This is a genomic window from Halobacillus sp. ABD4_316 (genome assembly GCF_056161385.1).
Genome location: NZ_JBSWZA010000001.1, coordinates 908,501 through 1,139,186, shown reverse-complemented (window position 1 = coordinate 1,139,186; position 230,686 = coordinate 908,501). Strand labels below are relative to the sequence as shown.

General features: G+C 47.3%; 243 protein-coding genes, 5 tRNA genes, 1 other RNA gene, 1 pseudogene, 2 riboswitches and 4 other annotated features (1 of these 256 only partly in view). Of the genes and pseudogenes, 208 read left to right on the top strand and 42 right to left on the bottom strand.

Annotated features, from left to right (window positions below; translation table 11 throughout):
* The first annotated feature begins 70 nt into the window (after nt 1-70).
* Together ACXAJH_RS06160 and ACXAJH_RS06155 are read left to right on the top strand one after the other, a co-directional pair.
* Nucleotides 71-244 (top strand): hypothetical protein, encoded by a 174-nt coding sequence (locus ACXAJH_RS06160; protein WP_281658300.1) that lies wholly within the window; start codon nt 71-73, stop codon nt 242-244.
* Nucleotides 245-337: 93 nt separating this feature from the next.
* On the top strand, nt 338-496 hold the full coding sequence (locus ACXAJH_RS06155; protein ID WP_474969125.1) for a hypothetical protein: 159 nt from the start codon (nt 338-340) through the stop codon (nt 494-496).
* 45 nt (nt 497-541) lie between these two features.
* On the opposite strand, the gene sda (ACXAJH_RS06150) is transcribed toward ACXAJH_RS06155, so the two are convergent.
* Nucleotides 542-691, bottom strand: a complete 150-nt coding sequence (gene sda / locus ACXAJH_RS06150) for a sporulation histidine kinase inhibitor Sda (RefSeq protein ID WP_277988129.1) — start codon at nt 689-691, stop codon at nt 542-544.
* A 343-nt stretch (nt 692-1,034) separates the two neighbouring features.
* Here sda (ACXAJH_RS06150) and ACXAJH_RS06145 point away from each other — a divergent pair, with 343 nt between their 5' ends.
* The 8 genes from ACXAJH_RS06145 (at nt 1,035) to ACXAJH_RS06110 (ending at nt 10,780) form a co-directional block, all read left to right on the top strand.
* Nucleotides 1,035-2,015 carry a tetratricopeptide repeat protein gene (locus ACXAJH_RS06145; protein ID WP_474969124.1) on the top strand — a complete coding sequence of 327 codons (981 nt, stop codon included), beginning with the start codon at nt 1,035-1,037 and terminating at the stop codon, nt 2,013-2,015.
* A 150-nt stretch (nt 2,016-2,165) separates the two neighbouring features.
* Nucleotides 2,166-3,452: a trigger factor gene (gene tig, locus ACXAJH_RS06140; protein WP_206935372.1), complete on the top strand. Its 1,287-nt coding sequence runs from the start codon at nt 2,166-2,168 to the stop codon at nt 3,450-3,452.
* Between the two features lie 324 nt (nt 3,453-3,776).
* The gene (gene clpX / locus ACXAJH_RS06135; protein WP_027955236.1) at nt 3,777-5,054 is read left to right on the top strand and encodes an ATP-dependent protease ATP-binding subunit ClpX; all 1,278 of its coding nucleotides are present in this window, start codon (nt 3,777-3,779) and stop codon (nt 5,052-5,054) included.
* 259 nt (nt 5,055-5,313) lie between these two features.
* Entirely contained in the window at nt 5,314-7,644 is a 2,331-nt protein-coding gene (gene lon / locus ACXAJH_RS06130; protein WP_474969123.1) for an endopeptidase La, read from the top strand.
* The gene (gene yihA / locus ACXAJH_RS06125; RefSeq protein ID WP_027955238.1) at nt 7,634-8,221 is read left to right on the top strand and encodes a ribosome biogenesis GTP-binding protein YihA/YsxC; all 588 of its coding nucleotides are present in this window, start codon (nt 7,634-7,636) and stop codon (nt 8,219-8,221) included. The genes lon and yihA overlap by 11 nt, the downstream gene beginning before the upstream one ends.
* Nucleotides 8,222-8,450: 229 nt before the next feature.
* Nucleotides 8,451-9,284 (top strand): transporter substrate-binding domain-containing protein, encoded by an 834-nt coding sequence (locus ACXAJH_RS06120; RefSeq protein ID WP_474971180.1) that lies wholly within the window; start codon nt 8,451-8,453, stop codon nt 9,282-9,284.
* A gap of 79 nt (nt 9,285-9,363) precedes the next feature.
* Nucleotides 9,364-10,029, top strand: coding sequence for an amino acid ABC transporter permease (locus ACXAJH_RS06115; RefSeq protein ID WP_051254688.1), 666 nt, complete (start codon nt 9,364-9,366; stop codon nt 10,027-10,029).
* Nucleotides 10,030-10,057: 28 nt separating this feature from the next.
* Entirely contained in the window at nt 10,058-10,780 is a 723-nt protein-coding gene (locus ACXAJH_RS06110) for an amino acid ABC transporter ATP-binding protein (RefSeq protein ID WP_474970424.1), read from the top strand.
* 55 nt (nt 10,781-10,835) lie between these two features.
* On the opposite strand, the gene ACXAJH_RS06105 is transcribed toward ACXAJH_RS06110, so the two are convergent.
* Nucleotides 10,836-11,318: a LiaI-LiaF-like domain-containing protein gene (locus ACXAJH_RS06105; protein WP_474993314.1), complete on the bottom strand. Its 483-nt coding sequence runs from the start codon at nt 11,316-11,318 to the stop codon at nt 10,836-10,838.
* Nucleotides 11,319-11,574: 256 nt separating this feature from the next.
* Here ACXAJH_RS06105 and hemA point away from each other — a divergent pair, with 256 nt between their 5' ends.
* From hemA to ACXAJH_RS06070, 7 genes are all read left to right on the top strand, one after another.
* Entirely contained in the window at nt 11,575-12,948 is a 1,374-nt protein-coding gene (hemA, locus tag ACXAJH_RS06100) for a glutamyl-tRNA reductase (RefSeq protein WP_474969119.1), read from the top strand.
* Between the two features lie 13 nt (nt 12,949-12,961).
* Entirely contained in the window at nt 12,962-13,780 is an 819-nt protein-coding gene (locus ACXAJH_RS06095; RefSeq protein ID WP_474969118.1) for a cytochrome c biogenesis protein, read from the top strand.
* 15 nt (nt 13,781-13,795) lie between these two features.
* Entirely contained in the window at nt 13,796-14,725 is a 930-nt protein-coding gene (gene hemC / locus ACXAJH_RS06090; protein WP_474969117.1) for a hydroxymethylbilane synthase, read from the top strand.
* Entirely contained in the window at nt 14,725-15,501 is a 777-nt protein-coding gene (locus ACXAJH_RS06085; protein WP_474969116.1) for a uroporphyrinogen-III synthase, read from the top strand. Before hemC ends, ACXAJH_RS06085 begins: the two co-directional genes overlap by 1 nt.
* Nucleotides 15,502-15,503: 2 nt before the next feature.
* On the top strand, nt 15,504-16,490 hold the full coding sequence (gene hemB, locus ACXAJH_RS06080; RefSeq protein WP_474969115.1) for a porphobilinogen synthase: 987 nt from the start codon (nt 15,504-15,506) through the stop codon (nt 16,488-16,490).
* Nucleotides 16,491-16,507: 17 nt separating this feature from the next.
* Nucleotides 16,508-17,794, top strand: coding sequence for a glutamate-1-semialdehyde 2,1-aminomutase (hemL, locus tag ACXAJH_RS06075; protein ID WP_474969114.1), 1,287 nt, complete (start codon nt 16,508-16,510; stop codon nt 17,792-17,794).
* Between the two features lie 173 nt (nt 17,795-17,967).
* A complete protein-coding gene (locus tag ACXAJH_RS06070) occupies nt 17,968-18,927 on the top strand; it encodes a LysM peptidoglycan-binding domain-containing protein (protein ID WP_474969113.1) in 960 nt (319 codons plus the stop codon).
* Here ACXAJH_RS06070 and ACXAJH_RS06065 read toward each other — a convergent pair.
* Complete coding sequence (locus ACXAJH_RS06065; RefSeq protein ID WP_027955250.1) at nt 18,924-19,112, bottom strand: hypothetical protein; 189 nt, start codon at nt 19,110-19,112, stop codon at nt 18,924-18,926. The genes ACXAJH_RS06070 and ACXAJH_RS06065 overlap by 4 nt on opposite strands.
* Nucleotides 19,113-19,238: 126 nt before the next feature.
* Nucleotides 19,239-19,460: a binding site (T-box leader), on the top strand.
* 88 nt (nt 19,461-19,548) lie between these two features.
* On the opposite strand from ACXAJH_RS06065, the gene ACXAJH_RS06060 reads away from it, so the two are divergent.
* From ACXAJH_RS06060 to yajC, 34 genes are all read left to right on the top strand, one after another.
* Entirely contained in the window at nt 19,549-22,191 is a 2,643-nt protein-coding gene (locus ACXAJH_RS06060; RefSeq protein ID WP_474993312.1) for a valine--tRNA ligase, read from the top strand.
* A 58-nt stretch (nt 22,192-22,249) separates the two neighbouring features.
* Nucleotides 22,250-23,530: a bifunctional folylpolyglutamate synthase/dihydrofolate synthase gene (locus tag ACXAJH_RS06055; RefSeq protein WP_474969111.1), complete on the top strand. Its 1,281-nt coding sequence runs from the start codon at nt 22,250-22,252 to the stop codon at nt 23,528-23,530.
* Nucleotides 23,531-23,622: 92 nt separating this feature from the next.
* The gene (locus tag ACXAJH_RS06050) at nt 23,623-25,353 is read left to right on the top strand and encodes a sensor domain-containing diguanylate cyclase (protein ID WP_474993310.1); all 1,731 of its coding nucleotides are present in this window, start codon (nt 23,623-23,625) and stop codon (nt 25,351-25,353) included.
* Nucleotides 25,354-25,507: 154 nt separating this feature from the next.
* Nucleotides 25,508-26,263 carry a prepilin peptidase gene (locus ACXAJH_RS06045; RefSeq protein WP_474993309.1) on the top strand — a complete coding sequence of 252 codons (756 nt, stop codon included), beginning with the start codon at nt 25,508-25,510 and terminating at the stop codon, nt 26,261-26,263.
* A 137-nt stretch (nt 26,264-26,400) separates the two neighbouring features.
* Entirely contained in the window at nt 26,401-27,201 is an 801-nt protein-coding gene (locus ACXAJH_RS06040) for an SPOR domain-containing protein (RefSeq protein WP_474969108.1), read from the top strand.
* 164 nt (nt 27,202-27,365) lie between these two features.
* Nucleotides 27,366-27,932, top strand: coding sequence for a Maf family protein (locus ACXAJH_RS06035; RefSeq protein WP_474993472.1), 567 nt, complete (start codon nt 27,366-27,368; stop codon nt 27,930-27,932).
* A 59-nt stretch (nt 27,933-27,991) separates the two neighbouring features.
* Nucleotides 27,992-28,663, top strand: a complete 672-nt coding sequence (radC, locus tag ACXAJH_RS06030) for a RadC family protein (protein ID WP_474970422.1) — start codon at nt 27,992-27,994, stop codon at nt 28,661-28,663.
* Nucleotides 28,664-28,902: 239 nt separating this feature from the next.
* Nucleotides 28,903-29,943 carry a rod shape-determining protein gene (locus tag ACXAJH_RS06025; RefSeq protein WP_474969107.1) on the top strand — a complete coding sequence of 347 codons (1,041 nt, stop codon included), beginning with the start codon at nt 28,903-28,905 and terminating at the stop codon, nt 29,941-29,943.
* 11 nt (nt 29,944-29,954) lie between these two features.
* The gene (mreC, locus tag ACXAJH_RS06020; RefSeq protein ID WP_474969106.1) at nt 29,955-30,836 is read left to right on the top strand and encodes a rod shape-determining protein MreC; all 882 of its coding nucleotides are present in this window, start codon (nt 29,955-29,957) and stop codon (nt 30,834-30,836) included.
* Nucleotides 30,833-31,360, top strand: coding sequence for a rod shape-determining protein MreD (mreD, locus tag ACXAJH_RS06015; RefSeq protein ID WP_474969105.1), 528 nt, complete (start codon nt 30,833-30,835; stop codon nt 31,358-31,360). Before mreC ends, mreD begins: the two co-directional genes overlap by 4 nt.
* 35 nt (nt 31,361-31,395) lie before the next feature.
* Nucleotides 31,396-32,082, top strand: a complete 687-nt coding sequence (minC, locus tag ACXAJH_RS06010) for a septum site-determining protein MinC (RefSeq protein ID WP_474969104.1) — start codon at nt 31,396-31,398, stop codon at nt 32,080-32,082.
* Nucleotides 32,075-32,872 carry a septum site-determining protein MinD gene (gene minD / locus ACXAJH_RS06005; RefSeq protein WP_474969103.1) on the top strand — a complete coding sequence of 266 codons (798 nt, stop codon included), beginning with the start codon at nt 32,075-32,077 and terminating at the stop codon, nt 32,870-32,872. Before minC ends, minD begins: the two co-directional genes overlap by 8 nt.
* A gap of 193 nt (nt 32,873-33,065) precedes the next feature.
* Entirely contained in the window at nt 33,066-33,836 is a 771-nt protein-coding gene (locus ACXAJH_RS06000; protein ID WP_474993307.1) for a peptidoglycan DD-metalloendopeptidase family protein, read from the top strand.
* Entirely contained in the window at nt 33,823-34,677 is an 855-nt protein-coding gene (locus tag ACXAJH_RS05995; RefSeq protein WP_474993305.1) for a site-2 protease family protein, read from the top strand. Before ACXAJH_RS06000 ends, ACXAJH_RS05995 begins: the two co-directional genes overlap by 14 nt.
* Nucleotides 34,678-34,690: 13 nt before the next feature.
* Entirely contained in the window at nt 34,691-36,115 is a 1,425-nt protein-coding gene (locus tag ACXAJH_RS05990; protein WP_474993304.1) for a ribonuclease E/G, read from the top strand.
* 35 nt (nt 36,116-36,150) lie between these two features.
* Nucleotides 36,151-36,221 (top strand) — a sequence feature (ribosomal protein L21 leader region).
* 13 nt (nt 36,222-36,234) lie between these two features.
* Nucleotides 36,235-36,543 carry a 50S ribosomal protein L21 gene (rplU, locus tag ACXAJH_RS05985; protein ID WP_474969099.1) on the top strand — a complete coding sequence of 103 codons (309 nt, stop codon included), beginning with the start codon at nt 36,235-36,237 and terminating at the stop codon, nt 36,541-36,543.
* A 12-nt stretch (nt 36,544-36,555) separates the two neighbouring features.
* Nucleotides 36,556-36,885 (top strand): ribosomal-processing cysteine protease Prp, encoded by a 330-nt coding sequence (locus ACXAJH_RS05980; RefSeq protein WP_474969098.1) that lies wholly within the window; start codon nt 36,556-36,558, stop codon nt 36,883-36,885.
* A gap of 14 nt (nt 36,886-36,899) precedes the next feature.
* Nucleotides 36,900-37,190 (top strand): 50S ribosomal protein L27, encoded by a 291-nt coding sequence (rpmA, locus tag ACXAJH_RS05975; RefSeq protein WP_027955268.1) that lies wholly within the window; start codon nt 36,900-36,902, stop codon nt 37,188-37,190.
* A gap of 186 nt (nt 37,191-37,376) precedes the next feature.
* Complete coding sequence (locus tag ACXAJH_RS05970) at nt 37,377-37,892, top strand: Spo0B domain-containing protein (RefSeq protein WP_474969097.1); 516 nt, start codon at nt 37,377-37,379, stop codon at nt 37,890-37,892.
* Nucleotides 37,893-37,906: 14 nt separating this feature from the next.
* On the top strand, nt 37,907-39,190 hold the full coding sequence (obgE, locus tag ACXAJH_RS05965) for a GTPase ObgE (RefSeq protein ID WP_474989467.1): 1,284 nt from the start codon (nt 37,907-37,909) through the stop codon (nt 39,188-39,190).
* Nucleotides 39,191-39,207: 17 nt separating this feature from the next.
* Complete coding sequence (locus tag ACXAJH_RS05960) at nt 39,208-39,657, top strand: ACT domain-containing protein (protein ID WP_027955271.1); 450 nt, start codon at nt 39,208-39,210, stop codon at nt 39,655-39,657.
* A 14-nt stretch (nt 39,658-39,671) separates the two neighbouring features.
* On the top strand, nt 39,672-40,547 hold the full coding sequence (pheA, locus tag ACXAJH_RS05955; RefSeq protein WP_474989465.1) for a prephenate dehydratase: 876 nt from the start codon (nt 39,672-39,674) through the stop codon (nt 40,545-40,547).
* A gap of 171 nt (nt 40,548-40,718) precedes the next feature.
* Nucleotides 40,719-41,732 carry a SafA/ExsA family spore coat assembly protein gene (gene safA, locus ACXAJH_RS05950; protein WP_474989463.1) on the top strand — a complete coding sequence of 338 codons (1,014 nt, stop codon included), beginning with the start codon at nt 40,719-40,721 and terminating at the stop codon, nt 41,730-41,732.
* Nucleotides 41,722-42,681 carry a phosphotransferase gene (locus tag ACXAJH_RS05945; protein ID WP_474989461.1) on the top strand — a complete coding sequence of 320 codons (960 nt, stop codon included), beginning with the start codon at nt 41,722-41,724 and terminating at the stop codon, nt 42,679-42,681. Before safA ends, ACXAJH_RS05945 begins: the two co-directional genes overlap by 11 nt.
* Before the next feature lie 35 nt (nt 42,682-42,716).
* The gene (gene nadE / locus ACXAJH_RS05940; RefSeq protein WP_474993302.1) at nt 42,717-43,454 is read left to right on the top strand and encodes an NAD(+) synthase; all 738 of its coding nucleotides are present in this window, start codon (nt 42,717-42,719) and stop codon (nt 43,452-43,454) included.
* Nucleotides 43,455-43,523: 69 nt separating this feature from the next.
* Nucleotides 43,524-44,075, top strand: coding sequence for a YhcN/YlaJ family sporulation lipoprotein (locus ACXAJH_RS05935; RefSeq protein WP_474969092.1), 552 nt, complete (start codon nt 43,524-43,526; stop codon nt 44,073-44,075).
* 76 nt (nt 44,076-44,151) lie between these two features.
* The gene (locus tag ACXAJH_RS05930) at nt 44,152-44,904 is read left to right on the top strand and encodes a YebC/PmpR family DNA-binding transcriptional regulator (protein ID WP_474969091.1); all 753 of its coding nucleotides are present in this window, start codon (nt 44,152-44,154) and stop codon (nt 44,902-44,904) included.
* A 71-nt stretch (nt 44,905-44,975) separates the two neighbouring features.
* Nucleotides 44,976-45,554, top strand: coding sequence for a BofC C-terminal domain-containing protein (locus ACXAJH_RS05925; RefSeq protein WP_474993300.1), 579 nt, complete (start codon nt 44,976-44,978; stop codon nt 45,552-45,554).
* Between the two features lie 162 nt (nt 45,555-45,716).
* Nucleotides 45,717-46,334 (top strand): Holliday junction branch migration protein RuvA, encoded by a 618-nt coding sequence (gene ruvA / locus ACXAJH_RS05920; protein WP_474971194.1) that lies wholly within the window; start codon nt 45,717-45,719, stop codon nt 46,332-46,334.
* Between the two features lie 18 nt (nt 46,335-46,352).
* Nucleotides 46,353-47,354 carry a Holliday junction branch migration DNA helicase RuvB gene (gene ruvB, locus ACXAJH_RS05915; protein ID WP_474969088.1) on the top strand — a complete coding sequence of 334 codons (1,002 nt, stop codon included), beginning with the start codon at nt 46,353-46,355 and terminating at the stop codon, nt 47,352-47,354.
* Nucleotides 47,351-47,548: a DUF2905 domain-containing protein gene (locus ACXAJH_RS05910; protein WP_027955281.1), complete on the top strand. Its 198-nt coding sequence runs from the start codon at nt 47,351-47,353 to the stop codon at nt 47,546-47,548. Before ruvB ends, ACXAJH_RS05910 begins: the two co-directional genes overlap by 4 nt.
* Nucleotides 47,549-47,611: 63 nt before the next feature.
* A complete protein-coding gene (queA, locus tag ACXAJH_RS05905) occupies nt 47,612-48,637 on the top strand; it encodes a tRNA preQ1(34) S-adenosylmethionine ribosyltransferase-isomerase QueA (protein ID WP_474969087.1) in 1,026 nt (341 codons plus the stop codon).
* A gap of 33 nt (nt 48,638-48,670) precedes the next feature.
* Entirely contained in the window at nt 48,671-49,807 is a 1,137-nt protein-coding gene (gene tgt / locus ACXAJH_RS05900) for a tRNA guanosine(34) transglycosylase Tgt (protein ID WP_474969086.1), read from the top strand.
* A gap of 16 nt (nt 49,808-49,823) precedes the next feature.
* Nucleotides 49,824-50,084, top strand: a complete 261-nt coding sequence (yajC, locus tag ACXAJH_RS05895; RefSeq protein WP_027955284.1) for a preprotein translocase subunit YajC — start codon at nt 49,824-49,826, stop codon at nt 50,082-50,084.
* 37 nt (nt 50,085-50,121) lie between these two features.
* On the opposite strand, the gene ACXAJH_RS05890 is transcribed toward yajC, so the two are convergent.
* A complete protein-coding gene (locus tag ACXAJH_RS05890; RefSeq protein WP_027955285.1) occupies nt 50,122-50,505 on the bottom strand; it encodes a TIGR04086 family membrane protein in 384 nt (127 codons plus the stop codon).
* Nucleotides 50,506-50,629: 124 nt separating this feature from the next.
* Between ACXAJH_RS05890 and ACXAJH_RS05885 the strand changes: the two genes are divergently transcribed.
* Together ACXAJH_RS05885 and ACXAJH_RS05880 are read left to right on the top strand one after the other, a co-directional pair.
* Nucleotides 50,630-51,919 (top strand): ArsB/NhaD family transporter, encoded by a 1,290-nt coding sequence (locus ACXAJH_RS05885; protein ID WP_474969085.1) that lies wholly within the window; start codon nt 50,630-50,632, stop codon nt 51,917-51,919.
* Between the two features lie 55 nt (nt 51,920-51,974).
* Nucleotides 51,975-52,631, top strand: a complete 657-nt coding sequence (locus tag ACXAJH_RS05880) for a DUF421 domain-containing protein (RefSeq protein ID WP_474969084.1) — start codon at nt 51,975-51,977, stop codon at nt 52,629-52,631.
* 243 nt (nt 52,632-52,874) lie between these two features.
* Here ACXAJH_RS05880 and spoVB read toward each other — a convergent pair whose 3' ends face one another.
* The gene (gene spoVB, locus ACXAJH_RS05875) at nt 52,875-54,431 is read right to left on the bottom strand and encodes a stage V sporulation protein B (RefSeq protein WP_474993298.1); all 1,557 of its coding nucleotides are present in this window, start codon (nt 54,429-54,431) and stop codon (nt 52,875-52,877) included.
* 113 nt (nt 54,432-54,544) lie between these two features.
* Here spoVB and ACXAJH_RS05870 point away from each other — a divergent pair, with 113 nt between their 5' ends.
* The 7 genes from ACXAJH_RS05870 (at nt 54,545) to dtd (ending at nt 63,400) form a co-directional block, all read left to right on the top strand.
* The gene (locus ACXAJH_RS05870; protein ID WP_474969082.1) at nt 54,545-54,838 is read left to right on the top strand and encodes a post-transcriptional regulator; all 294 of its coding nucleotides are present in this window, start codon (nt 54,545-54,547) and stop codon (nt 54,836-54,838) included.
* A 138-nt stretch (nt 54,839-54,976) separates the two neighbouring features.
* A complete protein-coding gene (gene secDF / locus ACXAJH_RS05865; RefSeq protein ID WP_474971198.1) occupies nt 54,977-57,259 on the top strand; it encodes a protein translocase subunit SecDF in 2,283 nt (760 codons plus the stop codon).
* Nucleotides 57,260-57,384: 125 nt separating this feature from the next.
* Complete coding sequence (locus ACXAJH_RS05860) at nt 57,385-57,705, top strand: LapA family protein (RefSeq protein ID WP_474969080.1); 321 nt, start codon at nt 57,385-57,387, stop codon at nt 57,703-57,705.
* A gap of 56 nt (nt 57,706-57,761) precedes the next feature.
* Nucleotides 57,762-60,095: a single-stranded-DNA-specific exonuclease RecJ gene (recJ, locus tag ACXAJH_RS05855; protein WP_474993296.1), complete on the top strand. Its 2,334-nt coding sequence runs from the start codon at nt 57,762-57,764 to the stop codon at nt 60,093-60,095.
* Nucleotides 60,085-60,597: an adenine phosphoribosyltransferase gene (locus ACXAJH_RS05850; protein WP_027955293.1), complete on the top strand. Its 513-nt coding sequence runs from the start codon at nt 60,085-60,087 to the stop codon at nt 60,595-60,597. The genes recJ and ACXAJH_RS05850 overlap by 11 nt, the downstream gene beginning before the upstream one ends.
* A gap of 136 nt (nt 60,598-60,733) precedes the next feature.
* Complete coding sequence (locus tag ACXAJH_RS05845; RefSeq protein ID WP_474969078.1) at nt 60,734-62,938, top strand: RelA/SpoT family protein; 2,205 nt, start codon at nt 60,734-60,736, stop codon at nt 62,936-62,938.
* 15 nt (nt 62,939-62,953) lie between these two features.
* Nucleotides 62,954-63,400, top strand: a complete 447-nt coding sequence (dtd, locus tag ACXAJH_RS05840) for a D-aminoacyl-tRNA deacylase (RefSeq protein WP_474969077.1) — start codon at nt 62,954-62,956, stop codon at nt 63,398-63,400.
* Nucleotides 63,401-63,456: 56 nt separating this feature from the next.
* On the opposite strand, the gene ACXAJH_RS05835 is transcribed toward dtd, so the two are convergent.
* Complete coding sequence (locus ACXAJH_RS05835; RefSeq protein ID WP_474971201.1) at nt 63,457-64,971, bottom strand: SH3 domain-containing protein; 1,515 nt, start codon at nt 64,969-64,971, stop codon at nt 63,457-63,459.
* Between the two features lie 161 nt (nt 64,972-65,132).
* Nucleotides 65,133-65,353, top strand: a binding site (T-box leader).
* A 66-nt stretch (nt 65,354-65,419) separates the two neighbouring features.
* On the opposite strand from ACXAJH_RS05835, the gene hisS reads away from it, so the two are divergent.
* The 3 genes from hisS (at nt 65,420) to ssrS (ending at nt 68,742) form a co-directional block, all read left to right on the top strand.
* Nucleotides 65,420-66,700, top strand: a complete 1,281-nt coding sequence (gene hisS, locus ACXAJH_RS05830; protein ID WP_474971202.1) for a histidine--tRNA ligase — start codon at nt 65,420-65,422, stop codon at nt 66,698-66,700.
* Between the two features lies 1 nt (nt 66,701).
* Nucleotides 66,702-68,483, top strand: a complete 1,782-nt coding sequence (aspS, locus tag ACXAJH_RS05825) for an aspartate--tRNA ligase (RefSeq protein ID WP_474969074.1) — start codon at nt 66,702-66,704, stop codon at nt 68,481-68,483.
* 66 nt (nt 68,484-68,549) lie between these two features.
* A non-coding RNA gene (ssrS, locus tag ACXAJH_RS05820) (6S RNA) lies at nt 68,550-68,742 on the top strand.
* Nucleotides 68,743-68,793: 51 nt separating this feature from the next.
* On the opposite strand, the gene ACXAJH_RS05815 is transcribed toward ssrS, so the two are convergent.
* Nucleotides 68,794-69,453 (bottom strand): RsfA family transcriptional regulator, encoded by a 660-nt coding sequence (locus tag ACXAJH_RS05815; RefSeq protein ID WP_474969073.1) that lies wholly within the window; start codon nt 69,451-69,453, stop codon nt 68,794-68,796.
* 83 nt (nt 69,454-69,536) lie between these two features.
* Nucleotides 69,537-70,811, bottom strand: coding sequence for a replication-associated recombination protein A (locus tag ACXAJH_RS05810; protein WP_027955300.1), 1,275 nt, complete (start codon nt 70,809-70,811; stop codon nt 69,537-69,539).
* Between the two features lie 118 nt (nt 70,812-70,929).
* Between ACXAJH_RS05810 and ACXAJH_RS05805 the strand changes: the two genes are divergently transcribed.
* From ACXAJH_RS05805 to ACXAJH_RS05710, 20 genes are all read left to right on the top strand, one after another.
* On the top strand, nt 70,930-71,613 hold the full coding sequence (locus ACXAJH_RS05805) for a YczE/YyaS/YitT family protein (RefSeq protein WP_474969072.1): 684 nt from the start codon (nt 70,930-70,932) through the stop codon (nt 71,611-71,613).
* Nucleotides 71,567-71,986 carry a cysteine metabolism transcriptional regulator CymR gene (gene cymR / locus ACXAJH_RS05800; protein WP_027955302.1) on the top strand — a complete coding sequence of 140 codons (420 nt, stop codon included), beginning with the start codon at nt 71,567-71,569 and terminating at the stop codon, nt 71,984-71,986. Before ACXAJH_RS05805 ends, cymR begins: the two co-directional genes overlap by 47 nt.
* An 18-nt stretch (nt 71,987-72,004) precedes the next feature.
* Nucleotides 72,005-73,144, top strand: a complete 1,140-nt coding sequence (locus tag ACXAJH_RS05795) for a cysteine desulfurase family protein (RefSeq protein WP_474989435.1) — start codon at nt 72,005-72,007, stop codon at nt 73,142-73,144.
* A 20-nt stretch (nt 73,145-73,164) separates the two neighbouring features.
* A complete protein-coding gene (gene mnmA / locus ACXAJH_RS05790) occupies nt 73,165-74,277 on the top strand; it encodes a tRNA 2-thiouridine(34) synthase MnmA (protein WP_474993294.1) in 1,113 nt (370 codons plus the stop codon).
* An 86-nt stretch (nt 74,278-74,363) separates the two neighbouring features.
* The gene (locus tag ACXAJH_RS05785; RefSeq protein WP_474969069.1) at nt 74,364-75,023 is read left to right on the top strand and encodes a tetratricopeptide repeat protein; all 660 of its coding nucleotides are present in this window, start codon (nt 74,364-74,366) and stop codon (nt 75,021-75,023) included.
* A 21-nt stretch (nt 75,024-75,044) separates the two neighbouring features.
* The gene (gene recD2, locus ACXAJH_RS05780; protein WP_474969068.1) at nt 75,045-77,375 is read left to right on the top strand and encodes an SF1B family DNA helicase RecD2; all 2,331 of its coding nucleotides are present in this window, start codon (nt 75,045-75,047) and stop codon (nt 77,373-77,375) included.
* 13 nt (nt 77,376-77,388) lie between these two features.
* The gene (locus ACXAJH_RS05775) at nt 77,389-78,210 is read left to right on the top strand and encodes a sugar phosphate isomerase/epimerase family protein (RefSeq protein WP_474971209.1); all 822 of its coding nucleotides are present in this window, start codon (nt 77,389-77,391) and stop codon (nt 78,208-78,210) included.
* 48 nt (nt 78,211-78,258) lie between these two features.
* Nucleotides 78,259-78,435 (top strand): hypothetical protein, encoded by a 177-nt coding sequence (locus ACXAJH_RS05770; protein ID WP_169516199.1) that lies wholly within the window; start codon nt 78,259-78,261, stop codon nt 78,433-78,435.
* 6 nt (nt 78,436-78,441) lie between these two features.
* Entirely contained in the window at nt 78,442-79,509 is a 1,068-nt protein-coding gene (locus tag ACXAJH_RS05765; RefSeq protein ID WP_474969065.1) for an AI-2E family transporter, read from the top strand.
* 333 nt (nt 79,510-79,842) lie between these two features.
* Nucleotides 79,843-82,479, top strand: a complete 2,637-nt coding sequence (alaS, locus tag ACXAJH_RS05760; RefSeq protein WP_474993292.1) for an alanine--tRNA ligase — start codon at nt 79,843-79,845, stop codon at nt 82,477-82,479.
* A gap of 63 nt (nt 82,480-82,542) precedes the next feature.
* Nucleotides 82,543-82,815: an IreB family regulatory phosphoprotein gene (locus ACXAJH_RS05755; protein WP_027955310.1), complete on the top strand. Its 273-nt coding sequence runs from the start codon at nt 82,543-82,545 to the stop codon at nt 82,813-82,815.
* Entirely contained in the window at nt 82,812-83,228 is a 417-nt protein-coding gene (gene ruvX, locus ACXAJH_RS05750; RefSeq protein ID WP_474969063.1) for a Holliday junction resolvase RuvX, read from the top strand. The genes ACXAJH_RS05755 and ruvX overlap by 4 nt, the downstream gene beginning before the upstream one ends.
* A 13-nt stretch (nt 83,229-83,241) precedes the next feature.
* Nucleotides 83,242-83,526 (top strand): DUF1292 domain-containing protein, encoded by a 285-nt coding sequence (locus tag ACXAJH_RS05745; protein WP_474969062.1) that lies wholly within the window; start codon nt 83,242-83,244, stop codon nt 83,524-83,526.
* 188 nt (nt 83,527-83,714) lie between these two features.
* Nucleotides 83,715-84,839 carry an endolytic transglycosylase MltG gene (gene mltG, locus ACXAJH_RS05740; protein WP_474969061.1) on the top strand — a complete coding sequence of 375 codons (1,125 nt, stop codon included), beginning with the start codon at nt 83,715-83,717 and terminating at the stop codon, nt 84,837-84,839.
* 248 nt (nt 84,840-85,087) lie between these two features.
* Entirely contained in the window at nt 85,088-85,729 is a 642-nt protein-coding gene (locus ACXAJH_RS05735; RefSeq protein ID WP_474969060.1) for an O-methyltransferase, read from the top strand.
* 34 nt (nt 85,730-85,763) lie between these two features.
* A complete protein-coding gene (gene udk, locus ACXAJH_RS05730; protein WP_474969059.1) occupies nt 85,764-86,417 on the top strand; it encodes a uridine kinase in 654 nt (217 codons plus the stop codon).
* 162 nt (nt 86,418-86,579) lie between these two features.
* Nucleotides 86,580-87,056, top strand: a complete 477-nt coding sequence (gene greA / locus ACXAJH_RS05725) for a transcription elongation factor GreA (RefSeq protein WP_027955316.1) — start codon at nt 86,580-86,582, stop codon at nt 87,054-87,056.
* A 157-nt stretch (nt 87,057-87,213) separates the two neighbouring features.
* Complete coding sequence (locus ACXAJH_RS05720; protein ID WP_474993291.1) at nt 87,214-87,885, top strand: YrrS family protein; 672 nt, start codon at nt 87,214-87,216, stop codon at nt 87,883-87,885.
* A 16-nt stretch (nt 87,886-87,901) separates the two neighbouring features.
* The gene (gene mtnN / locus ACXAJH_RS05715) at nt 87,902-88,591 is read left to right on the top strand and encodes a 5'-methylthioadenosine/S-adenosylhomocysteine nucleosidase (RefSeq protein WP_474993290.1); all 690 of its coding nucleotides are present in this window, start codon (nt 87,902-87,904) and stop codon (nt 88,589-88,591) included.
* Nucleotides 88,592-88,657: 66 nt separating this feature from the next.
* Nucleotides 88,658-88,885: a YrhC family protein gene (locus tag ACXAJH_RS05710; RefSeq protein ID WP_474969056.1), complete on the top strand. Its 228-nt coding sequence runs from the start codon at nt 88,658-88,660 to the stop codon at nt 88,883-88,885.
* Between the two features lie 42 nt (nt 88,886-88,927).
* On the opposite strand, the gene sigK is transcribed toward ACXAJH_RS05710, so the two are convergent.
* From sigK to sda (ACXAJH_RS05670), 8 genes are all read right to left on the bottom strand, one after another.
* Nucleotides 88,928-89,641, bottom strand: coding sequence for an RNA polymerase sporulation sigma factor SigK (gene sigK / locus ACXAJH_RS05705; protein ID WP_027955319.1), 714 nt, complete (start codon nt 89,639-89,641; stop codon nt 88,928-88,930).
* A gap of 202 nt (nt 89,642-89,843) precedes the next feature.
* On the bottom strand, nt 89,844-90,230 hold the full coding sequence (gene mnhG / locus ACXAJH_RS05700) for a monovalent cation/H(+) antiporter subunit G (RefSeq protein WP_474969055.1): 387 nt from the start codon (nt 90,228-90,230) through the stop codon (nt 89,844-89,846).
* The gene (locus ACXAJH_RS05695) at nt 90,211-90,522 is read right to left on the bottom strand and encodes a Na(+)/H(+) antiporter subunit F1 (RefSeq protein ID WP_474969054.1); all 312 of its coding nucleotides are present in this window, start codon (nt 90,520-90,522) and stop codon (nt 90,211-90,213) included. The genes mnhG and ACXAJH_RS05695 overlap by 20 nt, the downstream gene beginning before the upstream one ends.
* Nucleotides 90,523-90,999 (bottom strand): Na+/H+ antiporter subunit E, encoded by a 477-nt coding sequence (locus ACXAJH_RS05690; RefSeq protein ID WP_474969053.1) that lies wholly within the window; start codon nt 90,997-90,999, stop codon nt 90,523-90,525.
* 6 nt (nt 91,000-91,005) lie between these two features.
* On the bottom strand, nt 91,006-92,490 hold the full coding sequence (locus ACXAJH_RS05685; protein ID WP_474969052.1) for a Na+/H+ antiporter subunit D: 1,485 nt from the start codon (nt 92,488-92,490) through the stop codon (nt 91,006-91,008).
* Nucleotides 92,483-92,821: a Na(+)/H(+) antiporter subunit C gene (locus ACXAJH_RS05680; RefSeq protein ID WP_027955324.1), complete on the bottom strand. Its 339-nt coding sequence runs from the start codon at nt 92,819-92,821 to the stop codon at nt 92,483-92,485. Before ACXAJH_RS05680 ends, ACXAJH_RS05685 begins: the two co-directional genes overlap by 8 nt.
* Before the next feature lie 2 nt (nt 92,822-92,823).
* Nucleotides 92,824-95,160: a Na+/H+ antiporter subunit A gene (locus ACXAJH_RS05675; RefSeq protein ID WP_474969051.1), complete on the bottom strand. Its 2,337-nt coding sequence runs from the start codon at nt 95,158-95,160 to the stop codon at nt 92,824-92,826.
* A 258-nt stretch (nt 95,161-95,418) separates the two neighbouring features.
* Complete coding sequence (gene sda, locus ACXAJH_RS05670; protein WP_474969050.1) at nt 95,419-95,586, bottom strand: sporulation histidine kinase inhibitor Sda; 168 nt, start codon at nt 95,584-95,586, stop codon at nt 95,419-95,421.
* 235 nt (nt 95,587-95,821) lie between these two features.
* Here sda (ACXAJH_RS05670) and ACXAJH_RS05665 point away from each other — a divergent pair, with 235 nt between their 5' ends.
* Genes ACXAJH_RS05665 through ACXAJH_RS05630 form a run of 8 tightly spaced genes read left to right on the top strand, consistent with a single transcriptional unit; the run spans nt 95,822 to nt 100,932 of the window.
* Nucleotides 95,822-96,430 carry a YqeG family HAD IIIA-type phosphatase gene (locus ACXAJH_RS05665; protein ID WP_474970420.1) on the top strand — a complete coding sequence of 203 codons (609 nt, stop codon included), beginning with the start codon at nt 95,822-95,824 and terminating at the stop codon, nt 96,428-96,430.
* The gene (yqeH, locus tag ACXAJH_RS05660) at nt 96,430-97,530 is read left to right on the top strand and encodes a ribosome biogenesis GTPase YqeH (protein ID WP_474969049.1); all 1,101 of its coding nucleotides are present in this window, start codon (nt 96,430-96,432) and stop codon (nt 97,528-97,530) included. The genes ACXAJH_RS05665 and yqeH overlap by 1 nt, the downstream gene beginning before the upstream one ends.
* Nucleotides 97,531-97,541: 11 nt before the next feature.
* Nucleotides 97,542-98,378: a shikimate dehydrogenase gene (gene aroE / locus ACXAJH_RS05655; RefSeq protein ID WP_474969048.1), complete on the top strand. Its 837-nt coding sequence runs from the start codon at nt 97,542-97,544 to the stop codon at nt 98,376-98,378.
* A gap of 1 nt (nt 98,379) precedes the next feature.
* On the top strand, nt 98,380-98,670 hold the full coding sequence (gene yhbY, locus ACXAJH_RS05650) for a ribosome assembly RNA-binding protein YhbY (RefSeq protein ID WP_474969047.1): 291 nt from the start codon (nt 98,380-98,382) through the stop codon (nt 98,668-98,670).
* A 14-nt stretch (nt 98,671-98,684) separates the two neighbouring features.
* A complete protein-coding gene (locus ACXAJH_RS05645; RefSeq protein WP_474969046.1) occupies nt 98,685-99,257 on the top strand; it encodes a nicotinate-nucleotide adenylyltransferase in 573 nt (190 codons plus the stop codon).
* Nucleotides 99,241-99,801 (top strand): bis(5'-nucleosyl)-tetraphosphatase (symmetrical) YqeK, encoded by a 561-nt coding sequence (gene yqeK, locus ACXAJH_RS05640; protein WP_474993288.1) that lies wholly within the window; start codon nt 99,241-99,243, stop codon nt 99,799-99,801. Before ACXAJH_RS05645 ends, yqeK begins: the two co-directional genes overlap by 17 nt.
* Before the next feature lie 47 nt (nt 99,802-99,848).
* On the top strand, nt 99,849-100,202 hold the full coding sequence (gene rsfS / locus ACXAJH_RS05635) for a ribosome silencing factor (protein WP_027955332.1): 354 nt from the start codon (nt 99,849-99,851) through the stop codon (nt 100,200-100,202).
* 1 nt (nt 100,203) lies between these two features.
* Nucleotides 100,204-100,932, top strand: a complete 729-nt coding sequence (locus ACXAJH_RS05630; protein WP_474969044.1) for a class I SAM-dependent DNA methyltransferase — start codon at nt 100,204-100,206, stop codon at nt 100,930-100,932.
* A 79-nt stretch (nt 100,933-101,011) separates the two neighbouring features.
* Here ACXAJH_RS05630 and comER read toward each other — a convergent pair whose 3' ends face one another.
* Nucleotides 101,012-101,821, bottom strand: coding sequence for a late competence protein ComER (gene comER, locus ACXAJH_RS05625; RefSeq protein WP_474969043.1), 810 nt, complete (start codon nt 101,819-101,821; stop codon nt 101,012-101,014).
* A gap of 77 nt (nt 101,822-101,898) precedes the next feature.
* On the opposite strand from comER, the gene ACXAJH_RS05620 reads away from it, so the two are divergent.
* The 3 genes from ACXAJH_RS05620 (at nt 101,899) to ACXAJH_RS05610 (ending at nt 105,341) form a co-directional block, all read left to right on the top strand.
* Nucleotides 101,899-102,468, top strand: a complete 570-nt coding sequence (locus ACXAJH_RS05620) for a helix-hairpin-helix domain-containing protein (protein ID WP_474969042.1) — start codon at nt 101,899-101,901, stop codon at nt 102,466-102,468.
* A gap of 57 nt (nt 102,469-102,525) precedes the next feature.
* The gene (locus tag ACXAJH_RS05615; protein ID WP_474969041.1) at nt 102,526-103,083 is read left to right on the top strand and encodes a ComE operon protein 2; all 558 of its coding nucleotides are present in this window, start codon (nt 102,526-102,528) and stop codon (nt 103,081-103,083) included.
* Between the two features lie 86 nt (nt 103,084-103,169).
* Nucleotides 103,170-105,341: a DNA internalization-related competence protein ComEC/Rec2 gene (locus ACXAJH_RS05610; protein ID WP_474993286.1), complete on the top strand. Its 2,172-nt coding sequence runs from the start codon at nt 103,170-103,172 to the stop codon at nt 105,339-105,341.
* A 40-nt stretch (nt 105,342-105,381) separates the two neighbouring features.
* Here the strand turns inward: ACXAJH_RS05610 and ACXAJH_RS05605 are convergent, their stop codons facing one another.
* Nucleotides 105,382-105,516, bottom strand: coding sequence for a YqzM family protein (locus ACXAJH_RS05605; RefSeq protein ID WP_027955338.1), 135 nt, complete (start codon nt 105,514-105,516; stop codon nt 105,382-105,384).
* Nucleotides 105,517-105,862: 346 nt separating this feature from the next.
* Here ACXAJH_RS05605 and holA point away from each other — a divergent pair, with 346 nt between their 5' ends.
* Nucleotides 105,863-106,891, top strand: coding sequence for a DNA polymerase III subunit delta (gene holA / locus ACXAJH_RS05600; RefSeq protein ID WP_474993285.1), 1,029 nt, complete (start codon nt 105,863-105,865; stop codon nt 106,889-106,891).
* 99 nt (nt 106,892-106,990) lie between these two features.
* On the opposite strand, the gene rpsT is transcribed toward holA, so the two are convergent.
* Nucleotides 106,991-107,251, bottom strand: coding sequence for a 30S ribosomal protein S20 (rpsT, locus tag ACXAJH_RS05595; RefSeq protein ID WP_027955339.1), 261 nt, complete (start codon nt 107,249-107,251; stop codon nt 106,991-106,993).
* Between the two features lie 160 nt (nt 107,252-107,411).
* On the opposite strand from rpsT, the gene gpr reads away from it, so the two are divergent.
* The 37 genes from gpr to ACXAJH_RS05410 all read left to right on the top strand — a co-directional run bounded on the left by gpr (nt 107,412) and on the right by ACXAJH_RS05410 (nt 142,158).
* Nucleotides 107,412-108,497 (top strand): GPR endopeptidase, encoded by a 1,086-nt coding sequence (gpr, locus tag ACXAJH_RS05590; protein ID WP_474969038.1) that lies wholly within the window; start codon nt 107,412-107,414, stop codon nt 108,495-108,497.
* A gap of 84 nt (nt 108,498-108,581) precedes the next feature.
* On the top strand, nt 108,582-109,736 hold the full coding sequence (gene spoIIP / locus ACXAJH_RS05585; protein ID WP_474969037.1) for a stage II sporulation protein P: 1,155 nt from the start codon (nt 108,582-108,584) through the stop codon (nt 109,734-109,736).
* A 12-nt stretch (nt 109,737-109,748) separates the two neighbouring features.
* On the top strand, nt 109,749-110,069 hold the full coding sequence (locus tag ACXAJH_RS05580; RefSeq protein WP_474993284.1) for a hypothetical protein: 321 nt from the start codon (nt 109,749-109,751) through the stop codon (nt 110,067-110,069).
* 93 nt (nt 110,070-110,162) lie between these two features.
* Nucleotides 110,163-111,977, top strand: coding sequence for a translation elongation factor 4 (lepA, locus tag ACXAJH_RS05575; protein ID WP_474969035.1), 1,815 nt, complete (start codon nt 110,163-110,165; stop codon nt 111,975-111,977).
* Between the two features lie 73 nt (nt 111,978-112,050).
* Entirely contained in the window at nt 112,051-113,190 is a 1,140-nt protein-coding gene (gene hemW / locus ACXAJH_RS05570) for a radical SAM family heme chaperone HemW (protein ID WP_474993282.1), read from the top strand.
* Between the two features lie 99 nt (nt 113,191-113,289).
* A complete protein-coding gene (hrcA, locus tag ACXAJH_RS05565; RefSeq protein WP_474971219.1) occupies nt 113,290-114,312 on the top strand; it encodes a heat-inducible transcriptional repressor HrcA in 1,023 nt (340 codons plus the stop codon).
* A gap of 125 nt (nt 114,313-114,437) precedes the next feature.
* On the top strand, nt 114,438-114,983 hold the full coding sequence (gene grpE, locus ACXAJH_RS05560; protein WP_474971220.1) for a nucleotide exchange factor GrpE: 546 nt from the start codon (nt 114,438-114,440) through the stop codon (nt 114,981-114,983).
* A 39-nt stretch (nt 114,984-115,022) separates the two neighbouring features.
* Nucleotides 115,023-116,852 carry a molecular chaperone DnaK gene (gene dnaK, locus ACXAJH_RS05555; protein ID WP_474993280.1) on the top strand — a complete coding sequence of 610 codons (1,830 nt, stop codon included), beginning with the start codon at nt 115,023-115,025 and terminating at the stop codon, nt 116,850-116,852.
* 146 nt (nt 116,853-116,998) lie between these two features.
* Entirely contained in the window at nt 116,999-118,126 is a 1,128-nt protein-coding gene (dnaJ, locus tag ACXAJH_RS05550) for a molecular chaperone DnaJ (RefSeq protein ID WP_474969030.1), read from the top strand.
* Nucleotides 118,127-118,264: 138 nt separating this feature from the next.
* Nucleotides 118,265-119,203: a 50S ribosomal protein L11 methyltransferase gene (prmA, locus tag ACXAJH_RS05545; RefSeq protein ID WP_474969029.1), complete on the top strand. Its 939-nt coding sequence runs from the start codon at nt 118,265-118,267 to the stop codon at nt 119,201-119,203.
* 6 nt (nt 119,204-119,209) lie between these two features.
* Entirely contained in the window at nt 119,210-119,956 is a 747-nt protein-coding gene (locus ACXAJH_RS05540) for a 16S rRNA (uracil(1498)-N(3))-methyltransferase (RefSeq protein WP_474993278.1), read from the top strand.
* A gap of 88 nt (nt 119,957-120,044) precedes the next feature.
* Nucleotides 120,045-120,716, top strand: coding sequence for a deoxyribose-phosphate aldolase (gene deoC / locus ACXAJH_RS05535; RefSeq protein ID WP_474993276.1), 672 nt, complete (start codon nt 120,045-120,047; stop codon nt 120,714-120,716).
* Between the two features lie 78 nt (nt 120,717-120,794).
* Nucleotides 120,795-121,361: a flavin reductase family protein gene (locus ACXAJH_RS05530; RefSeq protein ID WP_474993275.1), complete on the top strand. Its 567-nt coding sequence runs from the start codon at nt 120,795-120,797 to the stop codon at nt 121,359-121,361.
* A 93-nt stretch (nt 121,362-121,454) separates the two neighbouring features.
* Nucleotides 121,455-121,628 carry a 30S ribosomal protein S21 gene (gene rpsU, locus ACXAJH_RS05525; protein WP_027955353.1) on the top strand — a complete coding sequence of 58 codons (174 nt, stop codon included), beginning with the start codon at nt 121,455-121,457 and terminating at the stop codon, nt 121,626-121,628.
* A gap of 20 nt (nt 121,629-121,648) precedes the next feature.
* Nucleotides 121,649-122,095 (top strand): GatB/YqeY domain-containing protein, encoded by a 447-nt coding sequence (locus ACXAJH_RS05520; protein WP_027955354.1) that lies wholly within the window; start codon nt 121,649-121,651, stop codon nt 122,093-122,095.
* 159 nt (nt 122,096-122,254) lie between these two features.
* Nucleotides 122,255-123,562, top strand: coding sequence for an NfeD family protein (locus ACXAJH_RS05515; protein WP_474993470.1), 1,308 nt, complete (start codon nt 122,255-122,257; stop codon nt 123,560-123,562).
* A 14-nt stretch (nt 123,563-123,576) separates the two neighbouring features.
* A complete protein-coding gene (gene floA / locus ACXAJH_RS05510; RefSeq protein ID WP_474970418.1) occupies nt 123,577-124,548 on the top strand; it encodes a flotillin-like protein FloA in 972 nt (323 codons plus the stop codon).
* 28 nt (nt 124,549-124,576) lie between these two features.
* Nucleotides 124,577-125,110 carry a hypothetical protein gene (locus ACXAJH_RS05505; RefSeq protein WP_474969024.1) on the top strand — a complete coding sequence of 178 codons (534 nt, stop codon included), beginning with the start codon at nt 124,577-124,579 and terminating at the stop codon, nt 125,108-125,110.
* Nucleotides 125,111-125,180: 70 nt separating this feature from the next.
* Entirely contained in the window at nt 125,181-125,474 is a 294-nt protein-coding gene (gene yqfC / locus ACXAJH_RS05500; protein WP_027955358.1) for a sporulation protein YqfC, read from the top strand.
* A 5-nt stretch (nt 125,475-125,479) separates the two neighbouring features.
* A complete protein-coding gene (yqfD, locus tag ACXAJH_RS05495; RefSeq protein ID WP_474989403.1) occupies nt 125,480-126,661 on the top strand; it encodes a sporulation protein YqfD in 1,182 nt (393 codons plus the stop codon).
* Between the two features lie 2 nt (nt 126,662-126,663).
* Nucleotides 126,664-127,626: a PhoH family protein gene (locus tag ACXAJH_RS05490; protein ID WP_474969022.1), complete on the top strand. Its 963-nt coding sequence runs from the start codon at nt 126,664-126,666 to the stop codon at nt 127,624-127,626.
* A gap of 217 nt (nt 127,627-127,843) precedes the next feature.
* On the top strand, nt 127,844-128,311 hold the full coding sequence (gene ybeY / locus ACXAJH_RS05485; RefSeq protein WP_027955361.1) for an rRNA maturation RNase YbeY: 468 nt from the start codon (nt 127,844-127,846) through the stop codon (nt 128,309-128,311).
* Nucleotides 128,286-128,666 carry a diacylglycerol kinase gene (locus ACXAJH_RS05480; protein WP_474969021.1) on the top strand — a complete coding sequence of 127 codons (381 nt, stop codon included), beginning with the start codon at nt 128,286-128,288 and terminating at the stop codon, nt 128,664-128,666. The genes ybeY and ACXAJH_RS05480 overlap by 26 nt, the downstream gene beginning before the upstream one ends.
* A gap of 72 nt (nt 128,667-128,738) precedes the next feature.
* Nucleotides 128,739-129,644, top strand: a complete 906-nt coding sequence (era, locus tag ACXAJH_RS05475; protein ID WP_027955363.1) for a GTPase Era — start codon at nt 128,739-128,741, stop codon at nt 129,642-129,644.
* Between the two features lie 94 nt (nt 129,645-129,738).
* On the top strand, nt 129,739-129,894 hold the full coding sequence (locus ACXAJH_RS05470) for a YqzL family protein (RefSeq protein WP_084163142.1): 156 nt from the start codon (nt 129,739-129,741) through the stop codon (nt 129,892-129,894).
* A gap of 18 nt (nt 129,895-129,912) precedes the next feature.
* Nucleotides 129,913-130,659, top strand: coding sequence for a DNA repair protein RecO (gene recO, locus ACXAJH_RS05465; RefSeq protein WP_474993273.1), 747 nt, complete (start codon nt 129,913-129,915; stop codon nt 130,657-130,659).
* Between the two features lie 49 nt (nt 130,660-130,708).
* Nucleotides 130,709-130,880: a binding site (T-box leader), on the top strand.
* Nucleotides 130,881-130,942: 62 nt separating this feature from the next.
* Nucleotides 130,943-131,830, top strand: coding sequence for a glycine--tRNA ligase subunit alpha (gene glyQ, locus ACXAJH_RS05460; RefSeq protein WP_474969019.1), 888 nt, complete (start codon nt 130,943-130,945; stop codon nt 131,828-131,830).
* The gene (gene glyS, locus ACXAJH_RS05455; protein WP_474993272.1) at nt 131,823-133,907 is read left to right on the top strand and encodes a glycine--tRNA ligase subunit beta; all 2,085 of its coding nucleotides are present in this window, start codon (nt 131,823-131,825) and stop codon (nt 133,905-133,907) included. Before glyQ ends, glyS begins: the two co-directional genes overlap by 8 nt.
* Before the next feature lie 81 nt (nt 133,908-133,988).
* Nucleotides 133,989-134,618 carry a transcriptional regulator CcpN gene (gene ccpN / locus ACXAJH_RS05450; RefSeq protein ID WP_027955367.1) on the top strand — a complete coding sequence of 210 codons (630 nt, stop codon included), beginning with the start codon at nt 133,989-133,991 and terminating at the stop codon, nt 134,616-134,618.
* 21 nt (nt 134,619-134,639) lie between these two features.
* Nucleotides 134,640-135,452: a pyruvate, water dikinase regulatory protein gene (locus ACXAJH_RS05445; protein ID WP_474993270.1), complete on the top strand. Its 813-nt coding sequence runs from the start codon at nt 134,640-134,642 to the stop codon at nt 135,450-135,452.
* Nucleotides 135,453-135,700: 248 nt separating this feature from the next.
* The gene (locus ACXAJH_RS05440) at nt 135,701-136,162 is read left to right on the top strand and encodes a DUF188 domain-containing protein (RefSeq protein ID WP_474969015.1); all 462 of its coding nucleotides are present in this window, start codon (nt 135,701-135,703) and stop codon (nt 136,160-136,162) included.
* 37 nt (nt 136,163-136,199) lie between these two features.
* Nucleotides 136,200-138,011, top strand: coding sequence for a DNA primase (gene dnaG, locus ACXAJH_RS05435; RefSeq protein WP_474971228.1), 1,812 nt, complete (start codon nt 136,200-136,202; stop codon nt 138,009-138,011).
* A 41-nt stretch (nt 138,012-138,052) separates the two neighbouring features.
* On the top strand, nt 138,053-139,186 hold the full coding sequence (rpoD, locus tag ACXAJH_RS05430) for an RNA polymerase sigma factor RpoD (RefSeq protein ID WP_027955371.1): 1,134 nt from the start codon (nt 138,053-138,055) through the stop codon (nt 139,184-139,186).
* A gap of 78 nt (nt 139,187-139,264) precedes the next feature.
* Entirely contained in the window at nt 139,265-139,798 is a 534-nt protein-coding gene (locus ACXAJH_RS05425; protein ID WP_474969013.1) for a hypothetical protein, read from the top strand.
* Between the two features lie 107 nt (nt 139,799-139,905).
* Nucleotides 139,906-140,274 (top strand): cytochrome c550, encoded by a 369-nt coding sequence (cccA, locus tag ACXAJH_RS05420; protein ID WP_474989399.1) that lies wholly within the window; start codon nt 139,906-139,908, stop codon nt 140,272-140,274.
* Nucleotides 140,275-140,338: 64 nt separating this feature from the next.
* Nucleotides 140,339-141,046 carry a tRNA (adenine(22)-N(1))-methyltransferase gene (locus tag ACXAJH_RS05415; RefSeq protein ID WP_474993268.1) on the top strand — a complete coding sequence of 236 codons (708 nt, stop codon included), beginning with the start codon at nt 140,339-140,341 and terminating at the stop codon, nt 141,044-141,046.
* Nucleotides 141,043-142,158 carry a Nif3-like dinuclear metal center hexameric protein gene (locus ACXAJH_RS05410; protein WP_474993267.1) on the top strand — a complete coding sequence of 372 codons (1,116 nt, stop codon included), beginning with the start codon at nt 141,043-141,045 and terminating at the stop codon, nt 142,156-142,158. Before ACXAJH_RS05415 ends, ACXAJH_RS05410 begins: the two co-directional genes overlap by 4 nt.
* Before the next feature lie 36 nt (nt 142,159-142,194).
* Here ACXAJH_RS05410 and ACXAJH_RS05405 read toward each other — a convergent pair whose 3' ends face one another.
* Nucleotides 142,195-143,151, bottom strand: coding sequence for a 4-hydroxy-3-methylbut-2-enyl diphosphate reductase (locus ACXAJH_RS05405; RefSeq protein ID WP_027955376.1), 957 nt, complete (start codon nt 143,149-143,151; stop codon nt 142,195-142,197).
* Between the two features lie 173 nt (nt 143,152-143,324).
* On the opposite strand from ACXAJH_RS05405, the gene ACXAJH_RS05400 reads away from it, so the two are divergent.
* Together ACXAJH_RS05400 and ACXAJH_RS05395 are read left to right on the top strand one after the other, a co-directional pair.
* Entirely contained in the window at nt 143,325-144,644 is a 1,320-nt protein-coding gene (locus tag ACXAJH_RS05400; RefSeq protein ID WP_474969010.1) for a DEAD/DEAH box helicase, read from the top strand.
* A gap of 18 nt (nt 144,645-144,662) precedes the next feature.
* Nucleotides 144,663-145,559 (top strand): deoxyribonuclease IV, encoded by an 897-nt coding sequence (locus tag ACXAJH_RS05395; RefSeq protein WP_474969009.1) that lies wholly within the window; start codon nt 144,663-144,665, stop codon nt 145,557-145,559.
* A 35-nt stretch (nt 145,560-145,594) separates the two neighbouring features.
* Here the strand turns inward: ACXAJH_RS05395 and ACXAJH_RS05390 are convergent, their stop codons facing one another.
* On the bottom strand, nt 145,595-145,879 hold the full coding sequence (locus ACXAJH_RS05390; RefSeq protein ID WP_474993265.1) for a DUF2624 domain-containing protein: 285 nt from the start codon (nt 145,877-145,879) through the stop codon (nt 145,595-145,597).
* A gap of 181 nt (nt 145,880-146,060) precedes the next feature.
* Here ACXAJH_RS05390 and ACXAJH_RS05385 point away from each other — a divergent pair, with 181 nt between their 5' ends.
* Nucleotides 146,061-146,789 (top strand): lytic transglycosylase domain-containing protein, encoded by a 729-nt coding sequence (locus ACXAJH_RS05385; protein ID WP_474969007.1) that lies wholly within the window; start codon nt 146,061-146,063, stop codon nt 146,787-146,789.
* A 117-nt stretch (nt 146,790-146,906) separates the two neighbouring features.
* Nucleotides 146,907-147,428, top strand: a complete 522-nt coding sequence (locus ACXAJH_RS05380) for a hypothetical protein (RefSeq protein WP_474969006.1) — start codon at nt 146,907-146,909, stop codon at nt 147,426-147,428.
* A 37-nt stretch (nt 147,429-147,465) separates the two neighbouring features.
* Here the strand turns inward: ACXAJH_RS05380 and ispG are convergent, their stop codons facing one another.
* Nucleotides 147,466-148,572 carry a flavodoxin-dependent (E)-4-hydroxy-3-methylbut-2-enyl-diphosphate synthase gene (gene ispG, locus ACXAJH_RS05375; RefSeq protein ID WP_474970417.1) on the bottom strand — a complete coding sequence of 369 codons (1,107 nt, stop codon included), beginning with the start codon at nt 148,570-148,572 and terminating at the stop codon, nt 147,466-147,468.
* Nucleotides 148,573-148,830: 258 nt separating this feature from the next.
* Here ispG and ACXAJH_RS05370 point away from each other — a divergent pair, with 258 nt between their 5' ends.
* From ACXAJH_RS05370 to phoU, 17 genes are all read left to right on the top strand, one after another.
* Nucleotides 148,831-149,457 (top strand): NfeD family protein, encoded by a 627-nt coding sequence (locus ACXAJH_RS05370; protein WP_027955383.1) that lies wholly within the window; start codon nt 148,831-148,833, stop codon nt 149,455-149,457.
* A 91-nt stretch (nt 149,458-149,548) separates the two neighbouring features.
* Nucleotides 149,549-149,758 (top strand): hypothetical protein, encoded by a 210-nt coding sequence (locus tag ACXAJH_RS05365; RefSeq protein ID WP_474993263.1) that lies wholly within the window; start codon nt 149,549-149,551, stop codon nt 149,756-149,758.
* A 6-nt stretch (nt 149,759-149,764) separates the two neighbouring features.
* The gene (locus ACXAJH_RS05360; protein ID WP_474993261.1) at nt 149,765-151,285 is read left to right on the top strand and encodes a methyl-accepting chemotaxis protein; all 1,521 of its coding nucleotides are present in this window, start codon (nt 149,765-149,767) and stop codon (nt 151,283-151,285) included.
* 260 nt (nt 151,286-151,545) lie between these two features.
* Nucleotides 151,546-153,183: a Na/Pi cotransporter family protein gene (locus ACXAJH_RS05355; protein ID WP_474969004.1), complete on the top strand. Its 1,638-nt coding sequence runs from the start codon at nt 151,546-151,548 to the stop codon at nt 153,181-153,183.
* 168 nt (nt 153,184-153,351) lie between these two features.
* Nucleotides 153,352-153,428 (top strand) — tRNA-Met (locus tag ACXAJH_RS05350).
* Between the two features lie 26 nt (nt 153,429-153,454).
* Nucleotides 153,455-153,530, top strand: a tRNA-His gene (locus ACXAJH_RS05345).
* 3 nt (nt 153,531-153,533) lie between these two features.
* A tRNA-Ile gene (locus ACXAJH_RS05340) sits at nt 153,534-153,610 on the top strand.
* Nucleotides 153,611-153,620: 10 nt separating this feature from the next.
* Nucleotides 153,621-153,713 (top strand) — tRNA-Ser (locus ACXAJH_RS05335).
* A 46-nt stretch (nt 153,714-153,759) separates the two neighbouring features.
* Nucleotides 153,760-153,835: transfer RNA gene (locus tag ACXAJH_RS05330), tRNA-Phe, on the top strand.
* Nucleotides 153,836-154,028: 193 nt separating this feature from the next.
* Complete coding sequence (locus ACXAJH_RS05325) at nt 154,029-154,643, top strand: superoxide dismutase (protein WP_027955386.1); 615 nt, start codon at nt 154,029-154,031, stop codon at nt 154,641-154,643.
* 107 nt (nt 154,644-154,750) lie between these two features.
* A complete protein-coding gene (locus tag ACXAJH_RS05320) occupies nt 154,751-155,986 on the top strand; it encodes an MFS transporter (protein WP_474969003.1) in 1,236 nt (411 codons plus the stop codon).
* Between the two features lie 87 nt (nt 155,987-156,073).
* Complete coding sequence (locus ACXAJH_RS05315; RefSeq protein WP_474993259.1) at nt 156,074-158,230, top strand: peptidoglycan D,D-transpeptidase FtsI family protein; 2,157 nt, start codon at nt 156,074-156,076, stop codon at nt 158,228-158,230.
* 213 nt (nt 158,231-158,443) lie between these two features.
* Nucleotides 158,444-159,442, top strand: a complete 999-nt coding sequence (locus ACXAJH_RS05310; protein WP_474969001.1) for a PstS family phosphate ABC transporter substrate-binding protein — start codon at nt 158,444-158,446, stop codon at nt 159,440-159,442.
* A 76-nt stretch (nt 159,443-159,518) separates the two neighbouring features.
* On the top strand, nt 159,519-160,466 hold the full coding sequence (pstC, locus tag ACXAJH_RS05305; protein WP_474969000.1) for a phosphate ABC transporter permease subunit PstC: 948 nt from the start codon (nt 159,519-159,521) through the stop codon (nt 160,464-160,466).
* A complete protein-coding gene (gene pstA / locus ACXAJH_RS05300) occupies nt 160,466-161,344 on the top strand; it encodes a phosphate ABC transporter permease PstA (RefSeq protein ID WP_474968999.1) in 879 nt (292 codons plus the stop codon). The genes pstC and pstA overlap by 1 nt, the downstream gene beginning before the upstream one ends.
* 22 nt (nt 161,345-161,366) lie before the next feature.
* The gene (gene pstB, locus ACXAJH_RS05295; protein ID WP_474968998.1) at nt 161,367-162,209 is read left to right on the top strand and encodes a phosphate ABC transporter ATP-binding protein PstB; all 843 of its coding nucleotides are present in this window, start codon (nt 161,367-161,369) and stop codon (nt 162,207-162,209) included.
* Nucleotides 162,210-162,227: 18 nt separating this feature from the next.
* Nucleotides 162,228-162,884 carry a phosphate signaling complex protein PhoU gene (gene phoU / locus ACXAJH_RS05290; protein ID WP_474968997.1) on the top strand — a complete coding sequence of 219 codons (657 nt, stop codon included), beginning with the start codon at nt 162,228-162,230 and terminating at the stop codon, nt 162,882-162,884.
* A gap of 117 nt (nt 162,885-163,001) precedes the next feature.
* Here the strand turns inward: phoU and ACXAJH_RS05285 are convergent, their stop codons facing one another.
* Together ACXAJH_RS05285 and ACXAJH_RS05280 are read right to left on the bottom strand one after the other, a co-directional pair.
* Nucleotides 163,002-163,448, bottom strand: coding sequence for a hypothetical protein (locus ACXAJH_RS05285; RefSeq protein WP_474968996.1), 447 nt, complete (start codon nt 163,446-163,448; stop codon nt 163,002-163,004).
* Nucleotides 163,445-163,825 (bottom strand): DUF6115 domain-containing protein, encoded by a 381-nt coding sequence (locus tag ACXAJH_RS05280; protein ID WP_474971232.1) that lies wholly within the window; start codon nt 163,823-163,825, stop codon nt 163,445-163,447. Before ACXAJH_RS05280 ends, ACXAJH_RS05285 begins: the two co-directional genes overlap by 4 nt.
* Nucleotides 163,826-164,000: 175 nt before the next feature.
* Here ACXAJH_RS05280 and rpmG point away from each other — a divergent pair, with 175 nt between their 5' ends.
* The 3 genes from rpmG (at nt 164,001) to ACXAJH_RS05265 (ending at nt 166,692) form a co-directional block, all read left to right on the top strand.
* Entirely contained in the window at nt 164,001-164,150 is a 150-nt protein-coding gene (gene rpmG / locus ACXAJH_RS05275) for a 50S ribosomal protein L33 (protein ID WP_027955394.1), read from the top strand.
* A 51-nt stretch (nt 164,151-164,201) separates the two neighbouring features.
* Nucleotides 164,202-164,771 (top strand): 5-formyltetrahydrofolate cyclo-ligase, encoded by a 570-nt coding sequence (locus ACXAJH_RS05270; protein WP_474993257.1) that lies wholly within the window; start codon nt 164,202-164,204, stop codon nt 164,769-164,771.
* A gap of 388 nt (nt 164,772-165,159) precedes the next feature.
* Complete coding sequence (locus tag ACXAJH_RS05265) at nt 165,160-166,692, top strand: rhomboid family intramembrane serine protease (protein WP_474968993.1); 1,533 nt, start codon at nt 165,160-165,162, stop codon at nt 166,690-166,692.
* Here ACXAJH_RS05265 and ACXAJH_RS05260 read toward each other — a convergent pair.
* On the bottom strand, nt 166,686-167,543 hold the full coding sequence (locus ACXAJH_RS05260) for a hypothetical protein (protein WP_474968992.1): 858 nt from the start codon (nt 167,541-167,543) through the stop codon (nt 166,686-166,688). The two genes, ACXAJH_RS05265 and ACXAJH_RS05260, sit on opposite strands and share 7 nt — an antisense overlap.
* A gap of 222 nt (nt 167,544-167,765) precedes the next feature.
* Here ACXAJH_RS05260 and ACXAJH_RS05255 point away from each other — a divergent pair, with 222 nt between their 5' ends.
* The 6 genes from ACXAJH_RS05255 to ACXAJH_RS05230 all read left to right on the top strand — a co-directional run bounded on the left by ACXAJH_RS05255 (nt 167,766) and on the right by ACXAJH_RS05230 (nt 174,154).
* Nucleotides 167,766-169,169, top strand: coding sequence for a spore germination protein (locus tag ACXAJH_RS05255; RefSeq protein ID WP_281658387.1), 1,404 nt, complete (start codon nt 167,766-167,768; stop codon nt 169,167-169,169).
* Nucleotides 169,170-169,235: 66 nt separating this feature from the next.
* Nucleotides 169,236-169,454, top strand: coding sequence for a YqgQ family protein (locus ACXAJH_RS05250; RefSeq protein WP_027955399.1), 219 nt, complete (start codon nt 169,236-169,238; stop codon nt 169,452-169,454).
* Nucleotides 169,451-170,410 carry an ROK family glucokinase gene (locus tag ACXAJH_RS05245; RefSeq protein WP_474993255.1) on the top strand — a complete coding sequence of 320 codons (960 nt, stop codon included), beginning with the start codon at nt 169,451-169,453 and terminating at the stop codon, nt 170,408-170,410. Before ACXAJH_RS05250 ends, ACXAJH_RS05245 begins: the two co-directional genes overlap by 4 nt.
* A gap of 280 nt (nt 170,411-170,690) precedes the next feature.
* A complete protein-coding gene (locus tag ACXAJH_RS05240; RefSeq protein ID WP_474993254.1) occupies nt 170,691-172,559 on the top strand; it encodes an LTA synthase family protein in 1,869 nt (622 codons plus the stop codon).
* A gap of 105 nt (nt 172,560-172,664) precedes the next feature.
* Nucleotides 172,665-173,351, top strand: a complete 687-nt coding sequence (locus tag ACXAJH_RS05235; protein ID WP_474968989.1) for an ABC transporter ATP-binding protein — start codon at nt 172,665-172,667, stop codon at nt 173,349-173,351.
* 14 nt (nt 173,352-173,365) lie between these two features.
* A complete protein-coding gene (locus ACXAJH_RS05230; RefSeq protein ID WP_474971233.1) occupies nt 173,366-174,154 on the top strand; it encodes an ABC transporter permease in 789 nt (262 codons plus the stop codon).
* A 39-nt stretch (nt 174,155-174,193) separates the two neighbouring features.
* On the opposite strand, the gene ACXAJH_RS05225 is transcribed toward ACXAJH_RS05230, so the two are convergent.
* Nucleotides 174,194-174,358 carry a DUF2759 domain-containing protein gene (locus tag ACXAJH_RS05225; protein ID WP_084163120.1) on the bottom strand — a complete coding sequence of 55 codons (165 nt, stop codon included), beginning with the start codon at nt 174,356-174,358 and terminating at the stop codon, nt 174,194-174,196.
* Nucleotides 174,359-174,516: 158 nt separating this feature from the next.
* Between ACXAJH_RS05225 and ACXAJH_RS05220 the strand changes: the two genes are divergently transcribed.
* Entirely contained in the window at nt 174,517-175,140 is a 624-nt protein-coding gene (locus ACXAJH_RS05220; protein WP_474993253.1) for an MBL fold metallo-hydrolase, read from the top strand.
* A 41-nt stretch (nt 175,141-175,181) separates the two neighbouring features.
* Here the strand turns inward: ACXAJH_RS05220 and ACXAJH_RS05215 are convergent, their stop codons facing one another.
* Nucleotides 175,182-175,427, bottom strand: a complete 246-nt coding sequence (locus ACXAJH_RS05215) for a DUF2626 domain-containing protein (RefSeq protein ID WP_027955405.1) — start codon at nt 175,425-175,427, stop codon at nt 175,182-175,184.
* A gap of 338 nt (nt 175,428-175,765) precedes the next feature.
* Between ACXAJH_RS05215 and ACXAJH_RS05210 the strand changes: the two genes are divergently transcribed.
* Nucleotides 175,766-176,149 carry a Spx/MgsR family RNA polymerase-binding regulatory protein gene (locus ACXAJH_RS05210; protein ID WP_474968986.1) on the top strand — a complete coding sequence of 128 codons (384 nt, stop codon included), beginning with the start codon at nt 175,766-175,768 and terminating at the stop codon, nt 176,147-176,149.
* Nucleotides 176,150-176,185: 36 nt separating this feature from the next.
* On the opposite strand, the gene ACXAJH_RS05205 is transcribed toward ACXAJH_RS05210, so the two are convergent.
* The 7 genes from ACXAJH_RS05205 to comGA are packed head-to-tail and all read right to left on the bottom strand — an operon-like array spanning nt 176,186 to nt 180,005.
* A complete protein-coding gene (locus tag ACXAJH_RS05205; RefSeq protein ID WP_474993252.1) occupies nt 176,186-176,524 on the bottom strand; it encodes a hypothetical protein in 339 nt (112 codons plus the stop codon).
* A gap of 7 nt (nt 176,525-176,531) precedes the next feature.
* Nucleotides 176,532-176,981, bottom strand: coding sequence for a competence type IV pilus minor pilin ComGF (locus ACXAJH_RS05200; RefSeq protein WP_474968984.1), 450 nt, complete (start codon nt 176,979-176,981; stop codon nt 176,532-176,534).
* Entirely contained in the window at nt 176,935-177,267 is a 333-nt protein-coding gene (locus ACXAJH_RS05195) for a prepilin-type N-terminal cleavage/methylation domain-containing protein (RefSeq protein WP_474993251.1), read from the bottom strand. The genes ACXAJH_RS05200 and ACXAJH_RS05195 overlap by 47 nt, the downstream gene beginning before the upstream one ends.
* Nucleotides 177,254-177,631, bottom strand: a complete 378-nt coding sequence (locus ACXAJH_RS05190) for a competence type IV pilus minor pilin ComGD (RefSeq protein WP_474993249.1) — start codon at nt 177,629-177,631, stop codon at nt 177,254-177,256. Before ACXAJH_RS05190 ends, ACXAJH_RS05195 begins: the two co-directional genes overlap by 14 nt.
* A 46-nt stretch (nt 177,632-177,677) precedes the next feature.
* Nucleotides 177,678-177,980: a competence type IV pilus major pilin ComGC gene (gene comGC, locus ACXAJH_RS05185; protein ID WP_474968981.1), complete on the bottom strand. Its 303-nt coding sequence runs from the start codon at nt 177,978-177,980 to the stop codon at nt 177,678-177,680.
* Nucleotides 177,981-177,997: 17 nt separating this feature from the next.
* Nucleotides 177,998-179,050: a type II secretion system F family protein gene (locus tag ACXAJH_RS05180; RefSeq protein ID WP_474968980.1), complete on the bottom strand. Its 1,053-nt coding sequence runs from the start codon at nt 179,048-179,050 to the stop codon at nt 177,998-178,000.
* Nucleotides 179,010-180,005, bottom strand: coding sequence for a competence type IV pilus ATPase ComGA (gene comGA / locus ACXAJH_RS05175; RefSeq protein ID WP_474968979.1), 996 nt, complete (start codon nt 180,003-180,005; stop codon nt 179,010-179,012). Before comGA ends, ACXAJH_RS05180 begins: the two co-directional genes overlap by 41 nt.
* 90 nt (nt 180,006-180,095) lie before the next feature.
* On the opposite strand from comGA, the gene ACXAJH_RS05170 reads away from it, so the two are divergent.
* Entirely contained in the window at nt 180,096-180,578 is a 483-nt protein-coding gene (locus ACXAJH_RS05170) for a shikimate kinase (protein WP_474989357.1), read from the top strand.
* 50 nt (nt 180,579-180,628) lie between these two features.
* Nucleotides 180,629-180,814, top strand: a complete 186-nt coding sequence (locus ACXAJH_RS05165) for a YqzE family protein (RefSeq protein WP_474968977.1) — start codon at nt 180,629-180,631, stop codon at nt 180,812-180,814.
* A 15-nt stretch (nt 180,815-180,829) separates the two neighbouring features.
* Here the strand turns inward: ACXAJH_RS05165 and ACXAJH_RS05160 are convergent, their stop codons facing one another.
* Both ACXAJH_RS05160 and ACXAJH_RS05155 read right to left on the bottom strand, forming a co-directional pair.
* Nucleotides 180,830-181,645: a YqhG family protein gene (locus ACXAJH_RS05160; protein WP_474989355.1), complete on the bottom strand. Its 816-nt coding sequence runs from the start codon at nt 181,643-181,645 to the stop codon at nt 180,830-180,832.
* The gene (locus ACXAJH_RS05155) at nt 181,642-183,285 is read right to left on the bottom strand and encodes a DEAD/DEAH box helicase (RefSeq protein WP_474968975.1); all 1,644 of its coding nucleotides are present in this window, start codon (nt 183,283-183,285) and stop codon (nt 181,642-181,644) included. Before ACXAJH_RS05155 ends, ACXAJH_RS05160 begins: the two co-directional genes overlap by 4 nt.
* Before the next feature lie 160 nt (nt 183,286-183,445).
* A riboswitch (glycine riboswitch) is annotated at nt 183,446-183,533 on the top strand.
* 3 nt (nt 183,534-183,536) lie between these two features.
* Nucleotides 183,537-183,624: riboswitch (glycine riboswitch) on the top strand.
* Nucleotides 183,625-183,688: 64 nt separating this feature from the next.
* Here ACXAJH_RS05155 and gcvT point away from each other — a divergent pair.
* From gcvT to gcvPB, 3 genes are read left to right on the top strand one after another with little or no spacing between them, the layout of a single operon-like run.
* On the top strand, nt 183,689-184,789 hold the full coding sequence (gene gcvT, locus ACXAJH_RS05150) for a glycine cleavage system aminomethyltransferase GcvT (RefSeq protein WP_474971235.1): 1,101 nt from the start codon (nt 183,689-183,691) through the stop codon (nt 184,787-184,789).
* Between the two features lie 21 nt (nt 184,790-184,810).
* Nucleotides 184,811-186,160, top strand: a complete 1,350-nt coding sequence (gene gcvPA / locus ACXAJH_RS05145) for an aminomethyl-transferring glycine dehydrogenase subunit GcvPA (RefSeq protein ID WP_474993247.1) — start codon at nt 184,811-184,813, stop codon at nt 186,158-186,160.
* Nucleotides 186,153-187,613 (top strand): aminomethyl-transferring glycine dehydrogenase subunit GcvPB, encoded by a 1,461-nt coding sequence (gene gcvPB, locus ACXAJH_RS05140; protein ID WP_474968973.1) that lies wholly within the window; start codon nt 186,153-186,155, stop codon nt 187,611-187,613. Before gcvPA ends, gcvPB begins: the two co-directional genes overlap by 8 nt.
* Nucleotides 187,614-187,669: 56 nt before the next feature.
* On the opposite strand, the gene ACXAJH_RS05135 is transcribed toward gcvPB, so the two are convergent.
* The gene (locus tag ACXAJH_RS05135) at nt 187,670-188,050 is read right to left on the bottom strand and encodes a rhodanese-like domain-containing protein (RefSeq protein ID WP_027955421.1); all 381 of its coding nucleotides are present in this window, start codon (nt 188,048-188,050) and stop codon (nt 187,670-187,672) included.
* A 371-nt stretch (nt 188,051-188,421) separates the two neighbouring features.
* Here ACXAJH_RS05135 and ACXAJH_RS05130 point away from each other — a divergent pair, with 371 nt between their 5' ends.
* From ACXAJH_RS05130 to ACXAJH_RS05120, 3 genes are all read left to right on the top strand, one after another.
* The gene (locus ACXAJH_RS05130) at nt 188,422-190,992 is read left to right on the top strand and encodes a vitamin B12-dependent ribonucleotide reductase (protein ID WP_474968972.1); all 2,571 of its coding nucleotides are present in this window, start codon (nt 188,422-188,424) and stop codon (nt 190,990-190,992) included.
* 159 nt (nt 190,993-191,151) lie between these two features.
* Nucleotides 191,152-191,583, top strand: a complete 432-nt coding sequence (gene mntR / locus ACXAJH_RS05125; protein ID WP_027955423.1) for a transcriptional regulator MntR — start codon at nt 191,152-191,154, stop codon at nt 191,581-191,583.
* A 141-nt stretch (nt 191,584-191,724) separates the two neighbouring features.
* Entirely contained in the window at nt 191,725-192,615 is an 891-nt protein-coding gene (locus ACXAJH_RS05120) for a patatin-like phospholipase family protein (RefSeq protein WP_474993245.1), read from the top strand.
* A gap of 11 nt (nt 192,616-192,626) precedes the next feature.
* On the opposite strand, the gene ACXAJH_RS05115 is transcribed toward ACXAJH_RS05120, so the two are convergent.
* Nucleotides 192,627-193,031 carry an SA1362 family protein gene (locus ACXAJH_RS05115; RefSeq protein ID WP_474968970.1) on the bottom strand — a complete coding sequence of 135 codons (405 nt, stop codon included), beginning with the start codon at nt 193,029-193,031 and terminating at the stop codon, nt 192,627-192,629.
* 337 nt (nt 193,032-193,368) lie between these two features.
* Between ACXAJH_RS05115 and ACXAJH_RS05110 the strand changes: the two genes are divergently transcribed.
* From ACXAJH_RS05110 to spo0A, 28 genes and pseudogenes are all read left to right on the top strand, one after another.
* On the top strand, nt 193,369-193,884 hold the full coding sequence (locus tag ACXAJH_RS05110; protein WP_051254697.1) for a YqhR family membrane protein: 516 nt from the start codon (nt 193,369-193,371) through the stop codon (nt 193,882-193,884).
* Nucleotides 193,885-193,929: 45 nt separating this feature from the next.
* Nucleotides 193,930-194,385 (top strand): type II 3-dehydroquinate dehydratase, encoded by a 456-nt coding sequence (aroQ, locus tag ACXAJH_RS05105; protein WP_474968969.1) that lies wholly within the window; start codon nt 193,930-193,932, stop codon nt 194,383-194,385.
* 1 nt (nt 194,386) lies between these two features.
* Complete coding sequence (locus ACXAJH_RS05100) at nt 194,387-195,451, top strand: M24 family metallopeptidase (RefSeq protein ID WP_474968968.1); 1,065 nt, start codon at nt 194,387-194,389, stop codon at nt 195,449-195,451.
* A gap of 21 nt (nt 195,452-195,472) precedes the next feature.
* Entirely contained in the window at nt 195,473-196,030 is a 558-nt protein-coding gene (gene efp, locus ACXAJH_RS05095; protein ID WP_160836097.1) for an elongation factor P, read from the top strand.
* Nucleotides 196,031-196,226: 196 nt separating this feature from the next.
* The gene (gene spoIIIAA, locus ACXAJH_RS05090; protein WP_474993244.1) at nt 196,227-197,204 is read left to right on the top strand and encodes a stage III sporulation protein AA; all 978 of its coding nucleotides are present in this window, start codon (nt 196,227-196,229) and stop codon (nt 197,202-197,204) included.
* A complete protein-coding gene (spoIIIAB, locus tag ACXAJH_RS05085; protein WP_474971238.1) occupies nt 197,149-197,658 on the top strand; it encodes a stage III sporulation protein SpoIIIAB in 510 nt (169 codons plus the stop codon). The genes spoIIIAA and spoIIIAB overlap by 56 nt, the downstream gene beginning before the upstream one ends.
* A 17-nt stretch (nt 197,659-197,675) precedes the next feature.
* Complete coding sequence (spoIIIAC, locus tag ACXAJH_RS05080) at nt 197,676-197,882, top strand: stage III sporulation protein AC (RefSeq protein ID WP_008637060.1); 207 nt, start codon at nt 197,676-197,678, stop codon at nt 197,880-197,882.
* A gap of 4 nt (nt 197,883-197,886) precedes the next feature.
* Complete coding sequence (gene spoIIIAD, locus ACXAJH_RS05075) at nt 197,887-198,279, top strand: stage III sporulation protein AD (RefSeq protein ID WP_474993243.1); 393 nt, start codon at nt 197,887-197,889, stop codon at nt 198,277-198,279.
* A gap of 15 nt (nt 198,280-198,294) precedes the next feature.
* On the top strand, nt 198,295-199,467 hold the full coding sequence (spoIIIAE, locus tag ACXAJH_RS05070) for a stage III sporulation protein AE (RefSeq protein WP_474989345.1): 1,173 nt from the start codon (nt 198,295-198,297) through the stop codon (nt 199,465-199,467).
* 11 nt (nt 199,468-199,478) lie between these two features.
* Nucleotides 199,479-200,084 (top strand): stage III sporulation protein AF, encoded by a 606-nt coding sequence (gene spoIIIAF, locus ACXAJH_RS05065; RefSeq protein WP_474989343.1) that lies wholly within the window; start codon nt 199,479-199,481, stop codon nt 200,082-200,084.
* Nucleotides 200,077-200,697: a stage III sporulation protein AG gene (gene spoIIIAG, locus ACXAJH_RS05060; protein WP_206935132.1), complete on the top strand. Its 621-nt coding sequence runs from the start codon at nt 200,077-200,079 to the stop codon at nt 200,695-200,697. The genes spoIIIAF and spoIIIAG overlap by 8 nt, the downstream gene beginning before the upstream one ends.
* 12 nt (nt 200,698-200,709) lie before the next feature.
* Complete coding sequence (locus tag ACXAJH_RS05055; protein ID WP_474968962.1) at nt 200,710-201,261, top strand: SpoIIIAH-like family protein; 552 nt, start codon at nt 200,710-200,712, stop codon at nt 201,259-201,261.
* 266 nt (nt 201,262-201,527) lie between these two features.
* A pseudogene (locus tag ACXAJH_RS05050) lies at nt 201,528-201,665 on the top strand (transposase); the annotation flags it as partial.
* A gap of 437 nt (nt 201,666-202,102) precedes the next feature.
* Nucleotides 202,103-202,603, top strand: coding sequence for an acetyl-CoA carboxylase biotin carboxyl carrier protein (gene accB / locus ACXAJH_RS05045; RefSeq protein ID WP_474993242.1), 501 nt, complete (start codon nt 202,103-202,105; stop codon nt 202,601-202,603).
* Between the two features lie 15 nt (nt 202,604-202,618).
* Nucleotides 202,619-203,977, top strand: coding sequence for an acetyl-CoA carboxylase biotin carboxylase subunit (gene accC, locus ACXAJH_RS05040; RefSeq protein ID WP_474971240.1), 1,359 nt, complete (start codon nt 202,619-202,621; stop codon nt 203,975-203,977).
* Nucleotides 203,978-203,992: 15 nt separating this feature from the next.
* The gene (locus ACXAJH_RS05035) at nt 203,993-204,400 is read left to right on the top strand and encodes an Asp23/Gls24 family envelope stress response protein (RefSeq protein WP_474968959.1); all 408 of its coding nucleotides are present in this window, start codon (nt 203,993-203,995) and stop codon (nt 204,398-204,400) included.
* Nucleotides 204,401-204,537: 137 nt separating this feature from the next.
* Nucleotides 204,538-204,915 carry a transcription antitermination factor NusB gene (nusB, locus tag ACXAJH_RS05030; RefSeq protein ID WP_027955439.1) on the top strand — a complete coding sequence of 126 codons (378 nt, stop codon included), beginning with the start codon at nt 204,538-204,540 and terminating at the stop codon, nt 204,913-204,915.
* Nucleotides 204,916-204,937: 22 nt separating this feature from the next.
* Nucleotides 204,938-205,789: a bifunctional methylenetetrahydrofolate dehydrogenase/methenyltetrahydrofolate cyclohydrolase FolD gene (gene folD / locus ACXAJH_RS05025; RefSeq protein WP_474989339.1), complete on the top strand. Its 852-nt coding sequence runs from the start codon at nt 204,938-204,940 to the stop codon at nt 205,787-205,789.
* Nucleotides 205,790-205,801: 12 nt separating this feature from the next.
* Nucleotides 205,802-207,157 (top strand): exodeoxyribonuclease VII large subunit, encoded by a 1,356-nt coding sequence (gene xseA, locus ACXAJH_RS05020; protein ID WP_474993240.1) that lies wholly within the window; start codon nt 205,802-205,804, stop codon nt 207,155-207,157.
* Nucleotides 207,144-207,380, top strand: a complete 237-nt coding sequence (locus tag ACXAJH_RS05015) for an exodeoxyribonuclease VII small subunit (protein WP_027955442.1) — start codon at nt 207,144-207,146, stop codon at nt 207,378-207,380. The genes xseA and ACXAJH_RS05015 overlap by 14 nt, the downstream gene beginning before the upstream one ends.
* Nucleotides 207,381-207,389: 9 nt before the next feature.
* A complete protein-coding gene (locus tag ACXAJH_RS05010) occupies nt 207,390-208,262 on the top strand; it encodes a polyprenyl synthetase family protein (protein ID WP_474970415.1) in 873 nt (290 codons plus the stop codon).
* A gap of 709 nt (nt 208,263-208,971) precedes the next feature.
* Nucleotides 208,972-209,571, top strand: coding sequence for a hypothetical protein (locus tag ACXAJH_RS05005; RefSeq protein ID WP_474968956.1), 600 nt, complete (start codon nt 208,972-208,974; stop codon nt 209,569-209,571).
* An 18-nt stretch (nt 209,572-209,589) separates the two neighbouring features.
* Nucleotides 209,590-211,482, top strand: a complete 1,893-nt coding sequence (dxs, locus tag ACXAJH_RS05000) for a 1-deoxy-D-xylulose-5-phosphate synthase (protein WP_474968955.1) — start codon at nt 209,590-209,592, stop codon at nt 211,480-211,482.
* A gap of 5 nt (nt 211,483-211,487) precedes the next feature.
* Nucleotides 211,488-212,306: a TlyA family RNA methyltransferase gene (locus ACXAJH_RS04995; protein WP_474968954.1), complete on the top strand. Its 819-nt coding sequence runs from the start codon at nt 211,488-211,490 to the stop codon at nt 212,304-212,306.
* 63 nt (nt 212,307-212,369) lie between these two features.
* Nucleotides 212,370-212,819 carry a transcriptional regulator AhrC/ArgR gene (ahrC, locus tag ACXAJH_RS04990; RefSeq protein ID WP_027955448.1) on the top strand — a complete coding sequence of 150 codons (450 nt, stop codon included), beginning with the start codon at nt 212,370-212,372 and terminating at the stop codon, nt 212,817-212,819.
* A gap of 17 nt (nt 212,820-212,836) precedes the next feature.
* A complete protein-coding gene (gene recN, locus ACXAJH_RS04985; RefSeq protein ID WP_474993239.1) occupies nt 212,837-214,567 on the top strand; it encodes a DNA repair protein RecN in 1,731 nt (576 codons plus the stop codon).
* 220 nt (nt 214,568-214,787) lie between these two features.
* Nucleotides 214,788-216,020, top strand: coding sequence for a SpoIVB peptidase (gene spoIVB / locus ACXAJH_RS04980; RefSeq protein WP_474968952.1), 1,233 nt, complete (start codon nt 214,788-214,790; stop codon nt 216,018-216,020).
* A 222-nt stretch (nt 216,021-216,242) separates the two neighbouring features.
* On the top strand, nt 216,243-217,022 hold the full coding sequence (gene spo0A, locus ACXAJH_RS04975; RefSeq protein ID WP_027955451.1) for a sporulation transcription factor Spo0A: 780 nt from the start codon (nt 216,243-216,245) through the stop codon (nt 217,020-217,022).
* A gap of 40 nt (nt 217,023-217,062) precedes the next feature.
* Here spo0A and ACXAJH_RS04970 read toward each other — a convergent pair whose 3' ends face one another.
* The gene (locus ACXAJH_RS04970; RefSeq protein WP_474968951.1) at nt 217,063-217,335 is read right to left on the bottom strand and encodes a hypothetical protein; all 273 of its coding nucleotides are present in this window, start codon (nt 217,333-217,335) and stop codon (nt 217,063-217,065) included.
* A 205-nt stretch (nt 217,336-217,540) separates the two neighbouring features.
* On the opposite strand from ACXAJH_RS04970, the gene ACXAJH_RS04965 reads away from it, so the two are divergent.
* Nucleotides 217,541-218,890, top strand: a complete 1,350-nt coding sequence (locus ACXAJH_RS04965; protein WP_474993237.1) for an aspartate kinase — start codon at nt 217,541-217,543, stop codon at nt 218,888-218,890.
* 22 nt (nt 218,891-218,912) lie between these two features.
* Here the strand turns inward: ACXAJH_RS04965 and ACXAJH_RS04960 are convergent, their stop codons facing one another.
* The 3 genes from ACXAJH_RS04960 to ACXAJH_RS04950 are packed head-to-tail and all read right to left on the bottom strand — an operon-like array spanning nt 218,913 to nt 221,826.
* On the bottom strand, nt 218,913-219,659 hold the full coding sequence (locus ACXAJH_RS04960) for a 3'-5' exonuclease (RefSeq protein WP_474968949.1): 747 nt from the start codon (nt 219,657-219,659) through the stop codon (nt 218,913-218,915).
* Nucleotides 219,659-221,566: a DUF294 nucleotidyltransferase-like domain-containing protein gene (locus ACXAJH_RS04955; RefSeq protein WP_474968948.1), complete on the bottom strand. Its 1,908-nt coding sequence runs from the start codon at nt 221,564-221,566 to the stop codon at nt 219,659-219,661. The genes ACXAJH_RS04960 and ACXAJH_RS04955 overlap by 1 nt, the downstream gene beginning before the upstream one ends.
* A 14-nt stretch (nt 221,567-221,580) precedes the next feature.
* Nucleotides 221,581-221,826, bottom strand: coding sequence for a DUF2627 domain-containing protein (locus tag ACXAJH_RS04950; RefSeq protein WP_027955456.1), 246 nt, complete (start codon nt 221,824-221,826; stop codon nt 221,581-221,583).
* Between the two features lie 132 nt (nt 221,827-221,958).
* Here ACXAJH_RS04950 and ACXAJH_RS04945 point away from each other — a divergent pair, with 132 nt between their 5' ends.
* The 7 genes from ACXAJH_RS04945 to ACXAJH_RS04915 all read left to right on the top strand — a co-directional run.
* Entirely contained in the window at nt 221,959-224,034 is a 2,076-nt protein-coding gene (locus ACXAJH_RS04945) for a sigma-54 interaction domain-containing protein (protein ID WP_474993235.1), read from the top strand.
* Nucleotides 224,035-224,136: 102 nt separating this feature from the next.
* Nucleotides 224,137-225,039 carry a phosphate butyryltransferase gene (yqiS, locus tag ACXAJH_RS04940; protein ID WP_474993233.1) on the top strand — a complete coding sequence of 301 codons (903 nt, stop codon included), beginning with the start codon at nt 224,137-224,139 and terminating at the stop codon, nt 225,037-225,039.
* Nucleotides 225,040-225,051: 12 nt separating this feature from the next.
* Nucleotides 225,052-226,155 carry a branched-chain amino acid dehydrogenase gene (gene bcd, locus ACXAJH_RS04935; protein WP_474993232.1) on the top strand — a complete coding sequence of 368 codons (1,104 nt, stop codon included), beginning with the start codon at nt 225,052-225,054 and terminating at the stop codon, nt 226,153-226,155.
* 14 nt (nt 226,156-226,169) lie between these two features.
* Nucleotides 226,170-227,255 (top strand): butyrate kinase, encoded by a 1,086-nt coding sequence (buk, locus tag ACXAJH_RS04930; protein WP_474968944.1) that lies wholly within the window; start codon nt 226,170-226,172, stop codon nt 227,253-227,255.
* A gap of 15 nt (nt 227,256-227,270) precedes the next feature.
* Nucleotides 227,271-228,692 (top strand): dihydrolipoyl dehydrogenase, encoded by a 1,422-nt coding sequence (gene lpdA, locus ACXAJH_RS04925; RefSeq protein WP_474992465.1) that lies wholly within the window; start codon nt 227,271-227,273, stop codon nt 228,690-228,692.
* A 19-nt stretch (nt 228,693-228,711) separates the two neighbouring features.
* On the top strand, nt 228,712-229,704 hold the full coding sequence (locus ACXAJH_RS04920) for a thiamine pyrophosphate-dependent dehydrogenase E1 component subunit alpha (RefSeq protein WP_474993230.1): 993 nt from the start codon (nt 228,712-228,714) through the stop codon (nt 229,702-229,704).
* A 15-nt stretch (nt 229,705-229,719) separates the two neighbouring features.
* On the top strand, nt 229,720-230,686 hold the 5' portion of the coding sequence (locus ACXAJH_RS04915) for an alpha-ketoacid dehydrogenase subunit beta (RefSeq protein ID WP_474992469.1). Its footprint extends 17 nt past the window's final position; the window shows 967 of its 984 coding nt (coding positions 1-967); the start codon lies at nt 229,720-229,722; the stop codon falls past the right edge of the window.

The window sequence follows — 230,686 nt, the reverse complement described above, 5'->3', positions numbered from 1 at the left end:
TTTCGAGAAAACGTCTGCTTTGGAAAAGCGTCACAGCCCCTCTTTCTCTCATACGCTATGGAGGGAAGGAGTGGTGGATGTGCTGCTTTTCACGTATCTGTTCATCGGCGTGTTTTTCTGCTTTTTTAAAAAAGAACCGGTGCTGAAGGACAAACAGGAGCAGGCGGTATATATGTTTTACCTGCTTGGATGGATTGTCCTGTGGCCGGTGTTTCTCATACGAAGACTCATGCGAGGGATTTAAAGGCAGAACCGCAAAAGATTGCCGGTCATAGTCGGAGGCAGAGGGCAGACAATAAGAGAGGCTTTAAGCCAACCGATTTGAGGAGTGATCAGGATGGAAAAGAATAATGTGCAGTGGCTGCCGGTTATCGCTTCGATCGGTATCGGTGCGGCCACATACAGCATGATGACTGGTCAGGCCGGACAACTGCAGAATGTCATTCCGAGTTTAGCGAAGATGTCCGGGAAACAAGGTACAGCCTCTAATCAGTAAATGAAAAAGGCATGCAGATGACTGCATGCCTTTTTCTACGTCCATTTATATAAGATGTGTGGAATTCTCAGTTGGTAGTTGGATGGATCGTTTATCAATTTCTTGCGTGACTAAGTGAACAAATTCGTCGTCCAGCTGAAGCTTTACAGACTCCAGATAGGTTTCCAGCAAGGTTTGATCATCAAGCAGTGACAAAACGATACAACTCCTTAGCGTATGATTCGTTATTATTTTATTGACATTTACTTATTCTAGCAAAAAAATCTGTTTATTCATGAGTAGAAAGACCTGTTTTGTGGAATTGATGGACGATATATAAATTATTCTCCTATACGATTGATGCAGGTGTGTACGTTTCTGTTTGTTCGTGTCTAAACAACAGGAATAGCGGAAAGTGGCGGTGGGGCACGGGGTTTCCATTGTATTTCTATTGTATTTGCTTTAATATAGCGTAATAAGCTGAGGAACGATGGTTTGAACGGAGCAGCGATAGGAAAGAATAAGGAAACAAGGACGTTTTTTTAGGGAAGGGTGTCTTATGGAGAATAAAAGAGGAAACCTTGTGATGTTTCCTGGATGGAAATCGAGACTGGAGCAGTCGGGACTGGAGGCTCTGAAGGAAAAGCGCTACAAGGAAGCGGCGGAAGCCTTTGAACCACTTGTCGAGTATGATCAGGCCGGCCATGATGTTATCACAGGGCTGTTGATGAGCTGGATTGAGCTCGGTCAGTTCGATCAAGCTGAGGAATTGTGTCAAGAGCAGATGAAGGAAACGATCGACCAGTATTACCATTACTTACATATCTACATTACGATCCTTTTCCAAAGCAGCCGTTACAGCGATATCATCGACCTGCTCGATGAAGTTTTTGAATCCGAGGACATCCCCCACCAGAGCCGTACACAGCTGTGGCAGATGTATGAAGTGAGCAGAAAGCTGCTGGAAGACAGCCGGAAGGAGCAGGGGAAGGAATTATCCCTCGCTTTCAAGGAAGCCTTGGAAACTGATCACATACATAAGCAGTGGCAGACCCTCGATCACTTAAAGAAACAGGACCCCCATGATTATCTGGAGGAGTTTATCGTGTACCTTCAGGAACCAGCCGTACACCCCATGATAAAATCCTCGATTTTGGAATGGTTTAGAGATGGACGTGTGGATAGAGAAGTGGCTTTGACAAAATTCGGCATGGAAATGACCATTGTGCCCGGCCATTTATCGATGCTTCAGCATGATTATATTATGAAGCAGATCCAGATGAGGCTCGGCCAGGTGGAACAGAAAAATCCAACGATGTATGAGATGGTCAACAACTTGTTGTTCCACTACTGCTACGTCCGCTATCCCCTGTTCCCTGATGAAGAGGAAGTGCCGCTGCTCGTCGAAGCGCTGAAGCAGCTCGGCCATGAATACCTGCAGCTTCCCTATAAACCGGATTCCCATTTAGAGGAAGTGGACCGGTATAAATCAGAAATTGAACTGTGTGAGCAGCATTATGTTTTCGTGACCGGTTCCTAGAAAAACCAATGAGAGTCACGCCTTGAAAGCAGCGGGGATTATGTTATAATGTAATGGTTGCAAAAGAGATTCGTATGTAATCAGAGTCATAGAATCAGTAAACCATCGTCTCCGGACGAAAATGTGAATAGATGTTGGAGGGAATTTTTTATGTCAGCAAAATGGGAAAAGCAAGAAGGCAATGTAGGTACATTAACAGTTGAAGTACCTGCAGGCGAGTTCGACAAAGCCCTTGATTCTGCCTTTAAAAAAGTAGTTAAACAGGTACAGGTACCTGGATTCCGTAAAGGGAAAGTACCTCGTAAATTGTTCGAACAGCGCTTCGGAGTAGAATCTCTGTATCAGGATGCTCTTGATATCATCCTTCCGGAAGCTTACTCTAACGCCGTGGACGAAGCAGGCATCGAGCCGGTTGACCGTCCTGAAGTTGACGTGAAGCAGATCGAAAAAGGCCAGGACCTGATTTTCACTGCTGAAGTAACGGTGAAGCCTGAAGTGAAACTTGGCGAATACAAAGGTCTTACTTTTGAAGAAGAAAGCACAGAAGTTACAGACGAAGACGTAGACAGCGAACTGAAGCAGATGCAGGAGCGTCAGGCTGAGCTTGTTGTTAAAGAAGAAGGATCCATTGAGAACGGCGATACAGTCGTTATGGACTTCGAAGGATTCGTTGATGGGGAAGCATTCGAAGGCGGCCAGGCGGATAACTACTCTCTTGAAGTAGGTTCCGGTTCTTTCATCCCTGGTTTCGAAGAGCAGCTTGTTGGTAAGCAGGCCGGCGAAGAAACAGAAGTGGAAGTCACATTCCCTGAAGAATATCACGCAGAAGAGCTTGCTGGTAAAGCGGCTACTTTCAAAGTGAAAGTTCACGAAATCAAAGGCAAAGAACTTCCAGAACTTGATGATGAATTCGCGAAAGATGTCGACGAAGAAGTCGAATCCCTGGAAGAACTTAAAACGAAAACACGCACGCGTCTGGAAGATCAGAAGAAAACTGATGCAGACAACCAGAAGCGTGAAACTCTTGTAAATAAAGCTTCTGACAATGCTGAGGTTGAAATTCCGGATGCCATGGTCGACACTGAGCTTGACCGTATGGTTCAGGAATTCGAACAGCGCCTTCAGATGCAGGGCATGACGAAAGACATGTACTTCCAGTTCACTGGTCAGGACGAAGACGCCCTTCGCGAGCAGATGAAAGAAGATGCTTCGAAGCGTGTGAAAACGAACTTGACTCTTGAAGCTATTTCCGAGGCGGAAAATGTCGGCGTAACCGATGAGGACGTCAATGCTGAACTGGAAAACATGGCTGGCATGTACCAGACAGATGTAGCTCAGCTGACGCAGATGCTTGGCGGGAACACGGACATGATCAAAGAAGACCTGAAAGTCCGCAAAGCCATCGACGTTCTTGTCGAAAACAGCAAAGCTGAATAATACTGATGGAAGACAAGGTGCCCGGGTACCTTGTCTTCTCATATATTTTCTTCGGAAACACCGTTTAGGCGGGGTGGTTTGTGGGGAAAATAATGATACTTCCAAGCGTTTTTACATATACTATTTAAGATGCTCAGAGGTTTGACTTATGCGTTTTATATCTACATAATGAGGGTGTCGCAGGAATTGACGGCACACCTCTGAAAGGTATTGCTTTTGTGTTTGGAGTTTATTTGGTATGATGGGCAAAAGAAGCGAAACGTTGGCGTCGTATCAGTAACTTCAGTCGCAACGATTGCGTCATTTTATTAAGGGGTGAAACGTATGTTTAAATTTAACGATGAAAAAGGACAATTGAAATGTTCTTTCTGCGGAAAGAGTCAGGAACAAGTCCGAAAACTCGTTGCAGGACCTGGCGTATATATATGTGATGAATGCATTGAATTGTGCACAGAAATTGTGGAAGAGGAGCTTGGCAACGAAGAAGAGGTGGAGTTCAAGGAAGTTCCGAAGCCTCAGGAAATCCGTGACATTCTGAATGATTATGTCATCGGACAGGATCAGGCGAAAAAGAACCTTTCCGTTGCTGTTTACAACCACTACAAGCGTATTAACGCCGGAGTGAAAAATGATGAGGTGGAGCTTGCGAAGAGTAACATTCTGATGCTTGGACCTACCGGAAGCGGTAAGACACTGCTTGCCCAGACCCTTGCACGTATCTTGAATGTTCCGTTCGCTATTGCAGATGCTACGTCTCTTACAGAAGCTGGTTATGTCGGGGAAGATGTGGAGAACATTCTTCTTAAACTGATCCAGGCTGCTGATTATGATGTAGAGAAAGCAGAAAAAGGAATCATCTATATTGATGAAATTGATAAAGTAGCACGTAAATCAGAAAACCCTTCCATTACACGTGACGTGTCCGGTGAAGGTGTCCAGCAGGCGCTTCTTAAAATCCTTGAAGGAACGCAGGCGAGTGTTCCTCCACAAGGTGGGCGGAAGCATCCTCATCAAGAATTCATCCAGATTGACACGACGAATGTCCTGTTTATCGTGGGTGGGGCCTTCGATGGGATCGACCAGATTATCAAACGCCGCCTGGGCAGAAAAGTGATCGGATTCGGCTCCGAGCAGGTGACGGACGAAGCAGAGAAGAAGGATCTTCTGACGAAAGTGCTGCCTGAAGACCTTCTAAGCTACGGTCTAATTCCGGAATTCATCGGACGCCTGCCGGTAATCGGCAGTCTTGAGCAGCTGGATGAGGAAGCATTGGTTGAAATTCTTACAAAACCGAAAAACGCTCTTGTCAAACAGTATCAGAAGCTGCTTCAAATTGACCATGTTGAGCTGGAAATGGAAGAGGAAGCGCTTCGTGAAATTTCCCGTCTGGCCATTGAACGGAAGACAGGGGCACGCGGCCTTCGCTCCATTATTGAAGGCATCATGCTTGATGTGATGTATGAACTTCCTTCCCGCGATGATATTGAGAAGTGTATTATCACGAAAGATACAGTCAAAGCGGAAAACGGCCGTCCGAAGCTTGTGCTTACAGATGGAACCGTAGAGGATGACAACAAACAGTCACCGAAAGAAAGTGCGTAACGCCTGAGGGGGTTATCCCTTGAAAAAGCCGTGCTACGAATAACTGTAGCACGGCTTTTTTATAGGGGCTTTACAGGCACGATCCAAGCATGAAACCGTAGTTTCTGCTTATAATAGGGATACCATAAGGAAAGGTCCCCTGCCTGACTCGAGGCCGGGGCTATGTGTGTTGGCACCATCTGGTATCGTTTCGTTTACTTTCCACTTACATTTCTATATGATTAAATTACGTATCCGCATTTATCGGAGGTGCAAATAGATGACAGACAAACAAAGAAACAATATACCTCTACTTCCTCTCAGAGGGCTGCTTGTCTACCCGTCCATGGTGTTACACCTGGATGTCGGCCGGGAGAAATCTGTCCAGGCCCTGGAGCAGTCCATGATGGATGATAATGAAATTTTCCTTGTTTCTCAAAAAGAAGTGAACATTGATGAACCAGCGTATGAAGACCTTTATTCCGTAGGGACCGTAGCCCGCGTCAAACAGATGGTGAAGCTTCCGAATGGAACCAACCGTGTGCTCGTCGAGGGACTGCACCGGGCAGGCATGGATGAATTCAGTGAGGAGGGCGACTTTTACCGGGCGTCTATTGAGATCATTGAAGATGAACATGAAGATAAAAACGAAGAAGAAGCATTGATGCGCATGCTGCTCGAACAATTCGAGAAGTTTGTAAAAGTATCGAAAAAAGTGACACAGGAAACGTACAACACTGTAGCGGACACGGATGATCCAAGCCACCTGGCTGATATCGTCTCGTCCCACCTGCCGATTAAATTGAAGGACAAGCAGGATGTGCTGGAAACCCGCAATGTGAAAGAACGCTTGAATAAGCTGATTGAGCTGATCGGCAATGAACGGGAAGTACTTCAGATCGAACAGAAGATCGGCCGTCAGGTGAAAAAATCGATGGAGAAAACACAGAAGGAATACTATCTCCGCGAACAGATGAAAGCGATCCAGAATGAACTTGGTGACAAGGACGGGAAAACTGGAGAAGTCGCTCAGCTGAAAGAAAAAATCGACAAGGCTTCCATGCCGGAACGGGTGGAACAGGTGGCTCTTAAAGAGCTTGGCCGTTATGAGAAGATACCTCAGAGTTCTGCAGAAAGCTCTGTCATCCGTAACTACATCGAATGGCTCGTTTCTCTGCCTTGGTCGGAGGAAACGGAAGACAACCTGGATGTGAACCGCGCGGAAGGTATTTTGGATGAAGACCACTACGGACTTGAGAAAGTGAAGGAACGGGTGCTGGAGTATCTGGCTGTCCAGAAGCTCACCCAGACGATTAAAGGGCCGATTTTATGCCTTGCGGGACCTCCAGGGGTAGGGAAGACATCTCTGGCCAAGTCCATCGCACGGTCCATCAACCGTAAATTCGTCCGTGTATCTCTTGGTGGGGTGCGGGACGAAGCTGAAATCCGTGGTCACCGCCGGACCTATATCGGAGCGATGCCGGGTCGGATCATTCAGGGAATGAAGCGGGCGGAAACCGTCAACCCGGTTTTCCTTCTGGATGAAATCGACAAAATGGCAAGCGATTTTCGGGGAGATCCTTCTTCTGCGATGCTTGAAGTGCTCGATCCAGAGCAGAACGGGACATTCAGTGATCATTTCATTGAAGAAAACTATGACTTATCGAAAGTTATGTTCATAGCTACGGCGAACAACGTAGCCAACATCCCCGGACCCTTGCGCGACCGGATGGAAATGATTACGATTGCCGGTTATACAGAAGTGGAGAAACAGCAGATTGCCAAAGAGCACCTGCTTCCCAAGCAGATTAAGGAAAATGGCCTGAAGAAAAGCCAGCTGCAGGTGAGAGAAGAAGCCCTTCTCAAACTGATCCGCCGCTATACCCGTGAAGCGGGTGTCCGGGGATTGGAAAGAGAATTGGCCGGATTGTGCCGAAAAGCGGCTAAGATTATCGTAGCCGGTGACAAGCAGCGCGTCGTCGTCACCGAAAAAATGCTTGAGGAACTTCTCGGCCGTCCAAAATTCCGTTATGGACGGGCAGAGCTTGAAGATCAGATTGGTACAGCCACCGGTCTTGCCTATACGACAGCAGGTGGAGATACACTTTCTATTGAAGTGTCCATCTATCCAGGAAAGGGCAACTTGACGTTGACGGGTAAATTGGGAGATGTCATGAAAGAATCCGCTCAGGCAGCCTTTAGTTATATCCGTTCACGCGCGGCTGAACTTGATATTGATCCGGAATTCGTGGAGAAGAACGATATCCACATTCACGTACCTGAAGGAGCGACACCGAAAGACGGCCCTTCAGCGGGGATCACGATGGCCACCGCTCTTGTATCCGCTCTTACCGGACGTCCTGTCCGCAAGGAAGTCGGGATGACTGGTGAAATCACACTCCGCGGCCGTGTGCTTCCAATCGGCGGCTTGAAGGAGAAATCTTTGAGTGCGCACCGGGCGGGCTTGACGAAAATCATCATTCCTGATGAAAATAAAAAAGACCTGGAAGATATTCCAGACAGTATTAAAGAAGGCTTGACCTTCGTCCCTGTGAAACACTTGGATGAAGTATTGGATCAGGCATTGGCGGAGGGTGCACATGAAGGTTAATACCGCAGATATCGTCATTAGTGCGGCGAGCAGGAAACAGTATCCCAACCAACCGATTCCGGAGATCGCCCTTGCCGGGCGGTCCAACGTCGGTAAGTCATCGTTTATTAACAAGATGATTCAACGAAAGAACCTGGCCCGGACATCTTCCAAGCCGGGAAAAACGCAGACGCTTAACTTTTATATCATCAATGATAAATTCCATTTCGTTGATGTGCCCGGTTATGGCTATGCGAAAGTTTCCAAAAAGGAACGGGCCAAATGGGGAGAAATGATGGAGGAATATTTTGCTGAGCGTGAACAGCTGAAAGCGACCGCGCTCATCATTGACGTCCGCCATAAGCCTTCCGAGGATGACCAGGCGATGTATGACTATTTGAAGCATTTTGACGTGCCGGTGATGGTTATTGCAACAAAGCTGGATAAAATTAAAAAAGGGCAGCGCCATAAGCAGCTGAAAATGATTCAGGAGGTGCTGGAAATGGAAGAAGAGGATACCCTTATTCCATTTTCATCCGAAACAGGTGAAGGAAAAGATAAAGCCTGGAAAGCGATGCTCTCTCATCTGCAGGTATAAAAGAAGACCGTTCTCCCTATGGGAGAGCGGTTTTTTTATGTATTTTTCTATTAAAGAGGAGGAATATCGAGTATTTATAAGGTATATCTAGTATTTATGCATTATATCCGCTGTACCCTTCTATTTACCCATTTTTAGAATCTCACTAATTTTGGGAAATATTTGATAAATCGATATACTTTTAATATTACAGAAAGATGACAAACAGAGAAGGGATGATACAGGGCTGATGAAGAAAATGAATGGGATGCTGCTGTTATTCATGACTCTGGTGCTGGTGCTTTTCCTTGCTGCTTGTGGAAGCAGTGACGATGGTGCTTCCGGAGATGAAGGAGACAGTGGTTCAGAGGATACATCAGAAAATAATACGGATTACGAGCTGGTGGAGGAAGGGACATTTACCTTTGCGGCTTCCGGAGAGTTCCGTCCTTTCAGCATGACAGGGGCCGATGGAGAGATGGAAGGCTTCGATATTGACGTGGCCAATGCCATTGCAGAGGAACTGGGACTTGAACCAAGTCCTCAGAAACAGAAGTTCGCAAGTATTGTAGAAGGGGTGAAAACCGGTCGTTTTGACGCAGCGGTCGCCAGCCATACGATTACAGACGAGCGTAAACAGGAGGTGGACTTCTCGACACCTTATTATTACTCAGGTGCACAGATTTTCACCCGTGCAGACAGTGACATTGAAACCCTTGAGGATCTGGAAGGCAAAGAAATCGCTCTTTCTAAAGGATCCACATACAGTCAGTATGCAGAAGAAGTGACGGAGAATATCAAGACCTATGACAGTGATGTCGTAGCCCTGCAATCTTTGTCCAAGGGTCGTCACGATGCTGTCATTACCGATTTTTTGACCGGAAAGGAAGCTTCCGGTGAAGGGCTGGATATCGAGGCGAAGGAAATGATTGAACGCAGCGAGCAGGCCGTCGCTGTATCGAAGGAAAACACAGAATTACTAGATGAGATCAATGCAGCACTGGAAACACTTCGAGAAAATGGTACCCTTTCTGAAATCAGTGAGGAATATTTTGGGGATGACATCACAACGCCTCCTGAATAAACCGTGATGTTAGACAGGAACGAAGGTGAAGAGTGCGCAGCCGCGTACTCTTTTTCATATGACAGAGGAGTTGGTGCAGATGTATTTGAATGTTGTTCATTTCTGGGATTCATTGATCAGCAGCCGGGGGATGTTCTTTGAAGCGGCTCAGCTGACGCTCGCCTTAACGGCTGTCTCCATTTTTATTGCGATTTTCATCGGTCTTATGTTTGCCTTTATGAAGATTTCCGATATCAAAGTGTTGGAATGGATAGCGAATATCTACATTTATGTAGTCAGAGGAACACCGTTGATCGTCCAGATTTTTGTTTTCTACTACGGGCTGACCGAAATCTGGATGATCAGTGGGTTCTGGTCGGTAGCGCTCGGTCTTGCCTTCCATAATGGAGCCTACATTGCTGAAATATTCAGAGGTTCAATTCAGTCGATAGGAAAAGGACAGACGGAAGCAGGGCGCTCCCTCGGAATGAGTCAGGCGCTTACGATGCGCCGGATCATTCTGCCTCAGGCGTTCAGGCGTGCATTGCCACCGCTGGGAAATCAGTTTATTATTGGGTTGAAAGATTCATCCCTGGCTGCATTTATCGGGGTATCGGAGATTTTCGCTGTCGCCACCACTCAGGGGGCGAATACCTTTGATTACATGACCTGGCTGCTTGTCAGTGCGGTATGGTATTTGATTCTGGTCTTCCTGCTGACCCTTGTTGTCGGGGCTGTTGAGAAGAAACTGGCGGCCAGCGATTAATGGAGGAGGAAATCGATTGTCTGATTATATGATTGAAGCGAATCAATTAAATAAATATTTTGGAGACCTGCACGTCTTGAAGGATATTGACTTTCAAGTAAAGGAAAGTGAAGTCGTCGTCTTGATCGGGGCCAGTGGTTCCGGGAAAAGTACGATGCTTCGCTGCCTGAATTTCCTGGAAATGAAAAATGGCGGAGAGCTGTACATTCAGGGGAAAGAAATCAATCCGAAGAAGGATAACCTGAACGAAGTGCGCCAGCGGGTCGGAATGGTATTCCAGCACTTTAATCTGTTTCCGCATAAAACGGTGCTCGGGAATGTAATGGAAGCTCCGCTGCAGGTAAAAAAGCTCTCCAAGGCGCAGGCGGAAGAGGAAGGGAAGCAGCTGCTTGAAAAAGTCGGGCTCGGCGATAAGGCGGATGTATTCCCGTCCCGCTTGTCCGGTGGACAGAAGCAGCGTGTAGCCATCGCCCGCGCCCTGGCGATGAAGCCTGAAATCATGCTGTTTGATGAGCCTACTTCAGCGCTTGATCCGGAGCTTGTCGGAGAAGTGCTTCAAACGATGAAGACCCTTGCTCAGGAAGGGATGACGATGGTCGTCGTTACGCACGAAATGGGATTTGCCCGTGAAGTGGCCGACAGAGTCGTGTATATGCACGATGGAAAGATCGTCGAGAGCGGGACCCCACAGGAGATTTTCGAAAATCCGAAAGAAGAGCGGACACAAGCCTTCTTAAGTTCTATCCTGTAAAAGAAAAACAAGGCTGTCGATGAATGTCATCGACAGCCTTGTTTTTCTGCTTCTCTTACGTTTTCTTTTTAAGAAGGTACAGACCGAAGGCAATCAAGGCCAGAGGCCAGAACCTTTCGACTAATAGGAAGAATTGGTTGATCCACTGCATCCAGGCAGGCATGGTGGGTGAAAAAAGGACAAAAGCTCCTGTCCCGATCAGGACAAGGGCTGGAATGAGTCCTTTTTTTGTTTTTCTATACTGAAGCAGAAAAGCGGCGCCGACAATACAGAGGTACACGCCCCAGTGATCGCGCCAGAAAACCAGCTGATCAACAGCTAGAAAATGAATCCCGAAACCAGTAACGATCGTTCCTGTAAACAGACTGGAAGTATCTTTACTCACATAGCTGTGAAACAAAAAGGCTGCGCCGACCAGCACGAGCAGGAACGGCCACGAGTAAAACGGCTGCAAGTGGGGAATATTGAGATGACGAAGAAAAAAATACGCACCCAGTCCAATGAAGAGAAACCCAAGCAGGGTATGGTTCTTATTCAATGTGCTCACATCCAGTCATTATGTAATGATAATGTTTGTTCCTTGATATTCTCCTGTAGATTTGGTATATTACAAACGAATTATAAATTAGATTCGTTCTAATCTAATAATTATAAGTATTTGATTGAATAACTCTATTTCATCCTATCATAACAGATTCAAGATCTGTTCATAATTGGGACAAAAAATCTTCCGTTATTTATGTTATAATCTACACTACAGGAGAAAATCTGCACGTGTAATGGGGGTATACGAAATGCACATTATAGCCGTCGGTCTTAATTACAAAACAGCCCCTGTGGAAATTCGAGAGAGGCTCACATTTTCTGAAGAGAAGCTTGAGGAAGCTATGGCCCAGTTGAACGGGCGTAAAAGTGTCCTGGAGAATGTGATTATTTCTACATGCAACCGTACGGAAATTTTCGCCGTCGTGGACCAGATCCATACAGGACGGTATTATATTAAACAGTTTTTAGCTGACTGGTTTCAAGTGGATAAAGAGGCGTTCACCTCTTACCTTGCGATATATGAAACAGATGGAGCTGTCGAGCATCTGCTGCGCGTCACTTCCGGCCTTGATTCCATGGTTCTTGGAGAGACGCAGATCCTTGGACAGATGAAGCAGGCGTTTCTGCGTGCGCAGAATGCAGGCACGACGGGAACTATTTTCAACCAGCTGTTCCGACAGGCCGTCACCATGGCGAAGAAAGCACATAGTGACACGGAAATCGGTGAAAACGCTGTCTCGGTCAGTTATGCAGCTGTTGAGCTGGCGCGGAAAATCTTCGGTGACCTCGTTCATAAGCACATTGTGATTCTGGGTGCTGGAAAAATGGGCGAACTGGCCGCCAAAAACCTTCACGGATCCGGTGTTCGTAAAGTGACTGTGATCAACCGCACGCTGGAAAAAGCGCGGACTGTTGCCGGTCAATTTAACGGGTATGCCCGGACGATGGATGAACTGGAAGCGGTACTCGCGGATGCGGACATCGTCATCAGTTCTACAGGTGCGTCCGAATATGTGATTACGAAGGAAATGATGGAGCCCGTTCATAAGAAACGGAAGGGCAAGCCGCTTTTCTTCGTCGATATTGCTGTGCCTAGAGACCTGGATCCAGCGATGGAATCATTGGAAAGTGTCTTTCTCTATGATATTGATGACCTTCAGGGAATCGTAGATGCCAATCTGGAAATGCGCAGACAGGCTGCGGAGGAAATCGAGATTATGATGGAAGCGGAAATCGTGGAGTTCAAGCAGTGGCTCCAGACGATCGGTGTAGTTCCAGTGATTTCTGCGCTTCGTTCCAAAGCCCTTGATATCCAGTCGGAAACGATGAAAAGCATTGAACGGAAAATGCCTGACTTATCCGACCGTGAACGGAAAGTGTTGAACAAGCATACGAAGAGTATCGTCAACCAAATGTTAAAAGAACCGATCTCACAGGCCAAGGAACTGGCGGCCCAGCCGGATTCTGAAGAAACCCTGAAGCTGTTCACCCAGATCTTCGGTATTGAAGAGCAGGTGGAAAAAGAGGTCCAGGAGCAGGAAAAAAAGAACAGCTCAGCGAATGAGCGTCATATAGAGGCCGATCATTCTGTTTCCATCATCAGCCCTATGATTCATTCCTGAGGGGGGCGGCTCCATGTTTGAGTTGAAATGGGTGTACGAGCTGATCCTTTTCCTTTATGGACTCAGCCTGATCGGGTATTTTATTGATTTTGTCCAGACAAACCGGAAGGCCAACCGTGCGGCCTTCTGGTTGCTTAGTATGGTCTGGGTTCTGCAAAGCGTCTTTCTGTTGTCCCAGTTTTTCATGAACGACAACTTTCCAATCATGACGGTTTATGACGGCTTATATTTTTATACGTGGATTCTCGTCACGTTTTCTCTATTAATCAACCGGCTGTTCAAAATGGATTTTCTCGTATTCTTTACGAATGTCGTCGGTTTTTTGATTATGATTATTCATATTTTCACAAGGGCTCAGAATGTAATGGAGAAGGAAGGGGTGGCGCTGGTCAATGAGCTTCTCGTCATCCACATCAGCCTGGCGATTATCTCCTATGGCTTTTTCACGCTTTCCTTTATTTTCTCCATCATGTATTTACTGCAGTACCGGCTGTTAAAAAAGAAAAAATGGAATGCCAAATTGTTCCGGCTCGGTGATTTAACAAAGCTGGATCATTTTTCTTATATTGCGGTCATTTTAGGCGTGCCCCTCCTCCTCATTGCCATCATTCTCGGGGTTGTCTGGGGTTATGTTTCAACAGATGTGTTCTACTGGTATGATTTTAAGACGCTCGGCTCTTTCCTCGTGTTGATCGGTTATATGATTTATCTCATTCTGCGGGTGGTTAAAGGGTATCAGGGACGGACCATTTCCATATTTAACGCCGCCGCCTTTTTATTTCTACTTATCAATTTCTTTTTATTCAGCTCCCTATCCAATTTTCACTTTTAAAGAGGAGGAACAAGCATGAGGAAAATCATTATCGGCTCTAGAAAGAGTAATCTGGCCATCACTCAGACGGAATGGGTGATCGATCAGCTGAAACAGATTGATCCATCCTACGATTTCGAAATTAAGCGGATCACGACAAAAGGGGACCAGATCCTTGATGTGACGTTATCTAAAGTAGGAGGCAAAGGCTTGTTCATCAAAGAGATCGAACAGGCGATGTATGACGGTACCATTGATATGGCTGTCCATAGTATGAAGGATATGCCGGCTGTGGTGGCTGAAGGGTTGACGGTCGCTTCCGTACCCATCCGTGAAGATCACCGCGATGCGTTCGTTTCCAACGGTCACGTTGCCTTGAAGGATCTTCCGGAAGGTGCCATCGTTGGGACCAGCAGCCTGCGCCGCGGGTCTCAGATCAAAGCGGTCCGTCCGGATCTTGAAATTAAATGGATCCGCGGGAATATTGACACGCGCCTTAGAAAGTTGAAAGAGGAAGATTACGACGCGATCGTTCTGGCCGCTGCCGGTTTGAAGCGGATGGGCTGGGATGACAACCTTGTTACAGAGTATTTGGAGCCGGAGGTTTGTGTACCTGCTGTCGGTCAAGGAGCGCTCGCTATCCAGTGCCGTGAAGAGGATAAAGAACTGCGTGATTTTCTTATGAAACTGAATCATGAATATACGCAGACGACAGTGGCGGCCGAACGGAAATTCCTTCACGACCTGAATGGCGGATGCCAGGTTCCGATCGGCGGGTACGCTTACCGGAAAGGCGATGATATCGTTCTTACCGCTTTAGTGGGAACGCCGGACGGCGAAACGATTCTTCATGAGACGGTCACTGGACAGGATCCGATTGAAGTCGGGCGTCATGCGGCTGATCTTTTAAGAGACCAGGGGGCACAGGAGATCGTTGATCGTGCCAAAGAGGAGTATGGTCAGTAATGGACGCGCCACTGCAGGGGAAGAACATCCTCATTACTAGAGGCAGATCCCAGGCGGCGCCGTTGAAAGAGCGGATTGAGGAAGCGGGCGGTGTTCCAAAACATACCCCGCTTCTCGCTTTTCAATTGAACGATCAACAGAAAAACGAACACATAGTAGAAGAACTTCACGAATTTTCCTGGATTTTTTTAACCAGTTCCAATGCCGTGAAGTTTTTTTTCAAATGGCTGGATAGGCATGGCCGGGTTCTTCCTGATCAGGTCCGTATAGCTGTCATCGGCACAAAAACAGAACGTGCGCTGCAGAGGTATGGAAGAAAAGCGGATTTTTTGCCTGCATCCTTTCAAGCGGCTAAAATGGAAGAGGAATTTTTTCAAATGTACCCGGATCCGGGAAAGCTTTTATACATACGGGGAAACCGTTCCCGGGACGTTCTTCCGGAAGCTTTTCGTAAACGTGGCGTGTTTTTCAAATCGCTGACCGTTTATGATACGCTGTTATTGACGAGTAATCAAAAAAATATTACCAGCTGGCTGGAGAACGGGGACCTGGATGCCTTGACGTTTACAAGCCCGTCCACCATACAGGCTTTTAAAGCGGTGACGAAGGGCAGCCGGGAAAACGGGTTGTCCCTGCCCTGCTTCTGTATCGGACCGACGACGGCCCGGAAAGCGGAGGCGGAAGGGTTTACCTGCGTGTTCACTCCGCCGCAGTATACCATAGAACACATGGTGGAACAGATGGTTTTCTATTTTAAGAACGAAAGGAATCGATAGGAATGAAAGATCTGCAATTTAAACGGCACCGTCGACTGCGCCGCACGGAATCCATGAGGGCGCTCGTAAGAGAAACACATCTGCGCACAGATGATTTGATCTATCCGATTTTTGTCGTCGAAGGCCGGGATATTAAAAATCCAGTAGCTTCCATGCCGGGAGTTCATCAAGTGTCTCTTGACCACTTGACGTCCGAAATGGAGGAGCTTGTGACGCGAGGCATCCGTTCAGTGATCGTCTTCGGAGTTCCTGGACATAAGGATGACGTCGGGAGTGAAGCTTATAATGAAGAAGGCATCGTCCAGCGTGCGATCCGCCAGATTAAAGAAGAGGTACCTTCCCTGACCGTCATTGCTGATACATGCCTGTGCCAGTATACCGATCACGGTCACTGCGGCATCGTTCGTGACGGGGACATCGCTAACGATGAATCCTTAACCTACATTACCCAGACAGCTGTCACCCAGGCACAGGCCGGTGCGGATATTATTGCTCCGTCCAATATGATGGACGGCTTTGTCGCAGCCATCCGCCGGGGACTTGATGAAGCCGGCTTCAGTCATATTCCAGTGATGTCCTATGCCGTGAAGTTTGCGTCCGCCTTTTACGGTCCATTCCGCGATGCTGCTCACAGCTCTCCTCAGTTTGGAGACCGCCGTGCTTATCAAATGGATCCATCTAACCGACTGGAAGCTCTTAGAGAAGCAGAGTCTGACGTCGAGGAAGGCGCTGACTTCCTTATCGTCAAACCGGCACTGGCTTATCTTGATATCATGCGGGAAGTGAAAGACCGTTACAACCTGCCTGTCGTCGCCTATAACGTCAGCGGCGAATATTCCATGATCAAGGCTGCTGCCCAGAACGGCTGGGTCAATGAAAAAGAAATCGTCCTTGAAAAGCTGACCGCTATGAAGCGGGCCGGTGCGGATTTGATCATTACGTACTTCGCTAAAGATGCGGCAGACTGGCTGAAGGAAGACCAATCATAAGAAGGAAGGTGCTGACGATGAAAAACTTTGATCGTTCCAAACAAGCGTATCAGGAAGCTGTAGAATTGATGCCCGGGGGAGTCAACTCTCCGGTTCGTGCATTCAAATCCGTAGGCATGGATCCGATTTTCATGGAAAAAGGAGAAGGCTCCAGGCTGTTTGATGTCGACGGCAACGAGTATATCGACTATGTTCTTAGTTACGGCCCGTTGATCCTCGGCCATGCCGATGAAAGGGTGACCGACGCTTTAACAAAAGTGACGGCCCACGGGACAAGCTTCGGAGCGCCGACAGAGATTGAAAACCAACTGGCTGATCTCGTCCGCGAGCGCGTCCCTTCTATTGAAATGCTGCGTATGGTCAACTCCGGGACAGAAGCTACGATGAGTGCCCTGAGAGTGGCACGCGGTTATACCGGCCGGGATAAAATCCTTAAATTTGAAGGGAACTATCATGGTCATGGAGACTCTCTGCTGATTAAGGCTGGATCCGGAGTGGCGACACTCGGCCTTCCAGATTCACCGGGTGTCCCAGCTTCCATAGCCCAAAACACGATTACGGTCCCATACAACGATCTGAAAAGTGTCCAATATGTCTTTGAAGAGTACGGGGATGACCTGGCGGCGGTCATTATTGAGCCGGTATCCGGAAACATGGGTGTGGTCCCTCCGAAGGAAAGCTTCCTCCAGGAGCTTCGCCAGCTGACCGAAGACAATGGGACGGTTCTGATCTTTGATGAAGTTATGACGGGCTTCCGTGTCGGCTACCACAGTGCTCAGGGCCATTTCGGTGTCACTCCGGATATGACCTGTCTCGGTAAGGTGATCGGCGGCGGACTTCCTGTCGGTGCCTATGGTGGGAAGCGCGAAATCATGGAACGTGTCGCGCCGGTTGGTGATATCTACCAGGCAGGGACGTTATCAGGGAACCCGCTAGCCATGACGGCCGGGTATCAGACGATATCTGCGATGACAGAGGAAGCCTATGCTTCCATCAGTGAACGTGTGGATCAGCTGATTGAGGGTTATAAAAAGGCGGCCGAAACCTATGACATTCCGCTTACCGTCAACCGCGCAGGTTCCATGGTCGGTTTCTTCTTTACCAACGAACCTGTCTATAACTTTGAAACGGCTAATCAATCAGACCTGGATATGTTCAAGAGATACTATCAGGGCATGATTCAGGAAGGTGTCTATCTTCCACCTTCCCAATTTGAAGGAATGTTCCTTTCCGTTAAGCACACGGAAGCAGACATTGAACAAACGATTGAGGCAGTCAACAAAGTATTTTCAACACTTAACTGAACGCCCCTTTTAGAAAACAGGCAGCCGTTATCATCGGCTGCCTGTTTTTTTGGGGGAGAATACCGGTGGATAGCAGGATGTTTTACGGCGATTCCTCCCATTCATGTATATAACGATATCTTCCGCATAAGGTGTTAGTAGAGAACAGGAATACCTTAGGGAGGGACTCTGGATTGCCGAATAAACAAAATGTATTTTCCTTTTATCTGGATGAATCGATATGGTTTCAGGAAGGACAGGGTGTAAGAGAGCTGATTGGTATTTCTTTAGAGCCAGATATTACGATTGAAGACCGCGGAGATGAAGTCTGCCTGAAGGGGACCGTTGATCTCGGCGGTGAATATATTCCAACGGGCCCTCAATCCGAAGCGGAGCCTGCGGGAGCTTCGGGAGCAAGGGTGATGGATAGTGTCGAAGCGCAGGATGATGGTGTCTATGTCTTTTCCCACGCTTTTCCAGTAGAGATTCGGGTCCCATTGGAGCGTGTTTCCAATTTGGATGATGTGCTGATTGACATTGAGACGTTTGATTATGAACTGCCGGCTGACCGTCAGCTCCGCCTTCACGCACAAATCACGATTAACGGAGTCGAGGAAGCCCGGAATGAAGCGGCCAATGACGATGCGTTCGATGAGCCTGTCCAGGCGGGACCTGTCAACTTCAAGGAGGAAACGCCGGAAGCCGAGCGGGCGGTTCCCGAAAAAGAAGCCCCTGTATTCCGGATGAACGGACAGGAACAAGAGGAACAGGAACAGAACGATGACGGACGTTGGTTTTACAAGAAATCACAGAGCTTTCCTGAATTTTTTGGAACAGAGCAGGAAGCTGTCCATGACATCCAGGCTTCTCCCGACAGTACGTCAGACTGGGGAGAGGTCAGTGTGGAGGAGTCCTCAGAGTCCAGTGAATCGGAGGCGCCCCCTGGTGGGATGGATGGCATCAAACAAATTTTCAAGCACTTGTTCCCTAACCGTGAGGATACGTATACCCGGATGAAAATGTATATTGCCCAGGGGGAGGAGACTTTGACTTCCATCGCTGAGAAGTATGATGTTCCAGTCAGACAGCTGGAGCGTGTGAACAGCTGTGATGAGGATGTAGCCCCTGGACAGATTGTGTATATTCCTGATTAAATCCATTTGTATTTAAAAGCCAGCCACAGACCGATGACGAGTCCGAGAAGGAAAATATCGAAGGTCGTCGGCCAGAAAATGGTACGTAAAGCCTGGAAAATCACAATCGGAAGCAGAGAGGTTTCAATGACAATCAACCACGTTTTACACCATGGTGGCAGCCGGTAGCGGTACATTCGGCTCATCTGTACACCTCGTTTCTTAAATATAGAAGCCCGCAGGCCCTGTCTGCGGGCTTCTGCATATTTTTTGTCAGACAGTTGACTAAAGACGTATGTTCTATATACAATATGTAATATAGTCTTTATACGTGAAATGCTTAGATAGGGAGTAGTACGTAATCATTTCTTCCAGAGAGGAAAACGAATGGTGGAAGTTTTCCATGAACCCTGATTATGAAAGTCGCCCTTGATGCAGCTTCTTTGAACATGAGTAGGAGAAGCCGGTTCGAAGCCGTTATGATTGTGAGTGTGCAGGAGTCTCTCCTGTGAAATAAGGTGGTACCACGGAAATCAAACCCTTTCGTCCTTTTACTGGATGAAAGGGTTTTTTTATTTTCCCGGCTGGTAAACCCCTTGCAGAGTGTAATGACTGATAACAATTAAAGGAGGAAGATCAGAAATGAGTGAACAGGATCTTTCAATGCCAACCAAATATGATCCGGCCGCTGTCGAAAAGGACCGGTACCACTACTGGGTGGATGGGAAATTTTTTGAAGCCGAAGGAGATACGGACAAAGAACCGTATACCATTGTTATTCCCCCGCCGAACGTTACAGGAAAGCTTCACCTCGGCCACGCATGGGATACGACCCTGCAGGATATTTTATCCCGTGTGAAGCGGATGCAGGGCTATGATGTCCTGTGGCTGCCCGGGATGGACCATGCCGGAATCGCTACACAGGCGAAGGTGGATGCCAAACTTCGTGAACAGGGGGTTTCACGACACGACCTCGGCCGTGAGAAATTCCTTGATAAAGCATGGGAATGGAAGCATGAATATGCGAAATTCATCCGCGCGCAGTGGGAAAAGCTCGGCCTCGGCCTAGATTATTCCCGCGAACGGTTCACGCTTGATGAAGGTCTTTCCGACGCTGTTAAGGAAGTATTCGTTACTTTATATGAAAAAGGCTTGATTTACCGAGGGGAATACATCATCAACTGGGATCCGGCTACACAGACGGCTTTATCGGACATCGAAGTCGAGTATAAGGATGTCCAGGGAGCGTTTTATCATATGCGCTACCCGCTGAAGGATGAAGAAGGATCCATCGAAATTGCTACGACCCGTCCGGAGACGATGCTTGGGGATACCGCCATTGCGGTTCACCCGGAAGATGAGCGCTACAAGCATCTGATTGGTAAAAAAGCGGTTCTTCCTATTGTGGGAAGAGAAATTGAAATTGTCGCTGATGACTACGTCGACATGGAATTTGGTTCAGGTGCTGTGAAGATTACGCCGGCTCACGATCCGAATGACTTTGAAATCGGGAACCGCCACGATCTTGAGCGTGTGCTCGTCATGAATGAAGACGGTACGATGAATGAAAATGCCGGGGCGTACAAAGGGATGGACCGTTTTGAATGCCGCAAGCAGATTGTAAAAGATCTTCAGGAGCAGGGCGTCCTGTTTGAAATAGAAGATCATATGCATTCCGTCGGTCACTCCGAAAGAAGCGGGGCTGTAGTCGAGCCCTATCTTTCCACACAATGGTTTGTTGATATGAAGCCGCTGGCGGATGCCTCCGTCGACCTTCAAAACGGAGACGAAGCCGTTCAGTTTGTTCCGGACCGTTTTGAAAAACCATATCTGCATTGGATGGAGAACACCCGTGACTGGTGTATTTCCAGACAATTGTGGTGGGGCCATCGTATTCCGGCCTGGTACCATAAAGAGACCGGCGAAATTCACGTAGGCAAAGAAGCGCCGAAAGACCCTGAAAACTGGAAGCAGGATGATGATGTCCTGGATACGTGGTTCTCTTCCGCCCTCTGGCCGTTTTCAACGATGGGCTGGCCGGATGAAGGAAGCAGTGACTATAAGCGCTACTTCCCGACCAACGTTCTCGTAACCGGCTATGACATCATCGGGTTCTGGGTAAGCCGGATGATCTTCCAGTCTCTTGAATTCACCGGCGAGCGTCCGTTCAAAGATGTTCTTATTCACGGTCTTGTCCGCGATGCTGACGGCCGTAAAATGAGTAAATCCTTAGGAAACGGCGTCGATCCAATGGATGTCATAGAGAAATACGGGGCGGATTCGCTTCGTTACTTCTTGTCCACCGGATCATCTCCAGGTCAGGACCTGCGATTCCACTGGGAAAAGGTGGAGTCTACATGGAACTTCGCAAACAAAATCTGGAATGCCTCCCGTTTTGCTCTGATGAACATGGGCGGGTTGAAATTTGAGGATATCGATCTATCCGGAGAAAAATCCGTTGCGGATCAATGGATTCTCACACGACTCAACCAGACGATCGAGCAGGTAACGACCAACATTGATAAATACGAATTCGGGGAAGCCGGACGTCACTTGTATAACTTCATCTGGGATGATTTCTGTGACTGGTATATTGAAATGGCGAAACTTCCATTGTACGGGGAAGATGAGCAGCGTATTCATACCACCCGTTCGATTCTGGCTTATACGCTGGATCAGACAATGAGAATGCTTCATCCATTCATGCCGTTCATTACAGAGGAAATCTGGCAGCACCTTCCTCATGAAGGGGAATCCATTACCCAGGCATCCTGGCCTGTCGTAAAAGAAGATTTCCATAATGAACAGGCGGTTGCTGAAATGGATCGTCTCGTTTCCATCATCCGTTCCGTTCGTAACATCCGTGCCGAAGTAGACACACCGATGTCCAAGCAGATTCAGCTTCTGATCCAGGCGAAGGATGAGGATGTTGTTCAGGAGCTCGAGAAGAACCGCTCTTATTTAGAGAGATTCTGCAACCCGAGTGAACTGACGATTGCCACCGATCTGCAGGCTCCGGAAAAAGCGATGTCTGCCGTCGTTACGGGTGCGGAACTTTACCTGCCGCTCGCAGGCCTCATCAATATCGAGGATGAGATCAAGCGTCTTGAAAACGAGTGGAAGAAATGGGATCAGGAAGTGACCCGCGTGCAGAAGAAACTTTCCAATGAAGGTTTCGTAAGTAAAGCCCCTGAGCACGTGGTTGAGGAAGAGCGGAAGAAAGAAACCGACTATCTTGATAAACGTACGAAAGTCGAAGCGCGTATTAAAGAACTGAAAGCCTAAGAGGAGAAGGAGGGTATTCTACGGAATACTCTCCTCTTTTTAAAGAGAGGGAAGACTTATGAATTACGAAGAAGCGGTGCAATGGATACACGCCAGGGAAAAATTCAAAATCAAACCGGGCTTGAAACGGATGGAATGGATGATGAAGCGTCTGGATCATCCAGAACAGAAGATATCCGCCGTTCATATAGCAGGCACGAACGGCAAGGGATCGACAGTTTCTTTCTTAAGGCATATTCTGCAGGGACAGGGTTTAGCGGTGGGGACTTTTACCTCTCCGTATATTGAAACGTTCAATGAGCGGATCAGTGTGGATGGCCGTCCGATTGCGGACCGTGAGCTCGCAGAGGTTGTCGAGCAGATTCGTCCATTGTCGGAGCAGCTGAAGCAGACCCCGCTCGGAGAACCGACGGAATTTGAAGTGATTACGGCTGCAGCTCTTCTGCATTTTTCACGGATGGACCTGGACTTTGTCCTGATGGAAACAGGGCTTGGCGGGACGTATGACTCTACGAATATCATTCATCCTGTCTTGAGTGTTATTACGAACGTCGGTCATGATCATATGAACATCCTCGGCTCTACGATCCGTGAGATTGCCGGCGAAAAAGCCGGGATCATCAAGCAGGGAGTCCCGCTCGTCACTGGTGCTTCCCAGCAGGATGCGGTTGATGTCATTGCCGCAAAAGCGGAAGAGTGCGGAGCCCGTATGTACAGATACGGGGAGGACTTTCACGCAGATCATCTGGCAAGTGGTGATGGCAGGGAAACTTTCCGTTTTATGAGTCCACCTTTCACCTCTCCTGTTTGGAAAAGCTCGCTGCTCGGGCCCCATCAGGTGACCAATGCTTCGCTTGCGATCCAGGCAGCGGAGGTGTTAAGAGAGCGGGGCGTGCCTTTGGAAGCGGAACAGTATGGAATAGCCATTGAGAAAACGTTCTGGCCGGCAAGATTTGAAACGCTCCGTTGCTGTCCGTTGACGATCGTGGACGGGGCGCATAATGAAGAAGGCACCGATGCTCTTGTGGAAACAGTGATGCGCCACTATTCAGACCGTCGCATTCTGTTGGTTTATGCAGCTTTGGAAGATAAACCGGTGGAGAAAATGTTAGGGAAGCTGAAGGAAGTGACAGATCACCTTTATGTCACCACCTTTGATTTTCCAAGAGCATTATCTTCAGAGGCTTTGCAGGAATTTTCTCCTGTGGCCCATACCGAAGCTTTTGCGGATTATAAGCAGGCAGTCCGGGAAGCAATGGCAGAAGCGGGGGAGGAGGACGTTATTGTCATCTCCGGTTCGCTTTATTTCATCTCTATCGTACGGGCATTTCTTAAGTAATGCTTGTAAAAGTGGGAATTTATAGAAAATTTTTCTATATTATATGGTAAAATATACTATAATGAACGGCGTTTACAGGCAGAGGTGATACGATGTCCAAAGAAAAAATTATTGGTGTCTGGCTGGTCTGGGCGGTCATCTGGCCCCTGGGCCTTGTACTGATCTACAACTTGGAAACGCCGGCGGTCTCCGGAAGCCGGATCAACCTGGTGATATTTGCGCTGCTTACGGTCATTGTGGCTTTGTTTCCATTGCGGATCGGAGACCACCCGGTGTTTTTTACACAGGGAGTAGCTTTCGCCGTATTTCTCCATTACGGGCTGTTTGCAGAAATCGTCATTTCTCAAATTGCTTTAGGGGCGCTGCTCATCAAAGTGAGGCTGAGCAGGCATACGATGTACAGAATTCCCATCAACCAGCTTATGTTTCTGATGATCTCTGTTTTTTCCGCACTCCTTTATGAAGGGCTCGGCGGCGGACATGGTCCTGAGGCTGTGGATGAATTTCATGACCTTTTTCCTATCGTTTCCTATGCCGTCTCCCAGATTGTGTTGAACCAGCTTTTTCTATCGGCCATCTCCAAATGGCTGTATAAACGGCCGTTCAAATGGCTGGATCAAGGGTTGTTATGGGATGTAATGACAGCGGGGCTGGTGCTGCCGATCGGTTTTGTCCTCTTCGTTGTTTTCCTCCCATTTGGAATCAGTGGGATTTTCTTTGTTGGTATTCCTTTTGTGTTCATATCAGGCATGCTGATGATGTATCATAACAGCAGTCAGGTGAATGAGTATTTGAAACGGGCGAGCCGGATCGGCCATGAATTGACAGGCGAGCTAAGCGTGACAGAGGTGCTGAACATATTTGTCGATCACATGTCGGACCTTCTTCCGCTGGATCATTTGTATGTGTTTGATGTGAAGGAAAGGGGCCGTTTGAAACTGATCCGTTTTTTCGACCGGTCGGGCACGTTGGAATTTCCTCCGGTTACCTTGCAAAAAGGGGAGAGTGTGAGTGGGCATACGCTCCAGGCTGGAAAAGGGGCCTACTACAAAAAGCGGACTGAATGGAGAACGCTGGAAAGTCCTTATATACCCGACGCTTCGGAAAGTGTCTTATCCGTTCCGGTCGTCCGGAATAACGAGACGGTTGGTGTGATTACGGTATATTCAAACCAAAAACGGGCGTTTTTGCAGTTTCAGCTTCTCATATTGTCCATTTTGGCCAACTATCTCGGTGTAGCCATTGAGAATGCACGTCACTATGAGAAAACGAAAGCGGAAAGTGAGCGCTGTGCGCTGACAGGCGTTTACAATTACCGCTACTTCGATGATTTTATGAAGCAGTCGTTCCTAAAGCATGAGGAAGATGGACGGGAACCGGTTTCGCTGATCCTCCTGGATATTGATCACTTCAAAAAGGTGAACGACACGTATGGGCACGAAAGCGGAAATGAAATTTTGATTGAACTCGCCGGTCGTCTAAAGGAAGCAGCCGGGGAGGGCATGACACTGGCGCGTTACGGAGGAGAAGAGTTTGTTTTTCTTCTGCCTGGATTCGACGAAAAAGCGGCTCTTGCTTTCGCCCTTCACATCCAAGAGGTCATAACGGAGGCTCCGTTTACCGTAGTTGAACATATTTTGAAACAAGAGGGGCCTGTTTCCGTACAAGTCACCGCAAGTATCGGTGCGGCCTCCTATCCTGACCCGTGTGAGGAACCCCTCGACTTGATTCGTCAGGCGGACAGGGCGATGTACGTCGGAGCGAAACAGAGAGGGAGAAACAAAGTTGCGGGATATAAAGATTTGATGCAGCCAGTCCAATAAAAATTTATTGGACTGGCTTTTTATTTTCTTGAGACAAACCGGGGGATGTGGGCTATAATTTTTATGATCCTCTGCTTTTGAACCCACCGCCTGATCAAACTCCCTTCTCTCCTTTTTTAACAGCTTTTCATTTCTTATAAAAGGAGATCCGCGCATGTATATCCTTTTCTCTTTCTACTTTTTCCTCGCTGGAACCATCTTAGGCTCTTTCTTTCATGTGGTTGGGGTGCGGCTGCCTCAAAACACTCCGTTTATCCTATCAAGATCTGCCTGCCCGGTTTGTTCGACGACGCTGCATGCCAGAGACTTAATTCCTCTCGCTTCCTACACGCTCGCCAAAGGGAAGTGCCGCCATTGTCAAACACGCATTTCTCTGGTTTACCCGGCCGTAGAGCTGATCACGGGCGTCCTGTTTCTGTCTGCCTATGGTCAATTCGGGTGGTCGGTAGACGTATTGGAGGCTCTCCTCCTGCTTTCATTGGCGGTCATCGTGACCGTCAGCGACGTGAAGTGTATGATCATTCCCAACCGGCTTCTAATGTTTTTTGCCTTTGCGTTTGTCGTTCTGCGGTTGTTTTTTCCTCTGAGTCCGTGGTATGCCTCGCTGCTTGGCGCCTGTACCGGCTTTACAATTGTACTTATAATCATTGTTCTGAGCCGCGGAGGGATGGGGGGAGGTGATATGAAACTGCTGGCCGTGCTCGGTTTGTTTTTCGGGGGCTCGTTGACCCTCTTGACGTTCTTCCTGGCTGTGACAGCAGGAACTTTGATCAGTACATTTCTGCTGGCTGCCAAGGTGATCAGCCGCGGTCAGCCTTTCCCTTTCGGCCCGTTTATCATGGCCGGGGCCGTCATCAGTTTTTATTATGGTGACGCTGTACTGGCATTTTACGTGCAAAGCTTTCAATAACAACGAACTGCAGGGGTAAAGGAGAGAAGAGGAGCTTATGAATGAGCTGAAATTGTCGAAGCGGCCCCGACAAAATTAAGCATGGTTTTTATTTCTTCTGTGATAGGGTTGGGACAAACGTTGCAGGAGTGATAACCATGGATTCAAAAAAGAAAATTTCAATTTCATTCCGGCCTGAGAACGGTTCAAAAAACGAAGTGGTCCGTACTCAAAATGAACAGGCGGCGGCTGTGGATCAAGATAAGAAAAAAGATAAGCGGGCCACTCCTGTTTATCCACTTCCTGTGAAAAAGAAGTGGCGGATCCCTGGATCCTACCGGCCGGTCCTTGCTACGGCAGTGATTGCCCTCCTGCTCAGTCTGGGGATTGGTTTCGTGCTGCTGCGGATGTTTGTTTCCTTGACGGATGTCACCACGGCAGGGACAGAAACTCTTCATTCTCCTGAAGCACCGGCCGGAGAGGTACAGGGGGCAGAAGGCGGGTCTGAAAACCAACTGCCGGCCAGTGCGGCAGCCACGCTGGATACATACATTGTCCAGGCCGGTGCTTTTTCTACAGAGGGAAAAGCCGGCGAGTGGCAGAGCCGTTTGAACGCCCAGTCCATCTCGTCAGTCATTTGGAAGCGGGATGGGCAGTATTTTCTGTTTGTCGGAAGTGCTTCTTCCAAGCAGGAGGCTGCTTACATGGCAGAAGAGATGAAGTCTAAAAGTATCGAAACCTATGTGAAACCGTGGGTCGTGACCATTGAAAAAGAGCTTCCTCCGGCGCTGCAGGAAGGAATGAAAACCCACACCCTCGGTTCAATCGATGAGTCCCAACGGAAGGAAATCGCCAAAGCGGCCGGCGAAGAATCCGCCCTTGGCCAGGCCCTTATAAACTGGGAGTCACAGGATGAGAACAACCTGAACTGGCTGAAAGTCGCAAAATCCCTGGAATAAGCGGTTCATTGTAAAAGAAGAGTGGAAAAAGGAAGTTTGCTCACGCAGCCCTTCCTTTTTTCATATCCGGGAATTCGAAAAGGCGGATGTTTCGGTCATCTGCATTTCCGGTTATTTTTAGTATGATACATGTAACCCCATGGATAGAAAGGATGTTTGTTGTGATGAAGACGCTTGTGCTCGGCTCTCAATCCCCCCGTCGGAAAGCCTTGCTGGAAATGGCGGGGGCTTCCCCGCTTATCCGCCCCTCCTATACTGATGAAACGCTGGAGCATGTCATGTCTGCCGAGGAAGCAGCCGCTTTTCTTGCGGAACAAAAAAGCGCGGCTGTCCAATTGAATGAGGAAGAGGTGCTGCTGACTTCAGATACCGTCGTATCCATAGACGGAGACCTTTTAAGTAAGCCTGCTGATACCAGTGAAGCCCGTCGTATGCTGGAAAGGATGAGTGGACGGACGCATCAAGTGTACACAGCTGTATGCCTGCGGACCCTGAAGGAGAAACGGACCTTTACAACGGGGACGGATGTAAGTTTTTATACGTTGACGGACGAGGAGATTGATCACTACCTGAACACGGAAGAGCCCTGGGATAAAGCGGGCGGGTATGGGATTCAGGGAAAGGGCGGCCTGTTCGTCGAGGAAATCAAAGGGGATTATTACAACGTTGTCGGCCTCCCCATCGCCCGTGTCATCCGGGAGTTGAGAGCGTTTGGCATCTTCATCCATTAACAGCTTATTCCCTGGGGAGGATTGAGAAAGGGTGTGAATTTTTGACAACGCCAAACGTAATGATTAAAGATGTTCCAAAGCAGGACCGCCCGCGTGAGAGGTTGATTGAACTGGGACCGTCCCACTTGTCCAACCAGGAGCTCCTCGCCATCCTTCTGGGGAGCGGAACGAAACAAGAGTCCGTGATGGAGCTTTCCAATCGTCTCCTCGTTCATTTTGAAGGGATGACCCTGCTAAAGGATGCGGCCATTGAGGAGCTTACGGCCATCAAGGGCATTGGAGCCGCCAAAGCAGTGCAGCTTCTGGCGGCGGTTGAACTTGGGAAACGGATGCACAAAATGAAGCCGGCGGAACGCTATATGATCCGGAGTCCTGAAGACGGAGCGGATTTTATAATGGAGGAAATGCGTGATTTAAAGCAGGAGCATTTCATCTGCTTGTTCTTAAATACAAAGAACCAGGTGCTTCACAGGCAGACCATCTTCATTGGGAGTCTAAATGCATCCATCGTCCACCCTAGAGAAGTATACAAAGAAGCGGTGAAACGTTCCGCAGCCTCGATTATCTGTGCCCACAACCATCCCTCCGGAGACCCTACACCGTCCCAGGAAGATATCCAGGTCACCCAGCGACTGAAAGAATGCGGGAAAATGATCGGCATCGAACTGCTTGACCACATTGTTATTGGTGACCGTACATTCATCAGCCTGAAAGAAAAAGGCTATCTATGAATGGTCGCGCTTTCTTTTCGTGGTCTTACCAAAGGCTTTCGTATGTTTCTGGAAAAAGTTTAATAGGGATTGTTGTACCACTATCTATTTTTGTAGTTTTTTCGTATAATTGAATAGATGAAAAAGATGAGCGCCATTTATAGGATCTTCTTATAAATCGGCGCTTCTTCTAATCAGACAATTTTGGGGATGTCTCACCCCCGCCTGAGGAAAGCGGGCTCTTAGAAAGGAAGATAGTATTGGGGATTTTTGGATTCTCTCAAGACCTCGGGATTGACCTGGGTACAGCGAATACACTTGTATTTTTGAAAAATAAAGGGGTTATCGTCAGGGAGCCTTCTGTCGTAGCCAAAAACTCTCAAACTGGAGAGATTGAAGCTGTAGGAAATGATGCGCGGAATATGATTGGAAGGACACCCGGATACATAAACGTGATCCGCCCGATGAAGGACGGGGTCATTGCTGATTATGATACGACGGCGCAGATGATGAAGTATTACATTAAAAAGGCGTTGAAAAACCGTTCTTCGTTCGCAAGCAAACCGAACGTTATGGTCTGTGTACCGTCCGGGATTACCATGGTGGAGGAAAGAGCTGTTGTAGATGCAACGAAACAGGCCGGTGCCAAGGAAGCCTATCCGATTGCGGAGCCGTTTGCTGCGGCTATCGGGGCAGGCCTGCCGGTTTGGGAGCCGACAGGAAGCATGGTTGTCGACATCGGCGGCGGAACGACGGAAGTAGCCATCATTTCCCTAGGCGGGATTGTGACGAGCCAGTCCATCCGTGTAGCCGGGGACGAAATGGATGACAACATCATCCAGCATGTGCGTAAAAAATATAACTTGATGATCGGTGAGCGTACAGCCGAAGACGTAAAAATGGAGCTTGGCGGCGCCGGTGAAGTCAAGGATATCGAGGAAATGGATATCCGCGGCCGCGACCTTTTGAGCGGTCTTCCAAAAACGATTACGATTAAGAACGATGAAATTTATGAAGCCATGAAAGATACGGTCGATTCGATTATAGAAACGGTGAAAAACACATTGGAGAAAACCCCGCCTGAACTTGCTGCGGACATTATGGAACGCGGCATTGTCCTGACAGGAGGCGGCGCTCTGCTTAAAAACATCGATACAGTCATCAGCGACGAAACCAATATGCCGGTCTTTATAGCGGACGAACCGCTTGACTGCGTAGCCATCGGAACAGGGAAATCCCTGGAATACATCCATCACTTCCGCTCACAGCCCAATGTGGCCAGCCGGGCGAACATGGAGTAAACGAATAGGTTATGCCTTCTTTATTCCGCAGAAAAAGACTGATGATTGTATTGCTTGGTTTCATAGTACTTGTCACGTTAATTGGATTTTCCATCCGTGATCGGGATTCTCTCAGCACACCTGAAAAATTCCTTCAGGATTCGGTCGGATGGATGCAGACGATTTTTCATAAGCCGGTCAGCTTCGTAGATACGACGGTTGAGAACGTACAGGACATGTTCAACGTATACGAGCAGAACCAGGTGCTGAAAACACGCCTGTCTGAATATAAAGGTGTAATTCAGGAGAATCAGCGTCTTACCAAAGAAGTGGACGAACTTCAGGATACCCTCGGGAAGTCTGAGGGGCTCAGCGATTATTCCTCGATTCAGGCGACAGTCATCGCCCGAAGCTCGGATCGATGGTTTGAGCAGATGACCATCAACAAAGGCGGGGAAGATGGTGTGGAAAAGGACATGGCGGTCATGACGAGTGACGGTCTCGTCGGAAAAGTTAAATCGGCGGGAGCCTTCCATTCCACTGTACTGCTGCTGAGCGGATTTGACCGCTCCAATAAGATTTCCTCCTGGGTGGTCCGGGAAGATAAGGAAGAAGCCTTCGGGTTGATCGAAGGTTATGATGATGAATCGGGTCGTCTTCTCCTTGAAGGCATCAAGCTTGATGAGGAGCTGGAAGCCGGGGACACGGTTATATCCTCAGGGCTTGGAGGTGTCTTTCCAAGTAACCTGAGAATTGGTACGGTCGAGGAAGTGGTGAATGATCAGTATGGTCTGACAAAAACCGCGTACGTGGAACCGTTTGCTGATTTATTCGACATCAACCACGTGATGGTGGTGGATCGTTCAGTGGAAACGATCGATACAAGCAGTGAAGCGGAGGGGGATGAATCATGAGCCGGTATGTCATCCCGCTTTTCTGCCTTTTCCTTCTTGTGATGCAGGGGATGGCAATGAGCCTGCTTCCTGCGAAGCTTGTCTATTCGGATCTCCTGATCACCCCTCACTGGATATTGATCTTTTTGTTTATCATCGCGATTTTTTACGATAAGGATCATACGTACCACGCGGTCTGGTACGGTCTTCTCTTCGGCTTGTTGATTGATGTCGTATACACAGGGGTGCTCGGGGTGTACATGATCACCTACACCCTGATTATTTATGTGGTTCACGGGTTGAAAAAATTGGTTCATGCCAATTTCCCGGCCGCTTTTTTACTTGCAGTCATCGGCCTCATACTGGCGGATGTCCTTCTTTATATCGTGTATTCGTTCGTTCAGATTACGTCAATCAGCTGGGTGGACTATGGTCTGCTTCGTCTGCTGCCTACACTGGCGGCGAATATGATCTTTTTCACCCTGCTTTATCCGCTCGTGAAGGAGAGGGCATATGATTGGTCGGAAGAAATCAGTAACGTTTAGTGTAGTGAATGTCTAAGGTCTTGAGGTGATTGCCAATGTCGGCGAATGGTCAGAGAATCATGATTAAAGGAACGAGAGATGGATTGATCTTGAAATTGGATGACCAGTGTTCATTCGATCGGCTCCTCCGGGATCTGCAGGATAAGCTGTCCATGAATGGAGTCACGGAAGATGAGCCGATGATCCGGGTCATTATTCAAGTCGGAAACCGCTACTTGACAGAAGAGCAGAAAGAAGAACTGTCTGCCGTTGTCCGTGAAAAACAGAAGCTCGTTGTAGATAAAATCGAATCGGACGTTTTGACAAAAAAGGAAGCGTTGGATTGGAAAGAAAACACTGAAATTACCCCCGTAGCCAGAACCGTCCGTTCAGGACAGGTCGTGGACGTGAAGGGTGATCTGCTTCTTGTCGGAGATGTCAATCCGGGCGGCCAGGTGAATGCCACGGGAAACATCTTCGTCATGGGGCGCCTGAAAGGGATTGCCCACGCCGGTTGTGAAGGGGATACGGCTGCTGTGATTGCGGCTGCTTATATGCAGCCCAGTCAGCTGAGAATTGCCGATCAGCTCAGCCGATCTCCGGACTATGAGTCTGAGGGCGTGTATATGGAATGCGGGTTTATTGATAAGGACTTTCAGAAGATTCGTATTGATCGGTTACAGGAAGTTGTAAAGAAGAGACCGAATCTCGTAAGTTTTGAAAGGAGAATGATCAATGGGTGAAGCGATTGTCATTACCTCTGGAAAGGGAGGCGTCGGAAAAACGACTACAACTGCCAATCTGGGGACCGCTTTGGCCTTGCAGGACAAAAAAGTCTGCTTAGTTGATACTGATATCGGTCTCAGGAATTTAGATGTTGTGATGGGGCTCGAGAACCGGATTATCTATGACATTGTGGATGTCGTAAAAGGGCGCTGTAAAACGAAACAGGCACTGATTACAGATAAACGCTTCGAATGCCTTCACGTGCTGCCGGCAGCACAGACCTCTGATAAATCGGAGGTCACGCCGGAAGGCATTAAAGCCATCGTAGAGGAACTGAAGCAGGACTATGATTATGTGGTGATTGACTGCCCCGCTGGTATTGAACAAGGCTATAAAAATGCCGTAGCCGGAGCAGATAAAGCCATCGTCGTTACAACGCCGGAAAAATCAAGTGTTCGTGACGCTGATCGGATTATCGGACTGCTTGAGCAGGAAGATTTGGAAGCGCCGAAACTGGTCATCAACCGGATTCGGAACCATATGATGAAAAATGGGGATATGATGGATGTGGATGAAATCGCCAACGTGTTGTCCATTGATCTTCTCGGTATCGTCATTGATGATGAAGCCGTCATCAAGGCATCCAACAGTGGAGAGCCTGTTGCGATGAAGCCGAACTCTAAAGCGTCGTTAGCCTATCGAAATATTGCCCGCCGGATTCTGGGTGAAACCGTACCCCTGTTGAGTCTGGAAGAGGATAAAGGCGTGCTGGCTAAAGTGAAACGGTTCTTTGGAATGCGCTCCTAAATACGAACCGGCGTCATCAAACGGCGCCTGGAAGCTGTCGAGAATACTCTCGACAGCTTTTTTATATGCAGGCATGTCCCACCGAGAAGGAAGCTGTAACGACACCGGCTCTTCTGAAGCGAGAAAGGATTAATAAACCAACCCCTTGTCCCATAGAATAATAGAAAAAAGGGCCATAGAGAGGGGTTTGAGTGTGAATAAGAACATAAGAGATGTACGGAGGAATATAGCTGGCCGGAAGAAAAAGAGGCTGGACCGGCAGGCACCGCGGACAGGTCCGGTTTATCAGCCTCCCCAGGATGAGGAGGTCCATGGGTTTCCGCCGTTGATAACCAATGATGTTGATGTGGGCCCTCCAAGGGAACCAGCAGAAAACAGCCGGAGCAGCCGGATCGGCCTGCAGGTGTTCTTTTCTGTACTGTTATTTGCCGTCATGGCCGCTGGTACACATTCCAGTGCCGCCCTTTTGAAAGCACCAGCGGACTGGGCGGCTGGACAGATGACGGATGAGTTTCCATTTGCTAAAGTTACGGCCTGGTACAATGACCGGTTTGGGGATCCTCTGCAAGTTATGAAACCGAAAGAAGAGCAGGTGGAAGAGCCCCTTGCCATGCCTGTGAACGGAACAGTGACCACCCCTTTCCAAAACGATGGGAAGGGCATCATTTTGACGACAGCCAGTGATTCCAAAGTGCGCGCTGTCAGAGAAGGAACGGTCGTGTTTGCCGGAAATGACCCCGACTCAGGAAAGACGGTTGTCCTGCAGCACCAGGATGGCACGGAAACGACCTACGGCTATTTGTCCGAGATCGATGTGTATTTGTATGAAAATGTTCAGTCTCAGGGTGGACTCGGTTCTGTGAAAGCAGAAGAGGGAGAAACGGCTGAATTTTTCTTTGCCATAGAAAAAGACAACACGTACCTGGATCCGGTTCAGGTGATTAAAGTAAATGAAGGATCTTAGGGTGGCCGGCTGGCTTCATATCCACCCTCTTTTCTTTCTGCTGGCTTTCTCAGCTATTCTTACAGGAGCCATTCTTGATTTTATTCTTTTATTCTCCATCGTCTTCATTCATGAAATGGGTCATTTTTGGACGGCCCGTCATTTCAACTGGCGGGTGGAAAAGCTTGAAATCTGGCTGTTCGGCGGAGCGGTTGTCAGTGAGGAGCACCACACCCGCCCGTTTAAGGAGCAGGCAGCCGTCGTCCTCGCAGGGCCCCTTCAGCATCTTTGGATCTATCTTCTTCTTTACGGCATTGCAATGGGGGCGGGACCGCACCCTTTCATAACGACGGCCTTGTTTTACAACACCTTGATCCTGTGTTTTAACCTGTTGCCTGTATGGCCGCTGGATGGCGGCAAACTCATCTTCTATTTCTTCTGCCGGATGTACTCCTTCCAAAAGAGCTTGAAAAGGACGCTTCTTTTTTCTGCGCTCATTTTGACAGCGGCGGCCGGGTGGTTGTTCCTTGAACAGCGGTGGACGCTTGCAGCCGTCCTTCTCACAGCCTTTCTCATTACAGAACACGTTCTGGAATGGAGGAAGCGAGCGTTCAGCCATATGCGCTACCTGCTCTTCTGCGCCTATCAAGACAGGGAAGGGATGAAGACGGAATACCAGCACGTGTCTCCGGATATGCGGATCATGGATGCTGTGAAACACGTCCGTCCCAACCGGAGGGTGAAGTATATATTGAAACAGGCGCCCCACTTTTATATAGTAGATGAACAGGAATGTCTGCGCGCTTATTTCGAAAATAAGCAGCCGTACTTAAAGTTTAAGGACATCCGCCAATTTGCTTAAAAAGAGGGATGGCATGCGAACGTTGATCATACAGACGAAAACGACAGAACGAACCGGGCTGCTTGTAGAGGGTGGAAAGGTTCAGGAATATAAAATGGACAGGCCCGGAGCGCGTACGCTCACGGGCTCTATTTACTGCGGTGTGATCGCCCAGATCGATCAAGGCCTGCAGGCGGCCTTTGTGGATATCGGTTTAGAGAAAAAAGCATTTCTCCGGGGGAATTCGATTCCATGGGGAGAAGGGAAAATCGAAAGCAGGGTGAAGGTCGGAGAGCGTCTGTACGTCCAGGTCGAGAAGGACCCTGCCGGTGATAAAGGAGCGAAAGTAACCGCGGATGTGACTCTTGCAGGAATCCATATGGTCTACAGACCTTATGGCGGAACAACGGCGCTCTCCAAAAAGCTGTCCCCATCTGAACAGTCGGACCTCCAGGCTTTATTTCACCCTATTCTTGAAGAACCGGAAGGCATGATTGTTCGAACTGGAGCCAAAGATGCATCCAGAGAATCCTTAATGGAAGAATGGCAGCGTTTAAAAGAGGAGTGGAAGCGTACAGTGGATGGCACGGCGGAGAAACCGGGGTGCATCTGGCAGGAGGATTTTCTGCCGGACCAGTGGTTGAGGAGGTTCCCGGTTTCCTCCATTGATCAGGTCCTCATCGACGACATCGAGACAGCGAACCGTGTAAAGAAGCGTCTGCCGGCCCTGGCCGGCAGTGTTCAATGGGTCAAAGACTTGGAAAAGCATCTGCCTGTACCGATCCACACGCTCCAAAAGGCTCTCCTTCAGCCGGAAGTTCAAACGAAAGAGGGGATTACGCTCGTTATCGAACAAACCGAGGCTATGGTGGTGATCGACGTCAACAGCAGCCAGTTCAAAGGCCGGTCTTTTTCCAATGCCCAGGCTCTGGATGTGAATCTGAAAGCCGTTGAGGAAATTCAAAGACAGATCCGTTTGAGGAATCTTTCCGGAATCATTATGATTGATTTCATTTCCATGAACCATCCGGATCATAACAAAAAGCTGGAGCGCATATGGCGGCAGCAGATGAGAAAGGATCCTGTCTCCACCGTCGTCCACGGACTTACAAAACTCGGACTTATGGAGATGACGAGGAAAAAGGAAGAAGCGCCGCCGTTCTCTCTTCTTGCGGCCCGGAAAGAAAATATGTTTACCTATGAGACGATGGTTTTTCAGCTGGAGCGCGCATTGATGGAGCTTGGCGATACAGAAGCTGTCCTTTTGGCCGTTCATCCTGCATGTCTGAAAATAAAAAAACGCTTGTTTTCTGAGGCTGTATCTAGTAAAATTCCACAGGAGCTGTTTGTCAGGGTGGACGACCAAATCCACGGCTGGCAGATAGAGCTTGAAGGGTCTTCCGACATGGTTAAAGAAGTGGCGGAAAGCCGTGATGCACGTGTTGACAACTTGTTTTGATCTGTGGTAACATTATTTTGTTATTCTAGTAGCACCCGCTGCTACAACCGCGCAGAACAGGTTTTAAACCGGAAACGGTACCTGAATGGCGAGTCTGAGTATATTGAGGAGGTGCAGGTATGTACGCAATTATTGAAACTGGTGGTAAGCAGGTAAAAGTTGAACAGGGTCAGGAAATCTACGTTGAGAAAATGGACGTGGAAGCTGGCGAAACGGTCACTTTTGACAAAGTTCTATTCGTAGGTGGAGACGATACAAAAGTTGGTGCTCCATTCGTAGACGGTGCTTCTGTAACAGCTAAAGTTGAAAAACAAGGCCTACAGAAGAAGTTGACTGTCTTCAAATACAAGCCTAAGAAGAACTACAAGCGCAAGCAGGGTCACCGTCAGCCGTACACGAAACTTATCGTTGATGAAATCAACGCGTAAGGATCGTTCCGGATGATTAAAGTATCCATGTTTCGCTCACAAGGGGATATTACAGGTTTTGAAATATCCGGTCATGCAGAAAGCGGACCCTACGGCCATGACTTAGTCTGTGCTGCTGTGTCAGCTGTCTCATTCGGAGCCGTCAATGCTATTGTAAGCCTTTGTGAATTCGAACCTCATGTTGTACAGGGAGGCGAGGGTGGTTATTTGAAAATCACACTCCCCGACAATCTGCAGGAGCCGGTAAAAACGAAAGCCCAGACGCTTTTGGAAGGCATGCAGGTTTCCTTACAAACGATTGAACAAGATTACGATCAATATATTCATATATCCCAACGATAAGGAGGTGAAGACTCATGCTACGTCTTGATTTGCAGTTTTTCGCCCAGAAGAAGGGTGTAGGTAGTACAAAGAACGGTCGTGACTCTGAGTCCAAGCGTCTTGGAGCTAAACGCGCAGACGGACAGCACGCATCCGCTGGTTCTATCCTTTACCGCCAGCGCGGTACGAAAATCTATCCAGGAGCCAACGTTGGCCGTGGTGGAGATGACACATTGTTTGCGAAAGTAGACGGTGTTGTTAAGTTCGAACGTTACGGACGCAACCGTAAAAAAGTCAGCGTTTATCCTGTAGCACAGGAAGCGTAAACGAATAATTTCGTGCAGCAAAAGCCGCGCTTATTGCAGAAAGCAAAGCGCGGCTTTTTTATATCTGCTTTTCCAGGCTCCGCAACCGTCAGGAAACCCCCGGCAGAATTTTCCCGGAACTGTTTTTGCCGGCTGTAATCTCTGCTATACTTTTTATTATTATGGGTGTTCGAGGGAGTTGACACGATGGAGGAGAAAGAGATCATCGGACTGCTTAGACATAAGCGTCATGACTGGATGAATCAAATTCAATTGATTCAAGGGTATGCTTCGCTTGGGAAGCACGATCGTCTGATGGATCTGCTGGATACTGTGAAGGCAGAATCGGAGGAAGAACGCAGGCTGTTGAATGCAGAAGCGGTTGAATTTTCGTTATGGCTTCTCACGTTCAACTGGTCGTACCAGTCGTTCCGCCTCACCTATTCGCTGGAGCAGGGGCTTGATTTATCCAGTCATGATCAGACACTGGCTGCTTATGGCAGGCGTATGATGGAAATAATGGAAAAGTATAAGGATCAAGATGAACTTTATGAAGGGACTGTGACCCTTTATCGTGGAGGACAAGGGGCTCTCGGTGTAAGCTGGGAATGGGATGGACGCTTTCCCGAACCCGATTCCGTGCTGGGATCCCTTCAGGATGAAGGGTTTGTCGCTTCCATTTATGACAGGAAAGAACTTTCTATTGAAATGACAATAGAATGAAGAGGTGAATACAAATGTTTGTCGATCAGGTTAAAGTATTTGTAAAAGGTGGAGACGGCGGAAATGGTCTTGTCGCCTACCGCCGTGAAAAATATGTACCAAAAGGAGGTCCTGCCGGAGGCGACGGCGGTAACGGAGGCGACGTGGTCTTCGAAGTGGACGAGGGCTTGAACACGCTCATGGACTTCCGGTACCAGCACCATTTTAAAGCGGTGCGCGGACAAAATGGAATGAATCAGAAGCAGCACGGAAAAAACGCCGAGCCGCTTGTCATCAGTGTGCCGCCGGGAACAACAGTAAAAAGCGCGGACTCTGATAAAGTCATCGCCGATTTGACGGAACATAAGCAGAGAGCGGTCATCGCCAAAGGTGGACGCGGGGGACGTGGAAACGCCCGTTTCGCAAGTCCGAGAAACCCGGCTCCTGAAATTGCTGAAAATGGCGAACCAGGGGAAGAACTGGATGTCGTGGTGGAATTGAAACTGCTTGCTGATGTAGGGCTTGTCGGTTTTCCAAGTGTCGGAAAGTCTACATTCCTTTCGGTCGTCACCGCAGCACGTCCGAAAATCGCGGATTACCATTTTACGACACTGGCACCGAATTTAGGCGTCGTAGAAAGCCAGGATCACAGGAGTTTTGTGATGGCTGACCTTCCCGGACTGATTGAAGGAGCTCACGAAGGGGTCGGACTCGGCCACCAATTCCTGCGCCACGTAGAACGTACCCGGCTTCTTCTTCACGTCATTGATATGTCGGCTATGGAAGGCCGTGACCCCTACGAGGATTATGTAACGATCAATCAGGAACTATCCTCCTACGATGAGCGGTTGAAGAACCGTCCGCAGCTTATTGTCGCTAACAAAATGGATATGCCTGGAGCAGAGGATAACCTTGAGCTCTTCAAAGAGCAGCTCGGGGATCAGGAAATCGGCATCTATCCGATTTCCACCGTGACGCGTGACGGTCTTGATGAACTGCTTTATGCAGTGGCTGATAAGCTCGATCAAATGCCGAAGCAGGAAGAAGAACTGGAAGAAGTCGATGAACGTGTCCTTTATAAGTTTGAAAAAGAAGAAGCTCCATTCAAAGTGACGCGGGCCGATGATGGGGCCTACGTGTTATATGGAGAGAAAATCGAATCCTTGTTCAGACGGACAGACTTCTCCAGGGACCAGTCCATCAATCGTTTTGCCCGTCAGATGCGCAGCATGGGCGTGGACGAAGCCCTCAGAAAACGGGGAGCAAAAGATGGCGATACGGTAAGACTCATGGATTATGAATTCGAATTTGTGGATTAAGAAGGGAGGAAGAGGTCATGGCGGATTATAACGAAACGTTTTATTTAGTCCGTAGTGATATTCTCCCGGAAGCGATGATGAAGACGATTGAGGCTAAGGAGCTGCTGGAAAGAGGCAAAGTCGGCTCGATTTATGAAGCGGTCAAGCATGTGGGATTATCCCGGAGTGCGTTTTATAAATACCGGGATGCGGTTTTTCCTTTCCAGGCCATGGTAAAAGAACAGATGATCACTCTTTTCTTCCATTTAGAAGACCGGAGCGGGACATTGTCGAATTTATTGATGACGGTGGCGGAATCAGGCTGTAACGTCCTGACCATCCACCAGACAATCCCACTTCAGGGCAAGGCCAATGTGACTCTCTCCTTAAATACGTCAGGAATGAAGGAAAGCATCGAGAAATTGTTACAACAGCTCCATAAACTCGATTTCGTCGATCGTGTTGAAATTTTAAGTTCAGGAGCTTAATTGGAGGGGAAATCATGTCGGAACAGCAGATTGGGTACTTGGGACCCCAGGGGACGTTTACAAAAATGGCGGTGGATGCTTTATTTGACGGCGGGTCATTCATGGCTTATGAGAGCATTCCATCCTGCCTGGATGCGGTGGAGCGTGGCGAAATAGGAACAGCCGTTGTTCCGCTTGAAAATGCGATTGAAGGCTCCGTCCATTTGACGATCGATTATTTAGCCCATCAGGTGGATCAGTCTATTATTGCAGAACTGACCGTACCTATTAAGCAGCATCTACTAGTACATCCGGCAAGGAACGGGGAAGAGATCCGTAAGGTGTATTCCCACAGCCACGCCATTGCCCAGTGTCACGAATACCTTCACAAACACTATCCGAACGCTGAGATTGAATATACAGCCTCAACAGCTAAAGCAGCCGAGCTTGTGGCAGCCGAGCGTGACGGAGTGGCGGCTATTGCGAACCACCTGGCTGCAGAAGGGAATGGACTGACCTTCCTGGATACGGATATCCATGATTATGATAACAACCACACACGATTTGCTGTCGTCCAGAAGAACCCGCAGACGTTGAAGGTGAAGGACCATCCTGTCAGCAAACATAAGACGACAGTCATGGTGACACTGCCTAAAGATTATGTCGGTGCCCTGCATCAAGTGCTTGCAGCTTTTGCCTGGAGAAAGATGAACTTATCAAAAATCGAGTCGAGACCAATGAAAACCGGTCTTGGCAACTACTTTTTCCTAATAGATGTGGATCAGCCCTATGATCAAGTGCTGTTCCCAGGTGTACAGGCGGAGCTGGAAGCCCTTGGCTGCCGCTTGAAGGTGATTGGGACGTATCCAAGCTATCAAATCGACATCCCTGCGCCTGTCCATAAAGCTTGAACCTGAAAACCCCGGAATCCCTGCTGTGGCAGGGACATCCGGGGTTTGTTTATATTTTATAGAAATTATTATAGGCTTTTTCATCAAACTTTCGGCTTGTGCTGCATAGAGTGTTATGAAGTTATTTTTGTTTTATTGTTCCTCAGCAATGACAGGAAGGGAGTTGCAATTGTGAGAATTCACATTGTACAAAAAGGAGATACACTCTGGAACATAGCCAAGAAATATGGGGTTGACTTTGAGGAGTTAAAATCCGTAAATACCCAGCTTTCCAATCCTGATATGATTATGCCGGGTATGAAAATCAAAGTCCCTCAAGGTACAAAGCCTGTTAAGAAAGAAGCACCAAAGGCTCAGGCGCCTGCAAAGGAATTGCCTTCAGCCCCTTATAAGGAAAAGGCAAAGCCTATTCCCTCCATTAAAGAAGATGAGAAAAAGCCTGCGCCTAAAGGGGTAAAGGAAAAACCGATGCAGCCCATGCAGCCGATGCAGCCGATCCATATGAATATGCCGATCACCATGCCGAGTATCGATCAGCAGATGCAGAATTATTATACAACCTTCCACCTTCCTCAAATGCCGGGGCCGAAACCTGAAGAATCCCCGGAATCACCAGAGTCGCCAAAAGAGGAAGTAAAAGGAGAGCAGTATCAGCCGATGCAGCAGCCCTACTGCCCTCCGATGCAGCCTCAACTGGTTCATACGGATTACTACTGCTGTCCTCCTTATCCGGTTATGATGCCGATGCCATATGGTGGGATGCCGCATCCCATGCAGCAGCCGATGCAGCATCCAATGGGGCAGCCGATGTATGGAGACGACTTCGAGTCGGATGATGATATGGTGCAGGGCGCCCAGTCGGATGAGGACTGCGGCTGTGATGGGGATTCTGTAAAAGGCTATGGTCCTGCGTACGGCGGCCATCATCCTGGACATCACCCATATCACCCTCAACATCCATGGCAGCAGATGCCTTATGGCGGTATGCAGCAGCCGGGCGGCTGGGGGCAGCCATATCCGCAGCACCCGCAGCACCCTCAGCACCATCAATATCCTCAGCAAGGCTGGGGACAGCAGCCATACCAAGGGTGGGGTCCTTACCCTCAGATGGGACCATGGAACCCTCAACAGGCCGGTCAGGGGATGCCGCAGCCCTGGAGAGACGATGATGTAGATGAAAGCTGAATACAAAAAGGGCGATTCATACACGGATCGCCTTTTTCATTGGATACAAAAAGAAGAAAATCTTCCTGTCGTGTTTGAACGTACCATCAAGCCTAAAGTTTACAAAGTATCGTTTGCAGGAAGACCGATGATTTTGAAGGGCTATCGGAGGCTTCATGTGATACAGCAGCAGATCGACTTCTTTGAACACTGGAATTATGCTTCCCGGACAGCCGCCCGCCCGGTTCCGTTCCGTCCGGAAACCTTCACGCTGGGGAAATTAGGCTGTGACTGGGCTTTGTTTGAACGGATGGAAGGTAGGCATGCAGACTTTGACCGGCATCAGGATCGGAAGAAAGCGGTCCGTATCCTGCATCAATTCCACCGTACAACGAAAGGCATCGCGGTCCTGTCGATCCCGAAAGATCCATTGTATGTGAAATGGGAGCGGAGGCTGGAGCAGTTTTTGGAAACGAAAGATGTTTTTACGGATTTTGGCAGACGCCAGATGTTTCAGGATATATCTTCCCTCGTGGAGCGGAGGCTGGAGGCCTTCTCTGATTGTCCGTGGGGGGAGATAGAAGAACGAGCCTGGGATAATCATGAATGGCTCCACGGGGATGTCGCGCATCATAATTTCATCGTCACTCGTGACCAATCCATCCGTATGATTGATTTTGATCTCCTGCATACGGGACCGCGCGTCTATGATCATATCCAGCTTGCCCAGCGTTTCCTCCCTCACGTGGAATCTGAACGATCCACGCTGGTTCAATATTTTCCTCATGTGAAAGAACGTGAAATCTGGTGGAAAGGTGTCCTCGTGCCTTCTGATCTCCTGCGCGAATGGCTGTACGGCTACAGAAGCTGCTTAAGGGAGGAAAGCTCCTTCGTCCGACAGATAAGGAAGCTGGAAAAAGCCTGGGAGAGCCGGAAGAAGTTTGTCCGATACGCAGAACATATGCTATGATTAGTTATCATATGTGTGAAAGGATGAACAATCCGGTGGAAGAAAAAGTACAGCAAATAACAGCCTGGCTTCAGGATAAAGTGAAAGAAGCCCATGTAGACGGTCTCCTTGTCGGAGTGAGCGGCGGTATTGATTCCGCAGTCGTAGCCAACTTGATTAAAAAAGCATTTCCTGAGCGCTCGCTGGGTGTGATTATGCCCTGCAAGAGCCAGTCAGAAGATCAGGAGCATGCCCGCCTTGTAGTGGAAGCCTGTGATCTTCCAGCTTTGACGGTGGATTTGACGGAAACGCATAACGTGATGTTCAAAAACATTCAAACCCAGCTGGAAGCTGCGGGGCAGTTGAATGAGGATCAATTGAAACTTGCGGATGCCAACCTGAGAGCAAGGCTGCGGATGAGCACCCTTTATACGATTGCCACCAACCATAAGTATCTTGTCGTGGGAACAGATAATGCTGCTGAATGGTATACAGGATACTTTACGAAATATGGAGACGGCGGTGTCGACCTTGTGCCGCTTGCGAACCTGACCAAAGGTGAAGTAAGAGAGATGGCCGAATACTTAGGAGTACCGAATGAAGTCGTTCATAAACAGCCGAGTGCAGGACTTTGGGAAGGTCAGACGGACGAAAATGAAATGGGTACCAGTTACGCCATGATCGACCGTCACCTTAAAGGAGAGGAAATTCCTGAAGAAGACCGTAAAATTATCGAAGCGATGCATAAGCGGTCCGCCCATAAGCGTCAGCTTCCTCCTGCACCATCGCAGTAACTTTGGTGAGATTTGCCAGACTAAAACATTCTTCTTTACCCATAGTAAGGGGAAAAGGAGAATGTTTTTATGTGGAAAATTATTGGAGTGCTGCTTGCTGCCTGTCTCTTTAGCGCGTGTCAATCGGAGGAAGCCCGTGAGCCGGAGGGAACCTCTGATGAAATCTATGAGCCGATCAGCTACGGGGGAGTAGAGGACACGGAAAGAAGCGGCCGGATTCCGACCGGTAAGGACAGCTATTTTAAACGGACCGCCGAAAAGGATTTTCGCAACGCCCGTTACGGGGAGACGAACCGATCTCATGATAATGATTTCAACAATGAAGATGCTATGGCCGTCGTGGAGAAAATTCATGAAATCAAAGAAGTCACGATGGCTCAGGCCTATTCTACGGACGATGCGATGTATATTGCCGTCATGATCAATCCGACAGATCGGAGAGATACCGACGTAACGGAGAAAATCAAGCAGAAAGCCGGGGAACTGACAGAGAAGAAGCTCACCATCTATACCAATAATAACAACTGGGATCACATGAAGGATCTGAATGCCCGTTTGAACGCGGCGGAAGCACCGGACTCCGTGAAAAAACGGATTCGTGAGTTCTTCAATCGGGAGTAAACCTCCTGCTTTTATGCCATAAATTGATTATGGTATAGTGAAAGATAGAAATGTTTTGGGGAGAGGAGAATGTCCAATGGCAGGCCATTCAAAATGGAGCAATATCAAGCATCGTAAAGGGGCTCAGGATGCCAAAAGAGGAAAACTCTTTATGAAGCTGGCCCGTGAAATTTTCATGGCTGCTAAACAGGGCGGAGGGGATGAGGAAACCAATCCTGCCCTCCGGATAGCAGTAGATAAAGCAAGGTCTAACAATATGCCGAAGGATAACATCGAAAGGGCCGTTAAAAAGGCCACCGGGGATCTGGAAGGCGTCAACTATGAAGAGTTCACCTATGAAGGATACGGTCCCGGGGGCGTAGCTGTAATGGTCAAAGTGCTGACGGATAATAAAAACCGTACCGCCGGGGAAGTGCGCCATGCCTTCAGTAAAAATGACGGCAATCTTGGTGAAAACGGCTGTGTCGCCTTTATGTTCAACCGCTCCGGCTATCTTGTCATCGACCGGTCCACAACGGATGCAGGTGAAGAAGACGTCATGCTGGAAGTGATTGAAGCAGGTGCTGAGGAAATGGACACGACAGAAGAGAGCTTTGAAATTTATACAGAGCCGGAAGCCTTTTCTGATGTGAAAGCTTCGCTGGAAGAAAGCGGCTACACGTTTTCTACAAGTGAAGTGACGATGATTCCTGAAACCTATACAGAACTCGATGAAGAGGGCGTAGAAAAAATGCTGAAGCTGATTGATATGCTTGAGGACAACGATGACGTCCAGGAAGTGTATCATAACCTCGATGCCGATGAAGCGGTTCTCGAAAAATTGTCCTGATTCTGCCTTTCTATGATAATAACTTCTATTTCTGGACAAACTGGAAATAGAAGTTATTTTTATTTGGGAGGGTGAGTGCTGTGAAAGCTGTCGCCTATGGAATCATCAGCTGGCTTCTCGTATGTCTGATTCTTGCTTCCTGTTGTCCCGCTGTTCTGGAAGGGAAGGACCACACCCTGATGAGAAGTGTGGAACAGACGAAAAAAGAAGCATCAGAACCGAGCGTCGAAACGCTGGTTCAGGCTGAACCTTTGGAGTTGACGATTGTCCTGAAGGAGCACTACCTCGATGGAGTGGTGGAAACAACAACCAAAAAGGAAACAATCTGGTCGATGGTGGATTTCTGGGCTTCATATGAAGGCTGGAGAGTGGAAAATCAGGAGCTGGATCGTATTGTTTTTCAACGGCAGGTGGAGGATATATCACCACTCACGAAACAGCACGGATATTTTGGATTGAATGAGGACGGCGAACTGGCCGTTTTTCAAGGGATTCCCAACGAAGGGAAGGTCATCGAGTCGTTCAAGCCGATTCCTGTAAAGCCGTTGGAGTCCAAGCGTATCGATGTATTGAAGAATGGCATAAAGATTAAGGACTCCGTCCACTTTGAGCAGGTGGTCCACCAGTATTCAGAAGAAAAGCAGATGTAAGGACAAACAGCCGCAGCCTGTCTGCGGCTGTTTTCGGTATGGATACTCTCCCATTTCCATCGGTTTAACCCCCTTCATTTTCCGTGCGTGTACATAGGCGAACATATGGTTCTATGTTACAATAAGAGGGTTAAGACTAGAGAGCAGGAGAGGTTGCAGCAGATGATAAGTTATATCAAAGGTCAGCTGACGACGCTTGAAGAAGGGTCGATCACGATAGAAGTAAGCGGGATCGGTTACGAGATTTTATGTGCCAATCCTTTTCATTTTGAAACACAGATGAATCAAGAAGTGAAAGTACATACGTACCACTATATCCGGGAAGACAATCAATCCTTGTATGGATTTAGGAAAAAGGAAGATAAACAGTTGTTCGGCCAATTGCTCAACGTATCCGGGATCGGACCGAAAGGAGCACTGGCTATTCTCGGGACGGTCAGTGTACCGGAGTTTGTTTCTGCCATTGAGCAGGAAGACGAAAAGTACCTGACTAAATTCCCCGGCGTCGGTAAGAAGACCGCCCGTCAGATGATCCTTGATTTGAAAGGCAAACTGATTGTATGGCTGCCGGATGAGCAGAACGAAGAAACCTTGTTCTATCAGGAGGATTTGACGTCGCGTGAAAAACGTGAGCTGATCGATGACGCCATTGAAGCCTTGAAGGCGCTTGGATATACAGAGAAGGAAGTGAAGATGGTCCGCACCCAGCTTGAGAAATCCAAGCAGGGTACCGTGGATGATTACGTAAGACAAGGACTTCAGATGTTGATGAAATCATAAAGAAAAGGAGGCATATCCATGGATGAACGGATGATATCCGGTGAGCAGCAGCAGGCCGATCAGGATCTTGAACTGAGCCTGAGGCCGGAAAGGTTAAGTCAGTACATCGGACAGGATCAGGTGAAGAATAACTTGAGCATCTTTATTGAAGCCGCTAAAATGCGGGAAGAACCGCTTGATCATGCCCTTTTGTACGGCCCTCCGGGACTTGGGAAAACGACGCTCGCTTCGATTATCGCCAACGAGATGGGTGTGCAGTTCAGGACCACAGCGGGGCCTGCCATCGAACGGGCCGGGGATTTGGCTGCTATTTTATCCTCTCTTGAGCCGGGGGACGTTCTTTTCATTGATGAAATTCACCGGCTTCCCCGTTCTGTTGAGGAAGTGCTTTATCCAGCGATGGAGGATTTCTGTCTTGATATTGTCGTCGGGACCGGGCCGAGTGCAAGGTCGGTGCGCCTTGATCTCCCTCCCTTTACGCTTGTAGGAGCAACGACGAGGGCGGGGCTCTTGTCCGCACCTCTCCGGGACCGTTTCGGTGTACACAGCCGCCTGGAATATTACGATACGAAAGCGCTCTGTTCCATTGTAGAGCGGACGGCGGAAATTTTTTCTGTATCGATTGAGAAAGATGCAGCTGTCGAAGTAGCCCGCCGTTCACGCGGGACCCCCCGGATTGCCAACCGGCTCCTGAAACGGGTCCGGGATATTGCCCAGGTCAAAGGCGAAACCGTCATCTCCAAAGCGACGACACAGGAAGCGCTGAGGATGCTTCAGGTCGATGCTGAAGGACTTGATTTTATTGATCACAAACTTTTGATGGGGATCATGGACAGCTTTCAGGGCGGCCCTGTAGGACTGGATACGATTGCAGCGACGATCGGCGAGGAATCGCAGACGATCGAAGATGTGTACGAACCGTATCTGCTGCAGATCGGTTATATCCAGCGCACACCGCGCGGCCGGGTTGTGACCCCGAAAGCCTATGCCCATTTCAACAGGGAGGTGCCTGGCTCTTGACGGGGTTTGGCAGAATCTTTATTGTTATAGGGATTGTGTTTATTGTCATAGGAATCGTATGGAGTCTGTTCGGCAGGCTCCCTGGTGACCTTTCTTTCAAAAAAGGAAATGTCACATTTTATTTTCCGATTATGACCTCGATTATTGCGAGTATTGTTTTATCTTTGATTTTTTATTTGATTCGGAGATTTTAGCAGCACCTGCAGGAATCGGGCACGAGGAAAGAAGAATTATCTCAGGAAGAATAGGGGATTTGTATGGATATTAAGCAGTATGATTTCGATCTGCCGGAAGAGTTGATTGCGCAGGTTCCGCTTGAGGACCGCTCCTCTTCCCGATTGATGGTCTGCGACCGCAGCACAGAGAACATCGAGCATAAGCACTTTGCTGATATTACGGAAGACTTGAATTCCGGGGACTGTCTTGTATTGAACGACACACGTGTCCTTCCAGCCCGGTTGTTCGGGGTGAAGGAAGACAGCGGAGGGAAAGTCGAAGTTCTTCTGCTGCATCAGACAGAGGAAGATGAATGGGAAGTCCTTGTGAAACCAGCGAAAAAGGTGAAGGAAGGAACGAAAATCGTCTTCGGGGACGGAAAGCTTACGGCTGAATGTACGGAAATCCAGGAGCATGGCGGACGGAAAGTGAAGTTCAGCTACGAAGGCATCTTTCTGGAAGTCCTTGAATCTCTTGGTGAAATGCCGCTGCCTCCTTACATTAAAGAGCAGCTGTCGGACAGAGAACGGTACCAGACGGTCTATGCGAAAGAAGAAGGCTCAGCAGCCGCTCCAACAGCAGGGCTTCATTTTACGAACGCTCTTTTAGAAGAGCTGCAGGAAAAAGGGGTGGAGCTTGCCTACCTGACACTGCACGTCGGTCTTGGAACATTCCGCCCGGTGAGCGTCGATCATATCGAAGAGCATGATATGCATGCGGAATTTTATCAGCTCAGCCGTGAAACCGCCGATCAGCTGAACAGGGTCCGCGAAAACGGCGGAAGAATCATTTCCGTGGGTACAACATCTACCAGAACACTGGAGACGATCATGAGGGACTACGGAACGTTCACAGAAGCAAGCGGATGGACGGATATTTTTATTTATCCCCCGCAGAAGCTTCAGGCCATTGACGGGCTGATTACAAACTTCCACCTTCCGAAATCCACGCTCATTATGCTGGTGAGTGCATTTGCCGGCCGTGACTTCGTAATGGAAGCCTATCACCGTGCTGTCGAGGAGCGCTATCGTTTCTTCAGCTTCGGGGATGCTATGTTTATTAAATGATCAGGATGATCTATGGAAGAAAGGATAGGAAAAATGGCAATCACATATGAATTAATCAAAACTTGTAAGCAGACAGGCGCGCGCCTCGGAAAAGTCCATACACCACATGGCTCTTTCGAAACCCCGATGTTTATGCCTGTCGGTACTCTTGCTACAGTGAAGACGATGAGTCCCGAGGAACTGGAACGGATGGGGGCTCAGATCATCCTTTCCAACACGTACCACCTGTGGCTCAGGCCCGGGGAGGATATTGTGGAGGAAGCCGGCGGCCTTCATAAATTTATGAATTGGAACGGCTCCATTTTAACGGATTCCGGCGGTTTCCAGGTGTTCAGCTTGAGCGACCTGCGTCAGATTGAAGAAGAGGGGGTGCACTTCCGCAACCACATCAGTGGAGAGAAGCTGTTCCTTTCTCCGGAAAAAGCGATGCACATTCAAAACTCTCTTGGCGCGGATATTATGATGGCCTTTGATGAATGCCCGCCGTATCCAGCTGAACACAAATATATGAAAGACTCTGTAGAACGGACGAGCCGCTGGGCAGAGAGATGTCTGGAAGGTCACAAGCGTCCTCATGATCAAGGCTTGTTCGGAATCATCCAGGGCGGGGAATACGAAGATCTTCGTCAGCAGAGCGCCCGTGACCTGACGTCCATGGACTTCCCCGGCTATGCTATCGGAGGCTTGTCTGTAGGGGAGCCGAAAGATGTCATGAACCGTGTGCTCGACTTTACGACACCGCTTCTTCCGGATGAAAAGCCCCGTTACCTGATGGGCGTCGGTTCACCGGATTCCCTGATCGACGGAAGCATCCGCGGCATTGACATGTTTGACTGTGTCCTGCCGACACGTATTGCCAGAAATGGTACATTGATGACCTCCCAGGGCCGTCTCGTTGTCCGCAATGCAAAATATGCCCGCGATTTCCGCCCGATTGATGAAAATTGTGACTGCCATACGTGCCGGAATTACAGCCGGGCGTACATCCGTCATTTAGTCAAAGCCAACGAAACTTTTGGTTTTAGACTTACGACTTATCATAATCTTTATTTTCTGTTAAACTTAATGAGGCAAGTGCGTGAAGCCATTAGAGAAGATCGACTCGGTGATTTTAGAGAAGAATTCTTTGAACAATATGGTTTCAATAAACCAAATGCAAAGAACTTTTAGAAAGGGGGAATAATAGATGGACACATTAGTAGGCCTGTTACCGATTATTCTAATGTTTGTCATTTTCTATTTCCTATTGATCCGCCCGCAGCAGAAGAAACAGAAACAAGTGCAGCAGATGCAGTCGGATTTACAGAAAGGTGACAAGATCATTACTATCGGAGGAATGCACGGTACAATACATGCGATTGACGAAGGTACCCTTGTTATCAGTGTACAAGATGGAACGCAGATGAAGTTCGACCGTTCCTCCATCCGTGAAAAAGCCAGCGAATAATACAGAACCCCGCTCATGGAGCGGGGTTTTCTATTTTTTACCGCTTTGCTGTTTTTTTAGGCAGGTTCACCCCGATCATTCCCCCCAGCCATGCCGCAAGGATCAGCCCTCCGAAATAGCTGAGCTGCGGCAGTGTTACCATTGTATTTTCAAAAATGATTTGGAATAAGGCCATCGCCCCTACAAATACAGCACCGGTCAAGACGCCGGCCAGCCATCCTTTCTGTTCTCCCTTATAGGCGGCCGCCCCACCTCCGAATGCCAGAATACTGATTCCGACGATTAATGCGAGCTGGTTCAATGTGCCGTATTCCATTTCTGTCAGCTTCAGTAACCCGGCCAGTACCCCGGAAAAAACAATCATCAGGATAAAGATGGATCCAATCCCGTAGCCCAGCACACCCTGCATCATTTTCTTCATATCGACCCTCCTGGATTCAGCTTGTCACTTTCACTATATGCGCAAAATCCATAGAGATAGAAGCAGATATTTCTGCCTTCCCGTGAATACGTATATAAAAAGTCCGTATAAAAGGGGAAGATCTATGTCAACCGTACTGGCAATTCTCATATTTACTGCAAGTTACATCCTCATCATGACAGAGAAACTGAACCGGGCACTCGTGGCTGTTGCCGGCGGCGTCCTTTTATTAATGACGAAGGTTTATGCGTGGGAGGATGCTTTCGGTTTTATTGACTGGGAAACGGTCGCCCTCTTGTTCTCGATGATGGTCCTTGTCTCCATTACAAAGAAAACCGGTATTTTTTCGTTCATGGCTGTCCGACTCGTCCAGATCGTCCAGGGACGGCCTGTTCCATTGTTGATCGTCACCGGCATTTTTACCGCAGTAGGCTCTGCCTTTTTGGACAACGTGACAACGGTGCTTTTATTTGTTCCTGTACTCCTGTCCCTCATCGATGAGTTGAAGCTCCCCGCTTTTCCTTATTTGATTACGACCATTTTCAGTTCCAATATCGGCGGGACAGCAACACTGATCGGGGATCCGCCGAACATTATGATCGGACAAGCCGTGGAGCATTTCAGTTTTGTCTCCTTTATGTACCATCTTGGTCCCATTGTTATTGTCATTTTTGTCGTCATGATGGCCGGCATGATTCTTTTATACCGCAAACGACTCGTTTATGATGAAGCACTGGCCCGGCGGCTGATGGAGAGAAACGCCAAAGCCGATTTGAAGGTCACCCCGCTTCTATTCCAATCGGTGGGTGTCCTGCTTCTGACCATTACTGGATTTATGATGCACCCGTTCATCCATATGGATATTACGACGATCGCTGTCAGCGGTGCGCTCCTGCTGTTGTTCCTCTCTGAAAAAGAGCTTGACGTGGAGCATGTGTTTCAAGAAGTGGAGTGGGTAACGTTATTCTTCTTCATGGGACTGTTCATGCTTGTCGGAGGACTGGAGACGGTCGGCGTCATTGATGAACTGGCCCGTGGAATGGTCTGGCTTTCCGGAGGGGACCTGCCTGTAACCGCCATGGTTATGCTGTGGAGTGCGGGAATCTTGTCAGGGGTCGTGGATAACATCCCATTCGTGGCAGCTATGATCCCAGTCGTCCAGGAACTTCAGGGCTACGGAATGATGAACGTGGATCCTGTTTGGTGGGCGCTGGCGCTTGGCGCGTGCCTTGGCGGGAACGGGACGTTGGTGGGAGCTTCTGCAAACGTGGTTGTAGCCGGACTCGCAGCAAGTCACAACAAGCCGATTCCTTTTCTGAAGTTTTCTTTGTACGGAATCCCTGTTCTGCTCGTATCCTTGCTGATCTGCAGTGTGTACATCTGGTTCCGCTATCTTCTGCCGTTCCTGTCATAAATTTTGAAAAATAGGTGATGTTAACAACAAAGGCACGGAAGAGGAAAGGTCGTGGATGGACGTGCTTGTCATCTCTGTAATTTTTCGAACCCTCATCACCTATCTGATTATTCTGCTCGTCTTCCGGTTTATGGGCAAAAGGGAAATCGGAGAGCTGAGTGTCATGGACCTTGTCGTATTTATCATGCTGGCTGAAATTGCTGTTTTTCTTATCGAAGAGCCGGATGAAGAAATCTGGAAGGCGATTGTCCCTATGGCGGTCCTCCTGGCGATTCAAATCGGCAGCGCCTGGATGTCACTTAAAAATCAGGCGTTCAGAAACTGGTTCGACGGAAAGCCCTCTGTGATCATCAAGCACGGGAGAGTGGATGAATATGAAATGAGGCGTCAGCGTTATAACTTCAATGATCTGCTTCTTCAGCTCCGTGAGCATGGCGTTCATGAAGTGCAGGACGTGGCATATGCCGTTTTAGAGCCATCAGGAAAATTGTCTGTCTTTGAGAAAAAGGAAGATGGAACCTCTGATTATGCAGTCGTTTTAATTGCAGACGGAGAGATTCAAAAAAGCGGGCTGAAGATCATCGGAAAAAGCAGACGCTGGCTGTTGGAACGGCTCCACCATCAAGGCCTCACCGAGGTGAAGGAGGTCTCTCTCTGCACAATCAATGATCAGGGAGAGCTTCAGTTTGATCGAAAGAATGAATTCCATTAAAACCAGCTGCCTCTAGGTTGGTTGCTTATGGACCGTCTGTCATCGAAAGGATGCCATGGGCACGATTGGAAACAAACGTAAGCTGAAAAGAAAAGAGGAGGATCTTCTGTTGAACAGAAGATCCTCCTCTTTTCTTTTCAAAATGGTTTAATGCTCCTCTATAGCCGGCAGGGTTACCTGATTACTATTAAGTGAACATGGAACGGGGGCAAGAGTCCATACCGCTCCAGGAGACGCAGGTTCTTATTTTTTTGGCAGGATTTTCTTCCAGGGGATCATTTTCCATTCTTCATTTCGAATCAGCTGGAACACATACGTCAGAAACAGGTAGAGGATGGCAAGCCCGCCGCCCATAATGAGCAGCTGCGAAAGCGGCCGGGTTTCATGGAGCCAGTTGTTTTTCCAAATAAAACCGACGATACCGGTCGTTCCGATGACGATGAAAAATTTAAAGAACAATAGAAAAGGAAAGCGTAGGACGTTGTATTTCACAAGGACTTGAAGATGAAGCAGGGTGACAGTGACCACCCCGACACAGATGGCCGCGGCCGCTCCGTGTATACCAAATTCAGGACGGGAGGTAAGGGCGAGAAGGACGATGAATTTCACAACTGCTCCAATAAGGGTGTTCCACATAGCTGGACGTGCCAGGTCAAGGGCCTGCAGGGTGGCCTGGAGAGGCGTCTGGATATAATGGAGCAGGAAGAAGGGGGCCATGAACTGGAGCATGAAAGAAGCATGGCTTGTCCCATATACTGCGGTTAAAATCACGACAGGGAAAATCATGAACACAATCGTGATCAAACCGCCGGAAGCGATCGACAGACGGATGGACTGCATAATCCTGTAGCGGATGGTTTCCTTATTTCCTTTGGCTGCGGCTTCGCTGATGGAGGGGACGAGTGCTGTAGAAAGGGCATGCGTAAGAAATGTCGGCAGAAAGAGAAGCGGAAGCACATAACCGGTTAATTCTCCATAAAGTTTTGTGGATTCTACAGCTGCAAAACCGGCAAGGGCCAGACTCTGAGCGACAAGGATTGGTTCGAAAAAGTAAGTCAGCGAACCGATAAAACGACTGCCGGTCGTAGGCAGGGCAATGGTCATCAGCTCATTCAATGTCTTCCGCCCTTCGCCAAGGTTCTTTTTCCACGATTTTCGCAGCCGGAAGCTTTTATGAATATTGAACTGCCTGAGCATATACAACAGGGACACCAATTCTCCAAGGACCGCGCTTCCCATCGCACCAGCAGCTGCATACTGCACACCATATGGATAGAGCATCTTCGTAAAAAGAATGACCGATCCGATACGGACGACCTGCTCAATAACTTGGGAAACAGCCTGCGGCTTCATGTTCTGCCTTCCCTGGAAATAGCCCCGGATGACAGAGGAAACAGCAATGATCGGTATGATCGGTGTAACCGCAAGCAGCGGGGAAAGGGCCCGTGCATCCGTTAAGAAATGATCAGCTATGACAGGGGCCAGCATGAAAATACCGATTGTAAAAACGATGCTTAATGTCGTAGTTACAGCGAGGGATACGATCAAAATCCGCTTGATTTTCCCTTCGTTCCCTGTAGCCTCCGCTTCTGATACACGTTTGGAAATCGCTACAGGAAGTCCGAACTGGGTGATGGTAATCGCCATGATTAAGGTTGGAAGGGCCATCATGTAAAGCCCGACGCCTTCCGGACCCATGACCCGCGCCACGACGATGCGGTTCACAAAGCCGAGGAACCGGGTGATTAATCCGGCGGCAACGAGAATCAGAGCCCCGTGGAGAAAAGTTTGTTTAGACATATTTCGATCCGCCTTCTCAAAGAAATGAAATTCCGATACAATGAAGTATATGCTCAATCGTGGACAAGGCATGACTACGGATTCTACGAAATGATGAAGTGAGGAGTATCGATATGGAACCTTATAAGCGTGTCGGATTGTGGAAAAAGGAAGTAGCTCCTGTGACAAAGAGTAAAGCGGAGGAATTCAGACTGCTTGGTTATCCGCGGGCGACAGAGGCGGAAATCTGGAACTGTCTCATGTCCAAAGTGTGGAAAGGGGAGCCGGAAATGAGGCTTCACCAGGTGGTTCAGGATATTTTTCATTTATCCAGTCATACCTACACAAGTTATCTGACGGTTGAAGCTTATCAAAATGATGATCTGCTCGCGTCTATTGAAGCACTCAACCAGACAGAATCGGGATAAAAACACAGCTTTACACGGATGCTGTTGCGAAAAAAGTAAAAAGTAGTAGAATAGGGACGGGAAAGACCGGACCCTGTTTTGTACAACCATACGGGGGCATTCCCCGTGCCGGGATACATAAAGGAGGAGCAGAAGCGAATGGTGAAACGAGGGCGGATTGTCGCCTTTTTCATCGTGGTGCTGTTGTTGGCAGCTACGATTGGGACGACGATTACTGGAGTTACAAAAGATATCAAACTAGGACTGGATCTGCAGGGTGGCTTTGAAATTCTTTATGATGTGGAGCCTCTCAACGAAGACCAGGAAGTGAATGAACAGGTATTGGAAGCCACGGCGGAATCGCTGAGTCAGCGTGTCAACACGCTGGGAATCAGTGAAACCAACATATCCATTGAAGATAACGGACGGATCCGTGTGCAGCTGGCCGGTGTGGAGGACCAGCAGACGGCAAGGGAACTGCTTTCCACGACAGCGGAATTAACATTCAGAAGTACAGATGGAAAGCTGTTTCTTGATGGATCCGATTTAGTGGAAGGAAGTGCCCAGCAGTCCTTCGATCCAAATACAAATGAACCGGTCGTAACTTTGAAGGTGAAAAGCGCCTCTGATTTTTACGATGTTTCAGAGGAAGTTTATAATACAACGGATGATCCATCGACCCCCTATCCGGACGACCTGCTTGTCATCTGGCTGGATTACGATGAAGAAACATCCTTTGCAGAACAGTATGGATCAGCGGATCCTGAGTATATTTCAGCTCCGTCCTTCCGCGAGAATGGACCGATCCGCAGCAATTCCATTCAGATCAGCGGCGACTTCACCGTTGAGTCCGCCCAGCAGCTGGCAGACGTATTGAATGCAGGTTCTCTGCCTGTGAATCTGGAAGAAACGTATTCCAATTCCGTCGGGGCTCAATTCGGGGAACAGGCGATGAACAAAACGATCATCGCAGGAGTGATCGGCGTAGCCGCTATTTTCCTGTTTATGATTGCCTACTACCGATTCCCAGGTGTCATTGCATCGCTGACGCTGTCCGTCTATATTTATTTGATCTTAGTTGTCTTTGAATTGATGAATGGGGTTCTAACCCTGCCGGGAATTGCTGCCTTGATTCTGGGTGTGGGGATGGCCGTCGATGCCAACATCATTACTTATGAACGGATCAAAGAAGAACTGAAATCAGGCAAGTCGCTCATGTCTGCCTACAAAGCAGGGAATAAGCGCTCGTTGTCCACCATCATGGATGCGAACATAACCACTTTAATTGCAGCCTCCGTGCTGTTCATTTTCGGTACAAGTTCGGTGAAAGGCTTCGCTACGATGCTCATTGTCAGTATTTTGGTGAGTTTTGTAACGGCGGTGTATGGAACGCGCCTGTTTATGAGTCTATGGGTGAAGAGCCGTTTCCTTAATAAACGTCCGCGCTGGTTCGGGGTCAAACCGGAGCAGATTCAAAATATCGAAGATGGTGGAGAAGTGGATGCCACTTTCATGAAGCGTTCCTTTAACTTTGTCGGCAAACGGAAGTTGTTCTTCACGATTTCCATTGTCCTGATCGCAGCCGGTGTTCTTGCGCTGTCTGTATTCCGACTCAATCTCGGAATTGATTTCTCCAATGGTTCCCGTGTCTCCATTTTATCGGACGGGGATATAACCGCTTCTCAAGTGGAGGAGACAATGGAAAGTGAATTTGATGTTTCTCCTGAACAGGTGGTCATTTCAGGGGATAACAATGAAATTGCTGTTGCGAGGTTTGATTCTGAACTGAGCAAGGATAAAGTAGCTGACATCCAGTCGTACTATGAAGAGGAGTTCGGCAGTACACCGAATATCAGTACAGTGTCTCCGATTGTGGCCAAGGAACTGGCGAAAAACGCAGCGCTTGCTGTTCTTTATGCTTCGATTGGAATTATCATCTATGTAACGATTCGTTTTGAAATATTCTTTGCGATTACCGCCATTATCGCCCTGCTGCATGATGCGTTCTTCATTCTCGCCTTCTTCAGCATTACAAGGCTGGAATTCGATATCACGATCATCGCAGCCATTCTCACCATTGTCGGTTATTCTGTCAACGATACCATCGTTACGTTTGACCGGATCCGGGAGAACTTGAAACTGAAGAAGAAAGTCAAGTCCTTTACGGAGCTGGCTAAGATTGTGAATGACAGCTTAATGCAGACCTTGGCTAGAAGTTTCAATACGGTGATTACGGTCATCTTTGCAGCGGTTATGCTGCTCGTCTTCGGTGCCTCATCGATTACGAATTTCTCTTTCGCCCTTGTCATCGGACTGCTGGCAGGAACCTATTCGTCCCTGTTTATTGCGTCCCAGCTATGGCTCGTCTGGCGCGGCAGAAATATCAAAGATAAGCCGATCAACTATGTGAAGAAAAAGCGTAATGACGGACCTCAGGTGTAACCGTTCCTTCGGGTAATGGAATGTGGTCCGGATCAAGCGGTCTTTCCTGTTGGAAAGACCGCTTTTTGTTTGTTTGGAGAACGGGTATATTTTAGTAATAGGATATGAAAAAGGAGAGATGCTCTATGAAAGGTCAAACGTATATTATTTCAGCTCTTATTTTTGCTGTTGTGATTGCTGTGTTCGCGGTTATCAACGTCGAGTCTGTGCAGGTCAATTATCTATTCGGAACCGGGGAGGCTCCCTTAATTCTTGTGATTCTCGTTTCCGTGCTGCTTGGAGGTCTTGCTACAGCCTCTGTAGGGGCGGTCCGCTACTTCAGATTAAGAAAAGAGAAACGTTCCTTACTGGAAAAACTGCAGGCATTCGAGAAGGAAAGCGGAGAGAAAACAGAGCCCGCCTCTGAAGCCGGTGAAGAGAATGACTCCAGGGAAAACATCACATAATTGCATTTGCTACCCCTGACCCGCTCTTGTATAATAGATGGGTCAGGGGTGAACTTATGATAGAAAGTAAGATGAAATGGAAAATTACATATAACGATCCGGTCCAGGGAGATAGAAGCAGCCGCCCGGGCGGGCTGACGCCGCTTACGAAACAACTGCTGGAAAAGCGGGGGATTTTTGAGCCGGAAGCGGAACAGCGTTTCCTGCACCCGTCTTTTGAACAACTCCATGATCCATTTCTGATGGAAGGGATGGAAAAGGCTGTTGCACGCGTGAAAGAGGCTGCCTCAGCCGGGGAGCCTGTTCTTGTGTTCGGCGATTATGATGCAGACGGGGTCAGTTCCACTACGCTTATGATTGAGGCGCTGAGAGAGGCTGGCGTGGAATGCGACTTTTATATTCCCAACCGCTTCACAGAAGGTTATGGTCCGAACAAGGACGCCTTCCAATTTGCCTTCGATTCCGGGTACGGCGTCATTATAACTGTCGATACAGGAATTGCTGCTGTCGAAGAGGCGGCGTTTGCTAAAGAACTGGGGCTGGATTTAATTATTACCGATCACCACGAAGTGCAGGAAACCCTGCCGGATGCGTTTGCCATCGTCCATCCGAAAACCTCGGCGGATTACCCGTTTCAGGAATTGGCAGGCGTCGGCGTTGCTTTTAAATTCGCTCACGCTCTTTTAGGAGAATGTCCGAAGCATTTTCTTGATCTTGTGGTCATTGGCACCATTGCGGACCTTGTCCCTCTTGTTGATGAGAACCGTGTCCTTTCCTACTTTGGTCTAAAAGCGATCTCCCAGTCCAAAAGGCCGGGAATTCAGGCTCTCCGTAATGTCTGCTCGATTGAAGGGGAGATGGATGAGGAAACGATCGGTTTCACCATCGGCCCGAGAATCAACGCTGTCGGCCGTCTCCAGGACGCTGCTCCGGCGGTTGACCTTCTGTTGTCCGAAAGTTTGGAAGAGGCTCAGGAAACAGCCGGTTTTATTAACCAGTTGAATCAGGAGCGTCAAAAAATCGTCGCAGCCATTGCCAAAGAGGCAGAAGAGATGGTTGTGAATGAACAAGGCGTGGTTGATGAAGTCATCGTTGTAGCCAAGGAAGGCTGGAACCCGGGTGTGCTCGGTATTGTAGCTTCCAAGCTTGTCCGTCAGTTTGACAGGCCCGCCATCGTTCTTGGCATTGATTCCGAAAAAGGGGTAGCCAAAGGTTCGGCCCGTAGTATCGATGCCTTTGATATGTTTACCAATTGTATGGAAGTCCGTCACCGGTTCCTTCATTTCGGTGGACATGCCCAGGCAGCGGGAATGACCGTAGAACTGGATCAGCTGGATGCTTTGAGAGACGACTTGATCGGTATTGCAAGGAAAAAGCTGTCTGCAGACGATTACCATCAGGTGCTTGACATAGAAACCACAGTAGCCGTGGACGATGTCTCTCTGAAGCAGATTGAGGAAATTGATCAGCTCCGGCCGTTCGGTATGGGTAACCCTAAGCCTTTGTTTCATCTCAAGCATACCCCTAAAGAAGTACGGTTGATAGGAAGTAAGAAAAACCATCTGAAATTTCAATTCCAAGGTGAGCAGGTAAAAGTGGACGGCATTGCTTTTGGCCTTGGAGATTTGTATACACAGCTGTCACCGCATGCTGTTATTGATTTTGTCGGGGAGCTGGGTGTCAATGAGTGGAATGGACGGAAAAACCTTCAGGTCATGATCAGGGATATCAGCGTGTCAGAGTGGCAGCTTTTTGATCACCGCGGGTCCAGGCATCTTGAAAAAAATATAGCTGTCCCTCCCAGGGAAAAGTATGGGGCTGTTAGTTTTCAAGATAAAGAGACAGCTCCGTTCGACCTCCCCGTTCTGAAACCGGAACAGGTCATCGATGAATCTTCGTGGGACGGCCTTCTGATTCTTGATCTGCCGCGGGAAATGAAAGAACTGACATCCATGCTGGAGGCCGTCCAAGTGAAAAAGGTGTATGCCTGTTATCACCTGGAAGAGAGTACCTTCCTAAAAACATGGCCGTCACGGGACCACTTCAAATGGTTTTATGGTATGCTGTTGAAGCGCGGCCGTTTTGACATGAAAAAAGAAGCGGATCTTCTGGCCGGAAGAAAAGGCTGGGACCGATCCATGGTGGAATTTATTTCAGAGGTGTTTTTTGAACTTCAGTTTGTTAAAATAAAAGATGGGATTTTAACGGTTGAATCCGAACCATCTCAAAAAGATTTACGCGAATCTTCGCTTTATATCGAACGCGAAGAACAGTTGAAAATGGAACAAACGCTATATTATTCCACATATAAAGAATTGAAGGAATGGTTCGACCGCTATCTGAACCAACGTTCGAAGCAAGTCAAGGAGGAAGTAGTTAATGGATTATAAAGAACATATTGCAATCGTACAGGACTGGCCGAAAGAAGGCGTCCAGTTTAAGGACATCACCCCATTGATGGATAACGGTCCTGCCTTCAAGTCCGCTGTTGATGAAATTGTAGAGTACGCGAAACAGCTGGAAATTGATATTGTCGTAGGTCCGGAAGCGCGTGGCTTCATCGTAGGATGCCCGGTTTCCTATGCTCTTGAAATCGGCTTTGCGCCGGTACGTAAGGAAGGGAAACTCCCTCGTGAAACCATCAAAGTGGATTACGGTCTGGAATATGGCAAAGATGTCCTGACTATTCACAAGGATGCCATCAAGCCTGGTCAGCGTGTTTTGATTGTTGATGACCTGCTTGCTACCGGTGGAACGATTGAAGCGACCATCGACCTTGTTGAGCAGCTGGGTGGAGAAGTAGCCGGATGCGCGTTCTTAATTGAACTTACGTATTTGAATGGCCGTGAAAAATTGAAAAACAATGACGTATTGACATTGATGCAATATTAATAGAAAAGAGTGCCCTTTCTTTAGGGCGCTCTTTGTTTTACAAGCGCTTGAAGTGTATGACTTTACAAAGAGGGTGCTTTTTTTGATAATGATGACAAATAACTTTAGAAAGTCTTAAAGGAATCAGGGTGATTGAATGGCGAAAGATACAGTTCTAACTGCTGAAGAGGTCATAGAACAGGCGAGTCAGTATTTAAACGAGTCGGACCTGGCTTTTATCCGCCGTGCCTATGCGTTTGCAGAAGAAGCGCACAGCAGTCAATTCCGCAAATCCGGTGAACCTTATATTATCCACCCCATTCAGGTTGCAGGGATACTGGTCAATCTGGAAATGGATCCCGAAACGGTTGCAGGGGGATTCCTTCACGATGTCGTGGAGGATACGGATATTACACTGGAGCAGATTGAAGAAGCTTTCAATGAAGAGGTTTCCATGCTTGTCGATGGCGTTACCAAATTAGGTAAAATCAAATACAAGTCCAAAGAAGCTCAGCAGGCGGAAAACCATAGGAAAATGTTTGTAGCTATGGCGAAGGATATGCGTGTCATCCTTATTAAGCTGGCTGACCGCCTGCATAATATGAGAACACTGAAGCACCTTCCAGCTGAAAAACAGCGGAGAATATCCAATGAAACGCTGGAGATTTTCGCTCCGCTTGCCCACCGCCTTGGGATTTCGACGATTAAGTGGGAGCTGGAAGATACAGCGCTCCGGTATTTAAATCCGCAGCAGTATTACCGGATTGTTCACTTGATGAAGCAGAAGCGGAACGAAAGGGAGCATTACATCGAAGAAGTGATCGATGAAATCCGTGGACAGCTCGACGATGTGAACATTGGTGCTGATTTAAACGGAAGGCCGAAACATCTGTACAGCATCTACCGGAAGATGGTGCTTCAGAACAAGCAGTTCAATGAAATCTATGACTTGTTAGCCGTTAGAATTACCGTGAACAGCATAAAGGACTGTTACGCAGTTCTTGGAATCATCCATACCTGTTGGAAACCGATGCCCGGCCGTTTCAAGGATTACATTGCTATGCCGAAGCCAAACCTCTACCAGTCCCTTCATACAACGGTGATCGGCCCGAAAGGTGACCCGCTGGAAGTTCAGATCCGCACCCATGAAATGCATGAAATTGCCGAGTACGGAATTGCCGCTCACTGGGCTTATAAGGAAGGCAGGCAGACGGTATCCGGACAATCGTTTGAAGAGAAATTGACATGGTTCCGTGAGATTCTGGAGTGGCAGAGTGAAACCCATGATGCCGAAGAGTTTATGGAATCGTTGAAAGTCGACCTCTTTTCCGACATGGTCTATGTCTTCACGCCGAAGGGCGACGTCATAGAACTTCCTTCCGGCTCTGTCCCCGTAGACTTTGCTTTCCGTATTCACACAGAAGTGGGGAATCAGACGATCGGCGCCAAGGTCAACGGAAAAATGGAGCCGCTGGACTATGAACTGAAAACCGGCGACATTGTGGAAATTATGACGTCCAAGCATGCGTACGGCCCTTCGAAAGACTGGATTAAGCTGGCCCAGACATCTCAGGCCAAAAACAAAATCAAGCAGTTCTTCAAAAAGCAGCAGAAGGACGAAAACACGTCCAAAGGGAAAGAGCTTGTGGAGCGCGAAATCCGGAACTTCGGTCTTCAACCGAAAGATGTGTATACGCAGGACAACTTGAACCGAGTGTCTGAGAAGTTCAATTTTGCCAATGAAGAAGATATGTTTGCTGCTGTCGGGTACCAGGGCATAACTGCCGCTCAGATTGCGACCAGACTTACGGAGAAGATAAGGAAGCAGAAGCAGAAGGAGCAGGATCTTGAACAGACCCTGGCTGATGTAAGCACAACGGAAATCAAGAAGCCTTCCAGAAAAGGGAAGAAGGATTCCGGTGTCCGAGTGGAAGGTGTCGACAACCTGTTAGTGCGGCTTTCCAAGTGCTGCAACCCGGTACCTGGTGACGATATCATCGGCTATATTACCAAAGGGCGTGGAGTGTCGGTTCACCGTACCGACTGTCCGAACGTGCATGCAGAGGAAGCACAGACACGTCTTCTACCGGTGAAATGGGAGACATCGGTCACCGATTCCAAACAGTATCATGTCGATTTGGAAATCTGGGGCTACGACCGGAGAGGCCTGTTGAACGAAGTGCTCCAGGCGGTCAATGAAACGAAAACCAATATTACTGCTGTTTCGGGTAAATCAGACCGGAATAAAATGGCGACCATCCACATTACGATTTTAATTCAGAACACGAATCATCTAAGGAAGATCGTAGAACGGATCAAACAAATACAGGAAGTATACACGGTACGCCGTGTTATGCAGTAAAAAGGGGAATAGAAGATGAAAGCCGTTGTCCAGCGTGCGGTTGATGCTTCTGTTACTGTTGAAAATGAAACGGTTGGAAGGATCGAGCGTGGTCTCGTAATCCTGCTTGGGGTTACACATGAAGATACAGAGGAAGACGCCCGGTATTTAGCAGATAAGATTCCTCATTTGAGGATCTTTGAAGATGAGAACGGGAAAATGAATCATTCTCTTAAGGACGTCGAGGGGCAGATGCTGTCCATCTCCCAGTTCACGTTGTATGGGGATACGCGTAAAGGCCGCCGGCCGAACTTTATGGGGGCTGCCCGGCCCGATGCAGCCGCTCAGCTCTATGAGTCCTTTAATAAGATGGTGATGGATCAGGGTGTGCAGGTGGAAACCGGTTCTTTCGGAGCGATGATGAATGTGCAGTTAACGAATGAAGGACCTGTCACTCTTATTCTGGATAGTAAAGAACGATAAAAAAACAGCTGCGGGAATCGTTCCCGCAGCTGTTTTTGTTTTGTTATAAGTCCGGCTTATTTAAAATATTGAATAAGTCCCTGGACAACCCCCTGGCTGACTTTCTGCTGGTAGGAGGATGTACGTACGGTCTGCTCTTCACGGGCATCTGAAATGAAGCCAAGCTCCAATAGTGCAGATGGTTTCTGGTTCTCGCGGATCACATGGAAGTTGCCGTATTTAATTCCGCGGTCTCTCAATCCCGTTTTTTGGACCATGCCTGCCTGAAGTGCTGAGGCAAGTTTTTTGTCTTTGGAATGATAATAGTACGTATTCAATCCGGTTGCTGAAATATACAAAGGAGCACTATTGTAGTGAAGACTGATGAATGCGTCGGCACTGGAAGCGTTGGAATAGTAAGTTCTCGCTGATAGAGCGACATATTCATTACTGCTTCTTGTCATCAGGACGTCCGCGCCGGCCTGCTCCAGTTGCTTCTTCAAAATAAGAGCGGTACTCAATGTCAAATCACTTTCGTAACTCCCGGCTCTTCCTACGGCGCCGGAATCACGCCCGCCGTGACCGGGGTCAAGCATGATCGTTTTTCCTTTCAAAGATCCTGAAGAATAATTGGTGTGCTGGGCACCTTTTGTTGTTTCTGTAACAATCCATCCGGCAACATAGGCTGTACTGCCGTTGAATTTGATCTTATACCAGCGTCCTTCTTCTGCTATGACATCAAATTGATCGCCCTTATGAGCCTGTCCTACAACTTTATATCCTGTCGATGGACCACTGCGGATATTGGTGTAGTTGTAGTCCAGAGTGACGGCTGCATCCGCGGCTGTCGTCCCTGAGGAGCTGTTTCCGCTCACAGGATCGACGAGCCAGCCGGCCACCCAGCCTGTCCGGCCGTTCCCCCACTTGATCTGGTACCAGCGATCCTTTTCGTTTATGTATTCATAAACCTCGCCTTTTTTAATCTGCGTCAGGATGGTCCCTTTTGTTGAATTTTGACTGCGGACATTCAGGACCGGTGTGTCCACTTCAATTTTTCCAATAACTGATTGACTGCCGGAACTTTCATTGGATGATGAGTTCCCGGATGAAGACGTGGATGATTTTTTCTGGGCAAGATAATCCCCATGCACCCAGCCTTTGATGCTGCCGTGCTGGATATACACCCATTTACCGCTGGATTTCTGCGGAGTTACGACATCATTCTTCATCAAGTACCCTTTGATTTTTCCGTCCAGTCCCGCCGAAGAGCGGATCCTTAAGTAATCATACTTGGAATAGTACGTACCGGAAGCCTGTGAGGTTTCCTTCTTTACAGTGGTGAGCCATTCAGCCACCCACCCGGTTTTTCCATTCCAGTTGATTTTCAGCCAGTTGTTCTGCTGCTTGACGATGGTGTACGTTTCGTTGGCATGCACCTGGCCGATCCGGTTGTAGCTTGTGTCAGGACCTGTTCTTACGTTCAGGTAATCCACCTGAATGACGGCTTGATCCGCATGCACCGTCCTGCTTTCAGCTTCCAGCATGCTGAAAGCTGCTAATAAAAAGACAATAAGAAAAAGTCCTTTTTTCAATATTTTCCCACCTCCTGTTTCTATAAGCTCCTTTCACTATTCGACAAAAGGCTCTTCTATCCTTCAAAGTTTGTGAATTTTTTTCATACTTTTATCGAAGCATCAACTTGACATAAGTGGAAAGGAGAATATATGATAGAAATCAATTCTAACATGAAACGAAAAAACCGTTGAGGGAAAAAGTAATCAGCACCCATGCGGACAGAGAGGGAATACCATAGGCTGAAAGTATCCCCCCGTCACGTGCAGGCGAAAGACATTCCTTAGGTTCTATGTCGAAATCCTTAGAGTAGGCATAGACGTACACAGGCGTTAACTGTTTTGAGCGGGAGCTGCAGGAAGCTCCAATCAGGGTGGCAACGCGGTTAAATCCGTCCCTTTTCTGTAACAGGAAAAGGGACGGATTTTTTTGTGGGAAAAAATGGTTGAAATGACAGGAGGAATTTTAATGACGATCAATGCACCGAGAGGTACGCAGGACATCCTGCCGGGTACATCAGAAAAATGGCAGTACGTAGAGCAGAAGCTGGTGGATTTGTGCCGCCGCTTTAATTATAAAGAAATCAGAACCCCGATTTTTGAACACACAGAATTGTTTCAGCGGGGAGTAGGCGACAGCACAGATATCGTACAAAAGGAAATGTACACCTTTGAAGACCGTGGGGGGCGCAGTATTACCCTTCGTCCGGAAGGCACCGCCTCTGTAGTCCGTGCTTACGTCCAGAACAAAATATACGGCCTGCCGAACCAGCCGTCCAAATACTTCTACTTGGGGCCGATGTTCCGGTATGAGCGTCCGCAGCAGGGAAGAATGCGCCAGTTCGTTCAGTTCGGCATTGAAGCACTCGGAAGCGACGATCCGGCGATCGATGCAGAAGTACTGTCCCTTGCTTTGAATTCCTACAGGGAACTCGGCCTCTCCTCCTTGAAGCTGGTATTGAACAGTCTTGGGGATGCAGAAAGCCGTGAAGCTCACCGGGCGGCGCTTGTCCGTCACTTCGACCCGCATCGTGAAGAGCTTTGTTCCGATTGTCAGGTACGCCTTGATCAAAATCCGCTGCGTGTGCTGGATTGTAAAAAAGACAAGGATCACCCGGCCATGGAAACGGCTCCTTCCATCCTGGAATACTTAAATGATTATTCTAAAGATTATTTTGAGAAAGTGAAAAGTTACCTGGATGCGATGGGTATTGAATATGTCATTGACCCGAATCTTGTACGCGGTCTTGATTATTACAATCACACCGCTTTTGAAATCATGAGTGAAGCAGAAGGCTTCGGTGCGATTACGACATTAAGCGGAGGCGGCCGTTACACAGGGCTTGTCCAGGAAGTCGGAGGCCCGGAAACGTCCGGCATCGGTTTTGCAATGAGCATTGAACGCCTTCTGATGGCTCTGGAGGCTGAAGGTGTTGAGCTGCCTGTCGATGAGGACCTGGACTGTTATGTCGTAGCTCTTGGCGACGAAGCACAGGTCGAAGCGGTCCGTCTTGCCGATGCCATGCGTCTGGCCGGCCTTCAAGTCGACAAGGATTATCTGGGTAAGAAAATGAAAGCCCAGTTCAAGTCGGCGGATCGGTTGAATGCGAAATACGTACTCGTGCTGGGAGAACAGGAACTCGAAAACGGGGTCATCAATGTGAAGGAAATGGCCACAGGTGAACAGAAGGAAATCGAACTTGGTTCGGTGATTGAATATATGAAAGAACAGATGGCAGGAGGAAAGTAAGATGACACGAACTCAAAGCGGAACAATCCGCAAAGAACATCTAGAACAGGAAGTTACTTTAAAAGGCTGGGTGCAGAAGCGTCGGGATCTGGGCGGTTTAATTTTCATTGATCTGCGCGATCGTTCCGGACTGGTACAGGTGGTATTCAACCCTGAAACATCCGCAGAAGCTCTCAAGACAGCGGAAGACGTAAGAAGTGAGTATGTCCTGGAAGTCAAGGGGCATGTGGTTGCACGTGATCCTAAGACGGTCAATGCGAATCTTGGAACTGGGGAAATTGAAGTCGCTGCTCAGGAAGTGACGATCCTTAACAAGGCTAAAACTCCCCCATTCATGATCGAAGAGCAGTCCGAGGTTTCTGAGGACCTCCGCTTGAAATACCGTTATCTTGATCTTAGAAGAAAAGAAATGCAGGAAACGTTCAAAATGCGTCACCAGACGACCCAGTCCATCCGCAGCTTCCTTAACGAAGAGGAGTTTCTGGATATGGAAACGCCGATGCTTACGAAGAGCACGCCGGAAGGGGCCCGTGACTACCTTGTTCCGAGCCGTGTACATGAGGGTGAGTTTTATGCGCTGCCGCAGTCCCCTCAGTTATTTAAACAGCTGCTGATGATTTCAGGTTTTGAAAAATATTATCAAATTGCACGCTGTTTCCGTGATGAAGACCTTCGTGCCGACCGTCAGCCCGAATTCACTCAAGTGGATATTGAAACATCCTTTATGACTAAAGAGGATATCATGGCCATGACAGAGCGGATGATGAAGCGCGTCATGAAAGAAGTCAAAGGACTTGATATTGAGACGCCGTTCGTACGTATGCCCTACACAGAAGCGATGGAAAGATTTGGTTCAGACAAACCGGACACCCGGTTCGGACTTGAACTGGTCAATCTTTCAGACGTTGTGAAGGATTCCGGATTCAAAGTCTTCCATAGTGCAGTAGCATCCGGAGGACAGGTCAGCGCCATCAATGTGAAGGCACAGGCGGATGCCTTTTCCAGAAAAGATATTGATAAGCTGACCGAAGACGTCAAAGTGTACGGAGCGAAAGGACTGGCATGGCTGAAAGTGAAGGACGGGGAATTCAACGGTCCAATTGCTAAATTCTTCGCCGAAGAAGAAGCCGGGGCCATCCGTGAGAAGCTTCAGGCTGAAGACGGGGATCTGCTTCTGTTCGTTGCAGATAAAACAGATGTTGTCTGGGACAGCCTCGGTGCGCTGCGTCAAAAGCTAGCCCGCCGTCTTGATCTGATTGATGAAACAAAATTCAATTTCCTATGGGTGACGGACTGGCCGCTATTTGAATATGACGAAGAAGCCGGCCGCTATTTCGCAGCTCACCACCCGTTTACGATGCCTGCCGGCGGGGATCTGGAGGAATTGAAAAAGAACCCTCGTGATGTGATGGCAGAAGCATATGACATCGTGCTTAACGGATATGAGCTTGGTGGAGGCTCCCTTCGTATTTATGAAAAAGAAATGCAGAATGAAATGTTTGATGTGCTTGGATTCAGCAGGGAAGAAGCGGAAGAGCAATTCGGCTTCCTGCTTGAAGCTTTGGAATATGGGACGCCTCCACATGGGGGAATTGCCTTTGGTCTTGACCGTCTTGTGATGCTTCTTGCCGGACGGACAAACTTGAGGGATACCATTCTGTTCCCTAAAACGGCCTCTGCGTCCGATCTATTGACGGAAGCTCCCGGCACGGTCAGTGAAGCTCAGCTGGATGAACTTCATCTTCAACTGAAGCCGTCGGAAACATTAAAGTCTGACCAGTAAATTTTCATCTTCATTCTTGATAAGCTCATGTAAATATGCTAAGATGAATTTACAAAATTAAAGAAACCAATCCTGATGTGTACGTTGTTCGAATGTACGTTTTGACCGAACATTTTTGATACGGGAGCCTGGTGTTTCCACATGGAATGCACGCCTCATAACCATCACTGATGGGAGGACGCAAGAAATGTGGAACAGGGCACCCACCTGCCTGGAGCGGGTTCAAAACTCATGATGCAACGGCACGATTGGGATTGGTTTTTTTATGCACAAAGAGGAGCTCTCTGAATAGAGAGCTCCTCTTTTGTATTTATCTGGCGATATTTTCGAGATTCCCGTTCTTTTCCATGCGGAACTGCGGCTTGTACTCCTGTTCAGATTCATCGAACATAACCATTTTTCTGGCTCTGTCCATAATTTGAATCAAGGCCTGATAATCTTCTGTCACGGATTCCAGCTTTCTATGAAGCTGCGTGTTCTGCTCGGAAAGGGATTGATTTTCCTTCTCCAATTCATCGAGGCGGGCCTGAACATCCGTCTGGCCGGAAGATTCCTGCTGAAGCTCCTTAAGGAATTGAATGACTTCGTTCAAGCCGATTTCTTCCTGGAGAGCCATCGAAGGGGGAGCGGGTTCTGCCTTCTCCTGATCTGGAAGTCTGAAATCTTCCGGATCAGGAGAAGGCGGGTAATAAGCGGCCGGCTGAGGTTTCTGATACGCCTGCTGTTCTTTGGCCTCTTTCCTTTTCTTTTCCTTGCGCTGTTTTTTTGCCAGTTCAACCGCCTGTTCGTACTTCTGGCGGACTTCAGCATTCCAGCGGAACCCGCAGGCTGCAGACGTCCGGTTCAACAGATCACCGACCTCATCGAAAGCTTTCAGTTGTGTACTGCCTTCTCTGATGTGCCTCAGCACTGTTTCCGCTAAAAGTAAATCATCTTCATGAGACCAGGCATCCTGCCTTACTTTAGGCATCTTCATCACTCCTAAATCTAATTGAAAAGGTAATAGTTTGTCAGATTTAGTAGTAGTGTAGCCAACATAAGGCAGGAATATACTCAGGTGGTCCGCTGTTTATTAATCCTGCTGTATACCTGCTCCAGAGCCTGTTCAAATTTTCCGGTTTTTTTCGGTTCATAATACCGCTTATTTTTCAATGTGTCCGGCAGATACTGCTGATCGACCCAGGCATTGTCATAGTTATGTGGATATTGATATCCGATTCCACGTCCCAGTGCCTCTGCTCCTTTATAATGCGCATCCTTTAAATGAGCGGGAACATCGCCGCTTTTTCCTTTACGGATATCAGATAACGCGGCATCCAGTGCTTTATAAGCGCTGTTGGACTTTGGTGACAGGGCGAGTTCTGTGACGGTTACCGATAAAGGGATCCGCGCCTCCGGAAAACCGATCCGTTCCGCTGCTTCGACGGCTGCGAGTGCTCTTGGGCCTGCCTGTGGATTGGCCAGACCGATGTCCTCATAAGCGATAACAACGAGTCTTCTGGCGATGCTGTCCAGGTCACCTGCTTCGATTAAACGGCCGAGATAATGCAGGGATGCGTTGACATCGCTGCCCCGGATTGATTTTTGAAAGGCTGACAAAACATCGTAATGAGCATCTCCATTCTTATCGTGGGAAAAGCTTTTTTTCTGCATACATTCCTCGGCGGCTTCAAGATCAATGGAAATGGTTCCGTTGTTCTCCGGTGTGGAGAAGGCGGCGAGTTCCAAGCCGTTCATAGCTGAGCGTAGGTCTCCGTTCGAAGCCCCTGCCAGATGATCGAGTGCGTCGTCGCTGATTTCAATCGATAAATGCCCGAGCCCTTTCCCGTCGTCTTCTACCGCACGGGTAAGGGCCTGTTTAATTTCATCCATCGTCAATTTCTGGAGTTCGAAGAGGTGACAGCGGCTGCGTATGGCCGGGTTGATGGAATGATAAGGGTTGCTTGTTGTACAACCGATCAAGGTAATCCGGTTATTTTCCAGATGGGGAAGCAGAAAATCCTGCTTCGCCTTATCCAGGCGGTGCACTTCATCAAGGATAAGGACGAGCCGGCCGTGCATTTTTGCCTCTTCGACAGCAGCCTCCATATCTTTTTTCTTATCTGTAACAGCGTTCAACATTTTAAAAGGAATACGTAGACTCTTGGCTAAGGCCGTTGCCATCGATGTTTTACCTGTCCCGGGCGGTCCGAACAGGATCATCGAAGCCAGGCGGCCGGCCTTGACCATTCGGTTAATCGTTTTTCCCTCATCAACGAGGTGGGACTGCCCGATGATTTCATGAATATCTTCCGGACGCATCCGGTAGGCAAGAGGTTGCTGACTCATGGTTCATTCTCCTTTAAGGGGTGATAAATGTAAGCGTAGAATGATTGCACATAAAATGCAAGGGACTTGCCATCCATGCTATAATAGCGTTTGGTATAATAGAGAGAGGAGGATGGCCGTGCAATCGACCACGAATAAAAAGCGTGCCCTGTGGCTTCGCTGGAGCTTTTTTTGTATGGGATTGATCATCCTCGGAATGGGCATTTCAATGACTATGCAGGTCAAGGACTTCGGGATCGGTCCATGGGACGTGTTTCACTACGGCCTTTTCCTGCAGCTGGGTCTGACAGTTGGGACATGGTCCATTATCGCCGGTCTTTTCATTGTCGTTGTAAGTTCTGTACTTCAGAAAAGATGGCCGCAGATCGGGACCATCTTAAATATGGTTTTTATAGGTGTATTTATTGATTTCTTTAATTGGCTGCTGCCCGAACCTCACATGTTATGGATGCAGCTTCTTGTATTTGTGTCAGGAATCTTTGTCACTGCTCTTGGTATCGGAATCTATGTGGCTCCTGAAATTGGAGCAGGTCCGAGAGACAGTCTGATGCTGTTGATTACTGAGAAAACCGGATGGAAGGTATCGAATGTCCGGAATGGAATAGAAATCATCATTGCTGTATTTGGTTTTCTTCTGGGTGGCCCTGTTGGAGCAGGGACTGTATTCATTGCTTTATTCCTGGGTACATTTGTAGGATACACACTGCCTCATGCAAAAAGATGGCTGCAGTTTTTAATAATGAAGGGTGAACTATATGAAGATATCTACGAAAGGCCGTTACGGGCTGACCATTATGATTGAACTGGCAAGAAAGTTCGGGGACGGTCCGATTTCCCTGAAACAGATTGCCAGGGATAATGATTTGTCCGAGCACTATCTGGAGCAGCTGATTGCTCCACTAAGGAATGCCAGCTTGGTGAAAAGTGTCCGCGGAGCTTACGGTGGCTACATGCTGACCAAAGCCCCGCACGAAATTACTGCCGGGGATGTCATCCGTGTCCTTGAGGGACCGATCACTCCTGTGGAAGGCATAGAAAATGAGGAGCCTGCCAAACAGGCCTTATGGAAAAGAGTCCGGGATGCCGTCAAAGATGTGCTGGATACGACAACCCTGGAAGACTTAAAAGATCATGTAGACGACCAGACGCAGGACGCCTACATGTTTTACATTTGATTCATGGGAGGGAACTCTATGAAATCCATTTATTTGGATCATGCAGCGACGACACCTGTCCATCCAGACGTGGTGGAGGCGATGGTGCCTGTCTATCAGGAGACGTTCGGGAATCCTTCCAGTGTTCATCAGTTTGGAAGGAAAGCAAGAAGCATCCTGGACAAGGCGCGTCGTAAAGCGGCATCCAGTCTGAATGCGGATGAAAAGGAAATTGTGTTTACAAGCGGCGGTACGGAGGCGGATAATCTGGCTGTCATCGGAACGGCCCGCGCCAATAAAGCTAAGGGAAGTCATATCATTACCACTTCGATTGAACATCATGCTACATTACATGCAGTCGAATTTTTAGAAACAGAAGGTTTTGATGTGACCTACCTCCCTGTTGATGAAAACGGCCTCGTACAACTTGAGGACATCAAACAGGCATTAAGGGAGGATACCATCCTCGTTTCAATCATGATGGTCAACAATGAAACAGGGGCTGTCCAGCCGATTGCAGAGACAGCAGAATTGTTAAAAGACCATCAGGCTTACTTTCACTCCGATATCGTACAGGCCTACGGGTTGATGGAGATGGATGTGAAGGAACTCGGTGTAGATCTTCTTGCTGTGTCCGGTCATAAAATCAACGGACCTAAAGGCGTCGGCTTCCTTTATGTGAAGGAGGGTACCGTTCTTTCCTCCCAGCAGTACGGAGGAGAGCAGGAGCGGAAACGCCGGGCGGGTACAGAAAATGTGCCGGCGGTCCGCGGGCTTCAGGCGGCGATTGAAGTAATGGAAGCTGAGCGTTCGACGTATCAGGAAAAGTATCTTCATTATAAAAGAAGCTTTATCCAGACATTGAAGGATCAAGAAGTAGCGTTTGAAGTGAACGGAAAGGAAGAAACAACAGCGGCTTCCATTGTGAACATCAGTTTTACAGGAATGAACGTGGAAACGCTGCTTACGAATTTCGACCTGTCCGGGATTGCTGCATCGAGTGGAAGTGCCTGCACAGCAGGTTCTGTAGAGCCTTCCCACGTGCTGACAGCTATGTTCGGAACCGGTCATCCGAAAACGACAAATTCGATTCGCTTCAGTTTTGGTTTGGCTAATAATGAGGATGACGTGATAGAAGCGGCTGAGAAGATCAGCCAGATCATCAAGCGTCTCGCTTGATTTAAGGAAGGTGAAAGATAATGAAAGAACCGAAAGACACGCGCGTCGTCGTCGGTATGAGTGGAGGAGTGGACTCTTCCGTGGCGGCCTTGATGCTCAAAGAGCAGGGGTATGACGTTGTGGGTATTTTTATGAAAAACTGGGATGATACAGATGAGAACGGCGTCTGTACAGCAACAGAGGATTACGAGGATGTGATCCGTGTCTGTAACCAGCTGGACATCCCGTATTATGCCGTGAATTTTGAGAAACAATACTGGGATAAAGTATTTACTTACTTCCTTGATGAATATAAAAAAGGCCGGACTCCGAACCCGGACGTCATGTGTAATAAAGAAATCAAGTTCAAAGCGTTTATGGATCACGCCATGTCGCTTGGGGCCGATTACCTGGCTACCGGCCATTACGCGCAGGTCCGTGAAAATGATGGACAGTATGAAATGCTGCGCGGGAAAGATAACAACAAAGACCAAACCTACTTCCTGAATCAGCTGTCCCAGGATGTATTGTCTAAAGTCATGTTCCCGCTCGGGCACCTCGATAAGAAAGAAGTGCGTGCCATCGCCGAGGAAAATGATCTGGCAACAGCCAAGAAGAAAGATTCCACCGGCATCTGCTTCATCGGGGAGCGGAACTTCAAAGAGTTCTTAAGTGAATTTCTCCCTGCACAGCCGGGACGTATGGAAACCTTGGATGGAGAAGTGAAAGGCCAGCATGACGGTCTGATGTACTATACGCTTGGACAGCGCCAAGGGCTTGGAATCGGCGGCGCCGGTGATCCATGGTTCGTCGTTGGGAAGAATGTAGAAGCTAACATTCTTTACGTCGGACAAGGCTTCCACCATGATGCGCTCTACTCTGATGGTCTGATGGCTTCAGAAGCGAACTGGACGAGTGGAAAAGCACCGGAAGCTCCGTTCGAGTGTATAGCAAAATTCCGTTACCGCCAGGATGACAGCCGTGTGACCGTGCATCCGGCCGGAAATGGTAACTGGAAAGTGGAATTCCACGAACCAGAGCGTGCAATCACTCCTGGTCAGGCCGTCGTTTTCTATGATGGGGATGTCTGCCTTGGTGGTGCCACCATTGACACAGTATTGAAAGAGGATACAGCCCTCAATTATGTAGGATAATAAAAAAAGTCATGTCCATCTTGGGAGGGGCATGACTTTTTTATGGAATTCGTATTAAAATGAACGTTGGAAAAGGAGTGGATAACATGGATAAATTGAAACAGGGGATCCAGGAAATGCAGAACCACAATTATGAAGAGGCAGCGAGGCTTTTCACAGAAGCCATCGATGAAAATCCGAAAGAGCCGGTCGGGTATATCAACTTCGGAAACCTCTTGATGCATATGAACGATAATGAAAGGGCCGTGCGCTTCTTCAACCGAGCCATTGAAATCGATGAAACGGCAGCCACCGCTTATTATGGTCTTGGCAATGCTTACTATGAGCAGGAAAAATATACGAAAGCGCAGGAGCAGTTCCTTCTTGCTGTGAAAAACGGTCTGGAGGAAGCCGATGTTCACTTTATGCTCGGCATGACCTTCATTCATCAGGAGTATGTCAAACTGGCTCTGCCTTACCTTTTACGGGCAGCTGAACTGGCTCCGGAAGACGTGGATGTTCAGTTCCAGTATGGGCTGTGTCTCGCACAGAACGGACAGATCGATGCGTCTGAAAAGGTGATGAATCATGTGCTACAATTGGAGGAACAGCATAGTGATGCCCATTATAACCTGGGCGTAGCGGCGCTTCATAAGGAAGATGCCCATAAAGCCCTGGATCATTTCCGACAGGCACTGGAGATCAATCCCGAGCACATGCTCGCCGCTCATGCGAAAAGCCAGGTGGAACAGGCGTTAAACGAGTAAGAACGAAGGAGAACGATGGATATGACTCAACAATCCTTTTTTAGCGAAATGAATGAAGAAGAACGTCCCTATGTCAAAGGGGAGCTCAATCGGATGATTTTTCACAACGAGTCGGAGCATTTTTCCATCGCCTCTATCAACGTGAAGGAGACGAATGAGGCCTTTGAAGAAAAAACGCTCGTCATCAAAGGGCATTTCTCACCGTTGGAAGAAGGGGAGACCTATATCTTCCACGGATCATTCACAGATCATAAGAAATTCGGGAAGCAGTATGTAGTGGAAATGTATAACCGGGTGCTTCCTGAAACAAAGGACGGCCTCATCTTATATCTTTCCAGTGACCTGTTTCACGGGATTGGTAAAAAAACCGCCGAACGGGTGGTAGAGACCCTTGGTGAAACAGCGGTCAGCCGTATTCTCGAGGACAGGGGAGTGCTGGATCAAGTTCCGAAACTGCCGAAGGAACGGGCGGATCAGCTTTATGAGGCTTTGAAAGAGCATCAGGGATTTGAGCACGTCATGATTCATTTGTCCCAGTACGGTTTCGGTTTGAAGCTTTCTCAGAAAATCTATGAAGCGTTCAAGGATCGGACGCTTTCCATTATTGAAGAGGATCCCTATCAGCTCGTCTTTCACGTAGAAGGATTCGGTTTCCACCGGGCGGACGAGATGGCACGGATGCAGAACCTCTCCTACGACCACCCCACGAGAATAAGGGCCGGGTGTCTGTATGTGATGCAGAAAAGCATGAGTGCCGGCCACGTCTATCTTCCAACGGAGGAATGTCTTGTCCAGGTGGAGAGCCTGTTGAACCATGGGTCTGACACAGCCATCACTTTCGATCAGCTGTCTGAGCAGATCATCCACCTTGGCGGAGATAAGTTCATCTACATCGAAGATGACCGTCTCTATCTTCCTTCTCTTTATTTTGCAGAGAACGGCTTCCGCGGTCACATCGAGCGGATCATGGAGGAAGAGGTTGAAGTCACACACACGCAGGCGGACTTGATGAAGATCATCGGTGATCTGGAAGAGGAAGAGGCGATGAGCTACGGGGAAGATCAGTTCAATGCCATCGAAAAAGCTCTTACCTCCAAGTTGATGATTCTTACCGGCGGGCCGGGAACGGGAAAAACCACTGTAATTAAAGGAATTATCCATACGTATGCTTCCTTGAATGAGGAAACGGTGGACCCGGAGGATTACAACGGGGATAAGACTTTTCCGTTCATTCTTGCTGCCCCGACAGGACGGGCGGCTAAACGGATGACCGAATCGACGGGACTGCCGGCGAGTACGATTCACCGCCTCCTTGGATGGGATGGTCACGACTCCTTTGAACGGAACAGAAACAATCCATTGGAAGGAAAGCTGTTGATCGTGGATGAATTTTCAATGGTGGACATCTGGCTGGCCAACCAGCTTTTCCGTGCCATTCCCAACGACATGCAGGTCCTTCTCGTAGGAGATGAAGATCAGCTGCCTTCTGTCGGTCCCGGACAGGTGCTCGCAGATTTACTGGCTTCTGAGCAGGTGCCTTCTTCCAAACTGACCGAAGTGTACAGACAGAAGGAAGGGTCCAAAATCATCCAGCTGGCCCATGAGATTAAAAATGATGCGTGCACCCAGGCGTCGCTTCAAAAAGAACATGATTTCAACTTTATCCCGGCCAAAGAACACCAGCTGGCCGACCTTGTAACGAACATTGTAAAAAAAGCCATGGATAAAGGCATCGATGCGAAGGAGCTCCAGGTGCTCGCCCCGATGTACCGGACCGATGTCGGGATCCATAAGCTCAATGAAACGATCCAGCAGACAGTGAACCCGCAAAAGAAGCAGAAGCGTGATTTAAAGCATTTTGAAGTGACTTACCGTAAAGGGGATAAGGTGATCCAACTTGTCAACCAGCCGGATGATGGTGTCTACAACGGCGATATCGGGGAAGTAGCGGCCATTTTCCGCGAGGAGGAAAACGTAGATGGTGTCGAACAGGTTGTCGTAGATTTTGACGGGAAGGAAGTTGTGTATCCTAAGAAGGAATTGAACAGCATTATGCATGCCTACTGTACGTCGATTCATAAGTCGCAGGGCAGTGAGTTTTCCATCGTTATTCTTCCCGTCGTGAGGAGCTACCGGCGGATGCTGCGTAAAAATCTGCTCTACACGGCGATTACAAGATCCAAACAGTCCCTGATCATCTGCGGGGACAAAGACGCCTTTTTAGATGGAGTCCGGACGACCGATACGAATACGCGGTATACAAGACTTAAAGACAAGCTGCAGGAACAGAGCACACCTGAGATCCAGCCCGAAGAGGAAGAAGAGCAGCTGTCTCCTTATGACTTTATGTAGGAAGGGGATTGCATTGAATCATAGATTAGGACTGTCAGGAAGTACGATATTATCCGATCCGGATCAGCTTTCTTTTTTATTTGAACGAGGCCTGGACCATGTCGAAATTGGTGAATTCCCGGATGAAGCCTCCTATCAGACGTTCAGGCAGATGACCGACGATCATCACCTCGAAAGCTTCGGCATCCACTCCCCTTTAATCAGGGGAAGGAGCAAGTACGACTTGATTGAACATGTCGCTGTGGACCCGGAGCAGGCCAGGGAGGCATTTGAGCAGGAAGTCGCCCGCCTTGCTGCGCACGGGGCGGCCTATGTGCTTGTTCATTTTCCCTATTTTGCGGGAACCTCAACCAGCCCTTCTCAAAAAATCGAAGAAGGGTTGAAATTTTTACATAGATTGAAAGAAACCTATGCTCTGCCAATTGTCTGTGAGCCCAAGCTCGGCCGGAACCGTTCAGGTAAAGGGATGGAATACCTGTGGCGGTTTCCTGTTGAACTGTGGAAGCGTTATGATCTGGATATCTGTGTCGATCTTGGAGACTACCGGATGGCGGCAGGGGAGAATTGGCGCGCGTATGTGGAGCCTCTCCTGCCTTTTACGTCTGTCGTACACCTTCACAATGTCTGTTATATCGAAGACAAGTATTTCTGGATTCCGCTTCATCCGGACAAAGGGAAATGGAATGGGGCGTATGACATGGAGCCAATGCTGCAGATGCTTGGTGAAGGCAGGGGGAAATACTTCATATTCGAACATACGCCGCACGTGAATCCAACACCCGAAGAAGTGGACGAAGGAATCCGCTGGGTGAAGGACGTGCTCGGCGGGGTATGAATTTCCGTGATGAGGACATACTGAAGGGTAAAAAAAGGAGTATGTCCTATGCGGTGCCCGAATTGTAACAATAAAAACCTGGGAAAAATCGGTAGTGAACAGTATTACTGTTGGAACTGCTGTCTGGAGCTTTCAGTCGAGGATGGGAAAATCAATATCAACCAGATCGAAGAGGATGGCAGTCTCAGTTCTCTGAATGATATCTTTTACCAACAGGGATCCTGATGTTTCATGGGTGAGCGTTCTTCCAAGTGGCTCAAACGATTAACCATCTTCTTTATTACCTTGTTGTCCCTGCTGCTTCTGGCCTGGCTTTTTCCTTATTATGAGCAGGGGCTGGCAGTGATCGGGAAGGTTCTTCTCCCTTTTGCTGCGGCCCTCGTGCTTTCGCTCCTGCTTCATCCACTGGTCCATGGACTTGAGGAAACCGGTGTTCCCCGGCCTATAGCCATTCTGGTCATCTTTCTGGCTTTTTTTACGTTGGCGAGCTATGGACTTTATAAAGGGATCCCGAGGCTGCTGGATCAATTGAAGCTTTTGAATGAGCATCTTCCAGCTCTTGTGGAATCGTATCAAGGCTGGACGAAGGAGTGGTATGCCCAGACCGAGCGGCTGCCGGACGGGATTCATAAAAAACTGGATCAGCGTTTTGAAGCTTTTGAAGGATGGATCAGTCAAAAAGTGATGACGGTTTTTACCGGAATCAGCGGTCTTTTCAATATGATTCTGCTGCTTGCTGTTATTCCTGTGATGACCTTCTATTTTTTGAAGGATTACAAAATGATCGGACGGTATTTACTCACCTTGCTTCCGCGAACGTGGCACAGGGAAGCCGGGCGTCTGGCTGTACAGCTGAATCACTCGCTTGGCGGCTACATCCGGGGGCAGCTGCTCATCAGTCTTGTTGTCGGTGTGCTGGCAGCTATTGGTTTTTGGCTGATCGATCTTCCTTATCCGCTCGTTCTCGGATTGATTGCGGGCCTCACCAATATCATCCCGTATTTCGGTCCGATCCTCGGGGCTGTTCCTGCTGTTGTGGTCGCTGTAACCGTGTCGGTGAACAGCCTGCTCCTTACCCTTCTCGTTGTCATCCTGATTCAAGTGATTGAAGGGAACCTATTATCACCCTACATTATGGGCCGGAGTATCCACACCCACCCTTTGTTCATCATCTTCGCCCTTCTACTGGGAGGGGAGATCGCAGGGATTCCCGGATTGATTCTGGCTGTGCCGGTTTTGACGTGTCTGAAGGTGATTATCGATGAAGTACGGGCTGGAAGGCTCCATATTGACAGATGAAGTACACTTCCCTATAATTACGCTTAGCGTAGACTTTTTGAACGAAGAAAACGATGAAGGAAACGAGTAGGTGCTTTATTCATGGACAGAGAGGCGTGTTCCCGGCTGTAAAACACGCTGCATGATCGTGCTGAACGCTATTCCCGAGTGCGGTTAACCCCCGCCGTAGTTATGCCGCGTTACAGGCATTCCAAGCTGACAGGTGCAGAACCTGTAACCAGGGTGGTACCGCGGAAAAACTCCCGTCCCTGCCGATGAAGGCAGAGGCGGGAGTTTTTATTTTTCTTCGTTCGTTACGGTCTCTCTATATATACTTAAGGAGGCAGCTTTATTATGAGAAATTTGACATCTGCTGACGTGCGTCAAATGTTTCTGGACTTTTTCAAAGAAAAAGGTCACAGCGTAGAACCCAGCGCATCACTCGTTCCCCACGAAGATCCGACGCTGTTATGGATCAACAGTGGTGTAGCGACATTGAAAAAATACTTCGATGGCCGCGTGATTCCGGATAACCCGAGAATTGTCAATGCCCAGAAATCCATCCGTACCAACGATATTGAAAATGTCGGCTTTACCGCCCGTCACCATACGTTTTTCGAAATGCTTGGTAATTTTTCCATCGGCGATTATTTCAAGAAAGAAGCGATGGCATGGGCCTGGGAATTCCTGACGAGTGACCAATGGATCGGCTTTGATCCTGAGAAGCTCTCGGTAACTGTTCACCCCGAAGATGACGAGGCGTTCCAAATCTGGAGAGACAGCATCGGACTTCCAGAAGAGCGTATCATCCGCATTGAAGAAAACTTCTGGGATATCGGCGAAGGCCCGAGTGGACCCAACACGGAAATTTTCTATGACCGCGGGGAAGCGTTCGGCAGTGACGCCGGTGATCCTGAATTGTATCCAGGCGGTGAGAATGAGCGTTACCTGGAAATCTGGAACCTTGTATTCTCCCAGTTTAACCACAATCCGGATGATACCTACACGCCGCTTCCGAAGAAAAACATTGATACAGGGATGGGGCTTGAGCGGATCGTCTGTGTGATCCAGAAAACAGAGACGAACTTTGAAACAGACTTGTTCAAACCGATTATCGAAGCGACAGAGACAATGACCTCACACAAATACGGCGGCAGCGTCGAAGGAGATTCTTCCTTCAAGGTCATCGCGGACCATATGAGAACCGTCACGTTTGCTGTCAGCGATGGGGCTCTGCCTTCAAACGAAGGACGCGGCTATGTTCTCCGCCGGCTGCTGCGTCGTGCGGTGCGATTTGCTAAACAGATCGGTATTGATAAGCCGTTCATGTATAAGCTTGTACCTGAAGTTTCCAATATCATGGTCGATTTCTATCCAGAAGTGAAGAAGAAAGAAGCCTTCATTCAGAACGTGATCCAGACAGAGGAAGAACGTTTCCACGAAACACTGAATGATGGTCTTCAAATTCTTTCCACCATCATGAAAGAGGAAACGGAAAAAGGAAGCACTGTCTTCCCTGGAACGGAAGTGTTCCGTCTGTATGATACGTACGGATTCCCGAAAGAACTGACAGAAGAGTATGTAGCTGAAGCAGGCTTTACCATTGATGAAGCCGGCTTTAAGGAAGAGATGGAGAAACAGCGGCAACGTGCCCGCAGTGCCCGCCAGAAAACCGATTCCATGCAGGTCCAGGACGGTGTGCTTGGTGAGGTCCATGTAGACAGTACTTTTGTCGGGTATGATCAGCTTACGGTTCCTTCCACGTTGGTGGAATTAATTAAAGACAAAGGTTTCGCCGAGAAAGCGGAGGAAGGCGACACCGTTTATCTTTTCTTGTCTGAAACACCATTCTACGCTGAAAGCGGCGGACAGATGGCCGATAAAGGCTGGATTAAAACAGATCACGGTGTGCTTGAAGTGACGAATGTCCAAAAAGCTCCGAACGGACAGCACATGCATGAAGCGTTCGTGAAGGAAGGAACGATTGAAAAAGGGGCACAGGTCACAGCAGAAGTCGACCAGGGAAGCCGTTCGTTCATTGTGAAAAACCATACGGCCACCCACCTGCTGCATCAGGCCCTGAAAGATGTTCTTGGTGAGCATGTGAACCAGGCAGGCTCTCTTGTCGCTCCAGATCGTCTGCGTTTTGATTTCTCTCACTTTGGAGCGGTAACCAATGAGGAAATGGAAAAAATCGAAGCGATCGTCAACGAAAAAGTGTGGCAGTCCATCCCGGTTTCCATTGAAATCAACTCCATTGAGGAAGCTAAAGCCAAAGGAGCGATGGCGCTCTTTGGTGAAAAGTATGGCGAGACGGTCCGAGTCGTTCAAGTAGGCGACTACAGCCTGGAGCTCTGCGGAGGCTGTCACGTGCTGAATACAGCGGAAATCGGCTTGTTCAAGATTGTATCTGAATCAGGAATCGGGGCAGGGACACGCAGGATTGAAGCGGTCACGGCTAAAGATGCGTATCTTTATATGAATCAGAAAGCTTCTGTCCTGAAGCAGGCCGGAGCTCTATTGAAAACATCTCCTGAACAGGTGCCGGAACGCATTGAAACCCTTCATAAAGAAATGAAGGATCTTCAGAAGGAGAATGACTCCCTGGGCGCGAAGCTGTCCAATATGGAGGCAGCCAGCATTCTCGATGAAGTAGAGCAGGTGAATGGCGTAAATGTGCTTGCGAAACAGGTGGATGTAAAAGATATGAACGCATTGAGAACCATGGTGGATGATTTGAAACAGAAAATCGATTCAGGGATTATTCTACTGGCTGCTCCAAATGGAGAAAAAGTTCAGTTGATTGCCGGGGTTTCCAAGGATTTGGTCGAAGAAGGCTATCATGCCGGCAAATTGATCAAAGAAGCCGCCACTCTGTGCGGCGGCGGAGGAGGCGGTCGTCCGGATATGGCTCAGGCCGGAGGAAAAGACGCTTCCAAGATTCCGGACGCGCTGCAGTACGCCAAAGAGTATGCCGGTCAAAACTCTTAGTTTTTCCTGAACGAGATTTAGGTATATAATGGAGTAAATACATTTATGTGCGAGGTGACCGAAATGAGTTCAATGGATAAAACAATGCGTTTTAATTTTTCAGAAGAACCCTTCGATCAGGATGTCCAGTCTGTACTGCTTTCTGTTTACGGGGCGCTGCAGGAGAAGGGGTACAATCCGATCAACCAGATTGTCGGCTATCTGCTTTCCGGTGATCCTGCCTACATTCCCCGTCATCAGGATGCGAGAAATTTAATCCGTAAGATTGAACGTGATGAACTGATCGAGGAACTGGTCAAATTTTACATTAATGAGAATAAAGAGGGCAGTAAATGAAAAAAATAGGTTTGGATGTAGGCGAAAAAACGATAGGCATTGCCATCTCGGATGCCTTAGGCTGGACAGCCCAGGGCCTTAAAACACTTCACTGGGATGAACAGGACTATTCTACAGCGCGGGAAGAGCTGAAACAGATCATTGACGATCATCAGATTACGGAAGCCGTTGTCGGCTTTCCGAAAAATATGAACGGCACGGTCGGCCCGCGCGGAGAAGCCAGCCAGGTTTTCGCCTCCTGGTTGGAACAGGAATTTCAGCTCACTTCCCATCTATGGGATGAGCGGTTAACGACGATGGCAGCAGAACGCGTGCTGCTTGATGCTGATATGAGCCGGAAAAAAAGAAAGAAAGTCATTGATAAAATGGCAGCGGTCATGATTTTGCAGAGCTATTTAGATTCAAAACAATGAGGAGGATGTCTGTATGGCATTAGAAAAAGAAGAGCGCATTATTATCCCTGATGAAAATGGGGAAGAGCATTTATTTGAAGTCTTGTTCACTTTTGATGTGGAAAAGACCGGCCATTCCTATATCGCCGTTATTCCAGCTGAACAAAAGGATGGCGAGGAAGTGGAAGTCTTTGCTTTCCGTTTTGAAGAAAAAGGCAACGAGGAAGACGATCTTGCTCTTTATCAGATCGAATCAGATGATGAGTGGGAAATGGTTGAGGAAATGCTCAACACGCTGACAGATGAAAATCTGACATAATGCATGAAACGATAAAGCTGCCGGGAGCTCCCGGCAGCTTTTTTGTATGGGGACGATTGTTTTTGTATACCCTTGAGAAGAAGAACTATGTCACTGGCGTTCTTCGAATATTGTTGAAAATTCCGGGAATATGTAGAAAGATTCTCTCTACTTATAGTATAATGTACCGGATGAAAGGAGGAAGTCCGTTGTCTAATTCTGACTTTAAATCCCAATACCAAAAGAAATTGAAAAATAGAATAGAAGAAGCCGGCAAAGTGAGAAAAATTGTCGCCATCATTCTTACGGTTTTCACACTTGTGATTCTCATCGTAGGAATATCCGGGTACCTTTATGTGAAATCCGCACTCGAACCTGTCGATCCAGGAAATGATAAGCAGGTGGATGTGGAAATCCCGCTCGGTTCCTCTACTTCCAATATCGCTTCCATCCTTGAAGAGAACGATATCATCAAAAATGATATGATTTTCCGCTTCTATACAAAATTCAAAAATGAATCCGGTTTTCAAGCTGGAGACTATCAGTTCACATCCTCCATGACATTGGATGAGGTGATTGAATCTTTGAAATCCGGGAAACTGGTGAAGGATCCCGCTCTTACTGTAACTGTGCCGGAAGGACAGAATATAGAGCAGATTGCAGCTATTTACGCAGAAGAATTCTCCTTTACTGCTGAAGAATTCATGGACAAAATCAATGATGTCTCTTATGTGGAAACGCTGATGGAAGACTACCCTCAGCTGCTGACTGAGGATATCCTTGATGAGGATATCCGTTATCCACTGGAAGGATACTTATTTGCAGCCACCTATCCGATGTATGTCGAGGATCCAAGCATTGATCAAATCGTGAGGAAAATGCTGGACCAGACAACGAAAGTAGTCGCTCCCTACTATAGTCAAATCGAAGAACTGGATGATATAGAAAATGTCCACGATTTAGTGACCATGGCCTCCCTGTTGGAAAATGAAGCACGGACCGCAGAGAGCCGCCGGAAAATATCCGGTGTTTTTTATAACAGGCTGGAAGAAGATATGATGCTGCAGACCGATCCTACGGTCCTATATGCGAAAGGCGAGCATCAGGAAAAGGTCTACTACAAGGATCTGGAGATTGAGTCACCTTACAACACGTATCATGTGAAGGGTCTGCCTGTCGGACCGATTTCCAACTTCAATCAAAACTCCCTTCAGGCAGCTGTGGAACCTGTAGAGCATAATCATTTGTACTTCCTTGCAGACAGTGAGGGGGAAATTCATTATGCTGATACGCTGAAAGAGCATAATGAGCTGAAAGAAAAATACATCAATTAAATGACTGCGCATTACCTGTGCAAATGCAGTTTAGAACGGGACATTCTTTCATGAGTGTCCCGTTCCTTTTATAGGAAAACATAGAAGCATCCTTCCTTGCTATCCGTAATCCCCCCTTTAACGAGAGGGTTCTGAAGTTTCTGTAAACGAACGCAGCTCTAAAGAACAATGGCGTTACCAGAGAGATTTGTGTTAAAATAATGGGGTTGTAAAAATGATGTAAATTTGATGTGAAGGGATGAAGCAGGATGGAGCAGGAGAATTACCTACAATCGTTGCTCTCGAAGCCTTCCAAATCATTTCAAGATATGGAGTCGTTCGCTGAAGAACATAAGATACCGATTATGGAGCCGTTGGGAATGAACTTCCTTATGCAGCTGATCCGTATGCAGAAGCCGGAGCGGATTCTGGAAATCGGGACAGCCATCGGCTATTCAGCCCTGTGTATGCTGGAGGCCTATCCTGCAGCCCGTATTACGACCGTTGAAAGAGATGAATGGCGCTATAAGGAAGCCTTGAAAAATATAGAAAACATAGAGGCCGGGGACCGTGTTTCTGTCATCTTTGGGGATGCGCTGGAAACAGGGGACCAAGCACGTGAAGAAGGCCCGTATGATGTGCTGTTCATTGATGCAGCCAAAGGGAAGTATGAGGAATTTTTCCACTTATATGCCCCGATGCTGAAGGATGACGGCGTCATCATTACGGATAACGTTCTATTTAAAGGCTATGTTGCTGATGACCGGGAAGCCAGTCCACGGATGGCGAAAATAGCGGGTAAAATCCGTAAGTTCAACGAATGGCTTGTCAAACACCCGGATTATGATACAACGATTGTGCCCATCGGGGACGGCGTTGCCATTACAAAGAAGAAAAGCAGTCACAGCTGACTCACGGATGGGATGAAAGGAGAACCACGTAACTATGAACGATAAACCGGTAGTCATTGGTGTAGCAGGTGGTACAGGTTCTGGGAAAACGAGTGTTACCAGATCCATTATCCAGCGCTTCACGGATAAAACTTTATTGATGATCGAACAGGATTATTATTATAAGGATCAAAGCGATGTCCCTTTTGAGGAGAGACTTGAAACGAACTATGATCATCCTCTTGCTTTTGATAATGACCTGTTGATGGAACATCTCCAACAGCTGATCGACCAGAAATCCGTTGAAAAGCCGGTGTATGATTATAAAATGCATACCCGTTCGGATGAGACGATCCACGTGGAGCCGAAGGAAGTCATCATTGTTGAAGGGATCCTTGTTTTGGAGGATGAGCGCCTCCGTGATATGATGGATATTAAAGTGTTTGTCGACACAGATGCTGATGTTCGGATTATCCGCCGCATGATGAGGGACATTAATGAGCGGGGACGCACCCTGGATTCGGTGATTGAGCAGTATATTAATGTCGTCCGCCCGATGCATCTTCAATTTGTAGAACCTACGAAAAGGTATGCGGACATCATCATTCCAGAAGGTGGACAGAACCACGTGGCTATTGATCTGATGGCTTCGAAAATCCAGACGGTTCTCTATGAAAAGGGTTTACTGATAGACGAAGAAAATAGTTGAAATACTGGCAAAAATCTGGCATAGTTTTCAATAGTAGTTCTAAAACTTTATGTCCTCGGGTAAAGTATAGTAAATCTCTACAATGAGCGTACAGATGTACTGCTCATTTCCTATATTAAGGACATCTCATTTTTTCTTGTACTAAAGGAGTGTAGACGGACCATGGCAGAAGAAAAAAGTTATTATATGACAGAAGAAGGAAAACAGAAGCTCGAAGATGAGCTTCATCACCTGAAAACAGAGCGCCGTAAAGAAGTGGTGGAACGGATTAAGATTGCCCGCGGCTTCGGCGACCTTTCCGAGAACTCGGAGTATGATGCAGCGAAGGACGAGCAGGCCTTTGTTGAAGCGCGTATCACACAGGTGGAAAATATGATCCGCAATGCCGTTATTATTGAGAATGACAATCAGAATCCTGACACGGTAACAATGGGTAAATCCGTAACCTTCAAGGAACTTCCTGATGGAGATGAGGAAACGTATACCATTGTCGGCAGTGCAGAAGCTGATCCTTTCGAAGGGAAAATCTCCAACGATTCTCCGATGGCCCAGAGCCTGATCGGGCACGTTGTCGGTGATAAAGTGAAAGTAGCCACACCAGGTGGAGAGATTGACGTTCAAATTATTACGGTGGAATAGAACGAAAGACAGGGGATGCCCCTGTCTTTTTCTTCATCTATATTTATAGACCAAAGGGGAGCTGTTATTCCCCGGGAAATAGAGAGGACCTTGGATGGATTGGTCATAACAGCCGGATATTGTATAATGTACGGCGTATTCAAAGGAGGAAATGAACATGGCAGATAAGCATACATCCGAGTCCCGTACCGGGCGTTTTGAGAAAAAGCGTCAATGGACCAAACGACTTCCGTGGCTTGCTGGAGCGGCCGGGATATTTGCAGTGCTGTTGATTTCTTTGATGTTATTTAACGGAGATGATCAGACCGGACAAGCTCAGAATCCGGAGGAAGAACAGCAGGTGGACACTACAAAGGATGGCACCCAGGAGGAACAAGAGAAAGAAACTGAAAAAGAACCTGAGGAAGAAGCCGATCCTGACAAAACAAGCGTATCCCTGGAAGGATTTGAAGAACTGGAGCCGATTAAGGAAGAGGAAGGCCTGCAGATAGAAGAAAGCGACAACCCTAACGTAGAAAGTGTCGTAACTAAGGACTGGCCGGTTATTCCGACAGAAATGGATACGAACGGCAGTCACGGCATTTCGTACATTGAGGGTACACAGGACTACAAAGAGCTTCAGGAAGCTGTCAGAAGCGCTGTGAACCTTTCTGAGGACAATATTATTTATTGGTGGATTGGAAACGATGGCGGCCCGCAAAAAGCTGTAGCCACCGTTTCTGATAAGAGTGAAACCGGCTATCTTCGTGTGCATGTCCAATGGGTGGACAACGAAGGATACAAACCGGTGAAACTGGAAGTACTAAAAGAAAAAGTCGTGGAAAGATAGAAAGGACGTATGGATGATGGCGATTGGAATTATTGGAGCAATGGATGAGGAAGTCAAACGCCTGCAGGCGGAAATGACGGATAAGGTAGAAAAAGAAACGGCTGGGAGCTTGTTTATCGAAGGCATGCTGCGAGGGAAAAAAGTCGTTCTCCTTAAATCAGGAATCGGCAAAGTAAACGCAGCTGTTTCGACAACCATTCTGCATGAGCAGTATGAGATTGAAAGTGTCATCAATACCGGATCCGCGGGTGGTTTCGCTGAAGACCTGGAAGTCGGAGATATTGTCGTATCCGACTTTGTTACGCATCACGATGTTGACGTAACAGCTTTCAAGTACGCCTACGGCCAGGTGCCTGGTATGCCGGCGATGTATGAGGCGGACACTGTCCTGGTGGAAAAAGCGATGAAGGCGGTCGGGAGCACAAATGCCCGTGCGGCCAAAGGAATTATTGCGACCGGTGATTCCTTTATGCAGGATCCGGAGAAGGTGGCTTTCGTCAGAGGCCGCTTTCCTGAAATGATCGCTGCCGAAATGGAAGCGGCAGCCATCGCCCAGGTTTGCTACAAATACGGCACGCCCTTTGTCGTGCTGCGTGCGTTATCCGACATAGCGGGAAAAGAGTCTTCCATTTCCTTTGATCAGTTTCTACCTGTTGCTGCCGAAAATGCAGCACAGATGATCATGACGATGATCGAAGCCGATTGACAGCCTTTTCCACCTTTTTTGATACCTCCATTATGATACGATGATGGAAATCGGGAGGTGGAGGAGTTGGCATCAAGAGAAGCTTCATCCGTGAAATTAAAAGACTATCAAAGATTTGTTTTGACACTCATCATTTTAAGCGCTTATCTTTATGCAGGAGCGTTAATCAGTCTGTATGTGTATGAATCCCGGGCTCATTTATATATGTACCCTGTTATATCCGCTTCATCAGCGGCTGCCTTTTTCATGATTCTTAAAATGAAAAAGTGGAAACAGCAGTCGGTCGGGGAATAAATACCGAAAAAGCTTCATTGACAATAGTCAATGAAGCTTTTTTTATGAAAGGCCTCCCTGCTTACTCTGCTTATAAAATTCATGAAAAATCTTCATTAATGCCCTTTTTTCAATACGGGAGACATAGCTTCTTGATATCCCAAGTTCCTTGGCAATCTCCCTCTGTGTCTTCTCCTCTGTTTGATTCAGCCCATATCTGAAGATGATCACCTCTTTTTCCCGATCATCAAGCACATTAATAAAATCCTTGATCTTTTCAAGCTCCATGTGAAGCTGGATTTCCTCAACGATGTCGGTGACATCTGCCTGCAGAATATCGAGGAGGTTGAGTTCATTCCCTTCCTTGTCGTGTCCGATCGGATCCTGAAGGGAAACATCCTTGCTCATTTTCTTCGTGGATCTGAGGTGCATTAAAATTTCATTTTCGATACACCGGGCGGCATAAGTGGCCAGTTTTGTTCCTTTTCCAGTCGAGTAGCTTTCAATCCCCTTGATCAGTCCTATCGTTCCAATCGAGATCAAGTCCTCGAAATCTTCCTTCGTATTCTCGAACTTCTTGACGATGTGTGCCACAAGACGGAGGTTATGTTCGATCAGTTTGTTCCGTGCCTCATGACTGCCCTCGGCCATCAACTGGAGCTGCTTGGCTTCTTCTTCCGGTGAGAGGGGGTTGGGGAAGGCCTGGTTTTTTACATAGGACATGAAAAAGAGGGACTCTTTGAAAAAATAAAGGATCGAAGCAATCAGACTGCTCATGGATGCACCTCCTCATGAATTAGGCAACTGCCTATCTCATGTGTATGTAGAGAAAAGGGGCTCCGTGCTTGTCTGCAATTAAAAATAAAAGGCATAACGAAGGAGATGAGGAAGATCTTCATGATAAAGAAAAACCCGTGCGGTGTTTGAAACTCGCACGGGTTTTGACGTATAAAAACGTTTGTCTACGCTTCTTAATTCTTTATGAATCCTGAGCCTGGTTTTTTCGTTCCTTTTCCAGATCTTCTGCATAATCATCCTGCACACTTTTATCCCATAGGGGCACGCCGGCCCGGTAGGCGGCTCTCGAAATCATATGACCGGATACAGGGGCGGTCAGAAGGACAAAGAAGATTCCAAGCAGCAGTTTCCCGCTGACGATTCCATTCTCTACATAGAGAAAGAGGAATGCACCGATCATTATGCCGGCCACTCCGAGTGTAGAACTCTTTGTAGCCGCATGGAGACGGGTATAGACATCGGGGAACCGAAGAATCCCAATGGACCCTGAAACAAGGAAAAAGGCACCGCTCAGCAGGAATAGACAAATGACAATATCAAAGATGAGGTTAATCCACGTCCCGCTCAATAATAACACCCTTTTCTAAGAATTTCGCCAGAGCTACTGTTCCGATAAACAGGAGAATTCCGATCAGCAGCACGACGTCATTGAATTTGGTTGTCACAAGCAGGACGGCAATCAGCCCTGCGAGGGCCATTAAATTAATTCCGATGGTATCCAGAGCAACGGCCCGGTCCGGGTTTGTCGGACCGAGAATCGCTCTGTAAAGAAGAAGGATGACAGATGCAGCAACCGCTACAATGGCGATGATGGCTGAAGTTTCAATCAGTGTCTGTGTTGTATCTAAAACAGCCTCCATTTAACGTGTCACCTCCATGATTTGTTTTTCAAATGAATTCTTAATATCATTAATGCTTTCCTGTACGTCGGGAATATCCATCGCATGAATATAAATCTTTGTATGGTCCTCACTGACTACAACAGACAGCGTTCCAGGGGTCAATGTAATCAGGTTGGCAAGCAGCGTAATTTCAAAATTCGTTTTTACATCAATGGGAAGGGCGAAAATCCCCGGCTGCATATCCTGCTTCGGTTTGTACACATATTTCAGTATATCCAGGTTGGACAGGATCAGCTCCCGTACAAACAGGAGAATCAGCTGGACAAACTTCCACGTCCGTTTCATGTAAAAGGAATCAGGGACGAAACGACGTAAGAGAAACAGAAGAATAATCCCGAGAATATAGCCGACAAGAAAAGAGGTGAATGTGTAACTTTCACTCAGGAACATCCACATGATGGCGATAATGATGTTCAGTACAATTTGTAATGGCATCGGCTTCTACTCCTTTAATACAGAATCAATGTAGATTTCCGGATCCATTAAGTATTGGGCGATGGACTCCACTACGGGGAAGAACCATTCAGCGCCAACGCCTAACAGCACGGAAAGCGTTAATAGAAATACAGCCGGGTAAACCATACGGCTGCCTTTTTCTTTCCGATCCGGCCGAGGGATATCGGTCTTGTCTCCCCAGAATCCTCTGATGAAAATACGAATCATCGAGAATAGAATCAACAGACTCGACATCAACGCCACAATGACTATCATAACTTCTTCCTGCCCAACAGCTCCCCGGATCAACTGCAGCTTGCCGATAAATCCGCTGAACGGAGGTATTCCGGCCAGAACAAGAGAAGCAAGGAACATCATCCACCCGAGTAAAGGATAGTGGTGGATCAAGCCTCCCATTTTTCTTAAATCCGATGTGCCGGCCACATATACCGTGGCACCGGCCAGGATGAAGAGGGCGGCTTTAATAATCATGTCATGAATAAGGTAATACACCGTACCACTTAGAGAAACTTCAGAGAAGATCCCGATCCCCATCAGCATGAACCCGACAGCTGGAATGATGTTATACGCAACAATCAGCTTCACGTTGTGAGTGGATAAAGCGCCGATCACACCGAAGATCATTGTCAGTGCGGCGAGGTAGATGAACAAGGTATGCGTCATATCCACCTGCTGATTGAACATAAGTGTGAAGGTCCGCAGGATAGAGTAGATTCCGACCTTCGTCAGCAGCGCTCCAAAGAGTGCAGAAACGACGGCATTCGGTGCTGAATAAGGTCTTGGAAGCCAGTAGTACAGCGGGAACACGGCTGCTTTTGTAGCAAAAACGAAAAACAGCAGAATGCCAATGGTTGTTAAGATCCCCTGCTGTTCGACTTCCTGCACACGCTGGGCAATCTGCGCCATGTTGACGGTTCCCACAACAGAGTAGAGAAAGCTGATCGTTGTAACAAACAGCATGGAAGAAAACAGGTTGATTAAGACGTACTTAATCGATTCCCGAAGCTGGGCTTTTCCATTCCCGAGAACGATCAATCCGTACGAAGCCATCAATAGAACTTCAAAGAAAACGAAGAGGTTGAATAAGTCTCCGGTAAGGAAGGCTCCACTGACCCCTGCAATCAGCAGGAAGAAAAAGCTGTAAAAATAGAAGGACTCTTCTTTTTCTGTTAAAGACTTCGGAGCGAAAAATACGGCCGCCACACCAATGATATTGGTGGTCAGAACGAGGACGGCTGCTAATAAATCACCGACAAGAACAATTCCGAACGGTGCTTCCCAGCTTCCGACCTCAAGGACGATTGTCCCCTGACTGCGGATGGTCATAAAGACGTACCCAACCACAATCAGGTTGATCACCGCTGTAATCTGGGAAAAGGAGCGGACCAGTTTTGTTTTCTTGTGTATAAAGGCAGTTATGATTCCTGCCAAAAGCGGCAGCAGAATCGGCAGTATAGCTAAATTACTCATAGTCGTTACCCCTCAGTTGCTCCATATTATCCGTACCATTGATTTTAGCGGCACGATAGGCAAGGACCAGCAGAAGGCTGGTGACCCCAAAGCTGATAACAATGGACGTCAAAATCAAAGCCTGTGGGAGCGGATCTGTGTACTTCTCGATTCCTTCTGTCAGAACCGGGGGTGCCCCCCGTTTCAGCTCTCCCATTGTAAGAATGAACAAGTGGGCTCCATGGGAAATGAGCCCCGTTCCAATAATGATTCTCAGCAATTGTTTTTGAAGGAGGTTATACACGCCGGTGGTGAATAAAATACCGGCTAATACAGCCATAATGAATTCCATTGTTATTCATCCTCCTTCGGTTTCTTTAATCGGATTAATCCGTAAATGGCCATGGCGGCGATTCCGAGAACGACGATTTCAAACAACGTATCGAGACCACGGAAGTCAACAAGAATGACGTTGACGATGTTATCTCCGCCTCCAAGCTTATAGGAGTTCTTAACGAAGTATTCGGCGATGGAATCAAACCATTTACTGCTGTGGGCGGAGATGGCAACCATTGTCATGAGTGCCCCGAAGCCGACAGAGATAATCACGTTAAGAACCTGCGTGCTCATCGGCTGATCTTTCTTCTTCAGCTTAGGAAGGTGATAGAACACAAGCAGGAATAGAGCTACTGTTACGGTTTCCACGATGAGCTGAGTCAAGGCCAGGTCAGGAGCCCTGTAAAGGACGAACAGCATGGAAAGTCCGTATCCAACGACTCCCAGAATTAAAATGGCCGCGATCCGGTTGTTGGTCAGGGCTGTACCGATGGCTGCCAAGACCATAGTGACAGCTACAGCAATTTCAGGTGCGGTAATTCTGGATAAGTTGGACGTATCCACGGTAAATCCGCCGGTCAGAGCCATAAAGGCAAAGCTGACGATTAAGATGGCTGCAAGAATCAAGCGGACATAGCGCCCGAGCGATCCGTTCATATAGCCTTTGGTGATGACTCCGGAATACCTCTCCGTCCGATCGACAAGCCCATCATAAAACTTGTTCAGATTCAGACGTCCAGGCAGGAAGTTGTACACCGGTGACCAAACCTTCCTTGATATGGCCAGAATTGCACCGAAAACCACAACGGTTAAGGACATGACAAACGGCGGGATAATACCGTGCCAGAATGTAATATGTTTTTCATCAAGGGTTGTGCCTTTAACGGCCTCCGCCGCATGGGCGATGAACGATCCGTTCACAAGGAACGGGAATAAACCGATAATGATCACACCAGCGACCAGAATCATCGGAGATACAAGCATTCCGATTGGAGCCTCGTGTGGTTTTTTCGGAAGCTGATCAATCTTCGCACGTCCTCGGAAGGTGCCGAAGAAGAAATACATGGAATAGACGAATGTGAAAATGCTCCCCAGAACAGCCAGGTAAGGAATCACACTCATCATAAAACCAGAGAAACCAGCGGCTGATGCTTCCAGGTGAAGGGAAGATTCAAAGAACATTTCTTTACTATAGAAGCCGTTTAGGAACGGCAGCGGGACACCGGCCATAGAGAATGAGGCAAAAACAGCCAGCGTCGCTGTGATCGGCAGATAAGTCATCAAGCCGCCAAGACGGCGGATATCCCTTGTCCCTGTTTCATGGTCAATGATTCCGGCAACCATGAAGAGGCTCCCTTTAAAGGTAGCGTGGTTCAAAATATGGAATACTGCGCCAAACACGGCGGCTTTCGTTCCGAAACCGAGCATCGCCATAATCATTCCCAATTGACTGATGGTGGAAAAGGCGAGAATTCCTTTCAAGTCTGTCTGACGGACAGCCATATAAGATCCCCAGCATAATGTAACAATCCCAGCTGTGGACACAATAATGAAGAACCATTCACTGGAAGATAACATCGGAGAGTACCTGGCAACTAAATAAATCCCTGCTTTAACCATGGTTGCTGAGTGAAGATAAGCACTGACAGGCGTCGGTGCCTCCATGGCATCAGGGAGCCAGATGTGGAAAGGAAACTGTGCGGATTTCGTGAAAGCCCCTAAGAGAAGCAGACTTAAAATCAGCGGGAAGTATTCACTGTTTAAAACCAGCTGCTGCTGATCAATCATTGCTCGGATACTTGTTGTATTCGTTAACACACTCATGTAAATCAACGCACCCAGCAGGCTCAAGCCCCCGAACACGGTGATCAGCATGGATTTAAGTGCACCATACCGAGATTCCTGTTTATAATTCCAAAAACCGATTAACAGGAAAGAAGACAATGACGTAAATTCCCAGAAGCTGTACAGGGCAAATACGTTGTCGGAGAGAACGACACCGAGCATCGATCCCATGAAAATAAGAAAATACACGTAGAAATGGCCCAGCTGCTCAGATTTATGTAGATAGTAAATCGAGTAGAAAGCCACTAAGGCACCGATTCCACTGATAAGAAGAACAAACAGCAGACTCAGGCCATCCAGGTGGAAAACCATGTTGATCCCAAGCGAGGGAATCCATGAGTATTCCTGGACGACAGGTTCAAAACCTGTTCCGATATGACGGACAAAGTAAATAAAAATGACCACAGGCACAAGTGTTACAAAAAAGCCCGGGTGCAGCTTTTCTTTCCATCTGCTTAAGAATGGAATGAAAACAGCAAGAATAAAAGGCAGTAATACGGCCACCAGCATGCGGATAATTCCTCCTTTGGCTATGTTTCATCTATTTGGTTCGTATAGGGATGATGACAGCCTTGTATCCATTCAATTGTAATCAAAAAAACGGTCATTATTCAACTGTAGCATACCAGCAGCAGCATGTTGTAGACTTATTTTAGTCTTTCCTTATAAATAAGAAGAGACACATCAATAATAAAAATAAAAAAACACAAAAAAACATTCATTCTCCAGAGAGAAACGAATGTTTACGATGAAGCTTGTTTATTTTATCTACCCGACGCGGGGAATCGTTTTTTCCAATTGGTTCTGAATGGCTCTTTTTTTGATTTCATTACTGATCTGTTCGACAAATTCTTCGGAAAGATTGAGTTCAATAGCTTTGTGGTAAGATTGTATAAGCAGGGAATCCGATAATTGCTTCATACCGCTGTCACTCATGTGACAGTCACCTCCCGTTTTCTTAATCTCTCAACGTCCGTCTTTGAATGTATGTTTACCTTACCATGACCCGAAATTTGCCACAATATAGAAGTTATCTACAAGAAAATGTAGATAACTAATTGAAAAAACCATCTAGGTTTAGTGATAACAAAGAAGTTACTGTGTGGAAAATGTGTATAAACTTATCCACAGCCCGGTTTTGTCGGTAAATGTCGAACGAATTTTGTTCTTAATGGAAGACCTTTTGAAACATAATGAAATTTTGTATATGATGGTGAAGGAGATTTTGCCGTTGTATAAGAGATGGAGTGAGTTGATGTTAAATAATTTTCTGCCTGATGAACACGTTCCAAGTGTATTTGATATAGATCCACAGGAACTCAAGGACAAAGGAATCAAAGGTGTTATCACAGATCTGGATAATACGCTGGTAGCCTGGGATGTTCCTGATGCTACCGAAGAAATTCAGGCATGGTTTAAAAAGATGAACAGTCATGGAATTCAGGTGACCATCGCTTCAAACAATAATGAAGCGCGTGTGAAATTGTTTTCGGAGCCTTTGGATGCCACTTTTATTCACAGCGCCCGGAAGCCCCTGTCCAAAGCGTTCAAGAAAGCACGCAAGCAGATGAATTTAAATAAGAACGAGGTTGCTGTTATCGGTGACCAGCTTCTCACAGATGTTCTTGGAGGCAACTCTGCAGGTTACCATACCATTCTCGTCGTACCGATCGTCGAAACAGACGGATTTGTTACCCGTTTTAACCGGAAGATTGAGCGGCGGATTTTAAACTGGATGAGAAGAAAAGGGAAAATTACATGGCAGAGGAGAGATGGATAATGGCAGAGATTCAATGCCAGGGATGCGGAGCGGACATACAGACAACAAACCCTGAACAACCGGGTTACGCCCCCGCTTCCGCTTTAAATCGGGAGGACATCATTTGCAAGCGGTGCTTCCGGCTGAAACACTATAACGAGGTGCAGGATGTGCCGTATCAGGATGATGATTTCCTGGAGATGCTCAATCAGATCAATGGGACGAAAAGCCTCGTCATCCAGCTGATTGATATTTTTGATTTCAATGGAAGTTTTATTCCAGGTTTGAAACGACTGACCGGGAATAATCCTGTTCTTCTTGTAGGGAATAAGATGGACGTGCTGCCAAAGTCAGTGAACCATAACAAGGTGAAGCACTGGCTGAAGCGATCCGCCAGGGAAAATGGTTTGGAAGTCGAGGATGTGTTCCTGATTTCCGCTGAAAAAAACCAGGGTGTCGAAGAATTATCAAGAGCCGTAGAGGATTACCGTAACGGAAAAGATGTTTATGTAGTAGGGACGACGAACGTAGGAAAATCAACGTTCATCAACACCCTCATTTCCAACACATCAGGAGTGAAGGATGCGATTACGACTTCTTACTTCCCGGGAACGACTCTTGGATTCATCGATATCCCGCTGGATGAGCAGAGTTCTATGTTCGATACACCCGGGGTGATCCACCGTCATCAGATGGCCCACTACGTGTCGGATAAAGACTTGAAATTGATTACACCCCGCAAAGAAGTGAAGCCGAAGGTCTATCAGCTGAATGAACAACAGACTCTGTTTATCGGTGGACTGGCCAGGCTTGATTTTGAAAAAGGGGAGCGTTCGTCCTTTATCGGTTATTTCTCCAATGAACTCCACATTCACCGGACGAAAATGGAAAAAGCCGATGACTTGTATAAAAATCATTTAGGGGAGCTTCTAACACCACCGGATCAGGATACAAAAGAGAAGCTGCCTCCTTTGAAAGCCCAGACGTTGAAAATTACGGAGCCTAAGACAGATATCGTATTTTCGGGACTGGGATGGATCACTGTTCCAGAAGGAGATGTCACAGTAACGGCTCACGTGCCGGAAGGTGTGAAAGTATCCCTTCGTTCATCACTCATTTAGGGGGAGATTTTTTGTTTACATTCGGCTTGGCAGGATTTCCGGTCGGACACTCGCTGTCTCCATGGATTCATGAACAATTGATGGAACAGACGGGGGTTGAAGGAAAATATCACCTGTTCGAAATCACACCGGAAGATTTCGATGAGCAGATCGATCAGATCAAAAAACAGCAGCTGGATGGTTTCAACGTGACGGTTCCTTATAAGGAGAAGATCATTCCATATCTTGACGGAATCGACGCGAGTGCCGAGCAGCTGGGTGCTGTGAATACAGTCAAGCGGACATCTGATGGCTGGATCGGCTATAATACAGATGGAACAGGGTTTCTGCATTCGCTTCAGGCACGTTTTCCAGATCTTTTTCATCAGAAAATCAACGTTCTGCTTCTTGGAAGCGGAGGAGCGGCCAGAGGGATCTTTGCCGCGCTGATGGACCAGGCAGAGGTTAAGGTCGATGTAGCGAACCGGACGATCAGCAGAGCGGAGGCTATGATTACTGAAACCGGTGGTGACCACGCTGCCAGAGCAGTTACCATTGAGGAAGCTGAACAAGCAGCCGGGGGATATGATTTAATTATCCAAACCACCACGGTAGGCATGAGCCCGAATGATGATACATCCATTATGCCGCTTCAAAATATCAAGGAAGGTACGGTGGTCAGTGATATTGTCTACCGGCCGCTGATGACGAGCTTCTTAAAAGAAGCGGAAGAAAAAGGAGCCCGTCTGCATTTTGGCCATGAAATGCTGCTGCAGCAGGCGGTTTATGCCTTCCAAATCTGGACGGATCTTCATCCTGAAGCGCATCCGCTCCTTGAAAAGTTCGAACGAAAGTTGAAAGGGGAATAACATGTTAACAAGTAAACAGAAAAAGCATTTGCGTGCGGCTTCCCACCAGGTGCAGCCGATTTTTCAGGTTGGTAAAGCAGGGGTCAATGAAAATATGACGACACAGATCAATGAGGCCCTTGAAAAGCGTGAATTGATCAAGGTCAGCATTCTGCAGAACTGTCTGGAAGAACCCGCATCTGTAGCAGAAGAAATTGTAGATGCTACAGATGCCCATATCGTACAAGTGATCGGAAGCACGATCATCCTGTATAAAGAATCTAAAGAAAATAAGCAGATTGAGCTGCCGTAAAGCAGGATGCCCTTATGAAAAAAATCGGCATCCTCGGCGGAACGTTTGATCCACCCCATTATGGACATTTGTTAATGGCTGAATACTGCCGGGAGGATATGGGGCTGGATGAAGTCTGGTTTATGCCGTCCTATATCCCACCTCATAAAAAAGAATCACAGACAGATGCTGACCTTCGTCTGGAGATGGTAGAACGGGCGATTGCCGGTCATCCGGATTTTCGTTTGTGTGATATCGAACTTGTTCGAAAGGGAACATCTTATACCTATGACACGCTGACACTTTTGAATAACGAATACCCGGATCACCATTTTTTCTTTATCATAGGTGGAGATATGGTACAAAATCTGCCGCAATGGTATAAAATAAATGAACTGAAAACCATTGTGGATTTTGTCGGAGTGAAGCGGCCGGGGTATGAGTGGAATCCGGAAGCCGGTGTTCATTATGTAGAGATCCCCGGTGTCGATGTTTCCTCCACCATGATCAGGGAAAAACTTAAAGATGGAAAAGGTGTCCGTTACCTCGTACCGGAAGCGGTGAATTCTTATATAAAGGAGCATCACCTCTATGGAAATGACTCGTGAACAAGCGTTGGAGTACGTCAAACCTTTTCTTAAACAAGAGCGTTTTGACCACACTGTCAGAGTCGCTGATGAGGCAGTCATCCTCGCTGAGCGCTTTGGCGCTGATGTAAAAAAGGCAGCCCTTGCCGGTGCCCTCCATGATTATGCCAAGTACAAGGACAGGGGCTTGATGAGGAGTTGGATTGAAAGCGACAGACGTCTGCCTAAAGATCTTCTTGATTATCATCATGAGCTTTGGCACGGCCCTGTTGGAGCCCTGATGCTGGAACAGGAAATTCATTTGACAGATCCCGAGGTTTCCAGTGCAGTATCCTGTCATACGACAGGAAAGAAACAGATGAGTCTTTTGGATAAAGTTGTATTTTTAGCGGATTACATTGAACCCGGTCGGAACTTCCCCGGAGTTGATGAAGTCCGTAAAACGGCGGAAACGGATTTGGATCAAGCCTGTCTCCTTGCATTAAAAAACACCATTGTATTTTTGGTCGGCAAGGGAAGGACCGTTTATCCGGACACGTTTCATGCCTATAATGATTTATTATAATCAGAAAGAGACCCAAAGAGATATAGGATGAATAAGGGAGGAAACTCATGGAAAGCAGAGAATTAGTAACACTGGCCGCACAGGCCTGTGATGAAAAAAGAGCTCAGGATATCGTCGTATTGGATATGGCGGATGTATCGTTAATCGCGGATTACTTCGTGATTTGTGAAGGATCCAATGAAAGACAGGTACAGGCTATTGCCAGAGAAGTAAAGGCTCAGGCTGAAGAGAATGGTATGGAAGTGAAACGTATGGAAGGTTTTGAGCAGGCCCGCTGGGTGTTGATTGATCTGAACGGTGTCGTGTGTCACATCTTCCATAAAGATGAACGTCATTATTACAACCTGGAAAGACTCTGGGGAGACGCAGACACGGTGTTCGTTGAGGGCTTGGAAAACTAATATGAGTTACAAGGACATGGCACGGGTGTACGATCGTCTGATGGAAGACGCTCCATACAGCAGCTGGGTGACATTCACCAGAAATCAAATGCAGCACCACAATGTGACTGGGAGCAGGATTCTTGATGTCGGCTGCGGGACAGGTGAGATCACTCATAGACTGGATCAGGAAGGATTTCAAATGACAGGTGTGGACTTGTCGGAGGAGATGCTTGCTGTCGCCCAGCAGAAAAATCCCCGTTCCTCCATCCAATGGTTGAAACAGGATATGACCGAGCTTGAACTTCCTATGGCTTTTGATGCGGTCATCAGTTATTGTGATGTTTTTAACTATCTGCAGGAACCAGGGCAGGTAAAAGCAGCGTTCACCAGTATTTATACTTCTCTGGAAAAGGGCGGGCTGTTTTTATTTGACGTTCACTCTATAGAGCATATTCAGAGGGACCTGAGTGGTTCCACCTTCGCAGAGGTGTATGATGATTTGTCCTATGTATGGTTTTGTGATCCCGGTGAAAAGGACTACAGCATCGTTCACGACTTGACCTTCTTTATCGAGGAAGGTTCCAGTTATCACCGATTTGATGAGGTTCATTACCAACAGGGGTTTGAGCTTCACGATCTTAAAGCGTGGCTGGAGGCCGCCGGCTTCAGCTTCCGGGGAGTCTATGCAGACTTTAGTACAGAACCCGGTGCTGAAGGAGACCGCTGGTTGATTGCTTGTACAAAATAGGGAAGAGTCCGATTGGAAAATCGGACTCTTTTTTTATCCTATCCGGCAGGAATTCGTCAAGTAATGTCGAATAATAAAATTACAAGTGAATGTGTTTTTTATCCTCCTGATGTTTCCTCTGTGTGGCTTCGAACATCTTCTGGAATAATGGCCCGATATGATCCTCCAGAGCCTGAAGGCCCTCGCCGGTCACCCCGCCTTTGACAGTCACTTTCTCCATGAGTTCTTCCAATGTCATAACCCGCCTTGAAAGCAGTTCTCCAAGTCCTGTCATCATATTTTCTGTTAAGACCGCAGCCTTTTCCTTTGGCATGCCGGCGACATCTCCGGCCGCTTTGATCCATTGACTCAGCAGAAAACTGATGAATGCCGGGCCGCAGGATACGATGTCAGAGGCTGCCCGGATATATTCTTCTTCAATTTCCACCGGAGTCGATATGTGAGAGAAGGCCTTATGAAGGGCCGATTGGTAGGTTTCACTCGTTTTTTCTCCGAAAGTCATTAAGCTGACGCCGGCAAGAGCGTGGTTCGTTATGGACGGCACCACCCGGGCGACTTCACAGGGCACAGCTTTCTCAAGCTGGTCCACAGCGATCGGAGAGGTGATGGAAACAAGACATTGATCTTTTTTCCACTTTCCTTTCAGTTGGTCGAGTATCTCCTTATAGTGATGCGGTTTCACACAAATGAAAAGGATATCGCTGTTCTGCTGCGTTTCCAGAATCGTATCGGCGACAGTAATTGACCCCAATTCTTCTTTTAACGCTTCCGCCTTTGTTTTTGTTCTATTGTAAATCGTTAATTGATCGCTGCGCACGGCTCCGCTTTTGATCAGTGATGTTGTAAGCATGCTCCCCATATTTCCGGTTCCGATGATTCCCCATCTCATTGGAATCCCTCCCTTAATGGTTACCTATACAATAGTATTCCGAGAGTAAAGTTTTATGAAAGAAGGGCGGACGATTCATGATCAAACGATACGGATGGATAGGAATGGTTGTTCTTCTGCTTGTACTCGTTTACAGGCAGGTACAGCCGGATGCAGATGTCGAAAACACGGTTGTTACTGAAGAAGAGCAGGTCCAGGTCATGGCTGAAGGGGAGGTTTCCAGTGATGAAATTGTGGTCGACGTAAAAGGAGAGGTCTTACGTCCGGGCGTTTACTCCATGAAGGGTGGGGCAAGGGTGGATGATGTCATCGCGAAGGCAGGGGGAATGACGAAGGAGGCTGACCCTCGGAGCGTCAACCTCGCCCAGGTCCTGCAGGATGAAATGGTTGTGCTCGTGACAGAGGCGGCTGCAGAGGGGGAAGACACTTCCCAGTCATCAAGTATGGATACGGCCAGAATAAGGGTGAATCAGGCTTCTATGGAGGAAATCCAGACATTGAACGGCATCGGGCCGTCAAAAGCCGAAAGTATCATCAAATACAGGGAAGAGCATGGTCCGTTTGGATCTGTCGAGGAACTGCTCGATGTACCCGGAATCGGAGAGAAAACATTAGACCAGCTGAAGGAATATATCGCTGTTCCATAACGTTGACGGCAGGACATACAGCAAGTAAACTTAATGAAAAAACAGGGGGATACATAGATGGAACGAATCACGTGGAACCAATATTTTATGGCACAGAGTTACCTGTTGAAATCCAGAAGCACCTGTCAGAGGCTTGCCGTAGGAGCTGTCATTGTCCGGGATAAGCGTATGATAGCCGGCGGTTATAACGGGAGTGTGAGCGGCGGAGTGCATTGTATTGATGAAGGATGCTATGTCGTAGGCGGCCATTGTGTCCGGACGATTCATGCTGAAATGAATGCACTGCTTCAGTGTTCAAAATTTGGCGTAGCTGCAGACGGGGCGGAGGTCTATGTTACTCACTTTCCCTGCGTTCACTGTACGAAGGCATTAATACAGGCGGGAATTAGAGCGGTTTATTATGGGGAGGATTATAAAAATGATCCATATGCTGTCGAGCTTTTCCAACAGGCCGGTGTCCGGATGAAAAAGGTGCCACTGGAAATTCCTCCCATGCAGACGGAGCAGCGGGACCTTGTCGGCCGGCTTATTGAGAAACTGGAAGAGTCCCGGGATCCTGAAGTGGAACAGTTAAGGGAATTAGCCGGCCATTACTTCTCCCTTCACGAAAAATGAACGCCTGTACCGGCCGGTGGCACCTCCCCGTCCTTGCTTTTGCATCGGGCGGGGTTCTGGCCTCCCTGGAAGAGGATGCCGTTTATGTGTTTGCGGTTTTGATATCCGTTGTCCTTTTCGGTTACCGCACCCATCTCCATCAATTTCTTCTCCTTTGTATGCTCCTCGCTGCTGGTTTTATCTACCTTGCCCCTCAGTCTCCTCTGACACAAAAAGAAAGCAGTGAATCATGGACCGGTGTTATTGATTCAGAAGTGAAGGAAACCTCCTATGCTGTGCAGTTCCTTATGAAAGATGCAGACGGCATCAAAAGGCAGGTCCGTATTTTGAAAAGTGATCTTGATGAGCAGGTACCTGTGTTCCACCATGGATCTGTCTGCACGGTTTCCGGTGTGACAGGCCCGTTTGATTCTGCCCGGAACCCGGGTGCATTTGATTATGCGGCGTATATGTACACGCAGGGTGTCCTTGCGGAGATGGTGGTGCAGGATCACTCAGATACAGCGTGCGAGGGAAGGTCCCGGTTCAGTTATCTGTATGAATGGCGGACGCATCTTCTGAAAAAGGTCCAGCGTCAGTTGGATCCTGAATCGTACAGTTGGGTCAAAGCGCTGGTCTTTGGAGAGAAAGATGCTGTCCCCGAAGATATCATCAAGTGGTTTCAAGCGTATAACCTTTCTCATATCCTCGCTATTTCAGGACTGCACGCCGGACTGCTGGCCGGAGGAGTCTATGTCTCTCTTTACCGGTCCGGCCTGGCAACAAAAAGGCAGGCCCGCATCTTTCTGATCTTCTTTCTCCCATCATATACAATCCTCGCCGGCGCCGCGCCATCGGTCATCCGGGCTTGTGCTATGGCCCTCATCGTCCTTGTCACTTCGATGTTTAACCGCCGGATCCCATTGTCGGATGTCATTGCCTGGACAGCAGGTTTCCTGCTCGTTTGGAATCCTGATTACCTGCATCAGGTGGGCTTTCAATTTTCCTTCCTTGTCACCTTCAGCCTTATCCTTTCTGCACCTGTGTTGAAGAAGGCATCTGGTCTTTGGCAGCAGACGATGATCATCAGTCTCATCTGTCTGCTGGCCATCCTCCCTCTTCAAATCCACTATTTTTACGAATTTCAACCCCTGTCCCTTTTCGTAAATGTGGCGGTGGTCCCCTATTTTTCCTTCTTCGTCATTCCGGTGTCCTTCCTTTTGTTTCTTGCTGTGCTCATTTTTCCTGGTTCTGTCACTTATAGGTTTTCCTCGATATTTTCTGATCTTCACCAGCGTGTCCTTTCAACAGTTATGGAAGTGGGAGGTTTGCTGGACTTTCCCTGGGTCATTGGGGAACTGGCTGTTTCAGCGATCCTTGTGTTTATGGTCTTGTTTGTCAGGATGATGCTTCATTGGTGCAGAGAACAACATGGGAAGACTCTTTTGTTCGGCGCTGCGTGTGTGGGTGTGCTTATGGTTTATGCTTCCCTTCCTTACTTGTCATCGAAAGGGACTGTGACAATGCTCGATGTTGGTCAGGGGGACAGCTTTATCATTGAACTGCCTTACAGGAAAGGTGTATGGATGATTGATGCTGCGGGGCCACCTGTTTTCATGGAAGATAAGGCCGAGACGGCGGAAACCATTATTGTCCCTTTCTTGAAATCCAGAGGCATCCATACGGTTGATACCCTTCTCATTACTCATGAGGATAGTGATCATGATGGAAGTGTTCCATACCTGCTCCAACACCATAATGTGAATCGTCTGGTGACGTCACCATTTAATCCTGTCCAGTATAAAGGGGTGGAGCAGCTAAGGGTGGAGGCAGGAGACCTGTTGAAGGGCGGCGGTCTTGAAATGCGTGTCCGGCATCCGGCAGAAAACAAGGGAGATGCGAATGACAATTCCCTCGTGGTGGATTTCGATCTTGGTGGGAAGAAGTGGATGTTCGCTGGAGATATCTCAGCCCCCGTTGAGAAACAGCTGCTTCAAGGGTCTATGGCTGTTCGTGCCGATGTCTTGAAGGCAGCTCACCACGGCAGTAACACATCTTCAAGTGAGGAATGGCTGGAGCGGGTGGATGCTGACGTGGTATGGATATCTGCAGGCGTCGATAATCGTTACGGTCACCCGCACGAAGAAGTACTGAAAAGACTGATGGATCAGGAGGCGGTCATTCTCCGGACAGATCAATCCGGGGCTGTCACCTATAATTTTTATGGAGATGATGGAACGTTTTCTACTTTTCTTCCGTATAATGCAAGCAGAAAATAAAAAAAGACTGCTTCATAAGCAGCCTTCCGGAATTGCACCATTATTGACCGACCACAGAAAATACAACCCCGATTGCGAAAATAATGAAGAAGAAGACAAATGAGAAGACAAATCCCAATCCGGAATCAATGACATCATTCGTTTTGGATTGAATATCATTCTTGAACTCGTTCATAATACCCCTCCTATATCAATTACTAAGTATAGTCCATTTACAGCCAAAAATCTACATGGTGTGAAAAGGATTTCTAAAATTATCCTGGATTCATACGTTTGCCACAGCTAGCAAGACTTGTCACAGATAATTCTTCCCCAGGCGGTCAAACTAAACGCAAGAGACGAACAACATCGTCCTCTTCAAAAGCACCCGGGGCTTTTGAAATGGCGTTTATATAGATGGTTCATACGGCATGCTCACGTCACTTTTTGACAGATCTTGAAAAGGACAATAAAATAGTGACACTGAGCTCCCTCTCAGGAGGGTGCCGTATTCTTTTTTTATAAGAAAGGACAACCACTGTATGGCCAAGCTGAATCAATCACAGGTGTACTTACTATATGGAGTAGAGCCGTATCTGATACAAGAGAATAAAGATAAAATCATTAAGCAGGCGTTAAAGAAAGAAGACCGCGAATTTAATGTATCCCAGTACGACCTGGAGGAAATCCCTGTCGAGGATGTTGTCACAGATGCGGAAACCTTTCCGTTTCTTGGGGATGGGAAAGTGGTGATCGCTGCCAGTCCTGTCTTCTTAAAGGCGAAACCGGACAAGCTCTCCTTTGAGCATGATGTGGATAGGCTGCTGAAGTATATACAAAATCCAGCAGAATACACGACACTGATCCTCATCGCTCCGTATGAAAAACTGGACGAACGGAAAAAGCTTTTCAAGGAATTGAAAAAACATGGCGAGGTCATCCACTGTGAGCCTGTGAAAGAATGGAATATGGATAAGTGGATTTCAAGTCTCGCGCGGGATTTACATATTACCGTGCCGGAGGATATTTATGAATTGTTCACACAGGAAATTGGCGCGAACCTGATGGCTTTGAGGAATGAAATGGAAAAGCTTGCCCTTTATGTAGGGGAAGGCGGCGTTGTTACGAAAGAAGTAGCAGAGCAGCTCCTTTCGCACAGTGCGGAAGCATCCGGACTCAAACTCGTCGATGCTGTGATGGAAAGGGACCTTGGAAGAGCGATCCGGATTTATAAGGATCTTGAGAAAGTCAACGAAGAGCCGATTGCGCTGACAGCCCTTCTTTCCTCCCAGTTCCGCATCATCAATCAAGCGAAAGTGCTTAAACAAAAGGGTTATGCCCAGAACCAGATGAAAACGTATATTAAAGCACATCCCTACGTCATAAAAATGGCATTGAAAAGAGAGCGGTTTTTCACGAACCAGGAACTGAACCAAATCATGAATGAACTTGCGGAGACGGATTATAATCTGAAGCAGGGGAAAATGGAAAAAGCGCTCGCTTTTGAAATGCTCCTGTACCGGTTGATCCACATTAAACAGCAGGCGGCTGATGAAAAAGCGACGATATAAAACAAAGAAGCCCTCCGGCAGCAGGCCGGGGGGCTTCCTTCATGTAAAAACGACCCATTCAATAGAAGGATCGTCTGTTGGTCATAAATTACGATTTAATTATAGTGCGTTAACTAATTTAGTTAGGCGGGATTTTTTACGGTTTCCTGTGTTTTGAGGCAGGGCGCCGCGTTGAACAGCTTTGTCAATTTTCTTAACAGCTGTAGGAAGCACTTCTTTCGCGTTTTCTACATCTTTAGCTTCAACAAGCTTTTCTACACGTTTAACCGCCGTACGCATGTCAGATTTGAATGCTGCGTTAAGAGCGCGGGCATCATCGTTTACACGTACACGTTTTTTCGCTGATTTAATGTTAGGCATGGTTTCACCTCCTAGGTAAAAACAAAAGACTCATTCATATCGAACAAGAGACATTCTACCAGAGCAGCGAGGTGTTTTCAATACTTATCTCATTCCTTATCCGATCATCTGCATAGATTTCTTCTGCTTGGGAGAACATTTGAATAAGGAGGCTGACGATATGGAAGAACGATTACACTACTCCATCCGCACGGATCTGGCGCTTGAAGCGCAGGAAATGAATGTTAAGGATGATCCGTCATCCTCAGACAGCGACGGGGTGGAAGTTCATGAAAATAAGAAAAATGATATTACCATTACGTATGTGACCGTAGATGAAGCGGGGGCAGAAAGAATTGGTAAAAAACCAGGGCACTATGTGACGTTGGAATCCCTGGCCATCCGCAAACAGGATAAGGAACTCCAGGAAAACCTGGCAGAAACGATGTCGGTTCAATTGAGAAAATTAATGGGAGCGTGCGGCATCAAAGATATGGACAGAGGTCTGATTGTCGGGCTCGGAAATCATAATGTAACTCCGGATGCCCTTGGGCCGCTTGTGACCGAAGATGTCTATGTGACCAGTCATCTGTTTGAACTGCACCCAGAAACCGTTGCGGAGGGGTGGCGCCCGGTATCTGCCGTTACACCGGGGGTCATGGGGGTCACAGGGATAGAGACGAGTGATATGGTCCATGGGATTATCGAGGAGATCAAGCCTGATTTTGTCCTCGTTATTGACGCCCTGGCCTCGAGATCCATCAACCGGATTAATGCGACCATTCAATTGTCGGATACAGGCATTCATCCAGGATCCGGTGTCGGAAACAAACGAAAGGAAATCAGCCGGGAAACGTACGGCATTCCTGTCATCTCTATAGGTGTCCCCACAGTTGTGGATGCCGTTACCATTACGAGTGATACGATTGACTATGTTCTCAAGCACTTTGGACGTGAATGGAGGGAAAAAGACCGTCCCTCCAACGCATTGTCACCGGCCCTCAATCCATTTGAGAGAAAAACACTGACAGAAGAAGATCATCCTGACGACGAACAAAGCCAGGCGGTGATGGGCATGTTCGGTCAGCTTGAGGCAAACGAGAAAAAGCAGTTGATCAAGGAAGTCCTGACTCCTCTTGGTCACAATTTGATGGTCACTCCGAAAGAAGTCGACAGTTTTATCAAGGATATGGCCTGTGTCATTGCTGCCGGTATCAACGGCGCGCTTCACTCCGGAGTAGAAGACGGCCGGCTGGAGTCATACTGAAATAGAAAAAATGATAGAGACCGGTTCTATGAAATTCCTCTTTCTCATACCATTTACTAGATGTGTATGAGAGGAGGATTTTTTATGTCCCGTTACCCGGACAAGTGGAAAAAGGCGGACAAAAATATAGTAAAGCGCGGGACCCGGTGGGTGGTTCTGAGTGTCACGATCCTGATTCTATTATTCATTGGTATCGGTGTACTTACCGGTGCGAAAACGACCTACCGGCTGTATTCCGATACGATACAGGAGTGGACGGCGAAGTTGAAAGGCGGATCCTTCATCTATCTGTTTGAAATGGAAAACCGTGTGTTTAAGGATGCACATCCAGAGGGAAACCGGATCCCTGGTCTCACCTCCCTCTCTTTTCAATTGCTGACAAGTCTGACTCCCAATGACCCGCGAAGCCTGCTTGGCAGAGAGATTCCCGGGTTATCTTCCTACAACAGTCAGATTATTATTGCCGGGCAGGGGACGGACTTTTCTACACTGCCGATTGAATCAGAGCCACCGCTTGAAGTAGAGGATCGTGGAGAAGAAGGGGACATCGAGGAACAGCAGGATTCTGGTACAGATCAGGAAGCTGAACCGGCTGGCGAAGACTCTGTCTATATTTACCATACGCACAACACGGAATCCTTTTATCCTCATCTTCCAGACGAAACGACCGTGTACGATGGGAAAGTGAATATAACCCTTGTGGGCGACCGCTTAGGACAGAGTCTGGAAAGAAGAGGGGTTGGGACGGTGGTGGATAAAACAGATGTAGCCGCTCTCCGTAGTGAGAATGGTATGGAGTACTACCAGTCCTATGATGCTGTCCGTCCGGTTGTGGAGGAGGCAGTAAGCTCCAACGGTTCGTTGACCTACTTCTTCGATCTTCACAGGGACAGTCTTGGAAGGGAGCACACAACGACAACGATCGATGGAAAGGATTACGCCCGTTTCGCTTTTGTCATCGGTGCGGAGCATCCTGGTTATGAGAAGAACCTGGCCTTTGCAACCACCCTTCATAACAAGCTGGAGGAAACGTATCCGGGCATCAGCCGCGGAGTCATTACGAAAAAAGGATCAGGCGTCGATGGCGTCTACAATCAGGATATCAATCCCAATGCCATACTTATTGAGTTCGGTGGTGTTTATAATAATCTGGATGAATTGTACCGTTCAGCGGATATCATGGCTGAAGTGTTCAGTGATTATTACTTTGACGAACAAAAAGTAACGACAGAACCATAAGGAGGGACGATCATGAAGGGACTGGCCGGTCTGATCATCCTGTTCGGCGTCTTTATTGCCGGCGCTTTGTATGGCATTGAGAAGAACAATGAAACGTTTGATGAGGCCGTGCCTGTTCATCAGGAACGTGTGGAGGAGGAAAAAGCAGCAAGCGAGCAGACTTCCTCCCAAACACCAAAACAAATTCCCTCGGATGAAAAAGACTGCCACCCATCTTTTCAAGAAGAAGACGTCCCTTGGATTACCCGTCTCGCTGCAGGGATCGGGGAAGGAGTGGCGGTCACGTTCAACGTTATGATCGTCGTGGCTTCGGAAATCATACAGGCAGGATGACACGTCCTGCTTTTCTATGCCATTGAATAATCCGGGGGTTACTGCTATAATCAAACTAGATATTTGTGTCGAATTCAGTAGGAGTGATTTAAGTTGACAGCACAAAACAAACAGGAGAGGGTCCGGAACTTTTCGATTATTGCCCATATCGACCACGGGAAATCGACATTGGCGGACCGTATCCTAGAAAAAACAAAAGCCTTAACCCAGCGTGAAATGAAAGAGCAGTTCCTTGATGCTATGGATCTGGAACGTGAGCGCGGGATTACGATTAAACTGAACGCCGTTCAATTGAATTATGAAGCGAATGACGGTTTGGATTATACGTTTCACCTGATTGATACACCGGGCCACGTCGATTTTACATATGAGGTTTCCCGAAGTCTTGCTGCCTGCGAAGGGGCGATCCTCGTCGTCGACGCTGCACAGGGAATCGAAGCCCAGACACTGGCGAACGTGTATCTGGCGTTGGAAAACGATTTGGAGATCATCCCGGTCATTAACAAAATCGACCTTCCTGGTGCGGATCCTGATCGGATTAAACAGGAAATCGAAGACGTGATCGGTATTGATGCATCCGATGCGATCCTTGCTTCAGCTAAAGAGGGCGTCGGCATTGATGAAATCCTGGAGCGTATCGTGACCGACATTCCTGCACCGGAGGGCGGGGTCAAAGATCCGACGAAAGCGTTGATCTTTGATTCCCTTTATGATTCCTACCGCGGTGTCGTTGCCTATGTCTGTGTCCGCGAGGGCTCTATTAAAATGGGCGACAAAATAAAAATGATGGCAACAGGCAAAGAGTTTGAAGTGAATGAACTCGGTGTCTTCCGTCCGACTCCGACTCATAAAAAAGAACTGACAGTCGGTGATGTCGGTTACTTGACCGCCTCCATTAAAAACATCGGAGACAGCCGTGTGGGTGACACGATTACTCTGGCCTCCAACCCCGCAGCTGAACCGCTGCCGGGCTACAAGCGTATGAATCCGATGGTATTCTGTGGGATGTATCCGGTGGACGCCAGTAAATATAACGATCTTCGTGATGCCCTGGAGCGTCTCGAACTGAACGATTCCTCCCTGCAGTTCGAAGCAGAGACCTCCCAGGCGCTTGGGTTTGGTTTCCGCTGTGGATTCCTCGGAATGCTGCACATGGAAATCATCCAGGAACGGATCGAACGCGAATATAAAATCGACCTCATTACAACGGCTCCGAGCGTGATTTATAAGGTTACGACGACAGACGGTTCTGAAATGAATGTCGATAACCCATCCATGATGCCTGATAACCAGACATTGGATGAGGTGCAGGAGCCTTTTGTCAGAGCTACAATAATGGTTCCGAATGATTATGTCGGTCCGGTTATGGAGATCTGTCAGCGCAAGCGTGGAAACTTCATGGATATGCAGTATCTTGACGACAACCGTGTCAACATCGTGTATGAAATTCCATTGTCTGAAATTGTCTACGACTTCTTCGATTCCTTGAAGTCCCAGACGAAAGGATATGCGTCCTTTGATTATGAACTCATCGGCTACCGTGTTTCCAACCTTGTGAAAATGGATATCCTTCTGAACGGAGACACCATTGACGCGCTTTCCTTCATCGTGCACAGAGATTTTGCCTACGAGCGTGGAAAGCTGATTGCAGATAAGTTAAAAGAACTCATTCCGAGACAGCAGTTTGAGGTTCCGGTCCAGGCTGCAATCGGAAACAAAATCATCGCCCGTACGACGATCAAGGCGATGCGTAAAAACGTCCTTTCCAAATGTTACGGAGGAGATATCTCCCGTAAGCGTAAACTGCTTGAGAAGCAGAAGGAAGGGAAGAAGCGCATGAAGATGGTAGGCTCTGTGGAAGTCCCGCAGGAAGCCTTCATGTCTGTGCTTGATTTGAACGAAGACTAAACGAACAGACTTACTATAAAGACCGCAGGAGACTATTCTCTTGCGGTTTTCCTTATGAAAGGTGGAAACATCCATGAATATCCCATCCGCTTATATACACATTCCATTCTGTCAGCAGATCTGCCATTACTGCGACTTTACGAAGTTCTTTTACAATGAACGGCTGGCTGATGAATATCTAGAAGCATTGGAGAAAGAAATTCACACGTACATCCCGGGGGAGAAAGCCCGCGTGCGCACGATCTTTGTAGGTGGAGGAACGCCTACAGCCGTCAATCATAAGCAGTTGGAAAAGCTGCTGAAGATGATTGATGATCACTTTGATACCGCCTCGTGCGAAGAATATACATTCGAAGCGAACCCGGGGGACCTTGACGTGGAGAAGGTACGTCTGCTGAAAGCGTATGGAGTGGATCGGATCTCTCTCGGTGTCCAGGTTTTTGATGATGAAATGTTGGAAAAAATCGGACGCGTACACAAAGTCAAGGACGTCTATACGAATATTGACCGTCTCGTACAGGCGGGCCTTACCAATATAAGCATTGATTTAATGTATGCTCTTCCCGGCCAGACGGTGGAAGACTTCGAAAAAACGGTCGATGAAGCGGTCCAGTTCGGTCTGCCTCACTATTCGTCCTATTCACTGCAGATTGAACCGAAAACGATTTTTTATCAACGTTATAAAAAAGGGAAACTGACAAAAGCACCGGAAGAGGATGAGGCCGAGATGTATGAACTGCTGCAGCGTAAACTGTCTGCCGCCGGAGCCCATCAGTATGAGATCAGCAACTTCGCCCTTCCTGGGTTTGAAAGCAGACACAATCTGACATACTGGAATAACGAGTATTACTACGGAATCGGGGCCGGAGCCCATGGCTATATGCCTGGAAAACGAACAATTAATATCCGCCCGCTTCCAGCCTATGTAAAAAAGGCGGGAGAAGACGGAAAGCCGATTCTTCACGAAGAACCCATCACAACCAAGGAAGAAATGGAAGAAGAGATGTTCCTTGGTTTGAGAAAAACGCAGGGTGTATCCATAGAGCGTTTCTACGAAAAATACCAGAAGCCGATGGATTATATTTTCGGTGACGCACTCGGGACATTGAAAAACAGGCAGCTGATTCAGGAAAACAACGGGTTTATCCAGCTTACACCACGGGGAAGAATCCTTGGGAATGAAGTGTTCCAGGAATTCCTTCTGGACGAATGAAAAATTGATGGTTTTCCGTTGACATCACCGAACCCTTTTGATAATTTATTATTAGATTTAGCACTCACTTTAAACGAGTGCTAACAGAGGTGATCATCGATGTTAACAGATAGACAATTGCTGATTTTGCAAGTGATTATTGATGATTTCATTCTGACCGCTCAGCCGGTAGGATCGCGTACCATAGCGAAGAAAGAAGCTGTAACGTTCAGCTCCGCTACGATACGTAACGAAATGGCCGACCTTGAGGATCAGGGGTTTATTGAAAAGACCCATTCCTCATCCGGAAGGGTGCCTTCTGAAAAAGGCTACCGCTTTTATGTCGACCATCTGCTTTCTCCATTGCGGTTGTCCCAGCAGGAAATCGTTACGATCAGAGATGCCTTTAACGAAAAAATGATGGAGTTTGAAAGAGTGGTTCAAAAATCGGCGGGGATTCTGTCTGAAATGACCAACTACACCTCCATTATTCTTGGGCCGGAAGTTTTTGAAACGAAGCTGAAGCAGCTCCAAATCGTTCCACTCTCTGATCATTCTGCGATTGCCATCCTTGTTACAGACACCGGGCATGTGGAGCACAGGGCTTTTAATGTACCTGTGGAAATGAAAGGCACAGACCTTGAGAAGATGGTCAACATCCTGAACCAGCGTCTGCAGGGGGTTCCCCTTGTCAAGCTGCACGAGAAGCTCTATACGGAAATTAACGCCTTGTTAAGACACCATACAGAGCACCATGAAGAAGCGTTCGCTTATTTAAGAGCCGCTCTTGTGGAAGACCACCCGACGAAGCTTTACATCGGTGGTAAGACAAACATTCTCATGCAGCCGGAATTCAGGGATCTGGAAAAGGTCCGGTCGCTTTATGCTACGATTGAACAGGAAAATGAAATGGCTGATCTGCTGCGTTCCGGTCAGGAAGGCATTCAAGTCAGAATAGGTCAGGAGAATCCATTCGATTCCATGCAGAACTGCAGCCTGATAACGGCCACCTATCATCTTGGCAACGATCAGATGGGGACCATCGCTTTATTAGGTCCGACGCGCATGGAGTACAACCGGATGTTTTCATTGATGAATGTACTATCCAAGCATATGACCAATACGTTCCGGGGCTGGTATTGACCCTGCGGACGGCAGAAGGAGGATGGGCGGGATTTCCCACCGCATCTTTTTGTGTGATGCTTTTTTAGGATATAGATTCATGTTATATTCATTAACGGTGTAATGGATAGTAGGAGGTGGAAGTCATGGAAGAGAACAAACAGGAAATCATTGATGAAAAAGATGAACAGCAGGAACCGGAAGAGGTTCAAGGTGAAGTAGTAGAAGAAACCGAAGAGTCTCAAGGGGAAACAGAGCAGCTCCGTCAGGAAAAAGAGGAGCTGAACAACCGGCTGATTCGTCTGCAGGCAGACTATGATAATTTCCGCCGTCGTACACAGAAAGAAAAAGAGGCGGATCGGAAATATCGATCTCAAAGTCTTATTGAAGAGCTGATTCCAGCTTTAGATAACTTCGATAGAGCCCTTCAGGTGGAGGTCGACAGTGACGCCGCCAAAAATCTTGCCAACGGTATGAAGATGGTCTACGACCAATTCAAATCCGCTCTTGAGAAAGAAGGCGTTGAAGTCATCCCTGCACAGGGCGAGGAGTTTGATCCACACCTTCACCAGGCAGTGATGCAGGTAGAGGATGAAAACTACGGATCCAATATCGTAGTGGAAGAGCTCCAGAAGGGCTATCGATTGAATGACCGGGTTATCCGCCCGTCAATGGTAAAAGTAAACCAATAAAAAACAGGTAGATGAGTACGTAAAGGAGGACATTCAACCATGGGTAAAATCATAGGTATTGACTTAGGTACAACGAACTCTTGTGTAGCAGTGATGGAAGGTGGGGAAGCGAAAGTTATCCCTAACCCTGAAGGTAACCGCACGACGCCATCCGCAGTGGCATTCAAAAATGGAGAACGTCAGGTAGGGGAAGTAGCGAAGCGTCAGGCCATTACAAACCCGAACACACTTCTTTCCATCAAGCGTCACATGGGTACAGACTATAAGGTGGAAGTTGAAGGAAAAGAATACACACCTCAAGAGGTTTCTGCAATCATCCTTCAATACATCAAGAACTATGCTGAAGACTATCTTGGAGAAACCGTTGATAAAGCGGTGATCACAGTTCCAGCCTACTTTAACGATGCGGAGCGTCAGGCAACAAAAGATGCTGGTAAGATCGCTGGTCTTCAGGTAGAGCGTATCATCAACGAGCCGACTGCTGCAGCACTGGCCTACGGCATTGACAAGGAAGACCAGGATCAGACAATTCTTGTTTATGACCTTGGCGGCGGTACGTTTGACGTATCCATCCTTGACATCGGTGACGGTACATTTGAAGTAGTTTCCACAGCTGGTGACAACCGTCTTGGCGGAGACGACTTCGACCAAGTCATTATCGACCACATGGTAGCTGAATTCAAGAAAGAAAACGGCATTGACTTGTCCCAGGACAAAATGGCGAAACAGCGCTTGAAAGACGCAGCTGAAAAAGCGAAGAAAGATCTTTCCGGCGTAGCGCAGACGCAAATTTCCCTTCCGTTCATCACAGCAGGAGAAGCAGGACCGCTTCACCTTGAAATGAACTTGACTCGTGCGAAATTTGAAGAGCTTGCTTCTGATCTTGTTGAGCGTTCCATGAAGCCGACTCGTCAGGCTCTTAAAGATGCCGGCATGAGTGCAGGGGACATCCACAAAGTTATTCTTGTTGGTGGTTCTACACGTATTCCAGCCGTACAGGAAGCCATCAAGCGTGAAATCGGCCAGGATCCTTCCAAAGGTGTAAACCCTGACGAAGTTGTAGCACTTGGTGCCTCCATTCAGGGTGGTGTCCTTCAAGGAGATGTAAAAGATGTTGTTCTTCTTGACGTTACTCCACTTTCCCTGGGTATTGAAACAATGGGCGGCGTAACAACGAAGCTGATTGAACGGAACACAACGATTCCTACCAGCCACTCCCAGACGTTCTCTACAGCAGCAGATAACCAGACAGCTGTAGACATTCACGTCCTTCAAGGGGAGCGCGAAATGGCTCAGGACAACAAAACACTTGGACGCTTCCAATTGACGGATATTCCACCGGCACCACGCGGTGTTCCACAAATCGAAGTATCCTTCGATATTGATGCTAACGGTATTGTGAATGTTCGTGCTAAAGATCTTGGTACAAACAAAGAGCAGTCCATTACAATCAAATCTTCTTCCGGTCTTTCTGATGACGAAGTCGAAGACATGGTTCGTCAGGCAGAAGAAAATGCGGAAGAAGACAAGAAGAAACGTGAAGCTGTTGAACTTCGAAACGAAGCTGATCAGCTGATCTTCACAACAGACAAGACCATCAAGGATCTTGGTGATCAGGTCAGTGAAGAGGAAAAGCAAAAAGCAGAAACAGCTAAGGAAGAACTTCAAACAGCCCTTGAAGGCGAAGACCTTGATGCCATCAGGGAAAAGAAAGATGCCCTTCAAGAGCAGGTTCAGGCACTTTCCGTTAAGCTTTACGAGCAGGCTCAGGCGCAGGCAGAAGCCCAGCAGGGTGAACAGGCCGGCGGAGCCGAGGAAGATGTCGTAGATGCTGACTATGAAGAAGTCAATGAAGACGACAAGAAGTAAGATAGCGTAGAAAAAAGTCAAAGTCAGGATCTTCTTGACTTTGACTTTTTTAATGAATAAGAAGGGGAAGGGGCGACGGTTGCCCACCCTACCCTTCAGTGTTAATATTAACGTTATGCAATAGCGTCCGGGAGAGTGATCTACAAGTGAGTAAACGTGACTATTATGAGGTGCTTGGTGTGTCCAAGGATGCCTCGAAGGATGAAATTAAGAAAGCCTACCGCAAGCTGGCTCGTCAATATCACCCAGACGTCAGCAAAGAGGAAAATGCTTCTGAAAAATTCAAGGAAGCAAAAGAAGCTTATGAAACCCTGAGCGATCAGCAGAAGAGAGCCCAGTATGACCAGTTCGGCCATGCCGGTCCGAACCAGGGAGGCTTCGGCGGATTTGGCGGAGGCGCCGAAGACTTCGGCGGCTTCGGTGATATCTTTGATATGTTCTTCGGCGGTGGAGGCCGCCGCCGTGATCCGAACGCCCCTCGTAAAGGTGCCGATCTGCAATATACGATGACCCTTCAGTTTGAAGAAGCCATCTTCGGAAAATCCACGGATATTGAAATTCCTGTAGAGGAAGACTGTGATACGTGTGATGGTTCCGGGGCGAAACCGGGAACTACACCGGAAACGTGTTCCCATTGTCAAGGTTCCGGCCAGATTAATCAGGAGCAGAACACACCATTCGGCCGTGTCGTAAACCGCCGTGTCTGTCACCACTGTCAGGGCAGCGGAAAAATCATTAAGGATAAATGTAATACGTGCGGCGGCGATGGCCGCGTGAAAACACGCAACAAAATCCACCTTGATATTCCTGCGGGTATTGATGATGGCCAGCAGATCCGTGTACAAGGCAAAGGAGAAGACGGGGCCAACGGCGGACCGGCCGGCGACTTGTTTGTTGTCATCCGTGTGCAGCCGCATGAATTCTTCCAGCGTGAAGGCGATCATATCTTCTGTGAAGTGCCTTTGACCTTTGCACAGGCAGCTCTGGGTGACGAAATCCAGGTGCCTACCGTTCACGGGAATGTGAAGCTGAAAATTCCTGCCGGTACGCAGACTGGAAAAACGTTCCGCCTGAAAGAAAAAGGAGCACCGAACGTTCATGGCCGCGGCCAGGGTGATCAGCATGTGAAGACGAAAGTCATCACACCGAAGAATCTGACCGAGCGCCAAAAAGAGCTGCTTCGTGAATTCAATGATATTAGTGGAAATGAAGCCGCTGAAGAACAGCACGGCAATTTCTTTGAGCGAATGAAGCGCGCCTTCAAAGGCGACTAAGGATGTATCAGAGTCTGTACGATGGAATTTGCAGGTGATTTCCGATTCAATGTCCTGTTTTCATCGTGCAGACTTTTTTTGAGAGGGAAGAAAAGGCCTGCGGGCTTTTTTAGATATAAGAGAAGAGGGTGGAGTGTAATGAAATGGTCTGAAGTCTGTGTTCATACGACGACAGAAGCGGTTGAACCAGTATCAAACATCCTGCATGAATCCGGTGCCAGTGGAGTCGTCATTGAGGACCCCGCTGATATGCAGCGCAGGAAAACGAAGCTTGGAGAAATTTATGAGCTGAACCCCGCTGACTATCCGGCGGAAGGTGTTTATGTGAAGGCTTATATGCCTATGAACAGCTTTCTTATGGAGACCGTTGATGGAGTGAAGAAAACCATCAGCAATCTAACTGAATTCGGCATTGATATCGGCCGTAATGAAGTGACGATCCAGGAAATCCATGAGGAAGACTGGGCAACAGCTTGGAAAAAGTATTACAAGCCCGTTAAAATATCCGAGAAAATCACCATCATTCCTGAATGGGAGGATTACACACCTGTATCCAGTGATGAAATTATCATAGAAATGGATCCGGGAATGGCCTTTGGTACAGGGACTCACCCGACAACGGTGCTGAGCATCCAGGCGCTTGAACAGTATTTGGAAAAGGGAGATGTCGTCGCTGATGTCGGTGCCGGCTCCGGAATTCTGAGTGTCGCTTCCGTCCTCCTTGGAGCCGAGCATGCGTATGCCTACGACCTGGACGATGTGGCTGTTTCGAGCACGAAAAACAATGCCGCGCTGAATGGTGTCGAAAACCAGGTGACTTCCGAAGTGAATGACCTGCTTGAAGGGGTGGATTGGGAAGCAGACTTGATTGTTTCCAACATTCTGGCTGAGATTATTGTGAAATTCACAGATGATGCGTTCCGCGTCGTAAAACCAGGCGGCTATTTCATTACGTGCGGCATCATCTCTGCCCGCAAGGAAATGGTACGCGATCGTTTAATTGAATCAGGCTTCGACATTGTGGAAACAAATAAAATGGAAGACTGGATCAGCATTATCGCTAAAAAGCCGGAGTGACCCCCTATGCAGCGCTATTTTATAGACGCTCCGTACTGGAGTGATACGTCGGTAACCATTGCCGGGGAAGATGTCCATCATATCAGCCGAGTAATGAGGATGGGAGAGGGCGGCCAGCTCATTGCGGTCCACCCTGTCCATGGACCTGCTGCATGTAGGATTGACAGTCTCTCTGAGGAGATTGTCTGCTCCATCACCCATTGGATTGAAGAAGATCGTGAACTGCCTGTCAAAGTGTCTGTCGCCGCAGGCTTAGGTAAAGGGGACAAGCTGGAACAGGTTGTTCAAAAGGGGACAGAGCTTGGTGCATTCTCCTTTATTCCTTATCAGGCCGACCGCTCTGTGGCCAAATGGGATGGAAAAAAAGCGCCCAAGAAAATTCAGCGGCTGGAGAAGATTGCGAAAGAAGCAAGTGAACAGTCAGAACGCACAGTCATCCCTTCTATCTCCGGACTATATTCCATGAAGGACATTACGGACTTGAAAGCATCCCATGACTGGTGCTTGTTCGCCCATGCAGAGGAAGCGAGGATTGAGTCTGAGCAGGAGTTTTCCGAAGTTCTGCGCAGCATTCGACCCGGCGACTCCATCGCTGTCATTTTTGGTCCGGAAGGCGGCTTTTCTGAAAAAGAAGTGGAAGCCTTCAAGAACGCCGGGTTCTTATCCATCCGGCTGGGACCGCGCATTCTGCGGATGGAAACAGCTCCGCTTTACTTTTTATCCGCTTTGTCCTACGTGTTGGAGGAAGCCTGAACCACTTCGTTAACTCTCGCAATCAAACCGCTTTCATGCTAAGATAGTGGAGAGGTACGTACAACCTATGATAAAGGAGCGTTTGGAAATGGAACAAAATCTTGCAAAAATGATTGATCATACACAGTTGAAACCAGATACACCGAAAGAAAAAATTACACAGATTTGTGAGGAAGCTAAAGAGAGCAGCTTCATGTCTGTCTGTGTCAACCCATACTGGGTGGAATATTGCGCAGAACTGCTGGCGGATACAGATGTAAAAGTCTGCACAGTCATCGGCTTCCCGCTTGGAGCCGTTACGAAAGAAACAAAAGCTTTCGAAACGAAGCAGGCGATTGAAAAAGGAGCCACAGAAGTGGACATGGTGATCAACGTTGGAGAGTTGAAATCAGGAAATTACGACAACGTGCAGCAGGATATCGAAGCTGTCGTTCGTGAAGCTGAAGGAAAAGCTCTTGTGAAAGTCATCATTGAAACCTCTCTTCTAACGGAAGAAGAAAAAGTGAAAGCTTCTGAATTGGCGAAAGCAGCTAGAGCTGATTACGTGAAAACATCCACTGGATTCTCTGGTGGTGGAGCTACGGTGGAGGATATCAGCTTGATGCGCAAAACCGTAGGACCGGACATGGGGGTTAAAGCCTCTGGAGGCGTCCGTGATTATGAAGGAGCTAAAGCGATGATTGAAGCCGGCGCTACACGTATTGGTGCAAGCTCTGGTAAAGCAATTATCAGTGGTGGACAAGGAACATCTGATTATTAAAATGTCGAAAGCGGCCTCTTACGGCCGCTTTTTTTAATTTCCTTTTTTTGATACACTATTTAAAAAAGGAAGAATGGAATGGAAAAACAATCATTGAAAATGCACAGCTATCCAGGAATGGTGGCCGTTGTAGGCAGTGAGTGTAATGGAGAAGTGAATTTCATGTCAGCCGGGTGGCATTCCTTTTTATCTATGGAACCGCCGATGTATGGAGTGGCGGTGGGAAGAGAACGTTATTCCTACCAGCTGATCCAGGAGTCCGGTGCATTCACGATTAATTTTCTGCCTTATGAGGAGGCGGCTTTTATTCAATATGCCGGAAGTACATCCGGGGTGGATACGGATAAAGCTTCCAGTTTCGGTCAGGCATGGAAAAGAGGGAAGGACGGAGGTCCGGTCCTGGAGAGGGCCTACCTCAGTTATGAATGCAGCCTTGATCAGATGATTCCAACCGGAGATCATGACTGGGTGACCGGGACGATTACCTCCTGTTCCTACATTCCTGAAATTTTTAATAACAGAGGTCTTCCCAATTTTAAAAACCTGCACATTCCTTTATATTTAGGTCGTTCCGAGTACATAAAGCTTGATGAAAAGATAAAAAAACAATCCTTTATCGACCCTTTTTCTTATAAAAAAAGTTGACCATCCTTAATCCATATACTATAATTGTCAAAGGTATGGGAGGTCCCATACAAGAGAAACAGTTTTGTTTGCTTCGGAGGGAGGGAAATTAGCATGTCAAATACAACTCGCGTTCGTAAAAACGAGTCTCTTGAAGATGCTCTTCGTCGCTTTAAGCGTTCTGTATCAAAGAGTGGTACATTAGCGGAATATCGTAAGCGTGAATATTACGATAAGCCTAGCGTACGCCGTAAGAAAAAGTCTGAGGCGGCTAGAAAGCGTAAGTAATCAAAGAGGGTGTTGAATAGATGACGATCACTGACCGTCTGACCCAGGACATGAAAACAGCCATGAAGGCGCGGGATAAGGAAAAATTATCTACAATCCGCATGGTTCGGGCTTCTATGCAAAATGAAGCAATTAAATTGGGTAAAGATTCATTATCTGAAGAAGAAGCATTGACTGTTTTATCTCGTGAGGTAAAACAGAGAAATGATTCCCTCCATGAATTCAAAGAAGCTGGACGTGACGATCTTGTAGAAGGACTCGAGCGTGAAATTGAGATTTTACAAGTATATATGCCGAAACAGCTCACTGATGAAGAACTTGAACAGATTGTCAATGAAACAATCGAGGAAGTAGGAGCTGCTTCCAAGAGCGACATGGGCAAGGTGATGAGTGCCATCATGCCTAAAGTAAAAGGCAGAGCCGATGGTTCACAGGTCAATAAGTTCGTTCTTCAGCAATTATCGTAAATATAAAAGGCCTCTCTGTAGAAAGAGAGGCCTTTTTATTTTTAAACGAAACTTTTTGTTTTGTCATTCGTATAGGAAGTATACGGAGGGGAAGATAAAAGAGGGGGTGATTGTTCGATGACACGTACTTGGCGTTTACGACTCTGGCTGACATTGTTTATGCTTGGAACCGCCGCTTCTTTGGTGCTCAGTTTTGATTTTGCTGCAGCAGAAGGAGAAGGGGAAACGGTTTACGTCATTCCGGTTGAAGATACCGTCGAACGTGGAATGGCCGCTTTTTTGAAGAGGACGACAGGTGAAGCTGAGGAAAATGGCGTCGATCACATTATTTTTGAAGTGGATACACCCGGAGGCCGTGTCGATGCGGCAGGAGAAATTGGAGAAATTTTTCAGGATCTTGATATACCTAACACAGCGTTTGTAACGAGCCGTGCCTACTCGGCGGGTTCCTACATCGCCTTGAACGCCGATAACATATACATGAAGCCGCAGGCGACTATGGGGGCTTCCGGAGTGATCAACTCAGATGGGACAGCGGCTGATAAAAAGGCCCAGTCCGCCTGGATTTCCTCCATGGCTGCTGCAGCAGAGACGAATGGAAGAGATCCACTTTACGCCCGTGCCATGGCCGATGCAGCCATCGACCTTCCGGATTACGGGGCTCCTGAGGGCGAGTTCCTTACCCTTGGGCCGGGGGAAGCGGAAGAAGTCGGCTATGCAGAAGGAATTGTCGAAGACCGGAACGAATTATTAAATGAGCTTTCTTTATCCGGAGCGGAAGTGGTGGAGCAGAACCCGACATTGTCAGAAAACGCAGCCCGTTTTCTAACAGATCCCGTTGTCATACCGATATTATTATCAGTGGCCAGTCTCGGCCTTGTGGTGGAGCTTTACTCACCAGGGTTCGGCATCCCGGGAACGATGGGCGTTACAGCTCTTGTGCTGTTTTTCTATGGTCATATTGTTGCTGGTCTTGCCGGCTATGAGGCCATCATCTTACTCGTGCTGGGGATCGGTCTTATTGTTGCCGAATTCTTTCTGCCGGGTGGGATAGCCGGTATTGCCGGGGTTGCGGCCGTCGTCTTTTCGTTGATGCTTTCTTCAGCGGATATGGGACATATGGCGATGAGCATTGGTATTGCACTTCTGGTAACTGTAATAGTATCTGTCATCCTGTTTAAGACGATGGGGCTTGAACGTGGCTTTTTCCGGCACATCATTCTGAATGATTCCACCTCATCCGAGCAGGGATATGTTTCATCGGTCAACCGTCTGGATTTGATTGGTCTTGAAGGGACAGCCGTGACACCGCTGCGGCCGTCGGGAACGGCTGAATTTGACGGCGAACGGCTGGACGTCGTTACCGAAGGTGTCTTTATTGGAGTGGATCAGAAAGTAAAAATCATGAAAACCGAAGGATCACGAATCGTGGTCCGTGAACTGAAAAAAGAGGAGGAAACAACGTGACATTGCAGGAACTCATGCCGATTATCATTATCGGTATCATTATTATCGTACTGGCTGTGCTCTTCACATTTATCCCGGTCATGCTCTGGATCAGTGCCCTGGCAGCCGGAGTTAAGATCAATATCTTTACGCTTGTTGGAATGAGATTGAGAAGGGTTATTCCCTCCCGGGTCATCAACCCGTTGATTAAAGCCCATAAAGCCGGCGTCAACGTCAATACCAACCAGCTGGAAAGCCACTACCTTGCCGGTGGTAACGTCGACCGTGTGGTCAATGCGCTGATTGCCGCTCAGCGAGCGAATATCGAATTGAGCTTTGAACGCTGCGCTGCGATCGATCTGGCCGGCCGTGACGTTCTGGAAGCCGTACAGATGAGTGTCAATCCGAAGGTGATTGAAACACCATTTATCGCTGGTGTGGCGATGGACGGGATTGAAGTGAAAGCCAAAGCGCGTATCACCGTTCGTGCCAATATCGACCGTCTTGTCGGTGGTGCTGGTGAAGATACCGTCATTGCCCGTGTTGGTGAAGGAATTGTATCGACCATCGGTTCCAGTGAAAATCATAATAAAGTATTGGAAAATCCAGATCGTATTTCTCAAAATGTATTAAGCAAAGGGCTGGATGCAGGAACGGCATTTGAAATTCTCTCCATCGATATTGCTGATATTGATATCGGCAAAAACATCGGTGCGATTCTTCAGACCGACCAGGCAGAAGCGGATAAAAACATCGCCCAGGCGAAAGCAGAAGAACGACGTGCGATGGCTATTGCCCAGGAGCAGGAAATGCGCGCCCGCGTACAGGAAATGCAGGCGAAGGTTGTGGAAGCAGAAGCACAGGTTCCTCAAGCCCTTGCAGAAGCTCTTCGTACCGGAAAAATGGGCGTCATGGATTACATGAACTATCAGAACATCAATGCTGATACGGATATGAGAAATACGCTCGGCCGCACATCAGATGAAGAAGCCGAAGAAGATAAGTAAATCCTCGCTGACTTAAAGGAGCATGCATATGGCAGATCTTATTGAATTGATATTCAGTAATTTTGTCATCGTCGCTGCGATTATCGGTGGTATTATCAGCTGGTTCAGCGGGATGTCAAAAGAAAAGGATCAAAAGCCGGGAGCTCCGAAGAAACAAACGGCGCCCCGTCCTTATCCGAATAAGTCCCAGGGGGAACCGCAGCAGGAAAAAGAGGGTCAGCAAGATAAAGGAGGCCGTCTCCGCGAGTATTATGAAGAAAAACAGAAGCGTCTGGAAGAAATAGCGGAAAAATCAAGGTCTGACGCTTCTGGATACAACAATGGCCGGAGCATAACGGATTCTCCGGTCTATAACGCAGAGAAATCCAGCCCGATGGAGGAAAACCCTCCGGCAGGCCGGAAAGCCTCGACGAAGGCTCCTCCGTTAACGACGGACGGCCCTCTGGTAGAGCAGGCGCGGAAGTGGGATAAGAAAAAACTGGCCGAAGGAATTGTAATGGCTGAAATTCTTGGACCTCCGCGTGCGCACAAGCCGCATCGCTCGCATCCCCGAAAAAGATAGACGAACGCCCGAATTGTAGTGATACAATTCGGGCGTTTTTCGTATAAATGAAAAGAAGGGGGGGCGTTGTATGCCAAAATGGCAGCAGCAGATTAGAACATGGATCGGCCGTTACTTTGACCTTCCGGCTGATGTGATGCTGGATTTACCACGAATTACTACGATCGGCTCCATACATGTCTACATAGAAAATCATACAGGCCTCCTGCATTTTTCAGAGGAAGAAGTAAGGATTCAATACAAAAAGGGCCAGGTCCGGATTGTTGGCAGAGACCTCGGAGTGAAAATGATGCTGAAAGAAGAACTCCTCCTGGAAGGGGAGTTGAAATCTGTCGAGTTTTTTCCTGATTCCAAAGGAGGATGAGTCTTATGGGAAACCAGCGGGGATTTGTTGAGGGTGTGTTAACCATCGAGGCTTCCGGTCCACTGCTGGAACCTTTTTTACAGGCGTGCACGCGGCGCGGGTGCAGGGTGACCAGTCTGAGGCGCCTGGATGAAACGACGGTCCGCTTCTCCATCAGGCTCAAGGACTGGAAAATCCTCCGATCGCTCCGGAGAAAATACAAGTGCCGCCTGACCATCAAGGAAGGGAAGGGCGTTCCTTTTTTATACAAGCTCATGCGGAGGCGGCTCTCCGTGGCGGCCGCTTTTCTGGCTGCGCTCGTTCTCATCTTTCTGGCGGCGAATACATTGTGGTCGATCAAGGTGGAGGGGTTGACGCCTGAATTAGAGGCAGCGGTTGAAAAGAAGCTGAACAGTTATGGAGTATCCCCGGGACGGTTGACCATCGGCATGAAGGATCCAAACGATATCCAGCAGATGCTGTTGGAGGATATTCCGGATCTGTTATGGATCGGGGTGAAAAAACAAGGGACAAGCTACCAGTTGTACGGTGTGAAAAAGACCAGGCATGATACGAATCAGGATAACCAGCCTTCCAATCTCGTCGCATCCAAGAAAGGGATGATCGTTCAGACCTTTATAAAAAAAGGCCGGCCGCTTGTGTCTGTCTATGATGTCGTAAAGAAAGGACAGGTCCTCGCCACAGGAGAACTTGTCGAAGAAGGGGATACGTTTGTCCACACAGAGGGGGATGTCACAGCAGAGACATGGTATCGGGTGGAGCAGGAGCTTCCCCTTCAGCAGATCGTTACACTCACTGACGGCACTGTAGAAACCGAGTATCACTTGAAAATTGGAGGCTGGTCTGTTCCGGTATGGGGGTGGTGGCGCGGAACGGATGGAAGCTACAGAGACGAAAACGTAACCACAGACTGGAGAATTTTTTCTTATTCCCTCCCTTTGAACATGAAGCGCGTAGACCATTTTTCCATTGATACAGATGCAATGGAATTATCCCGCAAGGAAATCGAGAAAATAGGACGGAAGGCTGCGGGACAGAGCCTGCTGCAGGAGCTTGAACCGGGAGCGGAAATCAAAGATGAAAAAGTTTTGCACCTTAGTGAGGAGCATGGTAAAGTAAAATTAATCCTATTGTACAAAGTTTATGAAAACATTGCAGAGACCAAGTATATTAGTCAAGGAGATTGAGTATGCCGGAAGAGTTGAAAACAATGGACATCCAATTGGATAATACAACAGAAACTCTGGCCCTGTTCGGGACAGAGGACCGTAATTTAAAGCAAATTGAAGAACAGCTGCAGGTGACGATCATCTCCCGCGGCGGTCAGGTCCGGGTGTCCGGACAGGCGGAACATGTTCAATTAGTTGAGGATATTCTTCTGAGTGTCCTTGCTCTGATCCGTAAAGGACTGTCCGTGACAGAGCGTGACATTGTCTACGCCGTGGAACTGGCAAAAAAAGGGAAAATCAATCAGTTTGAAGCGTTGTTTGAAGACGAAATCACGAAAAACTCTAAAGGTAAGTCCATCCGGGTAAAAACTCTCGGTCAGCGGAATTATATTGCTGCTATTAAAAATCATGATCTTGTATTCGGAATCGGCCCGGCCGGAACCGGAAAAACATACTTAGCTGTCATTATGGCCGTCAATGCCCTGAAAAATGGAGACGTAAAAAAGATCATTTTGACACGGCCTGCCGTTGAAGCCGGGGAAAGCCTTGGTTTCCTGCCCGGGGATTTGAAGGAAAAAGTGGATCCTTATCTACGGCCGCTGTATGATTCTCTTCATGACGTTTTCGGAGCAGAACACACAGCAAGACTGATTGACCGGGGGACAATCGAGATCGCCCCGCTTGCCTATATGAGGGGCCGGACCCTGGATGATGCGTTTGCCATTCTGGATGAAGCGCAGAACACCACCCCTGAACAAATGAAAATGTTCCTGACCCGGCTTGGTTTTGGATCGAAGATGATCATCACCGGGGATATTACCCAGGTCGACCTGCCCAAAGGCGTAAAGTCCGGGCTGCGTGTAGCTGAAGAGACGCTTGGGTATGTCAAAGGTGCATCGTTCATTAAGCTTGATCAGTCGGACGTTGTCCGTCACCCGCTTGTACAGAGAATCATTGACGCATATGAAGGCGACAAACAATAAGACCCTCCCCGGGTCTTATTTCTTTTTGTGTCCGCTTACCATGAACCATTTGCCTTGGAGCATGACACCCTATATGATAGGGGGAGAGGGGAGCTTTTCACTTGGAAAAGCGGTCTTATGGCCGGAAAGAAAAAGGCCCATAATTACAACACCCTGCAGCAGACGCAGTTACTATGGATGGGGCTTAATAAGCCCTTAATAAGGAGGAAGACAAGTGATCACGATTGATTTTCACGATGAAACGAACTCTGTAGACGAAGCTTTTGTTGATATGATCCAGCGCATTCTTGAATTTGCAGGTGGACGGGAAGGCATCACTGGAGATGCTGAAGTATCGGTAAGCTTTGTTGACAATAAAGAAATTCAGGAACTCAACCGCAACTACCGCCAGAAGGATGAGCCGACAGACGTCATTTCCTTTGCCATGCAGGAGACAGGGGAAGGCGAAGTGGATATTCTGGATGAGAACCTTCCAATGATGCTCGGTGATATCGTCATCTCTGTGGACAAGGCCAAGGAGCAGGCGGAGGATTATCATCACTCTCTGGAAAGGGAATTCGGTTTCCTTGCTCTTCACGGGTTCCTCCATCTGCTGGGATATGATCATCTGAATGAAGAGGATGAAAAGAAGATGTTCACCCGCCAGGAGGACATTCTCCGTGAATTCGGGCTCCAGCGATCCTAAGAAAAAAGGAATAGGATTTGCCTATGCATGGAGAGGCATCAAACTGGTCTGGACATCGGAGCGGAATTTCCGCATTCATACCGCGGCTGCCATTCTGGCCTTAACAGCAGGCGGAATCCTGCGGTTATCCTTGGTGGAATGGGCTGTTCTTACGGTGACAATCGCTCTGGTCCTGACATTAGAGATGGTTAATTCCGCTATTGAAAAACTGCTGGACCACCTGCATCCGGACCGTCACCCGGCCGTGGGAGCTGTCAAGGACGTGGCGGCAGGTGCCGTACTTACGGCTGCCGGTGGATCTGTGGTCGTAGGTGTTTTCCTGTTCGGGCCGAAGCTCCTTGCTTTATTCATGTAACGGTAGACCTTACGGGATGTTATAATAGAATATAGAAGAACCTAAAGGTTAGATTTTATTGGAGGAACATGTATGACAGAGAATTTCAAATCAGGCTTCATTACGATTGTGGGCCGTCCGAACGTTGGTAAATCCACGTTCATGAACCGCGTGATTGGTGAGAAAATTGCCATCATGAGTGATAAGCCCCAGACAACGAGAAACAAAATACAGGGTGTCTACACCGATGAAGAATCCCAGATGGTCTTTATCGACACCCCTGGTATTCATAAACCAAAGCACAAACTCGGCGATTTTATGGTGAACACAGCTGAAAATACGCTCAATGAAGTGGATGCCGTCCTGTTTATGATCAATGCAGAAGAAGGATACGGGCGTGGGGATCAGTTCATTATCGATCGTCTCCAACGCGTGAACCAGCCTGTCTTCCTGATCATTAACAAAATCGACCGGGTTCACCCGGACAAGCTGCTGCCGTTGATTGAGCAGTACAAGGACATGTATGATTTTGAAGAAATCATACCGATCTCCGCTCTCGAAGGTAACAACGTCAACCATCTGCTCGGGGTTTTAAAAAGCCATCTCCCGGAAGGTCCGCAGTTTTATCCGGAAGACCAGATTACCGATCACCCGGAGCGGTTTGTCATCAGTGAATTTATCCGTGAAAAGGTGCTTCACCTGACGCGGGAGGAAATTCCGCACTCGATTGCTGTAGTCATCGAAGGGATAAAGCCCAGGGAAGATGCTCCCGGCGTTTATATCCAGGCGGCGATCATCGTGGAACGTAAATCTCAAAAAGGGATCATTATTGGGAAGCAGGGCAGCATGCTGAAGGAAGTCGGCAAGAGAGCCCGTAAGGATATTGAATCCCTGCTCGGCAGTAAAGTGTATCTTGAACTGTGGGTGAAAGTACAGAAAGACTGGCGGAACAAGCAGATTCAACTCAGCGATTTCGGTTACAGGGACGACGAATACTAAAGGTTGGAAAAAATTAAGCCTTATAGATCAGGCCGGGGAAAGCAAGATAAGAATGTAAATGGTATCAGCGAATAAAAGAAAGGCGGTGTTTCTTGTGCTCGACAACCTTTCATGGAACGTTTTCAGGCAGACAGGAAGTGTGGAAACTTACTTGATGATGAAAGAATTTGAGTCGCAGGATCAACAACAGTCTCAGGAACCATTTGCTTCCTCCCCTGATCCCCTGACAACGAATGACCAAAATTCGTAAACGGAGCAGGTGATACACTTGATGGACAAAGTGGAAGGCCTTGTGATCCGTACTAATAATTATGGGGAAACACATAAGATAGTCACGATGATGACAAGGGAGAAAGGGAAAATAGGTGTCATGGCCAGAGGCGCTAAGAAGCCGAAGAGCCGGATGGCATCTGTATCCCAGCCGTTTATTCACGGAATGTATCTCATACAGTCAGGATCCGGACTTGGATCTATGAGCCAGGGGGAAATGTTATCCTCCCTCCGTTCCATCCGCGAGGATATTGTCAAAACAGCCTATGCTTCCTACATTGCAGAGCTGACCGACAAGCTCATAGAAGAAAAACAACCGGATCCTTTTCTTTTTGAACAGCTTCTGCAGACGATGGTGTGGATGAATGAAGATAAAGATCCGAACATCCTCACTATGATGTATGAATTGAAGCTTTTTAAAAAGGCCGGATTTGCGCCGGTGGTTGATCACTGCCTGAACTGCGGCAGTACAGAAGGTCCGTATTCCTTTTCCATGTCCGAAGGCGGTCTTCTCTGCTACCGCTGCAAGCATATCGATCTCGGAGCCTACGGCCTGCCGGATCCGCTTCCAAAGCTGCTGCGTGTATTTTTACATATTGATGTAAAACGACTCGGACAGATTACCATGAAGGAAGAAAATAAAAAGCTGCTCCGTCAGCTGATGGATGAATACTATGACCGTTACGGCGGATATTTTATCAAATCCAAAAAGTTTTTGAAGCAGCTTGATTTATTTTCTGAGTGAGGTTTGACAGCATCCTTGCAACTAGAGTATGATTCTAATATCAAATATACGTACTGCAGTGAAAGAGAGGAGTAGCTGAACCCCGTTCTCCACAAGCGAGCCTGAGCCGGTGAAAGTCAGGCGGGAACCATTCAGTGAAGGCGCTCTGGAGCAGTTTTTTAAAGTGGCTTTTCTACATAGAAGAGCAATTAGGGTGGAACCGCGGAAATCCCGTCCCTATGTCTGATTCAGGCATAGGGGCGGGATTTTCTTTATCCGCTCACTATTAGGAGGAGGAAAAGACTTGAATATTCAAGATATGATTTTAACCCTGCAGAATCACTGGTCCAGCCAGGGGTGTCTGCTCATGCAGGCTTATGATACGGAAAAAGGGGCAGGAACGATGTCTCCGATGACACTGCTTCGAAGCCTTGGTCCGGAACCTTGGAACGTAGCTTATGTAGAACCGTCCCGTCGTCCGGCTGATGGACGCTATGGCCAGAACCCAAACCGTTTGTACCAGCACCATCAGTTCCAGGTCATCATGAAACCATCCCCGGATAACATCCAGGAGCTGTATTTAGAATCCCTGCGTGCCCTTGGCATCGATCCGTTGAAGCATGATATCCGCTTCGTTGAAGATAACTGGGAAAACCCGACACTTGGAGCCGCCGGCCTTGGATGGGAAGTATGGTTGGACGGTATGGAAATCACTCAATTCACGTACTTCCAGCAGATCGGTGGATTGGAAGCGAAGCCGGTTTCAGCGGAAATCACGTACGGACTTGAGCGTCTGGCGTCCTATATCCAGGATAAGGAAAACGTATTTGAACTGGAGTGGACCAATGGCGTGACAGTTGGAGATATCTTCACACAGCCGGAATACGAACATTCCGTTTATACGTTCGAAGCGTCTGATGAAAAGATGCTCTTTGATTTGTTTGGGACCTATGAGAAAGAAGCGGAACGCATCATGGAAGAGGGACTCGTGTTCCCGGCGTATGATTACGTGCTGAAGTGTTCGCATACGTTCAACCTCCTGGACGCTAAGGGCGTCATCAGTGTCACAGAGAGGACGGGGTACATTTCACGGGTCCGGAACCTTGCCCGTAAAATTGCGAAAACCTATGTAGAAGAAAGGGAACGCCTCGGATTCCCAATGTTGAAGAAAGAAGGTGGAGCAGATGAGTAAGACTGTATTATTTGAGCTCGGCCTGGAGGAGCTTCCTGCCCGTTTTATTAATGATGCTCTTGCCCAGTTGAAAGATAAGACAGAGAAGTGGCTGACAGATAACCGGATTCCTTTTGGTGATATTCACGGCTTTGCCACACCGAGAAGACTGGCTGTCCAAATCACAGAAGTTGCTGATAAGCAGCCGGACGTCGAGGAAGAGGCGAAAGGCCCTGCTAAAAAGATTGCCCTTGATGAAGAAGGGAACTGGTCGAAGGCTGCCATTGGATTTACGAAAGGGCAGGGCAGAGACGTTGATGATATTTACTTCAAGGAAATCAAGGGTACAGAATATGTGCACGTGCGTAAGTTCATTGAAGGAAAGGAAACAGCCGCTCTGCTTGAGCAGTTTGGAGAGGTTTTTCTTTCTCTGAATTTTCCAAAGAATATGCGCTGGGGAGCCCGTGACCTCCGTTTTGCCCGCCCGATCCGCTGGATGGTGGCTTTATTCGGGGAACAGGTGATTCCTTTCCAGATTGAGAACGTTCATACAGACCGCCGGACATTCGGTCATCGTTTCCTTGGATCAGAAACAACCATCACGAGTGCGGATCACTACGAACAGACGCTTTCTGATCAATACGTGATGGCCTCCGTGGAAAAGCGTCAGGACCAAATTGTAACCCAGCTTAAACAGCTGGAAGAGAAACAGAGCTGGAAGCTTATGATAGATGAGGAGCTTCTCGAAGAAGTGACCCATCTGGTGGAATATCCAGCTGTTTTCAGCGGCGCATTCTCAGAGGAATTCCTGGAGGTGCCTGAAGAAGCATTGATTACATCCATGAAAGAGCACCAGCGTTATTTCCCTGTCCGCTCCCATGATAACAAGCTGCTGCCATATTTCGTCGGTGTGCGTAATGGCGACGACCAGAACATTGATATCGTAGCCCGAGGAAACGAAAAGGTGTTGAAAGCACGCTTGAAAGATGCGCAGTTCTTTTATGAGGAAGACCAGAAGGGAAGCATCGATGAGAAGATGGAGAAGCTTTCCCGTATGGTTTATCAGGAGGAACTTGGGACGCTTGCGGATAAGGTTCAGCGGATAACAGCCATTACTGGCAAACTGAGTGAATGGCTCAACCTGAATAAAGAAGAAAAACTAAAAGCTACCCGTGCTGCGGAAATCTGCAAATTTGACCTTGTCACCCAGATGGTCGATGAATTCACCGAACTTCAAGGAGTGATGGGGGAGAAGTATGCCCGTTTGTTTGGCGAAGATGAGGAAGTGGCTGTAGCTGTCAATGAACACTATATGCCTCGGCAGGCCAATGGTGAAGTGCCGGCATCTACAATCGGATCTATTGTGAGCATTGCAGATAAGCTCGATACGATCGTCGGCAGTGTATCTATTGGTCGTGTACCAACAGGATCGCAGGATCCATACGGGTTGAGAAGACAGGCCCTCGGTATTCTTCAAACCCTGAACAGCCGTGGCTGGTCTGTGTCCGTCGAGAAACTGATCGATCTTGTTCATCAGTTCTATATCGAGCTTGAACTCCCTACGAGATCGGAAGAAGAAGTTCACAACGATCTTCATGAATTTTTCCGTGTCCGTGCGGCCTACCTGCTTCGTGAAAAACAAGTGGATCCCGATGTGGTGGAAGCTGTTCTCGCCCAGGGGATCGGTCATTTCCCTGTTGCAGGAAGAAAAGCAGAACTCCTGGTTGAAAAGCGGAATGAACCTTCTTTCAAACCTGTCCAGGAGGCCCTCGGCCGCGTATTGAATTTAGCGAAAAAAGCCGATGCAGACGCGGTGAATCCGGATCTATTTGAGAACAAAGAAGAGCAGCAGCTTTACGATGTTTTCCAAACGGTCCATGAATCGTACAGCCGTCAGATGTCTGAAGGCCTTGTCGAAGAGGCACTGGAGACCTTGTCCGAACTGGCAGACTCCATTCACGCCTTCTTTGATGCGGTCATGGTCATGGCAGAGGATGAAAGAGTCAAAGCCAACCGACTCGGCCTGTTGAAGCAGATTTCTGAAGACATTTATCAGTATGCCGATCTGACACGAATCGAGTGGAAACAACAGTTCTAAGCACCCTTCTTTTACCCATTCAGGAAAATGAGGTATAATGAAGAATGGTATGTCACATTCAGCGTTCAGGGTGGTGAGAACTTGGAATTATCAAACCGGCAGGAGCAGATTATTCAAATTGTGAAGGATAATGGACCGATTACCGGAGAGAACATCGCAGAAAGACTGGAATTAACACGGGCGACTCTGCGTCCGGATCTTGCTATATTAACCATGGCAGGCTATCTGGATGCGCGGCCGCGGGTGGGGTATTTTTTCACGGGGAAAACAGGTTCTGAACTTTTCACGGAAAAACTGAAAAAGTTCAAAGTGAGGGAATACCAGTCCCTCCCGATTGTTGTAGAGGAAGACGTATCGGCGTATGATGCGATCTGTGCGATGTTTCTTGAAGATGTCGGAACATTGTTTGTCACGAACCATAAATCCCATCTTGTCGGCGTCCTTTCCAGAAAGGACCTGCTGAGGGCAAGCATAGGATCGAAGGACTTAACGTCCATCCCGGTCCATATCATTATGACGCGGATGCCGAATATTACGATATGTGAGCCTGAGGATCTCCTTTTGGACGCCGCCCAGAAGTTAATAGAAAAACAGATCGACGGACTGCCGGTCGTGAATCCTGCAGAGGATGGGCTTGAGGTCGTTGGAAGGTTAACGAAAACGAATATAACCAAAGCCCTTGTAGAACTTGCACGCGATCAGCATATTTGATTCAGGATTAGGAGGGGCAGTATGGAGAAACCATTAATTTATGTACTATCCGATTCCGTAGGGGAGACCGCTGAGCTTGTTACCAAGGCTTGTTTGAGTCAGTTTGATGACGGACCTTTTGATCTTCAGCGCATCCCTTATGTAGAAGATAAAGGGACGATTAACGAAGCTGTTCTTCAAGCGAAAGAGCACGATGCCATGATCGGCTTTACCCTTGTCGTTCCTGAGTACAGGATTCACCTGAAACAGGAAGCCGAAAAACACGGAATCCGCTGTGTTGATATCATGGGGCCGATGATGGAAGCGATGGAAAGTCACCTCCAAATACAGCCGAGACTGGAACCCGGCCTCGTCCACAAGCTTGATGAGGATTATTTCAAGCGGGTGGAAGCCATTGAATTCGCTGTCCGGTATGATGATGGCCGTGACCCGCGGGGCATTTCCAAGGCAGATATCGTTTTGATCGGCGTATCCCGAACGTCCAAAACTCCATTGTCCCAGTATCTTGCTCATAAAAGGCTGAAAGTGGCAAACGTCCCGATTGTTCCGGAAGTCCAGCCACCGTCTGAATTGTTCCGGGTGGACCCGGAGAAATGCATCGGCTTGAAAATCAGTGCAGAAAAGCTGAATGATATCCGGAAGGAACGTTTGAAATCCCTGGGACTCGGTGATCAGGCTACATATGCCAACCTTGAACGGATCAGCCAGGAGCTGGAGCATTTCAACAGAATCGTCGATAAAATCGGCTGCCCGGTTATTGATGTCTCTAATAAAGCTGTAGAGGAAACGGCGAATATCATTATGAATAAGCTGAGGAAAGATGCTCAGGAATAATGCAGTATCTCAAAAAGTCGCGCTTTGATTAAGCGCGGCTTTTGTTGGGAAGAATGAAATTAGGTAAAATTAGACATAGCATTCACAGGAGAAATGTATTATAATATTTTTTTGTGGAAAAATCCTGACAGTTCCGGTTTTCATATCTGCAGGATCTTTACTCCTTACGCACATTGTCTATTTTTCAGAAAAATAAAACATTTGCTTTTTAGGAGGATTCTACCGCTTGCTGTAGAAATATTGATACTATGCCAAAAATACATCGAACGGTCTGGGTGGACGCAGACAGCTGTCCCGTTCAGAAGGAAATTGAGGAAATGAGTGCGGACTGCGGCGTGACGGCCAGGTTCATTGCTACGGTTAATCATTTCAGTACAGAAAAGTCACAGACATCGTGGACCTTTGTTGATGATGGTTCCCAGTCTGTAGACCTTTACATTTTGAATGCAGCTGCCAAGGGAGATGTGGTCATTACGCAGGACTTGTCGCTGGCTGTTCTCCTGACCTCTAAAGGGGTTTATGTGATGACGCCGCGAGGAAAACTGATAAAGGAAACCGATGCGGATCACATTATGAACCAGAAGTTTATCCGGCAGCAGACGATGAAGCAGAAGCGTAAATGGAAGGGGCCTTCCGCCTTTACGGACAAGCACAGAGAAGAGTTCCGGGAAACTTTCCAATATTTGTTGTCTGATCATGAAGGAATTTAGCCTTTGGAAGAGAATAATTGAGTAGTATGGTGATCATATGGCTGGACACATTCCAGAAGAAAAAGTAGATGAGATTCGGAAATCAGCCGACATTGTGGAAGTGATCGGCGATTATGTTGACCTCAAAAAGCAGGGGAGAAACCATTTCGGCCTTTGTCCATTCCATGGGGAAAACACGCCTTCTTTTTCCGTTTCGCAGGATAAGCAGATTTTCCATTGCTTCGGTTGTGGAAAGGGAGGGAATGTCTACACCTTCCTTATGGAAATGGAAGGATACAGTTTTATACAGGCCCTCAAGCAGCTTTCTGAACGCACAGGTGTGGAAATTCCAGAGCAGTTTGCTGAGGAGAACTACACCGGTGCGGATAATCAGGAATCACAGGCGATGCTTGAAGCACACCAGTGGCTGACAAAATTATACCATCATTTGTTAAAGAATTCCAAGGACGGCCGGAAAGCCTATGAATATCTTTTGGACAGAGGTTTTACAGAAGAAACCATCCAGAAGTATCAGCTCGGGTATTCACCGGATGATAAGGATTTCGTCGTCACTTTTCTTGAGAAAAAAGGCTTTCACCCCCAGACGATGGTCAAAGCCGGCCTGCTGAGTGTGAATGATCAGGGGAATTATGCCGACCGCTTTCGCGGAAGGGTCATGTTTCCGCTGCGCAACCACCTGGGAAAGACCGTGGCTTTTGCAGGAAGAGCTCTTGGAGAGCAGCAGCCCAAATACTTGAATAGTCCGGAAACGGAACTCTTTCATAAGGGCCGGCTGCTTTATAACTTCGATCTTGCCCGGTCCTCCATACGTAAGGAAAAAACCGTTGTCCTATTCGAAGGGTTCGGGGATGTTATATCCGCTGCCCAGTCGGGTATCCCTTATGCAGTAGGGACGATGGGGACATCGCTTTCCAGTACACAGGCCAACTTGTTGAAAAAGTATACGGATCAGATCATTGTCTGTTATGACGGTGACCGCGCCGGGATTGAGGCGGCGGTCAAGGCTGCCAGACTGACAAAAAGCATCGGTTGTCAGACGTTTGTGGCCCGCGTGCCCGACGCTCTGGACCCGGATGATTTCATCCAGCGGCATGGCGGGGACCGTTTCAAGAAGGAAGTGCTTGATACCAGCGACACGTATATCTCCTTTATGATGAGTTATCTCCGCAGGGATTATAACCTGCAGGTGGAAGGAGATCGTATCGCCTATATCGAAAAAGTACTACAGGAGATTGCCACTCTGGATCGTGCGGTCGAGAGAGAGCATTACCTGAATGAGATGTCCTCTGAATTTCAGTTATCTCTGGAAACCTTGAAAGAGGAAATCAGTCAGATAAGAAGACAGCAGGGTGTGAAGGATAATGAGCCAAAGAACCGATATACTAATCCTAAGAGGGAAACATCGGTTCAGAACAAGCTTCTTCCTGCGTTTCATAATGCGGAAAGAAAGCTGATTGCATATATGTTGAAAGATCCCTACATTGCTGATAAAGTTCAGGAGGAAATAGGAGGGGCTTTCAATATAGAAGATCATCAGGTCATTGTCACACATCTTTACGCATATTATGAAGACGGCAATGAATCAGATATCAGTCAGTTCGTTGAAATGATTGAGGATATGTCCATCAAAAACCTCGTGATCGAGCTCGCAATGGCACCCGTCAGTGAGGAAGTATCCGATCAGGAAATCCATGATTATATAGAGCGGATCCGATTGGAAAACTGGGATCGAACGGATATTAAGAGCCTGGAATCCGAGTTGAAGCGGGCTGAACAGCAGAACGAGCCGATCAAGGCCGCGGAAATTGCGATGGAGATTATAAAACGGAAAAAAGAATTAAAAGCGTAATCAGGTAGAGTTTGGATAGATTGTTGGAAGGAGGGGGACTTATGGCAGAGAAGAAACAACAGCCATCACGTTCTAAAGAAACTGAAAATCAGACGGAATTGACACTGGAGCAGGCCAAAGAGCAGGTCGTAGAGTTAGGGAAAAAACGCGGAATCCTCGCGTATGAAGAGGTGGCTGAGAAATTATCCAGCTTCGAACTCGACTCCGATCAAATGGATGAATTTTACGAGCACCTGAATGAACAGGGCGTAGAGGTCATCGGTGATTCTGAATCGGACCCTAGTATCAAGCAGCTCGATAAGGAAGAGGAATTCGACCTCAATGACCTGAGTGTACCTCCAGGTGTGAAAATCAATGACCCGGTCCGTATGTATCTGAAAGAAATCGGCCGCGTCAATCTATTATCAGCCAAAGATGAAATCAGTCTTGCCCAGCGTATAGAAAATGGGGATGAAGAAGCGAAAAGGGATCTGGCAGAAGCCAACCTTCGTCTCGTTGTAAGTATTGCCAAGCGTTACGTCGGCCGCGGCATGCTTTTCCTTGATCTAATCCAGGAAGGGAACATGGGTCTGATCAAAGCGGTAGAAAAATTCGATTACCGCAAAGGTTACAAATTCAGTACCTATGCTACATGGTGGATCAGACAGGCGATTACCCGTGCGATTGCCGACCAGGCACGTACCATCCGTATTCCGGTTCACATGGTGGAAACGATCAACAAACTGATCCGTGTGCAGCGGCAGCTTCTTCAGGATCTCGGCCGCGAACCGACACCAGAGGAAATTGCACAGGATATGGATCTTACACCGGATAAAGTCCGTGAAATCCTTAAGATTGCCCAGGAGCCCGTATCACTGGAAACACCGATCGGGGAAGAAGACGACTCCCATCTTGGTGATTTCATTGAGGACCAGGAAGCAACCTCCCCATCTGACCATGCCGCCTATGAACTATTGAAGGAACAGCTTGAAGACGTCCTGGACACACTGACAGATAGAGAAGAAAATGTCCTGCGCCTCCGTTTTGGACTTGATGACGGACGTACGCGAACACTCGAAGAGGTCGGAAAAGTGTTCGGAGTAACCCGGGAAAGAATCCGGCAGATCGAAGCGAAAGCTCTTCGTAAGCTGAGACACCCGAGCCGCAGCAAACGCCTGAAAGACTTTATGGAATAAGAACAGCCGTAGACTCAAGGTTCTTTTACAACGCCTATGTAGGAGGATCTTGAGTTTACCTGTGTTTTGGAGGAAAGTATGCAGGATGAGCGTACGAAAACCATCATTCATGAGATTCAGTACTGGAAAGAGAGCAGGCTTCTACCCGCGGAATACTGTGACTTTCTATTGGCGTTGTACACCAAAGGCGAGGAAGAAAAACCCGGCCATGCTCCTGTACAGACCGTACAGCTGCTGGTCCCGGCCTTTGTTCTGCTCAGCCTGTTTATGATACCCCTTACATTACTTGTCATTTATTTTACTCAAATGGGGTTCATAATGCAAACAGGGCTTTTGTCGTTTTTTGTAGGATCGGTATGGTTTATAAGTGGATGGTTACACTATAAACGGACCGACTGGTATTTGATACCTTTTGTGAACGGTTTGTTGATCCTTCTAATAATGTCCATCTTCGTAGTGGATCACTGGACAACATCCGTCCAGGCTGTCTACATAACGATGCTGTTTCATTTTCTTATCTGGATCAGCGTCGGAGTGTTTATGAAAATCAGGTTTTTATTATGGAGTGGCGTAACCGCTGTCATTTTGTGGATCATTTTCATTGTTTTATAAGTTTTCGGTGGTTAAGCCTTTAATAAGTAACGGTTTTCATATAAAATAAAAATAGTCGAATAGACGCGAAAAATTCATATAGGGAATACATAAGGAGGTTGCCATTCATGAGAAAGAACCCTGTGATCCCATTTGCAATTATCGCTGTACTGGGGATCGTAGCCATGATCATTGTTTCTTCTGCCGGTATCAACCAACGTGAAGCGATTCAAAGCGAGGAAGAAGGCGGAGGAGAACAGACGGAAGAAACTGCATCCGCTGATCCGGAAGAAATGTACCAGAACAAGTGTTCAAGCTGCCATGGCGGTGACTTGAGTGGAGGCGCAGGTCCGAATCTTCAGGAAGTCGGCTCCCGTTATTCAGCAGAAGAGATCCAGGACATTATCATCAATGGTAAAGGATCACAGATGCCACCTGGTCTTTATACCGGTGAGCAGGCCACTCAGCTGGCAGAATGGCTCGCTGAGAAAAAATAAGAAGTACGTGAGAAGCTTTCTGCTGCTGTCAGAAAGCTTTTCTTTATGAGAGGAACGATTTTTTATGAATGTACATCAACTATCCGAACGGCTGGCAAAGGTAGCGGAATACCTGCCTGCTGGAGCAGTATTTGCTGATATAGGGTCTGATCATGCCTATCTGCCTTGTTATGTCTGTTTAAAGGATCCACAGGCACAAGCGATAGCCGGAGAGGTTAATCAAGGCCCTTATGACAGCGCCCTGAATGAAGTGAAAGCCCATGATCTTCAATCCAGGATCGATGTCAGATTGGGAGATGGTCTCGAAGTGATCCAGCCTGGAGAAGTTAAGCAGGTCACCATCGCCGGTATGGGAGGGCCGTTAATCCGGGATATTCTGGACAGAGGCAGGGATAAGTTAACCGCCGTTAACCGCATCATCGCCCAGCCGAACATTGATGCACGCTCGATCCGTCAATGGTTTTACACGCATGGATACAGCCTGATCGACGAACAGATCATGGAAGAAGGCGGACACATCTATGAAATCCTTGCAGCAGAAAAAGGGGACCCTGCCCTTGCTTATGAATCCGCCGACTTGGACAAAGAGCTTTGGCTCGGCCCTTACCTTATGAAGGAAAGGTCAGAAGCGTTTAGGAAGAAGTGGCACGAGGAAATGATCAAGAAGGAATATATCCTGGATCAAATGCAGAAGGCTTCCACTGTGGATGAAGTGAAAGTGGACACGCTTCAAAAGGAAATGAAATGGCTGCAGGAGGTTTTATCAAAATGAATAAAGTAACGGCCGGGGAAATCATAAAAACATTGGAAACATGGGCACCAAAAAGCTTTGCTTATGACTGGGACAACGTAGGGCTGCAGGTGGGCAGCCTGAACAAGCCGGTGCAGAATGTCATGGTAACGCTTGATGTTGTTGAAAGTGTAGTGGATGAGGCGGTTGAAAAAAAGGTGGATCTTATCATTGCCCATCATCCCCTGTTATTTGTGAAACTTCATCAAATCAATGTGGATACGCCAAAAGGACGGATAGTCCAGAAGCTTCTGAAACACGATATTACGGTGTATGCGGCGCATACGAACCTGGATGTTGCAGAAGGCGGAGTGAATGATGTGATGGCAGACCTTCTCGATGTTAAAAACCGCCGGCCTTTGATTCCGACAGAAACGGAAAAGCTTGTGAAACTGGCTGTTTTTGTCCCTGATTCCCACCTGGAAGCTGTAAGGGATGCGGTGAGCGAAGCAGGGGCAGGTTTTATTGGTGATTACAGCCACTGTACCTATCAGGTTTCCGGTGAAGGGACGTTCAAACCTCAAGAGGGTACAAACCCTTATCTTGGGGAGCAGGGCCGCTTGGAGCAGGTCCAGGAGAAACGTTTGGAAACCATCGTTCCACAGGATAAGCTGTCTAAAGTTCTTGAAGCGATGGAAAAAGCCCACCCGTATGAGGAAGTGGCTTATGATCTTTATCCTCTTCTCAATGAAGGCAGGACCCTCGGAATTGGAAGAGTGGGCCGGCTGGACGAGCCCATTTCCCTCCAGGATTTTGCTGACAAAGTGAAGGAGCGTTTCGACGTCCCTCATGTGCGTGTGGCAGGGAAAATGGGGAAAACCGTTCAAACGGTCGCCGTTCTGGGTGGAAGTGGAGAAAAATATATTCATAAGGCTAAGAGAAGCGGAGCTGACGTATATGTGACCGGAGATATGACCTTCCATATGACTCAGGACGCTGTGGAGATGGGCTTACATGTGATTGATCCCGGTCACCATGTGGAGAAAGTGGTCTGCGTAAAAGTACAGCAGTATCTGGAGGAACGCTGCAATAAAGATGGAGCCTTGAACATCCTGGTGTCCGAAGTGGATACAGAGCCCTTTATAATCCAGTAAAAAAAGGATGAAAGCGGGAAGCTTTCATCCTTTTTATTATCGTTTCACTTTTTTGCGTGCTCTTACAGGAGGGAGGATTTTCTTCTGCTCGACCTTGGATTCACGAATCCAGGTAGCATCGTCCTCATGGTCAAACTGCTCAATGAACTTGATCACTTCTTTTGTGATCGGTGTTGGCGTGGAAGCACCGGCGGTAACGGCTACTTTATGAACACCTTCCAGCCATTCCAGCTGTATTTCGGTTACATCAGCAATCCGGTAGGCGGTGGTTCCGGCCTTTTCTTTGGATACCTGGGCAAGCCTGTTGGAGTTATTACTCATCGGGTCACCAACAACGAGCGTCAAATCGGCTTCACCCGCCTGTTCTGACACAGCTTCCTGGCGTACCTGTGTAGCCATGCAGATTTCCTGCTGTTTCTCAAGCTGAGGGAACTTTTCCTTGGCTTTTTCCATGACATCATAGACGTCCCATTGACTCATCGTCGTCTGGTTGGTAATCATAAGCTTATCATGATCCAGCTCCAGATTCTCGACATCCTCCTCTGTCTGTACAAGGTGGACCTTCCCGGGAGCGACGCCCATCGCCCCTTCCGGCTCAGGGTGTCCTTTTTTACCGACGTAGATGACTTCAAATCCTTCCGCAACTTTTTTGCGGATCAGGTTATGGGTGTTGGTAACATCCGGACATGTAGCATCAAGAACAGTCAGTCCTTTATCGCGGGCCCTTTCCTTCACCTGCGGGGAAACGCCGTGGGCCGTGAAAATAACCGTACCTTCATGAATACCTTCCAGCATATCGCTGCGGTTTTTACCATCGACAGTGATGATGCCTTCTTCTTTGAAGGCTTCGGTCACATGGGAGTTATGGACAATCATACCTAATATATAAATCGGGCGCGGCAGATTCTGGTCTTTTGAGGCATTTCTCGCAATGACCATGGCATCTACGACTCCGTAACAATAACCGCGAGGGGCGATTTTAATAACTTCCATTGATTAACGTCCTCCTCTTTATCCAATCGAACAACTTTTAAGATACCATCTTCATTATAAAGGGTAAAGCGTAAGTTGACAAAGAAAGCGGTGGTCAGACAACGTTATCGTGCAATTTAGGGCGCACTCTATTATAATAGGGAAGGAACATTTTACATTAAAGGAGAACGGACATGAGTAAGCATACTTTTGAACAATACGCAATTTCCTCTACAGTAAGCAGAATTGTAGAAGGTTTGGGCTTTAAACAGCCGACGCCGATCCAGCAGCAGGTGCTGCCGCCGGCATTAAGAGGGGAAAGTTTGATCGGACAATCCCACACTGGATCCGGTAAGACACATGCCTATCTGCTGGCTTTATTCAGCCGGATGGATGAGAATGCCGATGCCGTACAGTTTGTCATTACAGCACCAACACGTGAACTGGCCATCCAGATTCATGAAGAAGTGAAAAAAGCCGTGAAGCACGCAGGTAAACAAGAGATTTGGCGGTCCAAGCTGTTGATCGGTGGAACGGATAAACAGAAGATGGTGGAGAAACTGGCTTCCAATCCGCCGCACATTGTCGTAGGAACACCGGGCCGTATACTCGATATGGTCAAAGAGGAAGCGGTAGACCTTTATCAAGCCAAATCGTTCGTTCTGGACGAAGCGGATTTAATGCTGGACCTCGGATTTATCGAAGAAGTGGATCAGATTCTTGTTCGCATGGCCGAAGACGTGCAAATGCTTGTTTTCTCTGCAACCATTCCTGAACGGCTGCAGCCATTCCTGAAGAAGTACTTGACCAATCCGGTCCATATTCAAATCGAGGATGATAAGCCATCTCCGGAAACGATGGAGCACCGGTTGATTCCTCTCCGGCATAAACAGCCTGGAGAAGTGATCATGGATATCACGAAGGCGATTCAACCTTATCTGGCCATTATTTTCACGAATGGCAAAGGTCTTGCAGACGAATTGGCGGAGGATTTGATGAGTCGTGGTTTGGAAACAGGCATCCTTCACGGAGGCTTGTCCCCGCGAGAGCGTAAAAGAGTCCTGAAAGAAATCCAAAACCTCCGTTATCAATACATCGTAGCGACCGACCTTGCTGCGCGTGGGATTGATATCCAGGGTGTGAGCCACGTCATCAACGCCCAGATGCCGAAGGAAGAGGAATTCTATATACACCGTGTCGGACGTACAGCAAGGGCCGGGCTGGAAGGTACAGCAATCAACCTCTATCAGGAAACCGATCTTCCATTGATCCAGAAGCTTGAGAAGAAGGGGTTGTCTTTCCAATTCTATGAAGTGAAACAAGGGGAATGGAAAGAAGTAAATGCCTATAATGAGCGGCAGATCCGTGAAAAGAAAGAAACGGATCTGGATAAACAGGCGAAACAGCTCGTCCGCCGTCCGAAAAAGGTGAAGCCGGGCTATAAGAAAAAGATGAAAAAGCAGGCGGAACAAAATAAACGCAGATTGAAGCAGAACCGCTTTAAAAAGAAATAAGAAAGGGTCGAGATCGTCATGGTTAAAATTGGTTCACACGTATCAATGAAAGGGAAGAAAATGCTTCTTGGCGCAAGTGAAGAGGCAGCTTCCTACGGATCCGGCACATTTATGATATATACAGGCGCCCCTCAAAATACGCGCCGCCGTCCAATTGAAGAATTGAATATCGAGGCAGGTCAGGAGCATATGAAGGCCAATGGTATTCAGGATATTGTCGTGCATGCTCCCTATATCATAAATGTAGGTAACACGACCAAGCCGGAAACCTTTCAACTGGGTGTTGATTTCCTGCGCAGCGAAATAGAGCGCACAGAAGCGCTTGGAGCAGGACAAATCGTTCTTCACCCGGGGTCCCACGTGGGGCAGGGAGTGGAAAAGGGTCTTCCGAAAATTATTGAAGGGCTGAATGAAGTCCTTCATAAAGATCAAAATGTCCAGATTGCCCTGGAAACGATGGCCGGCAAAGGTTCCGAAATTGGAAGAAGTTTTGATGAGCTTGCGCAGATTATTGATGGTGTCACATTGAACGAAAAGCTTTCCGTCTGTATGGATACGTGCCACATTCATGACGCAGGCTACAATGTAGTGGAGGATTTTGATGGTGTGCTGAACGAGTTTGATAAAATTGTCGGACTGGACCGCCTGAAAGTCATTCACGTCAATGATAGTAAGAACATTCAGGGAGCAGCCAAGGACCGCCATGAAAATATCGGCTTCGGTCATATCGGCTTCGATGCCCTTCATCAGGTGATTCATCACCCGCAGTTGAAGGATCTTCCAAAAATTTTGGAAACCCCGTACGTGGGGGAAGATAAGAAGAACAAAAAGCCTCCGTATCGATTTGAAATCGATATGGTTAAGCAAGGGACGTTTGATCCGGACCTTAAAGAAAAGATTCTAAAACAGTCATAAGAAAAAGGCGGGGGTCCTGAACCTTCCGCCTTTTTTTATTTCAGCCAGTCCTCGACCCCGTAGTCCTCTGCCAGTTTATGAAGCAGTTTATTTACAGAGCGGGCTGTGTCTGCGGAGGTCAGCCCGGCCAGTTTCTTCAACATTTTCTTCCGGCCATTCTTTTCAAAAGGGTTTTCCTTATTTTTTTTCAACGCTTGAACAATAGCCTGTGCCTCTCCCTCGGTAATCGGTATCCGATACTTCCTGCTGTATTGAAGCAGTTCTTTGACGGTTAACTGCTTCAATTTCTGGGTAATGAACTGTTGGGCCATCTTCTTCATCATGTCATCACCTTTTTCCACTGTTTCATACACCTTATGAATTGTGGGAATGATGTGTGTTTTACAAATCATTCACGTGTGAGTAGATAAATTGAAATCAAACACCCATTCGGTTAAGATGGCGCAATGGGTTTCATGGGCTCTTATGGTAAAGGAAGAGTCACGGGAAGGAGTGAACAGAATGAGGGATCAAAAACCAATCATTCGAACGGTCTTTGCTATGCTGTTAATGAGTCTTGTCTTTATAACTTATCATCAATGGCATCAAAACGAACAGCAGGCATTGGCAGATGAAAATAAAACGTTGGAGCAGAACAAGGAAAAGCTTGAGGGAGATAAGGAAAAGCTGTCTTCTGTCAACGACTATTTGAAGGAGCAGTCTTCAGAGAATAAACAAAAAAATGGATATCTGACATGGCCGGGGATCGAAGACCAGGCTGATATTCTGGTACAGGAAAGTGAGGGAGCCTTCAAGAAGGCCTGGGCCATGTATTTAGTGAAGGAGTCCAAACGCTATGATTTGGATCCATACCTCGTTTATGAGTTGTTGAAGGTGGAAACGGGTGGGACATTTGACCCTGAGCTTGTAGGACCTGAAACAAAGTATGGACGCGCCTACGGCATGTCCCAGTTCATGAAGAATACAGCGCCGTGGATTGCGGATATGGCTGGTCTTCCCTATGAAGAGGAGCTGCTGTTTGATCCTTACTATTCCATGCAGTTATCTCTGGTTTATCTGGATTATTTAAACAGCCGTTATCAAAACTGGGACGAGGCATTAACCGCTTATCACAGGGGAATGTCCGGTCTTGAACAGTATAAAAGTGAACATGGACATGCGGAGAGCTGGTATGCCGTAGAGATTCAGGAAAACGCTGAAGCTCATACGACACTGGCTTCAGCTGAATAATGGTAAAACCGGATGAACTCATCCGGTTTTTTTTCTGCCATCAAATCCCTTCGTTAAATACAAGAGAAACGTCACATAATATAGGTGATTCTCCATACAGAAAGTGAGGGAATTCGCATGTACGATCCAAAAGAAACTGTTGAGAATCAAACAGAAAATGCTCCCCATCACGGGGACGCACGGGAACAGGTTCATGAAGATGAGCCGACAACGGAGCAGGTGCTGGATGAAGCGTTTGATGAAATCCAGGACAGCGATTTAAGAAAAGAATCCGGGTATGACAAGGTGGAATCCGTGGATGACCATGGCCGCGGTCCTTATCAGCCTGTTTATGGCGACAGTTATGAAGAGGAATTTGCTCAGGAGGCTGCTGTCGGTCCCATTGATGAACCAATGAATAATGGTGAGCAGGAAACGACGATGGAGGATGATGTGAAAGTAGGAATGGGCTGGCTAGGATTATCGGCCGCTATTCTTTCCTTCTTTTTTGCTCCACTGATTCTCGGTGCCGCCGGGATTATTCTTGGGATTGTCGGGAAGAGAAGGGGAGCCGATACTCTTGGAAACACGGCGATCATTATCAGTGTCGTTTCCATCGCCTTTTCTCTTTTCTTCGCTCCGTTTATCAATTTCCTGTAAAAAAAAGGGTGGACCATTATGGTCCACCCTTTTTATCTTAGGATTGCTGCTGTTCAAGCTTTTTCTGGCGCTCTTTCTCATAATGCTCTTCAGCAAGTTTATCTACTTCTTTTTTAAGCTCTTCGACCATGATGTCCTCAGGCACTTTCCGGATGATTTCTCCGTGACGGAAGAGAAGGCCTTCCCCGCGGGCACCGGCGATACCGATATCAGCTTCACGGGCCTCGCCTGGTCCATTGACTGCGCACCCAAGAACAGCTACTTTAATAGGAGCCTTGATGCTCTGGATGTATTCCTCGACCTCGTTGGCGATGGAAATCAAGTCGATTTCAATACGACCGCATGTCGGGCAGGAAATCAGCGTAGCAGCGTTGGACGCAAGTCCGAAAGTCTTCAGAAGTTCCTTCGCTACTTTTACTTCCTCTACAGGATCAGCACTTAAACTGATTCGGACGGTGCTTCCGATTCCTTTACTCAGAATGGCACCAAGACCGGCCGCACTTTTTACTGTACCTGCGAAAAGCGTCCCGGATTCTGTAATACCAAGGTGAATCGGGTAATTGAAAGCGGCCGCTGCTTTTTCATAGGCTTCAATCGCCAGTTTGACATCAGAAGCTTTCAAGGAAACGATGATGTCGTGGAAGTCGAGATCTTCAAGAATTTTAATGTGGTGAAGGGCACTCTCAACCATTCCATCAGCCGTTGGATAACCGTATTTTTCAAGGATGTGACGCTCAAGGGAACCGGCGTTGACTCCAATACGGATAGGGATGCCTTTTGCTTTTGCTGCTTTTACGACAGCTTCAACTTTTTCGCGCTTCCCAATGTTCCCCGGGTTGATCCGGATTTTATCCGCCCCGCCTTCGATCGCTTTCAATGCTTTCTTATAATCGAAGTGAATATCAACAACAAGCGGGATATTGATGCGTTTTTTGATTTCAGGGATGGCGTCAGCAGCACGATCGTCAGGGCAGGCCACACGGACGACCTGGCATCCGGCTTCCTCCAGACGCTTGATCTCAGCTACAGTAGCCTCCACATCATGGGTCTTCGTCGTGGTCATGGACTGAATGACAACTTCATCAGAACCACCTATAGTAAGGTCCCCGACCTTCACGGGACGTGTATCTTTTCTGTGCGTAATTGGCATGAATATCGCTCCTTTAAATTAAAAAAAGGGTTGCAGGATGTTTTTCCAATCTTCATTATAAGGCTAATGGCCGGAAATGAGAAGTAAGGACTCTTAAAAGCCCTGGATTTCACGTAAAGTTTGTGTAAACAGATTGGATTTCCTCGACGTGAAAAGTATATCACGAGAGGAAACGGAAGAAAATTGTTATCATTTGAAACATAGCACCACAGTTGTTCGTATGTATAGTAATAGAAGAGAGGGTGAGCGGTTATGCTTCAAACAGACTGGATAGCACTCCTGATTACATTTTTAGGAACAATGTTCCTGATTGGTGAGCTGCTTGTTAACATGCGTGGGGTTTTCGCTGTGCTGGGGCTTGGATTTATTACCGTGTTTTTTTCCAGTTACCTGGCTGTCGATATGTTCATTATTATGATGTTTGTGTACTTTCTAGGTCTTACACTTATGATTATTGATGGAAAGCTGATTAATGATGGAACACTTGCCACTATAGGTGCAGCAGCGATGATTACAGCTGTTGGTTTCAGTGCGCCTAACTGGACGGCGGGATTATACAGTGTCATTGGTGTTATTGCCGGAGGCTTTTCTGCCCTCATTTTCCTCAAGGTTTTTAAGCGCAGAAACATGTGGAATAAAATGGCGTTGAATGATCAGATGACCTCGGAGATGGGCTATAATTCCATGAATGAATCCTATCAGAAGCTTTTAGGGAAAACGGGGTCTGCGCAGACAGATATGCGTCCTTCCGGTACGATAGAGGTAGATGGAGAGGATTACAGCGCTGTCTCGAACGGCCAGTGGATTTACAAAGGAGAGCCGGTAACGGTCGCTTCTGTCGACGGGACTAAAATCATGGTCAAAAAGGTTCAGAATTAACAATTGTTCACATATTCTTCATCGTTTCTTAACACTTCATTGTCATAATTTATTTGGATGATTATTCAAATGACAATGGAGTGTTTTCTAAATGAACGTTAAAAGAAAGACCGGCTTATTAAGATTTACACGGGGCCGATGGCCTCTTCAGGTAAGACTGACGCTCCTGATTATTTTACTTGTCCTTCTCTCTGTATTTGCAACAGGTTTTTTTTCCTATACGAAAGCAGAGGAAAACCAGCTGGCTCTTGTGCAGGACCGGTTGGAACGAGAGTTGCTCGTGGTTCAGGATGTAGCGTAGCAATTGATGTATGCCTTCGTAGGGGATCAGAAGGAATTCGATCAGCGTTTTCAAGGCTATGCAGATGCACAGAAAGCTCAGATGCAGCAGGATGGTCTGACAGCGGATGCATACCTGTTCACTGAACAAGCTGTGTATTCCTATCCAGACTTGACTCCTGTTCTTTCTTTTACCGAAGAGGAAGTAGAGGAGGTTTTAAGTAAGGAAAATGGCACAGAACAGTGGACGACAAATGGAGAATCGTTTGTGTATTCGTTTGCTCCTGTCCAGGAGCTGCAGGGGATCTATGTTCTTGGTGTGGCGGAAGAGGATATTATGAAAGAAGTCGATCAAATGGCCTGGTATACGTTTTTGATTGGAGCTGGGACAGCGGTTGTAGCTGGAGTCATGGTTTCCTATATCATTCGAAAGACTGTCCGCCCCCTCAAACAGCTGGAGGAAATGATGGGGAAGATTGGCAGCGGTGTGATCGGGGAGGCATCGGCTGTAAAAACGAGCCTGCCGGAGGTCCGGTCATTAAAAAGGAGTTATGAAAAGTCCATTACCACTATTGTGGATATTCTGTCTACGGTAAACGCAGCCGTCCAAAACCTTGATCAAGAAGGAAGCCGCATGGATGAATCAGCGCGGGTTCTTGATCAATCCCAGCGGGCGTTAAAGGAAGAGCTTCTTAAAGTAGATAGAACTGCTGCTGAAACAGAAGGATTTATGGAGGATCAGCAGGAAGTCTTTCGTGAACTTTCTCAAGTTTTCTCCCACTTGAAATCAGCCATGGATCACATGATGGAGAGACAGGGACAAATGAACCAGTCGGCTGCTTCCGGTAATGATGGGGTGGATCGCGTGGAAAGTTCCTATATTAGTATAAGAAGAGAACTGACAGAAATGTCATCAAGAGTAGAATCCTTTCAGAGCTATATGCATTCGGTACAGGATTCAGGAGCTAAAATCCAGGAGCTGGCTGAACAGACGAGGATGCTTGCTTTAAATGCTTCCATTGAGGCAGCGAGAGCCGGAGATCATGGCCGGGGATTTGCTGTTGTAGCCAGGGAAGTGGGTAAGCTGGCCGATCTTTCCCGGAACACGGCCTTGAACATCGATCAGCGAATGGCGGATCTGATCGAGCTTGGATCTGACTTTTCCAGACAGTTTCAACGTCTTTCTGTTGAAATGAATGATCAGCAGAAGCAAATGGATATTTCAAAAGCAGCTTTTCGAGATCTTTCCTCTGGAATGGAAACGTTCAACGTACAATTAGAATCCGCATACCTTCATTTGGTGGATGGAGAAGAAGTGATACCCCGGATGCAGAAGGTCATAAAAGGGATGGACCGCCTGACAAGGGACCAGTCCTTGTCCATTGACCATTTAACCCAGGCATCAGACTGGCAGGAGGAAAATGTGAGAATGACGGAGGAATTCATAAGAGAATTGGTCGTACTGACCCAGGAACTGTCCGACATGATTACAACTAAACAGTTGGTTTATGAAGGTGGGGAGAATGTTTCTGAGCCTCATGCTTCTTAAACATCGAGCGTTTGAAAATACCTGTACATAAAGAAGGCTTCCTTGTAAAAGGGGGTCTTTTTGTTATGGAACAGACAGAGATGCATGAGAGCTAAGGAAATCACCATCCCAGGTTAGTTTGTGTGAGAAAAAACGGCAATGTAAATTTAATGTTAAGTTTTCTATTACATCTTTACAAAAGAATCATAGTTCGTTAATAATGGATGAGGTGTTTTAAAGAGAGACATACAGAAATTTTGGATGAGGAAAGGGTGGAAAACATGGAAATCGATGTGCAGCAGATGATATTCGAATTCATCGGCGGGCTAGGTATTTTCCTGTTTGGAATTAAATTTATGGGGGACGGCCTCCAAAAAGTAGCCGGAGACCGTTTGAGGGAACTTTTAGACCGTTTTACCAGCAATCCGTTAATGGGTGTCATTGCCGGTGCCGTAGTGACGATTCTCGTTCAAAGTAGTTCTACAACAACCGTTTTGACTGTCGGATTGGTTAACGCTGGATTTATGACCTTTAGACAAGCTATCGGTGTTATAATGGGTGCCAATATTGGGACGACATTTACTGCATTCATTATTGGTATTGATATTAAAGAGTATGGACTGCCGATCCTGGCTCTAGGTGCCCTGTTGATTTTCTTCTTTAAGAATAAGAAAGTATCCAATATCGGCCAGACCGTTTTTGGACTCGGTGCTTTATTCTTTGGTCTTGAATTAATGAGCGGAGGAATGAAGCCGCTGCGTTCCCTTGAAGCATTCAGGGAACTGACACTCAGTATGAGTGAGAACCCGGTACTTGGTGTCGTGATCGGTACACTGTTCACAGTAATCGTACAGAGTTCCAGTGCCACGATCGGTATTCTGCAAGGACTGTTTGGAGAAGGCCTTGTAGATATACAGGCATCTCTGCCGGTACTTTTCGGAGATAACATTGGAACAACCATCACAGCTGTCATTGCAGCGGTTGGAGCAAGTGTAGGGGCGAAGCGTGCGGCTTTTGTACACGTGATTTTCAACGTGCTCGGTGCTACCGTTTTCCTCATTCTATTGAAGCCTTTTACCTTATACGTCGAGTGGCTCCAGAACTATATGGACCTTGGACCGGAGATGACCATCGCTTTCGCGCATGGGTCGTTTAACATTGCCAACACGGTGGTCCAGTTCCCGTTCATCGCTGTTCTGGCGTGGATCGTTGTTAAACTCGTACCAGGGAATGATTCCCTGATTGAATTCAAGCCTCAGCATCTGGACCCAATCTTTATCGAGCAGTCTCCTTCTCTTGCGCTTGATCAGGCGAAGGAAGAAGTGATCCGCATGGGCGAATATGCCTATAAAGGATTGGAAGAAACGAGTCTGTATTTAAACAATAAACAGCAGAAGCATTCAGAAATTGCGATGCAGATTGAAGATGCATTGAACAACCTCGATCGGAAAATCACCGATTACCTGGTTGATCTTTCTCAAGCATCGCTTACGGACGAAGAAAGCCGGAAACACTCAGCTCTTATGGATTCTGTCCGTGATCTGGAACGGATCGGGGATCACTTTGAGAATATTATCGAGCTCATCGATTATAAGAATTCCAACAAAGTAAACCTTACTGCTCAAGCTGTCGACGACTTGAATACAATGTTCGATCTGACATTGATGACAGTGAAACAGGCAACAAAATCCCTTGAAAACATGAGCCGTGAGGAAGCACTCGCTGTTGTCCAGAAGGAAAATGAACTGGACCGGATGGAACGAAGCTATCGTAAGAAACACATCATCCGTCTGAATGAAGGAGTATGTACAGGACAGGCCGGTATCGTTTTTGTAGATATGATCAGTAATCTCGAACGGATCGGAGATCACGCTGTGAATATCGCAGAAGAAGTACTGGGAGAAAAAGATAGTCTGTAATGAACGAGGTGAAAGCTTACCAAAGCTTTCACCTTTTTTTATAAAAATCCTTGCCGAGTCGTTCATTGCATGGTATATTATTTTTGTCGCTGAAAACGGAACGGAAAAATATGTTGACACAGTGATACATAAATGGTATATTAATTAAGTCGCTTACAGAGCGAATATGGCGGTGTAGCTCAGCTGGCTAGAGCGTACGGTTCATACCCGTGAGGTCGTGGGTTCGATTCCCTCCACCGCCACCATACATATGATCTTATCTATAAACATGGCGGTTGTGGCGAAGTGGTTAACGCACCGGATTGTGGTTCCGGCATTCGTGGGTTCGATTCCCATCAGCCGCCCCATGTGGACCCTTAGCTCAGCTGGTTAGAGCTATCGGCTCATAACCGATCGGTCGCAGGTTCGAGTCCTGCAGGGTCCACCATATAGATTCCGGAGGAGTACCCAAGTTTGGCTGAAGGGAGCGGTCTTGAAAACCGCCAGGGGGTTTACGCCCCGCGGGGGTTCGAATCCCTCCTCCTCCGCCATCTTTTCTTTTTTTATAAAGGGATATCTAAAACAGCATAGTTTTATGGCTCGGTAGCTCAGTCGGTAGAGCAACGGACTGAAAATCCGTGTGTCGGCGGTTCGATTCCGTCCCGAGCCACCATTGATTGAATGAACAAGCGGTATGCTTGTTTTTTTTATGTTTAAGACCGATACATAAGGGAATTTATAATACCGGAAGATATTCCATTTCACTGCCTTGCAAATCAGTTGCAACCGGCAGGTCTGTTTGATAATGTAAAACGAGAGGCAGAGGCTTCTTATTTTACATACTATTTTAAAGGAGGAGTTACATTATGGCTAAATTTGAACTACCAGAACTACCTTACGCATACGATGCATTGGAACCAACGATCGATAAGGAAACAATGAACATTCACCATACGAAGCACCACAACGGATATGTTACCAAGCTGAACAACGCTCTTGAAGGACATGCTGATCTTCAGGACAAATCATTGGAAGAGCTTCTTTCCAACAACCTTTCAGCTGTACCGGAAGATATCCGCACTGCTGTGCGCCGTAATGGCGGTGGTCATGCCAACCACAGTCTTTTCTGGACGATCATGTCTCCAAACGGCGGCGGTGAGCCGGCGGGAGATCTAGCTACTCAGATCAACGACACATTCGGAAGCTTTGATCAATTCAAAGAAAAATTCGAAACGACAGCAACCGGCCGTTTCGGTTCAGGCTGGGCATGGCTTGTAGTCAATAATGGCAGCCTGGAAGTGATTGATACACTAAACCAGGATTCTCCGATCATGGAAGGTAAAACACCTATCCTTGGCCTGGACGTATGGGAGCATGCGTACTACTTGAACTACCAGAACCGCCGTCCGGATTATGTTTCTGCATTCTGGAATGTTGTAAACTGGGATGAAGTAGCGAAGCGCTTCGATGCAGCTAAATAATCGTATGAAGAATAGGTGAGAGAGGGACGGATATTTCCGCCCCTCTCTTTTTGTATATCTCCATATGTTCTGAAAACACTAAAGGAGAACATAAAGGAGACATGCATATGATGAGTAAGCTGCGCACATGGCTGAGCCGCGAAAACGTTTCTAGAGATTTATTATTGTTACTTCTCATTGGAGGCTTGTACTCCCTCGGAATATTCTTATCCAGTACCTTTGTGAACATATACTTATGGAAGCAGTCCAACAGCTACACGGATATCGCTCTTTATAACCTCAGCATATACATTTTTCAGCCGCTTACCTTTATCGTTGCGGGACGGTGGGCGAAAAAGATGGACCGTGTCATTGTGCTGCGAACAGGAGTAACAGTCCTTTCGTTATTTTTCCTGACTGTGCTGGTGGTGGGGGAACGGGCGGCTTCCTTCAACTTGATGCTCGGTGCCCTGCTCGGAATCGGTTACGGTTTTTACTGGCTTGCTTATAACGTTCTGACTTTTGAAATTACAGAGCCGGATACACGAGATTTTTTTAACGGCTTTCTCGGTGTCCTGCAGTCGCTTGGCGGTATGACAGGACCCCTTTTGGCCGGCTTTATTATTTCGCGCCTCAATAACTTTACCGGGTACACAGTGATTTTCAGTGCTTCGTTTGCCTTATTTATTGTAGCCGTGCTGGTGAGTTTTGGATTATCTAGAAGAAGAGCACGGGGGAATTTTTCTTTCCGGCGGATTGTAACCGAGCGGAAGCATAATGTGGACTGGAAACGTATTTTAAATGCTCATGTAGCCCAGGGATTCAGAGAGGGAACTTTTTTGTTTGCTGTATCCATTTGGATTTTCCTGCTGACAAAAAATGAACTGTCTCTCGGAGTTTTTAATTTGGTTTACTCCGGTTTTTCATTTATGTTTTATTTTCTTGTGAGCAGATGGGTGAAACCGAAGCGGAGGAAAACATCGATCTTTATTTCAGGCCTCTGCTTATATGTCAGTGTCATCATCCTTCTATTCAGCAGCACGATGCCGCTGCTTTTATTGTACGCCGCTGTTGCCGGAGTCTTTTTTCCTTTGTTGTACGTGCCCTACGTGTCTCTCACCTATGATGTCATCGGGAGATCGTGGAATGCGGCTGAGATGCGGATCGAATATATCGTAGTTCGGGAAATTTTTTTGAATATGGGGAGAGTTCTATCCATCCTCGTTTTTTTAGGGGCCATTACATTTATTCCTCCGGAAACGGGGATTCCTTACATTCTGCTTCTTGTCGGCGGAGGACACTTCCTGATTTACTTTTTCATTCGAGGTATTGATTCGAAACCTCCCCGAGTGACACATAATTGAAACCAAACACCCATGAGCTTCTTCTATTCTCAGGACCTGAAGAAATGGTATAATAGCAGAAGGATTTTGAAAGAAGGAGAGGAGTTCATGGGGAAAAACAAACGACATAAAGATAATACACACCTTCCCTTTCGGTTGAACGTGGTGTTTTTTATTGTGTTCGTCTTATTTGCCGGAATCATTCTGCAGCTTGGAGTTGTTCAAATATTGAATGGCGAAGAAGCACAGGATGAAATTGACCGCACTGAAAATACAACAACGACCATTTCTGTGCCGCGGGGTGAAATGTATGATCGTAATGGTCAGGTGATTGTTGATAATGAACCGTTATACTCGATTACGTATACACCACCCAAAGGGGTGCAGGCCGGAGATAAGCTGGAACTTGCTCAGACATTGTCCTCTTATATTGACATGGACTATGAAAGTCTGACAGATCGTGACCTGAAGGAATATTTCTACCTGCAGAATGAGCAGGAGGTCCGTGATCGTGTAGAGGATCAAGTGACAGAAGATATGGATAACGGCGATGTATATCAGCTACAGCTGGACAGCATTACAGAAGAAGAGATCTCCGGCTACGATAATCAGACGAAAGAAGTCATCGCTGTGAAAAAGGAGCTTGATCAGGCGTATTCCCTGGCGCCGCATGTAATTAAGAATTCAGACATTACAGAAGCGGAATATTCCGCGGTGGCAGAAAACCTGGCGAAGCTTCCAGGCGTGAATGTAACTTCAGACTGGGAACGTACATATCCGTATGAGTCCACGTTTCGCAGTTACCTCGGAAGTATCACATCAAGTGAGCAGGGTCTCCCTAAGGATGATCTTGATTATTACATGTCTCTGGATTACAGCCGCAATGACCGTGTTGGTACAAGCGGACTTGAACAGGAATATGAGGATGTTCTCCGGGGGACGAAGGAAAAGGTCCAGTATGAAACGGACAGCAACAACACCGTCATCAATTCCAAAGTCATCCGTGAAGGACAGGCAGGAAAAGACCTGCAATTGACCATTGATATGGAGCTTCAGGAAGAAGTGAATAAAATCGTCCAGGAAGAGCTTCAATCAGCCATCGTCAATGCGCCTTCTCTAAACCGTCATCTGGAGAATGCCATTGCTGTCGTTTCCAATCCGCAGACAGGAGAAATTCTGGCGATCAGCGGACAGACCTACAACCGCAGTCCGGAAGAAGGAGAGGACCGCTTCACAGACACTTCCCATCAGGCGTTATACAATGCCTATATGCCGGGATCAACGGTTAAGGGGGCAACAGTTCTGACAGGTCTTCATGAAGGTGTCGTTACACCGAATACATGGATCAATGACAAACCTATTACAATAGCCGGCAGCCAAAAAGCATCATACACGTCGGGGATCGGATCTGTTAACGATATAGCTGCCCTGCAGCAATCCTCCAACGTCTACATGTTTTTCCTGGCTATGTATCTTGGTGGAGAAACAAGCAATCAATATAATATGAATGCTTTGAAACTGGAAGATGAAACGTTAGACAAGTTCGTTTACAATTTCAACCAGTTCGGGCTGGGCGTCACCACTGGAATTGACTTTCCGTATGAGGCAACTGGAGTCAATGGTACACTTCAAAACCCTGGGGAAATCCTTGACTTTTCCATCGGGCAGTTCAATACGTATACAGCGATGCAGTTGAATCAATACGTCTCGACAATTGCAAATGGCGGCGACCGTATACGTCCGAGTCTCGTCAACAGTGTCCACGAACCATCCAGCAGCGAGGGACTCGGTCCGGTTTATAAAGATTATACGCCGGAGGTGCTGAACCAGCTTGATATGGATTCGTCCTATATTGAGCGTGTACAGGAAGGCTTCAGGCAGGTGGCCCAGACGAGCGAAGGAACGGCGAGTTCCATATTCTCGAAGCAGCCCTATGCCCAGTATGATATGGCTGTGAAGACAGGTACGGCACAGGCGTCTAAAACAGTTTTCAGTGAAGATGGAGAGAGAACCACCTACGATGAGCTTCTGAACAAAACTTTGGTCGGCTATGCTCCATCGGATAATCCGGAAATTGCCTTTTCCATCATTTCTCCTTACCTGGGAGAAGGGGCAACAAGTACGTTCAACATCAGCAATAACATTGGTGCCCGGATTGGTGAGGCGTACTTCGAGCTGAAAGAAGCACGGGAAAATGGTACCGCTGACGAAGGACCGGATGAACAAGAGAATAACAACGGAGAAGATGCAGAAACTGAGGAGTGATACACAACGTATCACTCCTTTTTTTATACGAAGACGGAGAAATATAGCGTAAAAATAAGTCATTTCCCAATCTTTTTCGCTAAAAAACCTCAATTTACAAAACCTTTACGTTTCATTCATATGTTATTAAAACTCCGTCGTTAGTATATAAAATGTGAGTTGGCCAAGCAGCCGGCAGCATTAAATATTTATAAATAATAGGGGGAGAAAGAAATGAAAAACTTCAAGAGTTTAGCATTAATGCTTGCATTCATCCTTGTAGTAGGAGTGCTTGCAGCATGTGGTGGTTCCGAGGAAGGCAACACAGAAGAACAGGACAGCACAAGCGGTGAAGGTTCTGGAGAAGAAAGCTCCGAAGAAGTATCCGGCCCAATCGACATTGATGGTTCTTCTACTGTGTTCCCGATCATGGAAAACTTAACTTATTCCTATCAGCAGGAACAACCGGAAGTTGACGCAACATTGAACTCTTCTGGTTCCGGCGGTGGATTCAAAAAATCTACAGTTGGTGAAATTGATCTAAGTAACGCTTCCCGTGAGATCAAGGAAGAAGAAAAATCAATCGCTGAAGAAAATGATATTACTCTTGAGCCTCTAGAGCTGGCTTACGATGGTCTTTCTGTAGTAGTGAGTGCTGAAAATGATTTCGCTGAAGAGCTTACAATCGATCAGCTTAAGCAGATTTTCCTCGACTCTTCTGACGCTCAAATGTGGTCTGACATTAACCCTGACTGGCCTGAGGAACAAATTAAAATCTTCAGCCCTGGTCATGATTCCGGTACATTCGACTACTTCAACGAAGTTGTTCTTGAAGAAGAGCCGATGAAAGAAGGCGAAAACACAACTCTTTCTGAGGATGACAACGTTCTTGTACGTGGAATTAAAGACAATCCAAACGCGATCGGATTCTTTGGATATGCCTACTACGCTGAAAACCAGGACAGCCTGAAAGCTCTTGCCATTTCTGAAGGTGAAGGCGAAGCTGTTGAACCGAATCCGGAAACGATCCAGGATGGTTCATACACGCCACTTTCCCGCCCGCTATTCACATATGTAAACGTGAATGCTTATAAAGAAAAAGCGCAGGTTCGTGACTTTGTAGAGTACACGTTGAACAATGCTGGTAAAGCAGCTGAAGAAGTTGGTTATGTAGCTCTTCCAGACGAGAAATATCAAGAACAGCTTGATACAGTTCAAGGCTGGGCAGAGTAAGTTACTTTAAAACCTAACAAGGAGGGTGAGGCTGATTCCAGTCTCACCCTGCCTTATGGATGAGAGGAGTTTAATGATGGACAAAGGTTTGCAATCAGAGGGGAATATGATTGACGTCCAGCAGATGATTGAGAACAATAAGAAAAAGAAAACGGTCGGTGAAAGAATAGAGAAAATCATCCCGTTTTTCCTGTTACTTTGTGCAGCAGTAAGTGTTCTCACGACACTGGGTATTTTATTTACTTTATTAAGAGAATCGATCGGATTTTTCTCCGATGTTTCAATTGTTAATTTTTATACAGGATCAAACTGGTCTCCGTGGTCCGGCGAATATGGGGTTGCTCCGTTAATCGGTGGTACACTGCTTGTTACGCTGATTGCAACACTTGTTGCAGTTCCACTTGGACTAATGGCAGCCATTTTCTTGAGTGAGTATGCGAATGATAAAGTTAGAAGGGTCATCAAGCCTATCCTGGAAGTACTGGCTGGTATTCCTACAGTCGTCTACGGATATTTTGCTTTGACGTTCATCACTCCAATGTTTCAATCTATTATTCCTGATCTTGGAATTTTCAACGCCTTAAGCGCAGGGGTTGTCGTAGGAATTATGATTATTCCTATGGTTGCATCCCTTTCTGAAGATGCCATGAACTCTGTACCGAATGCTCTACGTGAAGGTGCGTATGGTCTGGGAGCTACGAAATTGGAAGTTGTAGTAAAGGTTGTTCTTCCAGCCGCTCTTTCCGGAATCGTTGCCTCTATTGTACTTGCTATTTCCCGTGCAATTGGGGAAACGATGATTGTAACGATTGCGGCCGGCGCTACACCGAATCTTACTTTCAACCCGACAGAGTCCATCCAGACGATGACTGCCTTTATTGTACAGGCTGCAACAGGGGATACGACATTCGGATCCACGATTTATTACAGCCTTTATGCAGTAGGTATGACCTTGTTTGTATTCACCTTGGTCATGAACCTGATTGCCCAGTACATTTCGCGTAAGTTCAGGGAGGAATATTAATGCTTGGACAGAATGAACAAAATATGAAGAAGCGCATGGAAGGCAGAGTAACCGCAAATAAAATCTCCATGGTTTTATTTGGACTTGCTACAGCTGTCGGCCTGATCGTTCTAGTTTTACTATTTTACCGTGTGTTGACTCAAGGGGTTGGATACCTCAGCTTGGATTATCTTTTAAACTTTCCTGCTCCGTACCCGGAAGAGGCAGGGATATATGCCGGCTTGATCGGGTCGATTTTCTTAATGATCATCGTTGCCGTGTTTGCCATCATTATTGGTGTAGCAACAGCCATTTATCTTGAAGAATACGCACCCCAAAATCGCTTTACAGACTTTATTCGTGTGAATATCCAAAACCTTGCCGGCGTTCCGTCGATTGTGTTTGGACTTCTGGGATTAACTTTCTTTGTCTATATGTTCAGCTTTGGGTACACCCTTCTTGCGGGTGGTTTAACCATGGCACTTCTTATTCTTCCTGTTATCGTTGTGGCAGCGCAGGAAGCTGTCCGGTCTGTACCGTCTGAAATCAAGGAAGCTTCCTATGGAATGGGAGCCTCCAAGTGGCAGACGATTGCCCGCGTGATACTTCCAGCGGCAATACCAGGAATATTGACAGGTGCCATCATTGCGTTGTCACGGGCCATTGGGGAAACAGCTCCGTTGATTATTGTCGGAGCAGCTACAGCTATTTATACACTGCCGGATTCACTGCTTGCGAAGTATACAGTGATGCCGATTCAAATTTATAACTGGACGGGCAGACCACAGGAAGAGTGGCAGTATGTAGCCGGTGCGGGGATCATTATTCTACTGGCTGTCCTGCTTTTGATGAACTCAATCGCTGTCTTGATCCGGAACAAATATCAGAGACGCTTTTAATTAGGATGAGGAGGGTTTCATTATGAGTAAAGTAATGGAAGAGAAAACAAACGTGAGAAACGAACAAACAAAAAAACCTGAAGTGAAATCAGAGGTAAAAAAAGAGAAAACCAACAGCATCATCGAAGTGAATGATTTGAACCTATGGTACGGATCCGATCAGGCTCTTTATGAAGTAAGCATGGGTATTCCACAGGAACGGGTAACGGCTATTATCGGGCCTTCAGGCTGTGGTAAATCTACGTTCCTAAAGACATTGAACCGCATGGTTGAAATGGTGCCGATTGTTAAAACGTCTGGTTCTATTAAATATCGCGAACAGGATATCTTCAGCAGTAAATTCAAGGAAGAATACCTTCGTACAAAAGTGGGGATGGTTTTCCAAAAGCCCAACCCATTCCCTAAGTCCATCTATGATAACGTTGCTTACGGTCCACGTATTCATGGTGTGAAAAAGAAAGAAATTCTTGATCAGATTGTTGAAAAGAGTCTGAAAGGGGCAGCCATCTGGGATGAGTTGAAAGACCGTCTTCATGAGAACGCGTATGGATTGTCCGGCGGTCAGCAGCAGCGTGTGTGTATTGCCCGTGCCCTCGCTGTAGAACCTGACGTTATCCTTATGGATGAGCCCACTTCAGCCTTAGACCCTATTTCTACAGCAAAAGTAGAGGAATTGGTTCAGGAACTGAAGGAGAAGTACAGCATTGTCATTGTCACACACAATATGCAGCAGGCAGCGCGTATTTCTGATAAAACGGCCTTCTTCCTAAATGGGGAGCTTATTGAATATGCCGATACAGATAACCTGTTCCAAAACCCTCAGGATAAGCGTACAGAGGATTATATTACAGGACGGTTCGGCTAATTCGGGAAGGGGTATTCTATGTCCATTCGTGTTCACTTTGAAGAAGAACTTGAAAGTATAAAAGAACAAATTAAGGATTTAGCTATCGATGTCAAGTACTCCCTTGATACAGCCATCCATCTGTTGTATCAGGGAGATGTGGAGGCAGCTGAAAAATTAATTGAAGATGATGCGGTGATCGATGCAAAGGAAGAAAAAATCAACGAGGACGCCATTTTAATGCTTGCCAAGCAGCAGCCCGTTGCCCGGGATTTACGAAGAATTGTAACAGCCATTAAGATTTCTTCTGATTTGGAGCGGATGGCGGATCACTCTACAAACATTGCCAAGGCGACGATTCACCTCGGAAAAAATCATGGGATTCAGATTGACCCTGAGCTTCGGGAGATGGCCATTTTAGCGATGGATATGGTGGATTTGGCTGTGAAAGCCTTTGAACACGAAGACATTTCCCTGGCGAATAAGCTTGCAGAAATGGATGATGTCGTTGACCGGAAGTGCGGGGATGTAGTGAAGCAGATGCTTGAATTCACGGCCATCAATCCTGAACAGGTGCAGCATGTCATGCAGATGGCTTATATAGCCCGATATATAGAACGATATGCCGATCACATCACGAACATCGGTGAAAGTATCTTCTATCAAGTTAAAGGAAGAACGTATGATTTAAATTAATTAATAAAAAGCGTCTGGATATGGATATCCAGACGCTTTTGGTCATACGACCTGTAAGAAGAAAATAAAAAGACCGTAAGAGCACTCTACACGCTCTTGCGGTCTTTTTACATACGTTTATTTTGAAGTCATGGCCCCGGCCATTTCTTCGAACGACATGGTTGACTTGACTGTGGCCTGGCCGATTTGGATATACCGGCTGTAACCGCCGTCTTCCATAAATGCAGTAAAATCATCCGCATCCTCAATGATGCCAGCATTCACTAATTTTTCACCGATTTCGGGAGTTGTCGTACCTTCGGCAATATCAATGGTATACGTTGTCTCCCCGGAACTGGATGGTTCTGCTTTTCGGGTTGACGGATTTTCAGCTTTTACCGCTGCCCATTCCTCATTGGAGAGTACCCGGTATCCAGACTGCTCCAGATCGTCCATCATATCTTGTTCACTCATAGATTCTGTAATCACTTCCGCTTCAGGGGATTCCGTATTCCAGTATGTTATTCCTAGAACAGCGGTTGATGTCAGTAATCCTATGGAAAAGGCCTGTATCCACTGCTTCATGATTGAACTCCCTGCTTCGGTCGGTGGACCATGGCAAGAACCTCATCTTCACTCAAATTCGTCTGCTTCGCTATGTAATGGGTTTTATAACCCTTTTGATACATGGTAAGCACCGTATCTGCTGCATTCAGTGGTGTGGAAGGCCTGCTTGTTTGTTTTTGATTGTGCTGATCGACAATTTCCTGTGTCAAATCTCCAGCAAGCAATTCCTCTTCAAGGACTTTCATTTTTTTCTTCATTTGATAATCGTTCTGCATCATTGTCAAGTTCATCTGTTCCATTTGATTCTCCAACTGTTTGATGCGGTCTTTAGCAAAGAAGGAAAGAATGAAAAAAACAATAGCTGCGCCCGCCAGCGCTGCAACTGCATAAAACATAATATCACTCCTAAACGAATCCCTGTTTATTTATATCATACAAATCACGGCCTGGCTATGGGATATTCAGCCGTTTTTACTGGAATATTCACTTGAAAGACAGGCAGGTTTTTGTTATTATGAGTAAGTCTGATAATGTGATTAAGTCAGTGATTAGATACTAGGAGGAATGAACATGCGTGTAAACATTACACTTGCCTGCACTGAAACAGGTGACCGCAACTATATTAGTACTAAAAACAAACGTAAAAACCCTGAGCGCATCGAGCTTATGAAATACAGCCCGCGCGTTGGTAAGCACACACTTCACCGCGAAACGAAGTAAGCAGTAGGATTTATTCCTACTGTTTTTTTTATACATATCGGAGGTGACGGGATGGATAAAACAGCGTACCGCTTTAAAGGAAAAAGCATCCTTCATAACATATCATTAAGAGAGAAACAGTCCATTGAATCATCCATGTATCAGAGCTTATTCTCCAGTGAAGAATGGAAAAAGGCCAAGATTATAGGAGTCACTCTTTCGCAGGACCATGAATGGTCTACAGAGCCGATCATAGAAGAAGGCTGGAAAGCAGGGAAGACCATTGCGGCGCCCCGGTGTCTGCCTAAGGAAAAGCAGCTGGAATTTTATCAGCTGGGCAGCTACAATCAGTTGGAGCGCGTTTATTTTGGATTAAGGGAGCCGGTGCGGGATAAAGATTGGTTCGTTGAAAAGAATGCCATTGATCTGCTGCTCGTTCCCGGACTGCTGTTCGATTCCAAAGGGTACAGAATTGGTTATGGTGGGGGATACTATGACCGTTATATTGAAGGCTTTAGAGGGAAGACGATGATGATGGCTTCAGAAAAACAGCGCGAGGATACCCTTCCGTTTGAGGACTATGATCAGCGGGTGGAATATGTTCTCACAGAAAAAGGGATTCATTCCACCTATACTCTGTAATACAATACTGGTTTAAAAATCAAAAGAAGCTTGTATAAGGGAAGAGAGCTGAACAGAAACTAGGCGTATCCAATCACAAATGAGGTGTCTTACATGCGTCTATTCTTTCGGTGGATCTTCATTATCGGGTCTTTGATTACAGCGTTATACAAGTATCGTTACCAAGCCCTGGATGTAGTCACGAGATTTCCTGCCCTGCGCCGGATGCTTGTACGTTTTTCTATGAATATCCCGTGGGTGCGGCAGAAATTTCTATCCCAGATGTTTCGGGGGCACTCTTGAAGCGGTCAGGTTATCCTGGCCGTTTTTTATTTGTACAGTCAGGTAGTGTGAATGGCTGTGCAGGTGGGAAGCGTGGTAATATGAAAGGTGCAGGGAGGGACCGCCATTGTTTATTGAACAGGAATATTACCTCTGGAAAATGGCTGACTATATGGTCCAGGTTCAACATTTCCAGGTTCTCCATGTGAATACGAATCATGGGGAGATATGGCTGGAGAAAAAAGTGAATAAAAAAAACCATGTGTTCAGGCTTTCCCATAAACAGCTGAATTGGAGAAATGAACTGGCGAGGGAACTGGAAACCGGGTATCGACAGCTCAATCAAAACCGGTCTCTATTTCGCGGAGGGAAGCTTGAGTTTCATATGGTATTCGTATCTGAACATCCTCCTGTTGACGAGTGGGAAGATACTGTAAAGGGGTATAAGGATCAAAAAATCCCATTGCATTTGTATTATATGAATGATGAAAACAAGGAGCAGGCACTGGCTGACCTTTTTCAATCACTAGACATCGATAAGCCTGAAATCAACCGGAGTATAAGGGAAGAGGAAATGGAAGCTTCCCTTCCTTATATGAAGCATCAGCTCGTGAAAAAACAGAAAGATCAAAGAGAGGCTGCAGCTTCCATTTTTGATTACGGTCGTCCCCGATTGACCTATGTTCTGTTAGCCGTCAACATTTTGGTCTTCCTTTATCTGGAGATCATCGGAAGCACAACCTCCATTGAAACGTTGATTTCCTATGGTGCCAAATATAACCCGGCAATTATGGAAGGAGAATGGTGGCGGATCTTTACGTCGACCTTCCTTCATATTGGCTTCATCCACCTCTTTATGAACATGCTGGCCTTGTATTATTTAGGTTCTGCAGTAGAGAGGATTTATGGCACGGTGCGTTTTGCGGTCATCTATTTTGCTGCCGGCCTGTTCGGAGGGATGGCAAGTTTCATGATGAATCCTTCGGTCGCTGCCGGAGCTTCGGGAGCTATCTTTGGGTTGTTTGGCGCCCTGTTGTTTTTCGGTGTTCAGTACAAGCAGCTGTTCCTCCGGACGATGGGGTATAACCTCATCGTGATTATCGGGATCAATATTGCTTTTGGTGTGATGGTTCCTCAAGTGGATAACGGCGCCCATATTGGCGGATTAATCGGAGGGTTTACTGCGTCTGCAATGGTTCATATGCCGGCGCATTCCATGAAAAAATGGCAGCCCGCTGCTGCTCTGCTTTATATTGGAGCCATGGCAGCTATGGTATATCTTGGCATCACAGGCGTATTTAATGGGGAGCAGTCCAGGGTGGTTGTTGAGGAAGTAAGCGAGTTGAACGAACAGCAGTCCTACGGGGAAGTAATCCAACGCACCACCCAGGCTCTTGAGGACCCGCAGGGCTATGAGGCAGAACTTCTTTTCCACAGGTCCTATGCCTACCTGCAGTCCGGAGACTCGTCAGAAGCCAAGGACGATCTCGAGCAGGTCATATCCATCGCGCCGGATCTGGCAGAAGCCCACTACAACCTGGCCCTTCTGCTTCAGCAGGATGGTGAATTGGAAAAAGCGGCTGAACGGGCGTCCACAGCCGCTGAATTAAATCCGGACAATACAAACTTTCAACAGTTGAATGAAGAATTGGCTCAATAATATTGAATGAGCTGATGTTTTTTTCCTGTATCATCTTCGTACAATACAATTAAATGCTTCCCATCCTTGTCGAACAGAATCAGGGGAATGTAACTTTGAATCGGATGCGATGATTTCGTATCGCTGATACCCAGCACATAATTTTTATACAGCCCTTCCCATAGTTGGCCTTTGATGCGTTCAGAATCAGCTTCATTTGTCCCGGGTAAGGGCTTGTTATGATAATCCGCAAGTTCTGTAAGAGCGACTGCTGTATATTTGTCCCGTGGAATTTGATAATGGGTGATAAGCTCCTGCCACTGGGCTTCAATCTGTTGTTCAATAGAATGATCGAGCCTTTGTTTCCACTCCTTTTCCTCCTCGGTCTCCGGTTGCTTAAAAGCGGTTCGGAGCGAGTGGGGGGAATCGATGACGTACAGTTCATCCCTGGAGGTGGCCTGCATGCTCTTAATTTCATTTTCCCCTTCATGAACCTCTCCGTGGTGAAAGGAAACCGCCTGATATTTTTGACTGTCTTCGCCATGGAGCGACGTTTCTTTTTCAATGACGTCTGCATTCTCCTTCCACTTCGATACAACCCCCTTCAATCTTCCATTTACGTAAAGCAGGGAAACGTCCTGCCTTAAATACACAGGACTTTCACTTTTGGAAGCTACCTTCCAGGATACTTTGTATTCGTCCTCGTCTTCCTCAGCGTCATAATCAAGAGCGGTTCCAAATGATTCGAATGTTTCCGATTGATCGATTGGGAAATATTTGATGACGGGCTGCTCTCCAGTCTGGGTGAATAATGCCAGGGCGACTGCCAGAGTCAGCGGGCCCAGCACCCAGTAGATCCACACTTTTTTCATTCGACTCTCTCCTTGGCCTGTCACAATCTTGAATTAGTAAAGGATATGTATTGAAAAAGCAGGACATGCCTCTGACTGAAACTTCTACATGAACCTCTGCGCATGAAATCGGGGGTTTGTAGGAAAAATAAAAGATAGCACAGGAGAGTGTAAGGAGGCAGGCGCGTGGAAGAAAAGAAAGATCAGCGATTGTTTGACAGTTATGAAGAAAATGTAGCGTATATGAGAAAACGACTCGGCGTGGACGAAAGCTTTGATATGGTTCATCTGGACCTGGTATATGCCGGCCGGGGGATGTCCTTGTTCTTCATCGATGGCTTTGTGAAGGATGATATTCTTCACTATTTAATGAAGCTGTTGTCTCGTCTGGAGCCAGAGCAGCTCGATCCCGATCCTTTAGATAAATTATTGAAAACCCATCTTCCCTATGTAGAACTGGGGCAGGAAAAAGATATGAATCAGGCGGCCAATCTCGTTCTGGGAGGACCGACAGCCCTTCTTGTAGAAGGGGTCGACGAGATCATTATCATTGATGCCCGGACCTACCCCGTACGCGGGCCGCAGGAACCAGATCTGGAAAGGGTTGTCCGTGGCTCCAGGGACGGCTTTGTAGAAACGATTATTTTTAACACCGCCCTGACAAGAAGGCGTGTGAGGGACCGGTCCTTACGAATGGAGTATCTGCAGGTCGGAAGAAGATCGCTGACAGATGTCTGTATCTGTTACATCAAGGATATTGCCGATACAGATCGAGTGGATCATCTGAAAAGGGTGCTGCAGGAGATCGATACGGACGCTCTACCTATGGCGGAAAAGACGATCGAAGAATATATCAGTGGGCAGCATTGGAACCCCTACCCGGTCATTCGTTACACAGAGCGGCCGGATACAGCGGCCGCCCACTTGTATGAAGGACATATCCTCGTCATTATTGATGGATCTCCAAGTGTCATGATTACTCCGGCAACGTTCTGGCATCATATGCAGCATGCGGAGGAATACAGGCAGAAACCATTGGTGGGGGCTTATTTACGGTGGGTCCGCTATTTTGCGTTTTTTGCATCTATTTTTGTTCTGCCCCTGTACTTCTTATTTTCAAAAAATCCAGACCTGCTTCCGGAATCCCTTTCCTATATCGGTCCAACAGAAGCGGGAACCATCCCATTACTTGTGCAGTTCCTTTTTGCTGAAATTGGAATAGATATGCTGCGGATGGCCGCTATCCACACCCCGTCTTCTCTGGGGACAGCTCTGGGGCTCGTGGCTGCCATATTAATCGGACAGGTCGCCGTGGAAGTCGGGCTCTTTTCAAGTGAGGTCGTGCTGTACCTCGCCCTTGCTGCGGTTGGGACGTTTGCTACACCAAGTTACGAGGTCGGTCTGGCGGACCGTCTTTCCAGGCTCGCGCTTCTCTTGGCTGTGGGACTTTTCGGACTTAAAGGGTATGTGATCGGGATTACGTTCTGGCTGATTTACCTGACGCGGATGCAGACGTTCAAAACCCCGTATCTCTGGCCGTTTATGCCGTTTTCCTGGAAGCCCTTAAGAGATGTGCTGCTGCGTTCGCCCATTCCTTTGAAAAACAGACGACCCGCCTTTCTTCACCCGAAAGACCCTGACCGCTGACGGCCGGGGTTTTTCTGCATTTTCAATTGGACCGACTCTTGCTATAATAGGAACTGGTGATAAAATATGAAAACGATTTATGATGTTCAGCAGTTTTTAAAAAAATTTGGAACGATCATATATATTGGTGATCGGACAGCAGACTTAGAAATGATGGAAGATGAGATCCGGGAGCTCTATCAATCCCAGTGTATGACAACAGAAGACTTTCAGATGGCTTTATTGCTGCTCCGCAGTGAAATTGCCCGAGAGAGAGACCGGCAGGAGGGGGACAATCGACGATGAGCGGACACGTGTACATAGGTGCTGATATTGGCGGTACAACGATTAAGCTTGCTTTTATTAACGAAGATGGACAAATTATGAAAAAGTGGGAAGTTCCGACGAATACGGATGACAAAGGGGCGGCCATTCCTGAAGACATTTCCGAAGCCGTAGAGCAGGTCCGGGCGGAGCTGGGCATCAATCCGTCACAAATTATGGGGATCGGGGCAGGAGCTCCTGGATTTGTGGAGACTTCAACTGGTTATATCCACGAAGCTGTAAACATAGGCTGGAAAGATTTTGACTTCGGTCGAATTTTAAGTGGACTGACGGGCTATGACGTTTGGGTCGATAATGATGCCAACCTTGCAGCGCTCGGAGAGAACTGGCTCGGGGCAGGGCGCGGATGTAAAGAACTCATCGCGGTTACGCTTGGAACTGGAGTAGGCGGAGGTGTGATCGCCAACGGCAGTGTATTGAATGGGGCGAATGGAACAGCAGCAGAACTCGGCCACGTAACGGTCATCCCTGAAGGCGGAGCCCCTTGTAATTGTGGGAAGACCGGATGTCTGGAAACAGAGGCGTCAGCTACAGGGATTGTTAGAAAGGCGAAAGTGGAAGCGGAAAACTATGATGACTCTGCTCTTCATTCCTTTATTCAATCCGATGAGCTTACAGCCAAAGATGTCTTCAGAGCTGCTGCGGAGGGAGACGAAGCGGCATCGGTTGTTCTTCATCAGGTAACCGACGTGCTTGGAATGGCAATTGCCAACATGGCAATCGTTATCAACCCTGAGAAAATTGTCATCGGTGGTGGGGTTTCACAGGCTGGTGATCAACTGCTGAACCCCTTGAAGACGGCGTACCGTAAATATGCCCTTTCCCGAACAGCGGAAGCGTCCACTTTTGAATTTGCAGAACTTGGAAATGATGCCGGGGTTATCGGTGGAGCGTATTTAGTGAAAAAGAACAAATAAAAAAACTGGAGCCTTGTCGGCTCCAGTTTTTTTGTGGGGATTCGGCTCATAGAAAACATTCTTCATGTTGGAGGAGGCCATGATGATGAAATAGGTAGATAGACCTTATCGAAACTGGTAAAATCAGGGTAATAAAATTTGAAACTTTTATGGTACAATAGACGTCATATATAAAGTGACGGTTTAATATTGATAATAAGTGGAAAATGTAAAGTTAAATAATGGCTATGGTTAAAAAATGTAAAGATATGGCCATAGATGTACTAGAGGAGGAACCACCATGCAATTGAGAAATATTCGCATGCCTTTATTTATGATTGCTACGGTTTTATTTGGTATTAAGACATACATCGTTTACCGATTTATGTTTGATTTATCGATTGAAAACCCCATGCAGGAATTGATCCTGCTGTTTAATCCGATTGCGAGTGCCTATTTGATTTTCGCCATCAGTGTATGGATGAAACCTAAGAATCAACGGAAATACTTAAGGTGGACCGTGCTTCTCGGTTCTTTTATTTTGTTCGTGAACTTGATCTTCTATCGGAATTTCACTGATTTCATTACCATTCCTGTATTGTTCCAGGGGAATAATGCAGCGGACTTAACAGGGAGTTTCCTTACGCTTCTGCATATCGAGGATATTTTCATTTTTGCCGATGCAGCCATCGTCTGGTACTTGAGCAGACAGAGGTTTGATTTGACTGTAAAGCTTCCTAAGCGTGGGAAGATCGCTGCAACAGCCGTCACTTTTCTGCTGCTGGCCGGCAATGTCGTCCTTGCTGAAATTGAGCGTCCGATGCTGTTTGTGCGTGCGTTTGACCGCGAGTATCTCGTCAAAAACATAGGCATCTTTAACTACCACGTGTATGATGCGACCATGCAGACAAAAACGAGAGCGCAGAGAGTATTCGCTGATGGTAGTGAAATCAGTGAAATCGAGTCTTATCTTCAAGAGAAATCACCGGATGAAGCTGATAAGGATGCTGGATTGTACGGGATTGCTGAAGATAAAAATGTGATTTTCGTGAGTGTGGAATCTTTCCAGCACTTTTTATATGATTCAGAAATCAATGGAGTAGAGACCACACCTTTCCTGAACGAATTGAAGGAAAGCAGTGATACGGTTACGTTTGAAAACTTCTATCATCAGACTGCTCAGGGGAAAACGTCTGACTCAGAATTTATCGTGGAAAATTCGTTGTACCCTCTTGGCAGGGGAGCGGTGTACTTCACCCATGCCGGGAATGAGTACCATGCGCTTCCTGAAATTCTCAACAATGAAGGATATGAAACATCTGTTTTCCATGCTAACAATGGAAGCTTCTGGAACAGGGATGTGATGTATGACAATATCGGATACGATGAGTTCCACGATGAGCAGTCCTTTGACGTGACACCGGAAAATTCCTTTGGATGGGGACTTGAGGATAAGGCGTTTTTCGAGCAGTCGATTGATTATTTGAAAGAGCAGGAGCAGCCGTTTTACAGCAAGTTTATTACGCTGACCCACCATTTCCCATTTGAACTGCCGGAAGAAAAGGCGCATATCGACAAATACGATTCCAATTCCAATACGTTGAATGCATACTTCCAGACAGCCAGGTATACAGATGAAGCGCTGGAACAGTTTTTCCAACAGCTGAAGGATGCGGATCTTTATGAGGATTCCATTATTGTTATGATGGGTGACCACTACGGCATCAGCGATTTTCATAATAAAGCGATGAGTCAGTTCCTTGGAGAAGAAGTGGATCCATTCGTTCAAACACAGCTGCAGCGTGTCCCGTTCATGATTCATATCCCAGGGTATGAAAATGGGGGCGTGGAGAATAAGGTCGTCGGGCAGATTGATGTGAAACCGACCCTGCTGCATTTGCTGGGGGTTGATTCCGGAGGCGATATGACCTTTGGTGACAACATGTTCTCTGAGAAGAAAAAAGATTTCATCGCTCTCCGTGATGGCAGTTTTGTGACGGAAGAGTATGTCTATACCAGTGAGACATGCTATGACAGGGAAACAGGGGAACCGTTGGAAGAAGGGCAGGCGGAAGCTTGTGAACCTGTGAAGCAGGAAGTGGACCAGGAGTTGAACTACTCTGATAATATTATTTACGGAGATTTATTCCGGTTCTATGATTTTAAATAATGAGAAAAGCTTGTACAGTTGAACTGTGCAGGCTTTTTTTCTGCTGCATAAATGTCCTATCAGGAGGGTAAAGATAGGCAGATAGATGAAAAAGGGGGAAGGGCTGTGTTTCGTTTTGAACATGTCAGCCAGCAGCCGCTGGAGGATTTGAATTTTACAATAGAAAAAAAAGATCAAGTCATTTTATTCGGTCCATCAGGAGCTGGAAAAAGCACGCTGTTATTTTTATTGAACCGACTGAATGATCCCGGGAAGGGGACCATCTATTTTAAAGATGCGCCTATCTCTGAACACCCTGTAACGGAATTAAGAAAAAAGGTGGGGCTGGTCCTGCAGGCTCCGAATTTGTTTCCGGGGACCGTTCTGGACAATTTGAAATATGGTCCCAGCCTTTTTGGTGAATGGCAGGAAGAGGACGGCAGGAGGCTCCTGGATTATGTCCAGCTGCCATCCAGCTATTTGGAAAGGGATGTCGATCAACTGTCCGGAGGAGAAAAGCAGCGGGTTTCCCTGGCAAGGACACTTGCGAATTCACCGGATGTCCTGCTCCTGGATGAACCGACAAGTGCACTGGATTACCGGACGGCTGAAGAAATCGAGGAAGTGTTGGAAGAGCTCATACAAGAACACGAACTGACGATGGTGATGGTTACTCATAATTTGAATCAGGCCCGGCGGCTTGGAACGCGCGGCCTTTTTGTTGCTGACGGAAAGCTTCAAGAGGATGGAACCATCCCGGAAATGTTGGAAAACCCGAAAACGGAACGACTCCGTGAATTTTTGGAACAGTAAGGATGTGGTGAAGGTTGGCTCCTGAAATATCAAATCAGTCATTATTATTTTTAGTGATCTTTGTCATCGTCCCGCTTGCTTTGTCTTATTTTTATCAGCTTGGAGTCAGTAAAAGTGTGTTGTGGTCAACATTCAGAGGGACGGTGCAGTTGTTTGCCATCGGCTACATATTAACCTTTCTATTTGAACTCCCGGCCTCTTATGGTATTCCTCTTATGCTCTCGGTTATGATCATCATCGCCACTTTTCATGCCAGGCAACGGGGAAAAGAGCTGCCTTATGTCGGCTATGTCTTATTCGCCGGTCTGGTTGCGATTGAGGCAGGAGTGCTCGGTCTCTGGCTGATCTTTGACATGATCCAGTTTAAGCCCTCAGAAGTCATCCCGATGAGCGGGATGGTCATTGGGAACAGTATGACAGCCATGGGACTGGCTCTCGAAAGGATGAAGAGTGAGTTCAAGGAAAATAATGGTCGGCTGTTGGCGGCTTTATCACTCGGAGCGGAGCCGAAGCAGGCCTCACATTTAATTGTACAAAAAACACTGCATGCTTCATTGATCCCAAACGTAGACCGGCTGAAGACCATTGGTCTTGTACAGCTTCCCGGAATGATGACGGGTTTGATACTCGGAGGTGTATCGCCGGTTATGGCGATTAAATATCAGCTTGTGATTTCCCTGAGTATCTTTTCTTCTGTATCCTTAAGCTCTATGTTTATTACGCTCGCTATGTATAGGTATTTCTTTAACAGGGAGAAGCAGCTGCTCCAGTCGGAAGAGGAAATCCGCAGTTCCAGATCCTAAAAAAAGCAGGCTCTTCATCAGAAGAGCCTGCTTTTTCATTTAAGCAAAGAGATTGTACCAGATTGTCATGACAGAGAACCAGCCAAAAACTAAAGCTGATGCCCCTGCAAAAAGGACAGCGAAAAAGTTTTTTGTTTTCAGTTCGCGGAAAATTGCAAAGACACAAAGAATTGTAACAAGTAATAGAAGAATAGCTGTTACCAAATTCAGCACCTCCCGGCTCACTTTTCTTTATTATCATCCCAAAACCATGGATGTTATACTATATGTAACGAACGTTGATACTCATATTTTATAGTATTATAAGGAAAATGTCGAGTTATCTCTCCGTATTTTCTGAAAATCAAAAAGAGGTGGATCCTATGATGAAAATTTCCCGTCTTCCCTTAGGACCGGTATCCACAAACGCTTACATTATTCATGAGAATAAAAAAGCGCTGGTTATCGACCCCGGCGGTGATTACAAAAAGCTGGAAAGTTATCTCCAGGAAAGAGAACTGGACGTGAAAGCAGTCCTTCTGACACATGCCCATTTCGACCATATCGGTGCCGTCGATGAGGTGAGGAAGGCCTATGATGCTCCTGTGTACATACACGAAAACGAAGCCGGGTGGCTTGGAGATCCTGAGAAAAATGGTTCCCAGCTGTTTGGGCTTGGCCGGATAACAGCGGCTCCCGCGGATGAGTTCCTTAAGGAAGGGCCAATGGAACTGGAAGGCTTTCCGTTTGAAGTGCGTTTTACTCCCGGTCATTCACCGGGCAGCGTGTCCTTTGTGTTTAGGAATCAAAGGTTTGCCATCGCGGGTGATACACTCTTCCAGCGCGGCATTGGGAGAACGGACCTTCCTGGTGGAAGCCGGGAGGTGCTGGAGGACAGCATCCGGACGCAGTTGTTTTCGCTGCGGGCGGATATGCGGATTTTCCCCGGACATGGCCAACCGACTACAGTGGGCGAAGAGATAGAGGAAAATCCTTTCCTTAACTAAAAAAAAGCTGTTATCCATGGAACTGGATAACAGCTTTTTTTCTAGTGTCCACCAAACCCCGGTACCAGAATAAACGAACAGTAGTAAGTAAAACCAATCATAAAGACTGTCAGGTATGAGAAAAATATGTACACATACATACGCTCTGACAGCTTAAGATACCCAATAGTAAGGAAAAAAGCCGTTTGAACTAGTGAAAGTAGAGATGCTTCCACCATATCACCGGTATAAAACATGACAGCGAAAATACCTGTCCAAAAGGCCAGAACTCGAAACATACGATCCATGCTTTTTTCCCCCTCCTTTTCTGTCGTTAAACCATCACCCATATTATATACGACCCTGAAATAATTGTAAATAAAACGGATACATGTTCCTTTGTGTAGTATGTGTATATCCATTTACACTTACTCGTAATCGTCCTGATTCAGTGTGAACTCTTTACCTCATCCGATCTTTCATGGATCTTGCTTGTATTTTTCGATGAGTGCTGCGTAATTATGCAGAAAAATGCCTTATAATTGTGAACATTTTATGTCAAGTGAAGAAATGTGTTTAAAATATTGTACAAAGGTTATACAATCACTGTACAACAATAAATAATACACAGCGAGGAGAGCTGAGCATGGAAGAGTTGAAATTTTATACCTACCCGAGTTGCACGTCCTGCCGACGCACGAAGTCATGGTTGAACAGTCAGGGGGTCGTTTTTAACGAACAGCACTTGTTCCGTGAAACTCCTACAGCCGATGAACTGAGACAGATTCTCGCCCTTACAACAAATGGAATTGATGAAATACTAGCTAAAAGAAGCAAGGAATTCAAGGCTTTGGATATTGATGTAGACGACCTTTCCCTCAATGAATTTTTGAACCTTGTGATTGAAAAGCCGAAATTGCTGCGCCGTCCGATTTTGACAAATGGCGAAAAGCTTGTCATTGGCTATGATCCAGAGGGACTGCGTGGAATTACAGATAAACGCGTGGAATACACAGAAAAAATTTCATGAACTTACTTAATGGTGCACCTGAATGGAGGTGCATTTTTATTTGTCTGGATATTGGTAAGTGACAACATATTTACTTCCCGATTGGTTCACGGATAATTTCCAGCTGCACTTCCATAAGGCTTCGGTTTCTTTCCTGCATTCCGCAGCGGCTGTTCCGTTCGCGGTGCGGTAGGAATAGGGAAAAACCGCCTCGCTATCCGGTACCTGTGCCAGCTCAGTGTTGATGTAGTGCCGTGCTCTCTCCAGCAGATGCTTTTTTGTAATGCCATATTGGTGGCTTTGTGTAAGCCTGTGGTGGTTTTCAAAGGAAGCAGCTGTGTATGATACAAGAAGGACAAAGACAAGGGTGACCATCAGGACCCAGGGGAAAATCATACCGGATTCACTTTTTGTGAGGCAGGTGAACCACCTCTTCAAAGGTTTCCTCATTTGTTAAACCCACCTCTACAGATACTATAAAGTCCTTTTCGGTATACGACAGGTTTTTAACGTTTTCCAGAAGGATTTCGTATCCCTTTCCATTTACTGTACGTTTAATCGTGGAGCCATTTTGGGAGATTTCGATAGTCCGGTCATCCTTGTCTGTAACGACAAGGACGTCCCGGGTGAAGGTATACGTCTTGGACTGACTTACCTCCTCATAAAGAACATGGGTGAATTGTTCCGCAGCAAATTCCTCTGTATAGCTGCTCATACCTTTGATGAGAGGAAAGACGGGACTGATGAAGGCTGTTACGATGGTCAGGATTGTCAGACTCAGAACAACTTCCGTGAAGGTATAGCCCTTATTCCGGCGGAACATCATACAGGCAGAATTCATTTTCGCGATCATTGATATCCTTCCAATAGGCACAGCCCGTGCCACCGCCTTCCTCTGTGAATATCAGTGTGACTGGATTTTGAATTTGATACACTTTTGTATAAGGGTAGGGCCGGTTCTCTTGGAGGTGAAGGTGATATTCATCGTATAAAAGGGAAACAGCTTCCCGTTCCCCTGAAAGAGCGGCCCGGCCGTTTTCGAGTGAGATAAGAGCCGGGAAGAGGGTGAGAAGCAGCACCAGCAGGACACTGAACGCTGTAACGGTTTCCAGAAGAGTGAACCCGTTAGAGTTCCTCAATTCTCATCCTGCTCGTCCCAAAAGGGAACGTGATTTTATACGTAGCATCAAGTGATGAAATCCTCATCGTCCCGGCTTTCCGGATGGTCCCCTGCTGGTTGAAGTAAACGTTATAGGGAAGTGTCAGCATTTCAATCGTCCACCCTTCAGGCAGTGTAGTTTTTGTGATGGTTTCCCTGTGAAGGGAGTCGTAAATGTAATAGTATCCCCGGCTTGTATTAAAACGGAGTGAATGGTACCCATGATCGTTCATGGATAAATGTTGAATGAGGTATACATCTTCCTTGAATTGTTCCAGGACCTGCGTAGTCTTCACTTGCTCATAAGTGAAGTGGTGGATCGGAGTCAGGCAGAGAATCAGCACAGACCATGTGAGCAGGACGAGAAGCGTTTCTGTCAGGGTAAATCCTTTATTCCCCCGCAGCGTCCACTACCTCACCGTTTGTAATGGTCAGGGCTGTACCATCTGGACATTCGGTTGTCTTGATGTATTCAGCTGTTTTCAACTCTTCGATGGTCGGAACAGCATTGTTTTCGACTTGATAAGCTTCCATCTGAGCTTCCACCGTCACTTTTAAGGCGTCACACCCTTTAGTTCTGATATTTTCTGTGTTCTGCGACAAGTTGGGGATGGTGATGATCAGCAGAACAGAAATCACGAGCAGAACGATCAGCATTTCTATCAGCGTAAACCCTTTTTCATTTTTCCACATAGGTCGATCTCCTTTATTTATAATTGATTCATCCATTGGTAGAGGGGCAGCATAATAGCGGCGTAGACCATTACAATGACAAAAGCAATGCCGACAAAAAAGACAGGCTGGATCCATTGGATGGATTTCTGGATTTTTTCCTGCATGAGGGTCATGAGAAACTCCGAGAACAGATCCAGTTCGTGCATGAGAGCTTGCATATCATTGGTATGATGGAACACATCCGTCAGTTCTTTTCGTAACAAACGGCATTGGTGAAGGGAAGCGGATATGGTGCTCCCTTCAGACAGGTTTTCGAGAATGTTCGTACAATAGTAGGACAGGATGTCATGCTGCTTGTGCTCCTTGACGAGCATGAGGGCATCCTTCAGAGGGAGTCCGGCTTGGAAAAGGGAGGCCAGATGGGAGGAAAAGAGAAAAGAAAGCCTGTAGGAATGATACATACGCAGTGGAGCAAATCTTTCGATTACCTGCATTTTTTTCTCAAACGGCAGCATTGGAATGAAAACAGCGAGCCCTGCTCCTAGAATAAAGATAGCGGCAAACAATATAGCAGCGGTGTTTAAGCCATGGTTCATAAGGTGCATAAGCGTCAGAGAAGAACTTTGCTGATCAGCAAACAAGGTAGTGAAATTAGGGATGATCGTCCTTTTCATAATGATAAAAGTAAGGAAAAGGAACAGAAGAAGGAACACGGGGTAGCGGACAGCCGCGAGAAATTTTTCCTTGTATTCTTTCTTCATAAGCAGAAGTTCACGGCACTGTTTAAACGTTTTTGGCAGGTCATCCTGGTACTGACTGAAGGAGAGGTACTGGGTGACGGTATTGGAAAAATGGGCTTTCTCCAGCGCAAGGCTTAACGTGTCACCTCCTTTCAGCACTTCAATCAATTGATGACTGACTGGCTGGAGGCGCGCGTCCCATCCTGTCATAGAGAGGGACTCGAGCAGGGGGTATCCTTTTTCGAGGATATGACTCAACCTGTGAAAAAAATCGATCTGCAGTTGAATGGAAGGGCCCGGTGTTCGTTTAATCGGCCATTTCTTCCTTAGAAATGAAGCCGAGCGCATAAGCTTTCCTCCTTAGTTGTTCGAAAGTATAAATAGAGGAGGGACTCCCGTTCAGAGCCCGGAGCAGCTGACCGCCCTCCAGTGTTTCAAGGATGGCCGCACGTTTAGGAAGGCGGTCTTTTCCAGTAAGGGAAACCAGCTGCTGAGCGGCGATGGCCAGGAGTGTCTGTTCCATTTCCACTTGTTGAATGTTCATTTCCCTCAGCCTGTGCAGGGTTCCCTCGGCATTTTTAGCGTGGATTGTACTAATGACGAGATGCCCGCTTAAGGCCGCTCGGAAGGCGAATTGAGCGGTTGCCTGATCGCGTATTTCACCAACCATAAGAAGATCAGGATCATGTCGGAGGGCTGCTTTCAACCCGGTATCATAGGTGATGCCCGCACGCTCATTCACCTGTACCTGAATAAGGTTGTTAATATTTTTCTCAATAGGATCCTCGAGTGTGATGGCCTGATACGAACTCTGCGTCATCAAGGCTTGAAGAAGGGCATATAAAGTGGTGGTCTTTCCACTGCCGGTCGGTCCTGTGAATAAAATCATGCCACTGCGGTGATGAAGCCATCGTTTCAATCGTTTTCCTTGATGAGGGAAAAGAAATAACTGTTCCAGCGGGGTATGATCCATAGGATTGAGGATTCGGACAGCGAGGCTTTCGGAGTCCTGGATAGGAAGCGTAGAGAGACGGAGGTCAAAGAGGCTGCTGCCGGAGCGGTGTTGAAAGGTCCCGTTCTGCGGACGTTTCTGCTCACCGATATCCATCCCGGAAGTGAACTTAAAGTAGGAGAGTGTTTTTTGGTACAAAGGCATAGGAAGACTGGAGTGGAAAATTCTTTCGCCATGGATCCTGAAATAAATGGAGCATGATTCGCGGTAGGGGGAAAAGTGGATGTCCGAGGCGGACTGCTGAACTGCGGAGACGATCAGGTCATAAGCATAAGTCGCAATGGATTTCAAAGGGTTATCACCTCATTTATATCGTGGTTAAATAGAAGTATTCGACATAAAGTGAAAATATCCTGCATGAAAATAGGAAAGGGGAACAAAATGATTTATTTAATTGGTTTTATGGGAAGTGGAAAATCAACCATCGCTTCAAGGCTTGCAGAGAAACTACAGTGCTCCTGCATAGAAATGGATGAAAGTATCGAAAAGCAGGAGGGAATGACTATCCCGGAAATGTTTGCTCAGCATGGCGAAGGCTATTTCAGGGAAAAAGAACGGGATTTTCTACGAGGCTTAGAGGATGAAGCCGTTGTTTCCACCGGAGGCGGTGTCATATTGTCCAAGGAGAACCGTGAGATGATGCGGGAGGGCACCGTGATCTACCTTCATGCCGGATGGGACACCATTGTGAATCGATTGAAAAATGATACATCCCGGCCGTTATGGTCAGGGGATGAATCGGAGAAAAAGCAGCGTTTTGAAGACAGGCTTACCCTTTATAAGGAAGCCGCTCATTACGTGGTTGTCGTGGACGATAAAGCTCCAGAAGTCATTGCTGAGGAGATTGCCGCACGTCTAAAATGATGAATTCCCGGGCATACTATTTGTAATTGATGCTTAAAAGAGGGGATTTTATGAACCAAAATGACTATGTGAAGTTTTTGACGGAGGAAATGGTCAAATACATGCAGCTGTCCAAAGAAGAAAAGAAACAGAGAAAGCGGGAAAAACCTTCAAAGAAATCGTCTGTTTACTGGTTTGGATTAATTCCTCTTGCTATACGCATGTTCAAAAGGAAACGGAACATCTCCCATCATTAAAAAAGCCGCTGTTCATCAGCGGCTTTTTTGATGGATCCACGGAGCACTTGTTTCCTGAGAAATATAAAACAAACCACCATTGACCACTTCAAGCTTAATGCAGGGCTTATAGCGGGTATCCATCTGGTCACGTTCTTTCGTAAACGACTCGAGATCGATGTCTTCCGACGCATAAAAGGATTCAAGCAGCGCTGTTTCTCTTTGTAAATGCTGATGTGATTCCACCGCCCATTGATTATTTTGTGATGAAATATACGTCTCCACGTGCTTTTCCATCCGTCTGTATGCGTTGGAAAGAGAAATGACAGGCGTCATGGGGAACGTATAGTCTGATACAGTGTTTCCGAACGGGACCGTTTCCAGTTTTTCCATCATCTTTAACATCATCGTTCCATGAATGAGATTCAATCCGATGGAAAGTGGTTCATCCCGTGCCTGTTTCCCGCGGTAATGCAGCAGGAAGTTGACGACAAGCCACGGACTTACAGCTGTATGGCCTGCATTCTCCGGCGGGATGCGCTCATACAGCCGGGCAGTCTTTCCTTTATTGATGGCTGTTTGATAGAGGGCATGCAGTTTAGGTGTTCCGGCATGAAGGTAGATGCCTTGTTTCTGACTGCCATCGGTCTGGGTGAACGTGAGGCGCATCGGTTCGCCTTCGCGGTTCATCTTTTTCATATAGTGCCAGTAAAAGGGGCGGTTCATGATTTCTTCATCCATTTCACTCGTCAACTGGACGGTGAAATGAGTGGGGCCTTTTTCAAGAACCGGACAATTATAGGCAGCGAAAAAATGTTCAACAAATGCAGCGTAGGGGTGGGGAACACTCAACTCGATTCTCTCCTTTCATTAACCGTATGTTCAACGTAACTGACAAGATTTTTTAACTTAATGTCCATTTCCCCCTGACTTTCGGACTGTTTGACAATCGACTGTATCTGCTGCTCAAACGTCCCGCCGGGAATCTGCTCGAGAATGTGATCCAGATCCCCGACCGCATTCTTAAAGACCTCAATTTTTTCATACAACATCTTCATAATGTGGTCCTCAATCGTGTTTTCTACAGCAAAATTATAAATATTCACATCATATTTTTGTCCGAAACGATGAATTCTTCCAATGCGCTGTTCAAGACGCATCGGATTCCAGGGGAGATCATAGTTGATCATATGGTGGCAGAACTGGAGGTTGATGCCCTCTCCGCCTGCTTCTGTAGCGACCATCACCTGTGCTTTGTTTTGAAAAAGCTGTTTCATCCAGTCACGCTTGCTCTTATTAAATTTCCCGCTGAATGGAACAGATGTGATTCCATGCTGCTGTAAATACCACTGCAGGTAAAACTGGGTGGCTCTGTATTCGGTGAAAACGATGAATTTCTCATCTTTTTCCTTTATCAGATCCACCATACGTTCAGCTTTAATATGGTGGGGAAGCCGGCCGAGCGCCTCGATGAAATCATCATAAACCGCTTGTCTTTCAGGTGGGGCTTTCTTCTTCAATTGGGTTAGAGACATGTAACAGGCTTCCCTTGAAGAACACAGTTCTTTGGCCAGGGTCAGCCATGTGAACGAAGGATGATCAGCTTTTAACTGTTCAAGGGATTGATATAGTTCGGCTTCTTCATTTGTAAATGTCAGTCTTTCATTCCTCACCCTGCGTTTAGAGGAATCAAGCCCTGTATCTTTTCTGCGGTTGCGGATCATCAGCTGACCGACAAGGGAGTGAATATGCTGGATATGCTCTTCTTCCCGGGCATGCTTTTGATATTTCTTTTTAAAGTCCGTCAGGTTTCCTAAATATCCGGGCTTCAGGATGGATACAAGGTTAAATAAATCACTCAGCTTATTCTGGATGGGGGTGGCTGTGAGAAGAAGGCAGTAGGTCTTTTTTAAAGACTGGACAAACTGATAATTCTTCGTTTGATGGTTCTTCAGCTTATGGGCTTCATCAATGATGATAAAATCGTATTCCTGGGAAAGAATCTCTTCTCTGTGATGGTCCCTTTTAGCCATATCAATGGATGTAACCGCAACATCCCACTCTTTCCAGGACGCCTGCTTTTTTCTCGGGGATGCAGCCTGGATGTAGAATTTTTCATTCAATTCCTGAATCCACTGATTAACGAGGGATGCAGGAGTAAGAATGAGCACTTTTTCAGCTCGGCCTCGAATCATGTATTCTTTTAAAATCAGCCCGGCTTCCAATGTCTTTCCGAGTCCGACCTCATCAGCCAGAATCGCACGGCCGTTCATGTGATGAACGACGGTTTCCGCGGCTTCTATCTGATGATCCATAAAGTCTACATGAGGAAGGTGATCAAGTGCCAGCAGACCTCCGAATTCCGGCACGGTTTTGAATTGGGCAGCCTGGTAGGCCAGTTTAAATCCTTCCCAGGAGGCCAGATGTTCCGATTGGTCAAGATGGCTGGACAGAGAGTGGATGAACGTTTGATCTGGATGAATGGTAAACATGGAAACAACCCTCCGGATTCCGATATTTTAAGATTGTGAATTGTTGTAGAATTTTCGTGTTCTTTGCCGGACACGCATGATATAATGAACGGGAAATGAAGTGTCATCCATACATTACACGATAGTATGCCCGGTAAAATCTAGGAAAATACAAACGCGAATGACTGCAGAGGGAGAGACCCTTGTAAGGGCGCCGAAGGAGCAAGCAGAATTGTGAATCTCTCAGGCAAAAAGACCTCTGCAGGACGCAGCTCTGGAGAGCGTCTGCCTTCTACGGGCGGACCACCCAAGAAGCAAACACCCTCCACAGGTGTGAAACTTTCTGGTTCACGGACAGAGACTCCCGCTCATAGCGGAGGAGTCTCTTTTTTTATGGGCGGAACGACGTAAAGGAGTGGTTGAATTGACAGAATTGAAACGAACACCTTTATATCCCGAGTATGAAAAGCTTGGAGCGAAAACCATTGATTTTGGAGGCTGGGATCTGCCGGTGCATTTTTCCGGCATTAAAGAGGAGCATGCAGCGACAAGAAATGCGGCTGGTCTTTTTGATGTGTCTCACATGGGGGAAATCATGATCGAAGGATCCGACAGCCTGGCTTTTCTACAGAAAATGCTGACGAACGATGCTTCAAAGCTCGTCCCTGGAAAAGCACAGTACACGATCATGTGCTATGAAAATGGAGGGACGGTTGATGATTTGATCGTTTACCACCTTTCTGAAAACACGTATCTGTTAGTCGTCAATGCGGCGAACAGGGAAAAGGATTTGGAATGGCTTCAACGTCATGCCGAGGGCGATGTGTCTGTGAGGGATGTTTCTGATACGTATGTTCAACTGGCTGTTCAAGGGCCAAAAGCAGAAAAGATTCTTCAAAAGCTCACGGATACCGATGTGTCCGCCATTAAGTTTTTCCGATTTGAACAGGGCGTTTCCCTTGATGGAGTGCAGGACAGCGCCATTGTTTCCCGCACAGGTTACACAGGGGAAGATGGATTTGAAATCTACCTTCCTTCAGCTTCAGGGCCGGATCTCTGGCAGGTTCTATTAAAAGCAGGTGAGCCGGAAGGGCTGCGTCCGATCGGTCTCGGTGCAAGAGATACGCTCAGGTTTGAAGCGAACCTCGCTCTTTACGGACAGGAGTTGAGCAGTGATATTACGCCGATTGAAGCCGGTCTGAATTTTGCCGTCAAAATAAAAAAAGAAGAGGATTTCATTGGGAAGGAAACTCTCGTTAAACAGAAAAAAAAGGGGCCCGAGCGGAAGCTTGTCGGTATTGAAATGCTCGATAAAGGTATTCCGCGTACTCATTATGAGGTCTATGACAGCGATGAGAAGATTGGTTTTGTAACAACAGGGACCCAGTCGCCGACATTGGGTAAAAATGTCGGACTCGCTCTACTTAACCGTGCGTATACAGAGGAAGGGACAGAAGTAACGGTTCAGGTTCGGAAGAGACGCCTGAAGGCCAGGGTCGTCCCGACACCTTTCTACAAAAGATAAATACCTGAGGGGGATGGAACAATGGAATTTCGATATTTGCCTATGACGGAAAAAGATAAAAAAGAAATGCTTGAGACCATCGGTGTCCAGTCATCTGAAGAATTGTTCGCTGATATTCCTGAACGCGTAAGGTTTCAAGGTGATTTAAATATTAAGCCGCCGAAAAATGAATACCAGTTGATGAAAGAACTGGCGGATACAGCCGGTCGGAACGTCAACCTCAAATCCCATACGTCATTTCTTGGAGCAGGGGTTTATGATCATTACATTCCTTCCATTGTTGACCACGTCATATCAAGGTCTGAATTTTATACGGCTTACACCCCTTATCAGCCGGAAATATCCCAGGGGGAGCTGCAGGCGATCTTTGAATTTCAAACGATGATTTGTGAATTGACAGGCATGGATGTCGCCAACTCTTCTATGTATGATGGCGGGACAGCATTGGCCGAAGCCGTTAACCTTGCTGCTGGACAGACGAAAAAGAAAAAAGTGCTTGTATCCAAAGCAGTCCATCCAGAATCTCTCGCTGTGATTCATTCCTACGCCAAGGGACCGGGGGTTGAAATCATCGAAATCGACCACAAGGAAGGTTTGACAGACCTTGAACAGCTGGAACATCACCTTGATGAAGATACAGCTGGAGTGGTCGTTCAATATCCTAATTTCTTCGGTCAGGTGGAGCCGCTTGATTCCATCCGCCACCTCGTAGACAAGCAGAAAAAGGCGATGATGATTACTTCAAGCAATCCGCTTGCGCTCGGGTATTTAACTCCGCCTGGTGCGTTTGGCTCTGATATTGTCGTCGGCGATGCTCAAGTGTTCGGAATCCCTGCCCAGTATGGCGGTCCGCACTGCGGTTATTTTGCAACAACGAAAAAACTGATGAGAAAAGTGCCCGGCCGTCTAGTGGGCCAGACGGTGGATGAGGATGGACGCAGAGGTTTCGTCCTTACCCTTCAAGCGCGTGAACAGCATATCCGCCGGGATAAGGCGACTTCCAACATATGTTCCAACCAGGCATTGAATGCACTGGCTGCTTCGGTCGCTTTGTCGTCCATAGGGAAGCAGGGATTGAAAAAGATGGCGGCGATGAACATTAAGAAGACGTTATACATGAAACAACAGCTTCAATCCCGGGGCATCGAAGTTTTGTATAAGGGAGCCTTTTTCAATGAACTGGTCATCCGCATGAAGAAGCCTGTGAAAGAGATCAATCAGCAGCTTCTGGAGAAAGGATTTATTGGTGGGTATGACCTTGGACGTACAGATGAACGTCTGGCAGGCTGTATGCTGATTGCGGTTACAGAAATCCGTACAAAAGAAGAAATCGACACCTTCGCAGGGGAAATGGGGGATTTGAATGGCTAACCAAGACTTTCCATTGATTTTTGAATTGAGTCAGGAGAGCCGCACTGGGTTCAGTCTTCCTGAACTGGATGTGCCGGATACCGATATTGATGAGATGTTTGAAGATAAGTATGTGAGACAGGACGCACCTCATCTGCCGGAAGTCAGCGAGCTGCAGATTATGCGGCATTACACAGGTCTGTCCAAACGTAACCACGGGGTGGACTCCGGGTTTTATCCTCTTGGATCGTGTACGATGAAATACAATCCGAAAATGAATGAAGATGTAGCCAGACTGGCCGGCTTCAGCCATATCCATCCGTACCAGCCGGAGGAAACGGTTCAGGGGGCGCTCCACCTCATGTATGATCTTCAGGAAACGCTCGCGGAAATTACAGGTATGGATACCGTCACGCTTCAGCCTGCGGCAGGTGCTCATGGCGAATGGACAGGACTTATGATGATTCGTGCCTTCCATGAGGCTAATGGTGATCATCAGCGGACAAAAGTCATTGTGCCTGATTCGGCCCACGGTACGAACCCTGCCTCTGCTACGGTAGCTGGGTTCGAAGCCGTGACGGTAAAATCAGACGAGCGGGGATTAGTGGACCTTGAAGACCTGAAGCGTGTCGTAGACGATCAGACAGCTGCACTGATGCTGACAAACCCGAACACGCTCGGTCTGTTTGAAGAGGATATTGAGGAAATGGCGGCCATCGTTCATGAAGCGGGTGGCAGACTGTATTACGACGGCGCCAATCTGAATGCTGTATTAGGGTATGCAAGGCCGGGAGACATGGGCTTTGATGTTGTCCACTTGAACCTGCATAAGACTTTCACAGGCCCTCACGGTGGCGGTGGTCCGGGATCAGGTCCTGTAGGTGTAACGGCAGAGCTTGAGCCGTTTCTTCCCAAGCCGATCCTTACGAAAAAAGACGGCTGGTACAGATTCGATGATGATCGTCCACGTTCCATCGGCCGGGTGAAGCCCTATTATGGGAATTTCGGAATCAATGTGCGGGCCTATACGTACATCCGCACAATGGGACCGGAGGGATTGAAAAAAGTAAGTGAATACGCCGTTTTGAATGCCAACTATATGATGCGCAGACTGCAGGAAGCATTCGATCTTCCTTTTGACAGGCACTGTAAACATGAATTCATTCTGTCGGGCCGCCGTCAGAAAAAACTCGGCGTACGAACACTGGATATGGCTAAACGCCTGCTTGACTTCGGCTATCATCCGCCGACGATCTATTTCCCGATCAATGTGGAGGAAGCGTTGATGATTGAGCCGACGGAAACGGAATCCAAGGAAACTCTTGATGACTTTATCGATCGTATGCTTCAAATAGCCAAGGAAGCAGAAGATGAGCCGGAGACGGTTCAGGAAGCTCCTCATACGACGATTGTCAGCCGGATGGATGAAACCCAGGCAGCAAGGAAGCCTGTTCTCCGCCACCCGATGGAATAGAGAAAAACCGGCCCCCTTCGTGGGGAGCCGGTTTTCCTGTGTTGTGATATTTTTCGTTATTTCTTCGTCTTAATTTTGCCGGTCCATTTCTTGAAGCCACCTTCAAGCATGTTCAGGTCGTTGTACCCCTTCTTATGAAGGGTCATTGCCGCACGTGCAGACCGTGCGCCGCTCTGGCAGTACAAGTAGACGGGTTTGTCCTTGCGGATTTCCACGAGTCTGTTGTTCAGCTGTGAGAGCGGAATATTTCTCGCTCCGAGGATGTGACCCCCGTCAAATTCCTTCGGTTCACGGACGTCAATCAGCTGAGCTTTGCGGTAACCTTGACGGAATTCTTCTTCAGATATCGTGTTCAAGATTTTTCTTGTTTTGAAGAATCTATACAAACCGAAAGCAATAAGTAGAACAAGTGCTCCGAGTAAGATCCATAATTCCATTTTCATTTCCCCCCTGTTTTCTCTATTCTTTTATCTATTATAGAAGGGAAGGGCGGGTATTTCAAAAAAATTTTTCTTCCTGCCTGAAAAAAATGCCGTTTTGGAGGGGATTATATCGATTTAACAGATGCAAGACAGGAAAAATCGAAAAAAAAAGACATGAGAGGTGCTTTCCTCTTATTCCCTGCTTTTTTCTAACTGTATCTTACGATTTTCTGATTGACAAAATTCAACACATTCGTTCAATAACACAATATATGGTGATCGAATAATAAACAAACACAATATATTGATTAAAAATCTGTATATGTGGTATGTTACATATATCAATTATGGAATTGGCTTTTTCAAGATAAGGGAGAGATGCGAACATGCAGACGACAACTTCTAAAGATGTGCATACAAAAATCAACATAGACCGGCTGAATGCCGATATCAAACAGTTCCCACAGGTCCACCCGGTAACGGACAACATGTCCATTACCCACAAAGGGGTATCCAGGCTTGTCATGCTCGACCGTTATGCGTTTAAAGATACAGAAAAGCTGACGTTGTCCGAAGGGGATTTTGTCGTACTTACAGTAAAAGACGATCCGAAGTTTCCGGCTCGCGGATTCGGTTTCATTCAGTCCGTTGACTGGCAGACCCACGAAGCGTTTGTAAAAGTGGAAGACGAGTTCGTGAACGTTCTCGACCGTGAGGAAGAAAGAGAGACCGGCGTCATTAAAAGAAATCTTGATACCATCGATAAACCGCTGGAAGTTTATTATGAACAAATTGCTTTACGAAATGCGACAGGACTCTCAGAGGTGGAAACAGATCCGGAAAGACAGGCGCAGAGCTTTGAGGAATTTTACGAGGAGTTATCCAGCCTGAATTTCATACCTGCCGGCCGTGTGCTGTACGGAGCAGGTTCCAATACGGATGTGACCTACTTCAACTGCTACGTGATGCCTTATATCCAGGATTCACGGGAAGGCATTTCGGATCACCGTAAACAAGTCATGGAAATCATGTCCCGTGGCGGTGGTGTCGGGACGAACGGATCGACCCTGCGCCCGAGGAACACGCTCGCCCGCGGGGTGAATGGGAAATCATCCGGTTCCGTTTCATGGCTGGATGATATTGCTAAGCTGACCCACCTGGTGGAGCAGGGGGGATCCAGACGTGGTGCCCAGATGATCATGCTGGCAGACTGGCATCCAGACATTCTTGAATTCATTATTTCCAAGATGCAGAACCCGCGTATCCTCCGTTTTCTTATTGAAAATACGGAAGATGAAAACATTAAACAACTGGCGAAGGACAAGTTGAAATTCACGCCGTTGACCGAAGTGGAAAAAGACCTTTATCAAAGTGTCGTCAATTACAAGCACATTCAGGGTCAGGGTGGTTTTACAGATCAAAGCGTGCAGGAAGCACAGGAAAAACTGGCCCTCGGCGGGACGTATTCCGTTCATAATTCAGAATTCCTGACAGGAGCCAATATTTCCGTCTGTATCACGAATGAGTTCATGGAAGCTGTGGAAAATGATGACGAATACCAGCTTCGTTTCCCTGATGTAGAGAATTACACGGGAGAGGAAATGAACGCCTATAATGAAGAATGGCATGAGAGCGGCGATGTACGCGAGTGGGAAAAACGCGGCTTCGGTGTGCGGGCCTACAAATCCATTAAAGCGAAAGAGCTGTGGAATCTGATTAATGTCTGCGCGACGTATTCAGCAGAACCGGGAATCTTCTTTATTGATAATGCCAACGAAAAGACAAATGCGACAGCTTATGGACAGAAGGTCGTTGCGACCAATCCATGCGGGGAACAGCCGCTTGCGCCATATTCCGTCTGTAACCTGGCGGCCGTAAACCTGGCGTCTGTAGCGGATAAGGAAAATAAAACGGTCGATTTTGAAAAACTTACACAAACTGTTACACGTGGTGTCCGTATGCAGGATAACGTGATTGATGCTACTCCTTACTTCCTGGAGGAAAATAAAGTACAGGCCCTTGGTGAGCGTCGTGTAGGCCTTGGTGTCATGGGTCTCCATGATCTCCTGATCTATTGTGAAACAACCTATGGTTCAGAAGAAGGCAACAAACTGGTGGATGAAATTTTCGAAACGATCGCTGTCACAGCCTACCGCGCATCCATTGAACTCGCGAAGGAGAAAGGCAGCTTCCCGTTCCTTGTCGGAGCCACGGATGAAGAAACACAACAACTTCGTGAGAACTTCATTCAGACAGGGTATATGAAGCAGATGCCGGAAGACATTCGGCAGGATGTTCTCACTTATGGAATCCGTAACTCCCACCTGCTTACTGTAGCTCCAACCGGAAGTACAGGAACAATGGTAGGAGTAAGTACAGGTCTTGAGCCATACTTCTCCTTCTCCTACTACCGCAGTGGTCGTTTAGGCAAGTTTATTGAAGTGAAGGCGGATATCCTTCAGGAGTATCTGGATGCACATCCAGAGCAGGATCCGGAGCAGCTTCCTGAATGGTTTGTGACGGCGATGACGATGTCTCCGGAAGCTCATGCGGATACACAGTGCGTCATTCAGCGCTGGGTCGACAGCAGTATTTCCAAGACGGTCAATGCACCCAAAGGATATACGGTCGAACAAGTGGAAAGCGTCTATCAGCGCCTGTACCGGGGCGGTGCGAAAGGTGGTACCGTGTACGTGGATGGGAGCCGTGACAGCCAGGTGCTTACTTTGAAAGCTGAGGAGAACGCTTTTGATGGAGAGCAGACGGAACTGTTTGAAGATGACAAGCGTCCACGTGTTGTCCTGGTCGATACCGTTCATGAGCTGGATAAGACGAACGTGACGATTGGATCGGAAGTCGGCGACACATGCCCGGTCTGCCGTCAAGGAACCGTGGAAGACATCGGCGGCTGTAACACATGTACCAACTGTAATGCTCAGTTGAAGTGCGGTTTGTAATAACTAAAAAAACAGTCCTTCAAATCTGAAGGACTGTTTTTTTATGTTAAACAGCGGCTGCTTGTATCACATAAGAAACTAGTGTATCATTTTTCTATGTAGTCATCAGCAGATCACAAGCGTTATATCTACATAAAGACAGGGTATTGGAGGTTCATCATGCCAACACCAAGCATGGAAGATTATATTGAGCAAATTTATATACTCATTGAAGAAAAGGGTTATGCCCGCGTCTCGGATATTGCTGAGAACCTGGATGTTCACCCGTCTTCCGTGACGAAGATGGTCCAGAAACTCGATCGCGACCAGTATTTGAATTATGAAAAGTACAGGGGATTGATTTTGACTCCGAAAGGGAAAAAAATCGGGAAGCGGCTGGTGTATCGTCATGAGCTGCTGGAACAGTTCCTGGAACTGATCGGTGTAGATAAGGAAAACATCTATGAGGATGTCGAAGGTATTGAGCACCATATGAGCTGGAATTCCATCGACCGTATCGGCGACCTTGTCCAGTTCTTTGATGAGAATAAAGGGTATGTGGAAGCTTTGAGAGAAGTGCAGAAGAAAAACGAAGACCAGAATAACGAATAGAGTGCCTGAGACACGGATGTCCGTGTCTTTTTTTTATGTCCAACCGGCTCGTGGCGGGAAGTTATGAGGAAGGGGGAATTCTGCCACCTGCGTTCTATTTAGTGGACCCGCTGTTTATAATGAATTAAAGCGGGGTGAAGCGTGGTGAAAGTAGATGGGGTGTTTTCCGGAGGCGGGGTGAAGGCACTCGCTTTTATAGGAGCCGTCGAGGAACTACAGAGCCAGGGCTATGAGTTCAGACGTGTTGCCGGTACCTCTGCAGGAGCAATTCTGGCGGCATTAACGGCAGCGGGGTATACAGCCGGGGAAATCAAATCCCGTCTGATGTCCATATCCTTTGGAGAGATGATCCATGTTCCACTGACAGACCGGGTCTTCCCTTTTATGAAATGGCTGTTCCTCTATTATCGTCTCGGCCTTTACAACGGGGCGCAGATGGAAACCGTACTGGCTCAGTGGCTGGAGGAAAAAGGGGTGCGTACGTTCGCAGATCTCCGGCCCGGATCGTTGAAGATCATCTGTTCGGATCTTACTTTAGGGAGAATCGTCGTCCTCCCCGATGACTTGAAGAGTACTTATGGCATTGATCCCGCTACATTTTCCGTGGCAAAAGCTGTAAGAATGAGCTCGAGTCTTCCATACTTCTTTATTCCTGTGAAGATTCATGGAAAGCGTGGGAAATCGGTGATCGTCGATGGAGGGGTCCTTAGTAATTTCCCATTGTGGATATGGGAAAAGCAGGATGGATGCCGGACGAGACCGGTAATCGGCTTAAAATTAAGTGATGAGCCGGATAAGCTTCCTGAACAGAAAATCAGAAACGCCATCCAGATGTTTCATGCCTTGTTTAAAACGATGCAGCGGGCTCACGACTCCCGCTACATTTCAAAATCCATCAGTAAGGATATTCTTTTCATACCGGTAAGCGGCATAGAAACCACTGATTTTCATATGACGAATGAGGAAAAAGAAGATTTGATGAATTACGGACGCCAGCATGCATTGGAATTTTTAAAAAGATGGACAAAATAAAATCGAGCCTTTTAAAAAGAGGCTCGATTTTTGTCTTTGTTTTTATTTCCCTCAATGACCCGGAGCTGCGGCCCGTTTGTTCTTCGGCTTTTTTTGCGTGTGAATGGAGCGGATTTAACCGCTGTTTTCGCAGCCGGACTTTTCTTGACGACCGGTGCAGGCTGTTTGTATTTCTGTTTGGATTGTTTAACGGCCTGTTTGTATTTTTTCATTTCTGTGCGGTTGCCGGAACCCCCGCCAAATCCGCGTCCGCGGAGGAAGAAGAAGTAGATGGCTCCATAGAGGATAGCCGCCATCCCGATCATAACCACTATGTTTGTTAAGAAACCTGATGTATTGGTAAACAGCTGAACGCCTACAAAGAAAATGGCAAGCCCGATTAAAATGTACATGACTGGTGTCATCCAGTTACGCATGTCAATGTCCTCCCTTCTAGTATTAGGTCACCTGTACAACATCTTTTAGTTATATATACCCTGGATTGTACACTTTTCAACATTTCCTGTGGCGGGTATGTGCTATTTTCAATTGTTTCCGTAGTAGATGAATTTATGCAGTATTTATACTCAAAGTTCAGGTGAAAGATTCGGGGTTATTCTTTTCTTTCCTTTAGACTGTCACCTCTAAACTAGAAACATGGTAAGTATGTCTGGACCTTTATTTTACAACAAATGGAGAAGAATCACTAGGTCTATTATGAAAGCGGGCATGAAAAAATGCGGGTTGGTTAAAATGAGGAAAGAGGTGATGGAGATGGCAGAACAAACAAAAGATCAACGGAAGCAGGAGCCCCGGCAGAGTGTTGCCTCAAAAGCGGCAGCAACAGGTTTTGCCGGGGGGCTTTTATGGAGTGCTCTGGGTGCCGGCGCCTATTATTTTCATTTTACGGAAGTGTCCGCAGCATCCTTTATATTCCGGTCCTTCTGGCAGACGGATTGGACTGGAACATGGCTCGCAGAAGTTCTTTCGGTGCTGATAGTTGCGCTTCTCTCAATCGGAACGGCTTTCGTTTATTACTTTACTTTAAGATCAAGAAAAGGCATTTGGCCGGGCGCCATTTTTGGACTGCTTCTGTGGGGTGTGGTCTATTTTGTGTTAACCCCTGTGTTTCCAGCAATTCCTGGTTTCATGGAACTGAGCAGTGATACGTGGGTGACAACGGCCTGTTTATTTATCTTATACGGTGTGTTTGTAGGGTATTCCATATCTTATGAGTATCATGAATTTAATCAAACGGCAGATTCTTATTCAAATAAGGAGGGAGTATGATAAGATTTAACTGTATGATCCTTTGGGGAACGGTGGGGATATGGAATGGAAAAAAAGAAGATTTATTTACTGAATGGGCCGAACCTGAACCGTCTGGGTGTCCGCGAGCCCGGAACATATGGCACCGGTACACTTGAGGATGTGGTCCGGCTCGTTACTGAGACCGCGCAGAAAGCCGGCTTCGAGGTGGAGGCTTACCAATCCAATCATGAGGGGGATCTCGTGGACTGGATCCACCAGGCTGAAGCATCTGCGGACGGGATCGTCATGAACCCTGCTGCCTATACTCATACGAGTGTAGCTCTGCGGGATGCAGTGAGTTCCGTTTCCTTACCAGTCATTGAAATCCACATTTCCAACATCCACGCGAGAGAAGCTTTCCGGCATACGTCGATGCTTGCTCCTGTCACGGCAGGACAGATCGTAGGATTCGGAATCGATGGATATCGACTGGCGGTAGAAGGGTTGGTTCATAAGCTGAATGAGAGAGGAGATCACTAATATGATGAAATTGACAGGACTGCGTACAGCAGCTGCGACAAAAGAACTGGATGGACTATTGATCACGAGTTCGAAAAACAGACGGTATCTTTCCGGTTTTACAGGTTCTTCAGGAGCTCTGCTCATTACAGGCCGTGATGCTTTTCTGATTACAGACTTCCGATATACCAAGCAGGCCGCCGATCAGACGGAAGGGTTCGACATTATCGAGCATAAACGTCCCCTGCACGAAGAGGCAGCTGCCAAAGCCAGGGAACTTGGTTTGAAACGGGTCGGCTTTGAAAAAGATCACGTTACATATTCGTCCTACGAGCAGTACAAACAGGTGATGGATGCTGAACTTGTCCCAACCTCTGGGCTCGTTGAAAAATTACGCTTGATTAAGACCGATGAGGAGATTAGTATATTAAAGGATGCTGTTAAGATTGCTGATGACGCTTTTGACCACATTCTAAGCTACATAAAACCAGGTGTGAAGGAAATCGATATCTCCAATGAACTGGAGTTTTTCATGAGGAAGCAGGGAGCGGTTTCCTCCAGCTTTGATATTATTGTAGCGTCCGGTTATCGGTCTGCCCTTCCGCACGGCACAGCCTCGGAAAAGGAAATTCAGTCCGGTGAGCTTGTCACGATGGATTTCGGTGCTCTCTATAAGGGGTATTGTTCTGATATTACGAGAACCGTCGCTGTTGGGGAAATCAGTGATCAGCTGAAAGATATCTATGATACGGTTTTACAGGCGCAGTTAAGAGGTATGAAAGGTATTAAAGCAGGTATTACCGGTAAGGAAGCGGATGCTCTCACCCGTGACTATATTAAAGAAAAAGGATATGGGGACTATTTTGGACACTCCACAGGCCACGGCATCGGTCTTGATGTTCATGAAGGTCCGGGACTTTCCTTCCGTTCTGAACAGACGATCCTAGAAGAAGGCATGGTCGTTACTGTGGAACCGGGGATTTATGTACCGGATGTCGGCGGCTGCCGTATTGAAGACGACACGATCGTAACGAAAACCGGCAACGAGCGTCTGAGCCAATCAACGAAAGAGCTAATTACTTTGTAAGGAAAGAAGGAGGAACAACGTATGATTTCAGTAAACGATTTTCGTACAGGTTTAACAATTGAAGTAGATGGTGGAATCTGGCAGGTTATGGATTTCCAACACGTAAAGCCGGGAAAGGGAGCCGCATTTGTTCGTTCAAAGCTTCGTAACCTTCGTAATGGAAACATCCAGGAAAAAACGTTCCGCGGTGGAGAGAAAGTAGAACGTGCTCATATCGAAAACCGTAAAATGCAGTACCTTTACGCTAATGGTGACATGCATGCATTCATGGATATGGAAACGTATGAGCAGGTGGAAATTCCTTCTGCGACTATTCAGGAACAGCTGAATTATCTGAAGGAAAACATGGAAGTTCAGATTCAGTCGTATCAAGGTGAGACCATTGGTGTCGAGCTTCCGAAAAACGTGGAATTGAAAGTGACAGAAACAGAACCGGGAATCAAAGGTGATACGGCGAGCGGAGGTACGAAGCCTGCGACGCTTGAAACAGGATTAACGGTTCAGGTACCTTTCTTCATTAATGAAGGTGAAGTACTGCTCATCAGCACAACAGACGGCAAATATGTCTCCCGTGCGTAATGAAATCGATCATCAAGCGTGTTCCCATCCGGGAGCACGCTTTTTTTATGTCCGCCCTCCCAAATTGCACTAGAGGCCTGCTCTAGCAGAACTCTAGTACGTGCTGATTTCTTCTACTTTTATATGATTTGACCTGTCATAAGTATAAACGTGGGACATACATATGAAGTAAACCAAATAAAGGAGTAGGAGAAGGATGAAAGAGATTTTACGTCTGTTTCCGCCTTCATTTCAGAAGGTTTTACTAGAGCAGGTGGATTGGAGGAGAGTCCAGGAGATCCGTTTAAGGGTGGAACGTCCCATAGAGATGATCAGCAGTTCAGGCTATTCCGTTTTAGAGTCTCTCTCGATGACCGCGGATCATCTCTCCTACGTCTTGAATCAAATCAGCCAGTTTTCTCTCTATCGATTCAAGGATGAACTGAAAGAGGGTTTTATTACTATTGAAGGCGGCCACCGCGTAGGGATGGCGGGCAAAGCAAACACACAGGAAGATAAAGTAGAGACGTTGAAGCATATCTCTTTTATGAACATCCGCGTCGCTCGATCCACGAGGGGGCAGGTATCCTCTCTGCTTCCTTATCTTTATGACGAGATGGGATGGAGAAGTGTTCTGATCATAGGCCCCCCTCATTCCGGAAAAACGACACTGCTCCGTGAACTGGCCTGTGTTATTGGGGCAGCAGCCGGTCCCTATTCACCGTCTAAAGTCGCCATTGTGGACGAGCGGTCGGAAATAGCAGCCAGTCTACGGGGGGTTCCGCAGCTGGACGTCGGCACCCGTACAGATGTGATGGATGCCTGTCCAAAAGCGGACGGGATGATGATGATGATCCGTTCCATGTCCCCGGATGTTTTAATCGTCGATGAAATCGGCGGGGAAAGGGATGCCCGTGCTGTTCAGGAAGCGGTTTATACCGGTGTGAAGGTCATATGCAGTCTGCATGGTAACGGGGTGGAGTCCGTAAGCCGGCGACCGTCGGTTTCCCAACTGATGCACGACCAGGTATTCGAACGTTATATTACACTGGAACGTCTGCGTGCAGGATCGGTCCTTACATGGAAGGTGTATAACCACCTTGGACAAGTTCTTGGTGAAGGGGAAGGAGGTCGGATGGATGGAGTGGATCGGCGCCGTCATCATTTTAACCGTTACAACACTGGGCGGGTTTGAAATTGCATCCCGGTTCAAAAAAAGGCCCGGCCATATCAGACAGTGGAAAAATGCTCTTCAACTGATTGAAGCGGAGATGGTTTATGGTCAGTCTTCTCTCTGGGAGGTATGTGAAACCTTATCGAGACATCTGCCTATGCCGATAGCCGGATTTTTTGAGCAGCTTCAAAAGGAGCAGGACAGCTGCCGGGATTTTTCCGTTCTCTGGGAAACCCTTTTGAAAAAACATTGGCCCTGGAATGCCATGGGCAAAACAGAAATGGAAATTCTGCTTCAGTTCGGCCGGACCCTCGGACAACATGATCTGGAACAGCAGCAGAAACAGATCCAATTGACCATCCACCATTTAGACAGAGTGCTTCAGGAAGCATTGGAAGTAGGCGATCAGTACCAGAAGATGGCCAGAGGGATGGGGGTTTTAAGCGGTCTTCTCGTCATCATCTTAATTATATAGAAGGGGGAAGGACCATTGTGCTCCAAGATGCCACAATCCTTTTTCAAATAGCGGGAGTAGGAATTATCGTCGCCATGATTCACAGTATTCTAAAACAAATGGGAAAGGAAGAGATCGCCCAGGCTGTCACATTGACGGGATTTATCATTGTACTGTTTATCGTCCTGCACCGTCTGGCTGACTTGTTCCAACAGATCAAATCCGTCTTTCTCTACCAAGGATAGCTTTATGGATATTATCCAGGTTGTTTCGCTGGGTCTTGTTGCGACTATGCTGATCATTCTGCTGCAGGAACAGAAATCATCAGCCGCTTTTCTGCTTCTCCTTTTCACCGTCATCGTTATTTTCCTGACCGTCCTCGATCAACTGACTTATGTATTTACATTGCTTTCCTATATGGCTGATCAGGCCCAGGTGGAACCGATGTACTTCAAAACGATTTTGAAAATCATCGGTATTGCATATATCGCTGAATTCGGTGCCCAGCTGATCCGGGATGCCGGCCTCAATGCTTTGGCATCGAAAGTGGAACTGGCTGGGAAATTATTCATTTTGATGCTTGCCATTCCAATTGTTACAGCTGTCATTGAAACCATTCTTCAATTCATACCCGGAGGTTAGGGAGGCGGGGAGCAGATGAAACGTCTATGGATGTGGTTGTGTGCAGGGATCATCGGGGTTTTTCTTTTTCCTTCGGCTTCTGCGGCATCCCCTGAAGCTCCGGAAACGACAGGACCTTCCATGTCGGAATACATTTCAACAGAAGATATGGAAGCGAACTGGGAGGATCTGCAGCAGCAGTATGGAGATTATATGCCGAATTTCCAGCATGACAACTTTATGGAGTTTATTCAAAAGGAAGGGGCGCTCGAGTCTTCCGACTGGTACTCCGGAATGGTGGAATTTTTCTTTCACGAACTTCTTTTAAACGGCCGGCTGCTCTCTTCTCTTTTATTTCTAACCTTATTCAGCACGCTCCTGCAGTCTGTGCAGTCCGCCTTTCAAAATTCAGTCGTAAGTAAAGCAGCGTACATGGTCGTCTATCTCGTCCTGCTGACTCTTGCATTGGAAAGTTTCCGGCAGGTGATTGTCTATACATTGGATGCGGTGGAGCGGATGAGCAGTTTCATGATCGGTCTGATCCCTCTTCTTCTTGGTATCATGGCTTCCTTCAGTCATCTCATGTCCATTTCTTTTTTCCATCCCATCATCATCGCTCTCGTTCAGTCCAGTGGTCTGCTGGTTAAATATCTGCTTATCCCGTTATTTACATCATCAGCTCTTTTATTGATTGTCGGGAGTTTGAATGAAGACTTCAAGGTCGACCATTTAGCAGAACTGTTACGGAAGACGGGAATGGCTGTCATGGGGATTTTCCTTACCGTTTTTCTTGGTGTTATTTCCGTGCAGGGAACCGTCACGGCTGTTCAGGACGGCATCACGATGAAAACAGCCCGGTTTGTGACCGGAAATTTTGTTCCTGTTGTCGGACGTTTGTTTACAGATGCCACCGACACCATACTTGGGGCTTCTCTTGTATTAAAAAACACCCTCGGGATTGCAGGAGTGGTCATTCTCCTCGGCATCGCTGTTTTTCCGTCAATCAAAGTCCTTGCTATCGCGATTATCTATAAATTGGCCGCTGCCCTGCTGCAGCCCCTCGGCGATGGACCGGTCATCCAGGCGATGGATGTAATCAGCCGGCACATTTTCTATATCTTTGCCGCACTGCTTATGGTCTCCATGATGTTTTTCCTTGTCATAGTCATTATGGTCGCAGCAAGCAATATTACAATGATGATCAGATAGGGGGGCGGGTAATGGACTTATTTATTGAGTGGATTACAAGAATCGTATTATTCCTTCTTTTGGCAATGGTTGCGGATGCGCTTCTGCCGTCGGGGGTCATGAAGAACTATGCAAGACTTGTGATGTCCATTTTACTGCTTCTTGTTTTCCTCGGCCCCCTGCTTCAGCTTCTGCAGATCGATCCTGAGCGTCTGTTGCAGTCGGCTGATCAGAAAATGGAAGAGCAGTGGGATACCGACGGTTTGGATGACACTATTGAATCGAAGAAAAATGAAATACTGCAGGGACAAGATGCATATAGATTAGAACAGGTTACCCAAGCTCTATCTGCTGAACTGCAGCCTTCGTTGGAAGAAGAGAAGGATGTCACGCTTCAGGATACGGCGATGACTTTTACCGGACAGCCATACAGCGTGGAAACTCTTGAAAAGGTGACACTGACGTTATCACGGAGCCAGGAGATGGGGGACGTGGAGAATGTCGATATCTCCTTTATGGATGAGCCCTCCCCGTCAGTCTCTTCGGAAGAGGATGCAGAACTGGTGAACTGGGTGGCTGGGAAACTGGACTTGAAGCCTGAACAAATAGAAATCCACTGGGAGGATCAGGATGAATAAATGGTGGAATAAGATCACTCTATCGTCCGATAAGGAAGGGAAGAAGGTGAACAAGACCAAGTATTTGATTGGTCTTGGAATGATCGGGGTTCTTATCATTCTTGTCAGTAGCTGGTTCCAGCCGGATGCAGAGCCGCGTACCCCTCCCGCGGCAGGGAGTACACAGGAGCAGGCTGCATCGGAAACTTCTCCATCTCCGGAACAGACCGATTCCATCACACAGCTGGAAGGGGAATATGAAAAACAGCTCAAGCCGCTTCTTGAGAATATCCAGGGTGTCAGTGCTGTGGATATTATGATAAATCTATCATCCACACACAAAAAGGAGTATGACAAAAACTTGATCATAGGCAAACAGAACACAAAAGAATCCGATAAGAATGGAGGAGAAAGAGAAATTGAAGATTATACGAGAGAACAGCAGCTGGTTCTAGTCCGACAGGGTGACCGCGAAGTTCCGCTGCTCACCCAGACATCCAAGCCTGAAGTCAGCGGGGTTTTCGTAACGGCCAAGGGAGTCGATCAAATTCAGGTGAAGGAATGGGTGGTTGAAGCTGTTTCCCGGGTGCTTGATGTACCGACACATAGAATATCAGTTCTGCCTAAACAATAAGGAGGGATTACCTTGGTAAAAAAACAAACGGTGTGGCTGTTGACAATGTTGAGTCTTTTGATTGTGTTGAGTGTTTACTACATGACATCCCCGGAAAACGGCGAGATGGCTTTTATTCAGGAAGAGGACTGGGCTGAAATGACCAGTGAAGAAGCAGAAGGGGAAAACGTTGAAACGGCAGGAGACGGGACAGTGATTTCGCAAATTTCCACTGATGAGTTATTTTCAGCTATCCGTCTCGATATGAAAAACCAGCGGGATCAGGTCCAGGAGCAGCTTTCCGAAATTGTAGCGTCCAGTGATTTTACGACTGACGAGAAAAATGAAGCACTGGAAAAAATGGAAACGATTAAAACCAATCAATCAAAAGAATCCATCATCGAAAATACCATCCTTGCAAGCGCCCAGTATGATGATGTCCTCGTACGTGCCGAAGATGACGTCGTCCACGTAACCGTAAAAGCCCAGGAGTTATCCAAGGAAGAAACGAACCAGATAATCCAGATGGTCTCCGATGAATTCGGACATAAGCAGGTACAGGTTCAATTCCAGCCTGCAGGCTGAACAAAAGAAGCTGCCGTTGAAAACGGCAGCTTCTTTGGCTGTAGAAAAGCCTGTGTTAACCAGTTAGAGTTGTCCATTTGTCGTGCGAAGGGTCATTTTCCGCTTATCGGTGGATGAATGCCGCGGGCACGCCCTCCGCTGACTTGGACAGGAAGGTCGCCTGCCCAAGTGGGTCTTCGGCCCGTGCTGTTCCCGCAGGCGTCACCACCGAACGCTCCTCGTGCCGACGTTAGAATATAGAGGAGAGAGACTGTGCCCTATGCAGATTTGCAGATTCAAAAGAACGGCATGGTCTGCGTTATTGTCGCTTGCGCGGAAAAGAGAATGTGCGCGAACAAGCGTTACTGACGGCGGCCTGCCAAAACATGAAAAAGATTGCCCTTCACCTATCCAGGGTGAGATAGGTGAAGGAGAGTCTTTTTCGTTGAAGGGCGGGCGAATACCAGGAGACTCCTGCGGAAAAACGGGCGAACCGAGACCCCGCAGTGTGGGTTTTCACGAGGAGGCTCGGGCGTTCGTCCGTGGAAAGCGAGTGGTATTCGCCTGCACGAACTGCACAAAAAAAGCTTGCAGAAAAACACGGGGTTTCTCTACAAGCTGAAGCTGCCGTTAAAAACGGCAGCTCCTTTTTGTGCATGGTTAAAAAGCCGTGTGTATGGAAATAGTGGTGGAGAAAGAAATCCACAGACCTATAGAACTGCCAATTGTTAACGGATAACGTCTGTCTTTCTACCTTCTTTCAGGAGGTTCAGTTGCAGGAAAGCAGGAATTTATAATAGAATGTTAAGAGGAGTTATTAGTACCAGTTATAAAGCAACTATACATAAAAGGGGTGCCAGCTATGTTAAAGGTACAGGAAATCAGAGAAATTATTAAGCTGATCGATCAATCTTCCATCGATGAATTCAGCTATGAAGCAAATGGGACGAAAGTTTCGATGAAAAAACAACAGGAGCAGGTTGTTACAGAAGCTGTACAGCCGCAGCAGACGGTTCAGGCACAGCCGAAACCACAGCCGCAGGAGCCTGCGCAGAGCAAGGAAGTAAATCAAGAGCCGGCTGCAGAGGAAGCACCTCAAGCAGAAGCTGCCTCCAGCGATTACGATGCTGAAGTCAAGTCTCCGATGGTCGGAACCTTCTATGTGTCTCCGTCCCCGGACCAGGATGCCTACGTGAAAGTCGGCGACGATGTCAAAGAAGACTCTGTCGTATGTATCGTTGAAGCTATGAAGCTTTTCAATGAAATTGAAGCGGAAGTTTCTGGTGAGGTTGTAGAAATTCTGGCTAAAGACGGCGAACTGGTCGAATATGGACAGCCGTTGTTCCGAGTGAAGTCTAAGTAAGCGGGGGATGAGACGTTGATTAAAAAAGTTTTAATAGCCAACAGAGGTGAAATTGCTGTCCGGATCATCCGTGCCTGCAAAGAAATGGACATTGAGACGGTCGCCATTTATTCTGAAGCAGATAAAGAAGCCTTGCACGTCCAGCTGGCGGATGAAGCCTATTGTGTTGGACCTACATTAAGTAAAGACAGCTATTTGAGCTATACCAATATTTTAAGTCTGGCAATCCTGACACAGACGGATGCGATCCATCCAGGATACGGTTTCCTTTCTGAAAACGCAGAGTTCGCCGAGATGTGTGAAGAATGCAACATCACCTTCATTGGCCCATCCGCCTATGCCATTCAAAAAATGGGGACGAAAGATGTGGCCAGAGAAACGATGAGAGAAGCGGGAGTTCCGGTTGTACCCGGTTCCGCTGGAATCATCAGCAGCGAGGAAGAAGGCTTGAAGGTAGCGGACGACATCGGATATCCGGTCATCATCAAAGCGACAGCCGGCGGTGGAGGAAAAGGAATCCGTGTAGCCCGTAATGAAGATGATCTGAAAACAGGAATCCGCATGACCCAGCAGGAAGCGGAAACGGCGTTCGGCAACCCGGGCGTCTATATTGAGAAGTTCATTGAGGACTTCCGCCACGTGGAAATCCAGGTACTTGCCGATAACCACGGGAACGCTGTGCACCTGGGAGAGCGGGACTGTACGATCCAGCGCCGTCTTCAGAAGCTTATCGAAGAAACACCATCTCCGGCAATTTCCGAAAAGATGAGGAAGAAGATGGGCGATGCTGCCGTCAAAGCGGCTCTTGCTGTTAATTACTCAGGGGCCGGTACCGTAGAATTCATTTTCGATAAAGAGGCGGAATCCTTCTACTTTATGGAAATGAATACGCGTATTCAAGTAGAGCATCCGGTGACCGAGATGGTAACAGGTGTAGATCTTATTAAAGAGATGCTGCTGATTGCCAACGATGAAAAGCTTTCCTTTAAACAAGAAGACATTGAGTTTGAAGGCTGGTCCATTGAATGCCGGATCAATGCGGAGAATCCTTATAAAAACTTCATGCCTTCGGCAGGGAAAATTGATATGTACCTGCCGCCGGGAGGTCTCGGTGTGCGTGTGGATTCTGCAGCATACCCGGGGTATACCATCCCTCCCTATTACGATTCTATGGTGGCCAAGCTCATTACGTACGGCCGTGACAGAGATGAAGCCGTCCGTCGTATGAGACGTGCGCTCGATGAATTTGTCGTAGAGGGTGTCCATACAACGATTCCGTTCCACCAGCGTATGATGGAGCATGAAGTCTTTGTGAATGGCGACTTTAATACCAAGTTCCTTGAGAAATATCCGATTATGAAAGATGAAGCTTAAAAGGAGTGGTCATTAATGACTGATAAGCAATTGTTGAATGTGACAGATGGATCGACATTAGGCAATATTGAGATTGCTCCTGAAGTAATTGAAGTCATCGCGGGCATCGCCGTATCCGAAGTGGCAGGAGTTGCTTCAATGCGGGGGAACTTTGCCTCCGGTGTTGCAGAACGACTGGGCAAGAAAAATCACGGCAAGGGTGTCAAAGTGGAGTTGACAGAAAGCGGCATTTTGATTGACGCCTACGTCGTTATGGATTATGGCATCAGTATTCCTGATACCGCCCAGAAAATCCAGGACAATACCCGCCAGGCATTGAAAAATATGACAGCTCTTGAAATTAGTGAAATCAATGTGCACATCGTTGGTATCCAAATGGAGGGAGCAAAAGAAGAAGAAAACGAAACGGAAGCCTATTCATAGGAATCAGAAAGGGGAGACCCTTTCTGATTTTTCTTTTTGCACTAAGGAAACACCAGGCTGTATATCCCTGTTATCATGGCTTTTATCCAACTAAAATGTTATGATTCTAACGGATATTACCTTAAAGGAGAATGAACATGAAACGACGCACAGCACGAGAAAAAGCATTTCAGGCGCTTTTTCAAACGATTACAGAGGATATTGATACGGATGAGGCCATCCAGCACGTGGTAGAAGATCCAGAGGTGGATCCATTCCTGCACGATCTTGTCCACGGAGTCATGGACTACAGGGATGACCTGGATCAGTGGATTGCCGACCATTTGGACAACTGGACGTTCCCACGTCTTCCTAAAGTAGAGAAGACCGTTCTTCGAATGGCCGCGTATGAAATGAAACATAACGAAGATGTCCCGACACAAGTAGCAATCAACGAAGCAGTAGAACTTGCTAAAATCTTCGGCGAAGAAGATTCCGGGAAGTTCGTCAACGGCGTTTTATCCAAGATGATCTAACTTTGAACTGGGGGAATCGGAGATGGCAGCGGAAGTTATTTATGGAAAGCAGTTAGCGGAAGATTTACGGGAAGAGATGAAGCAGGAGGTTGCGGTGCTCCATGAAAAAGGTGTACACCCTAAACTGGTTGTCGTCATTATCGGAGAAGATCCTGCCTCAAAATCTTATGTAAAAGGGAAGCAGCGGGCTTCTGAAAAAGTAGGTATGGATTCTGATCTTATTGAACTTTCTGAGGAAACCTCTGAGCAGGAGCTTCTTGATTTGATCCATCGGTTGAACCAGGATGATACGGTTCATGGTATTCTGGTACAGCTTCCAGTTCCGGAGCATATTTCTGATCAGAAAATAATTGAAGCGATCGACCCTGGCAAGGATGTGGATGGTTTCCATCCTGAAAACGTTGGCAGAATGCTGACAGGTCAGGATACCTTTTTCCCCTGCACACCATATGGGATTATGGTGATGCTTGAACGTGCAGCTATTGATGTGGAAGGGAAGCATGCTGTCATTGTAGGGCGCAGCAACCTCGTCGGTAAGCCTGTAGGGCAGCTTCTTCTCAATAAAAATGCAACGGTCACCCACTGCCACTCCCGGACAAAGGATTTAAAGTCTCACACGAAACAGGCAGATATTCTGATTGTAGCGGCAGGCAGACCGGGACTCGTAACCGGGGAGCATGTGAAGGAAGGTGCTGTCGTCATTGATGTCGGAGTCAACCGTGTGGATGGTAAACTGACCGGCGATGTTGACTTTGAATCAGCTAAGGAATTGGCCTCCCATATCACTCCTGTTCCAAAAGGGGTGGGGCCGATGACTATTACCATGCTGCTCCACAATACCATTAAGGCGGCGAAGCAGATTCACCGCGTGTAAGGAGGCGTTGTCGTGCAGGACCAGTATTTGACGGTAACGGCTTTAACCAAATATATCAAACGGAAACTATCCGGTGATCCTCATTTGAAGACCGTATGGCTCAGAGGAGAAATTTCCAACTTCAAACATCATTCCAGAGGACACATGTATATGTCCTTAAAAGATGATCAGGCAAGAATTCAGGCGGTTATGTTTGCCGGAAGCAACCGCTCGCTGAAATTCATGCCTGAAAATGGGATGAATGTCCTCGTAAAAGGTGAGATCAACGTATACGAACCGATGGGGCAGTATCAGTTCTATATTAAGGAAATGCAGCCGGATGGAATCGGTGCCTTGTATTTTGCTTTTGAACAGCTGAAGGAGAAATTGGAGAAGGAAGGTCTGTTTGCTGAAGAACGTAAGAAAAAGCTTCCTACATATCCAAAGCATATCGGGGTGATCACTTCTCCAACCGGTGCGGCTGTCAGGGACATTTTGACAACGATTAAGCGACGCTATCCGATTGTACCGGTATCCATCCTTCCGGTTCTTGTCCAGGGGGAGCGCGCAGCAGAATCGGTATCCAACGCCATCCGGTACGCCAATGAGCATCTCGATTGCGACGTTTTAATCGTCGGCCGCGGCGGTGGATCTATTGAAGATCTTTGGGGATTCAATGAAGAAATAGTCGCCCGGGCGATTGCAGCATCGTCGACTCCTATTATTTCTGCCGTCGGTCACGAAACGGATACAACCATCAGTGATTTTGCTGCTGATTGGAGAGCACCGACGCCTACCGGGGCCGCAGAAGTAGCCGTCCCTTCCATTACGGAACTGAGGGAACAGGTGCAGCAGTACAGACAGAGGCTCATAAGATCCATGGACGGACAGCGGACTGAATCCAGGCAGAAGCTGAACCGATTGAAAAAATCCTATGCGTTTAAGTATCCGGAACAGCTGATGCGTCAGAAAGAACAGGACCTGGACCGGGTGCTGGAACGTCTGACCAAACAGATGAACCGGCAGCAGACGAGCCGCCGTGAACAGCTGGGTTATCTAACCAAACGGCTGGAGCAGCAGGGGCCCGATAAAAAAATCAAAGAAGGAACAGAGGCTCTTCAAAGGGATACGAAACAGCTCCAAAAAGCTTTGGATACCATCGTCTCCCGGAAAAAAGACCGTTTCCATTCCACGCTGGATAAGCTGACCCTGCTGAATCCGCTTGAAATTATGAAACGCGGCTATGCCATTCCTTTTGATGAGGAAAATCAGGTCATTAAAAAGGCTGGTCAGGTGTCGGAGGGAAGCAGTCTCTCCCTTCAAGTCCAGGACGGTCTCATTCAATGTCAGGTTACATCGGTGAAGGAGGATGAACATGGAGGAAAATAAACAGGAAATCAGTTTTGAAGAAGCCATGAATCAGCTTGAGGAAATTGTCGAAAAGCTGGAAACCGGCGAAGTCCCCCTTGAGAAAGCTATTCAATACTATCAAGAGGGGATGAAGCTTTCAAAGGTATGCAGTGAAAAGCTCGGAACAGTGGAAGAGCAGATGCAGCAGATAATGAATGAACATGGGAATTTTGAACCTTTCACCGTACAGGAGGAAGAATAGCCTGTGGACTTGAAAGCTTATTTAACAGATAAACAAACGTTCATTAACGACCAGTTGACCATGTATGTAAGAGATTATACCGTCCCTGGCAGACTTCAGGATTCGATTCTTTATTCTATTGAGGCTGGTGGGAAAAGGCTGCGTCCTATTCTTCTTCTGGCCACGGCGGAAGCCTTTGGAGCTCCAGCGGGCAAAGGGTTGACCGCTGCCGCCGCTCTTGAAATGGTGCATACGTACTCCTTGATACATGACGACCTTCCAGCTATGGATGATGATGATACCAGGCGCGGGCTGCCTACCAATCATAAAAAATTCGATGAAGCGACAGCTATTCTTGCCGGAGATGCCCTGCTCACCATGAGTACCCAGCTGATTGCAGAAGACCCGTCTCTTGCACAGGAAGAAAAATTATTTCTTATTCAGGAGCTGACTAAAGCTGCCGGTCCAAGAGGTATGGTCGAAGGTCAGATGCAGGATATGCTGAGTGAAGGAAAAGAGATATCTCTCGAGTCTCTGGAAGCCATTCATAAAAACAAAACCGGCGAGCTGTTGAAATATGCGATCCGTGCAGGTGCAAAGCTTGGAAAGGCCTCAGAGCAATCCATGCAGCAGATGAGCGGAATGGCGGAAGCGCTCGGCCTTATTTTCCAGATCCAGGACGACATTCTGGATGTGACCGGCGATGCAGAGGTGATCGGTAAACCTGTAGGCAGTGATGTGGTGAATGATAAAAGTACCTATCCGGGTCTTCTCGGTCTGGACGGTGCAAAAGAGCAGAAGGATCATTACGTCAAAACAGCTGAGTCCGCTTTGACGGAAGCAGGTGTGGAAGGTACGGTTCTGTCACAACTTATTCACTATTTAAGTACGCGTGATCATTAATCGGAAGGATTTCGATTGAGGTGTGTGCTGAAATATGATATATTATTTTTACAAAAGGAATGGTGCAGTATTCTAGTCGGTCCTCCGTTCCTGAAGGCGGGCCTAAAAATCCGCCAAAGGGCACATCGATGAAGTTCCTTGTGTTGGCTTGAGGCGCCCAGCCTTGGGTCGATGCTGGGAGTTAAGGTCGCAGGGCGATCCACAAAGGCATGTGGGCGTTGACCCTGCTTCCGCGGAGGCCCATTCTTGTAACGGGCTCTGAGCCAGATACCGTTATGAAATGGGGTATGAACCTGCAGCATATGGAGTAACATCTATATGCGCAGCGTAGCCTGCCTTGAGTGGTTTTTGAGGGGATTACAGTCCATGAGACCCTGTGACTACAGATGGCCACTGTGGTCCTGGGACGTAAGCTGTATGAAATCACAACTGCAAAAGAGGCTAAGGAACGGTCAAAGGCTGTCGGGGAAATCCCCTAGACTGTTCTATGGACATAAAACGGGAATTATAGTGCGGACTGAGTGGCAATCTAGTCCAGTTATCGGAAACGAGGCTGAGTCGAGTTTAAAGGGGAACCGCCAGAGTGGTGACACTCGGTACTTGATTGGGAAAACCTACTAGACCTAAGCCGCAATTTTTACCCGTTTTGTGACCATTCCTTTCTGTTACATAATTAAATTATGATTATATATAGATATAGAGGGTAAGAATGGATAATAAATTAAAAAAAGCCGTAAATTTCAGTTTGAGTATTGCCGTTATCACATTTGTGTTAGCGGCTATTTTTTCAGTTATCTCTTCTTCCGTTTTAAGTGGAGTCATGTGGGTCATTGGACTGATCATTGTATTTATCATCGTGTTTACCGGTGTAGTCTTTGATATGCTTGGTATAGCAGCTACAGCTGCTGAAGAGAAGCCCTTCCATGCGATGGCTTCCGAGAAAGTCCCGGGCTCCAAGGAAGCTATTGCGATTGTCAGAAATGCGGATCGATTCGCAAGTTTCTGTAACGACGTTATAGGGGATATATCTGGTATAGTTAGTGGTACGGCCTCCACTGTCGTCGTACTTCAGCTTGCTTCGAGTTTCGGGTATACAGAAGGGTCTGCCGTCCAAATCGGTATTAACGTAGCCCTTACCAGTATCGTGGCAGCACTGACGGTCGGAGGAAAAGCCATTGGTAAATTCTTCGCCATCAATAAATCCACGCAGATTATCTTTTTTGCTGCCAGGGTGATTGCATGGTTAGAAAACAAATTAAATGTAAGAATATTATCAAATGTCATGTCGTCCACTAAAAAATCAAGATAATTACAAGGGGGTCCTTCAATGGATCTGAGCAGAATCAACGACCCTTCGTTATTGAAGGATATGAATACGAAGCAATTGGAAGAATTTGCAGCAGAAGTGAGACAGTTTTTAATTGAAAACCTGGCCACAACAGGCGGCCACCTTGGTGCGAACCTGGGAGTAGTGGAGCTGACTCTGGCTCTTCATAAAGTATATAACAGTCCCGTCGACCGTCTTATATGGGATGTCGGGCACCAGTCATATATCCATAAGATTCTGACCGGCCGTGGAGGGCAGTTCGACACATTGCGGCAGTATAAGGGCTTGTGCGGCTTCCCGAAACGTGATGAAAGTGAGCATGATGTATGGGAAACCGGCCACAGTTCAACTTCGCTGTCCGCGGCCATGGGGATGGCTATTGCACGCGACTTGAAAAAACAGGACCATTCCATCCTTCCCATCATTGGTGATGGAGCCCTGACAGGCGGTATGGCGCTGGAGGCGCTGAACCATATCGGGCATGAGAAAAAGAATGTAACCGTTATCTTGAATGATAATGAAATGTCGATCGCTAAAAACGTAGGAGCCCTGCACGGGGCGCTCGGCCGGATGAGAAGTGCAGGGAAGTACAATCGTGCCAAGGATGATCTCGAATGGCTGCTGAAGAAGATTCCCGCCGTTGGAGGAAAACTCGCGCAGGCAGCAGAGCGCTTGAAGGACAGCATGAAGTACTTTGTTGTTCCGGGCATGTTCTTTGAAGAGCTCGGGTTTACGTATTACGGACCGGTGGATGGTCATGACTTTGAAGACTTGATGGAAAACCTGAACTATGCGAGAAAAACAGACGGACCGGTCATCGTTCATGTAATGACCAAGAAAGGGAAAGGGTATCATCCCGCCGAAACCGATGTGAAGGACAAGTGGCACGGTGTAGGTCCTTATAAAATCGAATCAGGAGAGAAAATCAAGCCGGTCGATGCTCCTCCTGCGTGGAGCTCGGTTATCAGTGATGCGCTGATTAAAAAAGCACGGGAAGATGACCGCATAGTGGCTGTGACTCCTGCCATGATTCTCGGGTCCAAACTGGAAAAATTCGGCGAGGAATTCCCGGACCGTTTATTTGATGTAGGCATTGCCGAACAGCATGCTACCACGATGTCCGCCGGTCTTGCGACTCAGGGGATGAAGCCGTTCCTGGCCATTTATTCCACGTTCCTGCAGCGCGGTTATGATCAGGTGGTCCATGATGTGGCTCGTCAGAAATTGAATGTGATTTTCGGTATTGACCGCGCAGGACTCGTCGGAGCTGACGGAGAGACCCACCAGGGTGTGTTTGATATTGCATTCCTGAGGTCTGTTCCGAATATGATTATCAGCATGCCGAAAGATGAGGATGAAGCCCAGCATCTCGTTCATACAGCTGCAGAATATGAAGAGGGGCCTTTTGCAATCCGTTATCCGCGGGGGAACGCTAAAGGGATCGACACGGATAAACATATGAGGTCCATCCCCGTCGGCAGCTGGGAAATCCTGAAAGAGGGGACAGAGGCTGTCATCCTTACGTTTGGGACGACCATTGATGCAGCTCTTGATGCGGCGGGCCGTCTGGAGAAAGAAGGACGGTCTGTGCGGGTCGTGAATGCCCGTTACATCAAACCGATGGACGAGTCCATGCTGCATGATATGATGAAGCAGGGGCTGCCGATTCTGACAGTAGAGGAAGCGGTTCTTCAGGGAGGATTCGGTTCAGCAGTGCTTGAATTCGCTGAGGAAAACAATTACACCTCCCAATGGGTGCGCCGGATGGGCGTTCCAGACCGGTTCATTGAACACGGCAGTGTACCAAAGCTCTGGGAAGAAATCGGATTGACCCCGGAAAACATGGTGAAAAACCTAAAAGAATTGATACCTACAAAACAACAGAGGGCATAAAAGATATGGGCAGAAAAGTACGTTTAGATGTATTACTTGTAGAAAAAGGCTATATAGAAACGCGTGAAAAAGCGAAACGAACCATCATGGCCGGACTTGTTTTTCATGAACAGGTCCGCCTTGATAAACCCGGCTTGAAGGTGGACGAGGATCTGGAGTTGATTGTTAAAGGCCGTCCCATTCCGTATGTCAGCCGCGGCGGATTGAAGCTTGAAAAAGCATTGAAGCACTTTGATCTTTCCGTTAAGGACAAGATTATGATTGATATCGGTTCCTCCACAGGCGGTTTTACGGACTGTGCGCTTCAGAACGGAGCCAGACTCAGCTATGCCGTGGATGTCGGATATAATCAGCTTGACTGGCGTCTCCGCAATCATGACCAGGTGGTTGTTATGGAACGGACCAATTTCCGATATGTGACGAAAGAGGACCTTACACACGGCCAGCCGCAGTTTGCTTCCATCGATGTCTCCTTCATATCCCTTCGTATCATTCTGCCGGTTCTTGCTGAGATTCTGGAGCAGCAGGGAGATGTGGCAGCACTAATAAAACCACAGTTCGAAGCAGGTAGAGAACAGGTAGGGAAAAAAGGAATTGTGAGAGACCCTTCGATTCACAAAGAGGTCGTAAAAACAATTCTTGATTTTGCTTCTGATCACGGATATTCTGTTTATGGACTCACTTTTTCTCCGATTACCGGCGGGGATGGGAATATAGAATTCCTCGTCCATCTGCGGCTTGATGAAGGCAGCAGCAGTGGAGAACAGGTGGATATCGATGCTGTAGTCAAAGAAGCGCATGAGGCGCACAGCAGAAACGCATAATGAATGTAAAAGGGCTTAGCACAGGCCCTTTTCTTATGGAAGGACTTGAAACGGAGGATGGTCATGAACAAAGGACAACGTCACATCAAAATCAGGGAACTGATTACAAACGACGATATTGAAACCCAGGATGAGCTGGTCGATCGATTGAAGGGTATGGGATACAATGTCACCCAGGCAACCGTATCCCGCGATATCAAAGAACTACATCTTGTAAAGGTGCCGATGATGGATGGCCGGTACAAATACAGTCTCCCTGCAGATCAGCGCTTCAATCCGTTTGAAAAGCTGAAACGGCTCATGATGGATGCCTTTGTCAGTATAGATCGGGCCGGACATTTTATTATTTTGAAAACTCTGCCGGGGAACGCCAATGCTGTAGGTGCTCTCGTGGATAATCTGGAATGGGATGAAATTATGGGGACCATCTGCGGAGATGATACCTGCTTAATTATCTGCCGCAGTGAAGATCATACGGAGTCAATTAGTGAGCAGTTGCTAAATATGCTATAACTGAGGTGGATGGTTTCATGCTAACAGAGTTGTCTATTCGTGATTTTGCAATCATTGATGAGATCTCAATCACGTTCAAAGAAGGGTTGACTGTACTGACCGGTGAAACAGGTGCTGGTAAATCCATCATTATTGATGCGATCCAGCTTCTTTCCGGTGGTCGGGGATCCGTTGAATTTGTTCGTCATGGAACAAAAAAAGCTGAAATTGAAGGGTTGTTTACCGTGCAGCCTGAGCATCCGATCCATAAGGTCGGACAGGACTATGGTGTCGATATTGATGAGGACGGCATGGTTGTTCTTGAACGGACCATTACCCATCAGGGGAAAAGCATCTGCCGGGTGAATGGAAAACTGGTGACACTCGGAATCATGAGGGAGTTCGGACATTCCTTGATCGACATTCACAGCCAGCATGAGACGCAGTCGCTTATGGATCCTGACCGGCACGTCGAGCTTCTGGATGTATTTGCCGGTGAAGAGCTTCGTTCGGTCCTGGACGAGTATGAGAGCGTTTATGACAAGTACAGAACGATGAAGAAGCGCTATAAAGAATTGAGTGAGAATGAGCAGGAAATGGCTCAGCGTCTGGATCTGCTTGAATTTCAGCTGCGCGAGCTTCAAGGAGCTGAAATGCAGCCGCTTGAAGATGAAGAGCTTTCCGAAGAGCGGAAGAAACTCATGAATTTTGAGAAGGTGTACCAAGGCATTCATGATGCCTATTATTCTTTGTACGGGGAACAGCGCGGAATGGACTGGCTGAGTCATGCAATGACTTCTTTGGAAAGTACATCCGATGTGGATGAAAACCTTGCACAACTGTCGGAAGAAATGACGAACACGTATTACCTGATGGAAGAAATGACGTTTAAGCTGAGTAACCATATGGCAGAGCTTGAATTCGACCCTGAGAGACTCAACCAGATCGAATCCAGGCTGAACGAACTCAACCGTCTCAAGAAGAAGTACGGAGCTACGGTGGATGATATGCTTCAGTATGCTTCTCGGATTGAAGAGGAAATTGATGAAATCCGCAATAAAGATTCCCATTTGAGTAAGATGGAGAGTGAAATCGCCGATTTGTCAGAGGATGCTCTTCTTGAGGCGCAGGGGATGCGTGAAATCCGCGTGAAAGCTGCAGATCAGCTGGCTGAATTCATTCATGTAGAATTGAGAGACCTTTATCTGGAGAAAGCAGCCTTTGCTGTGGACCTGCAGACGAAAGCGGGGAAACAAGGAGATCCGGAACTGGATGGTACTCCTGTCCAGCTGCTGCCAAACGGTATTGATTTAGTGAAATTCCTGATCACGACCAATCCCGGAGAGCCGCTGAAAGAACTACATAAAGTAGCATCCGGAGGGGAGATGTCCCGGATTATGCTTGCGTTGAAGCGGATTTTCTCGCGGCATCAGGGTATTACGAGCGTGATTTTTGATGAAGTGGATACAGGTGTCAGCGGAAGGGTGGCCCAGGCGATTGCTGAGAAGATTTACGGGATCTCAGAGGGATCGCAGGTGCTCTGTATTTCCCACCTCCCCCAGGTAGCAGCTATGGCGGATACCCATGTCCGGATTGAAAAGCGTGTGGAGGATGAGCGGACATCGACAGCAGCCAAGGAACTTACAATGGATGAAAAAGCTGACGAAATCTCCCGCATGATTACCGGAGCAGAATTAACCGCTACAACCGTTGAGCATGCGCGGGAACTGCTTACGATGGCAGATAAACATAAAAGTAAATCATTATGATGAACCTAAGCGCATGGACGAGTCCATGCGCTTTTGTTTGTTTTATCTTTTCCACCGACACACCTCTTTATACAACGTTTACCTATACGTTGGAGAATGTTTCAAAGCAAGGCAAACGGTACTATAATTACTCAGATTATGCTCGTTTAAAAAGGATTAAGGAAGACCACATTATAAGTAAGCCATTTAGTTGGTACTGGAGTACAAGGAGAGTGAACCCGTGAAAAATCAAGCCTTTAACTATATATGTGGTTCTGTTCTCCTGCTGTTTATGCTTATTTTGCCCTTTTATGCCCCTGTCCAGCACTATCTATCCATCCCGACAGAAGTAAAAGTCGGCGCCAGCCCTGATCAACCTTCTGTTGACCAGGAAGCGTGGACGGCGTTTTCGTCCACAAATGATCACGAAGTGTTTTATGAGTTTGCAGGTGTACCGGTTAAAAAAACCAGCCTGGAGCCGTTCAAGGATATCCGGTTGATCCCCGGCGGTCAGTCGGTAGGTGTAGAGCTTCATACGAAAGGTGTGCTTGTCGTAGGGCACCACCTTGTAAACGGAAAAGGCGAACAACGGACTTCTCCAGGAGAAAAGGCGGAAATTCTCATCGGCGACATCCTGCTTGAAGGCAATGGAGAGGAAATTAACAGTATGGAGAAATTATCCTCCATCGTAAAGAAAACCGGGGAAAAGGAAGAACCCCTGAAACTGAAAATTAAACGGGGAAAGGAAATAACGACGACAAGCCTGACACCGGCCTACAACCCGCGGGAAAAGGAATATCAGATTGGTCTGTATATTCGTGATTCTGCAGCTGGGATAGGGACAATGACTTTTTATGATCCTGAAACGAAAAAGTATGGCGCTCTCGGTCATGTCATCTCGGATATGGATACGAAGAAGCCGATTGAAATTCATGAAGGCACCATTGTCAAATCGCAGGTCACCTCCATTGAAAAAGGAGCACAGGGCGTTCCGGGAGAGAAAAAAGCCAGGTTTTCCTTGAGGAACGACCGCCTCGGAATCATTACAAAAAACACGCCGTTCGGTATCTTTGGAACATTAGATGATGATATGACGAATGAGGAATATCCGGAGGGACTTCCGATCGGTTTCGCAGAACAGGTGGAAGAAGGCCCGGCTCAAATTATGACGGTCCTTGACGGGGAGAAAATGCAGACCTTTGATGTGGAAATTGTCAGCAATATGCCGAAGAAATCTGCGGTAACAAAAGGAATGATTGTCAAAATCACAGACCCTGAGCTTCTGGATAAAACGGGAGGGATTGTTCAGGGGATGAGTGGCAGCCCGATCATCCAGAATGGAAAAATCATCGGTGCCGTGACTCATGTGTTTGTCAATGATCCGACAAGCGGATATGGCGTCCATATAGAATGGATGCTTCAGGAAGCAGGTATTAACCTTCATGAAGAAGAACGGGAAAAGAAAGCAGGCTAGGAGCTCATAAAGGGCTCCTTTTCCTTTTCGTCGACAAATTTCGACACCGATGGCCGGGCATATGTCGAATACATACGAAAAACCGAGTATTTTTAAGCATTTGCCAGATATCCTCTAATTCTTTATATTTTTTGTTATAATAAAAAAGGAAAGTCTTATATGCCTGTCGAATACGTGTATTACGGAAATAAAGAGGATTATTCTCTTAAGGAGGAAAAAGGAATGGAAAAGATTCAAGTGTGTTTGGCTGATGATAATAGAGAGCTGGTAAAGCTTCTTGAAGAGTATTTTGAAGACACTCACGATATAGAAGTGGTCGGTACTTCCTACAATGGAAAAGACTGTCTGCAAATGGTCGAAGAGAAGAAACCGGACGTGCTGATTTTGGATATCATTATGCCGCACCTCGACGGCCTTGCTGTGTTGAACAAGCTGAGGGATATGGACAAGCATCCTGAGGTCATTATGTTAACCGCGTTCGGCCAGGAAGAAGTGACGAAAAAAGCTGTCGAACTTGGAGCGGCTTATTTTATGATGAAGCCATTCGACCTTGATCACCTTGGAGAGCAGGTCCGCCAGATCAAACATGCCGGCGATCCCATCAATCGTGCCCTCGGCAGCAGTTATTCCTCAGCAAGATCGAAAAAACCGGATCTCGATACAAGCATCACCCATATCATTCATGAAGTCGGGGTGCCGGCCCACATTAAAGGGTATCAATACCTTCGTGAAGCCATTACAATGGTCTATAAAGATTTGGAACTGCTTGGATCCATTACAAAAGTTCTTTATCCGGATATCGCCACTAAATATAACACAACAGCATCTCGTGTCGAACGGGCCATCCGCCACGCCATTGAAGTAGCCTGGAACCGGGGCAATATCGATGCTATTTCCTCCTTGTTCGGCTATACGATTTCCAATACAAAAGCAAAACCCACGAACAGCGAATTCATCGCGATGGTGGCTGATCGTCTCCGCCTGGAGCATCGAGCAAGCTGATCCATTGAAAAAGCACGTATGTGACAACATACGTGCTTTTTTATGTCATTAGCTGTTTAATTTGTCCTGCAAGCTCTGCGTTATCATAAACCCCTTCGTCAATGGAAAAGAGCTCGTCCTTCAAGAAATCATGGGCTTCCTTATCGACAAAGGCAAGGCCGTCGAGGTTAATCAACCGGTAACTGAAAGGAAGGTCCAAATATTGAATAATGACATATCTGTGTCCTTGATCAAAATAGCTGCAAAGGACAGACATCTCGCTGTTTTCTGGATAATATCGTGTTCCACCGAACCCGTCATTCATCAAAACCATCTGATCACCCTTCCTCCTAGTATCCATAATATAGGATAATAAACAAATATGTAACAAATTTATAAGGAAATTGTAAAAAAATTGTAGAAATATAAGAAAAAAAGTTTTTTAAATTTTTTTGATAAATCTGTTCAACTTTCCGCCTCCTTTGTGTTACAATTCTTAATTATTAATTACTTTGGTACTCTAATGAGGTGTTGTACATATGAAAGTCGTAAAATTTGGCGGCAGCTCCGTTGCCGATGCAGGACAGCTCCAAAAAGTGAAGGATATCGTAACGTCTGAAGATAACCGGCGTGTTGTCGTCGTTTCCGCTCCTGGGAAACGATACAGCGGCGATCAGAAAGTGACCGATCTGCTCATCAAGCTGGGGGAATCAATCCAACACGATCAGGTTGACCATGAGGTATATAAAATGATCGTTGACCGTTTTCAATCGATGGTCAATGAGTTGAACCTTCCGATGAATGTATTGGAAGAAGTGAGGAAGCGGTTGGAGTTCTCAATGGATCAGGTGCAGAAAAAAGAAGCCAAAGCCATAGACTCCTTGAAATCCTGTGGTGAAGACGGGACCGCGTTAATCTTGAGCGCTTATTTAAGGCAGGAAGGTTATGACTCCTCTTATGTAAATCCGAAGGAAGCGGGCATTCTGGTCCGTGATGAACCCGGTGGAGCTCTTGTGTTAGAAGAAAGTTTCGACCAGCTCTACCGTTTAAGGGAGCGCAGGGAAATCCTCGTCATCCCCGGATTTTTCGGTTACACACCTGAAGGGACCCTTGTAACCTTCTCCAGAGGTGGGTCGGATATTACCGGTTCGATTGTGGCAGCAGGGCTGCAGGCGGAACTTTACGAGAACTTCACCGATGTGGATTCGGTCTATTGTGTGAATCCGATGTATGTGGACCGCCCGAAGGAACTGACTTCTCTGACCTACAGGGAAATGCGTGAATTATCGTACGCCGGCTTTTCGGTTTTTCATGATGAGGCGCTTATTCCAGCTTTTAAAGCTAAAATTCCCGTCTGCATTAAAAACACAAACAACCCTTCCGCGCCTGGGACAATGATTACAGCAGATCTGCCTGAGCGTGAATCCCATGTAGTGGGAATTGCCAGTGACAAAGGCTTTCTTAACTTGTATGTCAGTAAATACTTGATGAACAGAGAGCTTGGTTTTGGGCGGAAACTTCTGCAGATTCTGGAAGATGAAGGAGTCTCCTTTGAACATGCCCCTTCTGGAATCGATGACATGTCTGTTGTACTAAGGGATCACCAGCTTCCGCCGGAGAAAGAGGAAGTGGTCGTCGGCAGAATTAAGGAAGAATTGAAAGTGGACACGGTTATCATCGAACGGGATATGGCGATGATTATGATCGTGGGAGAAGGAATGAACCAGACCATCGGAATTGCCAGCCAGGCAGCCTGTGCCTTCAGGGAAGCTGATGTGAACATCGAGATGATTAACCAGGGATCTTCTGAGGTTTCCATGATGTTTGGAGTGAAGACAGAAGGACTGGCTGATGCAGTTCAGTCGTTATACCGCACGTTTTTCGAATAATAGATAGAAAAAGACGAAGCCCTTAAAATCGGGGCTTCGTCTTTTTTAGATCATCGAACTGCTGGTATAAATCATTCAGTGTGTGAATGCCGTGCTGTTCGGTCTTCTCCAGAAGGAAACGGAACAATTCTGCCGTCATAATAGCATCATTCAAGGCATGGTGCCGCTCCCTTTTTTCAATGCCGACATGTTTCAGTAGTGGATCGAGCTGATGGCGGACATGCGGGAGCAGCCATTGGGCCATCACCTGGGAATCAATTACGTGCGGGTCATACTGAGGAAGCTTCCATCGTTTCAGCATTGTTTTGAGAAAACGCATATCAAATTTTGCTGGATGAGCGACCAAGACGGATCCTTCGCTGAACTCCATGAAAGATTGAAATCCTTCAATAAAGGGACTGGCGTTTCTCAACTGATCCTTGGAAAGGCCGGTAAGACGAAGAGTCTGCTTGTTGACAGGACGGATCGGCCGGATCACTTGATAAAACGTCTTTCTGTGACAGGCATTCCATCCGTTCAAACGAATCGCCCCGATGGAAATGATCTCGTGACCGATTTCAGGAAGGAAGCCGGTGGTCTCTAAATCGAAGATGGTAAAATCAAGAGAGGTCAGCGGCTGCTCTTTGAAGTGCGCCTCTTTCCCGGCCTCGTGAAGGCTCTGTTCCAGCTGGTGATACGTATGCCATCTTAAATAAGGTTTTATTTTGTAATGATATAATGGTTTTTCAAAAAGCAGATACTTTATGATCTGTAAGTCAACAGGTAACATCAAACCACCCGATTTCGGTTATAACTCAGTTCAAGCACCTGCTGCAGCCGTTTCGCAATAATAAGCGCTTCTCTCAAGGAGCGGCGTTCTTCCTTTTTCAGTGGAGCGAGCTTTAAGTCATTGGATAAGGTGTCTCCTTCTTCCAATTGCTCAAGGTTGGACTGCAGACGGAAAAGCATCAGCCTGTGCAGGGCTGTCTTTGCGTTTTCCACGTCCCTGGGGTGGAAACGTTCATGTTCGGCCAGGGCGTCCAGGCGGTTGACTGTATTGATTTCTTCAATTCCATATTTCATGCTGTAAATGCGTATGGCGTTGACAATCTGCATGATGGCAGATTTTTTGATATTCAAGGTGCGTTTTTTACCGATGCCTGAAATCCTGCCAAAAGGCTGCACGGGAACGCGGAACCGAAGGGTATCTTTCATCAAGAGCTGATGAAGGTTCAAGGATTTCTGAACCTTTTGTGTTACGTATTTTTTCAAATCATAGGCCAGGGAGTAGTCTCCGCTGATAGGCCTGAAATCCATGAAAATGGTGAAATCGCGGATTTCTTCCGCATCCATCTTGGTGATCCATTGATCGATATCCGCATGCCATTCATCTGTCTGTTTTCTCCATTTGTCCTCTTTGGCCATGATTCCTCCTGTGCAGTACGGATATCCGCACTCATGGAGCATATCATTGATCTTCCTGGAAAAAATGGAGAAATAGGCATCGATTTTCTTCTTATGCTTGGACTTATCGTAATCCGCCATGATCATCGCATTATCCTGATCGGTGGAAAAAGCCTGCTCCTTACGGCCTTCACTTCCAAGCACAAGAAAACAATAGTTCACCGGCGGCGCACCATAGCCTTCGCGAATCATTTCGTCTTCTGCAATCTGAACAATCTGCTTATGAATTCTATCGTTGTAGTTTGTCATCAATTCCGCAATATCATAGGCCAGCATCTTGTCTTTAATCAAGCTGCGGACAAACTGCTGGAACCGTTCATTATAAATCGGGGACAATGACTTGATTTCCTCCACACTCGCAGAATTGGAAATTTTGTAGGTGAGGTCGAAATACACCGAGTTCTTGATGGTGAAAAACGACGACTGCCTTAAGATACCGACCACTTTGTCCTTGTGCAGGACCGGAATGATTTCTGTCGGATGGTGTTTCAAATAACTAAGCGCATCATAGATGAACTCCTGCTCACTAATTTCATATGCTTCCTCTGACATATAGGCTTGGACGGGGTTGTTATGATCATTTTCGAAGTAGGCTTTTAAAATTTCGCTGTAGCCGATCATCCCAACCATCGACCTTGAATCCTCGCTCACGATAAGCGCTTCAATTTTTTGCTGCTGCAGCATCCGGGCTGCTTTTTCAATGGAAGCCTGGGGATGGATGAATGTAGGGGGCTCCATGTAAGCATCGGCTCTTTTTTTATATAATTCACGGTCGTCCTCCTCATCTGTGGAGGAACTTTTATATTTGACCTCGTCATACAAGCTTTTCATCAAGTGGCTGATCCCGTCCATCACCACTTTGGAAAACTGGGTATTGTTTGACATGATCTGCAGGAAGGATTCACGTTCAAAACAGATCGTTTTTATCGGTTCAAGAGCCTGTACAGAGAACCGCATTTCTCCGCTCGTCAATAAGATCATGACTCCGATCAAATCACCGGGATAATAAAAGCGGACAGACAGCTGCCGGCCGTTGGACCGGTGCATAATGTTCTTGGCAAGACCGGAGATCATAAAGTGGATATCGATCGAATCATCTTCCTGATCCTCATGAATGATAAATTCGTTTGTGCTGTATTCCTTTACGGAAGCTTTTCCGAAAACGTCCTGGAATTCCTCCTCAGACAACAGGTCAAACGGGTACTGCTGCCTGAATAATTCAAACTCTGTCACAGAGCAAAACTCCTTCATTCTGGATAGTTGGATTGTTTGAACCGTCCTTTAGTCAAGTTCCTTTTTCTGTCCCGGTGGAGAATGAAGCCTCCAATGAAAGCCAGTCCGCCTGCGAAAAATAGAATACCAGCCAGACCCTGGAGGGCAATATGAAAGTAAAGATCATGGAATTCCCCGAAAAGGGCATCACGGATTAATTTTATGCCGTAGACGGCGATCAAACCCGGAGTTACTAATAGCAGTAGTGCTATGAGGCGCATGGGCATCGCTCCTTTTTATAGTCCATTCACAGTATATCAAATGGGGAGGGAAGTGGGAACAATCCCATGCTTGCTAAAATATGCAGATTGATATACGATGAAGTTACGCAAAATATTGCAGGGTGTGGTGAAATGAAACGAGTATTGATTGTTGGAGCCGGCAAAGGCGGTACCGCTCTGCTGAAGCTGCTTAGTCAAGTGGACCGTATGCAGGTAGTGGCTGTGACAGACATCAATTCAGACGCTCCTGGTCTTGCTCTTGCGGAATCCTGTGGAATTCCTGCGGGCGGGTCCTGGGAGGAATGGATACATAAAAAGATTGATATCGTTATTGAAGCGACTGGACAGGAAGATGTGTTCCAGGCGATTAGAGAAGAAAGAGACGAAACGACGGTTGTTATTCCAGGGTCTGTGGCTTATGTGACAGCCGAACTTCTTGAAGAAAAGGAAGCTCTTGTTCAAAAGCTGAAACGACAGACGGATAACCAGCATTTCATTTTAAACAGCATTCACGATGGGATGATCGTCGTCGATAACAAGGAGAACATTACATTCATCAACCCCAGCGCTTCCCGGATTCTGGGCAGAAGTCATCAGGACGTTCTCCATTGTCCTGTTCAAGAGATTATTCCCGCCTCCAGACTGCCTTACACGATGGCATCCAAACACGAGGAAGTGAACAAGAAGCTGGAACTGGAAAATGGAAAGACGGTTGTGACAACCAGGATACCAATGATTGATGAAGATGGAAGTGTCATTGGTGCCTATGCCGTGTTCAAGGATATTACAGAGGTGGTTCACCTGGCTGAGGAAGTCACCGACCTGAAAGAAGTCAAAACCATGCTGGAAGCTATTATACAATCGTCGGATGAGGCGATTTCTGTTGTAGATGAGAATGGAAGCGGTTTAATGGTAAATCCTGCCTACACAAGGATTACCGGACTTCCGGAAAAAGACATCGTCGGAAAGCCCGCGACAGTGGATATTTCAGAAGGAGAAAGTATGCATATGAAAGTCCTCCGTACGCGCAGGCCTGTCCGAGGAGTACGGATGAAGGTTGGTCCTGCCAGGAAAGATGTCCTGGTGAACGTGGCCCCTGTTATTGTCGATGGCAGACTAAAGGGAAGTGTCGGAGTTCTGCATGATGTATCAGAGATTAAATCCCTGACAAGTGAATTGAAAAGAGCCCGGCAGATCATCCGAAGCCTTGAAGCGAAATACACGTTTGATGACATTATCGGAGATTCACCTGAAATGACCCTTGCACTCGAACAGGCCAAGGTCGGAGCCCGGACTCCGGCATCGGTGCTCCTGCGAGGCGAATCAGGTACAGGGAAGGAATTGTTTGCACATGCCATCCATAATGAAAGCGGGAGACGTCATAACAAGTTTATCCGGGTGAATTGCGCGGCTATTGCCGAGTCGCTGCTTGAAAGTGAGTTATTCGGATATGAGGATGGAGCTTTCTCCGGGGCGCGCCGTGGAGGGAAAAAGGGATTATTCGAGGAAGCAGACAACGGCAGTATTTTTCTTGATGAAATAGGAGAATTGACTCTGCCTATGCAGGCGAAACTTTTGCGTGTGCTTCAAGAAAATGAAATGATTCGTGTGGGCGGAACCAAACCGGTTCACATTGATGTGCGGGTCATTGCTGCTACGAATATAAATCTGGAAAAAGCGATTATGAATAAAAATTTCAGAGAAGACTTGTATTACCGGCTGAACCGTCTTCCTATTTATATCCCTCCTCTCCGGGAAAGGATTGAGGACATCCCCTTGCTGTCCGCCCACCTGATCCAAAAGCTCAACGAGGATTATGGGCGTAACGTAACGTCCCTCAATGAAGCGGCTTACCAGTGTTTAATGGACTATCCGTGGCCTGGAAACGTAAGGGAACTGGAGAATATTATCGGAAGAGCGATGATCTATATGGAACATACAGATGAAATCATAAAGCCTGAACATCTGCCCGCTCTTAAAAAACAAGAGGATTCCGTAGAACCGGGCCGGACATCTGCTGGTTGGAGAGGGGAGACATTGCAGGAGGCTGTGGACGACTATGAAAAGAAACTGCTCGTCGAAGCGTATCGTTCGCACGAGTTTAATAAGACCAAAACAGCCAAGGCTCTCGGTATTTCCATTAGAAACCTTTATTATAAGCTTGAGAAGTATGGATTGGATAAAAACAGCATGCAATATTTTTCATAATGCAGAATCCTGCAGGTGCCGAAATGCCTTGTGGGGCTGTACGGGCGTCTCAGACTTTTGGCATGAAATTTGCATGAATGAGATTAGGGATGAGGTGAAGCTTTGAAATCGTTAGATGAACTGGTAGAAACCATTGACCGAACCAGCAGACAAACCGTGGCTGTCGCTCAGGCCGCAGATCCAGAAGTATTAAAAGCCGTGAAAATGGCCTTGGACCAGGAACTGGCTCGTTTTATCCTTACAGGTGAAGAAGCGGATCTTAAAACGTGTGCCGCGGAGGCGGGCCTGTCGCTTGACCACCCGGATCTGCAGTGGAAACCGGCGCAGCCGAAAGAAAGTGCCCTCATGGCTGTACAGGCTGTAGCAGAGGGGGAAGCGGATGTCCTGATGAAAGGGCATGTAGATACGAAGACCCTCCTGCAGGCAGTGCTCCATAAGGAATACGGCCTTAAAAAGAGAAAGGTTCTTTCCCACGTAGCTTTGTTTGAAATTCCCGGGAGAGACCGATTAATATACTTAACAGATGCCGCTATGAACATTCAGCCAACGCTGGAAGACAAAGTAGAGATTATTCTGAATGCGGTGGAAGTGGCCCACAAAGCAGGGTGGGACAATCCGAAAGTGGCTGCCCTCGCAGCCGTAGAGGCGGTCAATCCTAAAATGCCGGCATCCACCGATGCAGCCTTGCTGACCCAGATGAACCGCCGTGGTCAAATCGCGGGCTGTGTGGTTGACGGCCCGCTCGCCTTTGATAATGCGGTAGATGCAGAAGCGGCTGCTCATAAGAACATTCAGTCAGAAGTAGCCGGCCAGGCAGATATCCTCGTTGTTCCTACCATCGAGACGGCCAATGCGCTTTATAAATCATTTGTATACTTCGCCCATGCCAAAGTGGCGGGTGTGATCAGTGGAGCATCTGCTCCCATCGTGTTAACATCAAGGGCTGATGAAGCCCAGAGCAAAATTTACTCACTGGCTTTAGCTTTAAAAGCCAGTCAATCCTAGGAGGAATACAAAATGGAAATTTTCAGCTATATGCAGGAATATGATTACGAGCAGTTGTTGTTTTGTCAGGATGAACAGTCTGGTTTGAAAGCGATTATCGCCGTTCATGATACGACCCTTGGACCCGCTCTTGGAGGGACCCGCATGTGGACGTATGCATCCGAAGACGATGCAGTTGAAGATGCGCTGCGTCTTGCTAAAGGAATGACCTATAAAAACGCAGCGGCCGGTCTGAACCTCGGCGGTGGAAAGACCGTGATCATCGGTGATCCGAAAAAGGATAAAAATGAGGAGATGTTCCGCGCATTCGGCCGTTACATTCAAGGACTGAACGGAAGGTACATTACAGCGGAAGATGTGGGGACAACAGTTCAGGATATGGATTTGATTCATGAGGAAACCGATTATGTCACAGGGATTTCTCCTGCCTTCGGTTCTTCCGGCAACCCTTCCCCTGTAACAGCCTATGGGGTATACCGTGGTATGAAAGCAGCTGCTAAGGAAGGCTTTGGATCAGATTCCCTTGAAGGTAAGACCATTGCCGTCCAGGGTGTCGGGAACGTAGCTTTCACCTTGTGCCGCCATCTTCACGAGGAAGGTGCGAATCTGGTTGTTACCGATATAAATAAAGAAGCTGTTCAGCGTGCTGTTGAAGAATTCGGAGCTAAAGCAGTGGAGACGGATGAAATCTACAGCGTGGACTGTGATATTTATGCACCGTGTGCTCTGGGTGCGACCATCAATGATGAAACGATTCAGCAGTTGAAAGCGAAAGTCATTGCCGGTGCAGCAAACAACCAGCTCAAGGAAACGAAACATGGTGATATTCTTCATGAGAAAGGCATTGTCTATACACCGGATTATGTCATCAATGCGGGGGGCGTGATCAACGTTGCCGATGAACTTCATGGGTACAATAAGGACCGTGCGATGAAGCGAGTGGAAACCATCTACGATAACGTTTCCCGTGTATTTGACATTTCCCGCCGTGATAATATTCCTACGTATCTTGCAGCGGATCGTATGGCGGAAGAACGCATTGAGCGTATGCGTCGTTCCCGCAGCCAGTTCCTGCAGAACGGCCATCACATCCTAAGCAGAAGACAGAACGGATAACGGAGGTCTTTGTTGTGCACACTCATCGAATCCTGGTTATAAACCCCGGTTCCACGTCAACAAAAATCGGCGTGTTTGATGACCTGGAAGCCGTCTTTGAAAAAACGATCCGCCACAGCGGAGATGAAATCAATCAATTCAAACGTATTATCGACCAGTACGATTTTCGAAAGCAGGTCATTCTTGATGTGCTCGATCAGGAAGGGATTAATATAAGCAGACTGAGTGCCGTCTGCGGAAGAGGCGGACTCCTGCGTCCAATTGAAGGCGGCACCTACGAAGTAAATGCAGCGATGCTTGAAGATTTGAAAAACGGCTATAATGGAGAACATGCCTCCAACCTTGGCGGCATCATCGCCTATGAAATTGCCCGCGGGCTGAACATCGGAGCCTATATCGTCGACCCCGTGGTTGTCGATGAGCTCCAGGAGCTCGCCCGGATCTCAGGCGTGCCGGAAATCCCGAGGAAGAGTATTTTTCACGCCTTGAACCAAAAGGCGGTCGCCCGGCGTGCGGCAGCTGATCTGGAGATGGATTATCCGGAGGCCCGTTTGATTGTCGCTCATATGGGTGGAGGAATTACCGTCGGTGCTCATATTGGAGGCCGTGTAGTTGATGTCAACAACGGTCTTCACGGCGATGGTCCTTTTTCACCTGAACGAGCCGGTACCGTGCCTGCCGGTGACCTTGTCTCGATGTGTTACTCAGGCCAGTATTACCGTGATGAAGTCATGAAGAAACTCGTCGGACAGGGAGGGCTCATGGCTTATCTCGATACCAATGACGCCAGGGAAGTCGAAAGTATGATCGCCCATGGCGACAAAAAGGCCGAAATAGTTTTCAACGCTATGGCCTACCAGATTGCCAAAGAGATCGGAAGCATGAGTGCTGTGATGGAAGGTCGTGTGGACGCCGTCGCTTTGACAGGCGGACTGGCCTATGGAAAAGCCTTCATCAAAGAGATTTCCAAACGGGTACACTGGATTGCTGATGTGCTCGTTTATCCAGGAGAAAATGAACTGGAGGCATTGAATGAAGGAACACTGCGCGTCCTCAATCACGAAGAAATTCCAAAGCAGTATCCGAATTTTCAGGAATAAAAAGGAGCGGTAGATATGGCAGAGGAGTATGATTTAGTAGTTCTAGGAGGCGGGACGGGAGGCTACGTAGCCGCCATCCGTGCTTCAAGGCTCGGCTTGAAAACAGCGATTGTTGAAAAGCGTGAACTGGGCGGAACCTGTCTTCACAGAGGCTGTATTCCATCAAAAGCATTATTGAGAAGTGCAGAAGTTTTCAAACAAACGAAAGAAGCCGACAGCTACGGTATTACAGTTGAAAACCCTGTATTGAACTTCCAGAAAGTCCAGGAACGAAAGCAGTCGATTGTGGACACATTACATAAAGGTGTTCAAGGTTTGATGAAAAAAGGGAAAATTGATGTTTATGAAGGTTTCGGCCGAATTCTCGGCCCTTCCATCTTTTCACCGACCGCAGGAACCATCTCTGTTGAAATGAACAACGGTGAAGAGAATGAAATGCTGATTCCGAAAAACGTCCTTATTGCAACCGGCTCCAGTCCAAAAAGTCTGCCCGGCCTGGAAGTGGATGGGCAGGATGTGATGACCTCCGATGAAGCCTTGAATATGGAAGAACTCCCATCGTCCATTATCATTGTCGGGGGCGGAGTTATCGGCATCGAGTGGGCTTCCATGCTCGCGGACTTCGGCGTTGAGGTGACCGTCCTTGAGTATCTTCCTCACATTCTCCCAACAGAAGATGAGGATATTTCCAGGGAAATGAAAAAACAGATGAAGAAAAAAGGTGTGGACGTTGTTACCGGTGCCAAAGTCCTTTCCGAAACACTTGAAACGGAAGATGGTGTCACAATCCAGGCTGAAGTTGACGGAGAAACCACAACCTATAAAGCGGAAAAAATGCTCGTATCTGTCGGTCGTTCCGCCAATGTGACCAACATCGGTCTTGAGAATACGGATATTCAAGTGGAGAACGGCTTCATACAAACGAATGACTATTATCAAACAAAAGAAAGTCATATTTATGCGATTGGTGATGTAATCGGTGGGATGCAGCTGGCCCATGTCGCTTCTCATGAAGGAATGACGGCGGTGGAGCACATGTCAGACAACGAGCCCCATCCATTGAATCCTGAACAGATTCCAAGCTGCATTTATTCCAGCCCGGAGGCTTCCAGTGTCGGACTGACGGAAGCACAGGCCAAGGAAAAAGGGTATAACATTAAGACCGGTAAGTTTCCGTTTCAGGCCATCGGTAAGGCACTCGTACACGGGGAAACGGACGGATTCGTGAAAATCATTGCCGATAAAGATACCGACGATCTGCTGGGTGTCCATATGATCGGCCCGCATGTCACCGATATGATTTCGGAAGCAGGGCTGGCCAAAGTTCTGGATGCAACGCCTTGGGAGATTGCTGAAACCATCCATCCTCACCCAACCCTCGCCGAGGCTGTCGGAGAGGCAGCGATGGCTGTTGATGGGAATCAGATTCACGGATAAGAACAAAGGAGGGAAACTCATGGCTGAAAACCGCCATAAGGATTTAGGATTAACGGACGAACAGGTGCTGGATATGTTCCGCACCATGCTATTAGCTAGAAGAATTGACGAACGGATGTGGCTTTTGAACCGTGCAGGGAAAATTCCATTCGTCATTTCCTGTCAAGGGCAGGAAGCCGCCCAGGTCGGCGCCTCCTACGCACTGGACCGAGATAAGGACTATGCGCTTCCTTACTACCGTGACATGGGAGTTGTGCTTTCCTTTGGCATGACGGCACAGGATTTGATGCTTTCCGGTTTCGCTAAAGCGGAAGATCCAAACTCCGGAGGGAGACAGATGCCAGGACACTTCGGCCAGAAGAAAAACCGGATTGTTACAGGGTCATCTCCCGTAACCACCCAGGTGCCTCACGCTGTAGGGATCGCTCTTGCAGGGAAAATGGAGAAGAAAGATTTCGTTTCTCTCGTTACTTTTGGAGAAGGATCTTCCAACCAGGGGGATTTTCATGAGGGAGCCAACTTTGCAGGCGTCCATAAACTCCCTGTGATCTTCATGGTTGAAAATAATAAATACGCTATTTCTGTTCCGGTCTCCAAGCAGCTGGCCTGTGAGAAAGTATCCGACCGGGCGATCGGGTACGGCATGCCTGGGTATACGGTCGACGGAAATGATCCACTTGCTGTTTATGAAGCAGTAAAAGCTGCTGCAGACCGCGGACGTAACGGGGAGGGGCCGACATTGATCGAGACGGTTTCCTACCGCCTGACGCCGCACTCCAGTGATGATGACGACCGTGTTTATCGGGAGCGTGACGAAGTAGATGAAGCGAAGAAGAAAGATTCCATCGTTACGTTTGCCAACTATCTCCGTGAGCAGGGGATTTTGACGGGAGAGAAAGAAACAGAGCTGAATGACGAAATCAATCAAATCGTCAATGAAGCCACCGACTATGCTGAAAATGCGGCTTATGCCGAGCCGGAATCAGCAATGAAATACGTGTACGAAGAGTAAGGAGGGGGCACGATTATGGCAGTCATTTCGTATATTCAAGCTGTCACCCAGGCACTTCGGGAAGAAATGCAGCGGGATGAAAAAGTATTTGTACTAGGAGAGGACGTTGGTAAGCGCGGAGGCGTTTTCCGTGCAACGGACGGCCTTTATGATGAATTTGGAGAAGATCGTGTACTGGATACGCCTCTTGCCGAGTCTGCCATTGCTGGTGTGGGCATAGGAGCGGCTATGTATGGGATGCGTCCGGTTGCTGAAATGCAGTTTGCGGACTTTATCATGCCGGCGGTCAACCAGATTATTTCAGAAGCAGCGAAGGTCCGTTACCGGTCCAACAACGACTGGAGCGCCCCTATCACTATCCGTGCGCCGTACGGGGGGGGAGTTCACGGGGCTCTTTATCACTCTCAGTCTGTTGAAGCAGTATTCGCCAATCAACCGGGCCTTAAGATTGTGATGCCGTCCACACCTTATGATGTGAAAGGTCTGCTTAAAGCGTCCATCCGTGATAACGATCCTGTTCTTTTCTTTGAGCATAAACGGGCCTACCGTTTGATCAAAGGGGAAGTTCCTGAAGAAGATTACACACTTCCGATTGGAAAAGCAGATGTGAAGCGGGAAGGATCGGACATTACGGTCATTACGTACGGATTGTGCGTTCATTTTGCTCTTCAGGCAGCAGAAAAGCTTGCAGAAGAAGGCATTGATGCCCACATCCTCGACCTTCGTACGGTTTACCCTTTAGATAAGGAAAGCATCATTGAAGCAGCTTCCAAAACTGGAAAAGTGCTGCTTGTCACGGAAGATAACAAAGAGGGCGGGATTATTTCAGAGGTTTCTGCTATTGTCAGCGAAAACTGTCTGTTTGATCTTGACGCTCCTGTCCAGCGTCTCGCAGGTCCTGATATTCCTTCCATGCCGTATGCACCGACAATGGAAAAGCATTTTATGATGAATCCTGATAAAGTCGAAAAAGCGATGCGTG

Coding starts and splice junctions, on each gene's coding strand:
- ACXAJH_RS06155 (WP_474969125.1), top strand. CDS start 338: ATGGAAAAGAATAATGTGCAGTGGCTGCCGGTTATCGCTTCGATCGGT.
- ACXAJH_RS06145 (WP_474969124.1), top strand. CDS start 1,035: ATGGAGAATAAAAGAGGAAACCTTGTGATGTTTCCTGGATGGAAATCG.
- tig (WP_206935372.1), top strand. CDS start 2,166: ATGTCAGCAAAATGGGAAAAGCAAGAAGGCAATGTAGGTACATTAACA.
- clpX (WP_027955236.1), top strand. CDS start 3,777: ATGTTTAAATTTAACGATGAAAAAGGACAATTGAAATGTTCTTTCTGC.
- lon (WP_474969123.1), top strand. CDS start 5,314: ATGACAGACAAACAAAGAAACAATATACCTCTACTTCCTCTCAGAGGG.
- yihA (WP_027955238.1), top strand. CDS start 7,634: ATGAAGGTTAATACCGCAGATATCGTCATTAGTGCGGCGAGCAGGAAA.
- ACXAJH_RS06120 (WP_474971180.1), top strand. CDS start 8,451: ATGAAGAAAATGAATGGGATGCTGCTGTTATTCATGACTCTGGTGCTG.
- ACXAJH_RS06115 (WP_051254688.1), top strand. CDS start 9,364: ATGTATTTGAATGTTGTTCATTTCTGGGATTCATTGATCAGCAGCCGG.
- ACXAJH_RS06110 (WP_474970424.1), top strand. CDS start 10,058: ATGATTGAAGCGAATCAATTAAATAAATATTTTGGAGACCTGCACGTC.
- hemA (WP_474969119.1), top strand. CDS start 11,575: ATGCACATTATAGCCGTCGGTCTTAATTACAAAACAGCCCCTGTGGAA.
- ACXAJH_RS06095 (WP_474969118.1), top strand. CDS start 12,962: ATGTTTGAGTTGAAATGGGTGTACGAGCTGATCCTTTTCCTTTATGGA.
- hemC (WP_474969117.1), top strand. CDS start 13,796: ATGAGGAAAATCATTATCGGCTCTAGAAAGAGTAATCTGGCCATCACT.
- ACXAJH_RS06085 (WP_474969116.1), top strand. CDS start 14,725: ATGGACGCGCCACTGCAGGGGAAGAACATCCTCATTACTAGAGGCAGA.
- hemB (WP_474969115.1), top strand. CDS start 15,504: ATGAAAGATCTGCAATTTAAACGGCACCGTCGACTGCGCCGCACGGAA.
- hemL (WP_474969114.1), top strand. CDS start 16,508: ATGAAAAACTTTGATCGTTCCAAACAAGCGTATCAGGAAGCTGTAGAA.
- ACXAJH_RS06065 (WP_027955250.1), bottom strand. CDS start 19,112: ATGAGCCGAATGTACCGCTACCGGCTGCCACCATGGTGTAAAACGTGG.
- ACXAJH_RS06060 (WP_474993312.1), top strand. CDS start 19,549: ATGAGTGAACAGGATCTTTCAATGCCAACCAAATATGATCCGGCCGCT.
- ACXAJH_RS06055 (WP_474969111.1), top strand. CDS start 22,250: ATGAATTACGAAGAAGCGGTGCAATGGATACACGCCAGGGAAAAATTC.
- ACXAJH_RS06050 (WP_474993310.1), top strand. CDS start 23,623: ATGTCCAAAGAAAAAATTATTGGTGTCTGGCTGGTCTGGGCGGTCATC.
- ACXAJH_RS06045 (WP_474993309.1), top strand. CDS start 25,508: ATGTATATCCTTTTCTCTTTCTACTTTTTCCTCGCTGGAACCATCTTA.
- ACXAJH_RS06040 (WP_474969108.1), top strand. CDS start 26,401: ATGGATTCAAAAAAGAAAATTTCAATTTCATTCCGGCCTGAGAACGGT.
- ACXAJH_RS06035 (WP_474993472.1), top strand. CDS start 27,366: ATGAAGACGCTTGTGCTCGGCTCTCAATCCCCCCGTCGGAAAGCCTTG.
- radC (WP_474970422.1), top strand. CDS start 27,992: ATGATTAAAGATGTTCCAAAGCAGGACCGCCCGCGTGAGAGGTTGATT.
- mreC (WP_474969106.1), top strand. CDS start 29,955: ATGCCTTCTTTATTCCGCAGAAAAAGACTGATGATTGTATTGCTTGGT.
- mreD (WP_474969105.1), top strand. CDS start 30,833: ATGAGCCGGTATGTCATCCCGCTTTTCTGCCTTTTCCTTCTTGTGATG.
- minC (WP_474969104.1), top strand. CDS start 31,396: ATGTCGGCGAATGGTCAGAGAATCATGATTAAAGGAACGAGAGATGGA.
- minD (WP_474969103.1), top strand. CDS start 32,075: ATGGGTGAAGCGATTGTCATTACCTCTGGAAAGGGAGGCGTCGGAAAA.
- ACXAJH_RS05995 (WP_474993305.1), top strand. CDS start 33,823: ATGAAGGATCTTAGGGTGGCCGGCTGGCTTCATATCCACCCTCTTTTC.
- ACXAJH_RS05990 (WP_474993304.1), top strand. CDS start 34,691: ATGCGAACGTTGATCATACAGACGAAAACGACAGAACGAACCGGGCTG.
- rplU (WP_474969099.1), top strand. CDS start 36,235: ATGTACGCAATTATTGAAACTGGTGGTAAGCAGGTAAAAGTTGAACAG.
- ACXAJH_RS05980 (WP_474969098.1), top strand. CDS start 36,556: ATGATTAAAGTATCCATGTTTCGCTCACAAGGGGATATTACAGGTTTT.
- rpmA (WP_027955268.1), top strand. CDS start 36,900: ATGCTACGTCTTGATTTGCAGTTTTTCGCCCAGAAGAAGGGTGTAGGT.
- ACXAJH_RS05970 (WP_474969097.1), top strand. CDS start 37,377: ATGGAGGAGAAAGAGATCATCGGACTGCTTAGACATAAGCGTCATGAC.
- obgE (WP_474989467.1), top strand. CDS start 37,907: ATGTTTGTCGATCAGGTTAAAGTATTTGTAAAAGGTGGAGACGGCGGA.
- ACXAJH_RS05960 (WP_027955271.1), top strand. CDS start 39,208: ATGGCGGATTATAACGAAACGTTTTATTTAGTCCGTAGTGATATTCTC.
- pheA (WP_474989465.1), top strand. CDS start 39,672: ATGTCGGAACAGCAGATTGGGTACTTGGGACCCCAGGGGACGTTTACA.
- ACXAJH_RS05945 (WP_474989461.1), top strand. CDS start 41,722: ATGAAAGCTGAATACAAAAAGGGCGATTCATACACGGATCGCCTTTTT.
- ACXAJH_RS05935 (WP_474969092.1), top strand. CDS start 43,524: ATGTGGAAAATTATTGGAGTGCTGCTTGCTGCCTGTCTCTTTAGCGCG.
- ACXAJH_RS05930 (WP_474969091.1), top strand. CDS start 44,152: ATGGCAGGCCATTCAAAATGGAGCAATATCAAGCATCGTAAAGGGGCT.
- ruvA (WP_474971194.1), top strand. CDS start 45,717: ATGATAAGTTATATCAAAGGTCAGCTGACGACGCTTGAAGAAGGGTCG.
- ruvB (WP_474969088.1), top strand. CDS start 46,353: ATGGATGAACGGATGATATCCGGTGAGCAGCAGCAGGCCGATCAGGAT.
- queA (WP_474969087.1), top strand. CDS start 47,612: ATGGATATTAAGCAGTATGATTTCGATCTGCCGGAAGAGTTGATTGCG.
- tgt (WP_474969086.1), top strand. CDS start 48,671: ATGGCAATCACATATGAATTAATCAAAACTTGTAAGCAGACAGGCGCG.
- yajC (WP_027955284.1), top strand. CDS start 49,824: ATGGACACATTAGTAGGCCTGTTACCGATTATTCTAATGTTTGTCATT.
- ACXAJH_RS05890 (WP_027955285.1), bottom strand. CDS start 50,505: ATGAAGAAAATGATGCAGGGTGTGCTGGGCTACGGGATTGGATCCATC.
- ACXAJH_RS05885 (WP_474969085.1), top strand. CDS start 50,630: ATGTCAACCGTACTGGCAATTCTCATATTTACTGCAAGTTACATCCTC.
- ACXAJH_RS05880 (WP_474969084.1), top strand. CDS start 51,975: ATGGACGTGCTTGTCATCTCTGTAATTTTTCGAACCCTCATCACCTAT.
- spoVB (WP_474993298.1), bottom strand. CDS start 54,431: ATGTCTAAACAAACTTTTCTCCACGGGGCTCTGATTCTCGTTGCCGCC.
- ACXAJH_RS05870 (WP_474969082.1), top strand. CDS start 54,545: ATGGAACCTTATAAGCGTGTCGGATTGTGGAAAAAGGAAGTAGCTCCT.
- secDF (WP_474971198.1), top strand. CDS start 54,977: ATGGTGAAACGAGGGCGGATTGTCGCCTTTTTCATCGTGGTGCTGTTG.
- ACXAJH_RS05860 (WP_474969080.1), top strand. CDS start 57,385: ATGAAAGGTCAAACGTATATTATTTCAGCTCTTATTTTTGCTGTTGTG.
- recJ (WP_474993296.1), top strand. CDS start 57,762: ATGATAGAAAGTAAGATGAAATGGAAAATTACATATAACGATCCGGTC.
- ACXAJH_RS05850 (WP_027955293.1), top strand. CDS start 60,085: ATGGATTATAAAGAACATATTGCAATCGTACAGGACTGGCCGAAAGAA.
- ACXAJH_RS05845 (WP_474969078.1), top strand. CDS start 60,734: ATGGCGAAAGATACAGTTCTAACTGCTGAAGAGGTCATAGAACAGGCG.
- dtd (WP_474969077.1), top strand. CDS start 62,954: ATGAAAGCCGTTGTCCAGCGTGCGGTTGATGCTTCTGTTACTGTTGAA.
- hisS (WP_474971202.1), top strand. CDS start 65,420: ATGACGATCAATGCACCGAGAGGTACGCAGGACATCCTGCCGGGTACA.
- aspS (WP_474969074.1), top strand. CDS start 66,702: ATGACACGAACTCAAAGCGGAACAATCCGCAAAGAACATCTAGAACAG.
- ACXAJH_RS05815 (WP_474969073.1), bottom strand. CDS start 69,453: ATGCCTAAAGTAAGGCAGGATGCCTGGTCTCATGAAGATGATTTACTT.
- ACXAJH_RS05810 (WP_027955300.1), bottom strand. CDS start 70,811: ATGAGTCAGCAACCTCTTGCCTACCGGATGCGTCCGGAAGATATTCAT.
- cymR (WP_027955302.1), top strand. CDS start 71,567: ATGAAGATATCTACGAAAGGCCGTTACGGGCTGACCATTATGATTGAA.
- ACXAJH_RS05795 (WP_474989435.1), top strand. CDS start 72,005: ATGAAATCCATTTATTTGGATCATGCAGCGACGACACCTGTCCATCCA.
- mnmA (WP_474993294.1), top strand. CDS start 73,165: ATGAAAGAACCGAAAGACACGCGCGTCGTCGTCGGTATGAGTGGAGGA.
- ACXAJH_RS05785 (WP_474969069.1), top strand. CDS start 74,364: ATGGATAAATTGAAACAGGGGATCCAGGAAATGCAGAACCACAATTAT.
- recD2 (WP_474969068.1), top strand. CDS start 75,045: ATGACTCAACAATCCTTTTTTAGCGAAATGAATGAAGAAGAACGTCCC.
- ACXAJH_RS05770 (WP_169516199.1), top strand. CDS start 78,259: ATGCGGTGCCCGAATTGTAACAATAAAAACCTGGGAAAAATCGGTAGT.
- ACXAJH_RS05765 (WP_474969065.1), top strand. CDS start 78,442: ATGGGTGAGCGTTCTTCCAAGTGGCTCAAACGATTAACCATCTTCTTT.
- alaS (WP_474993292.1), top strand. CDS start 79,843: ATGAGAAATTTGACATCTGCTGACGTGCGTCAAATGTTTCTGGACTTT.
- ACXAJH_RS05755 (WP_027955310.1), top strand. CDS start 82,543: ATGAGTTCAATGGATAAAACAATGCGTTTTAATTTTTCAGAAGAACCC.
- ruvX (WP_474969063.1), top strand. CDS start 82,812: ATGAAAAAAATAGGTTTGGATGTAGGCGAAAAAACGATAGGCATTGCC.
- ACXAJH_RS05745 (WP_474969062.1), top strand. CDS start 83,242: ATGGCATTAGAAAAAGAAGAGCGCATTATTATCCCTGATGAAAATGGG.
- ACXAJH_RS05735 (WP_474969060.1), top strand. CDS start 85,088: ATGGAGCAGGAGAATTACCTACAATCGTTGCTCTCGAAGCCTTCCAAA.
- udk (WP_474969059.1), top strand. CDS start 85,764: ATGAACGATAAACCGGTAGTCATTGGTGTAGCAGGTGGTACAGGTTCT.
- greA (WP_027955316.1), top strand. CDS start 86,580: ATGGCAGAAGAAAAAAGTTATTATATGACAGAAGAAGGAAAACAGAAG.
- ACXAJH_RS05720 (WP_474993291.1), top strand. CDS start 87,214: ATGGCAGATAAGCATACATCCGAGTCCCGTACCGGGCGTTTTGAGAAA.
- mtnN (WP_474993290.1), top strand. CDS start 87,902: ATGGCGATTGGAATTATTGGAGCAATGGATGAGGAAGTCAAACGCCTG.
- sigK (WP_027955319.1), bottom strand. CDS start 89,641: ATGAGCAGTCTGATTGCTTCGATCCTTTATTTTTTCAAAGAGTCCCTC.
- ACXAJH_RS05695 (WP_474969054.1), bottom strand. CDS start 90,522: ATGGAGGCTGTTTTAGATACAACACAGACACTGATTGAAACTTCAGCC.
- ACXAJH_RS05690 (WP_474969053.1), bottom strand. CDS start 90,999: ATGCCATTACAAATTGTACTGAACATCATTATCGCCATCATGTGGATG.
- ACXAJH_RS05685 (WP_474969052.1), bottom strand. CDS start 92,490: ATGAGTAATTTAGCTATACTGCCGATTCTGCTGCCGCTTTTGGCAGGA.
- ACXAJH_RS05680 (WP_027955324.1), bottom strand. CDS start 92,821: ATGGAATTCATTATGGCTGTATTAGCCGGTATTTTATTCACCACCGGC.
- ACXAJH_RS05675 (WP_474969051.1), bottom strand. CDS start 95,160: ATGCTGGTGGCCGTATTACTGCCTTTTATTCTTGCTGTTTTCATTCCA.
- sda (WP_474969050.1), bottom strand. CDS start 95,586: ATGAGTGACAGCGGTATGAAGCAATTATCGGATTCCCTGCTTATACAA.
- ACXAJH_RS05665 (WP_474970420.1), top strand. CDS start 95,822: ATGGAAGACCTTTTGAAACATAATGAAATTTTGTATATGATGGTGAAG.
- yqeH (WP_474969049.1), top strand. CDS start 96,430: ATGGCAGAGATTCAATGCCAGGGATGCGGAGCGGACATACAGACAACA.
- yhbY (WP_474969047.1), top strand. CDS start 98,380: ATGTTAACAAGTAAACAGAAAAAGCATTTGCGTGCGGCTTCCCACCAG.
- ACXAJH_RS05645 (WP_474969046.1), top strand. CDS start 98,685: ATGAAAAAAATCGGCATCCTCGGCGGAACGTTTGATCCACCCCATTAT.
- yqeK (WP_474993288.1), top strand. CDS start 99,241: ATGGAAATGACTCGTGAACAAGCGTTGGAGTACGTCAAACCTTTTCTT.
- rsfS (WP_027955332.1), top strand. CDS start 99,849: ATGGAAAGCAGAGAATTAGTAACACTGGCCGCACAGGCCTGTGATGAA.
- ACXAJH_RS05630 (WP_474969044.1), top strand. CDS start 100,204: ATGAGTTACAAGGACATGGCACGGGTGTACGATCGTCTGATGGAAGAC.
- comER (WP_474969043.1), bottom strand. CDS start 101,821: ATGAGATGGGGAATCATCGGAACCGGAAATATGGGGAGCATGCTTACA.
- ACXAJH_RS05620 (WP_474969042.1), top strand. CDS start 101,899: ATGATCAAACGATACGGATGGATAGGAATGGTTGTTCTTCTGCTTGTA.
- ACXAJH_RS05615 (WP_474969041.1), top strand. CDS start 102,526: ATGGAACGAATCACGTGGAACCAATATTTTATGGCACAGAGTTACCTG.
- ACXAJH_RS05605 (WP_027955338.1), bottom strand. CDS start 105,516: ATGAACGAGTTCAAGAATGATATTCAATCCAAAACGAATGATGTCATT.
- holA (WP_474993285.1), top strand. CDS start 105,863: ATGGCCAAGCTGAATCAATCACAGGTGTACTTACTATATGGAGTAGAG.
- rpsT (WP_027955339.1), bottom strand. CDS start 107,251: ATGCCTAACATTAAATCAGCGAAAAAACGTGTACGTGTAAACGATGAT.
- gpr (WP_474969038.1), top strand. CDS start 107,412: ATGGAAGAACGATTACACTACTCCATCCGCACGGATCTGGCGCTTGAA.
- spoIIP (WP_474969037.1), top strand. CDS start 108,582: ATGTCCCGTTACCCGGACAAGTGGAAAAAGGCGGACAAAAATATAGTA.
- ACXAJH_RS05580 (WP_474993284.1), top strand. CDS start 109,749: ATGAAGGGACTGGCCGGTCTGATCATCCTGTTCGGCGTCTTTATTGCC.
- hemW (WP_474993282.1), top strand. CDS start 112,051: ATGAATATCCCATCCGCTTATATACACATTCCATTCTGTCAGCAGATC.
- hrcA (WP_474971219.1), top strand. CDS start 113,290: ATGTTAACAGATAGACAATTGCTGATTTTGCAAGTGATTATTGATGAT.
- grpE (WP_474971220.1), top strand. CDS start 114,438: ATGGAAGAGAACAAACAGGAAATCATTGATGAAAAAGATGAACAGCAG.
- dnaK (WP_474993280.1), top strand. CDS start 115,023: ATGGGTAAAATCATAGGTATTGACTTAGGTACAACGAACTCTTGTGTA.
- prmA (WP_474969029.1), top strand. CDS start 118,265: ATGAAATGGTCTGAAGTCTGTGTTCATACGACGACAGAAGCGGTTGAA.
- ACXAJH_RS05540 (WP_474993278.1), top strand. CDS start 119,210: ATGCAGCGCTATTTTATAGACGCTCCGTACTGGAGTGATACGTCGGTA.
- deoC (WP_474993276.1), top strand. CDS start 120,045: ATGGAACAAAATCTTGCAAAAATGATTGATCATACACAGTTGAAACCA.
- ACXAJH_RS05530 (WP_474993275.1), top strand. CDS start 120,795: ATGGAAAAACAATCATTGAAAATGCACAGCTATCCAGGAATGGTGGCC.
- rpsU (WP_027955353.1), top strand. CDS start 121,455: ATGTCAAATACAACTCGCGTTCGTAAAAACGAGTCTCTTGAAGATGCT.
- ACXAJH_RS05520 (WP_027955354.1), top strand. CDS start 121,649: ATGACGATCACTGACCGTCTGACCCAGGACATGAAAACAGCCATGAAG.
- ACXAJH_RS05515 (WP_474993470.1), top strand. CDS start 122,255: ATGCTTGGAACCGCCGCTTCTTTGGTGCTCAGTTTTGATTTTGCTGCA.
- floA (WP_474970418.1), top strand. CDS start 123,577: ATGCCGATTATCATTATCGGTATCATTATTATCGTACTGGCTGTGCTC.
- ACXAJH_RS05505 (WP_474969024.1), top strand. CDS start 124,577: ATGGCAGATCTTATTGAATTGATATTCAGTAATTTTGTCATCGTCGCT.
- yqfC (WP_027955358.1), top strand. CDS start 125,181: ATGCCAAAATGGCAGCAGCAGATTAGAACATGGATCGGCCGTTACTTT.
- yqfD (WP_474989403.1), top strand. CDS start 125,480: ATGGGAAACCAGCGGGGATTTGTTGAGGGTGTGTTAACCATCGAGGCT.
- ACXAJH_RS05490 (WP_474969022.1), top strand. CDS start 126,664: ATGCCGGAAGAGTTGAAAACAATGGACATCCAATTGGATAATACAACA.
- era (WP_027955363.1), top strand. CDS start 128,739: ATGACAGAGAATTTCAAATCAGGCTTCATTACGATTGTGGGCCGTCCG.
- glyS (WP_474993272.1), top strand. CDS start 131,823: ATGAGTAAGACTGTATTATTTGAGCTCGGCCTGGAGGAGCTTCCTGCC.
- ACXAJH_RS05445 (WP_474993270.1), top strand. CDS start 134,640: ATGGAGAAACCATTAATTTATGTACTATCCGATTCCGTAGGGGAGACC.
- ACXAJH_RS05440 (WP_474969015.1), top strand. CDS start 135,701: ATGCCAAAAATACATCGAACGGTCTGGGTGGACGCAGACAGCTGTCCC.
- dnaG (WP_474971228.1), top strand. CDS start 136,200: ATGGCTGGACACATTCCAGAAGAAAAAGTAGATGAGATTCGGAAATCA.
- rpoD (WP_027955371.1), top strand. CDS start 138,053: ATGGCAGAGAAGAAACAACAGCCATCACGTTCTAAAGAAACTGAAAAT.
- ACXAJH_RS05425 (WP_474969013.1), top strand. CDS start 139,265: ATGCAGGATGAGCGTACGAAAACCATCATTCATGAGATTCAGTACTGG.
- cccA (WP_474989399.1), top strand. CDS start 139,906: ATGAGAAAGAACCCTGTGATCCCATTTGCAATTATCGCTGTACTGGGG.
- ACXAJH_RS05415 (WP_474993268.1), top strand. CDS start 140,339: ATGAATGTACATCAACTATCCGAACGGCTGGCAAAGGTAGCGGAATAC.
- ACXAJH_RS05410 (WP_474993267.1), top strand. CDS start 141,043: ATGAATAAAGTAACGGCCGGGGAAATCATAAAAACATTGGAAACATGG.
- ACXAJH_RS05405 (WP_027955376.1), bottom strand. CDS start 143,151: ATGGAAGTTATTAAAATCGCCCCTCGCGGTTATTGTTACGGAGTCGTA.
- ACXAJH_RS05400 (WP_474969010.1), top strand. CDS start 143,325: ATGAGTAAGCATACTTTTGAACAATACGCAATTTCCTCTACAGTAAGC.
- ACXAJH_RS05395 (WP_474969009.1), top strand. CDS start 144,663: ATGGTTAAAATTGGTTCACACGTATCAATGAAAGGGAAGAAAATGCTT.
- ACXAJH_RS05390 (WP_474993265.1), bottom strand. CDS start 145,879: ATGAAGAAGATGGCCCAACAGTTCATTACCCAGAAATTGAAGCAGTTA.
- ACXAJH_RS05385 (WP_474969007.1), top strand. CDS start 146,061: ATGAGGGATCAAAAACCAATCATTCGAACGGTCTTTGCTATGCTGTTA.
- ACXAJH_RS05380 (WP_474969006.1), top strand. CDS start 146,907: ATGTACGATCCAAAAGAAACTGTTGAGAATCAAACAGAAAATGCTCCC.
- ACXAJH_RS05370 (WP_027955383.1), top strand. CDS start 148,831: ATGCTTCAAACAGACTGGATAGCACTCCTGATTACATTTTTAGGAACA.
- ACXAJH_RS05365 (WP_474993263.1), top strand. CDS start 149,549: ATGAACGTTAAAAGAAAGACCGGCTTATTAAGATTTACACGGGGCCGA.
- ACXAJH_RS05360 (WP_474993261.1), top strand. CDS start 149,765: ATGTATGCCTTCGTAGGGGATCAGAAGGAATTCGATCAGCGTTTTCAA.
- ACXAJH_RS05355 (WP_474969004.1), top strand. CDS start 151,546: ATGGAAATCGATGTGCAGCAGATGATATTCGAATTCATCGGCGGGCTA.
- ACXAJH_RS05325 (WP_027955386.1), top strand. CDS start 154,029: ATGGCTAAATTTGAACTACCAGAACTACCTTACGCATACGATGCATTG.
- ACXAJH_RS05320 (WP_474969003.1), top strand. CDS start 154,751: ATGATGAGTAAGCTGCGCACATGGCTGAGCCGCGAAAACGTTTCTAGA.
- ACXAJH_RS05315 (WP_474993259.1), top strand. CDS start 156,074: ATGGGGAAAAACAAACGACATAAAGATAATACACACCTTCCCTTTCGG.
- ACXAJH_RS05310 (WP_474969001.1), top strand. CDS start 158,444: ATGAAAAACTTCAAGAGTTTAGCATTAATGCTTGCATTCATCCTTGTA.
- pstC (WP_474969000.1), top strand. CDS start 159,519: ATGGACAAAGGTTTGCAATCAGAGGGGAATATGATTGACGTCCAGCAG.
- pstA (WP_474968999.1), top strand. CDS start 160,466: ATGCTTGGACAGAATGAACAAAATATGAAGAAGCGCATGGAAGGCAGA.
- pstB (WP_474968998.1), top strand. CDS start 161,367: ATGAGTAAAGTAATGGAAGAGAAAACAAACGTGAGAAACGAACAAACA.
- phoU (WP_474968997.1), top strand. CDS start 162,228: ATGTCCATTCGTGTTCACTTTGAAGAAGAACTTGAAAGTATAAAAGAA.
- ACXAJH_RS05285 (WP_474968996.1), bottom strand. CDS start 163,448: ATGAAGCAGTGGATACAGGCCTTTTCCATAGGATTACTGACATCAACC.
- ACXAJH_RS05280 (WP_474971232.1), bottom strand. CDS start 163,825: ATGTTTTATGCAGTTGCAGCGCTGGCGGGCGCAGCTATTGTTTTTTTC.
- rpmG (WP_027955394.1), top strand. CDS start 164,001: ATGCGTGTAAACATTACACTTGCCTGCACTGAAACAGGTGACCGCAAC.
- ACXAJH_RS05270 (WP_474993257.1), top strand. CDS start 164,202: ATGGATAAAACAGCGTACCGCTTTAAAGGAAAAAGCATCCTTCATAAC.
- ACXAJH_RS05260 (WP_474968992.1), bottom strand. CDS start 167,543: ATGAAAAAAGTGTGGATCTACTGGGTGCTGGGCCCGCTGACTCTGGCA.
- ACXAJH_RS05255 (WP_281658387.1), top strand. CDS start 167,766: ATGAGAAAACGACTCGGCGTGGACGAAAGCTTTGATATGGTTCATCTG.
- ACXAJH_RS05250 (WP_027955399.1), top strand. CDS start 169,236: ATGAAAACGATTTATGATGTTCAGCAGTTTTTAAAAAAATTTGGAACG.
- ACXAJH_RS05245 (WP_474993255.1), top strand. CDS start 169,451: ATGAGCGGACACGTGTACATAGGTGCTGATATTGGCGGTACAACGATT.
- ACXAJH_RS05240 (WP_474993254.1), top strand. CDS start 170,691: ATGCAATTGAGAAATATTCGCATGCCTTTATTTATGATTGCTACGGTT.
- ACXAJH_RS05220 (WP_474993253.1), top strand. CDS start 174,517: ATGATGAAAATTTCCCGTCTTCCCTTAGGACCGGTATCCACAAACGCT.
- ACXAJH_RS05215 (WP_027955405.1), bottom strand. CDS start 175,427: ATGGATCGTATGTTTCGAGTTCTGGCCTTTTGGACAGGTATTTTCGCT.
- ACXAJH_RS05210 (WP_474968986.1), top strand. CDS start 175,766: ATGGAAGAGTTGAAATTTTATACCTACCCGAGTTGCACGTCCTGCCGA.
- ACXAJH_RS05205 (WP_474993252.1), bottom strand. CDS start 176,524: ATGATTTTCCCCTGGGTCCTGATGGTCACCCTTGTCTTTGTCCTTCTT.
- ACXAJH_RS05200 (WP_474968984.1), bottom strand. CDS start 176,981: ATGATCGCGAAAATGAATTCTGCCTGTATGATGTTCCGCCGGAATAAG.
- comGC (WP_474968981.1), bottom strand. CDS start 177,980: ATGTGGAAAAATGAAAAAGGGTTTACGCTGATAGAAATGCTGATCGTT.
- ACXAJH_RS05180 (WP_474968980.1), bottom strand. CDS start 179,050: ATGCGCTCGGCTTCATTTCTAAGGAAGAAATGGCCGATTAAACGAACA.
- ACXAJH_RS05170 (WP_474989357.1), top strand. CDS start 180,096: ATGATTTATTTAATTGGTTTTATGGGAAGTGGAAAATCAACCATCGCT.
- ACXAJH_RS05165 (WP_474968977.1), top strand. CDS start 180,629: ATGAACCAAAATGACTATGTGAAGTTTTTGACGGAGGAAATGGTCAAA.
- ACXAJH_RS05155 (WP_474968975.1), bottom strand. CDS start 183,285: ATGTTTACCATTCATCCAGATCAAACGTTCATCCACTCTCTGTCCAGC.
- gcvPA (WP_474993247.1), top strand. CDS start 184,811: ATGGAATTTCGATATTTGCCTATGACGGAAAAAGATAAAAAAGAAATG.
- gcvPB (WP_474968973.1), top strand. CDS start 186,153: ATGGCTAACCAAGACTTTCCATTGATTTTTGAATTGAGTCAGGAGAGC.
- ACXAJH_RS05135 (WP_027955421.1), bottom strand. CDS start 188,050: ATGGAATTATGGATCTTACTCGGAGCACTTGTTCTACTTATTGCTTTC.
- ACXAJH_RS05130 (WP_474968972.1), top strand. CDS start 188,422: ATGCAGACGACAACTTCTAAAGATGTGCATACAAAAATCAACATAGAC.
- mntR (WP_027955423.1), top strand. CDS start 191,152: ATGCCAACACCAAGCATGGAAGATTATATTGAGCAAATTTATATACTC.
- ACXAJH_RS05115 (WP_474968970.1), bottom strand. CDS start 193,031: ATGCGTAACTGGATGACACCAGTCATGTACATTTTAATCGGGCTTGCC.
- ACXAJH_RS05110 (WP_051254697.1), top strand. CDS start 193,369: ATGGCAGAACAAACAAAAGATCAACGGAAGCAGGAGCCCCGGCAGAGT.
- aroQ (WP_474968969.1), top strand. CDS start 193,930: ATGGAAAAAAAGAAGATTTATTTACTGAATGGGCCGAACCTGAACCGT.
- ACXAJH_RS05100 (WP_474968968.1), top strand. CDS start 194,387: ATGATGAAATTGACAGGACTGCGTACAGCAGCTGCGACAAAAGAACTG.
- efp (WP_160836097.1), top strand. CDS start 195,473: ATGATTTCAGTAAACGATTTTCGTACAGGTTTAACAATTGAAGTAGAT.
- spoIIIAA (WP_474993244.1), top strand. CDS start 196,227: ATGAAAGAGATTTTACGTCTGTTTCCGCCTTCATTTCAGAAGGTTTTA.
- spoIIIAB (WP_474971238.1), top strand. CDS start 197,149: ATGGAGTGGATCGGCGCCGTCATCATTTTAACCGTTACAACACTGGGC.
- spoIIIAD (WP_474993243.1), top strand. CDS start 197,887: ATGGATATTATCCAGGTTGTTTCGCTGGGTCTTGTTGCGACTATGCTG.
- spoIIIAE (WP_474989345.1), top strand. CDS start 198,295: ATGAAACGTCTATGGATGTGGTTGTGTGCAGGGATCATCGGGGTTTTT.
- spoIIIAF (WP_474989343.1), top strand. CDS start 199,479: ATGGACTTATTTATTGAGTGGATTACAAGAATCGTATTATTCCTTCTT.
- spoIIIAG (WP_206935132.1), top strand. CDS start 200,077: ATGAATAAATGGTGGAATAAGATCACTCTATCGTCCGATAAGGAAGGG.
- accB (WP_474993242.1), top strand. CDS start 202,103: ATGTTAAAGGTACAGGAAATCAGAGAAATTATTAAGCTGATCGATCAA.
- ACXAJH_RS05035 (WP_474968959.1), top strand. CDS start 203,993: ATGACTGATAAGCAATTGTTGAATGTGACAGATGGATCGACATTAGGC.
- nusB (WP_027955439.1), top strand. CDS start 204,538: ATGAAACGACGCACAGCACGAGAAAAAGCATTTCAGGCGCTTTTTCAA.
- folD (WP_474989339.1), top strand. CDS start 204,938: ATGGCAGCGGAAGTTATTTATGGAAAGCAGTTAGCGGAAGATTTACGG.
- ACXAJH_RS05015 (WP_027955442.1), top strand. CDS start 207,144: ATGGAGGAAAATAAACAGGAAATCAGTTTTGAAGAAGCCATGAATCAG.
- ACXAJH_RS05005 (WP_474968956.1), top strand. CDS start 208,972: ATGGATAATAAATTAAAAAAAGCCGTAAATTTCAGTTTGAGTATTGCC.
- dxs (WP_474968955.1), top strand. CDS start 209,590: ATGGATCTGAGCAGAATCAACGACCCTTCGTTATTGAAGGATATGAAT.
- ACXAJH_RS04995 (WP_474968954.1), top strand. CDS start 211,488: ATGGGCAGAAAAGTACGTTTAGATGTATTACTTGTAGAAAAAGGCTAT.
- ahrC (WP_027955448.1), top strand. CDS start 212,370: ATGAACAAAGGACAACGTCACATCAAAATCAGGGAACTGATTACAAAC.
- recN (WP_474993239.1), top strand. CDS start 212,837: ATGCTAACAGAGTTGTCTATTCGTGATTTTGCAATCATTGATGAGATC.
- spo0A (WP_027955451.1), top strand. CDS start 216,243: ATGGAAAAGATTCAAGTGTGTTTGGCTGATGATAATAGAGAGCTGGTA.
- ACXAJH_RS04970 (WP_474968951.1), bottom strand. CDS start 217,335: ATGGTTTTGATGAATGACGGGTTCGGTGGAACACGATATTATCCAGAA.
- ACXAJH_RS04965 (WP_474993237.1), top strand. CDS start 217,541: ATGAAAGTCGTAAAATTTGGCGGCAGCTCCGTTGCCGATGCAGGACAG.
- ACXAJH_RS04960 (WP_474968949.1), bottom strand. CDS start 219,659: ATGTTACCTGTTGACTTACAGATCATAAAGTATCTGCTTTTTGAAAAA.
- ACXAJH_RS04950 (WP_027955456.1), bottom strand. CDS start 221,826: ATGCGCCTCATAGCACTACTGCTATTAGTAACTCCGGGTTTGATCGCC.
- ACXAJH_RS04945 (WP_474993235.1), top strand. CDS start 221,959: ATGAAACGAGTATTGATTGTTGGAGCCGGCAAAGGCGGTACCGCTCTG.
- bcd (WP_474993232.1), top strand. CDS start 225,052: ATGGAAATTTTCAGCTATATGCAGGAATATGATTACGAGCAGTTGTTG.
- lpdA (WP_474992465.1), top strand. CDS start 227,271: ATGGCAGAGGAGTATGATTTAGTAGTTCTAGGAGGCGGGACGGGAGGC.
- ACXAJH_RS04920 (WP_474993230.1), top strand. CDS start 228,712: ATGGCTGAAAACCGCCATAAGGATTTAGGATTAACGGACGAACAGGTG.